The organism is Paracoccus sp. 228, from assembly GCF_000967825.1.
In the GTDB taxonomy this organism is placed as follows: Bacteria; Pseudomonadota; Alphaproteobacteria; order Rhodobacterales; family Rhodobacteraceae; genus Paracoccus; species Paracoccus marcusii.
Genome location: NZ_JYGY01000003.1, coordinates 281,764 through 504,364, shown reverse-complemented (window position 1 = coordinate 504,364; position 222,601 = coordinate 281,764). Strand labels below are relative to the sequence as shown.

Genomic DNA, 222,601 nt, shown 5'->3' with positions numbered 1-222,601 from the left:
TCGGGGCTTCCTTTCAGATGTCGCGTCCCAACGCCCCGGACCCGCCGCGGGGTTCATGCGACAAAATCACCGGTCCGTGCGGCGGTCACGGCCTGCAGCCGGTCGGGCGCGATGGCAAAGACGTGCCGCGGGGTGCCCGCCGCCGCCCAGACCTGCACGAAATCGGCCAGGCGCGGGTCCAGGAAGGCCCTGACCGGCGACAAATGCCCCACCGGCGCGACACCGCCGATGGCGAACCCCGTGCGCGCCCGCACCAGCGCCGCATCGGCCCGGCCCAACGGCTCTCCGGCCAGCGTCGCGGCCTTGTCGGGATCGACCCGGTTGCCGCCTGCGGTCAGGAACAGCAGCACCGCTCCGCTGTCCTGGCCGTGAAAGATGATCGACTTGGCGATCTGGTCCAGCGCGCAGCCGACCGCGTCCGCGGCCTCGGCGGCGGTGCGGGTGCTGCCCGGCATCTCGCGGATGTCGACCGCGACGCCGGCCGCGTCCAGGGCCGCGCGGACCCGCTCCAGACTGTCGCTCATGGCATGCCCCCCTGCTGCTGCGCGGACCCTAGCGGGCGGGACCGGGCGGCGGAACCCCTCGGTTCGGGCACGGTTATAGGCTGTGCAGCATTCCCTGCCGCGAAAGGCCTTTCATGGACCAACCGGTCATCCCCTTCGATCTTGCCCGGATGTTCCTGGGCGAGCATCCACCCCTGTTCTATGCCGAGATCCTGGTCCGCACCGTGCTGGTCTATGTCTATGCGCTGCTGATGATCCGCTGGATCGGCGGGCGCGGCGTGGCGCAGCTGTCGATGGTCGAGTTCCTGCTGGTCATCGCCCTGGGGTCCGCCGTGGGCGACGCGATGTTCTATCCCGACGTGCCGCTGCTGGCGGCGATGGCGGTCATCACCGTGGTCGTCGGGCTGAACAAGGTGCTGGACCGGCTGATCGTGCGGTTCGACCGGGCCAAGCGCATCATCGACGGCCGCCCCGTGGCGCTGGTCCTGGACGGGCGCATCCTGCCCGAGGCGGCATCGCAGCGCGACCTGGGCCTGGCCGAGATCAAGGCGATGCTGCGCCTGGCCGGCGTCGGCAACCTTGGAGAGCTGCGCGCCGCCTATCTGGAGGCGGGCGGCGGACTGTCCGTCTTTCGCCGGTCGCAGGTGCAGCCCGGCCTGTCGCTGCTGCCGCCCGAACATCTGGTGAACGGCCCGCCCCCGCCCGCAAAGGCGCTTGCGATGGACGGGCAGACATGTTGTGCCATGTGCGGCGCGTCCGCGGGCGCGCAGATCATCGCCACCCGTGCGCCCTGCCCCGAATGCGGCAACCGCATGTGGCAGGCCCCCGAATGGCCCGAAGGGGCCGAACGCGCCCAGGGCGGCGCAAAACCGATGGAGTAAGCCATGAAGGTCTTCACGCTGGTCGTCGAGCTGGGCAGGCGGAAGGGCGACGGTCTGCCCAAGGGCGCCACCGGGGCGGGGCTGGTCTGCTATGCCCCGGCCAACGACGAACCCGAGGCCGTGCGAGAGACCGTGGCGATCCTGAAGCAGGCCGACATGGCCCCCCTGGACGTCACCGGCTATGGCACGCTGGACGAGCGTCTGGCCGACGGCCACGAGATCGACGAGGCGGAACGCGCGCTGATGGATCGGGCGCTGGCCGAAAACTCGGTCATCATCGCGCAGATGACGCCTTGGTTCGGGACCGCGCCGGACCCGGAATCGCTGCTGCACTAAGCGCGCCCGCGCCCTACCCAAGCGGGAGTGGTTCGTCTAGACTGCACGCAGAAGACCAAATCCGGGCCATCAAGATCCGGGCCAAGAAACCTCGGCAGTCCAAAACAGGCGATCCATAATGAGCTTTTCCCGCATTCTTCTGTCCACCACCCTGATCGGCGCGCTGGCCGCCTGTGCATCGCCGATGTCGCGCATGCCCGCCGCGGGCGGCCCCCGCGCGCCCGCCGACGTGACCGTGACCCCGATCCCGCCCGCCAATCCCGGCGACGAGGCCGGCCTGCAGCGGTTCGTCCAGCAGTTCCGCGCCCGCGCCCTGTCGTCGGGCGTGTCGGGCCCGACCTATGACCGCGCCATGGCGTTGGCCCGCTACAACCCCGAGGTGATCCGCCTGGACCGCCGCCAAGCCGAATTCTCGCGCCCCGTCTGGCTGTACCTGGACAGCGCCGTGTCGGACGTGCGCATCACCACCGGCCGCCAGAAGCTGGCGCAGCTGTCGCCCGTTCTGTCCCGGATCGAGGCGCAGTACGGCGTCCCGCGCGAGATCGTGCTGGCGGTCTGGGGGATGGAATCGAACTTCGGCGCCAACCGCGGCAGGATGCAGATCATCCCGTCGCTGGCGACGCTGGCCTATGACGGCCGCCGCGGAGAGATGTTCCAGAACCAGCTGATCGCCGCCCTGCAGATCCTTCAGGCGGGCGACACCGATCCCCAGCACATGCTGGGCAGCTGGGCGGGCGCGATGGGGCATACCCAGTTCATGCCGACCTCCTATCTGGAATACGCGGTCGACTTCAACGGCGACGGCCGCCGCGACATCTGGTCCGAGGACCCGACCGATTCGCTGGCCTCGACCGCGGCCTATCTGGCGCGCAGCGGCTGGCAGCGCGGCGCGACCTGGGGCGCCGAGGTCCGCCTGCCCGCCAACTTCAACATGGGCCTGATCGGCAAGGGCACCCGGCGGTCGGCCGGCGACTGGTCAGCACAGGGCGTGCGCACCATGTCGGGCGGCGGGCTGCCGGCGGGCAACGGCTCGATCATCATGCCGGCGGGGGCGCGGGGGCCTGCGTTCTTCATCACCGACAACTTCCGGTCGATCCTGCGCTACAACAACTCGGACAACTACGCCCTGGGCGTGTCCTACCTGGCGGAGCGCATCGCGGGCCGTCCGGGCATCCAAGGCGCCTGGCCGCGCCAGGACCGCACCCTGTCCACCGCCGAACGCCAGGAGATCCAGCAGCGCCTGGCACAGCGCGGCTTCTATCAGGGAGAGATCGACGGCCTGTTCGGTTCGGCCACAATGGAATCGGTCTCGGCCTTCCAGCGGTCCATCGGCGTGACGCCGGACGGCTATCCGACCTCGATCCTGCTGGACCAGCTGCGCCGGTGACCGATGCCTGCGGCCTTGCCCCGGCGGGGCCGTTTTCGAACGCGGAGCGCGCGGCGGTCTATCGCGCGATCCGCGAACGCCGCGACGTGCGGGGTCAGTTCCGCCCCGACCCGGTCGACCCCGCGACCCTGCGCCGCCTGCTGCAGGCGGCGCATGACGCGCCGTCCGTCGGGCTGTCACAGCCCTGGAACTTCATCCTGATCCGCGACGCGGCACTGCGCGGCCGCATCCATGACGCCTTCGCATCGGCCAATGCCGAGGCCGCCGACCGCTTTCCCGACCGCAAGGCGCTGTATTCGTCGCTGAAGCTGGAGGGGATCCTGCAGGCGCCGGTCAACCTGTGCATCACCTGCGACCGGACCCGGGGCGGCGCGCATGTGCTGGGCCGCACCCATGACCCGGCAACCGACCTCTATTCCACCGCCTGCGCGGTGCAGAACCTGTGGCTGGCCGCGCGGGCCGAAGGCATCGGGGTGGGCTGGGTCAGCATCTTCCGGCCCGACGACCTTCGCGGCCTGCTGCACCTGCCCGACCATGTCGTGCCGGTGGCCTATCTGTGCATCGGCCATGTCACCGAACTGTACCGCCAGCCCGAATTGCAAAGCCGGGGCTGGGCGGCGCGCCTGCCGCTGGACGAGCTGATCCTGGAGGATCGCTGGCCCGCGTCCTAGGCCAGATGAGGGTGGAACGCGCCCAGCACCTCGGCATAGACGGCGCGCTTGAAGGGCACGATGCTGTCCAGCACGTCCTCGGCCCGCATCCACCGCCACTGGTCGAACTCGGGGTGGGCGGTATCGATGCGGATGTCGGTGTCCTGGCCCAGGAACCGCAGCGCCAGCCATTTTTGGCACTGCCCGCCATAACGGCCCTTCCAGATCCGGCCGACCATCTCGGGCGGCAGGTCGTAGAAGACCCAGTCGGGCGTCTCGTCCAGCACCTCGACCAGCGATGGGTCGATGCCCGTCTCCTCGGTCAGCTCGCGCAGTGCGGCCTCGCGCGGGGTCTCCCCCTCGTCGATGCCGCCCTGGGGCATCTGCCACGCAGGCGGCTGGTCGGGGCTGCGGTCGATCCGGCGCCCGGCAAAGACCAGGCCCCGGTCGTCGATCAGCACCACGCCGGCGCAGGGCCGGTACGGCAGGCCGCCCGGCCCCATGCGTCCGTCCATCGGATCAGCCCTGGTCCGGGGCGGCCTCGGCCCCCTCGCCCGCACCTTCACCGGTGACCGCGGGCGTCTCCGCGGCAGGCACCTGGTCGGCGCGGAAGTTCACCGCGGCCAGACCCTTCAGCACGTCGACCGCATAGGCCAGCTGATAGTCCTCCTCGCGCAGCGCGGCGGTGGCCTCGACCTCGGCGGCCTCCTCCTCCATCTGCTTGCGCATCTCGTCGCTGACATCGTTGCCCAGGGCACCGCGCAGGTCGGCCTCGGACCGGCTGAAGTCGCTGTTGCTGCGGGCTTCCTCCTCCTCGACCTCGGGGGCCGGGGCGGGCTGGGCGACCAGGATGTCGGGCTGCACGCCCAGGGCCTGGATCGACCGGCCCGACGGGGTGAAGTACCGCGCCGTGGTCAGGCGGATGGCGCTGTCGGCGGTCACCGGCATGACCGTCTGGACCGAACCCTTGCCAAAGGACTTTTCGCCCACGACGATGGCGCGGCGGTGGTCCTGCAAGGCACCCGCGACGATTTCCGACGCGCTGGCCGAACCGCCGTTGATCAGCACGACCATCGGCTTGCCCTCGGCCAGATCGCCCGCCTCGGCGTTCCAGCGTTCGCTTTCTTCCGGGTTGCGGCCGCGGGTGCTGACGATCTCTCCGGCATCCAGAAAGGCGTCGCTGACGCTGATCGCCTGGTTCAGCAGGCCGCCGGGGTTGTTGCGCAGGTCCAGCACGAAACCGGTGACCCGGTCGATGCCGCCGGCTTCCTCGACGGCCTTCTTCAGTTCCGCCTGCAGCGTGTCATAGGTCTCGTCGTTGAAGGTGGACACCCGCAGCACGACCGCATGGCCCTCGACGCGGCTGCGCACCACGGTCAGCTTGATCGTGTCGCGCGACATGGTCAGGTCGAACGGCTCGCTCTCGCCCTCGCGCAGGACGGTGATGGTGATCTCGGACCCGATCGGGCCGCGCATCATCTCGACCGCGTCGTCCAAAGGCAGGCCCAGCAGCGATTCGCCGTTCACGTGGGTGATGAAGTCGCCCGGCTGGATGCCCGCATTCGCGGCGGGCGTGTCGTCGATGGGGGCCACGACCTTGACCAGGCCCTCCTCCTGGCTGACCTCGATCCCCAGGCCGCCGAAGCTGCCGCGGGTCTGGGTCTGCATGTCGGAATAATCGTCGGCCGACAGGAAGCTGGAATGCGGGTCAAGCGAGGTCAGCATGCCGTTGATGGCCGCCTCGATCAGCTCCTTGTCCTCGGGTGCCTCGACATAGTCGGTGCGGATGCGCTCGAAGATGTTCCCGAACAGCTCCAGCTGCTGATAGACCGAGGCATTCCCCTCGGCCGTCTCCTGCGCCAGCAGCGGACCGGCGATCTGGGTGGTGGCCAGGGCTCCGGCCAGAACGCCCCCCAGGCCTGCGATCAGATAATGTCTCATGGCGGTCTTTCCTGCCTCAGTCCTGTTGCGGGTCGACGACGGGATTCAGCACGAACCAGTCGGCGGGGTCCAGCGTTTCATTGCCCTGGCGCAGTTCCAGATACAGCGTCTCGCTGCGTCCGGCCTCGGCGCCCTGGGCGGCATCGGCGACGAATTGCGATCCGAACTCCTGGGCGGGGGCTTCCGCGCCCCCCATCAAGCCCACCGGATCGCCCGCCTTCAAGACGTCGCCCACTTCTCCGAAGACCTGGGACAGGCCTGCGAAGATCATTAGATAGCCGCGCGCGGGCTCGACGATCATCACATTGCCGTAATCCAGGAACGGCCCCCGATAGCGGATCGTCGCAGGCCAAGGCGTCTGCACCAGCGCCGCGGGGGCGGTGGCGATCACCCAGCCCGGTCGGCTGACCCCCGCCGCGTCCGGCTCCCGATAGGGGCGCAGCACGGTCCCCACCACCGGCAGGGCCAGGCTGCCGCGCGCGCCCTCGAAATCGTCCATGGGCGCGCCCACGTCCTTTTCCATCCGCGCGATGCCGGTCGCGAAATCGTCCAGGCTCTGCGCGGCCGCGCGCAGGGCCTGCAGCTCCTCGGGGTCCTCGGCATATCGCGCGGGCATCGAGCTGCGGTCCGTCACGGCGCTGGCCAGCAGGCGGCGGGCCTCCTGGACGCTGTCCAGGCCGCTGCCCAGCATGCCGGCGGCGTTCGACTGCAGCTGGCGGACGGTGGCGATCTCGTCCAGATCGGCCTGCAGGGCCTCGGCCTCGGCCCGCAGGCCGGGGGTGACGCCCGACAGGATCATCCCGGACCGCGCATTGGCCAGCGCCCCCGCCGGATGCAGCAGCATCGTCGATTCGGGGCTTTGCTGCAGCGCGGTCATCGCGCCCAGGACGCGCGCCAGCTGGTCGCGCTGCGCCTCGAACCGGTCGCGCAGCTCGGCCTCGCGGCCGCTGGCCTGGCGCAGGCCGCCGCGCAGGGCGGCCAGGCCCAGCTCGTATCCGCGAATGACCTCGGTCAGGGCCACCACCTGGTCGTCGGCGCTGACCGCCTCGGCCAGCTGGCCTATGGCCGCGCGCAGCAGGGCCGCGGCGGCCTCGGCATCCGCGACCGCCTGGTTGGCGGGGGTGGTCTCCGCAAGGGCCGGACCGGCAAGGGCGGCGCAGAGCGCCAGGGCAAGGCGGGTTCTCATCGGACGATCAGGCTTTCCCCGGTCATGTCGGCGGGCTGGTCCAGCCCCATCAGCGCCAGGACCGTTGGCGCCAGATCGGCCAGGCGCCCGTCGCGCAGCCCCGTGACGCCCGGCGCGCCATAGACGATGACCGGGACGGGGTTCAGCGTGTGCGCGGTATGCGGCCCGCCCGTCACCGGGTCGATCATCTGTTCGCAATTGCCGTGATCGGCGCAGATCACCGCCGCCCCCCCGACCGCGTCCAGCGCGGCAAGCATCCGGCCCAGACCGCGATCCACCGCCTCGCAGGCGCGGGCGGCCGCGTCCAGATCGCCGGTATGGCCGACCATGTCGGGATTGGCATAGTTCACCACGATCAGATCGTAGCCCTGACCGATGACCTGGACCAGCCTGTCGGTAACCTCGACGGACGCCATCTCGGGCGCCAGGTCATAGGTGGCAACCTTGGGGCTTTGCGGCATGTGGCGATCCTCGCCCGGTTCCGGCGTTTCCTTGCCGCCGTTCAGGAAGAAGGTCACGTGGGGGTATTTCTCGGTCTCGGCCAGGCGGAACTGGCGCAGGCCCTTGGCCGCGACCCAGGCCCCAAGGGTGTTCTGCACCTGCCGCTTGGGAAAGGCCGCCTGCATGAAGCTGTCGTGGCGGGTCGAATAATCGACCATGCCCAGCATAGCGGCCCAGGCCGGGCGTGTGGCGGCGTCAAAGCCGTCGAAGACGGGATCGCCCAGGGCAGACAGGATTTCACGCGCGCGGTCGGCGCGGAAGTTCAGGCAGAAGACCCCGTCCCCATCCCGCGCACCCGCATAGCCACCGATGACGAAGGGCGGCACGAACTCGTCCATCTCGCCGCGCGCATGGGCCGTGGCGATGGCGGACGCGGCGTCCGGCGCAGCCTCTCCCTGTCCGGCGACGACGGCGTCGAACGCGCGCTGCACCCGGTCCCAGCGGCTGTCGCGATCCAGTGCGTAATAGCGACCGATCACCGTTCCGATCCGCGCCCCTGCGGGCAGTCCGTCCTGCAGCGTGGCCAGAAAGCCCGGCGCCGAATCGGGGGCCACGTCGCGGCCGTCGGTGATCGCGTGGATCACCACCGGCACGCCTGCCTGGGCCACCGCGCGCGCCGCGGCCAGCACATGGACGATATGACCGTGAACACCGCCATCCGAGACGACGCCCAGAAGATGCGCGGTCCCGCCCGTGGCCTTCAGCCGGTCGATGAACGCCAGCAGCGGACCGTTGCGGCCAAAGCTGCCATCCTCGATCGCAAGATCGATCGCGCCCAGATCCATCGCGACCACGCGTCCGGCGCCGATATTCGTGTGACCCACCTCGGAATTGCCCATCTGGCCGCGCGGCAGGCCCACGTCGGGACCGTGCGTCACCAGCGTCGCATGGGGACAGTCGCGCATCAGACGGTCGAAATTCGGGGTCGCCGCCCGGTCCGGGGCGCTTTGTTCGGGTCGGGTGGACTGGCCCCAGCCGTCCAGAATGCACAGGATCACGGGTTTGGTCATCGGAGCCTCGCGGTTTTGCCCTTACTTACGCCTCGCGGGCGGCGGCGGCAACCAAGCCCGCCCATGCCCGGTGCCCCCTATGCCCGGTGTGCCCCCTACGCCCGGTGATAGGGCGACCCGGCGAGGATCGTGGCGGCGCGGTACAGCTGTTCGGCCAGCATCACGCGGACCAGCAGATGCGGCCAGACCATCCGGCCCAGGCTGATCTGCCAGTCGGCCCGCGCCCGCAACGACGGGTCCAGCCCGTCCGCGCCGCCGATCACGAAGCACACGTCGCGCGCCTGGTCGCGCCAGTCCGCCAGCCGCGCGGCGAATTCGGGAGAGGTCGGCTGATCGCCGCGTTCGTCCATCATCACCACCGCAGCGCCGGGTGGGATGGCCCGGGACAGCAGCTCCGCCTCGGCGGCCATGGTGCCGGCGCGACGATCTTCGACCTCGACGACGGACACGGCCGGCAGCCCCAGGCTGCGGCCGGTCTTGGCAAAGCGCTGCAGGTAATCGGCGACCAGCGCCGCCTCGGGGCCGGTCTTCAGCCGCCCCACGGCGGCGATGTCGATCCGCATTGCGGCGGATCAGTCCTGCGGCTGATAGCTGGACGGTTGGGCGGGTTCGCGCACGCGGGCCAGCGCATCGGCGGGCAGCCACATCTTTTCCAGCTGATAGAAGTCGCGGACCTCGGGGCGGAACACGTGGACGATCACGTCGTCCGTGTCGATCAGCACCCAGTCACCGGCATCCTTGCCCTCGATCCGCGGGCTGCGGCCGGTGACCTGCTTCACGCGCTCGGCCAGCTTCTCCGCGATGGCGCCCACCTGACGCGAGCTGCGCCCCGAGGCGATGACCATGTGGTCGGCAATGGCCGTGCGACCGCGCAGGTCGATGCTGACGACCTCCTCGGCCTTGTCGTCATCAAGGGAATTCAGCACCAAGGCCAGCATGTCGTCACTGGTATGCTGGCTGGTCTGCTGGGTCGAGGTCGGCCGACCGGCCGACGGGGCGTCTTGTGACAGGGTGTAGTCCTCCGGTCCGCGCGCCGATAGCCCCCGGCGCAGGGGTTCCCCCAACATAGCATCTTTTCGGCCCGTCTCAATCTCTCGCGGCATTTTCCTTGACATGCGCGCGCTTGCCAGCAGGCGGATGCTGGCCTAATCTGGCCGGATGATGCGTTATTTCGACATTCATGACCGCGCGCGCCTGCCGGGCCGCTTCTACGGCGAGATGCTGGGCGTGACCGCGCAGGGCTGACGGCTGCCCGCCCGTCACCCTTCCCGCATCACAGCCGAAAGACCTCAGCCATGACCCCTGCACGCACGCTTTACGACAAGATCTGGGACGCCCATGTGGTGGACCGCCAGGAAGACGGCACCTGCCTTCTGTATATCGACCGCCACCTGGTCCACGAGGTGACCAGCCCGCAGGCCTTCGAGGGGCTGCGCATGACCGGCCGCCCGGTCCGCGCGCCCGAACGCACCATCGCCGTGCCCGATCACAACGTGCCCACCACGCTGGACCGCCAGACCGGCATCGACAACGAGGAAAGCCGCATCCAGGTGGATGCGCTGGACCGCAACGCCCGCGAATTCGGGGTGGTCTATTACCCGGTGAACGACATCCGCCAGGGCATCGTGCACATCGTCGGCCCTGAACAGGGCTGGACCTTGCCCGGCATGACCGTCGTCTGCGGCGACAGCCATACCGCGACCCACGGTGCCTTCGGCGCGCTGGCCCACGGCATCGGCACGTCCGAGGTCGAGCATGTGCTGGCCACCCAGACCCTGATCCAGGGCAAGTCCAAGAACATGAAGGTCGAGATCACCGGACGCCTGGCCCCCGGCGTGACCGCCAAGGACATCGTCCTGCGCATCATCGCCGAGACCGGCACCGCGGGCGGCACCGGCCATGTCATCGAATATTGCGGAGAGGCGATCCGCAACCTGTCGATGGAAGGCCGCATGACCATCTGCAACATGGCGATCGAGGGCGGCGCCCGCGCCGGCCTGATCGCCCCGGACGAGGTGACGTTCAACTACGTCAAGGGCCGCCCCCATGCGCCCAAGGGCGCCCAGTGGGAGGCCGCCGTCGCCTGGTGGAAGACGCTGTTCTCGGACGACGGCGCGCATTTCGACAAGGTCCTGACCATCCGCGCCGAGGACATCGCGCCGACCGTCACCTGGGGCACCAGCCCCGAGGACGCGCTGCCGATCACGGCATCCGTGCCCGACCCGGAAAGCTTTGCGGGCGGCAAGGTCGATGCCGCGCGCCGGTCGCTGGACTATATGGGCCTGACCGCCGGCACGCCGCTGACCGACATCGCCATCGACGCGGTCTTCATCGGATCCTGCACCAACGGCCGGATCGAGGACCTGCGCGCGGCCGCCGACGTGCTGCGCGGGCGCAAGCTGGCGCCGGGCGTGCGCGGCATGGTCGTGCCGGGATCGGGCCTGGTCCGCGCCATGGCCGAGGAGGAAGGGCTGGACCGCATCTTCATCGACGCAGGCTTTGAATGGCGGCTGGCCGGCTGCTCGATGTGCCTGGGCATGAACCCCGACCAGCTGAAGCCCGGCGAACGCTGCGCCGCGACCAGCAACCGCAACTTCGAGGGGCGCCAGGGCTACAAGGGCCGCACCCACCTGATGAGCCCCGCGATGGCGGCCGCCGCCGGCGTCACCGGACGCCTGACCGACATCCGCGAATTCGCGCACGAACCGGCCTGAGGACATCATGGACAAGTTCACCACCCTGACCGGCATCGCGGCCCCCATGCCGCTGGTCAACATCGATACCGACATGATCATCCCCAAGCAGTTCCTGAAGACCATCAAGCGGTCCGGCCTGGGCGTGAACCTGTTCGACGAGATGCGCTATGACCGCGACGGGAACGAGATCCCAGATTTCGTCCTGAACCGGCCCGCCTATCGCGACGCCCAGATCCTGATCGCGGGCGACAATTTCGGCTGTGGCTCCTCGCGCGAGCATGCCCCCTGGGCGCTGCTGGATTTCGGCATTCGCTGCGTCGTCTCGACCAGCTTTGCCGACATCTTCTTCAACAACTGCTTCAAGAACGGCATCCTGCCGGTGGTCCTGCCCCAGGATGCGGTCGACGCGCTGATGCGCGATGCCGAGAAGGGCGCGAATGCCCGCATCACCGTCGATCTGGACGCGCAGACGGTGACCGGTGCGGACGGCACCGAATACGGCTTCGACATCGACCCGTTCCGCAAGCATTGCCTGATGAACGGCCTGGACGACATCGGCCTGACGATGGAAAAGGCCCCCGCCATCGACACGTTCGAGACGCAGATGGCCCAGGCCCGCCCTTGGGTCTAAGGGCCCTTGCCCTGGCCATGCTGCTGGCGAGCCCGGCGGCGGCCGATCCGCTGCGCATCGCCACCTGGGACCCCGGCCTGTCGCGCGACGGGCCGGGTCTTTTGTTGCGCGACATCATGGCCCGCGATCCGCAGGTGCTGGCCGCGGCGCAGGTGATCGCCCATGCCGCGCCCGATGCGATCCTGCTGACCGGGCTGGACTGGGACCTGGACAACCGCGCGCTGACCGCATTCGCGGGCCTGCTGGCCGAACAGGGTCATGCGATGCCGCATCATCATGCGACGCAATCCAACCGCGGCATGGCCACGGGCGTTGACCTGGATGGCGACGGGCGCGCGGGCCAGCCCCGCGATGCGCAGGGCTATGGCGCCTTCACCGGACAGGCGGGGCTGGCGGTGCTGTCGCGCCTGCCCATCGCGGGCGTCGCCGATCACAGCGCGACGCTGTGGCGCGACCTGCCGGGCAACCGGATGCCCGAAAGCCCCCATGCCGACATCCAGCGCCTGTCCAGCACGGCGCATTGGGACGTGGCGCTGGACACGCCTGCGGGGCCGCTGCACCTGCTGGCACTGGCCGCGACACCCCCCGCCTTCGAGGATCGCAATCCCGCCCGCAACCATGACGAGGTCACCTTCTGGCTGACCCACCTTCCCGACGCGCCCTTTGCGATCCTGGGCAACCTGAACGTCGATCCGCAGGACGGCGACGGCGATCCGGCCACGTTGGCCGCACTGGCCGCCGTTACCCAGGACCCCCGGCCGCGCGGCGCATGGCAACCTCCGCAGACCGGACCGAATGCCGGCCAGCGGGGCGACCCGGCGCTGGATACGGCGGAATACGACCGCGCGCCGGGCAACCTGCGACTGGACTACGTCCTGCCTGCGAAGGGGCTGTCGGTGCTGGCGTCGGGTGTCGTCTGGCCCGCGCCCGACGATCCGCTGGCAGAGGCCGTGGCGCTGGCCTCGCATCGCAGGCTGGTCTGGGTCGACCTAGACCTCAAATGAGGTAACGGCCTCCCAGGCCGCATCCAGGTCGCCCCGCGTCACGCAATAGGGCGGCAGCACATAGACCGTGTTCCCCAAGGGACGCAGCAGCACGCCGCGATCCATGCAATGCGCCCGCATCCGCGGCCCGACCTCGGACAGATAGCCGCCCTGTGGCACGACCAGGTCGGCGGCGGCGATGGTGCCGCATTGGCGGATGTTGGTGAACCGCCCGTCCAGCCGCGCCAGCCGTTCGGCCTGCATGGCGGTCAGCGCGTCCAGCCTCGCCTGCATCGGGCGGGCCTGCCACAGCCGCACCTGCGCCAGCGCCGCCGCGCAGGCGATCGGGTTCGCGGTATAGCTGCTGGAGTGATAGAAGGTCCGCCGCCGGTCCTTGGACCGATGCGCCTCGAAGATCCGCCCGCTGGCCAGCGTCGCCGCCAGCGGCACCACGCCCCCGGTCAACCCCTTGGACGTGCACAGGATATCGGGCGCGACGCCCGCATGATCGCAGGCCCACAACTGCCCGGTGCGGCCCCATCCGGTCATCACCTCGTCGGCGATCATCAGCACGTCGTGGCGGTCGCAGATCGCCCGCAGCCCGGCCAGAGCCGCGGGGGCGTACATCCGCATCCCCCCCGCGCCCAGCACCAGCGGCTCCAGAATGATCGCCGCCATCCGCCCGCTGGCCGCCAGCGCCTCGAACGCCGCCAGCGTCGCGGTGCCATCGTCCTCGGGAAAGGGCAACCGGTCCACCCCGAACATCAGCGGGTCATAGGCGGCGTTGAAGACCCCCCGCTCTCCGACGCTCATCGTGCCGATGGTGTCGCCGTGATAGCTGTCCTCGATCACCGCGATGCGGTGGCGGCCGTCGCCCTCGTGGCGCCAATAGCCCAGGGCCATCTTCAACGCGACCTCGACCGCGGTCGATCCGCTGTCGCTGTAGAACACGTGGTCCAGCCCCGCGGGCGTCATCGCCACCAGCGCCTCGGCCAGCTCCTCCGCCGGGTCATGGGTCAGCCCGGCAAAGATCACCTGATCCAGCCGCCCGGCGGTCTCGCGGATGGCCTCCACGATCTGGGGCTGATTGTGGCCATGCGTGACCACCCACCAACTGCTGATCCCGTCCAGCAGCGGGCCGCGATCGGTCAGGATATGCGCGCCCTGGGCGCCGACCGCCCGGGGCGGGGCCGGTTCGGTGCCATGCTGAAAGAACGGATGCCAGACGGCGCTCATGTGAAATCCCCTGCGCTAAACGCGGCCCGCATCGCGGCGGTCAGGCTGTCCCTGTCCAGCTGGTCCAGCAAAGGCAGGCGTCCCAGCACCCTGACCCGACCCAGATCGCCGATGGTCGCCATGTTGTCGTCATTCGCAGGTCCGACGAAGGCCACGCCATGCACCGGCACGCCCCGCGCGCGCAGGCTCTCCAGCGCGGTCAGGCTGTGGCTGATCGTGCCCAGCCCCGTGGCACAGACGACGATCACCGGCACTTGCCAGCGCGCGAACAGGTCCGCGAACAGCACGTGCCGCGTGACGGGCACCAGCGCGCCGCCCGCCCCCTCGATCACCAGCCGCGCGGCATCGGGCGGGGTCCAGCCCGCCGGGTCCAGCGTGACGCCCGCCAGCTCCGCCGCCCGGTGCGGCGACAGGGGCTGGGGCAGCAGCGCGGCCTCGGGGTGGGTCCGGGCGCCGGACAGCCGCTCGACCTCGGCGCGGTCGGTGCCGGGTTGGGCGGCATTCCCGCGGTCGGCGGAAATGGCGTCGTTTTCGACGTTCCCGGCCAGCCCCGACTGCACCGGCTTCCAGTACTCTGCCCCGATCAGCCCGCACAGCCCGGCCGCGAAGACCGTCTTGCCGACATCGGTGCCGGTGCTTGTGATCACAAATCGGGCCACAGGTCCTCCAGCGTCTCGGCCAGCCGCAGCACATCCGCGCGCGTGGCGTTCAGCGTCAGCGACACCCGCAGCCGCGACGTGCCCTCGGGCACAGTCGGAGGGCGGATGCCGCGCGCGTCGAACCCGCGCGCCTGCACCTGTGCGGCCAGCGCCATGGTTTCGGCATTGGGTCCGACGATCAGCGGCACGATCTGGCTGCCGCTCAGCGGAACCTGCGGCAGGCGGCGCGCCATCTGGTCGTGGAACGCCACGACATGGCCCGCCAGGGTCGCCTGACGCCACGGTTCGTCCTGCAGCATCGCCAGCGCCTCCAGCCCCGCGGCCGCCATCAGCGGCGACGGCGCGGTGGCAAAGATGAAGGGCCGGCAGCGGTTCACCAGGAAATCGATCAGCACCCGCGCCCCGCAGATCAGCGCACCGGACCCGCCCAAGGCCTTGCCAAGCGTATGCAGCGTCACGACGTTGTCGCGCCCTTCCAGGTGGTGGGCCAGTCCCCGCCCCCGGGGACCGAAGACGCCCGTCGCATGCGCCTCGTCGATCAGCAGAAAGCCGTGCGCGTCCGCCAGCCGCATCAGGTCGTCCAGCGGTGCTTGGTCCCCGTCCATGCTGTAAAGGCTCTCGACCGCGATCCAGACCGCCCCCGTGTTGCCCGCGCGGCGCCATGCGGTGATCACATCCTCGGCGTGGCCGACATCGCCGTGGCGAAAGCTGGCGACCTCGGCGCGCCCGGCCCGCGCCCCCTCATGCGTGCTGGCATGGGCCAGCGCATCCATCAGCAGCAGGTCCCCCCGCTGCGGCAGGGTGGTGATGACCGCGAAGTTCGCGACATAGCCCCCACCAAAGCCCAGGGCCGCCTCGGCGCCGAAGAACCGCGCGGCGGCATCCTCGAACCCGGCCTGCCGGTCGGTGTTGCCCCGCAGCAGGCGCGACCCCGCCGCGCCCACTGGAACGCCCGCATCCAGCGCCCGCACGACCGCGGCCCGCATCCGGTCGCTTTGCGCAAGGCCCAGATAGTCGTTCGACGAAAAGTCGATCCCCCGACGCTCAGCCAGGCTGCGCAACCGCGCATCGCCCGCCAGACCCTGCAGGTCGCGTCGATAGGTCGCCAGCCGGTCCAAGCCGCGGCCCCGGCCCTAGCGCAGGATCGGAATGGCGGGGTCGGCGGCCAGCAATTCGGCCCGGCGCGCTGCGTCGGGATGATGTTCGTGCGCCTGCATGGGCTGAAGGCCCAGCTTGGCGAACAGGCGCATGTCGCTTTCCTCCTCGGGGTTGTCCTTGGTCAGCAGCGTGTCGCCCACGAAGATCGAATTGGCCCCGGCAAAGAAGCACATCGCCTGCATCTCGTCCGACATGGCGGTGCGGCCGGCGGACAGGCGGACATGGCTGCGCGGCATCATGATGCGCGCGGTGGCGATCATGCGCACGAAATCGATGGGGTCCACCGGGGCGGCGTCGGCCAACGGGGTGCCCTCGACCGGGATCAGCATGTTGATCGGCACGCTTTCCGGCGCGACAGGCAGGTTGGCCAGCGTCACCAGCATGTCGACGCGGTCCTGCGGCCCCTCGCCCAGACCCAGGATGCCGCCCGAGCAGACCTTGATCCCGGCCTGCCGGACGGTGTCCAGCGTGTCCAGCCGGTCGGCAAAGCTGCGGGTGGTGATGACGTTGCCGTAATGCGCCTCGGACGTGTCGATGTTGTGGTTGTAGTAGTCCAGCCCGGCATCGGCCAACTGGCGCGACTGGTCCGCATCCAGCATGCCCAGGGTCATGCAGGTCTCCATTCCCAGGGCCTTGACGCCCTCGACCATGGCGATGATCTGCGGCATGTCGCGCGCCTTAGGGCTGCGCCAGGCGGCGCCCATGCAATAGCGTGTGGCACCGGCGTCGCGGGCACGGCGCGCCTCGGCCAGCACGCGCTCGACCTCCATCAGCTTGGATGCCGACAGGCCCGACGCATGGCGGGCCGACTGGCTGCAATAGCTGCAATCCTCTGGGCAGCCGCCGGTCTTGATCGACAGAAGGCGGCTCAGCTGCACGCGGTTCGGGTCGAAATGCTGACGGTGCACGGTCTGCGCCTGAAACAGCAGATCCATCAGCGGCAGGTCAAAGACGGCGCGCGCGCCCTCGGCAGTCCAGATCTTGCGGTGGCTGTCGGTGTTCGGATCGCTGTGCAGCATGGCTCTTCCCCGTGGCTTGGCACCGTGCCTAGCATTCCGGTCGCAGCCTGTCCAATGCCGCCGACGGCTCAGTATTTCTCCTTGCGGCGGCGTTCCGCCTCGTCCTGTCCCAAGCCCAGCAGCGCCTCGGCCCGGCCGAATTCGCGCGCCGCCTGCTGGCGGGCGATCTGGAACCGGGGCAGCATCCGCTGCAGCTCCTGGTCGGCATGGCGCAGCTCTCGTGCGGCACGCCCGGCTTGGGCGTTGGCGATGCGCGCCTCGGGCAGGGTCAGGGGGGCGGTGCTGTCATAGCTTTGCGCCAGCGTGGCCTGCAGCGAATCGATGCGCTGGCGTGCCACGGTCATGTGCGCATTGAACGCCGCAAAGGTCTTGAGCTGACGCTCGGCCTTCAGCCGCGCGATGCGTTCCAGCTGCTGCAGCTGCTTGATCTTGTCTACCATCCGGAACGGGCCTTCTGTCGCATCTTCTCGGCAAAGCGGATCGCGGCGGCAACGGCGGCGAAATGGGCGCGGTCGATCTCCTCGCCCACCTTGACCTGGGCGTGGATGGCGCGGGCGCAGGGCGGGTCGGACCAGATGGGCACGCCCGCCTCGGTCGCCTTGGCGCGAATGCGGGCGGCGACTTCGTCGGTGCCCTTGGCCACGCAGACCGGGGCACGGCCGGACCCCCGCGACCATTTCAGGGCGACGGCATAATGGGTCGGGTTGACGATGATGACGTCGGCGGTGGGCACGTCGGCCAGCATCTGCTTCATCGCGATGTCGACCGCGCGCTGGCGGCGGGCGCCCTTCATGTGCGGGTCGCCTTCGGAATCCTTGAACTCGTCCTGCATTTCCTGGCGGCTCATGCGGTTCTTGCGGCGGTGGTCGAACCACTTCCACAGCATGTCCGGCACGGTGAAGACGATCGAGACGACCAGCCCCAGCATCAGCACCTGCCCAAGGATCGAGCCCAGTGCCGCAACCCATTGCCCGTCCGCCATCGCCGCGGCGGCGATCCGGTCCAGCAGCGATGTGAACAGGAACCACCCCCCCGCACAGACCAGCCCGGCCTTGCCCAGGGAAAAGGCAAAGGTCACCAGGCCGTCCTTTCCGAACTTCTGCGCGGCGTTCTTGACCGGGTTGATGCGCTTGATGTCGAAGGCCAGCTTCTGCGGCGAAAAGATCAGCGCCCGCGTGGCGATCAGGCCCAGAAGGATCGCCCCCATCACCAGCGCGGCCAAGCCGATCGTGGCTGTCGCGGCATAGGCGGCCAGGCCGCGCGCGATCGGTGCCGGCCCGCTGTCCGACCAGCCCTCGGCGCCAAGCGCCCGCGTGGCCATGGCCATCCATTGGCGCACCGCAAAGCCTGCCATGACCGAAAAGGCCAGGAATGCCCCCAGATACATCATCGTGACGTTCAATTCCGTCGATCGCGGAATGTCGCCCTTTTCGCGCGCACGCTGCAGCTTCTGGTCGGTGGCCTCGAACTGCTTGTCATCGGTATCCTCGCTCATCCGCGGTCCCTCATGGCAGTGCCGGCAGCATGAAGCCCATGACCGCGTTGGCCCAGATGCCGACCAGCAGCGGCGCTAGGATCACCAGCCCCATCAGCGCCAGCAGGATGGAGGCGGGCGCGCCGATGAACACGACCGGCAGGGCGGGCATCACCCGGTTGATGACCCCCGACAGCGCTTGGTACAGGAATCCGCCCAAGGTAAAGGGCGCCGCCAGCATCATTGCCAGCCAGAAGCTGTCGGTCACCATGCGCACGACGGCCATCACCAGCCCCTCGACCTGGGGCAGGTCCGCGGGCGGCCAGAGACGCAGGCTGTCGGCGATCAGCTCGACGATCATGACCGGCAGGCCCATGGCCATCAGGACCGCCATGCCGGCCAGGTGCAGCATGTTGCCGATGGGATGGGGCGACATCTCGTTCTGGATGCCCATGATCTGGGACAGTGACGCGGTCGCGGCAATGGCCGTGGTGGCGATGTCTATGGCGATGGTCAGCAGCCGCAGCATGATGCCCGTGGCAAAGCCCAGAACCATCTCGACCCCGACCTGCGCGATCATGCCCAGGGGTTGTTCGGGCATCTGCGGGCCGGGCGCGATGCCCGACAGCAGCGGCGCCAGCGCCAGCGCGATCGCCACCTTGACGCGGGCCGAGATCACGCGTTCGCCCAGGCCTGGCAGGGCCACCACGCAGGCCTGCACGCGGACATAGACCAGCACCAGCGCCCAGTCCAACCCCGGAACGATGGCCTGCAGCTGGTCCCACATCATGCGGCCTCGACGGTGCCCAGCAGGCGCAGTTCGGCGGCGGGATCGATCTCCTCCAGACCCAGGACCGGGACCGCCATGCCGTTGGCCCCCAGCACCGCGCGGACCATGCGGCGCCGGTGGTCGGGCGCAACCAGCACGGTGCGGGCGACGGGTTCAGCCAGGGACAGCGCGCGGCGGGTGGCCTCGACCAGCTTCTTGGACATGGCGGGGGTCATCGCCCCGCCCCCCGCACGTCCGGTTTCGGCATCGGCGCGCACGAACTCCGCCTCCCAGGCGGGATGCAGCTGCAGGGCTGCGACGCGACCGGCCTCGTCCGAATATTGCTGGGTGATCTGGCCGCGCAGGCGCTTGCGCACCAGCTCATAGATCGTCTCGGCCGATTCCACATTGCGGAACTCGCAGATGGCATCCACGATCAGCGGCAGGTTGCGGATCGAGATCCGCTCCTCCAGCAGGGCGCGCAGGATCGCCAGCAGCGTCTCGGGCGTCACCTTTTCCGGCATCATCGCGTCGAAATACTTGCGATAGCGTTCGGCGCGGCCCGTGTCGGACAGGGTCTTCAGTTCCTCGATCTGGCGCTGCATCGCGCCTAGGGTCAGCAGTGCGGGCAAGTTGGCCTTGACCACCTCCATCAGATGCGTGGACAGCACTTCCATCGGGGTCACGACGGTGGCGCCCATGGTCGCCGCGTCCTCCTGGTCCGTCGGATGGATCCAGCGGGCCGGGCTGGAATAGACCGGCTCGCGGACGGCCACGCCGCGCAGATCGGCCAGCACGGCATCAGGGCCAAGCGCCAGGATCTCGGCCGGGCGCAGGGTGCCGCGGCCTCGGATGACGCCGTGGATGCGGATCTGATAATCGCCGGGCGGCAGATCGTCGGTGTCGGTGATGCGCACATCCGGCAGGATCAGGCCGAAGCTGCGGGCGATGTGGATGCGCAGGTTGCTGATGCGGCTGCCCAGGCCCCGCGCCTGGTCCAACGCGGTCACGATCAGGTCCGACCCGATCTCGACGCTGATGTCGTCGGTGTCCAGGACATCCCCGATGCGGGCAGCGGGCTTGATCGCGCTGTCGCCCAGGGGCAGGTCGGGCAGCGCCTCGTCCGCGATGCGGCGTTTCTGCGCGATGCGCCAGGCCATGAAGCCCATCCCCGCCGCAATCCCCAGAAACAGCGGCTTCGGCATGCCCGGCACGAGGGAGATCACCACCATCGCCGCCGCGACCATCGCCGCCGGCTGCCAGCTGCGCACGAACTCGGTCGACATCAGGCCCGCGGTGGTTTCCGTGGCCCCGCCCCGCGACAGCAGCAGCGCCGCCGCCATCGAGGTGATCAGCGCCGGGATCTGGCTGACCAGCCCGTCCCCGACCGTCAGGTGGGAATAGGTCGCCGCCGCCTCTCCCAGGGGCATTCCGTGGATCGTGATGCCCACGACCAGACCGATGCACAGGTTGATCAGCGTGATGACGATCCCCGCCACCGCGTCGCCCTTGACGAACTTCGACGCGCCGTCCAGCGACCCGAAAAAGCTGATCTCGCGCTGTTCCTGGATGCGGCGGCGCTTGGCCTCCTGGTGGTCGATGGCACCGGCGTTCAGATCGCCGTCGATGGCCAACTGCTTGCCGGGCAGCGAATCCAGCGCAAAGCGGGCGGCGACCTCGGCCATGCGGCCCGAGCCCTTGGTGATGACCATGAAGTTCACCACAGAGATCACCGCAAAGATCGTGATCCCGACCAGGATCGACCCCCCTGCCACGAATTCGGCAAAGCCGTTGATGACCGAACCCGCCGCCTCCTTGCCGTTCTGCCCTTCGGTCAGGATCAGCCGGGTCGACGATACGTTCAGCGACAGCCGGATCACCAGGCTGACCAGCAGCAGGACCGGGAAGGCCTGAAAGTCGGTGGGCTTCTCGACCAGCGAGGCCATGACCAGCACCATCACGGCGGTGGCGATAGAGATGGCGATGCCGAAATCCAGCACGCCGGCCGGCAGCGGGATCACCATCGAGATGACGACCAGCACAAGGCCGCCCGTGACAAGCAGGGGCGCGTCCAGGATCTTGGTGGACTTGCCCGAGAGGGCGGCAATGGGGGTCATTCGCGGGGCTCCGTTCTGGTGGCCGCGGGGCGCAGGAGGTCGTCAAGCGACCAGGGACGTTCCGTCAACAATCCGATGCGGCGCAGATAGGCGATCGCCTGCAGCCGATCGGCACTGTCCATCTGCAGCAGCGTCACGCGATAATCGCGCGGCAGCCCCTGTCCGGTCAGCAGCCATTCGTCGGCGGTGCGGCGAAAGCCGTCCAGCCCGGCGGCGGCGACCGGACCAGCGGCCAGGCAGGCGATCAGAAGCGGCAGGCCGATCCGGGTCATCACGCCGCCTTCTTCAGCTCTCTCAGGGCACCTTCCAGCGTGTCGAAGCTGGGGCGCACATGTTCGGGCACGGTCTGGCGGCCGACCTCGACGCACAGGGTGGTGGCGTGCTGGTGCAGGCCTGCGACCAGGACCGACTTGACGACCTCGTAAAAGCCCAGGTCCTGCTTGACGACCGCGCCAAGCCGGTTGGCCAGCGGCGCCACGAAGCCATAGGACAGAAACACCCCCAAGAAGGTACCGACCAGCGCCCCGCCAATCATCTTGCCCAGAACCGAAGGCGGCTGATCGATCGAGGACATGGTCTTGATCACGCCCAGAACCGCCGCGACGATCCCCAGGGCGGGCAGCGCGTCGGCCATGTTCTGCAGGGCGTGGGGGACGTGCATCTCCTCCTCCTTGAGGACGGCGATGCGGCGGGACAGCATGTCCTCGACCTGGTAGGGATCGTCATAGTTCAGGCTGGCCGAACGCAGCGTATCGGCGATCAGCGAGACGACATGATGATCCGCCGCCAGCTTGGGATAGGCGGTGAAGATCGGTGATTCGCCGGGATTCTCGATGTGCTGTTCCAGCGCGACGGGGTTCTCCTTGGCGATCTTGAGCAGCTGGAACATCAGGCACAGCACGTCCTGATGATCTTGGGCGTTCCATTTCGGGCCTTTGAAGGCGCGGATCAGCCCGCCCAGGGTGGCCTTCAGCGTATGGCTGTCGTTGCCCAGCAGATAGGCGCCGACGGCAGCGCCCATGATCATCATCATCTCGAAGGGCAGCGAATGCAGGATCACGCCCATCTTGCCGCCGGCCAGCAGGTAGCCGCCGAACACCATGGCGATCGTAAGGAATATTCCGACGAAACCGAACATTGCGGGGTTCCTTATGGGTTGCGGACGCTGCGCGCGCCCATCTGGGCGGTCAGCAGGGCGGCCTGGCGCGGCTCGACCGCGGCGATGATGCGGGCGCCGGCCTCGGGCTGGACGCGCATCAGGATCTCGGCCGCGAAATCGGCGGGCAGGTTGGTCAGGATGGCGGCGGCCTCGGCAGGTTTCATCTGGTCATAAAGCGCGATCAGCCGGTCGATGTCGGTGCGCACGGCCTGGGTCGCGCCGTCCTGGCGGGCCGTGATGCTGCCCTTTTGGGTGCGCAGCTCGGCCAGCCGTTCGCGCAGCGTGCTTTCCGCCTGCGCCAGCTCGGCCTTCCGCGCGTCGATGGATTCCATGTAACGCTCGATGCGCAGCGCACGGTCGCGCAGCTCCTCGGCCAGGGCCACGGCCTCGGGGACATCGCCGCAGCCGTCCAGCAGGTCGGTGGGCGCGGCCACGGCGGCAAACACCCGCGACAGGTCCTGGCCCTGCCAGATCATCGCGCCGGCCGGCAGCGCGAACAGCAATGTCAGCGCGGGCAGCAGATGCCTAGCCATGGGACACCTCGCGCTTGCGCAGGCGGCGACCCGAAGGCATCGGCTGCGGCGCCTCGGAGGCGGCGGCGCCGATGCGCTGCCGCAGGTCCCAGATGGCGCGTTCGCGGCGCGCGGTCTCGATCTCCTCGGCCAGGCGCTCGCTGGCGGCGGTGGCCTCGTCGCGGGCCGACCGGATGGCGCGTTCCAGGCGGTCGACCTCGGCGGCCATGACGGCGATCGCGCCCCCCAGACCGCTTTCCAGGTTGTTCATCCGCCGCAGCCGCCGCGCCAGGGTGGCGCAGAAGACACCAAGCCCCAGACAGGCCGCCAGCAGCAGGATCTGCATCAGTTGTTCCAAGGTCATTTGAATCGAAACTCCGTGATCAGAAGGTCCTTGACCGGCTCCTCGCCCAGGACGAAGCGGGTGCGAGTGACCAGTTCGGCGCGGATCACCTCGAGGACGCCGCGCTTGTCATAGGCCGCCGGATCGACGCCCGAGAGGAAGGTCGTGAACGCGTCCGACACGCGCGGCATCAGGTGGGTCACCTCGGCCTTGTGGGTGGTGTCGGTCTCGATCGTCGCGGACAGGACCAGGCTGCGGGCGCGGCCACCCGGGATGACGATCTCGATGGTGGGGATGTCAATGAACTCGACGCTCATGTGCTCGGTCGACTGAACCGGCTCCTCGGGGCCCGACAACATGCCGGAGGGCGACCAGAAGCCCAGATAGCTGGACGCGAATCCCGCCCCGCCCAGGACCAGCGTCGCCACCAGCGGGATCAGCAACCCCTTCTTTCCGCGCGGCTTTTCGGGTGCCGCCGCAACAATGTCGGTCATCGTGATTCTCCGTCCTGACCAGACCGAAATATCAGGTTGCGACTAACCAATTCTTAACGTGGCCCATGTCATTTCAGGGTCAGACGACCATGACGCGATGATTCGAAAGGAACGGTTTTGCAAAAACTGCAGGACTACTGGAACGAGCGAAGCTCTCGACAGCGGATGATCCTGGGGGCGGCCTTTCTGGGGACGTTCCTGGTGATCGCAGGGTTCGGCTGGATGGCCAGCCGCCCCAGCATGGCCCTGATTTATGGCGGGCTGGACAGCGCCCAGGCCGGCGAGGTCATCGCCGGCATCGAACGTGCCGGCGTTCCCTACGAGGTGCGGGGCGACTCGATCTATGTCGCAGCCGATCAGCGCGACCGCCTGCGCATGGATCTGGCCGCCGAAGGCCTGCCCGCCGCCGGCAGCACCGGCTACGAGCTGCTGGACGGCATGTCGGGCTTTGGCACCACGTCGCAGATGTTCGACGCCGCCTATTGGCGCGCGAAGGAGGGAGAGCTGGCGCGCACCATCCTGGCCCTGCCCAACGTCCAGACGGCCCGCGTCCACCTGGCGATCGAGACCGGACGCGGATACCGCCGCGACCAGAACGGCAGCGCTTCGGTCACCCTGACGACCAATGGCGGCACGATCACGCGCGAACAGGCCGCGGCGTTGAAATACCTGGTGTCGTCGGGCGTACCGGGCATGCAACCCGACCGCGTCACCGTCATCGATTCGCAGCGCGGGATCATCGCCGCGACCGAGGACCAGACAGGAGCCGACCGCGCGGCCGAGATGAAGCGCAACGTCGAACGCATCCTGGAGCCCCATGTCGGCATCGGAAACGCCATCGTCGAACTGAACCTGGACCTGCTGACCGAAACCGAACTGCTGACCGAACAGCGTTATGACCCCGAGGCCCGCGCCCTGATCTCGACCGTGACCGAGGAGACGACGGACGAGAGCAACTCGACCGGAAAGGGCGCAGTCACCGCGGCCTCGAACCTGCCCGATGCCACGGAACAGCCGGGCGACACCAGCCAGAGCAGCCGCGCCGAGAACCGTACCCAGTCCAATTTCGAGGTCAGCCGCACCACGCGCGAGGTTCAGCGCCAGCCCGGATCGACCCGCCGCCTGACCGTCGCCGTCCTGGTGAACGGCGTCCCGCAGGCCGGCGCCGACGGAGAGACCACCCTGACCCCCCGGTCCGAGGCCGAACTGCAGACGCTGCGCGAGCTGGTCGCCTCTGCCGTTGGCTATGACGAGGCGCGGGGTGACCAGATCACCGTCAAGTCGCTGCCCTTCGCCACGCTGGGCGAGAATGGCACCCTGGCCACGCCGGGCTTCCTTGATCGGCTGGCGCTGAACGATCTGGCGCGCATCGCGCTGATCGGCGTCTTTGCGCTGGCCGTGATCGTGATGGTCCTGCGCCCGATGATGCGCAATCGCGCGCCCGCCCCTGCGCCGATGCTGGACAACAGCCTGCCGCCGATGCCCCCGATGATGGGCGGGCTGACGGGCATGATCGACGACGAGCCCTCTCCGGACAACCCGCGGATCGTGCCGATCGAGTTTCCGGGGCTGGACCAGCTGGCCCTGCCCCCTGCCGACCCGGTCGCCCGCCTGAAGGCGATGATGAAGGACCGCCATGACGAAAGCGTCAAGATCCTGTCGGGATGGATCGACAACAAGGAGAAGGTGAATTGAGCCTGGCCCTCTTCAAGCTTGAGTCCTTCTCGAACGCGGTCGCGGCGCGTGTCGAGGTGACCTACACGCAGGCCGACCTGGACCAGGCCTTCGCCGACGGCGTGGCGCAGGCCAGCGCGCAGGCCCAGGACGACCAGCTGCGCGCCCTGAGCGCCAGCCTGGAACAGGTCGCCGCCGGTCTGGCCGCGGACGAGACCCGCCGCCGCCAGATGCGCCAGGAGGCGGTCGATGCGCTGGCGCCGATCCTGCATCAGGTCCTGGACCTGATGGCCCCGCCCCTGTCGTCGCGCCGGCTGGAGGAGGCCCTGCAGGCAGAGCTGACCCATCTGGCGCAGCGCGCGACCCCCGTGGGCCTGCGCATCGCCTGCAGCGACCGGCTGGCCGACATGGTCCGCCGCTGCCTGGCCCAGGCCGGCCTTGAGGGCATCGAGATCGCCCCGGTCCCGCAGGACCTGATTACCGTGTCGCTGCAAGGCGGCCACATCGACTTTACCCCCGACAGCATTGCGGGCGACATCCGCGCCCTGATCGCGGAAATCACCCAGGAGGACAGCACATGGACGCACTGAAGCATCTGATCGACACCGACACCATCCAGGTCGAGGTGACCATCCGCCTTGGCCGCACGCGCCAGACCGTCTCGCAGCTGTCCTCGCTGCGCGCCGACGACATCCTGGTCCTGGACCAGGCGATCGAGGACGGGGTCGAGATCTGCGTGGGCGACAAGGTCATCGCGCGGGGCGAGCTGACCGGCGACGGATCGGCCGAAGACCGGCTGTGCGTGCGCGTCCTGGGCGCGACGGGGGCGGCGTGATCCGCGCCGCGGCCCTTGTCGCGGTCGCGGCCCTGCTGCCCTCGCCCCTGTGGGCGCAGGACCTGGGCGGCGCCCTTGGCGCCGGGCTGGGCGACAATGCGGTGATGCTGGTCCTGGTGCTGACGGCGCTGTCGCTGGCACCGGGCATCGCGATCATGGTGACCGCGTTCCCGTTCATCGTGACGGTCCTGTCGATTTTGCGCCAGTCGATCGGCCTGCAGCAATCGCCGCCGAACATGCTGATCGTCAGCCTGGCGATCTTTCTGACCTGGTTCATCATGGACCCGGTCCTGCGCGAGGCCTGGACCGTCGCGGGGCTGCCCCTGCAGCAGGGTCAGATCGGCATCGCCGAGGCCTTCCAGCGCGGCATCGTGCCGTTCGAGAGGTTCATGGCGGCCCGCACCGACCCCGACACCTTGGCCAACCTGGCCGAGATCGCGCCCGGCACCGGCCCCGCAGACCGCCTGTCGGTGCTGATCCCGTCCTTCATGCTGTCCGAGATCCAGCGCGCATTCGAGATCGGGTTCCTGATCGCCCTGCCCTTCCTGATCATCGACCTGGTCGTGGCGGCCGTGCTGATGTCGATGGGCATGATGATGCTGCCCCCGGTGGTGGTGTCGCTGCCCTTCAAGCTGGCGTTCTTCGTGGTCGTGGACGGATGGGGAATGATCGCGGGCGCGCTGGTGCGCAGCTATGCGCCCGGCTGACCCCCTCAGGGGATCAGCCGAAAGGTATCAGGCGCGGTCGGTGCGCCGCGCGGCCAACGACTGGACGCCCATCACGGAAAGGACCTTGTCCTCGATATGCTGGGCGTTCAGGCAGCTGCTGTCATACATCGCCCGCGGCGCGTCGTGGTCGACGAACGCATCCGGCAGGACCATCGACCGGAAGCGCAGCCCCTTGTCGAAGGCGCCCTCCTCGGCCAGCAGATGGGCGACATGGCTGCCGAAACCGCCGACGGCGCCCTCCTCGATGGTGATCAGCGCCTCGTGGTCGCGGGCCAGGGCCAGGATCAGGTCACGATCCAGCGGCTTGGCAAAGCGCGCGTCGGCGACCGTAGGCGTGATGCCCCGCGCCATCAGCGCCTCGCGCGCGGTCATCACCTCGGACAGGCGCGTGCCGAAGGACAGGATGGCGACGCCCTTCCCCTCCGCGACCATGCGGCCCTTGCCGATGGGCAGGACCTGCCCGCGTTCGGGCATCTCGACCCCGGTGCCCTCTCCGCGCGGAAAGCGGAAGGCGATGGGGCCGCTGTCATGTGCGGCGGCCGTGGCGACCATGTGAACCAGTTCGGCCTCGTCCGCGGCGGCCATGACGACAAATCCGGGCAGATTGGCCAAGAAGGCGGTGTCATAGGCGCCGGAATGGGTCGGACCGTCCTGGCCCACCAGCCCGGCACGGTCGACGGCGAACCGGACGGGCAGGTTCTGGACCGCGACGTCATGCACGATCTGGTCATAGCCGCGCTGCAGGAAGGTCGAATAGATCGCGACGAAGGGCTTCATGCCCCCCGCGGCCAGACCGGCGGCAAAGGTCACGGCGTGCTGTTCAGCGATGCCCACGTCAAAGCAGCGGCGCGGAAAGCGCTGCGCGAACTGCTTGAGGCCGGTCCCGTCCGGCATCGCGGCGGTCACCCCCAGGATGCGATCGTCGCGGCCCGCCTGATCGATCAGCGCCTGCGCGAAGACGGCGGTATAGCTGGGTGCATTCGATTTCGCCTTGGCCTGCACGCCGGTGATCACGTCGAACTTGGCAGTGGCATGGCCCTTGTCCGCGGCCGCCTCGGCCGGGGCGTAACCCTTGCCCTTCTTGGTCACGACGTGGATCAGGACCGGGCCGTCCGCCCGCGCCCGCACGGTGCGCAGCAGGGGCAGCAGCTGTTCCATGTCGTGACCGTCGACCGGCCCGATATAGGAAAAGCCCAGCTCCTCGAACAGGGTGCCGCCCACGGCCATGCCCTTCAGCATCTCCTTGGCGCGGCGCGCGCCCTCCTGCAGGGCGTCCGGCAGCATGCCGACGGCGCCCTTGGCCACTGCCTTCAGCTCCTGGAACGGCCCGCCCGCGTAAAGGCGCGTCAGATAGGAGGACATGGCGCCGACCGGGGGCGCAATGGACATCTCGTTGTCGTTCAGCACCACGAACAGGCGCTTGCCCTCATGGCCCGCGTTGTTCAGCGCCTCATAAGCCATGCCTGCGCTCATGGCGCCGTCGCCGATGACCGCGATCGCATCGCCCGGGTCGCCGCCCAGTTCCCGCGCCATCGCGAAACCCAGGGCCGCGCTGATCGAGGTCGACGAATGCCCCGCCCCGAACGGGTCATAGGGGCTTTCCGCGCGCTTGGTGAAGCCCGCAAGGCCCCCGCCCATGCGAAGCGTGCGGATGCGGTCGCGCCGCCCGGTCAGGATCTTGTGCGGATAGCACTGATGCCCCACGTCCCAGATCAGCTTGTCGCGCGGCGTATCGAAGACAGCGTGCAGGGCCACGGTCAGTTCGACCACGCCCAGGCCCGCGCCCAGATGGCCGCCGGTCACGCTGACGGCGCTGATGGTCTCGGCCCGCAGCTCGTCGGCAAGCTGGCGCAGTTGCGCGTCGGTCAGGGTCTTCAGATCCGACGGCAGGCTAACGCGGTCCAGAATCGGCGTCTTGGGTCGATCGGTCATGGCTGGCCCTCCTCCGGGGCGGGCGTTCAAGTGTCGCGCTCGATAACGAAACGCGCGAGATCGTGCAAGTTCCCGGCGGCATCACCATAGTGCGACAGCGCATCGGTTCCCATGGCGACACGACGCCGCGCCTCGGCCTGTGCGCCGTCCAGGCCCAGCAGCGACACGAAGGTCGCCTTGCCGGCCCCGGCATCCTTGCCGACGCGCTTGCCGGTCACGGCCTCGTCGCCGGTCACGTCCAGGATGTCGTCGGCGATCTGGAAGGCCAGGCCCAGGGCCACCGCATAGCGGTCCAGCGCCGCGGGATCGTCGCCCGCGATCAGCGGCCCTGCGGTCGCGGCAAAACGGATCAGCGCGCCGGTCTTGCCACCCTGCAATTCAGTGATCGCGTCCAGATCCAGCGGCGTGCCCGTGGTTTCGGCGGCGATGTCCAACGCCTGCCCCCAGACCATGCCCGCCGCCCCCGATGCCTGCGCCAACGCGGACACCAGCCGCACCTGCGCTTCGGGCGCGCCGATGCGCGGATCGGTCAACAGCTGAAACGCCAGCGTCTGCAGCGCGTCGCCCGCCAGAATCGCGGTCGCATCGCTCCATTTGACATGCACGGTCGGCTGACCGCGCCGCAGGTCGTCGTCGTCCATCGCCGGCAGGTCGTCATGGACCAGGCTATAGGCGTGCAGCGCCTCGACCGCCGCCGCGACCGGCAGGGCGGCATCGTCGGACACCCCATGCAGGCGCGCCGATTCCATCACCAGAAAGGCGCGCAGGCGCTTGCCGCCGTTGACCGCATAGGCCATCGCATCGCGCAGATCGCCGGGCGGCAGCGCCGTGATGGCGCGATCCAGCTCGGCCTGAACCTCGGTGCGGACACGCGCAAGGCGGTCCTGCATCACAGGCCCTCGACGGGGGTGGTGCCGGCAGGCTGGCCGTTGGCGCCCAGGGTGATCTTCTCGACCCGCTCCTCGGCTTCGCGCAGGCGGGCCTCGCAATGCGCGCGCAGGGCGGCGCCGCGTTCGTACAGCGCGATCGATTCCTCCAGCGTCGCCTCTCCGGTCTCCAGCTTGCCGACCGTGGCCTCCAGCTCGCGCATGGCCTCCTCGAACGAGAGGGTGGTGATATCGCTCATCAGTCGGCCTCCATCAGCACATCGACATGGGCCCGCACGCTGCGACCCAAGGCCCGAAGGTCATAACCACCTTCCAGGCAGGATACCACCGGGGCCTTGCCCGCCGCGTCCAGGATCGCGCGTGTCAGGGCGGCATAGTCGTCGTCGTCCCATTCCAGCTGCGCCAGCGGATCGTCGCGATGCGCATCAAAGCCGGCGGAAATCAGCACCAGCTGCGGCGAAAACTCCCGCATCCGGTCCAGCGCGCCCTGCCATTCCGACAAAGCCAGCGCCCCGTCCGATCCGGGCGGCAGCGGCAGGTTCACCACCTGCCCATGCGCGCCACGCTCGGACGCGGCCCCGGTGCCCGGCCACAGGGGAAACTGCTGGCTGCTGACGAACAGCACCCGCGCCTCGTCCCACAGCAGGGCCTGCGTGCCGTTGCCGTGATGCACGTCGAAATCCAGGACTGCCACCCGCTCCAGCCCGTGACGATCCAGCGCGCGTTTCGCCGCGATCGCCACCGTGCCGAACAGGCAGAACCCCATCGAGACCTCGGCCTCGGCATGGTGCCCCGGCGGGCGCAGGGCGACGAAGGCCCGTCGCGCCTCTCCGGCAAGAACAGCGTCCACCGCCGCACAGGCCCCGCCCACGGCACGCAGCGCGGGCTCCAGGCTGCCGGGCGACAGATGCGTGTCCGCGTCGATCTGGCGGGTCCCCGCCTGCGGCACCGCATCGCGCAGGCCCTGTAGATAGCGGGCGGGATGACAGCGCAGCACCTCGACATCCTCCGCCACGGGCGCCTCTCGCCGGTCCAGAGCCAGCCCCTCCAGCGCGGCCATCACGGCATCATGTCGGGCCGCCTGCTCGGGGTGGCCATCGGGCGTCACGTGGCGGCGGGCGCTGTCATGGGAATACAGGATCACGGTCATTCATCTCCTCCGAAGGGGCAGGCTAGAAGCCCCCGCGCATCCCGGCAACCCGCCATTTCTCCGTTGCGGAAATACCCCGGGGGAGCCCGCAGGGCGGGGGCAGCGCCCCCATTCGCCTCCAGTCAGACCGTCAGCCGTTGCCCGTCATGCCCCGCGATGGTCAGGGTCATCAGCGCCCCTTCGGGCTGGTCGCTGTCAAAGGCAACCTCGGTGAACTGTTCGGTCCGGCCAAGGCGCGGCCCCTCGGTCAGCACCCGGTGCGCAACCCCGACCTGCGCCTCCAGATGCGTGCGCAAGGCCGCATCGCCCGCCGCGCGCAGCCGCGCGGCCCGGTCCCGGATCGCGGGACCGGGCACGGCGGGCATGCGCGCCGCGGGCGTGCCCTTGCGCGCCGAATAGGGGAACACATGCAGGAAGGTCAGACCGCAATCCTGAACCAGCTTCAGCGAATTGTTGAACATCGCCTCGGTCTCGGTCGGAAAGCCGGCGATGATGTCGGCGCCGAAGACCATGTCGGGACGCAGCCGCCGCGCCTCCTCGCAGAAGGCGATGGCATCGTCGCGCAGGTGGCGGCGCTTCATCCGCTTCAGGATCATGTCGTCGCCGGCCTGCAGCGACAGGTGCAGATGCGGCATCAGGCGCGGTTCGGTCGCGATGGCCAGCATCAGGTTCTCGTCCGCCTCGATCGAATCGATCGAGCTGATGCGCAGGCGCGGCAGGTCCGGCACCAGCCGCAGGATGCGCATGACCAGATCGCCAAGCCGCGGCGTGCCCGGCAGGTCTGCGCCCCAGCTGGTCAGGTCCACCCCGGTCAGCACGACCTCGTTGAAACCGCGCCCGACCAGACGCTTGATCTGCTCGACCACCACACCTGCGGGCACCGACCGCGAATTGCCGCGGCCAAAGGGGATGATGCAGAAGGTGCAGCGGTGATCGCAGCCGTTCTGGACCTGCACATAGGCCCGGTGCCGCCCGAATCCGTCGATCAGGTGGCCCGCGGTTTCCCGCACCGACATGATGTCGTCCACGACGACCTTTTCGGTGTCGCCGATCAGGTCGGGGGCGCGCATCGCGGTCCAGGTGGCGGGCTGCATCTTCTCATGGTTGCCAATGACCTTGGTGACCTCGGGCATGGCGGCAAAGGTCTCGGGCTCGGTCTGGGCGGCGCAGCCGGTGACGATGACCGGCACGCCGGGGTTCTCGCGCGACAGGCGGCGGATCTCCTGGCGGGCCTTGCGGACGGCCTCGGCGGTCACGGCACAGGTGTTGACCACGACCGCGCCGGACAGGCCCGCGGCCTCGGCCATCTCGCGCATGGCCTCGGTCTCATAGGCGTTCAGGCGGCAGCCCAAGGTGGAAAAGACCGGCGCGCTCATGCCAGCCACGCGGGCGTCAGGCGCCCCTCGAAGACGATGGCGGTCGGCCCCTCCATCCAGACGCCATCCTCGCGCCAGTCGATCAACAGCTGCCCGCCCGGCACATGCACCGTCACGCGCCGATCCGTCAGACCGCGCCGCGCCGCGGCCACCACCGCCGCACAGGAACACGACCCGGATGCCAGCGTCGGCCCCGTCCCGCGTTCCCAGATGCGCAGCCGGATCGCGTCGCGCGACAGGACCTGCACGACCTCCACATTGGTGCGTTCGGGATAGAGAGGGTGATGCTCATGCTCCGGCCCGAAACGGTCCAGATCGACGGCATCGGCGTCATCCACGAAGAAGGTCACATGCGGATTGCCCATGCCGGTCGCCACCGGATCACCCGCGATGGGCAGATGATCGATGTCCACGTCCCGCGCCAAGGGGATCGCGCGCCAGTCCAGGACCGGCGGCCCCATGTTCACACGGGTCAGCCCGCCGCCCGCGTCCTCGGCCAGCAGCATGCCGTGATCGGTCCGCAGGCGCAGCGACGCTGCCCCCGTCTGATCCATCAGCCAGCGCGCGATGCAGCGCGTCGCATTGCCGCAGGCCGACGACAGCGACCCGTCCGCGTTCCAGAACACCAGCCGCGCATCCGCGTCACCGCAATCCTCGACCGCGGCCAGCTGGTCGAAGCCCACGCCGCGATGGCGGTCCGCGATGCGCGCGACAAGGCCCGCGTCCGGCCGGGCCAACCCGCCGCGCAGATCCAGTACCACGAAGTCGTTGCCCAGCCCGTGCATCTTGAGGAAGGGCAGCCCGGTCGAATGAGAATGCGTCATGGCCGCGATATAGGCCGCACGGACGGATTCCGCCAGATGGGTTGATTTTTCTGCTTGACGCCACCGGCCACCCCCCCTAGGAACCGCCTCGTGATGGGCCCATAGCTCAGTTGGTAGAGCAACTGACTTTTAATCAGTGGGTCACAGGTTCGAATCCTGTTGGGCTCACCACTGTATCCTCCGATCTGCAGACCACCGGCCGCCCGCGGCGATCGCCGTGGCGGATGCCGGGGATTTCACCCGCGCGCGACATCCGGGGCTCTGGTCCTCGCGGCGCGCAGCGACTACATCTTGGGCATGCGCAAGATCACCCTTCCCGAACGCCCCGACCTGGCCGCCAAGGCCGCCGATGTCGGCTTCACCTTCGCCCATATGCATGGCGAGCCCTATTGGGACGAAACCACCGCCTATCAGTTCACGCTGGCCCAGATCGAAGACGACCTGGAAGGCCCCGCGACCGAACTGCACGCGATGGTGCGTCAGGCGGTCGACCGCATCGTGGCCGACCCCGCGCTGATGACGCGTCTGGGCATCCCGCAGGCGCATCACGCGCTGATCGCCGACAGCTGGGCGCGGTCCGAGCCCGCGATCTATGGGCGGATGGATCTGGTCTATGACGGCGCCGGTCCGGCCAGGCTGCTGGAATACAACGCCGACACGCCGACCTCGCTGTATGAATCGGCGGCCTTCCAGTGGCAGTGGCTGGAGGATCAGTTGGCGGCGGGACACCTGCCCACGGGGGCCGACCAGTTCAACGGCATCCATGAGGCGCTGGTCGAGCGGTTCCGCGAGCTGTTCGCGCCGAACACCGACATCCACTTCACCGCCGTCGCGAACAATGCCGAGGATTACGCCACGGTCGAATCGATGGCCTGGGCCGCGCGCGAGGCCGGGATGGGGGCGCATTACACCGACCTGGACAAGCTGGCCGTCAGCAAGAAGGGCCAGTTTTTGGACGCCGAGGATCGGGTGATCGGCACGCTGTTCAAGCTGTATCCGTGGGAGGACCTGCTGGCCGACGACTATGCCCGCCATATCGCGGGATCGGGCTGCATGTTCCTTGAGCCCGCGTGGAAGGCCGTCGTGTCGAACAAGGGTCTGCTGCCCGTCCTGTGGGAGATGTTCGAGGGTCACCCGAACCTGCTGCCCGCCTTCTTCGCCAACGACGTGGCCCCCGCCCTGGTCGAGAACGGCCAGCCCGACCCGTCCGTGGCCCAGGCCTTCGGGCGCGTGGCCGACCAGTTCCGCGCCGCCCATGTGGTCAAGCCGATCTTCTCGCGCGAAGGCGCGGGCGTCGTCATCGTCGAGAACGGCGCGGTCACCGAAGCGTCGGACAACCACGATTACGACGGGCATGCGCGGATCGTGCAGGCCTATCACCCCCTGCCCGAATTCGAGGGTTTCCGCCCGGTCATCGGTGCCTGGATCGTGGGCGATGCCTGCGCCGGCATCGGCATCCGAGAGGATCGCGCCCGCATCACCCAGGACCTGTCGCGCTTCAAGCCGCATTTCATCGCGGGCTGACCCGCCAAGGAGGATTTCCATGAGGACACGTTCACGGACCGTCGCCCTGACCATTCTGGGGGCGGCCGCCTTCACCGTCGCGGGCTGCCGGGACGAACAGGTCGAGGCGCAGGCCTTTCCGGATCTTGCCAGCTGCCAGGCGGCGGCGGTGAACGGCGGCCTGGTGACGGCCGATCAGTGCAGCCAGGCCTTTGCCGAGGCCGAGGCCCTGCATGTCGAGGCCGCGCCCCGCTATGACAGCCTGGCCGTCTGCGAGGAGCAGCATGGTGCTGGCAATTGCGGGTCCGAGGATCAGCAGGTGTCGCAGGGCGGGTCGGGCAGCATCTTCATGCCGCTGCTGGCGGGCTATCTGATCGGCAGCATGCTGGGCCGCGCGGGCGGCGGGATGGCGGCCTCGCAGCCGATGTACCGCAATGCGCAGGGCGGCTTCACCAACGCCGCCGGCACCACCAATTTCGGCAGCAATGCCGGGCGTGCGTCGATGTCGTCGCAGAACTTCACGCGGCCTGCGACGACTGCCGGACAGGCGCCGATGACGCGGGCCACGGCCGCGTCGCGTGGCGGGTTCGGCGGGTCCAGCGCGGGGCGCAGCATCGGCGGCTGAGGCCGGGCCGGCGCGTCCGTGACCGCCGGACCACCGGCATCCGGTGCGGCACGGGTCAGCCCAGGTCGGCCGGATCGCCATCGGCGGGACGACAGGATCGTACCCATCCATGCCGGAACCAAATCGCCGCGCGGGCATTTGCATTGTCGAGCCCAACAATGCCGTCCGCGCGACAGGAGATCCGCATGAAAGCCCTTACCCCCCTTGCCGCGCTGCTGATCGGCCTTGGCGGCGCCGCCGGTGCCCAGGACATCACCGTGTCCTCCAAGATCGACACCGAAGGTGGACTTCTGGGCAACATGATCCTGCTGGCGCTGCAGGACGCGGGCCTGCCGGTGCAGGATCGCCTGCAGCTGGGCGGCACGCCGATCATGCGCGACGCGATCACCTCGGGTCAGATCGACATCTATCCGGAATACACCGCCAATGGCGCGTTCTTCTTCAACGAGGCCGACAGCGATGTCTGGAAGGATGCCGAAGCCGGCTACAAGCGCGTCGCCGAGCTGGACCTGGAACAGAACGGCATCGTGTGGCTGCAACCCTCGCCCGCGAACAACACCTGGGCCATCGCGCTGCGCCAGGACATCGCGACCGAAAACGACCTGCAGACCATGACCCAGATGGGCGAATGGATCGCGGGGGGCGGCGACGTCAAGCTGGCGGCATCGACCGAATTCGTGACCTCGGCCGCTGCGCTTCCGGCGTTTCAGGAAACCTACGGCTTCACCATGAGCCCCGACCAGCTTGTGCAGCTGTCGGGCGGCGACACGGCCGCGACCATCGCGGCGGCGGCGCAGCAGACCTCGGGCGTGAACGCGGCGATGGTCTATGGCACCGATGGCGGCATCGCACCCGCCGGTTTGGTGGTGATGGAGGACGACAAGGGCGTGCAGCCCGTCTATCAGCCCGCTCCGATCATCCGTGCCGAGGTTCTTGAGGCGCATCCGGAAATCCCCGATATCCTGGCGCCGATCTTCGCGTCGCTGGACCTTGAAACCCTGCAGGAGCTGAACGGCCGCATCCAGATCGGCGGCGAACCCGCCGCCACCGTCGCGCGCGATCACCTGACCCAAGCGGGCTTTCTGGACTGATGCGCGCGCGGCTGGACCGGCCCGGCCTGCTGTTTGCGGTGATCGGTCTGGCCGGGCTGGCCCTGCCGCTGGTGCAGTTCAAGCCGAACCGCATCGTGCTGGGCGAGGGGTTGTCCCTGACCGCCGCCCTGCCCCAGGGACTGATCCTGACCGTGGCCTTGGCCGCGGTGCTGGTTGCGGGCTGCCTTCGCTGGCCGCCCGTGCTGCGCCTTGGGGCCGGTGCGGCGGCGCTGCTGGCGGTGCTGCTGGCCTTGGGCGCGGCGGCGACGCATCTGACCCCGCCGGACAACACCCTGGCCCGCGTCGCGCCATCGGTCGGGTTCTGGCTGATGGCACTGGCCTTCGCCCTGATGCTGGCCGATGCGCTGGCGCGGATGAACCCGGCGCTGTGGCTACGCTGGCTGATCCTGGCAGGGGCGGTCGTTGCCATCGGCGCGATCCTGGGGTCGGGCGCACTGGACGGGGTGTCCGTCATGCGCGAATACGCCGCCCGTCAGGACATCTTCCTGCGCGAGGCGCGGGCGCATCTGACGCTGGCCTTCGGGTCGCTGGCGCTGGCACTGCTGATCGGGTTGCCGCTTGGAGTGGCGCTGTACCAAGCGCGGCGCCTCAGGGGGCCGGTTCTGTCAGTGCTGAATATCCTGCAGACGATCCCGTCGCTGGCGCTGTTCGGCGTGATGATCCCGGTCTTCAGCTGGATCGCGGCTAATGTGCCCGGCGCCGCGCAGGCGGGGGTGGCGGGCATCGGCCTGTTCCCGGCGCTGGTCGCGCTGTTTCTCTATTCGCTGCTGCCGGTCGTGTCGAACACGCTGACCGGGCTGACCGGCGTGAACCCCGCCACGCGCGAGGCCGCGATCGGCCTGGGCCTGACGCGGACGCAGCTGCTGGTGCAGGTGCTGATCCCGCTGGCGCTGCCAGTGCTGCTGGCGGCGGTGCGGATCGTGCTGGTCCAGAATATCGGGCTGGCGGTCATTGCCGGGCTGATCGGCGGCGGCGGCTTCGGTACCTTCGTCTTTCAGGGCCTGAACCAGACCGCGATGGATCTGGTCCTGCTGGGCGCCCTGCCCACCATCGCGCTGGCGCTGACCGCCGGCATCGCTCTTGATCTGCTGGTGCGTTCCAGCCGGAGGTCCGCATGATCGACATCCAGAACCTGACCCGCATCTATGATGGCCGCGCCGCGGTCGACGATGTCAGCCTGACGGTCGAACCCGGCCAGATCGCGGCGTTGGTCGGCACCTCGGGGTCGGGCAAGACGACGCTGTTGCGCATGATCAACCGCCTTGTCGAACCCAGCAGCGGTCGCGTGCTGATCGACGGGCAGGACACGCGCGAGGTCGCGCCCCATCTGCTGCGCCGCCGCATCGGCTATGCGATCCAGGGCCATGGGCTGTTCCCGCATCGCACCGTGGGCCAGAACATCGCCACCGTCCCGCGCCTGCTGGGCTGGGACCAAACCGCAATCCGCGACCGGGTGGACGAGCTGCTGACCCTGTTCCAGATGGCGCCCGACCAGTTCCGCGACCGCATGCCCCATGAGCTGTCCGGCGGCCAGCAGCAGCGCGTGGGCGTGGCCCGTGCGCTGGCGGCGAAGCCCGACCTGCTGCTGATGGATGAGCCCTTTGGCGCCCTTGACCCGGTGATCCGCGCCAAGGCGCAGGCCGACCTGCGCGACATCCAGCGCCGTCTTGGCACCACGCTGATCCTGGTCACCCACGACATGGAGGAGGCGGTGACCCTGGGCGACCGCATCGCCGTCATGGACAAGGGCCGCCTGGTCCAATACGCCCCCCCGTCCGAGATTCTGACCGCCCCCGCCACGCCCTTCGTCCGCGACCTGATCGGGCTGGATCAGCGACCCTTCCACCTGCTGTCGCTGACCCCGGCCCATGCCCTGGCGCGCGAGGGCCAGGCCGACGGCCCCGCCCTGCCACGCGAGGCGACCCTGCGCGACGCGCTGGCCGAATGCCTGTGGAGCGGGCGCGACGCCCTGCCGGTCGAAGGCGGCGGCGTCATCACCTTGGCCGCCCTGCGCGCCCAGGCCGCCCCGCAGGCGCGGGCGGCGGAATGATCGGACGCATCCTGTTGGCCCTGGCCGCGGTTCTGCTGCTGGCGTTCCTGATCGCGCCGGGCTGGTTCGCGCCGGTCTTTCAACCCTTCACCCGCAACAACGCGCCCGCGATCTATACCCAGACCCCGCTCTGGTCGCTGACCCTGTCGCATCTGGCGCTGGTCGGGCTGGCGGTCATCGCCTCGACCGTGGTGGCGCTGGTGCTGGCGGTGCTGGTGACGCGGCCCGCGGGTCGCGAGTTCCTGCCACTGGCGCGCACGATCACCAGCGTGGGCCAGACCTTTCCGCCCGTGGCGGTGCTGGCACTGGCCGTGCCGATCATGGGGTTCGGCGCCGGGCCGACCCTGGTGGCGCTGTTCCTCTACGGCCTGCTGCCGGTGTTCGAGAACACCCTGGCAGGCCTGACCACGCAGCCCGCCAACGTGGCCGAGGCCGCGCGCGGCATGGGCCTGACCCATCGCCAGCGGCTGTGGCAGGTCGACCTGCCGTTGGCCCTGCCGGTGATCCTGGGGGGAATGCGGCTGACGGCGGTGATCTCGCTTGGCACGGCCACGATCGGCTCGACCGTCGCGGCCCGCACCCTGGGCGAGGTGATCATCGCGGGCCTGCTGTCGTCGAACACGGCCTTCGTCCTGCAAGGCGGGCTGGTCGTCGGCATCATCGCGGTGCTGATCCACGAAGGCTTTCAGGCGCTGGAACGGATCGCCGCCCGCCGCACCGGCCTGGACCGCTAGCGCCCCCGCAACGCCGCCGACAGCGCGCCCGTCACAGGCAACGCGTCGTCGAACCGGATCCCCGCCTCGATATGGCGCAGGTGCGTGTCCAGCAGGGACAGGGCCCGCCGCTCGTCCCGCGCGGCGATGGCCGCGACGATGTTTGCATGCTCATCCTCGGCGCACAGCGTGGCGTGGCCTTGGGCGTACAGGCCGATGATCAGCGACGACCGCATCGTCAGCTCGTCCAGATAGCGGGTCAGCACCGGGTTGCGCCCGATCCGCGCCAACAGGATGTGAAACCCGCGCGACAGGCGGATGGCGGCGGGGCGGTTGTCCTGCCCGCGGGCCGCATCCTCGGCCGCCAGATGCGCCTGCAGGTCGGTCAGGTCCTGCGCGTCGGCCAGCCGGACGGCATTGCGGCAGATCGTCGTCTCGATCGCACGGCGGGCCTGAAAGACGTCGCGCGCATCCTGCGGGGTGGGCGTCGCGACATAGGCGCCGCGATTGGGCAGGTGATCCACGACCTGCCAGCCGGTCAGCATCGACAGCGCACGCCGCACATGGGCGCGGTTGCAGGCAAAGATATCCGACAGCGCCTGTTCGCCCAGCTTGGTCCCCGCGCGCAGCCGCTGATCGGCGATGGCGTCCAGGATGCTGTCCACGATCAGTGTTTCCAAGGGCTTGTCCATGGTTTCCAATTTGCACCTTCCTTGGGCCTTCGCAACATTGTTCCGCCCGGAAAGACGGCAGAAAAATATGATTATAGATTGTTAACAATTCGTGGTAACAATAGGGCGACTCAGGAACACGGAGACGCCAATGAAGCTGGTCGTGATCAACCCCAACTCCACCGCATCGATGACCGACAAGATCCTGGCATCGGCCCGCGCGGTGGCCGCCCCCGGCACCGATGTCGAGGGCCGCACCGCCCATGGCGCCCCCGCCAGCATCGAGGGCCATTTCGACGAGGTGATGTCCGCCGCCCACCTGCTGCGCGAGGTGCAGCAGGCCCAGGCCGAGGGCGCCGACGCCATCGTGGTCGCCTGTTTCGACGATCCCGCCATCGGCGCCTGCCGCGAGGTCGCGACCGGCCCCGTGCTGGGCATCTGCGAGGCGGGCATCAAGGCCGCCAGCATGATCGCCACGTCGTTCTCCATCGTCACCACCCTGCCCCGCTCCGTCCCGGTGATCGAGGAATTGGTGCGCAAGTACGGCCTTGACCACCAGTGCCGTCGCGTCCGGTCGGCGGAAATTCCGGTGCTGGCCCTGGAAGAGCCCGGATCGAATGCACGGCAGCTGGTTCGTGCCGAAATCCTGCGCGCCATCGAGGAGGACCGCTGCGAAGCCGTCGTTCTGGGATGCGCCGGCATGTCCGACCTGACCGAATGGCTGAGCCACGAGACGGGGATTCCCGTCATCGACGGCGTGACCGTCGCCACCAAGTTCGCCGAGGCGCTGGTCGGCGCCGGGCTGCTGACCTCCAAGATCGGGGCCTATGCGCACCCGATCCAAAAATAAGAAATCCGCCATCTCCATACAGGGAGTATCCCCATGACCCATACCGGAACGATCGCCGATCACGCCCCACATGCCCTGGACGACAAGAGACCGGGCGAGGAGAGCCTTGCCCCGCAGACCACCCGCATTATGGACCCCTGGTCCTACCTGTTCGCCTGGCTGGGCGGCTGCGTCAGCATCGGCACCTTCACCGTCGGATCGGGGCTGGTGGGCACGCTGAACCTGATCCAGACCGTCGTGGCCATCGCCATCGGCTGCACGGTCATCGGCCTTGCGCTGATGATCAACGGGCGCGCGGGCCACAAGTACGGCATCCCCTTCATGGTGCAGGCCCGGTCGTCCTTCGGCTTTGCCGGGACGCGGCTGCCCGCGCTGGTGCGATCGGTCCCGGCGATCGTCTGGTACGGCTTTCAAAGCTGGATCGGCGCCGGCGCCCTGAACCTGGTCTCCGAAACGATGTTCGGCTACTCCAACATCTGGGTGTTCTTCATAGGCTTCCAGTTCCTGCAGATCGCCCTGTCGGTGCTGGGTTTCCACGGCATCAAGTGGCTGGAGAACATCGGCGCCGTGTTCATCATCGGCGCGCTGATCTACATGTTCTTCAGCGTGATCGGGCAGTACGGCGACCAGATCAGCACCAACCTGATCCAGGCCGAAGGCACCTGGGGCGCGCCGTTCTGGGGGGCCACGATGCTGTTCCTGGGCGTCTATTCCACGATGATGCTGAACGTGTCGGACTATTCGCGCGAATTGCAGCACCGCGTGGGATCGGTGCGGCAGGTGGTGATCTATGCCAACTCGATCCTGCCCGCGACGCTGTTCATGGGGATGATCGGCCTGATGGTGTCCTCGGCCACCGGAGAGGTCGACCCGATCAAGGTCTTCTCCAGCGCGGTGGACAACCCGATCCTGCTGGTGGTGACGCTGTTGTTCATCGCCTTCGCGCAGGTGACGACCAACATCCTGAACAACGTGGTGCCGCCCGCCTATGCGATGATGGACGTGTTCAAGCTGTCGTTCAAATCGGCTGCCGTCATCGTTGGCCTACTGGCCTTCGCGACCTTCCCCTGGCTGCTGGTGCGCGACGAATCCGCGGCGGGGCTGGGCCTGTTCATCCAGACCTACAGCGCCTTCCTGGGGCCGATCTTCGCGATCCTGGTGGTCGACTATTACGTGATCCGCCGCCAGACCCTGAACCTTGACCACCATTACGATGCCGACGGCCCCTATCGCGGCTGGAACCCGGCGGCGGTCATCGCGACCGTGGTGGGCGTAATCGTCGCGCTGATCTTTTCGGGCATCAGCTGGTATGCCAGCCTGATCCCGGCGGGGGTCACCTATTGGCTGCTGATGCAGTACCTGCCATCGGCACAGCGCTTCCGCGCCTGACAGGAAAAAGGCCCCCGGTGACGGGGGCCTTTCGCATCATGCGGGCACGACCGGCACCGCGTGCCAGATGTTGCGCATGTATCCCCGGATCGTCCGGTCGGACGAGAAGAACCCCGACCGCGCGATGTTCAGGGCCGCCATCCGGTCCCAGGCCGCATGGTCGGCATAGGCCCGATCCACCGCCCGCTGCGTCGCGAAATAGCTGTCGAAATCGGACGCGACCAGGAACGGGTCGTCGTTCCAGGTCCGGTCCAGCAGCGTGTAATAGCTGTCGGCCCGGCCGAACTGACCTTCGGCGATCAGCTGCAGGGCGATCTTCATGTCCTCGGACGCCTCGATCGCGGCGCGGGCATGGCCGGGGCGGGCCTTTTCGGCCGCTGCCTCCTCGGCGGTCAGGCCGAACAGGAAGAAGTTCTCGGGGCCCACATGCTCGCGGATCTCGACGTTGGCACCGTCCAGCGTGCCGATGGTCAGCGCGCCGTTCATGGTGAACTTCATGTTGCCGGTGCCGGACGCCTCCTTGCCCGCAGTGCTGATCTGTTCAGACAGATCGGCGGCGGGGATCAGGTCTTCGGCCATCGAGACGTTGTAGTTCGGCGGATAGGCGATCTGCAGGTATTTTGCCGTGACCGGGTCGTTGTTGATCTTGGCGGCCACGTCGTTGATCAGGTGGATCACCGACTTCGCCAGCCAGTATCCCGGCGCCGCCTTTCCGCCGAAGATCTTGACGCGGGGCGTCCAGTCGCCGTTCGGGCTGTCATGGATCCGCTTCCAGAGGGCGATCGCCTCCAGCACGTTCAGCAGCTGGCGCTTGTATTCGTGGATGCGCTTGATCTGGACGTCGAAGATCGCGTCCGGGTCGGCCTTGACGCCCAGCCCTGCCAGCAACCCGTCGGACAGGGCAACCTTGTTGGCGCGCTTTGCGCCCCGCAGATGTTCCAGGAAGATCGCGTCGCCGGCATGGGTCTCAAGTCCCGCCAGCTGGTCCAGGTCCTTGGTCCAGCCGGTGCCGATGGTGTCGTCCAGAAGCCGCGTCAGCGCCGGGTTCGACATGCGCAGCCAGCGGCGCGGCGTCACGCCGTTGGTCTGGTTCACGATCCGGTCGGGATGCAGCTTGTGCAGGTCGGCAAAGACCGTGTCCTTGACCAGATCGGTGTGCAGCGCGGACACGCCGTTCACGCGGCCCGCCATGATGAAGGCCAGCTCTCCCATGTGGACCTGGTCGCCATGCACGATGCCGATATGCGCAGGGCGATTGGTAGTCTTGCGATGATCCTCGTCGATCATCTGGATGATCTGCATGTGCCGGGGCAGCACGCGGCCCATCAACCAGGTGGACCACCGCTCCAGCGCCTCGGGCAGCAGGGTGTGGTTGGTATAGTTCAGCGTCCGCCGCGCCAGGTCCTGCGCGCGGTCGAAGGCCAAGCCGTGCACGTCCATCAGCAGGCGGATCAGCTCGGGCCCGGCGATGGCGGGGTGGGTGTCGTTCAGCTGGATCGCGACCTTGTCCGGCAGGATCTCCAGGTCGCCATGTTCGGCCAGGAACCGCGCCAGGATGTCCTGCAACGCGGCCGAGGTCAGGAAATATTCCTGCTTCAGGCGCAATTCCTTGCCCGATTCCGTGGTGTCGTCGGGATAAAGAACGCGCGACAGCGTGCGGGCCAGCGCCTCGGGTTCGGCCGCGGCCGTGTGATCGCCCGCGTTGAACCGCTTGAGGTCCAGCAGCGTCGTCGGATGCGCCCCCCACAGCCGCAGCGTGTTGGCCCAGTCCCCGCCCCAGCCGATGACCGGCGTGTCATAGGCACGCGCCACGACGCTTTCGCCCGGATGCCAGACGGCATGGCCTTCGACCATGTCGACATGACCCTTGAACCCGATCTCGTAGCTGTAGTTGATGCGCACGAATTCCCACGGATGCGGCTGGTTCAGCCAATCCTCGGGGGTCTCGACCTGCTGGCCGCCCTCGAAGCGCTGGCGGAACAGGCCGTGCTCATAGCGGATGCCATAGCCGAAGGCCGGGCAGGACAGCGACGACAGCGATTCCATGAAACACGCCGCCAGACGCCCCAACCCGCCGTTGCCCAGTGCCGCGTCGGGTTCGTCGTCCAGGATCACCTGCTCGTCCAGACCCAGCAGGGTCAGCGCCTCGCCCATGGCGGGCTCCAGGTTCAGGTTGATGATCGCATCGCCCAGGATGCGGCCGATCAGGAATTCCATCGACAGGTAATAGACCCGCTTGGCGCCCTGGTCGCGGGCGGCACGGATGGCGCCGACCCAGGGGCCGACCATCAGGTCGCGCACCGTATAGCTGACGGCAAGGCGCCAATCGAAAACGGTTGCGAATTCCGGGCCGCGGCCCTGGGTGTGGGTCAGGTGATGCAGGATCTGATCGCGCAGATCCTGTGCCGACAGGGATTGGGTCACATTCCGCCTCTTGCGCAGGGAAAAATCAGGACAACCAGACGCGGCCATAGGGTGGCAATGCCAGCATGTCGTCATGCAGCGTCACCGTCGCGTCCGACAGAATGTCGCGCATGTCCGTCACGCCTTGAAAGCGCAACCAGTCGCCGCTGACCTGTTGCCAGCTTTCCGTGAAGTTGAAAAGACACAGAATGCCGCCTTGGGGCGCGCGGCGTGCGAATGCCAGCAGCGCGGCGTTGCCGCAGTCCAGAATTTCGGTCGGATGCCCGCCATGCAGGCGGTCGCAGGACCGGCGCGCGGCCAGGATGGCGCGGGTGCCGTGCAGAACGCGCCCCTCGGGCGTGTCCGGGTCGGCGCTTGCGCGGGCGGCGCGGTCCCAGTCCATGGCGGGGCGGTTGATCCAGCGGCTGTCATGCGCATGCTCGGGCACGTCCAGATAGCCGTGGTCGTTCACCATCGCGAGTTCGTCCCCCATGTAGATCAGGGGGATGCCGCCAAAGGACGCGATCAGCGCATGGCCCAGCAGGATCCGGTCCACGGCCCGGTCGACCACCAGCGGATCGCCCGCGGCCAGACCGGCCTCCAGCCCAGCCAACGCGGCAAAGCTGCCGGCGATGCGCTTGTCGCCGGTCTCGGGGTTCTCCTGGAACAGCACGCCGCGGGCGAAGCTGCCCGGATAGCTGCCGTCATAGAAATCCGACAGGAAGGCGCGATGCGCCGCCCCCGACAGGCCTAGGGCGCCCGCGTCTTCATCGGTGATCGCCCATCCGATGTCGTCGTGACAGCGGATGTACGTTGCATAAGTCGCGTTCGTCAGCACGGGCGGGAAATGCGTGCGCAGCACATGCGTCATCAGCCGCGTGTCGCGCGTGGCCAGGGCCGACCAGTACTGGACCATCAGGCTGTTGTGATAGCAGAGGTTCCCCTCGCGCCCGTCATGTTCGCCGCGCCCGAAATAGGTCAGCATCTCGGCCGGGCCGACGATGGCCTCCTCCAGGTGGATCACCGCACTGGCCGCGATCCGGGTGCAGGCGCGCAAGGCGCGCAGGATCAGGTGGACTTCGGGCTGGGACTGGCAGGTGGTGCCCATGCGCTTCCACATGAAGGCCACCGCGTCCAGGCGCAGAACATCGACCCCCTTGTTGGTCAGGTTCAGCATGATCCGCACAATCTCCAGGAACACCCGCGGATTGGCCCAGTTCAGGTCCCATTGATGGGCGTTGAACGTGGTCCAGACCCATTTGCCGAATTCGGGGTGATGGGTGAAGCTGCCCGGCGCGGTCTCGGGAAAGATCTCGATCAGCGACGCCTCATAGGCGCGGGGCAGCGTGTCGTCGTCGAACATCAGGTACATGTCCTGGTATTCCGGATCACCCGCCGCCGCGCGCCGCGCCCATTCGTGTTCCTGCGCGGTGTGGTTCAGCACCAGATCGACACACAGCGACATGCCCCGTTCGCGCAGGCTGCCCGCCAGCCGCGTCAGGTCGGCCATGCGCCCGAAGGCCGGGTTGATCTGGCGATAGTCCATCACCGAATAACCGCCGTCGCTGTCGCCCGGGCGCGGCATCAGGCAGGGCATCAGGTGGACATAGCTGATGCCCAGATCGCGCAGGTAATCCAGCCGGCCATGCACGCCGGACAGCGTCCCCGCAAAGCGGTCGATGTAGAAGACATAGCCCGCCATGCCAGACCGCTGGAACCAGTCGGGCTCCAGGTCGCGCGTCAGGTCCAGGCGCTTCAGGTCGGCGGGACGCACGGCCCAGCCCTCGCGCAGCGCGGCCTCCAGCTCGGCGCAGAAGGCGTCGTAGTCGGGGCGATCGCCGTACAGGCGTTCCAGCATGGGCCACAGGTCGGGCGCGCTGCGCGCGAGGCGCATGTCGAAGATCGAGGGGGCTTGGGTCATGATACGCTCGGGGTGATCAGCACGAAGGCCGCGACGCTGTCGGCGGCGATGGGTTCAAGGTCCTGGGCAGACAGGTCCGGGTCGTCGTCCCGCGCGCTGTCCAGGCGGCGGCGCCAGCGGCCCTCGGGCGCGTCGGGCAGGCGGACCTGCGCCTCGGGGCCGTTGTTGAAGACCAGGAAGACTGCTCCCGGCAGGGCCGCATAGGCGGGCGTGCCGGATGCCATGCGCATCTCGGCCGCCAGCAGGCGGCGGTCGGGGTCGTTCCAGTCGTCGGGCGTCATCGGCGCGCCATCGGCCCGGCGCCAGAACAGGTCGGGCAGCCCGTCCTGTTCGCGCGGCTGGCTGTGCAGGAACCGCTTCTGCCGCAAAATCGGATGCGCGCGCCGGAACGCGATGACGCGTCGCACGAAGTCAAGGAAGGCCGGGTCCGCGCCGTCCCAATCGACCCACCCCGTCGGGTTGTCCTGGGCATAGGCGTTGTTGTTGCCGCCCTGGCTGTTTCCCAGCTCGTCGCCGGCCAGCAGCATGGGCGTGCCTTGGGACAGCATCAGCGTGGCGATCAGGTTGCGGCGGCGGCGGTCGCGCGCGGCGGTGATCGCGGGATCGTCGGTCGGGCCTTCGGCGCCCATGTTGTCGGACAGGTTGTGGTTGTGGCCGTCGCGGTTCTCCTCGCCGTTGGCCTCGTTGTGCTTGTCGTTGAAGCTGACCGTGTCCATCAGCGTGAAGCCGTCGTGGGCGGCCACGAAATTCACCGAACTGGTCGCGGGGCGACCGTCATGGTCGAACCGCGCGGCCGATCCCGCCACGCGCTTGGCCAGCTTGCCGATCAGGCCGGGATCGCCCCGCCAGAACCCGCGGATCTGGTCGCGATAGCGGTCGTTCCATTCCGCGAAGGGCACCGGATATGCGCCCAGCTGGTATCCGCCCGGCCCGATGTCCCAAGGTTCCGCGATCAGCTTGACGCGGTTGAGGACCGGGTCCTGGCGGATGGCGCGGAACAGCGGCGCGTCGCGGTCGAACACGCCGCGCGTGCGCCCCAGCACGGATGCCAGGTCAAAGCGGAACCCGTCCACATGCATCACCTCGACCCAGTATCGCAGCGAATCCATGACCAGCCGCAGCGTGAAGGGGCTGTCCAGGTTCAGCACGTTGCCGGTGCCCGCATCGTTGACATAGAACCGCCGATCCTCTGCCAGGCGGTAATAGGACGCGTTGTCCAGCCCGCGGAACGACAGGGTCGGGCCCAGTTCGTTCCCTTCGGCGGTGTGGTTGTAGACGACGTCCAGGATCACCTCGATCCCGGCCTTGTGGAACCGTGCGACCATCTGCTGGAATTCGGCGATGTCGCCCGTCTGCATGTAGCGCGGTTCCGGCGCGAAGAACCCATAGGACATGTAGCCCCAGAAATTCGTCAGCTTCCTGTCGGTCAGAAAGCGGTCGTCGGCAAAGGCATGGACGGGCAGCAGCTCGATCGCGGTGACGCCAAGCCGCGTCAGGTGATCCAGCACGGGTTCGGACGCCATCGCCAGATAGCTGCCGCGATGCCCGATATCGGTGCGCCCCGCGGTCAGTCCCTTGACATGCGCCTCATAGATCACCGTTTCCGACAGGGGCCGGTGCAGGGCACGGTCGTCGCCCCAGGCGAAGCTGGGGTCCACGACCACCGACTTCGGCATGTGCTGCGCGCTGTCGCGGCGGTCGAAGGACAGGTCGGCATCGTGATGCCCGACCCGGTATCCCATCAACGCGTCATGCGCGGCGGGCCGTCCCGTCAGCCGCTTGGCATAGGGGTCGATCAACAGCTTGCGCGCGTTGAAGCGATGCCCTTCGTGGGGGCGATAGGGGCCGTGCATCCGAAAGCCGTATTTCTGGCCTGGGCGCAGCTCCTCGACATGGCCGTGCCAGACATGGCCCTCGCGTTCGGGCAGATCGACCCGCGTCTCTCGGTTGCGTTCGTCGAACAGGCACAGCACGGCGCGTTCGGCATGCTGAGAAAACACCGCAAAGTTCACCCCCGCGCCGTCGAAGGTCGCACCCAGGGGCGTGGGGCGCCCTGCGGTCATCGCGATGGTCTGGATCATGACGGATGGGTCAGCCTTGCATAGAGATCGGCATAGGCACGGGCCGACTGCCCCCACCCGACGGGATGGGCCATGGCGTTGGCCTGCATCCGGGACCAAGTGTCCCGGTCCGCGTAGAGGGTCGCCAGCCGCATCAGCGCCCCGCGCAGCGCCACCGCCGTGACGGGCGCGAACTGGATGCCCGTGGCCACGCCGCGCGCCAGCCCCGCGGGCGAGGCGTTGATGACCGTGTCGGCCAGCCCGCCGGTCAGCGCGACGACCGGGATGGTGCCATAGCGCAGTCCGTACATCTGCGTCAGCCCGCAGGGTTCGAACCGCGACGGCACCAGGATCGCGTCCCCCCCTGCGATCAGCCGATGAGAGAACGCCTCGTCATAACCGATGCGCACGGCCACGTTTGGATCCGCCGCCGCCTGCCGGAACGCCTGTTCCAGGCCCGGATCGCCCGACCCCAGGACCGCCAGCTGCCCGCCCGCCGCCATCAGCGCGGGCAGCGTCTCCAGCACCAGGTCCAGTCCTTTCTGATGGGTCATCCGCGACACGATCACGCAAAGCGGCCCCTCCGCCTGCGGCAGGCCCAGCTCCGCCTGCAACGCGGCCTTGGCGGCGGCCTTGCCCGCCGGGTCGGCGAAAGGAACGATGGCCGGGTCGGTCGCAGGGTCCCAGGCCTGTTCGTCAATGCCGTTCAGGATGCCGGTCAGGGCTGCCTGCCGGTGGCGCATGACCCCGTCCAGCCCCATGCCGAATTCGGGCGTCATCAATTCATCCGCATAGCTGGGCGACACGGTCGTCAGCGCGTCTGCGCCCATCAGCCCGGCCTTCAGCGCCGAGATGCCGCCCCAGAACTCGTACCCCTCGCTGTAGAACCGCGCGGGGTCCAGGCGCAGCGAATGCAGCCGCCCCGGATCGGTCGACCCGGTAAAGGCGATGTTGTGGATGGTCAGCACCGTCCGCACATCGGCCCCGCCCATGCGCGGCAGGTATTCGGTCATGAAACCCGCCTGCCAGTCGTGACCGTGCAGCACCTGGGGGCCCCATCCGGCCGCGCCATGGGCCGCGACATGCGCGCCCACCCAGGACAGCGCGGCAAAGCGTTCCGGGTTATCCGGCCAGTCGCGCCCGTCGGGGCCCAGATAGGGGTTGCCGGGACGGCCATACAGATGGGGTGCGTCGATCACCAGCAGGTCCAGCCCCGCGCCCCGCCCCTGCAGCAGGACCGCGGGCCCGCCGAACAGGTCGTCGAAGGCATGAACGGCCTCGGCTTCCTGCAGCGCGGCCATCACCGCCGGATAGCCGGGGACCAGGCTGCGCATGTGGACGCCCACGCCCGCCAGGGCGGCGGGCAGCGCGCCCGTGACGTCGGCAAGCCCCCCGGTCTTGACCAGGGGGGCGATCTCGGAGGCGACCGACAGCACCCGCATCACAGGGATGCCGCCCGCCGGTCCAGCATGTCCTGGGTGATCAGGGTCACGCCGCCCTCGCTGACGCGGAACCAGCGGGCATCGGCTTCGGGGTCCTCTCCGACGATCAGGCCCTCGGGGATGACCACGCGGCTGTCGATGACGACGTTGCGCAGCCGGGCATGGCGGTTCACCGTCACGTAGGGCAGCACCACCGCGTGATCCAGGACCGCATAGCTGTTCGTGTGCACCTCGGTGAACAGCAGCGAATTGCGCACCTCGGTCCCCGAGATGATGCAGCCCCCGGACACCATCGATGACACGGCAAGGCCGCGGCGGTCCGTTTCGTCATGGATGAACTTGGCGGGCGGCACGCTTTCGGAATAGGTCCAGATTGGCCAGTCGCGGTCCCACAGGTTCAGGTCCGGGGTAAAGTCGGTCAGGGCGATGTTGGCCTGCCAGAAGGCGTCGACCGTGCCCACGTCCTTCCAATAGGCCGGCGCATGCGCCTCGCGCACGCAGGACGTGTCGAACCGATGCGCCATCGCCTTGCCGTTCTTGACGATGTCGGGGATCAGGTCGGTGCCGAAATCATGGCTGGAATTGGGGTCCTGCGCATCGCGCAGCAGCAGGTCGCGCAGGAAGGCCCAGTTGAAGACATAGATGCCCATCGACGCCAGCGCCTTGTCCGGCTCGCCCGGCATGGCGGGCGGATCGGCGGGCTTCTCCAGGAAGGACACGATCCGGCCCGTGGCGTCCACGTCCATCACGCCAAAGGCCGTGGCCTCCATCCGGGGCACGGTCAGGCAGCCCACGGTGACGTCCGCGCCGCTTTCGACATGCTCGCGCAGCATGATCTCGTAGTCCATCTTGTAGATGTGGTCGCCCGCCAGGATGACGATGTAATCGACGTCGTAATCGTCCACGATGTCGATGTTCTGGGTAACCGCATCGGCCGTGCCGCGGTACCAATGGTCCTCGGACGTGCGCTGGCTGGCGGGCAGGATGTCCAGGAACTCGTTGCGTTCGGCCCGGAAGAAGTTCCAGCCGCGCTGGCAATGCCGGATCAGGCTGTGGGCCTTGTACTGTGTGGCGATGGCGATCTTGCGGATGCCGGAGTTCATCGCGTTCGACAGGGCAAAGTCGATGATGCGGGTCTTGCCGCCGAAATAGACGGCGGGCTTGACGCGCCGGTCGGTCAGCTCCGTCAGGCGACTGCCCCGGCCCCCCGCCAGCACGAATGCCATCGCCCGGCGCGTCAGCCGTTGCGTTTCCACCATGGTCCTCTCCTCCCTCATGATTTCAACCTGCCGCCACGAAGATCACCACGGACAGGGGCGGCAGGGTCACAGCCATCGAAGCCGGCTGACCGTCCTGCGGTTCCCCGTCCGCCACGACGCCGCCCAGATTGCCCATGCCGCTGCCGCCATAGGCGGTGGCATCGGTGTTCAACGCCTCGCGCCAGCGCCCCGCCTGCGGCACCCCGATGCGGAAGCCGGGGCGCGGGACGGGGGTGAAGTTGCAGACCACCACAACCGGCGGATCGCCCGCATCGCCGCGCCGGATCCAGGAATAGGTCGATTGCGCGGGATCGGTCGCGATCCACTGGAACCCCTCTGGCTCGGCATCCTTGACGTGCAGGGCGGGGGTGTCGCGATAGAGCGCGTTCAGGTCGCGCACCAGCGCCTGCACGCCCTGGTGCATCGGCTGCCCGGCGGCGTGCCAGTTCAGCTCTCCGTTGTGGTTCCACTCCTCGGGCTGGCCGAACTCGCAGCCCATGAACAGCAGCTTCTTCCCCGGATGCCCCCACATGAAGCCGTAATAGGCGCGCAGGTTGGCGAACTGCTGCCATTCGTCGCCGGGCATCTTGTGCAGCAGGCTGCCCTTGCCGTGGACGACCTCGTCATGGCTGATCGGCAGGATGAAGTTCTCGCTGAAGGCGTACATCAGCCCAAAGCTCATCAGGTCGTGGTGATAGCGGCGGTGGACCGGATCGCGGCTCATGTAGCGCAGGGTGTCGTTCATCCAGCCCATGTTCCACTTGAAGCCAAAGCCCAGCCCCCCCGCATCGACCGGGGCCGACACCTTGGGGAATGACGTGCTCTCCTCGGCCACGGTCATGATGCCGGGCTGTTCGCCGTAAGCCTCGATGTTCATGTTCTGAAGGAAGGCGATCGCCTCGTAGTTCTCGCGCCCGCCATCCTTGTTCGGAACCCATTCGCCGGCCTTGCGGGAATAGTCGCGGTACAGCATCGACGCCACCGCATCCACGCGCAGCCCGTCGATATGGTATTCGTCCAGCCAGTAGACCGCATTGGCGGTCAGGAAGTTCTGCACCTCGGTCCGGCCATAGTTGTAGATCAGCGTGTTCCAGTCCTGGTGGAACCCCTCGCGCGGGTCGGCATGTTCGTAAAGCTCGGTCCCGTCGAAGCGGGCCAGGCCATGCGCGTCGGTCGGGAAATGCCCCGGCACCCAGTCCAGCAGCACCCCCAGCCCCGCCTGGTGCGCCGCATCGACCAGGTCGCGGAACTCATGCGGCGGGCCGAACCGGATCGTCGGCGCATAAAGGCCCACCGGCTGATAGCCCCATGACCCGTCAAAGGGAAATTCGCTGACCGGCATCAGCTCCAGATGGGTGAAGCCCATGTCCTTGGCATAGGCGACCAGATCCCGCGCCATCTCCTGATAGGAGAGCGGCCGCCCGCCATCGTCGTACTTGCGCCGCCAGCTGCCCGGATGGACCTCATAGATGCTGATGGGGGCGCGGCGATCCTGCGCCCGCGCGCGCCGCGCCATCCATTCGGCGTCCTTCCAGCCATAGCCGGTGATGTCGCGCACCACGCTGGCCTTTTCTGGCGGATGCTGGCTGCCGAAACCCACCGGGTCGGCCTTCAGCATGACCCCGCCATGGGCGTCCAGGACCTCGTACTTGTAGAGGGTGCCCTCGCCCAGGTCGGGCAGGAAGATCTCCCAGAACCCCTGGCCCACGCGGCGCATCGGATGGCGCCGGCCGTCCCACCCGTTGAACTGGCCCACGACCGACACCCGCCGCGCATTGGGCGCCCAGACCGCAAAGCGGGTCCCTGCGACGCCCTGATGGGTGGTCACATGCGCGCCCAGCACCTGCCACAGCCGCTTGTGCGTGCCTTCGGCCAGCAGGTGCAGGTCCATCTCGCCCAGCACGGGCGCGAACCGATAGGGGTCGTCGAAGGTCCATTCGACGCCGCCGCCCGACCGGGCCTTCAGCCGATAGGGACCGGCCGGGATCGGGCCGGCGAACAGATCGCCCGCCACGCGCGGCAGATCCGCCTCTCCATCGGGCCCCACGGCCGACAGTGCGGCCAGGTCAGGGTGATAGACGGTCAGCCACTGACCGTCGCCGAACGGGCGCGGTCCCAGAATTGAAAACGGTTGCGAACATCGCCCCTGGGCCAGCAGGGCCTGATCTTCGGGGCTAACATGCGGAGGATTCTTGCTTTTGTCCATGCGGCCCACCTTAGCCCGATCACAGATTCGGGCAATCGTCTGGTTAACGCTAACACCTCCTTTTTGATCCCGCTATAGTCATCCGCGACGACAGGATTTTCCGGAAAGGTATCGATGATGGCGGAATGGTGGCGCGACGCGGTGATCTATCAGATCTATCCCCGCAGTTTTCAGGACAGTGACGGCGACGGCATCGGCGACCTGCCGGGCATCACGCGCCGGCTGGACCATGTGGCGGGCCTTGGTGTGGATGCGATCTGGCTGTCGCCCTTCTTCACCTCGCCGCAGAAGGACATGGGCTATGACGTGTCCGACTATACCGGGGTCGACCCGCTGTTCGGCAGCATGGCCGATTTCGACGCCATGGTCGCCCGCGCGCACGCCCTGGGCCTGAAGGTCATCATCGACCAGGTCATCAGCCATTCCAGCGACAAGCATCCCTGGTTCGAGGAGAGCCGCCGCGACCGCACCAACCCCAAGGCCGACTGGTATGTCTGGGCCGACCCCAAGCCCGACGGCACGCCGCCCACGAACTGGCCCTCCGTCTTCGGCGGCCCGGCCTGGGAATGGGAGCCGCGCCGGCGCCAGTACTACCTGCACAACTTCCTGATCGAGCAGCCCGACCTGAACATGTGGAACCACGCGGTCCAGGACGCGCTGCTGGACACGATGCGTTTCTGGCTGGATCGCGGCGTCGACGGGTTCCGGCTGGACACGGTCAACTACTACTTCCACGACGCCAAGCTGCGCGACAACCCGCCCAATCCCGACCACAAGGGCCCCGAGACCTACGGCTTTCAGCGCCACGTCCATTCCAAGAACCAGCCCGAGAACATCGCCTTTCTGGAACGCATGCGCGCGCTGACCGACGAATACGACGCCCGCATGATGGTCGGAGAGGTCGGTGACGGCGGCCAGACCGCCATCGACATCATGGGCGATTACACTCAGGGCGATGACCGCCTGCACATGTGCTACAGCTTCGAGATGCTCAGCCCCGACTTCACCGCGCGCCATTTCCGGCACACGATCGAGGGCGTGCACGATCATGCCCCCGACAGCCATTCCTGCTGGTCCTTCTCGAACCACGACGTGATCCGGCACGTGTCCCGTTGGGCCGACCATGCGCAATCCCCCGAGGCGCTGGCACGGCAGGCGGCGGCGATGCTGCTGTCCTTCCCCGGCACGATCTGCCTCTATCAGGGAGAGGAGCTGGGCCAGACCGAAACGACCCTGGTCTATGAGGAACTGACCGACCCCCCTGCCCTGCGCTTCTGGCCCGAGGTCAAGGGCCGCGACGGCTGCCGCACGCCGATGGTCTGGGACCAGAGCGAACCGCATGCGGGGTTCTCGGACGCGGCGCCTTGGCTGCCGGTCAAGGACGACCAGGCGGTCCGCGCTGTGGCGCATCAGCAGAACGGCAACGACAGCGTGCTGGCCGCCTATCGCGGCACGATCGCCTTCCGCAAGGCGTCCGATGCGCTGCGCTTCGGCAAGACCGCCTTCCTGGACATGCCCGAACCGATCCTGGCCTTCCGCCGCGACCATGACGGGCAGGCGCTGACGGCGGTGTTCAACCTGTCGCGCACGCCCCTGTCGGTGGCGGTCGCGAGCGATACCAACCTCAGCGGCCCGGTCAACGCCACGCTGGAGGGCGGCACGCTGCACCTGCCGGCGAACGGCTTCGCTTGGCTGACGGGTGCACCGGTGCTGACCGCCTAAGATACGGGTGGCCGGGGCCTCAGGGCTCCGGCCGCCGCCACACGAACAGGGCCAGCCCCAGATAGATCCCCGCGGCCCCGAACAGCATGGCCCAGGCAGGGCTGCCCGACCACAGCTCCACCCCCGCCCAGATCAGCGGCAGGATCACGCAGATCACCCGCACCCACAGCGGGCGAAAGAACGGCGCATCGGGATCGACAAGCTTCATGGCACACCTTCCAGGGGCTTGGGGGGGCGGGGGGTCCGGGGGGCTGGCCCCCCGGCCGTCGCGGGACGCATCAGACCGCGCTGCCATGGCGGGTCCTCGGCAAAGGCCGCCGCGATGTGATCGACAAAGGCGCGTGTCTTGCGGGGCAGCGGCCGGATCGGCGGCCAGACCACACTGATCGGCAGCGGGTCCTGCGCCAGGTCCGGCAGCACCTGCACCAGCCGCCCGTCGCGCAGCGCGTCATGGACGATGAACAGCGGCAGCAGCGCCAGGCCCAACCCGCCGATGGCCAGATCGCGCATCGCCTCGCCGTTGTTGGCCGACACCCGGCTCTGCCGGGGGGGCGCGACCTGGTCGCCAAAGGGCCAGATCTCGGCCAGCCGCGCGTTCAGGTATCCGATGACCTCGTGCCCCGCCAGATCGCCGGGCGCCCCGACCGCGCCGTGCTGCGCAAGGTAATCGGGACTGGCCACCAGGGCGCGCGGATCCTCGCACAGGCGGCGCGCCATCAGGCTGCTGTCCTTCAGATGCCCGATGCGCAGCCCCAGATCGAACCCCGCCCGCCCCAGGTCCATATGCCGGTCATCGTAATCCAGCACGATCTCCAGCCCCGGATGGGCACGCGCGAAACCCGCGATCACCGGGCCCAGGTGGCGGATGCCGAAACTCATTGGCGCCGCGATGGCCAGCCGCCCGCGCAGCGCGGCCTCGGGCGCGGCGGCGCTTTCGGTTGCGGCGACCAGTTCGGCCAGCGCCGGGCGCAACCGTTCGGCCAGGGACAGCGCGCTGTCGGTGGGCGCGATGCGCCCGGCATGCCGGGTGAACAGCGCGACGCCCAACGCGGCCTCGAAATCGGTGATCCGCTTGCTGACCACGGATTTCGACAGGTCCGACCGCGCCGCGGCACCCGAGATGCTGCCCGCATCCAGCACCGACAGAAAGGTCCGGATATCCGTGATCGTCCAGGTCATGGCGCACCCTAACACGCCGCCGGTCGTTCGCAAGAACCGAACGCGGCGTTGCCGCGCGCATGGGTGCCGCGAACGCCCCGCCTGCGCCATATTCCCTTCAAGCAAGGAAAGGAGCCTGCCATGCAGCTGACCGGAATCCATCACCTGACGGCGATCACCGCCAATGCGCCGGGCAACAACCAGTTCTATACCCAGACCCTTGGCTTGCGCCGGGTCAAGAAGACCGTGAACCAGGACGACACCTCGGCCTATCACCTGTTCTTCGCGGACGGCGCGGGCAGCCCCGGCACCGACATCACCTTCTTCGACTGGCCCGCCGCGCCCGAACGTCGCGGCACGAACGCGATCACCCGGACGGGGCTGCGCGTGGGCGCGGACAGCCTGGACTACTGGGCCGACCGTCTGTCGGGCCTGGCCGGCAAGATCACCACGCTGGACGGCCGCCCGACCTTGGATGTCGAGGACCCCGAGGGTCAGCGCCTGCGCCTGATCGCCGCCCCTACCCCGGCGGGCCAGCCCTGGGATCGCAGCGACGTGCCCGCCGAACACCAGATCCACGGGCTGGGGCCGATCACCATCTCGGTTCCCGAACTGGCCCCGACCCAGGCCGTGCTGACCCAGGTCATGAACATGCGCCTGGTGCGCGACTATGCCAGCCCCGATGGCCAAGGCCAGGTCCATGTCTTCGAGATGGGCGAGGGTGGTGCTGCGGCCGAACTGCATGTCGCGGTCCAGCCCGGCCTGCCGCAGGCGCGCCAGGGCGCGGGTGGGGTGCATCACGTGGCCTTCCGCGTGCCCGATACCGCCGCCCTGACTGCCTGGACCGACCGCGTGGCCCGGTTCCGCGTGCCCAGCAGCGGTGAGGTCGAGCGGTTCTATTTCCGGTCGTTGTATTTCCGCGAACCCGGCGGCAATCTGTTCGAACTGGCGACCGACGGGCCGGGCTTCGACGTGGACGAACCCTTCGAGACGATGGGCGAGGGCCTGTCCCTGCCCCCCCTCCTGGAGGGCAAGCGCCAGCAGATCGAGGCCGGGCTGAAACCCCTGGCCTGAACGCAAGGAGAGACGCGATGACCACGATCCTGGGACTTTCCGGCAGCCTGCGTCGGGCATCGCTGAATTCCGGCCTGCTTCGGGCGGCGGCCGAGGCCGCCCCCAAGGGTGTGACGATCACCATCGGCGACATCGCGCAGGTGCCGCTCTATGACGGCGACCTGGAGGCCGCGTCGGGCATTCCCGCCGCGGTCACGACCCTGACCGACCAGCTGGCGGCCGCGGACGGGCTGCTGCTGGTCAGCCCGGAATACAACAACGGCGTGCCGGGCGTGCTGAAGAACGTCATCGACTGGATGTCGCGCGGCCAGGGCATGGCCGTCTTCAAGGGCAAGCCCGTGGCCGTCATCGGCGCCTCTCCGGGCAATTTCGGAACCGCGCATGCGCAGTCGCACTGGCTGCCGGTGCTGCGGATGCTGGCCACCCGCCCTTGGTGGGAAGGACGGCTGATGGTGTCGCGCGCGGGCGATCTGTTCGACGACCAAGGCAACCTGACGGACGACAAGACCCGCGAAAGGCTGGCCGAATTCGTGGCGGGCTTTGCCGGCTCGATCGGCGGCGGCCGGTCATGACCGGCATCGCCCATGTCGCGCTGACCGTGCGCGACCTGCCCGGCATGGCGCGGTTCTATCAGACCGCGCTTGGGTTGGAACCGATGGGCGGGGACGGGGCACAGCGCGATCTGGGCGCGGGCGGGCAGGTGCTGATGCGCCTGTCGGGCGATCCCGCCGCCATCCCGCGCGATCCGCGTGACGCGGGCCTGTTCCATACCGCCTTCCTGCTGCCCGACCGCGCGGCCCTGGGCCGCTGGTTGCGCCATGCCGCCGATACGGGCGTGCGGCTGACCGGCGCATCGGATCACGATGTCAGCGAGGCGCTGTATCTGGACGACCCCGAAGGCAACGGCATCGAGATCTATCGCGACCGGCCTGCCTCGGACTGGACCCGCGACGGCGACCGCGTGCGGATGGTCACCGAACGGCTGGACCTGAACGATCTTGCGGCCGCCGCGGACGGGCCCTGGCAGGACGCGCCCGCCGGGACCGAAATCGGCCATGTCCACCTGCAGGTCGGGGCGATGGACGCGGCCGATGACTTCATGCAGGGAACGCTTGGCCTGACGCGCACCCATGATGCGCCGGGCGGGGGGTGGTACGGCTGGAACGGCTATCACCACCATCTGGCCGCGAATGTCTGGAACAGCCGGGGCGCCGGTCCCCGCCCCGACGGCCGGACAGGGCTGGATCACGTCGCCTTGACCGGATTTCCGGAAAAATCCGCCGCCGTGGCGGACCCGTACGGGAACCGGTTCGAATTTGTCTGAGTTATAGCGCCGTACACAGTCTGACCAGTGCGCCCCGCCTCCGGCCAAGACCGGAGGCGGGGCTTTTTCATGCCCCGGAACTGGCCATCCAGGCGCTGGCCGCGGCAAGGTCCTCGGGGGCGATCTCGTGTCCCGCCGCGATCGTGCGGGCGTCCAGATCGGCCCCGCTTGCGGCCAGCCAGTCGTTCAGCGCCAGGGCGTAATGCCCATAGGGGTCGCGCGCCCCCTGCAGCGTCAGAACCCGGACCCCCGACAGGTCGGCCCGTGGCACCGGGTCCAGCACCAGCATCGGCCGGATCAGGATCGCCCGCGCGATCAGCCCCGGATGCAGCGCCATCACCGCCCCCGCAAAGTTTGCGCCGTTCGAATAGCCCAGCACCGTCAGCCGCGCGGGGTCGAGGCCATAGGCCGCCATCGCACCCTCCCAGAAGCCGGCAAAGGCCGCGGCTTCGGACCGGATGTCGTCCTGGTCAAAGCTGGCCATGGACAGGCGCCGGAAGAACCGGGCGACGCCCTCTTCGGTCGACCGGCCGCGCAGGCCCAGCAGGGTGGCGCGCGGCGCGATGCGATGCGCCAGCGGCATCAGGTCGGATTCCGATCCGCCGGTGCCGTGCAGCAGCAGGATCACCGACCCGTCTGCATCGTCGGGGGTGTGGATGCGGTGGATGAAGGGCAGATCGCGCATGGGGGTCCTTTCCTCGCCCGGGCGGGCGAATTGCGGCAGGCGCAGCCGCAGGTCGGTGTCGTCGGTCATGTGCGGCGGGACCTTCAGGGTCCGGCCAAGGTCGTCCTCGTCCACGGCCATGCCGGGACCGTCGGTCGCCAGTTCGATCAGGATGCCCGCAGGATCGCGGACATAGAGAGAGGTGAAGTACAGCCGATCATGGACCGTCACATCGGTCAGCGCGGCCCGGTGCGCGTCGATCGCCGCGACATCGGGCACGCGCAGGGCGACATGGTCGATCACCCCGGTTCCCGGAATGCCCGGCACGAACCCTGCCGTGTCGCGGATGTCGATCGCGTCGCGGTCCGATGCCAGGCGCGTCACGCCGCCTTCGATGCCCTGGGGGGCATAGCCGAAGCGCGCCAGGAACGCCGCCGTGGCCTGGGCGTCCTGCGACCACAGGGTCACGCCCTGCAGGCGGGCGGGGGCCGCGGGCCAGCCGGTATCGGGGATGTCCCCGCCCACCAGCTTGACGATGATCCCGTCCGGGTCGCGCAGGCGCAGGACCGGCGCACCGAATTCACGGACCGGCCCCTCGACGCGCAGGCCGCGCTGCATGGCGCGGGTCAGCCAGTCGCCGATCCGCGCGCGGGGGATGGCCAAGGCGATCTCGGCCACCTGTCCGTGTCCCACGCGACCGGGCGCGCCGTCCTGCCAGACCAGAAAGCTGACCAGCGACCCGGGCGCGCCCGTGGCATCGCCATAGAACAGATGCAGCTGTTCGGCATCCTCGAACCCCGCGGTCTGCTTGACCAGCGACAGGCCCAGAAAGCCCATCCAGAAATCGACATTGGCCTGCACGTCGCGCGTGATGGCCGTCACGTGATGAAGTCCCGTCATGGCGACCTCCTTTCAGGATCCAACATGCCCGTGGCGGTCGTTCGGCGCCACGGGGGTCGTGCACAACCCGGCGTTCGCACGGGCCGAACGCCTGCACGCTTGCCCGACGGCCCGCAAACCCCCACCCTTGGAAACAGCACAGGAGAGAACGCCATGAGCTGGAACCCCGCCCTGACCCCCGGATGCCCCGACGCCGTCGGCGCCGATGCCATCGAGACGCTGATCATCCCCCGCGCCCGCGACCTGGGCGGGTTCGAGGTGCGCCGCGCCCTGCCCGCCCCCAAACGCCAGATGGTCGGGCCGTTCATCTTCTTCGACCAGATGGGCCCGGCGGAATTCCTGACCGACCAGGGCATCGACGTGCGCCCGCACCCCCATATCGGGCTGGGCACGGTCACCTATCTGTATCGCGGCAGCTTTCAGCATCAAGACAGCACCGGCGCCGACCAGATCATCACGCCGGGCGCGCTGAACTGGATGGTGGCGGGGCGCGGCGTGACCCATTCCGAACGCAGCCCCGACGCCGTGCGCGCCGGGCCCAGCAGCCTGCTGGGCATCCAGACCTGGATCGCCCTGCCGGAAACGCATGAGGACATCGCCCCCAGCTTCGAACATCACGCGGCGGACGCCCTGCCCGAGATCCGCGACCAGGGGATCGAGGCGCGGCTGATCCTGGGCCGCGCCTATGGCGAGACAGCCCCCGCGACGATGCATTCCGACACGTTTTATCTGGATGTGACGCTTGCCGCCCGCGCCCGCTTTCCCCTGCCCGTCGATCACGAGGATCGGGGGATCTACATCACCGAGGGCAGCGTCAGCATCGCCGGGCAGGAGTTCCAGGCCGGCCAGATGATGGTGTTCCGCCCCGGCGACGCGATCACGGTGGCGGCGGGCGACCGGGGCGCACGGCTGATGGCGCTTGGCGGTGCCACGCTGAACGGGCCGCGCCACATCTGGTGGAACTTCGTCGCGTCGTCGCGCGAACGGATCGAGGCCGCGAAACAGGAATGGCGCGAGGCGCGTTGGGGGCAAGGACGGTTCGACCTGCCGCCGGGCGACCGCGACGAACACATCCCCTTGCCGTGACGGAGAGACACATGCCCAAGACCCCCCACGAGGTGCTGGAGTTCTGGTTTTCGGACCAGATGCGCCCCTATTGGTTCGCCAAGTCGGACGACATCGACCGCGACATCGCCGCCCGTTTCAGCGACACCTACGAGGCCGCGCATGCCGGGCGGCTGGACGACTGGATGGACGCGCCCGACAGCGCGCTGGCGCTGGTGATCGTGCTGGACCAGTTCCCGCGCAACATCTATCGCGGCGGGCCGCGCAGCTTCGAATCGAACGACCTGGCGCTGCGCCACGCGCGGACCGCGCTGGACATGGGCCATGACGTGGGTCAGGCCCCCGACCGGCGGCAGTTCTTCTATCTGCCGTTCATGCACAGCGAGGATCTGGCCGACCAGACCCGGTCGGTGGCGCTGTACGAAGAGCTGGGCAACGACAATTCGCTGCATTTCGCGCGCGAGCATCGCGACATCGTCGAACGCTTCGGCCGCTTTCCGCATCGCAACGCGATCCTGGGCCGCGACAGCACCCCCGAGGAGGCGGAGTTCCTGAAGACGCATAGCGGCTTCTGATCTTGCCGATGCGGCGCGGGCGTCCTAGCCTGCGCCGCATGGACAGCCTGCCCTGCTTTTACGCACCCGACACCGCCGCCCACGATCCCCGGTTCTGGATGCTGCGCGGGGTGCCGATGGCGAACAAGGAAACCGCCGAACGCGCCGAACGCCTGCTGGCGGGCATCGCCGCCGCGGGATTGACCGCGACCGATCCGCCGGTGGCCGACCGCGCCCCGATGCACGCGGTTCACACGGCGCGCTATCTGCACTTTCTGGAAACCGCATGGGACGAATGGCAGACGGCCCCCGGCGCGGGGGCCGAGGTCGTGGCCAACCTGCATCCGCAGAAGGCCGACCAGACCTATCCGTCCGGGATCACCGGGCGGGCGGGCTGGCACATGGCTGATACCGGCTGTCCGCTTGGGCCGCACACCTACGCGGCGGCGCTGCGTGGGGTGGACGCCGCGCTGGCGGCCAGCCGCGCGGTGCTGGACGGGGCGGGCGCGGCCTATGCGCTGTGCCGTCCGCCGGGGCACCATGCCGATGCAGACACCGCGGCGGGGCACTGTTTCCTGAACAATTCCGCCATCGCCGCGCAGGCCCTGCGTGCGGCGCATGACCGGGTCGCCATCCTGGACATCGATGTCCATCACGGCAACGGCACGCAGCAGATCTTTTTTGACCGTGCCGACGTGCTGACCGTGTCGGTTCATGCCGATCCAGACGCGTTCTATCCCTTCTATCTGGGCCATGCGCATGAGGTGGGGCCGGCCGGCACAAACCTGAACCTGCCGCTGCCCTTGGGATCGGACGATTCCGTCTGGCTGGACGCCATCGACCGCGCGCTGGACCGCATCGCGGGTTTCGCGCCGGGCGCCCTGGTCCTGGCCCTGGGGCTGGACGCGCACGAGAACGACCCGTTTCGCGGGCTGCGTGTCACCACCCCGGGTTTCGCCCGCGCCGCCGCCCGCATCCGCGCCGCGGGCCTGCCCACCGTCATCGTTCAGGAGGGCGGTTATCTGTCCGAGGATCTGACGCACAACCTTGCCAGCTTTCTGCAGGGCTGGATCGGCACCGCCTGAGCGTTCTATAGCGGTCCGGGAACGGGGGACCCTCATGCGCATCTGCATCATCAACACGGGCGGCACGATCAGCAGCACGGGCCAGCCGCTGGCCCCCATGGCGGCGGACCGCTTTGCCTGCGCCGCGAACGATCTGCTGGGGCCGGCGCTGGCGGCGGCCCTGCCGGGGGACGCGCTGCATTTCGACACGGGACTGCGGTTTTCGGATGACGGGCCCGGAACGCTGGACAGCACCGACCTGCGCCCGTCCGACTGGTGCCGGATCGCGCGGCGGGTGCTGGACCTCTATGCCGACCACGACGCCTTCGTGATCCTGCACGGCACCGACACGATGGATTACACCGGCGCGGCGCTGCCCCTGCTGCTGAACGTCTTCGACGATCTGGGGCTGGCCCGCGCGGCGCTGTCCAAGCCGGTGATCCTGACGGGCGCACAGCTGCCGCTGTTCACCGACACCCCCGCCGGGCTGGTCCTGAACGCGGGCAGCGATGCGCTGGCCAACCTGACCGGCGCACTGTCCTGCGCCCGCCTGCGCCTGCCCGAGGTCGCGATCTTCTTCGACGGGCGCCTGCTGCGCGGGTGCCGCGCACTCAAGGTGTCGACGACACGCTTCGCGGCCTTTGACAGCCCGCATCTGGCGCCCCTGGCGGAACGCGGCATCGGCATCCGCCGGGGCACGGTCGCGCCCCTGCCCGGCCCCGCCGCGCCCGACCTGGCGCTGGACGGACCCGCGGCCCATGCGCGGGCGATGGCCCAGCTGGACGCGGTGCAGGCCCGCATCGACGATCAGCGCGTGGTGCAGATCACGGCCGTGCCCGCCGATCACCGCGCCGCCGCCCCGATGCTGGCGCAGCAGGTGCGCGCGGCGCTGGACCAGGGCGCGACCGGCCTGCTGCTGGAGGGGTTCGGCCCCGGCAATGTCCCCGCAGGAGATGGCGCGATCGCGCAGGTGCTGGCGGATGCGGACGTGCCCGTGCTGATCGCCAGCCGCGTGATCGGCGGGCAGGTCGGCGCGTTCGATTATGCCGCCGGGGCCTGGATCGCGGCGACAGGCGCCGTCGCGGGGGGCGACATGACGCCCGTCGCGGCGCTGGCCAAGATGGTGGTCCTGACCGCGGCCGCGCCCCATCACGGGTGGGACCGCGCCACGCTGGCCGCCCTGCTGGCGCGCGGGCTGACCGGGGAATGTGCGCCCACCGACCGGATGGACGGCCCGCTGTGGCCCGGACAGGTGCTGACCTGCGGCCCTGTGCGGCTGGAGAACGACCCCGATGCCGGGCCGCGGCTGATGCAGGGCGGCGCGGTCCTGTGGCAAGCGCCGGGGCCCGGCGTGCTGCGGATGCAGGGCGACCGGTTGGCGCTGATCGGTCACGACGGGGCGGTGCTGTGGTCCGGCCCCCCCGCCCCCGGCGCGGTGGCGATCCTGTCGGATGATCCTCCGGCGCTGCGCATGATCGACCCCGCCCATCGCGCTGCCCCCGTCACCGCGCTTGCGGGCTGACACCCGCCCGCGCTAGCAAGCCCCAGCAAGGAGACCCCGATGCCGCTGATCCATGTCCTGAACGGTCCGAACCTGAACCTGCTGGGCCAGCGCCAGCCCGAGGTCTATGGCCACGAGACGCTGGCCGATCTCGAGGCCCTGTGCCGCAACGCCGCCGCCCCGCATGACATCCGCTTCCTGCAGTCGAACTGGGAAGGCCAGATCGTCGACTGGATCCACGAAGCCCGGCTGGAGGCCGCGGCCATCGTCATCAACCCGGCGGCACTGACCCATACCTCGGTCGCGGTGCTGGATGCGCTGAACGCCTTCGAGGGCCCGGTGATCGAGGTTCATATCAGCCAGGTCCACAAGCGCGAGGCATTCCGCCACCATTCGTTCGTGTCAAAGCGCGCCGACGGGGTGATCGCGGGGCTGGGGCTGAACGGCTATGCCGCAGCCCTGCGCCACGTGGCGGGCCTGATCGGCTGAGACGAAAAGACCGCCGGACCTGGCCGCAGGGAGGAGGGGGGCGGCAGGACCGGCGGCTTTCCGAAGTGTCCGTGGCCGGACCGGGAGGAGGACGCCACGAAGCATCTGCTTCATAGGTCCACCATGCGCCGGACCCGCACCCCTGTCACCGCAGGCAGCACAACCCGGTCAACCGGAAAGTGCGCTGCCGCGGGACCGGGCGCAATTTAAGGGTATTGCCCGATCCTTGGGCACACCCCGCCCGAATCACCGCGCCGTCAGCGCGTCCAGATAGGTGCGCGACCACCAGGCGACATCGTGGTCGACCACGCCTTTCAGGAGGGCGGCATGGCGGTCGCGGCGTTCGGCTTGCGACATCCGCATCGCCTGTGCCATCGCGACGGCCAGATCGTGCGGGTCGTGGGGATTGATGATCAGAGCCTCGGCCATGGTCTCTGCGGCCCCGGCAAAGCGTGACAGGATCAGCACGCCCGGATCGTCGGGGTTCTGGGCGGCAACGTATTCCTTGGCAACCAGGTTCATCCCGTCGGCCAGCGGCGTGACCAACCCGATGCGCGCCTGCCGGTACAGCCCCGCCAGCACGGGACGCGGGAACGGCCGATGGATGAACCGGATCGGCGTCCAGTTCAGCGTCGCGAACTGGCCGTTGATGCGTCCGGCCAGGTGTTCGGTCTCCTCGCGGATGTCCTGATAGGCTTCGACCTCGCCCCGCGTCGGGGGCGCGATCTGCAGGAACGAGATCTTCTCGTGCAGGTCGGGGATCTTTTCCAGCAGCAGCTGATAGGCCCGGAACCGCTGCGGGATGCCCTTGGAATAATCCAGCCGGTCGACGCCGATCATCATCTTGGCCCCGGTCAGCAGGCGCATGCGGTCGCTGTCGGGGGCGTCTGCCGCCTCGGTGATGAAGGCCGCGGCGTCGATGCCGATCGGAAAGACCTGCGTGCGGACCATGCGTCCCGACAGCCGGAAGCGGTCCGGCGCAACCTGATCGCCGTCCGCCAGCTGGCGCGCGCTTTCGGCAAAGGCGCCAAGGTCGCGTTCGGCCTGGAACCCCAGCAGATCGTAATGGGACAGCCAGTCGAACAGCTGCGCGGGGTTGGGTAGGGCCGCGCAATCGGCCGGACCCGGAAACGGGATGTGCAGGAAATGGCCGATCGGGTTTTCCACCCCCAGGGCGCGCAGTTCGGCGGCCAGCGGGAACAGGTGATAATCCTGCACCCAGATCCGGTCATCGGGGCGCAGGACCGGCAGCAGCATCCGCGCGATACGCTGGTTCACCCGTGCATATCCATCCAGGTATTCGGGCCTGATGCGCATCAGGTTGGGGCGCCCATGGCACAGCGGCCACAGGATGGAGTTGGAATAGCCCAGATAGTATTCGTCATGCTCTTGCGGGGTCAGGTCAAAGGACAGCCGTTGGAACGCCGCGCCCGGATGGTCCTGCAGGTCGGGCGCGGGATCGTCCGTCACCTCGCCCGAGAAACCCACCCACACCCCGCCGGAACTGCGCAGCGCATCCTCCAGCGCCACCACCAGCCCGCCCGAGGGATCGTCCCCCAGCGGCAGGCGGTTCGAGACGACGATCAGGCGCGGTTCGGTGGACATGGGCATTCCTCAGTTCAGCGATGCGTCAAGCCAGGCGGCCAGCGCGGCAGGGTCGGACAATCGGTGATGCGCGGCGGTGGGACCGTCGCCGATCTTGATGGCAAAGCCGCCGCGGGCCTGCGCCTCGGCCATGGCGGGTTCGTCGGTGGTATCGTCGCCCGCAAAGACCGGCACGCGCCCGGCAAAGGGCTCAAGCGTCATCAGATGCGCCAGCGCGCTGTCCTTGCCGACACCACCGGGGCGCAGTTCGACCGCCATCTTGGCGGGCTGCAGCACCAGGTGCGGGTTCCGGTCGGCCAGATCCTGCATCACTTCCTCGACAAAGGTGCGCAGTTCGGGGGCGTCCCGATAATGCAGTGCGACGCCGTGGGGCTTTTCCTCGACCAGCAAGGCGGGATGGGGCGCGGCGGCGGCATGGGCCGCGGCATGAAGGGGGCCCGCGTCGAAATCCACCCGGTGCAGGGTCTGGATGCGGCCGGGGCGCAGCGACAGTTCGGCGCCGTGGCTGCCCGCCACGATGCCCTCGAACCCATCCATATGTCCGCGCAGGTCGGCCACGTCGCGCCCCGAGATCAGCGCCACCGCACCCCCCTGCCGCCGGTACAGCGCCGCCAGCCGGTCGCGCAGCGCCTGCGTGACAACGACCGCATCGGGCCGGGGGGCGATGTCGACCAGGCAGCCGTCGAAATCCAGGAACAGGGCGGCGTCGGGGGCAAGCGGGGGTGGGGTCACGTCAGGCGGGCTCCGGCGATTGGGATATACCAAAGGGAACCCGTGACTCCCCCCGAGGGTTCACCGCCGCGTGAGGTTTTTTGACCGCCGACCCGCGCGCGTCAGTATTCGACCCCGGCCTGCGCCTTGATCCCAGACCGGAACGGATGCTTGACCTGGGTCATCTCGGTCACCAGGTCGGCGGCCTCGATCAGCGCGTCGGGGGCGCCGCGCCCGGTCAGCACCACATGGGTCATGGCGGGCTTTTCCGCCTGCAGAAAGGCCACCACCTCGGCCGCGTCCAGATAACCATAGCGCAGCGCGATGTTGATCTCGTCCAGCAGGACCATGCGGATGGCCGGGTCACGGATCAGGTCCTGCGCGCGCGCCCATCCGGCCTGCGCCATGGCGATGTCGCGGGACTTGTCCTGCGTCTCCCAGGTAAAGCCCTCGCCCATGGCGTGGAACTGGCAGATGCCGGTGAAATGCGTGGTCAGCAGCGTGCGTTCGCCCGTGTCCCACGCGCCCTTGATGAACTGCACAACGGCGCAGGGCATCCCGTGCGCGATGGAGCGCATGATCATGCCGAACCCCGACGACGACTTGCCCTTGCCCGGCCCGGTATGGACGATGATCAGGCCCTTTTCGCCGGTCTTGGTCTCCATCATGCGGTCGCGGGCGGCCTTTTTCCTGGCCATCTTGGCGGCGTGGCGGTCCTGATCCTCGGCGGAAATCGGGTCGGTCTGCGTCATCGGGTCGCTCCTTGCGGTTGACAAACGGCGGGTGCGGGGGTTTGGGTGAGGGCGTGTTGGTTCCTGTCTATGACAGGCGAAGAGGGAATGCGACAAGGCCCCGGGTCATCAGACCCGCGACCCCAAGCGCAGCCGCCCCCGCGACCGTGACCGGAGAGGTCGCCCGATCCACTGGCCCCGATTGGGGCTGGGAAGGTGGGACGACCGTCGGGGCATCCGCCCCTGAATCCGCAAGCCGGGAGACCTGCCAGCACCTGACGATGACGGGCGAACGGGGTGTTTCGCGACCGGCAGGTGATGGCCGGATGCCCCGTGCCGCCTCCTCTCGGACGCCCCTTGCCGCAACAAGGAAGGGGCCGCGATGCGCGCCGTTCTGCATGTCTGCACCACCTGTCGCGGCACCGTGCCCGACCCGGTTCCCGATGCCGCAGGGACCGATGCCGCGAGGACGGATGCCCTTGGCCCGGACGCGCCGCGCCTTGGCGCCCGGCTGCACGACCTGCTGTCCCGCACCGCCCCAGACGGCGTCGAGATCCGCCCCGTCGAATGCCTTTCCGCCTGTTCGCAGGGCTGTTCCGTCGCGCTGTCCGCGCCGGGCAAGTGGTCCTATGTCTATGGCCGCCTGACGCTGGACGACGCCGCCGACATCCTGTCGGGCGCGCGCGCCTATGCCGGGACCGCCGACGGCATCGTGCCGTGGCGCGAACGCCCCGCCGTCTTCCGCAAGCAGAGCCTTGCCCGCATCCCCCCGCATACCCTGTCGCAGGAGTGACCATGAACGACCTCGTGAAGACCCCCGTCACCGTGATCACCGGCTTTCTGGGGTCGGGCAAGACGACTCTGGTGCGCCATCTGATGGCCAACCCCCAGGGCCTGCGCCTTGCGGTGATCGTGAACGAATTCGGCACGATGGGTGTCGATGGAGAGATCCTGAAGGGTTGCGCCGACGCCTCCTGCCCGGCCGAGAATATCGTCGAGCTGTCGAACGGCTGCATCTGCTGCACCGTCGCCGACGACTTCATCCCCACGCTGGAGGCGCTGATGGCGCTTCCCGCCCGCCCGGACCACATCCTGATCGAGACGTCCGGGCTGGCGCTGCCGAAACCGTTGCTGAAGGCCTTCGACTGGCCCGCCATCCGCTCGCGCATCACCGTGGACGGGGTGATCGCCCTGGCCGATGCCGAGGCCGTGGCGGCGGGCCGCTTCGCCCCCGACGTGGCGGCGGTGGACGCGCAGCGCGCCGCCGACCCCGGCCTGGACCACGAGACGCCCCTGTCCGAGGTCTTCGAGGATCAGATCGCCTGCGCCGACGTGATCCTGCTGACCAAGGCCGATCTGGCCGGACCGGAGGGCGTCGCAGCGGCACGGTCGGCGATCGAGGCCGAGCTGCCCCGCCCCCTGCCCATCCTGACCGTGACCGAGGGCGCGGTCGATCCGCGCCTGATCCTGGGCCTGGGCAAGGCCGCCGAGGACGACCTGGACGCCCGCCCCAGCCATCACGACGGCGCCGACGACCACGAGCATGAGGATTTCGACACCGTCGTCATCGACCTGCCCGAAATCACCGACCCGGCCGATCTGGCCGCCCGCATTGCCCGTCTGGCCGCCGAGCAGAACGTGCTGCGCGTCAAGGGCCATGTCGCCGTCGCGGGCAAGCCCATGCGCCTTCTGGTGCAGGCCGTGGGCGCGCGGGTGCGCCATCAGTACGACCGCCCCTGGGGCCAGACCCCGCGTCGGTCGCGCCTGGTGGTGATCGCGGAACATGACGACGTGAACCCCGACGCGATCCGCGCCGTGCTGGAGGCCGTGCCAGCATGACCGGGCCCGCCTGATGCATGTCATCTTCCGCGAACAGGTCGGGCTGGAGCAGACCGACACCCCCTATGATCCCGGGCAGACGCCCGGCGATCTGGTGGTCCTGTCCTTTTCGGACAGCGACCTGGGGGCCTTTGCGGAGGGCTGGCGGCGCGCGGCGGGGGGACTGCCGTCCACGCGGCTGTGCAACCTGGTGGCGCTGCGGCACCCGGTTTCGGTCGACACCTATGTCGAGAACACGCTCTCGGGCGCGCGCGGCATCCTGATCCGTCTGATCGGCGGCGAGGCCTACTGGCCCTATGGCCTGGCATCGGTCCAGGACCTGGCGCGCAGGCGGGGCATCGCGCTGGCCGTGCTGCCCGCGGACGGCCGCGACGATCCGCGGCTGGAGGAGATCTCGACCGTTCCCGCCTCGGTGCTGCGCGTCCTGCGGCGGCATTGCGACCAGGGCGGCGCGGTCGCGGCGCAGGCGGCGCTGGCGCAGATGGCCGTCGCATCGGGCCTGCAGGCCGCGCCCGTGCCGGGGGTCAAGACCCTGCCCGCGATGGGGTTCTACGACCCCGACCGGGGGGTGGTCGCCGATCCGGGCCCTATTGCGGCGCTGGTCACCTTCTATCGCAGCTGGCTGGCGGCGGCGGATGTGGCGCCCATCGACGCGCTGATCCGGGCGTTGCGGGCGCGGGGCATCGCGGCGATGGGCGTCTTTGCCCCGTCGCTCAAGGCGCCGGGCCTGGGCGACTGGCTGGCCGATGCCCTGCCGGGCGGGCCTGCGCTGGTCGTGAACGCGACCGGGTTTTCCGGGGGGAACGCGGGTCCGTTCGACGGCTGGTCCTGCCCGGTGTTCCAGGTGGCCCTGTCCACCAACCGCCGCCGCGACTGGCTGGCGGCCGAACGCGGTCTGTCGCCGTCGGACCTAGCGATGAACGTCGTCCTGCCCGAGGTCGACGGACGCATCTTCGCGGGCCTCATCAGCTTCAAGGCGGTCAGCCCGCGCGACTCTGACCTGCAGTATTCGCGCTTCGTGCACCGACCCGATGCGCCGATGCTGGCCCGGGCCGTCGACCGCATCGCCGCCTGGCACGCGCTGGCGCAGGGCGTGGGCCGGGTGGCAATGGTGCTCTCCACCTATCCGGGCCGCGACTGGCAACAGGCCCATGCCGTGGGGCTGGACGCGCCGGCATCCGCGCAGGCGGTGGGGGCGATGCTGGGCGCGGACCTGCCCGCGCTGCCGGACGGCACCCTGGCTTGGCCGCTGGACAACTATCGCGCGGCGCTGGCCCACCTGCCGCAGGCGCTGCAGGAGGACCTGCACGCGGCCTGGGGGCCGCCCGAGACCGACCCCGATTGCCGCGACGGCGCCTTCCACCTGCGCGCCAGCCTGCACGGGCCGGTCATCCTGGCGCTGCAGCCCGAACGCAGCCACCGCGCGGGGCGCGAGGACAGCTATCACGACCTGACCCGCGTGCCGCGCCATGGCTATGTCGCCTTCTATCTGTGGCTGGCGCAGCAGGGCGCGCGGGCGCTGATCCATATGGGCGCGCATGGCACGCTGGAATGGCTGCCGGGCAAGGCGGTGGCGCTGTCGGGCGACTGCTGGCCGCAGGCGCTGCTGGGGGCGATGCCGGTGATCTATCCCTTCATCGTCAACGATCCGGGCGAGGCCGCGCAGGCGAAACGCCGGATCGGGGCCGTGACCCTGGGCCATATGCCGCCGCCCATGCGCGACGCCGCCCTGCCCCCCGGCATGGCCGGGCTGGAGCGCAGCTTGGACGAATATTCCACCGCCGACGGGCTGGACCCCGCGCGCCGCGACCGTCTGATCGCCGCGATCCTGGACGAGGCGCGCGCCCTGGGGGTCGAGGCCGATCTGGGCATCCCCCCAGATGCCAGCGCGGCCGAGGCGATCACCCGCATCGACCGCTTCGTCTGCGACATCAAGGAGAGCCAATATGGCGAGGGGCTGCACATCTGGGGCAACGGCGCCTGCGGTCAGGCCGAACGCGACGGGCTGATGGCGGCGCTGGCGGGGCGGTTCGTGGCGCCGGGGCCGTCCGGATCGCCCAACCGGGGGCGGTCGGACGTGATGCCCACGGGGCGCAACCTCTTCAGCGTGGACCCCCGCGCCGTACCCACGCCCTCGGCCCATGCGCAGGGTGTGAAGCTGGCCGAGGAGCTGCTGCGCCGCCACCTGCAGGATCATGGCGACTGGCCGCGCGGGCTGGTCGTGGACCTCTGGGGCAGCGCGACGATGCGCACCGCCGGAGAGGAGTTCGCCATGGCCCTGCATCTGGCCGGGCTGAAGCCGGTCTGGGATGCCGGGTCCGGCCGCGTCTCGGGCGTCGAGGTCGTGCCGCTGGCCCTGCTGGGCCGCCCGCGCATCGACGTGACGCTGCGGGTGTCGGGCCTGTTCCGCGACGTGTTCCCGGTGCTGGCGCAGCTGTTTCAGACCGGGGCCGCGACGCTGGCCGCGCGGGACGAGGCGGCGGATCAGAACCCCTATGCCGAGGGCGCACGGGTCTTCGGCCCGCAGCCCGGGCAATACGGGCTGGGCATGGGCACCGCGCCCACGGAATTCACCGATGCCGCGCGTCAGGCCGCGGGCGAGGCCTGGATCGCGGCCTCCAGCTGGGCCATCGGGGCGGATGGCGCCAGCCATGAGGCCCGCGACGCGCTGGAGGCGCGGCTGGCCGCGACCGACAGCTTTGTCCACGCGCAGGACCTGCCCGAGACGGATCTGCTGCTGGCCGCCGACTATGCCGCGCATGAAGGGGGCTTTGCTGCCGCCATGGCGCGGATCGGCGGGCGGGCCAGCCTGTACCATCTGGACGCCACGCAACCCGACCGCCCCCGCGCCCGGACCCTGACCGAGGAGATTGCCCGCACCACCCGCTCGCGTGCCGCCGATCCGGCCTGGGCCGATGCGATGACCGCACATGGATACCGGGGCGCGGCCGAGATCGCGGCGACGCTGGACCACATGGCGGCCTTTGCCCATCTGGCGGGCGCGGTGCCCGCGCATCTGTTCGACCTTTATCATCAGGCGACCCTGGGGCGCCCCGAGATCGTGGATTTCATGGAACAGGCCAACCCCGCCGCCTTGGCCGCGATGCGCGATCTGTTCCAGCGGCTGCACGATGCCGGCCTGTGGGTCACGCGGCGAAACTCGATCATGGCGGGGCTGTCATGATCCGCGGCTGGTGCCCCGGCGCGCTGCAGCCGATGGAGTCCGGCGACGGGTGGGTGGTGCGCATCCGCCCCCCCGGCGGGCGTCTGGAAGCAGCTCAGGCACAGGCCATCGCCGATGCCGCCCAGACCCACGGCAATGGTGTGATCGAACTGACCGGCCGCGCCAACCTGCAGCTGCGCGGCGTCACGCCCGCGACCCATGCGCCGCTGATCGTGGCGCTGCTCCCACACGGCCTGATCGACCCCGACATCGCCACCGAGACGCGCCGCAACATCCTGGTCACGCCCTTTGCGGATGCCGCCGCCGATGCGCTGGCCGCCGATCTGGCGGCGGCGCTGGTGGCGAGCGACCTGGCCCTGCCCGCCAAGTTCGGTTTTGCGGTCGATACCGGCCCTGCGCCGGTGCTGACCCAAGACCCAGCCGATATTCGCATCGAGGCAGGCCCGACGCTCCGCGCCGATGGCATGGACCGCACCGCACCCTATCACGGGCCGCAGGACGCGCTGGCGCTGGCCGGCTGGTTCCTGGATCAGGGCGGCGCGCCCGACGGGCGGGGCCGCATGGCCGCATTGACCGCGCGGGTGCAGCCCCCCGGCGCCACCCTGCCCGCCCCCCGGCCCGCCGCGCCGCCGCAGCCGGGTCCGCATCCGCAAGGCCTGCTGGTCGCGCTGGAATTCGGCCAGATCACCCCCGACACGCTGCGCCGCCTTGGGCGCCTGGCACCGCTGCGCCTGACGCCGTGGCGGATGCTGCTGGTCGAGGGGGTGCGCCATCTGCCCGCGCTGGAGGGGCTGATCCTGGACCCCCGCGATCCGCGCAACCGTCTGCGCGCCTGCCCCGGCGCGCCCGCCTGCCCGCAGGGGCGTGCCGCGACGCGCCCCCTGGCGCGGGCGCTGGCGCCGCTGATCCCGCCGGATGCGGTGCTGCATGTCAGCGGCTGCGCCAAGGGCTGCGGCTGGCCGCGTGCCGCCGACCTCACCCTGACCGCGACGCCCGAGGGGTTCGACCTGATCCGCCATGGCCGCGCCCATGACCCCGCCGCCCTGCGCGGCCTGCACCCCGATCAACTGCCGAAGGTTCTGTGATGCCCCATGACTACGAAAGGGACGGCGCCGCGATCTATCGCCAGTCCTTCGCCACCATCCGGGCCGAGGCCGACCTGGCGCGTTTCGACGCGGACGAGGAACCCGTCGTCGTCCGCATGATCCATGCCGCGGGCCTGGTGGGACTTGAACGCGACGTTTCCTTCACTCCCGGCATGGTGACCGCCGCCCGCGCGGCGCTGGCAGCCGGTGCGCCGATCCTCTGCGACGCGCATATGGTCAGCGAGGGCGTGACCCGCGCCCGCCTGCCCGCGGACAATGCCGTGATCTGCACCCTGCGCGACCCGCGTGTGCCGGACATGGCGCGCGACATGGGCAACACCCGCAGCGCCGCCGCGCTGGAGCTGTGGCGGCCGCATCTGGCGGGCGCGGTCGTGGCCATCGGCAATGCGCCCACCGCGCTGTTTCACCTGCTGAACATGCTGGAGGACCCCGCCTGCCCCTGCCCCGCCGCGATCATCGGCTGCCCCGTGGGCTTCGTCGGCGCGGCAGAGTCGAAGGACGCGCTGATGGCCGCGCCGCCCGTGCCGTCTGTCGTCGTGCGCGGCAGGCTGGGCGGGTCGGCCATCACCGTCGCCGCAATCAACGCGCTGGCCAGCCGGAGGGAATGATGGGACGCATCATCTGCGCAGGTCTGGGGCCGGGCGATCCGGACCTGATCTCGGTCCGGGCCGACAGGGCGGTGCGCGCCGCGCGCCACGTCGCCTATTTCCGCAAACCCGGCCGCCCCGGTCAGGCGCGGCGCATCGTGGCCGGCATGCTGGCCGCCGATGCGGTCGAATATCCGATGGAATACCCGGTCACGACCGAGATCCCCTTCGATCATCCCGACTACAACGACGCGCTGGCGGGGTTCTATGACCTCTGGGCCGCGCGTCTGGCGCAGCTGGCCCAGACCGAGGACGTGGTGGTGCTGTGCGAGGGCGATCCGTTCCTCTATGGCAGCTTCATGCATCTGCAGGTGCGCCTGGCCGGGCTGGCCGAGGTCGAGGTGATCCCCGGCATTCCCGGCATGGTCGGCTGCTGGAACGCGGTGGGCCAGCCCATGACCTGGGGCGACGACGTGCTGACCGTGCTGATGGGCACGCTGCCCGAGGCGGACCTGATCCGCCACATGCAGGGCAGCGACGCGCTGGTGGTGATGAAGACCGGCCGCAACCTGCCCAAGCTGCGCCGCGCGCTGGCGGCGTCCGGACGTCTGGCCGACGCTTGGCTGATCGAACGCGGCACCATGCCCGGCCAGCGCATCCAGGCGCTGCGCGAGGTGGCCGATGACGACTGCCCCTATTTCGCGATCCTGCTGGTCCATGGCCACGGGCGGCGCCCCATGGCGCGGGTGGCGGAATGAGCGGCTGGATCACCGTCGCGGGGCTGGGGCCGGGGTCCGATGCCATGGTCACGCCCGAAGTCGCCGCCGCGCTGGATCAGGCGACCGACGTGATCGGCTACATCCCCTATGTCGCGCGGGTGGCGGCGCGGCCCGGCCTGACCCTGCATGCCAGCGACAATCGGGTGGAACTGGACCGCGCCCGCCATGCCCTGTCCCTGGCGGCACAGGGCGCGCAGGTGGTGATCGTCTCCTCGGGCGATCCGGGCGTCTTCGCCATGGCCTCCGCCCTGTTCGAGGCGCTGGAGGCCGAGGGTGGCGATCCGGACATCCGCATCCTGCCGGGCATCACCGCGATGCTGGCGGCGGCGGCGCGGGCGGGCGCGCCTTTGGGCCATGATTTTTGCGCCATCAACCTGTCGGACAATCTCAAGCCCATGGCGCTGATCGAACACCGTCTGCGCCATGCTGCGCGGGGCGATTTCGCGATGGCCTTCTACAACCCGCGCTCGGCCAGCAGGCCCGCAGGCCTTGCCCGCGTGCTGGAGGTGCTGCGCGAGGAATGCGAACCCGAACGCCTGATGATCTTTGCCCGCGCCGTCACCACGCCGGACGAGGCGCTGCGCGTGGTCACGCTGGAGGAGGCCACGCCCGACATGGCCGACATGCGCACCGTCGTGCTGGTCGGCAACCGCGCCACGCGGCGCGTGGGCCGGTGGGTCTATACCCCGCGGGGGGCGGTCTGATGCAGCCAGTCCAGCGCCTGTTCCGGCGTGGCGACCTGCGGCCGGTCCGGCACGGCGGGCCGGTCGATCAGCACGACCCGCACGCCCAGATCACGCGCCGCGTCCAATTTCGCGCTGGCCCCCGCGCCGCCGCTGTTCTTGGCGACCAGATGGGTGATGCCATGCGCCTGCATCAGCGCCCGGTCGCCCGCGACCGTGAAGGGGCCGCGGGCCAGCACCACCTGCGCGCCGGGCAAGGGGGGCGCATCGGGCGCATCGACCAGCCGCAACAGCCAGCGATGCGGCAGAGCGGCAAAGGGCGCCAAGGTCTGCTTGCCGATGGCCAGAAAGACGCCGGTCGGCGCGTGGGGCAGCGCCGCGACCGCGCCCGCGATGTCGGGGACGCGCTGCCAACCGGGATCGACCGGCCAAGGCGGGCGGCGCAGCATCAGCATCGGCACCCCCGCCGCGCGGCAGGCGGCATCCGCGTTGCGGCTGATCTGGGCTGCGAAGGGATGGGTCGCATCGACCACCGCGCCGATGTCGTGATCACGCAGGTATCGCGCCATCCCCTCGGCCCCACCGAAGCCGCCGATCCGGGTGGGCAGGGGCTGGGCGATGGGCGCCTCCGTCCGTCCGGCATAGGAGAAGACCGCCGCGACACCGGCGCGGGCCAGCAGGGCGGCCAGGCGGCTGGCCTCACTTGTGCCGCCCAGCAGCAGGATGCGTCGCATGTCTGACCCTTGGCTGACGATCATCGGGATCACCGAAGATGGACCGGACGGCCTGCCCGGCGCAAGCCTGCGCGCGCTGGAGGCGGCCGAGGTCATCTTTGGCGGCCCGCGCCACCTGGCGCTGGCGGGGGTGGGCGCGCGGGGGCGGGCCTGGCCGGTGCCCTTCGACCTGGCGCCGCTTCTGGCGCTGCGGGGGCGGCGGGTGGCGGCGCTGGTCTCGGGCGATCCCTTCTGGTGCGGCGCGGGGGGCAGCATCGCCGCCGTGCTGGAGCCCCACGAATGGCACGCCCTGCCCGCGCCGGGGGTGCTGTCTCTGGCCACCGCGCGCCTTGGCTGGCGGCTGGAGGAGGTGGTGACCATGGGCCTGCATGCTGCGCCCTTCGCGCGGCTGCGCCCGCATCTGGCGCGCGGTTGCCAAATCATCGCGACGCTGCGCGATGGCGACGCGCCCGCCGCGCTGGCCGATTGGCTGGTCGCCGCAGGCGCGGGAGCGGCGCGGCTGACGGTGCTGGAGCGTCTTGGCGGGCCGTCTGAACGGGTGCGCACCACCCGCGCCGATGGGTTCGCGCTGACCTGCGCCGCACCGGTGGCGGTGGCCATCGACGGGGCGGACCTGCCTCGCGGCTTCGGCCTGCCCGCGGTGCCGGGCCGGGCTGATGCGCTGTTCACCCATGACGGGCAGATCACCAAATCGCCCATCCGCGCGCTGACGCTGGCCGCGCTGGCCCCGCGCCCGGGAGAGGTGCTGTGGGATATCGGCGGCGGCTCGGGCTCGGTCGCGGTGGAATGGGCGCTGGCGGGGGGCCGCGCCGTGACGGTCGAGCCGCGCGCCGACCGGATCGCCACCATCCGCAGCAATATCGACGCCTTCGGCCTGGGGGGGCGGGTCACGGTGATCGAAGGGGCGGCCCCCGCGGCGCTGCCGCCCGGCACGCCCGATGCGGTCTTTGTCGGCGGCGGCGCGTCGCAGGCGCTGCTGGAGGCGCTGTGGGCCCACCTGCCCTCCGGCGCGCGGCTGGTCGCCAATGCCGTGACGCTGGAGACGGAATCGCTGCTGACCCGCTGGCACACAGATCACGGCGGTCGCCTGCTGCGTATCGACATCGCCGAGGCCGCCCCCCTGGGCCGGATGCGCGGCTGGACCCCCGCCCGCCCGATCGTGCAATGGAGCGTCACATGCGCATCGCCGGAATAGGCTGTCGCCCCGGCACCCCCCTGCCCGCCCTGCTGGCCGCGCTTAAGGCCGCGGGCGGTGCTGACGCGCTGGCCACCATTCCCGAACGCGCGCCCGAACTGCGCCTGTTGGCCCATGCGCGCGACCTGCCGCTGCATCTGGTCGCGGTGGCGGGCATCGCCACGCCCACGCAATCCGTGCGCATCCTGGCCGCCTTCAACACCGGATCGGTGGCCGAGGCCGCCGCCATCGCCGCCAGTCTGGATGGGGGCGGCCGCCTGACCCATCCGCGCAGGACCTTCGGTCCCGTCACCATCGCCATCGCAGAGGTTCCATGACCGTCCATTTCATCGGCGCAGGCCCCGGCGCGCCCGACCTGATCACGCTCCGCGGTCGCGACCTGATCGCGGCCTGCCCGGTCTGCCTCTATGCCGGGTCGCTGGTGCCCGCAGCGCTGCTGGCCCATTGCCCGCCCGGTGCCCGGATCGTGAACACCGCGCCCCTGTCGCTGGACCAGATCGTGGAGGAGATCGCCACCGCCCATGCGGCGGGCCAGGACGTGGCGCGGTTGCATTCGGGCGATCTGTCGGTCTGGTCGGCGATGGGGGAACAGATCCGCCGGTTGCGGACGCTGGACATCCCCTTCGACGTGACGCCGGGCGTGCCCAGCTTTGCCGCCGCCGCCGCCGCGCTGCACACCGAACTGACCCTGCCGGGCCTTGCGCAATCCGTGGTGCTGACCCGCACGCCGGGGCGCGCCTCGACCATGCCCGAGGGCGAGACGCTGGCGGCTTTCGCCGCGACCGGGGCGACGCTGGCCATCCACCTGTCGATCCACGCGCTGGATCGGGTGGTGGCCGATCTGACCCCGCATTACGGCCCCGACTGCCCGGTGGCGGTGGTTTGGCGGGCCAGCTGGCCGGAGCAGCGGGTGATCCGCGCGACGCTGGCCACCGTGGACGCGCAGGGCATCGACCGCACCGCGCTGATCCTGGTCGGGCCCGCGCTAGCGGGCGAGGGGTTCGAGGACAGCCGTCTTTACGCCGCCGATTACGACCGCCGCTATCGGCCCGTGGGCGACGCGCCGAGGTTTCCGGAATGACGCGCCCCCTGACGCCGGGCCTGATGATCTCGGCCCCCTCATCGGGGACCGGCAAGACGATGCTGATGCTGGGCCTGCTGACCGCATTGCGCAGGCGCGGGCTGGTGGTGCAGCCCTTCAAGTCGGGGCCCGACTACATCGATCCGGGGTTTCACTTCGCGGCCTCGGGGCGGGCCAGCTTCAACCTGGATGCCTGGGCGATGGAGCCGGGGCGGCTGATCGCCCATGCGACCGGCCAGCCGCCCGCCGACCTGGTCCTGGCCGAGGGGTCGATGGGCCTGTTCGACGGGGTCGCGACGAAGGGGGAAACCGGCATCGGCTCCAGCGCCGAGATCGCCCAGATGATGGGCTGGCCGGTGGTGCTGATCCTGGATGTCAGCGGGCAGGCGCAATCGGCGGCGGCCACGGCGCGGGGCTTTGCCACACTGCGCCCGGATCTGCCCTTTGCGGGGGTGGTGCTGAACCGCGTGGCCTCGCCGCGCCATGACCGGCTGATCCGCGAGGGGATGGATCAGGCCGGCATCCGGGTGCTGGGCAGCCTGCCGCGTCAGGGCAACATCGTGCTGCCCGAGCGCCATCTGGGCCTGATCCAGGCCGAGGAGACGGCGGGCCTGCAAACCATCTTGGACCATGCGGGCAATTTCATCGCCGCGCATTGCGACCTGGAGGCGATCATCGCCGCCGCTGCCCATCACGCCCTGCCCGAGGCGCCCGCGCCCCGACCGCTGACGCCCCCCGGCGGGCGGATCGCGCTGGCCCGCGACGCGGCCTTCAGCTTCGTCTATCCGCATGTGCTGGAGGCGTGGCGGCGCGCCGGGGCCACGATCCTGCCGTTCTCGCCACTGGCGGATCAGGGGCCGGATGACAGCGCCGATTGCTGCTGGCTGCCGGGGGGCTACCCGGAGTTGCACGCGCCCCGGCTGGCCGCCTGCGACGGGTTCCGCACGGCCATGCACCACTTTGCGGGCACGCGGCCGGTGCATGGAGAATGCGGGGGATACATGGCGCTTGGGGCAGGTCTGGTGGATGCCGATGGAAAACGACACCAGATGTTGGGGCTTCTGGGGTTGGAGACCAGCTATGCCAAACGCCGCATGCATCTGGGGTACCGCCGCGCCGATCCGCTGACCGCCCTGCCGGGATTGGGTCGCACGGCGCTGCGGGGGCATGAATTCCACTATGCCTCGATCCTGTCCCAGCCCGATGCGCCCTTGGCCCGCGTGACCGACGCGACCGGCGCCGCGGTGGAGGAAACCGGCAGCCACCGGACGATGTCCGGGGGCGGGCATGTGTCAGGCACGTTCTTTCACCTGATCGCCCCGGCCGCGACTTGACGCAGGCCCTGCGATCCCGTCTATCTGACCGTCTGAATGGTGCCCGTCAGGCGTGAAACGCCGGGCTTCATCGGGAACGGGGAAGGGTGGACCCAATCGCGGCACCCGAAGCCCCGGCCGCCCCCGCGACTGTATGCGGAGAGCGCGCGTCACCCATGCCACTGGAGCGATCCGGGAAGGCCGACGCCGCGCCCGGACCCGCAAGCCAGGAAACCGGCCATGTCAGGCAACCCCATGCCGTCGGGTGGACGGCCACAGGAGGATGACATGCATATCGAAGAGGGCGTCGTCACCGGCGCCAAGCTGATACTGGGCTATGCCACGGCCGCCACGGCCGGGCTTTACGCGCTGAGGCTGGCGGCCCAAGCCCTGCGCGCGCAGGGTGGGGCGTCGCTGGCGGCGCGCGGGGCGCTGGCGACGGCCGCGACCTTCGTGTTCTTCCAGGTCCTGCCCACCGCGCCCGTAGGCGTGTCCGAGGTGCACCTGATCCTGGGATCGACGCTGTTCCTGATCCTGGGCGCGGCGCCGGCGGCGATCGGGCTGGCCTTGGGCCTGCTGATCCAGGGACTGTTCTTCGCGCCGTTCGATCTGCCGCAATACGGGATGAACGTGACGACGCTGCTGGTGCCGCTGTTCGCGCTGCAGGCGGTGGCGCGGCGGATCATCGCGCCGGGCACGGTCTATGTGGACCTGCGCTATGGCCAAGCACTGGCGCTGTCGGCGGCCTATCAGGGGGGCATCGTGGCCTGGGTCGCGTTCTGGGCCTTCTACGGCCAGGGGGCCGAGGCCCTGTCGGGGGTGCTGTCCTTCGGCGCGGCCTACATGCTGGTCCTGGCGCTGGAGCCGCTGGTCGATCTGGCGGTGCTGGCGGGCGCAAAGGCCGCGCGCGGCCTGCGCGGCAGCGGGCTGGTCACGCCGCGGCTCTACGCATGATCGAGCTGGTGCTGATCGGGGCGGGCACCGGCCATCCCGACCACCTGACCCTGCAGGGCGTCCGCGCCCTGCAGGAGGCCGATCTGGTCCTGATCCCCCGCAAGGGCGCGGGGAAGGAGGATCTGGCTCATCTGCGCCGCGCGATGCTGGACCGCCACCGCCCCGGCGGCGCCGTGGCCGAGATCGACCTGCCGGTGCGCGATGCAAACCTGCCCTATCTGGAGGCCGTCGACCGATGGCATGATGCCATCGCGCAAACCTGGGCGGGGGCCGTCGCGGCGGCGCTGCCGCAGGGCGGGACGGTGGCGATGCTGGTCTGGGGCGACCCGTCGCTCTATGACAGCAGCCTGCGCATTGCCGCGCGTCTGGACTGGCGCGCACGGGTGATCCCGGGAATCACCGCGATCCAGGCCCTGTGCGCGGCCCATGCCATTCCGCTGAACGCCCTGGGATCCGAGGTGCGGATCACCACCGGGCGGCGGCTTCGCGACAAGGGCTTTCCCAATGACGCCGACCGGGTTGTGGTGATGCTGGACGGCACCTGCGCCTTTGCGACGCTGCCCCCGCAGGGGCTGCGGATCTGGTGGGGCGCCTATCTGGGCATGCCCGAACAGCTGTTGGAGGCGGGCCCCTTGACCGAGGCCGGACCACGGATCGAGGCGGCGCGCGCCGCCGCCCGGGCCGCGCATGGCTGGATCATGGATTGCTATCTGCTGGCCCGCGACGATGCAGCGTGACCGGCCCGCGGGACGTCAGGATGTCAGGCGGGTCGCGTCGTTGATCGTGCAGTCCCATGTCAGCCCGCCGTTCCGACCGGATGCGGGAAGCCCATGCCCCTCCAGCCACTTGACCTGACCGTCAGGCAGACGGATGCGCCAGCGATGGTGCCACGGGATCATCCCGGCGGCAGAGTTTCCGAACGATGCGCGGGCCAGCGGATAATCCTCGACCATGCAGAAGGCGAAGACATCGCCGAACCGCGCCATGTATTCGGCGGCCGGGATGCCCCAGATCTGCTGCGTCTCCGCGGTCGCGGCGTCGATCGTCTCGGTCCCGTCGGGGGCATGGTGATAGGTTAGGACCGCGCTGGCAGGCTGTGGCAGCGCCGAAGCGCCGCCCGGTTCCTGACCGATGGCGGTCCGCATCCGTTCGGACAGGACCATCGTCTTGATCTGCGTCGAGACACCTTCCGCAAAGGCCTGCAGCACCTCGACATTGGCCGACGTCCAGTCCCGCGGCCTGCTTTCGGCCACGCAGAGGGCGGCGATGGCCCTGCCCGTCTCGTCCTTGACCGGCACTCCCAGATAGGCGACCACGCCGAACCTACCGATTGCCAGATGCCCGCTGAACCGCGGATCGATCCGGGCATCCGCGATGACCAGCGGCGCGGAATTCGCGACGACAATCCGGCAGAAGGAATAAGCCAGCGACGTGACGCGATCCTCGTCCGCGGTCAGCATCAGGCCCGCCTCGGCCTTGAAGAACTGGCGGTCGTTCGCCTCGTCGATGATCGTCAGCAGGCTGGCTTGGCACGAGAAGATTCGCCGCGCCTGCTCGACGACGCGGTCGAAGACGGGCGTCCGCGTCGGACGCAGCACGCCGTTTTCGTAAAGACGGATCAGGCCCGAATCGGTCGGCGGAACGTCCATGCCGGACAAGTCCCGTCGCGGGGTGCCATCTGTGGCGGCGGATCCGGCGCCAGGGTCACCCGCACGTTTCCAGTTCAAGGTCATGACCGAATTCTTTCGATACCCGGACTGCGACGGCAATGACCGCCGCGGCCAGGGGCAAGGCATGGGTCCGCGGGGCGATCCGCGGATATGGGGAATTTGCGCAAAATCAAGGTTACACACTGGAAGGTTTAGTTTGACACGAAATCACTGTGCCCGATACTTCTTAATACACCTTTAAGATGTGCTTTTTGCTTAGTCTGCAAAACTTCGGATCGGCGTTCTCGAATTTTGGAGCATATGAACCATCATGACACAGGAAATTTTTCCGACGATCTTAGCCGTCATCGCCCTTTCGGCGACGGCGCCCCTGGCGCAGACGGTGACGACGGACAGCTTCGACGTCCGGATCACCATCGTCGCCGAATGCGAGATCACCTCGACCGAGACGCTGGATTTCGGGACCCAGGGCGTGCTTGGCACGGATGTCGATGCCACGGCCACGATGGAGGTCACCTGCACCGACACCACCCCCTATGACATCGGCCTGAACGAAGGGCTGGGCGCAGGGGCCACGACCAGCGTGCGCCAAATGACGTCGGGCGGAGAGACGATCGCCTATGCCCTGTTCCAGGACGCCGGGCGGGTGACGAACTGGGGCAATGCCGTGGGCGCAGACACCCAGCCGGCGACGGGGACGGGCGACGCGCAATCCTTCACGGTCTTCGGCCGGGTCTTGGCACAGGCGACGCCTGCCCCCGGAACCTATACCGATACCGTCACGGTGACCGTCACCTACTGAAAGGCCAGACCATGCGTGGATTTCTTGCAGGCGGCCTTCTGGCCGTGTCGATGTCGCTTGGCCTGGCGGTCGGGGCCGCGGCGCAGGGGTTGAGGGTCTCTCCGGTGCTGCTGGAGGTTCCGGCGCCCGGGGCGGCGACCACCCTGACCCTGCGCAACGACGGCAGCCGGCCGATCACCGTCCAGTCGCGCGTCTTCCGCTGGCTGCAGCCCGGCGCCCAGGACAGCCTGGAACGCAGCGCGGATGTCGTGGTCAGCCCGCCCGCGATCCAGCTTGCGCCCGGCGCGACGCAGACGATCCGCGTCGTCCGCGTCGCGCGCACCCCGGTCAGCGGAGAGGAGGCCTATCGCGTCATCCTGAACGAGATCCCCGACCAGTCGCGCAGACAGGCGGGCGCCGTGGCCTTTGCCACCGAACTGCGCATCCCGGTGTTCTTCGCCGATGCCGGGGTGCGGTCCGCCGATGTCCGCTGGTCGCTGCGCCGATCGGGGGGCGCGACACATCTGGTGGCCCAGAACACCGGGGACAGCCGCCTGCGCATCGCCGACGTCACGCTGAGCGCGCCGAACGGCGCCACGGTGCGCCATCCCGGCCTGCTGGGATACGTGCTGGGCGGATCGTCGATGGAATGGCCGATCGCGCCGGCGGGGCAGTTGGGCGGTTCGGCGCGGCTGTCGGCCGCGACCAACCTGGGGGCGCTGGACGTCGATGTCCCCATGCGCTGAGCGCATCGGCCGAGGGTGGCTGGCCATGACCGTCCTTGCGTCGCTGTGCTGCGGACCGGCGGGGGCCCAGGACATCCCGCCACCCGAGGCGGGGCAGGACCTGTACCTGGAGGTGTTCGTGAACGGCCAGCCCAGGAACCTGATCGCCCGCTTCACCGACGTGGGCGACGGCGTCCTCAGCGCGGATGCCGAGGACCTGCGCACCAGCGGCATCCTGGCCGGTGATGCTGTGACCGGAGAGGTCAGGCTGGACCAGATCCCCGGCCTTGGCTGGCGCCTGGTCGCGCCCGACCAGACGATCCGCTTCATCGTCCCGCCCGACATCGCAGCGCCCCACGAACTTGACGCCGGTACCCCGGCAGAGGACACCCCGCCCGGCGAAGATGCCGGACCCGCGGTCGATCAGGGCTATGGCGTGGTGCTGAACTATGGGCTGAACGTCGAGACCTGGCGCGGCGATGCGGGAGCCGGCGGCCAGCTGGTCTCGGGCAGCGTCGACGGGCGGCTGTTCATGCCCCTGGGGGTGCTGAACCACGCATTCGTCGTCGCGCCGGACGGGGACGGATCGCACCGGTACCGGCGGCTGGAGACGAGCTGGCGCAGTTCGTTCCCCGGGCGCGCGATGCAGGTCCAGGTCGGGGACATCGCGTCACGCGGTCCCTCCTGGGCCAGGCCGGTCCGCATGGGCGGCGCGATGGTCGAGCGCAATTTCGGCCTGCAGCCCGATCTGATCACGATCCCGCTGGCCGGGTTCGAGGGCAGCGCCGCCCTGCCCTCGACGGTCGAGGTCTTCTCGGATTCGATCAGGGCCTATTCCGCCGAGGTGCCCGCCGGCCCGTTCAGCATCCGCGACCTGCCCTTGAGCGGGGGGTCGGGGGTGGCGCACGTCGTCGTGCGCGACGTGACGGGCCGCGAGACGCAGGTCGATCTGCCCTTCCTGATGTCGGACCTGCTGCTGAAACCGGGGCTTGCCGATTTCGCGCTGTCCGTGGGGCGGCCCAGGCTGGGCATCGGCACGCCAGGCGATCGCTATGGCGACGACATCTTCGGCGTGGGCACGCTGCGCTATGGCATGACCGACGCGCTGACCCTGTCGGCCCATGCCGAAGGGGGGCGCGGCCTGCAGATGGCGGGGGCGGGGGCGGTGGTCCGGATCGGCCATCTGGGCACGGCCAGCCTTGGCCTGGCCGGCAGCCGGTCCGACAGGGGCAGCGGCGCGCTGCTGGATCTGTCGACCAGCCTGTCGATCGGCTCTGCCGCCCTGTCAGGCCGCCTGATGCGGACCCAGGGGCGGTTCGATGACGTCGCCGCCGTGTCGGCCACCCCACGGGGCGCGCGCACCGACCGATACGATTTTCCCCGCCAGATCGCCCAGGTTAGCCTGGCGATGCCGCTGGACAGCCGGATCGGCAGCGGCGCCAGCCTGTTTCTTTCCGACATCCGTGCGCCCGGCCCGGTCGCACGCGAAACCGCCCTGGGCCTGTCCTTCAGCCGGAGGCTGTGGGGCGACAGCAGCGTGACGCTGAGCGCGACATCGCTGCGCGGATCGCGGCGCGACACGACCGCGGGGGTCCAGCTGCAGATCCCCCTGGGAACCCGGCACTATGCCGGGATGCAGTCCGAACGCCGCCAGGGCGGATGGCGTCACTATGCGCAGATCAGCGGTCAAAGCGCGGGCGACATCCCGCGCTGGAACTGGCGGGTGCAGGCGGACCAGGGGGACGGGCGCTCGATCCGGGCCGATGCGGGATACGAGAACCAGCTGGGTCGGGTCGAGGTCGCGGCGCGCAGCCAGTCGGGCGCCCAGGCCGTGGGCCTGCGGGTCGACGGTGCCATCGTCGCGTCGGGCGGTGGCGTCTTTCTGTCGCGCCCGGTCCAGGACGCCTTTGCCGTCGTCGATGCCGGCGCCCCCGGGGTCGAGGTCAGCGCCGAGAACCGCACCGTCGGCCGCACCGGGCGGTCGGGCCGCATCCTGGTCCCCGACCTGCGCGCCTACGAGGGCAACGCGATCTCCATCGACCCGCTTGGGCTGCCGCTGGATGCGGCCGCCGATGCCACGCAGCGGGTCGTCCGCCCGGCCCACCGGTCGGGGGCGACGGTCACCTTCGGCGTGCAGACCAGCACGCGCGAGGCGCTGATCGGGCTGGTCAACGGCCAGGGCCAGCCGCTGGAGGTCGGGGGACGGGTGGTGCTGAACGATGACGGCGGTGACAACCTGGTCGGATTTGACGGAGAGACGTTCCTGTCCGGCATGCAGGAGATCAACGTGATCGCGGTGTCCTATCCCGACGGGCGGCGCTGCCGCGCCGAGGTCGCCTATGTCGACGAACCCGGTGTGCTGACCCATCTGCAGAAGGTGCCATGCCTATGACCACTGCCCCCTTCCCGCGTGCTATCCTGCTGTTCCTGATCGCAGGTCTGCTGACCCTTGGGTTGGCCGCGCCGGCCCGGGCGCAAAGCTGCACCTTCTCGGCCAGCAACATCGTGCTGGGGCCCGTCGATGTCCTGGGCAGCAGCCCGACCACCGCCACGGGCAACATCGCGGTCAATTGCTCGACCTTCCTGGGGCTGCTGACCTCGATCACGGTGACGATCGAACTGGGCGACGGTTCGGCTGGCCTGTTCGGCAGCCTGCGCCGCCTTGGGGGGCCGTCGGGCAGCAGCCTGGCCTATGACCTGTACCAGAACCCGACCCACACGACGATCTTCGGAGGAAGTCAGGGAACGCATGGCGGGCAGCCCGTGGTCCTGACGGGCAGCTCGGTCCTGTCGCTGCTGACGACGACGGGCATGAACGTGCCGGTCTATGCCCGCATCCCCGGCGCGCAGAACGCGGCGGTGCCGGGTGCCTACAGCGCGACCTTTTCGCGTCAGCCGCTGGATGTCCGCGCCACGACCGAGACGTGCAGGCCGGTTCTGGGATGCGACACGCGCGTGACGGGCTTCACCTTTGCCGTGCAGGCCCAGGTCCGCCCGAACTGCCGTGTCGTTGCCGACGATCTGGACTTTGGTCAGCATGGCCTGCTGGACCGGCCGGTCGATGCGACCAGCCAGGTGCGCGTGACCTGCACCGCGGGAACCAGCTACAGCCTGGGGCTGGGTCACGGGTTGCAGGCGGCGGGGATCGGCGGCCGGCAGATGCGCGATCTGGCGGGACATCGCGTGGGCTATCAGCTGTATCGCGACGCGGCCCGGACGCAGCCATGGGGGCTGATCGCGGACGGCCTGGCCACGACGGATGCGGGAACCGGGGTCTCGCGCGCCGTTACGGTCCATGGCCGCGTGCCCCCGCAGCCGACGCCCCCGCCTGGTGCCTATTCCGATACCGTCGTGGTCACGGTCACCTATTGATCTGTCCAAGGATCGGGCAGCGGCGAAAATCGGCTGATCTGGGCTGGCATGATGCAACCAAAGGATGAACGATGTAGTTTACCTGCGCCGACCGACAGTGCCCAGCCTTTGCGAAGACGGACATGCCATGCCCCGAATGATCCTGACCGATCCCGACACGCTGCAACCGCGGGCCATCGATTTCGACCGCGACACGGACTTTGAAACGCACGAAACGGTGGGTGGCCTGACCTCACTCACGGTGCTGCATCGCAACCGCGCGACCACCTATCGGGTGGTCGAGACGGTCACGCAGATCCAGTTGCTGCGCAACGTCGCGCTGCGCTGACGCCCGTGTGCCGGGGCCGCCGCGACGCTAGTGGCGCGGCATTCCGGCGGGACGGGCGGCGCGTTTCTGCGCGGCGATGCGGAACGGGGCATTGGGCGCGCCATAGCCCGCATAGTTGCCCTGCCGCTGGACAATCTCAAGGAAGAACCCATCGGCGCGCGGTTCGCTGTACAGCTGGAAGAACTGTCCGTCCTCATCCTCGTCATACATGATCGATGCCGCCTGCATCCGATCAACGAAGCCCTGATCCAGCCCGAACCGGGCCTGGATGTCGTCATAGTAATTGGCGCCGATCCGCAGCGTGGCAAAACCGCGTTCCGCCAAGGCGGCGGCGGTGGCGAACAGGTCGTCGCTGGCAAAGGCCACATGCTGGACCGAGGCGCCGAAGCTGTCCTCGATGAACCGGCCGGCCAGGGTATGGCGCGCATCGGCCCCGTTCAGCGTCACCCGCAGCCCGCCCGACCGGACCGCCCGGCTGCGCACCAGCCCGTCGGGGTCCACGACATCGACCATGGGCGCCTTCTGCGCGTCGAAGATCGACGTGTAGAACAGCGACCAGCTGAGCATCTCATCATAGGCCATGGTCTGGCCGATATGGTCGATCCCGGTGATCCCGGCCCCGGCCTGCGCGGGCGTCGCACGGAAATCGACCTGCCAGATGCCCGCCAGGTCCGACGTGGCATCCAGCAGGCGGATCACGTTGCCGCTGACGCCCCGGATCGCGGGAATCGCCAGCTGTCCCGGCGGCGTCTCCTGGACCAGCGGCCGCGCCAGAAGCGCGGTCGCGCGCTGATACGCAGCGCGGGCATCGGGGACCATCAGCGCGATTTCCGACACGGTCGTCCCGTGGGTCACGTACGCGCTATGGGCAAAGCCCGAGGGGTCGGAATTGACCAGCACGTTCACGCCGCCCTGACGCCAGACCGTCACCGGCTTGGAGACATGGCGCCCCCCTGCCGCAAAGCCAAGGCTGGACAGCAGCGTCTCCAGCGCGGGGGCCTCGGCCGCGCTGGTGGCGAATTCGATGTATTCGATCCGCTCGACCGGGGCCGGGGCGGGAAAGCGCGGCAGGTCGGGGGCGGCCGCCGGTTCGACACGCCGCACCTGATCCATCAGCGCGATCAGGCTGCGATGCCCGTCCTTGGCCACCATGCGCGGCAGGCCCGACCGGAACTGGTCGTTGAAGATCTCAAGGCTCAGCGGTCCGGCATAGCCCGTCGCCGCGACCGCCTGCATGAAGCTGGTCACGTCCAGATCGCCCTCGCCCGGCATGTTGCGATAATGCCGCGACCAGTACAGCAGGTCCATGTCGATGGCCGGCGCATCGGCCAGCTGCACGAAGAAGATCCTGTCGCCCGGAATGGCCCGGATGGAGGTCGGGTCGATCCGGCGCGCCAGCGTGTGGAAACTGTCCAGGATCAGGCCGACATTCGGGTGGTCGGCGCGGCGTACCACCTCCCAGGCGTCGCGGTGGTCGTTCGCGAAGCGGCCCCAGCACAGCGCCTCGAAGCCCACGCGGATGCCGTGGCGGGCCGCCAGATCGCCCAGGTCGCGGAAATCGCGCGCCATGCGGTCGATGCCGCCGATGGCCGCCGGATGGACGGTCGAACAGACCAGCATCAGGTCGGTGCCCAGCTGGTTCATCAGGTCGAACTTGCGTTCGGCCCGGGCCAGTGCGCGGCTGCGATGCGGTTCGGGCAGGCCCTCGAAGTCGCGGAAGGGCTGGAACAGCGTGATCTCCAGCCCGTGATCGCGGACCATGCGCCCGACCTCGGCCGGGGTGAAGTCCGAGGCCAAGAAATCCTGCTCGAAGATCTCGATGCCGTCGAACCCGGCCTCGGCGATGGCGGCCAGCTTGGCGGTCAGGCTGCCCGACAGCGACACGGTGGCGATCGAGGTCTTCATGGCGCGTCCCGCCCGGCCGCCAGATCGTCGCGCAGGCGCGCCTCGTCCAAGGGCAGGCCGGTGAAGAGGGCCCAGGCATCCACGCCCTGCCCCACGAACAGCTCGTATCCCGAGATGACGTCCAGACCCGCCGCCCCCGCATCGCGCAGGAACGGCGTGTCGACCGGGGTATAGACCGCGTCGAAGACCCATTCCGCCCCCATCATCAGATCGGCGGGCAAGGGCGTGCCGCCATAGCCGACCATGCCGACGGGGGTGCAGTTGATCAGCCCCTGCGCGCCCGGCGCCAGTGCCGCCGCATCAGTGCCGGTCCGCACGACCAGCCCCGGCGCGGCGCGGCGCAGCGCATCGGCCAAGCCGTCGGCCTTAGCCGCGTCGCGATCGGCCAGCCGGATCTCGGCCGCGCCAAGCGCGATCAGGCCGAAGGCCACTGCGCGCCCCACACCGCCCGCGCCGACCATCAGCACGGCCCCCGGCGCCCGTTCGCCCCGCATCCGCCGATAGGCCGCGACAAAGCCGGAATAGTCGGTGTTGAAGCCGCGCGGTCCCTCGGGGTCGAACAGCACCGTGTTGCAGGCCCCGATCGCCTTGACCAGCGGATCGTCGATGCGCAGCCGCCCCGCCACGACCTCCTTGTAGGGATAGGTGACGTTGATGCCGCGATAGCCCCCCGCCGCGCAGCGGGCGAACAGGGCGTCGAAGTCCAGCCCCTCGATCGCGGGGATCAGGCTGTCATAGCGCACCCGGCGCCCGTTCTGCAGGCCCGCCAGACGGTGCAGGCGGGGCGACTGCGAGGCCGCGATGTTGTCGCCGATCAGGCCCAGCAGGATCGTGTCGGTCATGGTCCGGTCTTTCATTGCTCAGGCCTTGCGGGCGCGCCGCCGGGCCCACCACGGCGTGTTGGTGACAAGGATCATCACGACCGCCAGGAACAGGCACAGCGACAGCGGGCTGGTGAAGATGCCCATCATCATCGCGCCGAAATCCTCGCGCTCGCTGATGATGGCCCGGCGCCAGTTGTCGTCCAGAAGCCGCGACAGGATTACCCCCAGGATGATGGGCGCCAGCGGATAGCCGTAAAGCCGCATGAAATAGCCCAGCACGCCGAAGCCCAGCATCCAGTAGACATCCGTCAGGCTGTTGTTGACCGCATAGGCGCCGACGATCGACAGCACCATGATGACCGGCAGCAGGACCGTACGCGGCAGTTCGACGATGCGCACGAACAGGCGGATCCCAGTCAGGCCGAAGATCAGCATGAACACGTTGGCCAGCGCCAGCGAGCTGACGATGAACCAGAACATGTCGGGCTGTTCGATCATCAGCATCGGGCCGGGGTTCAGGCCGTGGATGAACAGCGCGCCGATCATGATCGCGGTGACCGCGTCGCCCGGGATGCCAAGCGTCAGCATGGGGATGAACGCCCCGCCCACGGCGGCATTGTTGGCGGTCTCGGGGGCGACCAGCCCTTCGATGGCGCCCTTGCCGAAGGGGGTCTCGGGATTGCGGGTGACGCGCTTGGCGTGGTCATAGGCCATCAGCGCGGCGATGTCGCCGCCGGTGCCCGGCAGGGCCCCCACGACCGTGCCGATGGTCGAGGTCTGCAGGCCAAGCGGCAGGTGCCGACGCACCTTGGACCAGCTGGGGATGATGCCGGTGATCTTCTGACGCACGGCCGGGGTGTGGATGCTGTGCAGCTGGATCAGCGCCTCGGACACGCCGAAAAGGCCGATCATCACCGCCACGAACGAGATCCCGCCCCGCAGTTCCGAGATGCCGAAGACGAACCGGTCCTGGATGGTCAGCGGGTCCATGCCCACCGCGCCCACGCCGATGCCCAGGGCGCCCGCGAAGATGCCCTTGACCAGGCTGTCGCCCGACAGCGATCCGACCAGCAGGATGCCCATGATCGCCAGCAGCATGAAGTCGCGCGGCTGGAACCCGATGGCGAAATCCGACAGCAGCGGGGCAAAGGCGCCCAGGGCGAAGATGCCGATGAAGCCGCCGATGAACGAGACCACGGTCACGATGCCGATCGCCTCTCCGGCGCGGCCCTGCTGGGCCATGGGAAATCCGTCCAGCGCGGTGGCGATGGCCGATGGTGCGCCTGGGATGTTCAGCAGGATCGCGGTGCGCGACCCACCATAGACGCCGCCCATGTAGATGCCGATCATCAGCGCCAGCGCCGGATAGACCTCCCATGAGAAGGTGAACGAGATCAGGATCGACACGGCCATCGTCACCGAGAGGCCGGGGATCGCGCCGACATAGATGCCCGCGAAGGTCCCCACGGCGATCAGCATCAGCAGGTCAAGATTGACGATCGGGATCAGCAGGTTCGACAGGATGTCCATGATGCGCCCTCAGAACAGCGACGTGATGGCAGAGACGATGCGTCCCTCGGGGATGATGCCCTGAGGCATCAGGACGGCGAAGATCAGGCGGAAGATGATCCAGATCACGAAGACGGTGCCCACCGACACGGCCAGGCAGAAGCCCCATCCGCGCCGCGACAGAAAGCGGATCATCACCAGCAGGAACAGCACCGACGTCGGCAGGAAGCCAAGCGGCCGCAGCAGCACCGCATAGGCGGCGATCATCGCGATGGTCACGATCACGATCAGCGGCAAGATGTCGGCGGCCATGGTCTGCCCGCCGCCCGTGCCCTTGCGCAGCGTCTGGACCAGGATGATGATCGCGCAGACTGCCATGATCGCGGTGGTGGCCATCGGCACCGCGCCGGGGGCCGAAAGCGCTTCGAAGCCCGAGATGCCGTAGGCGGAATAGAGCAGGCCGAAGCTGGCCAGCATGACGGCGATGTTGAAGACAAGTTCGCCCGGACGACGTTTGGGGGTCGGTTCCATGGATGGGTCCCTCCGTCGGACCTGTGACTTGCGCGGACCTTGGGATGCCGCCCCGGTCGGACCGAGGCGGCGGATGATCGGGCCGGATCAGGGACGGCTGATGCCGAAATCCTCGGGCGAGTTCTTGGCGATCTCGGCGTCATACAGGATCCAGGCGGTCTGGCTCTGCCAGCCGTCCAGGAACTCCTGGGCTTCGGCACCGGTCAGCGACAGCATGCGGAAGCCGCGTCCCTCCATCATCGACAGGAAGTCGGCGTTCTGCGTGGCCTGGCCATAGGCGTCGGTCAGCTTGGCCACGATGTCGTCGGGGGTGCCCGCCTTGACGAAGATGCCGAAGAACGGACCCCAGGGCAGCAGGTCGGCGAATTCCGGGTTCGTGTCGGTGATCGCCGGGACGTCGGGCAACTGCGGCACGCCCTCGGTGTCGAAGATCGCGATGGCCTTGAGGTTGCCGGCCCGCACCGGCTCCAGCGCGGCGCCCAGCACGGCGGGCATCACGTCGATCGCCCCGCCCTGCAGCGCGGTCAGCGCCGGGCCGTCGCCGTCATAGGGCACGGCGGTCACCTCGATCGGGGTCTTGTCGTTGATCATCGCCGTGACCACAGACGGCAGGCCGCCCGGCCCGGTCGAACCGAAACGGACCTCTCCCGGGTTCTCGTTGATATAGGCGATCATCTCGGGGAAGGTGTCGAAGGGCGCATCGGGCTGGGCGACCAGGATGGGGATGCCACGCGCGATGACGTTGATCGGCACGAAGTCCGAGTAGTCCTTCTCTCCCAGGCCCATGACCTTGTAGAGCAGCGGGTTCTCGGCCCCGAACAGCAGGGTATAGCCGTCGGCATCTGCGCGGTCGGCCTGGTTCAGGCCGATGGCCCCGACCCCGCCGGTCACGTTCTGCAGGATCACCTTGGCGCCCAGGATCTCCTCGGCATGCGGCGTCACAGAACGGCTGACCGTGTCGGTCGACCCGCCGGCACCCCACTGGATGATGCCCTGGATGTCGCGTTCGGGGTATTCGGCCATCGCAGGCATCGCCAGACCCAGCACCACGGCCGCGCCGTAAACAAAATGTCGCATCGTTCCTCCCTCAGATCAGCGCCCATCCTCCTGGGCCGTCGCCCATGCATCTCAGATCGCAGGGCTAACCGCAAATACCGATTGAACGCGGAACGTAACCTGACGTTAATCGACTGGCTGGTCCCACCTTTCGCGTGCCCGCGCCCGGCCCAGTTCGCGGCGGAACAGGGTCACGGTCTGTTCGGCAAAGCTGGACAGCTGGCGCCCCCGTTTCTGCACCGACCAAGCGGTGATCGTCGCGGGCTCGACAAGCGGCCGGCGGACCAGCCCGGCCATGTACACCTCGGCCACCGAGAACTCGTCGATGACCGCGACGCCCAGGCCGTGGCGCACCAGGCTGACGATGGTCTGGGCGAACCGCCCGCGCATCGCGTGACGCGGGGTCAGGCCGGCATCGTCGAAGGGCCGCGCCAGGGTCTTGCCATAGGGGTCGGACGGATCGACGCCGATGAACGGATACTGGACCAGATCGTGGATCGACACGGCCAGCTTCTGCGCCAGCACGTGCCCTTCGGGCATGATGGCCACGATCCGGCCCTCACCGATGGGGGTGCACTGGATGCCGGGGTTGTCCAGATGCGACGACATGATCACCACCTCGCCCTTTTCCAGCAGCAGATAGTCCAGCGTCTCCTCGATCTTGAGGATGTCCAGGTCGATGTCCAGATCGGGGAACCGCTGTCGCAGTCCGCGGATGACCCGCGCCGCGATGAATTGCGCGATCGAGGGCGCGGATGCGAAGGACAGCGTGAACTGATGCCCTTTCTGCAATGCGCTGACCGCGACGTTCAGGTTGTCCATCTGGCGGTGGACCTGCTCCAGCATGGCAAAGATCGCATGCGCCTCGGTCGCGGGGACGAAGATCCCGGCCTTGCGTTCGAACAGCCGGATGCCAAGGCCGCTTTCGGTATGCTTGATCAGCCGGCTGATCCCGGGTGCGGACACGTTCAGCAGATCGGCGGCGCCCTGGATCGTGCCGGCGATCATGACGGCGCGCACGACCTCGACCTGGCGCAGGGTAAGCTCTCTCATCGCTTATGCTTCGGGCGGAAAGGCGCGCATTGCAAGGTTCCGATCACGCCCCGCGCCGGTCGCCCTCACGGCTGCAGCGACACGCTGATGGTGCCGTCGGCCTCCAGGATGACGAAGCGGACCTCGGCGATGTCGCGCGCCCCGGCCGACCGGACGACGCCCATGATCTCGTCCTCGGTCAGCCGCTGTTGGGTCATCGTGGCGCTGCAGAACCGGCCGTCGCGGGCCAGCAGGCTCGGCTCGGACCGGATCAGCCGGGCGAAGGTGGCGGAATGGACCGACCCATAGGTGACGATGAACTGCAGCAGCAGAAGAAGGCCGATCGCCGTGGCCCCTTCGGCCAGCGCGATGGATTCCTGCAGCAGGATGCTGGCCAGGATCGAGCCCAGGGCGACCGTCACCACGAAGTCAAAGGCGTTCAGCTTGGCAAGGCTGCGCTTGCCGGCGATGCGCAGAAAAGCCACCAGCACGACATAGGCCAAGGTGCCGACAAGCAGCGTCCGCACGATGCCTTCCCAGCCCTGAAAGAACATTGCGCCCCAATCCATCCGATCCCCTCCGTCATCACGTTGCAGGGTCAACGTGGCGGGAACGGATCGGTTCGCCTTGGGCCGATGCCCATCGGACATCGGCCAGGGCCATGTGAACCCGGCAGGCCGGTCGGGGCGTTGTCCCGATGTCCCGTCCGAAACCCAAAGGCAGCACCCCCATGACCCGTCATTCGCCCGCACAGGACCCCGAAAGCCTCGATCGGTTCGTCGCCGCGCAGGACCGCGCCTATGCCGTCGCGCTGTCCGAACTGGAGCGGGGCCGCAAGGAAAGCCACTGGATGTGGTTCATCTTTCCGCAGCTGCGCGGATTGGGACAGTCGGCGATGTCCCACCTGTACGGCATAGCGGACCGCGACGAGGCGCGGCGGTACCTGGCGCACCCGCTGCTTGGTCCGCGCCTGGTCGCCTGCGCGCAGGCCGTTCTGGCCCATGACGACCGGTCGGCCGAGGCGATCTTCGGCACCATCGACGCGGGCAAGCTGCGGTCGTCGGCCACGCTGTTCGCCGTCGATGGCCCCACGGTCTTCACGACGATTCTGGACACCTTCTTCGACGGTCGGCCCTGCCCCGTGACGGCGCGGCGGCTGCACGCCTAGTCACGCGACCGCCTGACCCGACGGGCGCAGCAGGTGCAGGATGAAGACGCGCATGTTGGTGCGGGCGGCCTCGATGTCGGACGATCCGGGGTTCCAGCGGGCCAGATCGCCCAACAGCATCTTGCTGGCCACCCCATAGGCAAAGGTGTGTGCGACAGAAACGAAGGTCACCAGATCCTGGTCCCGCGCGATCAGGCCGGATGCCTGTGCCCGCTGCAGCAGCCTGATCATCAATTCGTGGATCGACGCCTCATAGCGCATCAGGCGTTCGTTGCCCTCGAAATTGCCGGCGGGCATCGACCCGACGATCCGGAACTCGCGGGGATGGCGATGCGCCCATTCGACATAGCCGTTCGCGATGGCCAGGAACTGCGCGACCGGATCGTCGCGGCGGGCGGCCGCGACACAGTCGATCAGCGTCTGGTTCAGCACCATCATCGCGCTTTCTGCCATCGCGACCAGCAGGTGCTGGATGCTGGGAAACAGCTGGTCGATCCGGTCCCGGCACACGCCCATGTGGTCGGCGATCTCCTGGATCGACGGGACCGCGCCGTTGCGCGCCGCAAGCTCTGTCAGCGCCTCGATGGCGTTCGCATAGACGTTGCCACGCAGGGTCGTCCCGGTCATCGCAGCCTCTGTGTCCTGTCCGTCATCGCAGCATTGCGAACCGCATTTGGTCTGCGCAACTGCAAGCAGAGTTGGCCGCATTTCGCAAGAGGCGGCAGCGGCATTCGCGACACCTGACCACCCGCCACCGACAGGACATCGACCCGCGGCGGGCGTCCGTCACGCGCCGACGAAGTCGCGCACGAAGGCGGTGGCAGGGCGGGTGCGGATGTCCTGGGGCTTTCCGATCTGCTCGATCCGGCCCATGGACATGACGACGACCAGATCGGCCAGCGCCATCGCCTCGTCCTGGTCATGCGTGACGAAGACGGTGGTCAACCCGGTCTCGTCATGGATGTCGCGCAGGCCCTGGCGCAGCTCCTTGCGGACCTTGGCGTCCAGCGCGCCGAACGGCTCGTCCAAAAGCAGCATGCGCGGCTCGATCGCCAGGGCGCGGGCCAGGGCCACACGCTGGCGCTGCCCGCCCGACAGCTGCGTCGGATAGCGGTCGGCGATCTGGGGCAGCTGGATCAGGTCCAGCAGCTTCAGCACCCGCCGCTCGATCTCGCCCTTGGGGGGGCGACTGGCGCGGGGTCGGGCGCGCAGGCCATAGGCGATGTTCTCGAACACCGTCATGTGGCGGAACAGGGCATAGGACTGGAACACGAAGCCCGCGCGTCGGTCCTGGACGGTCATGCCGGTGGCGTCCTGGCCGTTGAACAGCACCCGCCCCGAGGTCGGGAACTCCAGCCCGCCCAGGATGCGCAAGAGCGTCGTCTTGCCCGAACCCGATGGCCCCAGAAGCGCCACCAGCGCCCCCGAGGGGATGGACAGCGACACCGGATGCAACGCGGTGGTGGTCCCGAATTCCTTGGCGATCTCGTCGATCTGGATATGCATGGGTTGTCCTTCCCTAATGGCGGCGGGTGGCCGACAACGCGTCGGCATGGCGCAGTTCCAGCGCGGTCTTGAGCATCAGCGTCAGCAGCGCGAACCCCGTCAGCAGCGCCGCCATGGAAAAGGCCGCGACCGACAGGTATTCGTTGTAGAACATCTCGATGGTGATCGGCATGGTCGCGGTCTGGCCGCGGATCTTGCCTGACACGACCGCGACCGCACCGAATTCGCCCATCGCGCGGGCGGTGCACAAAAGCGTACCATATAGCAGCGCCCACCGGATGTTGGGCAGCGTCACGGTGCGGAACACCCGCCATCCCGAGGCGCCAAGTGTCAGCGCGGCCTCCTCCTCGGCGCGGCCCTGCTCGATCATCACGGGGATCAGCTCGCGCGCGACGAAGGGAAAGGTCACGAAGACCGTGGCCAGCACGATGCCCGGCACCGCAAAGACGATCGGATGGCCGCTGGCCACCAGCCAGCCGCCGATGGCCGAATTCGCCCCGAACAGCAGTACGATGCACAGGCCCGCCACGACCGGGCTGACGCTGAAGGGCAGGTCGATCAGCGTGATCAGGAAGGCCTTGCCGCGAAAGTCGAACTTGGTGACGAACCAGGCGGCCGCGATGCCGAAGACCGCGTTCAGCGGCACGGCGATGGCGGTGATCAGCAGGGTCAGGCGGATCGCGAATTGCGCGTCGCGGCTGGCCAGGCTTGCGACCGCGGCGGCCCAGCCCCGCGACAGGGCCTCGGCAAAGACGATGACCAGCGGGGCGCCGACAAGCAGGGCCAGCCCCCCCACCGCGACGGCGATCAGTGCCCACCGGGCGGCGGGTGTTTCCTCGGTCGCGCGGCGGAAGGGGTGGGTGGCGTCAGACATGACCGATCCTCCGGCGTGACCAGATCTGGATGAGGTTGATCGCCAGCAGCATGGCGAAGCTGATGGCCAGCATCGCCAGGCCAATGGCGGCGGCGGCACCGTAATTGTACTCCTCCAACTGGATCACGATCAGCAGGGGGGCGATCTCGGTGCGCAGCGGGATGTTGCCCGCGATGAAGATGACCGACCCGTATTCGCCGACCGCACGCGCCAGCGACAGTGCGAACCCGGTCAGGGCGGCGGGCATCAGCATCGGCGCGATCACGTGGCGCAGGGTGTGCCAACGCGACGCGCCGAGCGTGGCGGAGGCCTCCTCCACCTCAGTCTCGATCTCCTCGATCACCGGCTGGACGGTGCGCGTCACGAAGGGCAGGCCCACGAAGACCAAGGCAAGCCAGATCCCCCATTGCGTATAGGCGATGCGCCAGCCCAGATCACCGGCCAGGCTGCCCAGCACCCCGTTCGGCGCATAAAGCGCGGTCAGCGCGATGCCCGCCACCGCGGTGGGCAGTGCGAAGGGCAGATCCACCGCCGCATCGATGATGCGCCGCCCCGGAAAGCGACAGCGCACCAGAACCCAGGCCAGGATCACCCCGAAGATCAGGTTGAAGCAGGCCGCCAGGAAGGACAGCCGGAAGGACAGCCACAGCGCCGCCCAGACCCGCTCGCGGTTAATCGTGTCCCACACGGCCGCCGGGCCGAAGGCCGCACCCTGCCAGAGCAGCGCGCCGATGGGCAGGAACACCACCAGCGTCAGCATGAACAGGGTGATCCCAGCCGACAGGCCGAGACCGGGCATCGCCGTGCGGCTGATGAGGGGTCGGCCGCTCATTTCGCCACATAGATCTGGTCGAAGATGCCGCCATCGCCGAAATGCTGGGGCTGCAGCTTGGCCCAACCGCCCAGGTCGTCGATGGTGACCAGCTCCAGCTTGGGGAAGCGGGCGACATCCGCGGGGTCGGCGGCGCTGGCGTCCCACGCGCGGTAATAGTGCTTGAAGGCCAAGGCCTGCCCTTCCGGGGTGTAAAGATAATCCAGGTAAGCGCTGGCCAGTTCGCGTTGCGCGTCATCGGCGATGTTGCCGTCGACCAAGGCCACCGGCGGCTCGGCCAGGATCGACAGGCTGGGCACGACGATGTCGAACTGATCCTCGCCCAGTTCGGCCAGCGCCAGATAGGCCTCGTTCTCCCAGGCCAGCAGCACGTCGCCGATGCCGCGCTGTGCAAAGGTCGTGGTCGAGCCGCGGGCGCCGGTGTCCAGGACGGGCACGTTGGCAAAGATCTGGCCCACGAACTCGGCCGGATCGCGGCCGTTCTTCTGGGCCCAGGCCCAGGCCGCCAGATAGTTCCAGCGCGCCCCGCCGGACGTCTTGGGGTTGGGTGTGATCACCTCGACCCCCTCGGCGGTCAGGTCGCCCCAATCCTGGATGCCCTTGGGATTGCCGTCGCGCACCAGGAACACGATGGTCGAGGTGTAGGGGCTGGAATTGTGCGGCAGCCGCGACTGCCAGTCGGCCGGCAGCTTGCCCGTCGCCGCGATCTGGTCGATGTCGCTGGCCAGCGCCAGCGTCACCACCTGCGCGTTCAGGCCGTCGATCACGGATCGTGCCTGCGCGCCCGACCCGCCGTGGCTGGTCTCGATGGTCGGGGCATCATGGCCCTGGGCCTGCCAATGGGCGGCAAAGGCCTGATTGACGTCGCGATAGAGCTCGCGCGTGGGGTCATAGCTGACGTTCAGCAGATCCTGCGCATGGGCGGCGGGGGCCAGCAGCAGCAGCGACAGGATGGCGGGGCGGATGAACATGATGGTCCTCGTGATGGGATGGGTCAGATGCCGGTGGGCGTCAGGCGGCCGGTCGGCCACCAGCCCGGCGCGGAGCGCCGGGTCTGGGGGGCCGTGGCCGCGTCCGGGCCGCCGGTCTGCGCGGGGATGCTGGCTGCGATCGGGGTCATGGGCCGGCCTGTCCGGGTCAGCGGTTGCTGGCGGGCAGCGGCTGGATGCGGGCATCCCACAGCCGGGCGTCGCGCCCGGCCAGCAGTTCGGCCGCGGCGCCGTGGGGGTCGCGGCTCAGCGCGACCAGGGCCGCGCCGTTCACGCGGTGCGGGCGGCCGGTGCGGCGGTCGATCAGCGTCACGGCGCACAGCGCCGGGCGGCCATGGGTCAGGGGGTAGGTCGAGGTCATCGGGTCATCCCTTTCGGTTCGGGCCGGGTGCGGCGCTGCGATACCTTAATAACGACAGGGATACTCGTGTTTTTCAAAGGAAGAATCACGCCTATTTCGGTCGTGAAAAGAGATGATTATTCTCCGAAACCGCCCGATCGCGGTCGGCTCAGGCGGTCGCGCCGTCCTGCAGCACCGCCTGCGCCACGTCGGGCGTGCCCAGCATGTCGGCCAGGCTGAGGGATTCGATCAGGATCAGATAGGACCAGAACACCTCCGAGAACACGCGACGCAGGCGGCAGCTGGCCTCGTCGGTGCAGTCCTCGCAGCGCTGATAGGCACGCCGCGACAGGCACGGAAGGGGCGCGATCGGCCCGTCGATCAGCCGCAGCAGCTCCGAGATCGACACGTCCTCGGGGCGCTTGATCAGCGTGTACCCCCCCGACCGTCCACGGATCGAGGCCACGACACCGGCATTGCGCACCTCCAGCAGGATCTGCTCCAGGAACCGCTTGGGGGTGCCCGACCGCCTGGCAATGACTTCGATCGTCAGCGGCTCGGGACGCGGGCTGCGCGCCTCGTCGCCCAGAACCAGCAGGGCCTTCAGCGCGTATTTCATCTTTTGCGTGATCATGACCCTGCCCCGGACTGCGTTGCTGTCCACCGGATATAAGGCGGATCGCGCCCTGCGAAAAGAAAAGACGACCTGGCAGCGGGGTTTTTATTGGACATGTCTGCGCCGGGATCACCCGGTCATCACTAATAACGACATTAACGCTAGACTTTATATTCTATTACGGCATGCTGACGGCGAAAGGAATCGCACGATGACCCAGATCCCGCCCCTGGACCTGATCGACCGCAAGATCGTCGCCACGCTGATGGCAGACGCCACCACCCCCATCGCGCAGATCGCCGACAGGGTGGGCCTGTCCCAGACCCCCTGCTGGAAGCGCATTCAGAAGCTGGAGGCGAACGGCGTGCTGACCGGGCGCGTGGCGCTGGCCGATCCGGCGATGCTGGGATTCGGCCTGACCGTCTTCGTCGGCATCGAGGCGCCAGACCACGGCACGGAATGGCGCGAGGCCTTTGCCCGCGCCATCGACGCCCTGCCCGAGGTCATGGAAGCCTGGCGGATGGCCGGCGACATCGACTATCTGCTGCGCGTGGCGGTGCCGGACATGGCCGCCTATGACCGCTTCTACAGGGCGCTGACCGACGCCGTAGCGATCAAGAACGTCACATCGCAATTCGCGATGGAACGGCTGCGCCACACCACCGCCTATCCCGTCAACACCCGCGACCGATAGAACCTTGTTCCCTTTTCGGGGTGATCTTTGGATTCGCAATACACGACCATCCTTGTAGTCTTATGAGAGATAAAAGGAGACATCCGATGACCAAGGCCCTGATCGTCCCCGGCCTCGACGGCTCTCCTGCGCCGCACTGGCAGGACTGGTGGGCGCGCACCGATCCCAATGCGATGCTGCTGGACATGGGTGACACGGGCCGTCCCGTCCGCGAGGTCTGGGAGGCCACGCTGGCCGTCCACATCATGGCCCATCCCGACAGCATCCTGGTCGGCCATTCGCTTGGCGCGGTGACCATCGCGCATCTACTGGCCCGCTGGCCAGGGCTGCGGGTGCGCGCCGCGCTGTTGGTCGCGCCTGCCGATCCGGGCACCTCGGACCGCACCCGCGGTTTCGGTGCCCTGCCGCGCGAACGGTTCGACGTGCCCGCGACGCTGGTGGCAAGCCGCAACGACCCGTGGATGGCTTTCGACCACAGCCGACAGCTGGCGGCGCATTGGGGCGCGGACCTGCACGACATCGGCCATGCGGGCCATGTCAATGCGGCATCGGGCTTTGGCCCCTGGCCCGCGGGCAAGGCGCTGCGCGACGACCTGCTGGCGCGCACCGCGCGACCCGGGGTCCTGCGGCGCCTGTTCGGCGCGCGCCCCGCCCCCCTGTCCCTGCCCGCCCGACGGCTGGCCTGACCCCCATCACCGGACCCGAGGTAGCCATGTTCGACATCCAGACCGAGGCCTATCTGCGCCGCACCCATCCCCGCGACACCGACCGTCCCGACCGCATCGTCCCCACGCTGGTCGGTGCCAGCCTGGTCCTGTGGGCGGGGCTGCTGATCGCCGCCCTGTAGGACCGCCCCTGCACCCAAGCGAAGGAGCCCGCCATGAAGACCATCCCCCTGGCCGACACGTCTGCGCCCCATGCGGCCCATCTGCCCCATGTCGTCATCATCGGCGGCGGCGCCAGCGGCGTCCTGTTGGCCGCCCATCTGCTGCGCGACCCGGCCACGCCCCTGCGTGTCACCGTGATCGAGGGGCGGCACATGCTGGGCTGCGGCGTGGCCTATTCGACCTGCGATCCGGGCCATCTGCTGAACACCCGCGTCGCCAACATGAGCGCCTTTCCCGACGATCCCGATCATTTCCGCCGCTGGCTGGCCGCGCGCGGAGACGGCGCGACGGGCGCCTGCTTTGTGGGCCGCGCGACCTATGGCGCCTACATGACCGACCTGCTGGCGCCGCTGTCGGCCGACGGGCGGCTGTGCTGTCTGCGCGCGACATGCATCCGGCTGGTCACCACGCGGGCCGGGGTCGCGGCGCATCTGGACGACGGCCAGGTCGTTCCCGCCGACCGGGCCGTGCTGGCCACCGGCCATGCCCTGCCCGGACCGGACCCGACAGGCCTGGTCCACGGCGCCTGGCAGCAGGCCGACCCCCCGCCCCAGGGCGGGCGCGTGGTCATCATCGGGTCCGGCCTGTCGATGGTGGACCAGGCCATCAGCCTGCTGTCCCACGGCCACCGCGGGGAAATCGTGGCCCTGTCACGTCGCGCCCAACTGCCGCGTGTGCATGCCACGGGCGCGCCCCTGTCGATCACCCGGGCCGAGGTGCCTTTGGGCGCCCCGGTCAGCTTTGTCCTGTCCTGGCTGCGCGATCTTGCCGCCAGGGCCGAGGCGCAGGGCGGCACCTGGCGCGACGCGGTCGACGGCGTCCGCCCGCACCTGTCGGCCCTGTGGCGTGCCATGTCCGTGGCGGACCGCGCCCGCTTCCTGCGCCACGCCGCCCCCTGGTGGGAGGTGCACCGCCACCGCCTGCCCCCGGAAAGCGCGGCCATCCTGCATCGCGCGCTGGACAGCGGCCAGATGCGGCAGCTGGCGGGCCGCTTCGACGGGGCCAGCCGGGACGGCGCGATCCTGCGCGCGCATTGGCGCCCGCGCGGGGCCAATCGTATCCGGACGCTGGATGCGGCGCGGATCGTCGACTGCCGCGGCATCCGCCGCGACCCGCGGGCCAACGCGACGCCGCTGGTCGCCGACCTGCTGGCCACCGGCCGCGCCCGTATCGATCCCGTGCGGATCGGTCTGGATGTCGCGGCCGACTGCGCCCTGATCGGCGCCGACGGCCGCCCGGACCCCCGCATCCGCGTCATCGGCCCGGCATCGCGCGCCGCCTTCTGGGAGATCACCGCCATCCCCGACATCCGCGACCAGGCCCAAACGCTGGCCGTTGCGCTGATCCGCGACGTGGCCCCGCACCAGCAAGCGGCCACAGCGGCACCCTGAAACCGACGGCAGAGCCCGTCGCCCTGCGGCATCGACTGCTCAGGGGGTAGGCCCTCGTATCGGACCTATCGTTTGTGGGTCTGCAAGGGCGAACCTGTCGGCAGGTGACTGGCCGTTTTGCACGGCATGGACAAAGGCAGATCGTGGTGCCGTACCGCCAAGTCACGACAGACAAAGCCACAAGATGCTTGGCTTGAGGAAGCGTCCGAACCGCCAGTTGTGCCGTGCTCCGCGATAGACGGGGAAAAGCGGGCTCGATCGCGCAGCGTACCAGATGACGGTGCAGCCAAAGGCATTGCGTGCCGCGATGACAGCACCGAACCTTGCAACAGACAGTGTAAAGACCGCCGGTGGACCGCAATCACGGTAGCAGCATCCCCGAACACTTCCGCGCGCGGGGCTGTCAATGAGTTCCAGGCTTGCAGGCCGACGCGGGTCGCCGTCGGCCATGTCCATTGTCACCGCAGTATTGCACCAGCATGCACCATCGCGACCGTCGCTGATCCTGCTTTAGGTCCGCGTCCCGTCTGTCGCCAGGCGCGTCAGCACGTCCAGCATCGCATTGTCCGGCCCGACCTGCCGGCGCGTCAGGCCGACCGCGCCGGTCAGGAACCCTGCATCGGTCGGCCACTGGATCAGCGCGCCTCGGTCCAGCTCGTCCCCGACCACGCCTTGCGAGATGAACCACAGCGCGTCCGATGCCGCAAGGATGCCCCGACCCACCGCCAGCGCCGCGGTCTCGAACGCGGGATGCAGCCCGGCCAGGTTGCGGGCCTGCAAGTAGTCGTCGACCGCCCGGCGGATCAGCGCGTCCTGCGGCGGCAGGATCACCGGACAGGCCGACAGGACGTCACGCACCGGCTGCCCCCAGCACGGATGCCCGGCGCGGGACACCAGCGCGACCTGATCCTCGTAGAGGTGATCGAACCGCAGGCCCGCCATGTCGGCGGCGGCCGGCATGCGCCCGATCATCAGGTCGATCCCGCCCTCGCGCAGCAGGCGGATCAGATGCGGATGCGGCCCCGTCTCGACCGACAGGGTCACATGCGGATGCATCTCGCGAAAGCGCAGCGCCACGCGCGGGAACAGCCGCGTGGCCGCCGTGGGCAGGATGCCCACCCGCAATCGGTCCGTCCCCGCGACCGGATGCAGCGCGGCGACCCCGCTTTCCAGCATCTGCAGCGCAGCGGCGGCATGGGTGCGCAGCAGCGTGCCCGCATCGGTCAGAACCAGCCGCCGCCGCTCGCGCCGGAACAGCGGCACCTGCAGCAGGGCCTCCAGCTCTGCCAGGGTGCGGCTCAGCGCGGGCTGGGTGATGCCCTGCGCCCGCGCCGCCGCGGTCAGGCTGCCGCGGGCCGCGATGTCCAGGAAGACCCGCAGATGGCGCAGCTTGATGCCGGGATGCATAATCATATGGGCATCCTTTGCTGCCGATTTTGCATTATCGGCGATCCTGCCCCCATGTTACGTTATGGACAGGAGGAGTATCCATGCAAATCTTGTCCCGCCCCTATGGCGCGCTGCACTATCGGCTGGACGGGCCAACGGGCGCGCCGGTGGTGCTGATGGCCAATTCGCTTGGCACGGATCTGCGTCTGTGGGAGGCGGTCCTGCCGCTGCTGCCGCAAAGGCTGCGCTATCTGCGCTATGACAAGCAGGGGCACGGGCTGTCCGATCTGGGCGGCGCAGACCGCATCGCCGACCACGCCGCCGACGCAGCCGCGCTGATCGAGGCCGTGGCCCCCGGCCCGGTGGTCGTGCTGGGCCTGTCCATCGGCGGACTGATCGCGCAGCGCCTGGCGGCCGACCGGCCCGATCTGGTCCGCGCGCTGATCCTGTCCAACACCGCCGCGCGCCTTGGCACGCCCGACAGCTGGCAGACCCGGATCGAGGCGGTGGAACGGGACGGCATGGCCAGCATCGCGGATGCGGTGATGGAACGCTGGTTCGCGCCCGCCTTCCGCGCGACGCCCGCTCTGGCACTGTGGCGCAACATGTTGGCCCGCACGCCTGCCGCCGGCTATGTCGCCGCCTGCCGGGCGCTGGCCGGGGCCGATCAACGGCAGGCCAGCGCCGCACTGCGCCTGCCCACGATGGTTATCGCGGGCGAGGCCGACGGCGCATCGCCCCCCGATATGGTGCGCGCCACCGCCGACCTGATCCCCGGCGCGACCTTCCACCTGATCCCTGGCGCGGGCCACCTGCCCTGCGTCGAGACGCCCGACGCCCACGCCGCGCTGATGACCCCCTTTCTGGAAAGACATGCCGCATGACCGAATTGTCCGACACCGGGCTTGCCACCCGCAGACGCGTGCTGGGACCGGACCATGTCGCCCGCGCGCAGGCCGCGCAGACGCCCTTCGATGCGCCGTTCCAGGCGCTGATCACCGATGCGGCCTGGGGCCATGTCTGGTCGCGCGGCACGATCCCGCTGCGCGAGCGGTCGATGATGACCATCGCCCTGCTGGCGGGCCTTGGCAACGACGGCGAACTGGCCCTGCACCTGCGGTCCATCCCGAACACCGGCACCAGCCGCGACGACGTGATGGAGGCGCTGCTGCACGTCGCCATCTATGCCGGCGTCCCGCGCGCCAATCACGCCATCGCCCTGGCCCGCCGAATCTTTGCCGAGGCCGACGCCGAAGGAGGACAGGCATGACGCTCTATCAACGCGACCGCACCTGGCATCCGCCCGCGCTGGCCCCGGACTACAAGACCTCGGTCGCGCGGTCGCCGCGACAGGCGATGCTGTCGATCGAGGGCACCGTGTCGGAACTGACCGGCCCCCGCTTCGGTCACGGGGCCATCACCCCCCTGGATGGCGACTTGATCGCGAACTATGCCAGGGACGGCGATCCGGTGGGCGAACGCATCATCGTCCACGGACGCGTCTTGGACGAGAACGGCCGCCCCGTCCCCCGCACCCTGGTCGAGATCTGGCAGGCCAATGCCGGCGGCCGATACCGCCACAAGAAGGATGGCTACCTGGCCCCGATCGACCCGAATTTCGGCGGCTGCGGGCGGGTTCTGACCGACGATCAGGGCCATTACGCCTTTCGGACCATCAAGCCCGGCGCCTATCCGTGGCGCAACTGGGTCAACAACTGGCGGCCCGCGCATATCCACCTGTCGGTCTTCGGCACGGCCTTCGTGCAGCGCCTGATCACCCAGATGTATTTCGAGGGCGACCCGTTGATCGCGCATTGCCCGATCGTGCAGGCGATCCCCGATCCCCGCGCCATCGACGCGCTGATCGCCCCGCTGGACCTGAACCAGGCGGTGCCGCTGGACTGTCTGGCCTATCGGTTCGACATCGTGCTGCGCGGGCGGCGGTCGACCGTCTTCGAGAACCGGCCGGAGGGAAACTGACATGCCGCAGCCGTTGAACTACCTCAAGGAGACCCCGTCCCAGACCGCCGGACCCTATGTCCATATCGGGCTGGCCCCGCGGGCGGCAGGATTCGACATCTATGACACCGAACTGGGCTTTGACCCCATGCCCGACGACGTGCCCGGCCCGCGCATCCGCGTCACCGGCTGCGTCTTCGACGGCATGGGCGCAACGGTCCGGGACGTGCTGATCGAGGTCTGGCAGGCCGACGCGGCCGGGCTGTACCCCGATCAGCCGGGGGCCGCCGCGGGGTTCCGGCACTGGGCGCGCGTGGTGCCCGATTTCGACACCGGGCAGTTCACGCTGGACACCGTCCTGCCCGGCGCGGTGCCGGGGCCGCGCGGCCGCATGCAGGCGCCGCACCTGTCGCTGTGGCTGGTCGCGCGGGGCATCAACACCGGACTGCAGACGCGGATGTATTTCGCCGATCAGGACAACGCCGCCGACCCGGTGCTGTCCCTGATCGAACAGCCGCATCGCCGCGACACCCTGATCGCCCGTGGCGCCGACGGCCACTATCACTTCGACATTCACCTGCAAGGTGACAAGGAAACGGTATTTCTCGATGTCTGACCCCTGCATCATCTGCGTGGCCATCACCGGCAGCCTTCCGACCAAGGCCGACAACCCGGCCGTTCCCGTGACCATCGCCGAACAGGTCGAATCGACCCATGAGGCCTTCGAGGCGGGCGCCGCCATCGTTCACGCCCATGTCCGCGACGACGAGGGCAAGCCCACCAGCGACCCCGACCGCTTTGCCCGCCTGCTGGAGGGGGTTCGCCAGCATTGCCCCGGCATGATCGTGCAGCTGTCCACCGGCGGGCGGTCGGGCGCGGGCCGCGACCGGGGCGGCATGCTGCCGCTGCGGCCGGACATGGCCAGCCTGTCGGTCGGGTCGAACAACTTTCCGACCCGCGTCTATGAAAACAGCCCCGACCTGGTGGACTGGCTGGCATCGCAGATGGCCACCCACGGCGTCATGCCCGAAATCGAGGCCTTCGATCTGTCCCACATCCTGCAGGCCCATGCGATGTGGCAGGACGGACGACTGACCACCCGGCCCTATGTGCAGTTCGTGATGGGCGTCAAGAATGCCATGCCGGTCGACCGCAACGTGTTCGACTACTACATCGCCACGGTCCGGCGGCTGTTCGGCACGAATGCGCCCTGGTGCGCGGCGGGGATCGGCCCGAACCAGATCGTCCTGAACGAATGGGCCGTGGCATCGGGCGGTCACGCCCGCACGGGCCTGGAGGACAACGTGCGCCTGGACCGCACGCGCCTGGCACCGTCCAACGCGGCGCTGGTGCGGCGGGTGGTGGACCTGTGCGACCGCTATCGCCGACCGGTGGCGACATGGCAGCAGGCCCGCGCGACTTTGAACCTGCCCGAGACCGTTTCATGACACAGGTACATGTCACGACGGGGCGTAAGTCGCCCCTGCCACCGCCGACCCACGGCCCGCACCGCCAGGCGGTGCGCAGCCCCGCCGCGGTCGGGCCATGACCGCGGCCGGAAACCCCCTCTATGCCATGCTGTTCGGCGACCCGGACACCCAGGCGCTGTTCACGGCCAAGGCCGAACTGGACGCGATGATCCGGGTCGAAGTCGCGCTGGCCCGGGTTCAGGCGCAGCTTGGGGTCATCCCCCCCGATGCCGGTCCGGCCATCGCCGCGGCCAGCCGTGGCCTGCTGATCGATCCGGCATCCCTGGCCCAGGCCACCGCCCGCAACGGCGTCCCCGTCCCCGCCCTGGTCCAGGAGATGCGGCGGCAGATGGCCGGCGATCCCGCGGCCGCGCATCTGCACTGGGGCGCCACCAGTCAGGACATCATGGACAGCGCGCTGGCCCTGCGCCTGCGCCCCATGCTGGACCTGTGGGGCGCCCGCCTGGATGCCGTTCTGACCCAGCTGGCCGCGCTGGCGGATCGGCACGCCACCCTGCCCATGGCCGCGCGGACCTATGGCCAGACGGCGACACCCACTAGCTTTGGCGCGGTCGCGGCCAGCTGGGGATGGCCGCTGCTGGATCACGCACAGGATCTAGCACGGGTTCGTGACGCGGTGCTGCGCGTCTCGCTGTCCGGGGCGGCGGGCACATTGTCGGCGATGGGGCCGCAGGGCCCGGCCGTGCGGGCGGGTCTTGCGCGGGCGCTGGACCTGTCGGATCCCGGCCATGGCTGGCATTCCGACCGTTCGGGGCTGGGCCGGCTGGCGGATTGGGCTGCGGCGGTGGCCGTCGCTCTGGCCAAGCTGGCCGAGGACCTGCTGCTGATGACGCAGTCGGGCCTGGCCCTGGTGCGGATCGAGGGCGGGGGGGCATCCTCGACCATGCCGCAGAAGCAGAACCCGGTCGGGCCTTCGGCGCTGGCGGCCCTGGCGCGGCAGGTGATCGGGCTGGCATTGGTCTTCGGGGCGGCGGGGGTGCATCGGCAGAACCGCGATGGCGCGGCGTGGTTCACCGAATGGCTGACCCTGCCGCAGATCTGCGTCAGCCTAGGCGCGATGCTGCGGCTGACGCAGGATGTCCTGGACCGGTTGACCCCTGACCCACAGGCGATGGAGCGCGACCTGGGTGGCGGGTCCGGCACCATCCATGCCGAGGCGCTGACATTCGCGGTCCTGGCCGAACTGGGCCTGGACCGGGCCTCTGTCGCAGGCAGGGTCGGTCAGCTTTGCGCAACCGCCCTGGCGGAGGGCCGCGACCTGCTGGACCTGGCCCAAGAGGAATGGCCGGTCCGGGACTGGGCCGCGCTGGTCCGCGCCAACGGTCTCGGCCTGGCGCCGCAGGAGGCCCGCGCCTTTGCCGACCGTCAGCGGATCCGTATGCCCTAGGCGTCGGTCTGCCCGTCTGGCGGCAAGGTGAACAGCAGGCGCACGACCAGCGGTCGTCGCAAGCCCCGCCGTGGCTGGAATTTCCGACGCGACCCAATCGCGGCGGGCGCCCTTCCCTGTTGAGAAGGTCATGCATCATGCCATGCCTGGACAAACCCCGGCTGCCAGAGGTCATGCCGGGGTTCGGCAGCCGGCGCCCTAAACCGACCGCGCGCTGCCAACGTCCCCGTCATCGCGTCGCTATGGCGAGGGTCCGACTCATGATCAGTGAGGGGTCTGCAAGCAGCTGACCATGCCCCGATGAGGGAACGGAAACGCCCCTGGCAATGGCTCAGGCGACGCGCATGCTCTACCAAGCCCAGACCGTCCGCCCTGTGCCGCGGCTGTCAGCCCCCCATCGCCCGGGCTGCGGATGCTGCGACACCGTGCGTCAGGCAATAATTTCACGCCCCTGAAAACATTCCGCCGGCTGCGCGTTACCTGCCCTGAACGACCATGACCAATCACACCCGGAAAGCGGAAACGATGAACCAGAACACGCTCTTTCAGCCCTATGACCTTGGCCCCCTGCGCCTGGCGAACCGCATCGTCATGGCACCGCTGACCCGCAACCGCGCCGCGGAAGGCCTGGTGCCCGGACCCCATGCGGCCGAATATTACGCGCAGCGCGCGACCGCGGGGCTGATCATCGCCGAGGCGACGCAGATCTCGGCGCAGGCGCAGGGCTATCAGGACACGCCCGGCGTCTATACGCCCGAACAGATCGCCGGATGGCGCAAGGTCACCGATGCGGTCCATGCCAAGGGCGGGCGCATCTTCCTGCAACTGTGGCATGTGGGTCGGGTGTCGCATGTCGATGTGCAGCCGGGCGGCGCGGCCCCCGTGGCCCCCTCTGCGATCGCGGCAGAAACCAAGACATTCGTGAACGGCGGATTTGTCGAGACCTCGACCCCGCGCGCCCTGCGCCTGGACGAGATCCCGGGCATCGTCGACGATTTTCGCCAGGCTGCGGCCAACGCCATCGAGGCGGGCTTCGACGGGGTCGAGATCCATGGGGCCAACGGTTATCTGCTGGACCAGTTCGCCAAGGACGGCGCGAACAAGCGCACTGACGCCTATGGCGGCTCGGTCGAGAACCGCGCCCGGCTGATGCTGGAGGTGGCCCAAGCCGTCGTGGCCGAGATCGGCGCGGACCGCACGGGCATCCGCCTGTCTCCGGTCTCTCCGGCCGGCGGGGTGTCCTGCAGCGATCCGCAGCCGCAGTTCGATCATATCGTGGACGGGGTGGAGGCGCTTGGCCTGGTCTACATCCACGTTGTCGAGGGCGCGACCGGCGGCCCGCGCGACGTGGCGCCGTTCGATTTCGACAGCCTGCGCCAGCGGTTCTCGCGCACCTATATCGCCAATAACGGCTATGACCTGGACCTGGCGACGAAGCGGCTGGAAGAGGACAAGGCGGACCTTTTCGCCTTTGGTCGCCCCTACATCGCGAACCCCGACCTGGTCGCGCGGATGAAGGCCGGCGCGCCCCTGACCAAGCCCGACGAGTCCACGATGTATGGCGGCGGTGCCGAAGGCTATGTGGACTATCCCCCGATGGACGCGACGGCCGATCAGGCCTAAGTCCCCTCCGCGGCGCCCCATGACAGGGCGTCGCGTCGCACCCGATGGACCGGCCCGATACAGGGCTGGTCCCTGTCATGCGACGCAGTTCATTGGATGGCGGGACAGCAGGATGGCAGCTTAACCACTTCGCAACGTCCCCCTATCTAAGATGAGTTGGCCCGATCACGGCGGTGAGCATGCCCCGCCAGTTGGCCTCCACTGACCATAGATAGTCGATACCGCCTGGGTGGGGGGGCGCATCCGACTGAAACCATAATGGGGCGTCCGGGCCAGCGCAGCCCCTGATTCCACGGCCTATCAGCGGCCCGGTGTTGCAACTGTCATGACCTGAGGGATGGCCCCGGCCATTCGATGACCGGCCTTTTGGAAGACGCCCGGCGATCGACGATGCAGTTCGGCGCATCCAAGCTCTCGACTGCACGCTTCCTGCAAGCCTCGCGTGGCATAGCTGTCCTGCAACGACGAGGCGGATGACGGGACAGACGGTTTGGCTTGGGATCGGGTTTCTGGGGCAGGCGCTGTTCAGCGCCCGTTTCGTCATCCAGTGGCTGGCCAGCGAACGGATGCGACGCAGTGTCGTCCCGCACGCGTTCTGGTGGTTCTCGCTGGCGGGCGGGGTCACGCTCCTGGCCTATGCGCTGTGGCGTGGCGACCCAGTCTTCGTGATGGGCCAGGGGCTGGGGCTGTTCGTCTATCTGCGCAACCTGATGCTGATCCGCAAGCATCGCCGGACGGCCGCGGCATGAGGATGCGGCCCGTCCTGTCCGCCACGCTGCTGTTCGGGCTGACCGCGCTGACGCTGATCCTGCTGCGTCCGCTGATGCCCGTGGACGAGACGCGATATGTCGCCGCCGCGTGGGAGATGCATGTCGGCGAGTCGCCCTGGGTTCCGCATCTGAACGGGGCGATCTACGGGCACAAGCCGCCGCTGCTGTTCTGGCTGATCAACCTGGTCTGGGCGGTCGTGGGCGTCGATGCCTTCGCGGCCCGGCTGGTCGGGCCGGCCTTCGCGACGGCCTGCGTGGCGATGACCGGGCTGCTGGCCTTGCGGCTGTGGCCGGACAGGCCGGCGCGTGGCGGGGCCGCGGCGCTGATCCTGGCGGTATCGCCGGTCTGGCTGCTGTTCGGATCGACGACCATGTTCGACGCGATGCTGACCGCGGCCACGCTGCTGGCGATGCTGGCGCTGTGGTCGGCGGTCCGCAGGCCACGACGCGGGGCCTGGGTCGCCCTGGGGATGGCCGTGGCCCTGGGCGTCTATGCCAAGGGGCCGGTGATCTTGGTCCACGTGCTGCCCGTGGCGCTGTCGATGCCGCTCTGGGCAGGGCCGGACCGCCCGTCGGCGCGACAGTGGGCGGGCGGGCTGGCGCTGGCGCTGGCCGTCGCGCTGGTGGCGGTCGGCCTGTGGCTGGTGCCCGCGCTGATCCTGGGCGGGCCGGAATACCGCACCGAGGTCCTGTGGCGGCAAAGCGGCGGGCGCATGGTGGCATCCTTTGCCCATCGCAAGCCCTGGTGGTTCTATGCCGCCCTGCTGCCCGCGATGATCTGGCCGTTCGGCTGGACCGGGGCGGGGTTTGGTGCCCTGCGCCCAAGGCGGCTGTGGGCCGATCCCGGCACGCGGCTGGCGGCGGTCTGGGCCGTGGGGGCGGTCGTCGCATTCTCTCTGATAAGCGGTAAGCAGGCGCATTACCTGCTGCCGGAACTGCCCGCGCTGGCACTGCTGCTGTCGGGTGGCCTGCCCGCGCGGCGGTGGGGGCGGCGCGACCTGTGGCTGGCCGCGCCCGTGATCGGGCTGGTCCTGGCCTCTTTGGCCACGGGCGCAGGGTTCATCCCGGTGCTGGCACGGCTTGGCGATCCGCTGCCGTTGTGGTCGCTGGCCTTGGGCGGGCTCTGCGCGCTGACGGGGCTGGCGGCGTTCCTGCGGCTGCGGGCGCCGGTCATGGCGCTGGCCGCGCTGCCGCTGGCGCTGATGATCGGGCTGCATCTCGGGCTGAGCCCGCTGCTGTTCGCCCGCTATGACATGACCGATCTGGGCCGGGCCGTGGCGCCCCATGATACCGCAGGCGTCGCCGTCACCGACGGCACCTATCATGCGCAGCTAAACTTTGCCGGACGCCTGCTGAACCCGGTCGCCCACCTGTCCGACGACGCCGTTGCGGGGTGGCTGCGCGACCATCCGGGCGGCGTGCTTTTGGACCAGACGGACCGGCCCTTCCCTGGCATGACCCCTGTCCTGCGGCTGCCGTTCCGCGACAGGACCTATACCCTTCACCGCTCACAGGAGGTCGCGCCATGACGCCCGACATTTCCGTCGTCCTGCCCGCCCGCGACGAGGCCGGCAACATCACCTCCCTGCTGACCGGCATCGCCGCCACCCTGCAGGACCGCGCGCATGAGATCATCGTCGTCGACGACGCCTCGCGCGATGGAACGCGAGCGGAACTGGCCGCGCTGCAGACGCGGCTGCCGCAGCTGCGGGTGATCTGCCACGACCGGTCCTGCGGGCAGTCCGCCGCGATCCGCAGCGGGGTCTGGGCCGCGCGCGGGGCGCTGATCGTGACGCTGGATGCGGACGGTCAGAACCCGCCCGACAACATTCCTGCCCTGCTGGCGCCCTTTGCCGGGGGCGACACGGCCTTGGGCCTGGTCCAGGGCCAGCGGGTGGACCGCCGCGACCGCCCGTCGCGGCGGCTGGCCTCGGCCGCGGCGAACCGCATCCGCAACGCTCTGCTGCGCGACGGCGTGCGCGACAGCGGCTGCGGGCTGAAGGCCTTTCCGCGGATGGTTTATCTGGCCCTGCCCTATTTCGATCACATCCACCGCTTCATGCCCGCCATGGTCGCGCGCGAGGGGTTGCGGGTGCAGACCGTGCCCGTGACCCACGCCCCCCGCGCCTTCGGCCGGTCCAAATACGGCAATTTGCGGCGCGCGGCGGTGGGCATCGTCGACCTGCTGGGCACGGCCTGGCTGATCCGCCGCCGTCGCCTGCCCCGCACGCGCGAACTGGCCCGGTCCGGAGCCACCGACCTGAGGGGCGCAGCATGAGCCTCATGATCACCGGCTCTGCAGTGTCCATCGGCATCACGGCCATCCAAAGGCCCTCTGCGATGCCCATGCCATTCGCCTGAACGTGCTTGGCGGAGAGGTCCGCATCACTACCGGCCGCCAGATACAAGAGCGCGGCTAGCCCGCGGGGTAGGATTGAATGGTGGTGATGCTGGACAGGGGCTGCGCTGCTGGATGCTGAGTTGTTGGTAGAAACCGGGCTGCGGATTGGGCGCGCTGGTAATCCTCCCCATCGTTAAGGGGGTTTATTCGTAGAATTTTCTCGTAGCGTGAGCTGAGGAGATTCGAATGAGAAAGACCCGATTTACCGAGCCGCAGATCATGGCTGTGCTGCGCCAGGCCGAAGGCGGTGTTGCGGTGCCGGAGCTGTGCCGAGAGCATGGGATCAGCAGCGCGAGCTTTTACAAATGGCGGGCGAAGTATGGCGGTATGGATGCGTCCATGATGAGCCAGATGAAGGCGCTGGAGGATGAAAACCGGCGGCTGAAGCGCATGTTCGCGGACCTGAGCATGCAGGCCGACCTGCTCAAGGAAGCTTTGGGAAAAAAGTGACGCGGCCAGTTCAACGCCGCGAGTTGGCCGCGAGGGCGGTGGCAACGAAGGGGGTCAGCATTGCGCTGGCCTGCCGCACATTTGGGGTCAGCGAGACGTGCTTTCGTTACAGCCCGAAGCGCTGTGCCGAGAACGAGACCATCGCGGATCTTCTTGAGGGCCTGACCAAGGCGCACAGAACCTGGGGCTTCGGCCTATGCTTCCTGTATCTGCGCAATGTCCGTGGCCATGCCTGGAACCACAAGCGCGTTCGCCGGATCTACTGCGAACTGGAACTGAACCTGCGGATCAAGCCAAGGCGGCGCATCAAGCGGCACAAGCCGGACGTGCTCTCGGTTCCAGACGCGCCGAACCTCGTGTGGTCCATGGACTTCATGGCCGACCGTCTGGCCGATGGTCGCCAATTCCGGCTGCTGAACGTGCTCGACGACTTCAACCGCGAGGGTCTGGGCATTGAGGTCGACTTTTCGCTTCCGGCCGAGCGCGTGGTTCGGGCGCTGAACCAGATCATCGAGTGGCGCGGCAAGCCCATGGCCATCAGGGTCGACAACGGCCCGGAATACATCAGCGCAACCTTGGCAATCTGGGCCGCAAAGCAGGGCATTGTCCTGACCCACATCCAGCCCGGCAAACCGCAGCAGAACGCTTACGTCGAGCGCTACAACCGCACCGTCCGCCATGAATGGCTCGACCTCTACATTTTTGAAACCATCGCGGAGGCACAGAGTATCGCAACCGACTGGCTCTGGACTTACAACAACGAGCGACCCAACATGGGCATCGGCGGCATAACACCCGCACAGAAACTGAAAATGGCTGCGTGAGTTCTACGACCAAACCCCGTTAAAACGGGGAGGATTACCCGACGAGGCTGTTCTGAGGATACAACAGTCTGAATTTGGCTCGATTTTTTCTCAAGGCACACAAAAAACACTCACCACGGGAAAAAAATTGGGTTCTCAAAGTCGCGCCTCCTTCGAGAAGGTCGCGCGCATCGCATCAGCAGACGATGCAGCCGTCAATCGGACGATCTGCCGAGCTTTGGTTGAATCGGGCTTAATATCAAGCTTTGATGTCGAAGTAGCGTTACCCGGCAAATATGCCGTCCGGTCTGACATTTTGGCTCAAACCGAGGGTGGGCCAATACGCATTGAGATGATGTGGCGAACAAGGACAGGTCGCGCGGACATTGCCAACTACACACTCAAGAAGCTGGAGGTATATGGAAAAGCTATTGGTCTTCTTGATTAAACGTGCCGTTCGCCGGGTAGGGATGCCCCTGCCCGGCAGTTAACTTCAAGCCTGCAGCGACCTCACGCCTACTTCCCCTTCCTCCCGGGACTTGATCGCTGCCACGGCGGCGATGCTGCCTGCGGCCGTGGTGAAATAGGGGATCTTGTCGTAGAGGGCAACGGCGCGGATGTCGCGGCTGTCGGCGATGGCCTGGACGCCCTCGGTCGTGTTCAGGACCATCGCGATTTCGTCGTTCTTGAGGCGATCGACGATGTTCGGACGGCCTTCATAGACCTTGTTCACGCGGGTGGACGCCACGCCCTGCGCGTCGAGGAAATCGGCGGTGCCCGAGGTCGCGACCAGATCGAAGCCCATCGTCACCAGGTCGCGGGCGGCCTGCGCCAAAGCGGGCGTCTTGTCGGCGTCCTTGACGGACAGGAAGACGCGGCCGGTGGTCGGCAGGTCGGTGCCCGCGCCCATCTGCGCCTTGAGGAAGGCGCGCGCGAAGTTGCGGTCCCAGCCCATGACCTCTCCGGTCGAGCGCATCTCGGGGCCCAGGAGCGTGTCGACGCCGGGGAAGCGGGCGAAGGGCAGCACGGCCTCCTTGACCGAGAACCAGGGCGTGATCGGGTCGGCCAGCGTCATCGGGTCGGCAAAGGGCAGGTCGGTTTCCGGGCCAACGCCTTCGGGATAGGGCGCACGCGCGGGGAAGTTCGACATCGGCTCGCCCGCCATCAGGCGCGCGGCGATCGAGGCGATGGCGCTGTCGGTGGCCTTGGCGACGAAGGGGACGGTGCGGCTGGCGCGGGGGTTGACCTCCAGCACGAAGATCTCTCCGTCCTTCAGGGCGAACTGTACGTTCATCAGGCCCTTGACCTTAAGCGCACGGGCCATGGCCGTGGTCTGGATCTTGAGTTCCGCGACGGTCGCCGCATCCAGCGTGTGGGGCGGCAGCGAACAGGCACTGTCGCCCGAATGGACGCCGGCCTCCTCGATATGCTCCATGATGCCCGCGACATGGACGGTCTCGCCGTCGCACAGGGCATCGACGTCGACCTCGATCGCGCCGGACAGATAGCTGTCCAGCAGGACTGGACTTTTCCCGCTGACGGTCACGGCCTCGGTGATGTAGCGGCGCAGGTGGTCCATGTCGCGCACGATCTCCATCGCGCGGCCACCCAAAACATAGGACGGGCGGATGACCAGCGGAAAGCCGATGCGCTCGGCGATCTCGATGGCTTGGGCGTCGCTGCTGGCGATGCCGTTGATCGGCTGCTTGAGGCCCAGATCCTGCAGCAGGCGCTGGAACCGCTCGCGGTCCTCGGCCAGGTCGATGGCGTCGGGGGTCGTGCCCAGGATCGGGATACCCTCGTCCTGCAGCGCATTGGCCAGCTTCAGCGGCGTCTGGCCACCGAACTGGACGATGACGCCGTGCAGGGTACCGTTCTGCTGTTCGGTATGCAGGATCTCCAGCACGTGTTCGAAGGTTAGCGGTTCGAAATACAGCCGGTCCGAGGTGTCGTAATCGGTGCTGACTGTTTCTGGATTGCAGTTGATCATGATCGTCTCGTAGCCCGCCTTCGTCAGCGCATAGCAGGCGTGGCAGCAGCAATAGTCGAACTCGATCCCCTGGCCGATGCGGTTCGGACCGCCGCCCAGGATGACGACCTTTTTCGCGTCGGTGGGGCGGGATTCGCATTCCACGTCGCCCATCGCAGGCGCCTCGTAGGTGGAATACATGTAGGGGGTCTGGGCCTCGAACTCGGCCGCGCAGGTGTCGATGCGCTTGAACACCGGACGGATGTCCAGGTTGCGCCGGGCGCGGCGGGCCGTGGTCTCGTCGGTCTTGGTCAGGTGGGCCAGACGGGCATCGGTAAAGCCCATCATCTTGATGCGGCGCATCCCGTCGGCATCGGTCGGCAGGCCGTTCTCGCGGATCTGATGCTCGACATCGATGATCTCGCGGATGCGGGCCAGGAACCACGGGTCAAAGCTGGTGACGCGGTGGATCTCGTCATCGGACAGGCCGAACCGCATCGCCTCGGCGATGACGCGGATGCGGTCGGGGGTGGCCTTGGACAGGGCAGCGATGACGGCGGGCTTGCCCTGCTCGGACGCGCCCTCGATGGCAATCTCGTCCAGGCCGGTCAGGCCGTTCTCCATCGAGGCCAGCGCCTTCTGCAGCGATTCGTGGAAGCTGCGGCCGATCGCCATGACCTCGCCCACGGACTTCATCGCGGTGGTCAGGTCGGGCTTGCTGCCCGGAAACTTCTCGAACGCAAAGCGCGGGATCTTGGTCACGACATAGTCGATGCTGGGCTCGAAGCTGGCGGGCGTGACGCGGGTGATGTCGTTGTCCAGCTCGTCCAGCGTGTATCCCACCGCCAGCTTCGCGGCGATCTTGGCGATCGGAAAGCCGGTGGCCTTGGAGGCCAGCGCGGACGACCGCGACACGCGGGGGTTCATCTCGATCACGACCATGCGGCCGTCGGCGGGGTTCACTGCCCATTGCACGTTGGAACCGCCAGTCTCGACGCCGATCTCGCGCAGGACCGCGATGCTGGCCGTGCGCATGATCTGGTATTCGCGATCGGTCAGGGTCAGGGCCGGGGCGACGGTCATGCTGTCGCCGGTATGCACGCCCATCGGGTCGATGTTCTCGATCGCGCAGACGATGATGGCGTTGTCGTTGCGATCCCGCACGACCTCCATCTCGTACTCCTTCCAGCCCAGCAGGCTTTCGTCGATCAGAACCTGCGCCATGGGCGAGGCGTCTAGGCCCGACCGGACAATGCGTTCGTAATCGTCGCGGTTATAGGCCACGCCGCCGCCGGTGCCGCCCAGGGTGAAGGCCGGGCGGATGATCGCGGGCAGGCCGATCTCCTCCAGCGCGTCCATCGCCTGGCTGACGCCGGCATTGATGTCGTATTTGCCCGATGCCAGCTTGGGGGCGGCGATGATCGTGGCCTTGGGATTCTCCAGGCCGATGCGGTCCATCGCCTCGCGGAACAGCTTGCGGTCCTCGGCCATCTCGATGGCGCTGCGCTGCGCGCCGATCAGCTCGACCCCATAGCGGTTCAACGCGCCGCTGTCGGCCAGTGCCAGCGCGGTGTTCAGCCCGGTCTGACCGCCCATCGTCGGCAGCAAGGCGTCGGGGCGTTCCTTGGCAATGATCTTTTCGACGATCTCGGGGGTGATCGGCTCGATATAGGTGGCATCGGCCATTTCCGGATCGGTCATGATCGTCGCCGGGTTCGAGTTCACCAGGATGACCCGGTAACCTTCCTCGCGCAGCGCCTTGCAGGCCTGGGCCCCGGAATAGTCGAACTCGCAGGCCTGCCCGATGACGATGGGCCCTGCCCCGATGATCAGGATCGACTTGATATCGGTACGTTTCGGCATGGTTCTGGCCCCCGGGCTGGTCGTGCATCGATCGCGGCAAATCGTCCGGGGTTATAGCCAGCCACGTCTTGGGCGCAAGGTGCGGCGGGCTGCTGGCGCGTGGAAATCAGGCTTTGCCCGCCGCCAGGGTGACGCAGGGTCAGAAGTTCTGCAACAGGGTCAGCGCCGCGCTGTAGCGATTGGCCGTCGGCGACGTGGTCAGCTGCGATCGCGCCATGAAGGTCTGGATCAGCTTCTCCACGTTCTCGGGCTTGGAAATATCCTTGAAGCTGGAACTGCCCAGCAGCCTCTCCGAGGCCTTGGTGTATTCCTCCAACTGGCGGTCGATCGGCAGTCGGGCATAGTTGTCGCCGAACCCGAATGCACCCTGAAAGACCTTGCGCAGCGGGGCGTTGCCGATGACCTCGAACCACAGGGTCCGGTCGGTCGAGGTGCGGCCTGCCAGCTCCTGCACCTCGCGCCGGGCATTCAGGCTAAGACGCAGGTTGTCGTCGCTTTCACCGATGCGCCGTTCGAATTCACGCTGCACAAAGGCGGTGCTGATGGTGTCGGCCAGATCCTTGGCGGGCTTCGTCGACCCAAAGCCCATCGCCTCGTTCATGCGCAGATAGCGCTTGTCGGCCAGACGGTTGACCAGAGACGACTTGTCCGCGGGATCGCTTTCCAGGACTTTCTGGATGAAGGCCTTGTTGGGCAGGTCCGCCTCCAGCCCGAAGGCCGAAAGCGTCGTGCTCAAAAGGCGGTAATCCTTGACTAACTCCTCGGCCTTGGTGGTGGCCGCGATCTTGTCACGAAAGTAGGTCGTGCTGCGCTGGACCACAGGGTCGCGGGCAACGGATTCGATCTGCCGGGCCTCGGTTCGCTGGACGATCTTCCAGCCCAGCAGGCCCGTGGCGCCGACAGAGATGGTCATGATACCCTCACGTCCGGGCGGCGGCGAACAGCCGCGCCTCTCGGGGTAGCAGATCGCGCAGCTTGCGCAGCGCCTGATAGGCATTCGCATCGACCGCGGCGGCACTGGCCTCGGCCAACAGCAGGCGGCTGTCGCGATCGTCGAACACCTGGCTCAATTGTTCGATGGCGATCAGCAATTGCCGGCGGCCCTCGGACGGTTCGGCATCGCCGGACAGGATCATCTGCGCGACATACATGGCGCGCGACACCGGTGTCTGGGCGCTGTCGGGATGGATCGCATCGCGCAGGCGCAGGACGTTCACATTGGGCGTCTTGATCGCGATCTTGGTGCGGCGGTCGCCGTTCTCGATCACCGCGCCGTTGATCAGGACGCGTTCGTTCGGTGCCAGCTTGAGGACAAGGCCGCTCATGGTGCGCCCTCTCCGCGCAGACCGCGCATGACGGTCATGTTGATGTCGATCAGCGGATCGGTCTGGGCGCTGCCCGCCATCACGGCCTGACCGTGGCGGATGGCAAATCCCGCCAGCGAGATCAGGCCGGCTTTGACCTGATCGGGCAGCCCGTTGCCGGGGTCGGCAAGGTCGGTTGCCAGGATCGTCCACAGTTCGGAATTCTTGTGCACCGCCTGGATGGTATCGGTGTTGTCGGCCTTTCGCGGGGCCTGCCGCAGCATGCGCGTGACGCGCGAGAAGATGTCGTATTCCGCATCGCGCGGAGAGCGGATGGCGGATGTCCTGTAGCCATGGTCGGTCAGTGGCGTTACCGCGTTCAAGATCGTGCTTCCCATTCTGGAGTGTGATCAGGGGCTGAATGATATTCAGAGGGTGGCGGGCGCCCTTGGGGCGCCCGCCGGTCTTATCAGCGGAACAGCGACATGACGGCCGACGGCCCCTGGTTGGCGATCGACAGCGCCTGGATGCCCAGCTGCTGCTGCGTCTGCAGGGCCTGAAGGCGAGCCGACGACTCCTCCATGTCGGCGTCGACCAGCGAGCCGATGCCGGTTTTCAGCGAGTCCGACAGCTTGCCCACGAAGCTGGACTGGTCAGAGATCCGCTTGCCGGCCGAACCCAGATCGGCGGCACCCTGAACAGCGACGTCGATCAGGGCCTCGATCTCGCCGATCGCGGTTTCGGCCGAGGCACGGTCGGTGACCGCGGTCAGACCGGCGACATCCAGGCCTGCCTCGAAGTCGACCGAGTCGACCTCGATGTTGGCAGCACCGGTGGCCACGGTGCCGTTGGTGCGGTCCAGCGAACCCAGAACCGTGAAGGCGGTGTTGGTGCCGGTCGGGTTCGTCTTCAGCAGGTTGACGCCGTTCAGCTGCGTCCCCTCGATGATCGCGGTGATCTGCTCGACCTTCTTCGCCATATCCGTCTGGATCTTGCCGAAGTCAGCAGCGTCGTTGGCACCGCCGATCGCCAGGTTCTTCATCTCCTTCAGCAGATCGGTGATCTGCTCGGCGCCAGCGCGGGCGGTTCCCACCACGGCGTCGGCTACGTTCAGGTTCGACTGGATCGTCTTGAATGCCGATTGGTCGGTTTCCATGACTTTCGAGATCGCCCAGACGGCAGCGTTGTCCTTGGCGTTCGCGACGGTCTTGCCGGTCGCGATGTCGGACTGGGTTTTACCCAGCTGCGAGTTGATGCTCTTCAGGGTCTGCAGCGCGACCATGGCGCTGTTGTTGGTCAGAATGCTGGACATGGTGTCCTCCAATATAAGGTGCTTTGCACCCAGTTTGCATCTTGTGGCCTTCTGACCTGTCGGGCGGTTGCCCTTGCCATTTCCCTGGCATGTCCCCGGTTTAGCGGCCGGTTATTGACAACTAGTGAATATCGGCCCTCCTCTCAAACAAACCTTCCGACGCATTTTATCAAAACCTTTGCGGTGCATTCGCGCGGGTTTCATTCACGTGGCGCTGACCCAGGGAATCATAGGTCTGCAGGCTGCGCGCGGCCTGGACGATGGCGCGCACCTGTTCGGCCGCCTGCTGCGCGCCCTTGAGCGAGGCCTGTGCCAGCGTGCGCAGGTCGGCCAAGGCGGGCTCCAGCAGATCACGGGTGGGGGTGTCGATGCCCCTGCGCGCGGCGATGCGGGTCAGTTCGTCCAATCCTGCCAGCGCGGCCTGTGCATTTCCGGCCATCAGCGCGCCGCGGATCTGGGCCACCTGGCGGGTCAGGGCGCGGCTCATGCGCGGCCCTCCAGCATGGCGGCAAACCCCAGGTCCAGGCGTTCCGCCAACAGCCCCGCATGTTCGCGCGTCAGGAAGCTGGAGAACTGCTCCTCTCCGGCGCCGCCGGAAAAGGCGCCTTCGGACGGGCCGGGGCCGCAATATTTCAGCATCTCCTCCAGAAATGCCTGTTCAAGTTGATTCGCGACGGCCACGGACGAGGGCTTTTGAGCCGCCGTGGGAATAATCGGTTCGATCTGCATTCTGTCCCCGCTGCATATGACGATAGGATTCAAAATATCGGGGCGTCGTAAATAATTGGTAAGGAATAAGGACTAATCAGGAAAAAACCCAAAGAGGCTTTTTCATGGCTGACATCCAGATCATATCGCCCATGCCCGCCCGCGCCGATGTCTCCGTCGATGCGGCGACACCTGTTCCCGTGACGGGCGAATCGGGTTTCGATGTCTGGTCGGCTGGCGCGATGGTACCAGCCGCCCCGACGGCCGCGGTGCCGGCACCACCGCAGGACCCGCTTGCGGCATGGCTAGAGCAGCAGATGGGCTTCAGCGGAGAGTTCAGCGCACCGCCCGGTACCGATCCCGCGATCGAGGCGCTGGCGGCAGGCCTTCCGCAGCTGCCAGCGCCCGAGATTGACGAATCAGCCAACATTCAGGGCGGTGATCCTTTGGCCAGCCTGCTGCCCGTGGACGCACGGACATCCGATGCGAGCCTGATCGGCGATGCGGTTCCAACGGCACCGCAATCGACCGACCCGACGACCCCTGCTGCGACTGATCCCGCGGACGCGCCGGCTGTGCAGACCGCAGTCGCGCCGACCACGACCCCCATCGTCGCTGCAGGCGTCACGCAGCAGGCCGCCAACCCGGCCCCCACCCTGCCTGGGGCAAACGCCGCACAGGTGGCCCCGGTCCATGGCGGCGGCCAGCCTGTCGCGCCGGCGCGCCCGGGCCGTCCGATCACGGCGACCGAGAACGCCGCGACCGCCCGTCCCGTCGATGCCAGCCCGAGCAACGCCGCCCCGCCCCCGGTCGACCGGGCGGCACCGGACCGTCCGGCGCCAACGGTGGCCCGCGACCCGATCACTGCCGCTCGGTCCGAGATCGCCCTGCCCGCAGGCCTTGCGGAGACCTTGGCCGAATTGCCGTTCGGCACCGATTCGCACACCCCCGCCGCCGCACGGGCCACTGCCGCTGCCGGGTCCGGCTGGCAGGCTGCGTCGCACGATCCGCGCCCCGTGCTGCAGCAGGTCACCGACGCGCTGGTCAGCACCCGTGGCGACCGGACCGAGATCGCCCTGTCCCCCGAGGAGCTGGGCCGCATCCGCCTGGTCATGTCGGGCCCAGATCGCGGCCAGATCACCATCTGGGCCGAGCGCCCCGAGACGCTGGACCTGGTGCGCCGCAACGCGGACCTGCTGACGCAGCAGCTAGCCGATGCGGGCGTGTCCGCGGGCAGTCTGGATTTCCGCCGCGACGACCGCAGCGACAGCCAGCCTGCGCAGGGCCGTGCCAGCGATGACGACGACATTCCCTTTTCGGCCGCCCCCTTGCGGGTCCGCATGTCGCCCACCGCGTTGAGCGACCGCCGCCTGGACATCAGATTATAGGAGCCTTTCATGGTTGACGCGATCACCAGCCCGACAGTGACCATTCCCGCGGCCACCCCCTCTGCGGCAGGCGCGGGCGGGTTCGCAGGCGCCGGCGCGGGAGGGGACTTTCAGACGTTCCTGACCATGCTGACCGCGCAGCTGCAGAACCAGGATCCCCTGAACCCTATGGAAAGCACAGACTTTGCGATCCAGCTGGCGACGTTCGCCGGGGTCGAACAGGCGGCGCTGAGCAACAAGTTCCTGGAGCAGATGGCCGGGCAGGCGGGTGGTGCGGGCATCGCGGGCTGGATCGGCAAGGAGGGGCGGACCACCGCCCCGGTCTGGTTCGGCGACGACGCCATCACCCTGGACGTGGTGCCGCATTCCCTGGCCGACAGCGTGCAGCTGGTCACCCGCGACGCGCAAGGCCGCGAGGTGACGCGCGAGGAGATCGGCCCCGGAGAGGGCCAGATCGACTGGCTGGGCCGCAGCGCCGACGACACCAAGCTGCCTGACGGGCTGTACAGCTTTACGTTGGAGAGCCGGCGCGGCGGCGAGATGATCCTGGAGAGCAAGGTCGGCGCCTACGCCCGCATCGTCGAGGCGCAGTTCGACGCCAGCGGTGGGCGGGTCGTGTTCGAAGGCGGCGCCTCTGCCCCGGCGGGAGAGGTCACGGCCCTGCGCGACGCCGGCTGACGGATCAGCGTTAAGAGGCGGTGTCGGTGGATTAGGGGAACGGCCCGCCATAGCGGCCGGCCGTTCGTATTTGCCCGGGCGACGGCCGCACGACAACACGACCCGGAACCGGCAAGATCAGCCGCGCCCCTCCAGACGCGGCAGGAAGCTGCCGCCAAGACCCGCGATGGCCGCGCGGATGCGTTCGGTGGCCGGACTGGGCGCGCGGTCGGCGCGGTGCAGCAGGTACCAGCTGCGCTGGATGGGCAGGCCGATGGCCTGCAGCGCAACCAGGCGGCCGGTGCGCAATTCCTCCGTGCAGGTATGCTGAGAGATCAGCGCGATCCCCAGGCCCGCGATCACCGCCTGCTTAATCGTCTCATTCGTGCCCATCTCGGTCGCGCGCCAGGGCGTACCTTCGCCGATGCGGTCCAGGAAACGGGTCATAAGGATGCGGGTGCCGGACCCCTCCTCGCGCGACAGGAAGGTCTGGGACAGCAGGTCCATCGGCATCACCGGGTCCTGGGCGGCCAGCGGATGGTCGGGTGCGGCGATGATAATGTGCGGATGCGGCCCGATGGGGGCGGCGATCACGGCGGGTTCGCGCGGCGGGCGGCCCATGATCGCCAGGTCCAGCTCATCCGCGGCCAGCGCGGCCAGGATCGCGTCGCGGTTGCCGATCCGCAGAGTCACCTCGATCCGCGGCAGGGCGCGTTGCAGCGTGGCGACTAGGAAGGGCGCAAAATACTTGCCGGTGGACACCACCCCCAGGACCACGTTGCCGCTGTGCCCCTGGGCCAGGGACGCGACCTCGCGCCCGGCGCGGGCCAGTGCGGTGGCGATCTGGGCCTCTGCCATCAGCAGGGCACGACCCTGCGCGGTGGCGCGAAACGCCCCGTGCTCGGCGCGCTGCAGCAACGGCGCCCCAGCCAGATCCTCCAGCGATTTCAGCTGACTGTGAATGGCGGGCGGGCTGAGGCCCAGCTGCGCCGCGGCCAGGGTCAGGCTGCCGCTGTCGGCGACCGCGCGCAGGGCGCGCAATTGGCGCAGGGTGACGGAATCATGGCGCACATTAAGAATTCCTGAATGCGTCTTTCGACTTATTAAATTTTCCGAAACACGGTCGCCTGTCAATGTCCCCTGGCAGCACTCGTGCCGGGGAGGGGACGATGACCGAAGCGACCATCGACACGGACCTGATCCCGGCCGATCTGCACGCCTGCCTGGATGATCTGGCGCGCCACTTGGCCACGGGGGTTGCGCTGCGAGGCAAGGGGCTGCGCTGGATCAGCCGGGCGGATCGGGCCACGCCCGAAGGGGGCGATCCGCAGGGCGCGCTGGCCCTGGCCATCGCGCATTCGCCGCCCGACCAGCCTGATGCCAATGCCCCCACGGGCACCCTGTTCGCGATCTTCGACGCGGCGGCCACGGCCGAGGACAGCTTTCTGCGCCCCGCGCGGCAGATGCGGGCGGCGGGATACGTGATGCACGGACCGCGCTGCCTGATGGTGCTGACCTGCGGCGACGGTGTGCAGGTGCAGGCGCTGGACGGGTGGGCCTTCGCCATCGAACGGGCGCGGGCCACCCTGCCCGACACCGTGCGCGACCTGGCCATCGACATGTCGCAGTACCGCCACTGGCCCCGCCCCGTGCGGGCCTATGTCGACGACTGCCTGGCCGGCGTTCAGGGCCCGCGCGGACGGACCATCGACCTGCGCTGGACCCCGTCGCTGGTGGCCGAGGCGCATCGGATCCTGATGCGCGGCGGCATCTACCTGGCGCCCGCCGATGCGCGGTCGGGGCATGCACGGGGCAGCCTGTCGATGCTGCACCGGGCGGCGCCCATCGCGTTCCTGATCGAACAGGCCGGGGGACGGGCGACGGACGGCGCGCTGCCGATCCTGGACGCGGTGATCACCGGGTTCGACAGCCGCACGCCGCTGGTCTTCGGCTGCGTCGACAAGGTCGACCGCGTCGCCGCCTATCACGATCTGCCCGAGGCCGAGGTGTCGGCCCTGTTCGGCCATCGCGGCCTGTTCCGCACCTGAGGACCCCATGAGCCACAAGCATCCCATCATCTCGGTCACCGGCAGTTCGGGCGCGGGCACCACCACGGTCAAGTCGACCTTCGACCAGATCTTTCGCCGCGAGGGCATCACCGCCGTCAGCATCGAGGGCGATGCCTTCCACCGCTATGACCGCGCCGCGATGAAGGCCGAACTGGCCGCGCGGCTGGCCGCGGGCGACGCGACCTTCAGCCATTTCAGCTTCGACGCCAACGAACTGCAGGCGCTGGAGGAGATCTTTCGCGTCTATGGCGAAACGGGGCGCGGCCAGACCCGCCATTACGTCCATGACGACCGCGAGGCGGAACGCTGGGGCACCCCGCCCGGCACCTTCACGGACTGGGCCCCCTTTCCCGACGGCAGCGACCTGCTGTTCTATGAGGGGCTGCACGGGGCGGTGGCCAACGACAGCGTCAACCTGGCCGCGCTGGCCGACCTGAAGATCGGCGTGGTGCCGGTGATCAACCTGGAATGGATCCAGAAGATCCACCGCGACAGCGCCCAGCGCGGCTATTCGACCGAGGCCGTGACCGACACCATCCTGCGGCGCATGCACGCCTATGTGCACTGCATCTGTCCCCAGTTCACCCAGACCGACATCAATTTCCAGCGGGTGCCGGTCGTCGACACGTCGAACCCGTTCATCGCCCGCTGGATCCCCACCGCCGACGAAAGCCTGGTGGTGATCCGGTTCCGCAACCCGAGGGGCATCGATTTTCCCTATCTGACCCAGATGATCGACGGATCCTGGATGAGCCGCGCCAACTCGATCGTCGTGCCCGGCCCAAAGATGGACCTGGCGATGCAGCTGATCCTGACGCCGATGATCCTGCGCCTGACCCATGACGCCAAGCGCGCCTGACCCTTTCACGGAGGACTGACCATGAACGAGATGCCAGCCAAGTTGGACGCGAAAAAGCGGTACTCTGCCGGGGTGCTGAAATACGCGCAGATGGGATACTGGGAGCCGGACTATACCCCCAAGGACACCGACATCATCGCGCTGTTCCGCATCACGCCGCAGGACGGGGTGGACGCGGTCGAGGCCGCGGCGGCGGTGGCGGGCGAAAGCAGCACCGCGACCTGGACCGTGGTCTGGACCGACCGGCTGACCGCCTGCGACAAGTACCGCGCCAAGGCCTATCGCGTGGACCCCGTCCCCAACGGCCGCGGAGAGTTCTTTGCCTACATTGCCTATGACCTTGACCTGTTCGAGGGGGGCAGCATCGCCAACCTGACCGCGTCGATCATCGGCAACGTCTTCGGCTTCAAGCCGCTGAAGGCCCTGCGGCTGGAGGACATGCGCCTGCCCGTGGCCTATGTGAAGACGTTCCAGGGTCCCGCCACCGGCATCGTGGTCGAGCGCGAGCGCCTGAACTGCTATGGCCGCCCGCTGCTGGGTGCCACGGTCAAGCCCAAGCTGGGCCTGTCGGGCCGGAACTATGGCCGCGTCGTCTATGAGGCGCTGAAGGGCGGTCTTGATTTCACCAAGGACGACGAGAACATCAACAGCCAGCCCTTCATGCATTGGCGGGACCGGTTCCTGTACTGCATGGAGGCGGTGAACCGCGCCAGCGCCGCGACCGGAGAGGTCAAGGGGACGTACCTGAACGTCACCGCCGGCACGATGGAGGAGATGTACGCGCGGGCCGAGTTCGCGAAATCGCTTGGGTCGGTGATCGTGATGATTGACCTGGTGATCGGGTACACCGCCATCCAGTCGATGGCCAAATGGGCGCGCGACAACGACATGATCCTGCACCTGCACCGGGCCGGGCATTCGACCTATACCCGCCAGCGCAGCCACGGCGTCAGCTTTCGCGTGATCGCGAAATGGATGCGCCTGGCCGGCGTCGACCACCTGCACGCAGGCACCGTCGTGGGCAAGCTGGAGGGTGATCCGGCGACCACCAGGGGATATTACGACATCTTCCGCGAGGAGCGGAATCCCATGGCGCTGGAGAACGGGATCTTCTTCGACCAGGATTGGGCCAGCTTGAACAAGATGATGCCGGTGGCGTCGGGCGGCATCCATGCCGGCCAGATGCACCAGCTGCTGCATTACCTGGGCGAGGATGTCGTGCTGCAGTTCGGCGGCGGCACGATCGGCCACCCCCACGGCATCGCCGCCGGCGCGCAGGCCAACCGCGTCGCGCTGGAGGCGATGGTGTTCGCGCGCAATTCGGGCCGCGACATCTGGAACGAGGGCGAGGACATCCTGCGCGACGCCGCACGCACCTGCACGCCGCTGAAGCAGGCCCTGGATGTCTGGAAGGACGTCAGCTTCGACTATGCCTCGACCGATGCGCCCGATTTCGCGCCCACCCCCGAAGTGTCCCACTGAGGAGCCAGAGCCATGAAGATGACCCAAGGCCAGTTCAGCTTTCTGCCCGACCTGTCGGATGACGACATCCGCGTGCAGGCCCAGTACGCCATCGACAGGGGCTGGGCGGTATCGGTCGAATACACCGACGATCCGCATCCCCGGAACACGTACTGGGAGATGTGGGGCCACCCGATGTTCGACAATCCCGACGCCGCGGCGGTGGTGTTCGAGGTCAACGAATGCCGCAAGGTGCATGGCGGCGTCTATATCCGCGTCATCGCCTTCGATGCCTCGCCCGGATGGGAATCGATCCGCATGGCGATGATCGTGAACCGCCCGGCGGTGGAACCGGGCTTTCGGCTGGTGCGCCAGGAGGGCGAGGGCCGGACGGTCCGATACAGCATCGAGAGTTACGCCATGCGCGAGCCCGAGGGCGCACGCTATCCCTAAGAGGTTTCTCCTCAGCAGGGCCAGGTCCGGGCGGTGTCCTCCCATCGCCCGGACGCATTCCACGAAAGAGGTGCATGATGACCGAAGACGTCCCGACCCATGTCGACCTTGCCCAAGATTTTGCCGACAGCGGCGTGGCCGAGGTCCTGGCCGAACTGGACCGGGAGCTGGTGGGCCTGGCCCCCGTCAAGGCGCGCATCCGCGAGACGGCGGCGCTGCTGCTGGTCGACCGGGCGCGGCGGCGGCTGGGCCTGGCGACCGAGACGCCGACCCTGCACATGAGCTTCACCGGCAATCCCGGCACGGGCAAGACGACCGTCGCGCTGAAGATGGCCACGCTGCTGCACAGGCTGGGCTATGTCCGCAAGGGGCACCTGGTGACCGTCACGCGCGACGACCTGGTGGGCCAGTATATCGGCCATACCGCGCCCAAGACCAAGGAGGTCCTGAAGAAGGCGATGGGGGGCGTGCTGTTCATCGACGAGGCGTATTACCTCTACCGGGCCGAGAACGAGCGCGACTATGGGCAGGAGGCGATCGAGATCCTGCTGCAGGTGATGGAGAACAACCGCGACGACCTGGTGGTGATCCTGGCGGGCTATGGCGACCGGATGGACCGGTTCTTTGCCTCGAACCCCGGGTTCCGGTCGCGGATCGCCCATCACATCGAGTTTCCGGACTACAGCGACGACGAGCTGCTGCACATCTGCGAAGGCATGCTGGCGCGGCAGAACTATCGCCTGGACGACGCGGCCCGCACCGCGATGGGCCAGTACATCGCCGCGCGGCGCACGCAGCCGCATTTCGCGAACGCCCGGTCGATCCGGAACGCGCTGGACCGCGCCCGGCTGCGGCAGGCGAACCGTCTGTTCACCGAGGCGCAGGGGCCGCTGGACGCCGCCGCCCTATCCACGCTGAGCGCGCCGGACATCCGCGCCAGCCGGGTCTTCGACGGCGGTCTTGACGTGGACCGCGCCAGCAGGCAGGCCGCAGCGGAGTGAACCCCGCCCGAACAGACTGGAGAGCGCCATGGATTTCGACCGCACGATCAAGATCGCCCCATCGATCCTGTCCGCCGATTTCGCCAATTTCGGGGCCGAGATCCGCGCCATCGAGGCGCAGGGCGCCGACTGGGTGCATGTCGACGTGATGGACGGGCATTTCGTGCCGAACCTGACCTTCGGCCCCCCGGCGGTCAAGGCGTTCCGCCCGCATGTCAAGACGGTCATGGACGTGCATCTGATGATCGCGCCGGTCGACGCCTATATCGAGGCCTATGCCGAGGCGGGCGCCGACATGATCACCGCCCATGTCGAGGCCGGGCCGCATCCGCACCGCACCCTGCAGGCGATCCGTGCGACGGGCAAAAAGGCCGGGATCGCGCTGAACCCCGGCACCCCGGTCGAGGCGGTCGAATACCTGCTGGACCTGTGCGACATGGTGCTGGTGATGACGGTGAACCCCGGTTTCGGCGGGCAGAAGTTCATCCACAGCCAGGTCGACAAGATCGCCCGCCTGCGCGGGATGATCGGCGATCGGCCGATCCATATCCAGGTGGATGGCGGGGTGGACCCGGCGACGGCGCCGCTGGTGGCACAGGCCGGGGCCGACGTGCTGGTCGCGGGATCGGCGGTCTTCAAGGGCGGGTCGGTGGACCGGCCCGACGTCTATGGCACGAACATGCGCGCGATCCGCAAGGCCATCGCGGAGTGAGCATGGGGCAAGGGCGGGGCCGTCGAGGCCCCTTCCTTGCCGCGGGGCTGCGCCCCGCCGCGCATCGCCGCCGTCATCGCGTTTGACAATGCCGCCCCGCCCGCGTTTCCTGCGCGTCGAACGCAGAGGGAGAACACGATGGATCTGGGGATCAAGGGCAAACGGGCGCTGGTCTGTGCGGCGTCCAAGGGGTTGGGGCGCGGCTGCGCCGAGGCACTGGCCGAGGCCGGCGTGAACCTGGTCATCAACGCCCGCACCGAGGCCGAGATCACCCGGACCGCCCGCGAGATCGCTGAACGGCATGGCGTCGAGGTCACCCCGGTCGCCGCCGACATCACGACCGAGGAGGGCCGCGCCCGCGTGCTGGCCGCCGTCGGGCACGCCGACATCCTGGTCACCAATGCGGGTGGCCCTCCGCCGGGCGACTGGCAGGACTGGACGCGCGACGATTTCATCCGTGCCATCGACGCCAACATGCTGTCGGCCATCGCCCTGATGCAGGCGCTGGTGCCGGGCATGATGGACCGCGGCTGGGGCCGGGTCGTGAACATCACCTCGGCATCGGTGCGGTCGCCGATCTCGGTGCTGGGGCTGTCCAACACGGCGCGCACCGGGCTGACCGGGTTCGTGGCCGGCATGTCGCGCCAGGTCGCCGGCAAGGGCGTCTGCGTGAACAACCTGCTGCCCGGCATCCACGCGACCGACCGCGCCGACAGCCTGGATGGCGGCGTGGCGTCCGCGCAGGGCATCACCGTCGATCAGGCCCGCGCACAGCGGCAGGCGACCATCCCCACCGGCACCTATGGCACGGCTGCCGATTTCGGCGCGACCTGCGCGTTCCTGTGCAGCCAGCAGGCGCGGTTCATCGTCGGGCAGAACGTGCTGCTGGACGGCGGCGCGTTGAACGTCACGGTCTGAGGCCCTGTTGCGAGGCGGGGGCGCGCCTGATACGCAACCCCGACCAAAACGCCAAGGATCGCCCGTGACCGTGCCCCCCCGCCTGGAAGTTCAGGGACTGACCCGCCGATTCGACGGGCAGGCGGTGGTGGACGATGTCAGCTTCCAGGTCGAGGCGGGCCAGGTGGCCTGCCTGCTGGGCCCGTCGGGCTGCGGCAAATCGACCACGCTGCGCATCGTGGCAGGCGTCGACATGCAGGACCGGGGGCGGATCTTCGTCGACGGCCAGCTGGTCTGCGACACCCAGTTCCGCATCCCGCCCGAACGCCGCGCGATCGGGCTGATGTTCCAGGACTTCGCGCTGTTCCCGCATCTGCCCGTGCGCGAGAACGTGGCATTCGGCCTGGCCGGCGGCTGGAAGTCCAACCGCGACCGCGTGGCCGAGCTGCTGGACCGCGTGCGCATGACCGCCCATATCGACAGCTATCCGCATGAGCTGTCCGGCGGAGAGCAGCAGCGCGTGGCCCTGGCGCGCGCCCTGGCCCCGCGGCCGCGCGTCCTGTTGATGGACGAGCCGTTCAGCGGCCTGGACGAGCGCCTGCGCGACGGCATCCGCGACGAGACGCTGGCCCTGCTGAAGGATGAGGGCACCGCCGTCCTGCTGGTCACCCACGAGCCGCACGAGGCGATGCGCATGGCCGATCAGATCCTGCTGATGCGGGGGGGCCGGATCGTGCAGCAGGGTGCGCCCTACAACCTCTACAACGCGCCGGTGGACCGGCTGGCGGCGGGGTTCTTCAGCGACATCAACGTGCTGACGGGACGGGTGCAGGGCGCGCTGACCGACACGCCCTTCGGCCAGTTCCTGACCCCCGGCCTGCCCGAGGGGGCAGAGGTTGACATCGTCATCCGGCCCCAGCACCTGAAGATGGATTTCGACCGCGCCGGACAGGGCCCCGCCCCCACCGCCGAAAACGGCAGCGCCGCGCTCGCGCGGGTCACGCGTGCCCGCTATCTGGGCCGCGAATCGCTGGTCGAGTTCGCGACCGATGCGGGCGGCATCCCGCTGAACGCGACGGTGCCGGGGGTGTTCCTGCCGCCTGCCGGGACGCCGATGTGGCTGATGCTGCGCCGCGACCGGGTCTTCGTCTTTCCGCGCCGCTAGTCCTGGCCCGTGGCGCGGCGGTAATCGGCCAGCACCTGTGCCAGATGCAGCCTGCGCCCGGCAGGATCGGCCAAGGCATGGCACAGCCTGCGCGCCTTGCGCGACATCTGCCGGCAGGCGTCCGGGTTTGCGCGGGCCCAGGCCAGCCGGTCAGGCAGGTCGGACCCGTCCTGCGCCATCGGAATGACGTGGACCCAAGGCCGGAACAGCCGCCCCGCAAAGCTTTCCCAGCCGTCATCCTGGCGGATCACCACCGCGTGGCTGTTGACCAGGGGCAGGAGGTCTGCATCCCCCTCGGAGCCGGACAGGCACAGGGCGTGGCGCGGCGGCCGGGGCGACGCCTGCGGCGCAGGCGGGCGCAGCCCGGCGCGGTCCAGCGCCCGCGCGACACGCGCATCGGGGATCAGCGCCAGGTCGACGCCGTCGCGTCCTGCATGGTCGGTCAGGAACCGCCAGCGCGACATCCGCGGCAAGGCATCGACCGCCTGTGCGAAGGCGTCGGAGCCCGGCGCGTTGGTCAGCAGGGCGGTGATCGCGCCCTCGGCCGTCAGGCGGCCGTGATGGCCGGACAGCGTTCCGTGCCACCCCGCCACGTCGGCGCGGTCCTGCCATGCGGGGTCGTCGCCCGCGGGCGCGCCGGGAAAGCCGTCATTGCCGATGCGGTGCAGCCAGGGCGCGGGCCACAGGAACACGTTGCGCGCCCCCGTGCGGCGCAGGCTGGCGATCAACGGTCCGTCGGCGGGATCGTCCGGTCCGCTGCCCGCGAACGTCGCGGGGCGCATGTCCAGCCAGTACCGCCCCCGATCTGTCAGCGCGGCGATGTCATTGGCCACCGCCGCCGCGCGCAGCAGGCCGGGGCGCTGTGCGGCCAGGTAGAACCGCCCGTCCGGCCCGCGATGCAGCGGCAGGTCGGCCCCGTCGGCCGTGCGCAGGCGGCCTTGATCCATGTCCAGGCACAGTGCCTGCGCATGGGGCGGGCGGTCGACCGTACCCTTTTGCCGCAGGCGGGCGGGCGCGGCCAGCCGGGCCAGGCGCGCCGCCAGCCGGGCGTGACGGTCGGGGTCGATGTCGGTGCCGGGAACCGCCGTCTGCATCATCGCCAGCACCCGCGGCAGGTTGGTACGCCGGGCCTGGCGCACCCCCGCGCCCGGCAGGGCGGGCAGATGCGGCAGGTCGTACCAAGGCGACAGGGCGCGGCGGTAATCCTCGGGGGCGGCCTGGTCGATGTCGATGTCGATGAAGGTGGGACGGCCCGCGAAATGCGCCCGCACGGCGGACAGGTGGTCGGCCCAGTCCCGCGCCCAGATGTCGCCCAGATCGCCCAGGGAAACGCCCAGATTGGCCGCGATGCTGCGGGCATAGGCGCCGCCCCGGTGCAGATAGCGACTGGCGATCCAGTCCTCGACCCGGCGGGTGTTCAGCAGGAAGATTGAACCGGGATAGTGACGATCCAGCAGGGCAAATTCGCGGAACCCTTCGATCACCGGCATGTTCAGGAAGCGCACCGATTCCATGTCGGTAAAGGCCGTGACGCTGTCAGCCCATCGCGCCAGCGGCCGGGCACCGGTCAGCTTGGCATAAGCGATGTCATCGGCCAGCGCGCCTTCCAGCCAGTGTGCAGCCGGGATGCGGTTCAGGTCGAACAGGCGCGCGATGAAGGTCGTGCCGCATTTGTTGAAGCCGATCTGGAAGAACTTGGGCGGCATGGGCGACCTGTCCGGGGGCAAGCCGCGACGATGCGCATGGGGGCGGGGCCTGTCAACGTTTGCCCGGCCCTTGGGCGGAAAGCGCCGCTTTGACGCACGGCTGCGACAAAGGTCTTGCCTTGCCGCAAGGGGGCGGCTAGCACCGAGGGCAGGAATTCGGGAGACACCGGCGCTGCGCCGGGGCCGAAGGAGAAGCCGCCCCGGCAAGCTCTCAGGCAAAAGGACCGTCTTCCCCAAGAACTCTGGAGAGTGGCCGAGAGGCCCGCCGAAGGGATAACGATCTCAGGCGCCCAAGTCCCGACAGGGGCACCGGCACGGACAGAGGGGGCATCGACGCACGGGGGCATTCCCCGTCCAACCGATGCCGGCTGCCCGGCAGACACGCAGGAGGCCAGATGGCCGAGACGAGCCGCCGGACCGGTCTTTACGACCTTCATGTCGAACAGGGCGCCCGCATGGTGCCCTTCGCGGGCTGGGACATGCCCGTGCAGTACCCGATGGGGGTGATGGCCGAACATCTGCACACCCGTGCGCGGGCCGGGCTGTTCGACGTCAGCCACATGGGACAGGTGCTGGTCACCCCTGACGATGGCGACATGGCCACCGCCGCCGCGGCGCTGGAGACGCTGATCCCCGCAGATGTCGCGGGCCTGGCACCCGGGCGGCAGCGTTACGGCCTGTTCACCAACGATGCGGGCGGGGTCCTGGACGACCTGATGTTCGCCAACCGGGGCGATCATTACCTGCTGGTCGTGAATGCGGCCTGTGCGGAACAGGACATCGCGCATCTGCGCGGTCTGGCGGGCGTGACGGTGACGCCGGTGACGGATCGCGGGCTGGTGGCGCTGCAGGGGCCGCAAGCGGAGGCGGCGCTGGCCCGGCTGGTGCCGGGGGTCGCGGCGATGCGGTTCATGGACAGCACCGCGCTGGACTGGGATGGGGCGACGCTTTGGGTGTCGCGGTCGGGCTATACCGGAGAGGACGGGTTCGAGATCTCGGTTCCCGAGTCCCGGCTGGAGGGTTTCGCGCGGGCGCTGCTGGCAGAGCCCGAGGTGGCGCCCATCGGTCTGGGGGCGCGCGACAGCCTGCGGCTGGAGGCGGGGATGCCGCTTTACGGTCATGACATGGACGGGGGCGTGACGCCCGCGCAGGCGGCGCTTGGCTGGTCGATCCCCAAGGTGCGTCGCGCGGGTGGCGCACGGGCGGGCGGGTTTCCCGGCGCCGACGCGGTGCTGGCCGAACTGGGATCGCCCGCCGTCACCCGCCGCGGGCTGCGCCCCGAGGGCCGCGCACCGATCCGTGAGGGAGTCGCGCTGTTCGCCGATGACGGGACGCCCATCGGGACGGTCGGTTCGGGCGGCTTCGGACCGTCTGTGGGCGGCCCGATCGCCATGGCCCGCATTCCCGCCGACATCCCCGAGGGCGCCACGATCCAGGCGGAGCTGCGCGGCAAGCGCATGCCCCTGACGGTCTGCGCCCTGCCCTTCGTCACCCCATCCTATAAACGCTGAAGGACCTGATCATGCTGAAATACACCGAAGACCACGAATGGCTGCGCGCCGAGGGCGACGAGATCGTCGTGGGCATCACCAAGCATGCCAGCGAACAGCTGGGCGACGTGGTGTTCATCGAGCTGCCCGAGGAGGGGCGCGAGGTGTCCGCCGGCGACGAGATCGTGGTGATCGAGAGCGTCAAGGCCGCGTCCGACATCACGGCCCCGGTAGCGGGCACGATCACCGCGGTGAACGAGGCGCTGTCGGACAGCCCCGGCGACGTGAACGGCGATCCGATGGCCGCCTGGTTCTTCCGGATCAAGCCCACGGATGCCGGTGCGTTGGACGGGTTCATGGACGAGGCCGCCTACAAGGCGCTGGTCGACTGAAGATCGACCGCCGGCCGGGGGTTTCACCCCCGGACCCCCAGGGTATTTGAACAAAGAAGAAGGGCCGCCGCCGCGCGTGCCCGGCAAGGAGGCCAGGATGAGCCGCTGGACGTCCACCGACTACAACCCCGACGATTTCGCGAACCGCCGGCATATCGGCCCGTCCCCGGTCGAGATGGCCGAGATGCTGAAGGCGGTCGGGGCCGACAGCCTGGACCAGCTGATCGAACAGACCGTGCCCGCGGCGATCCGCCAGTCGGATGCGCTGGACTGGCCGGCGCTGTCCGAGGCCGGGCTGCTGGCACGCATGCGTGAGGTGGCGGACAAGAACCGGGTGATGACCAGCCTGATCGGTCAGGGTTATTACGGCACCGTCACGCCCCCCGCGATCCAGCGCAACATCCTGGAGAACCCGGCCTGGTACACGGCCTATACCCCCTATCAGCCCGAGATCGCGCAGGGGCGGCTGGAGGCCCTGCTGAACTTCCAGACCATGGTCGCGGATCTGACCGGGCTGCCGGTGGCGAACGCATCGCTGCTGGACGAGGCGACCGCGGCGGCCGAGGCGATGGCCATGGCGCGGCGGCAGTCGAAGTCCAAGGCAGACGCGTTCTTTGTCGCCCATGACCTGCACCCGCAGACCATCGCGGTGATCGAGACGCGGGCGGCGCCTTTGGGCATTCGCATCATCAAGGGTTCGGTCGATGATCTGGTGGCGGATCAGGTCTTTGCCGCGGTGTTCCAGTATCCCGGCACCTATGGGCATGTCCGCGACCTGACCGCCGAGATCGAGGCGCTGCATGCCGCGGGCGCGCTGGCGATTGTCGCGACCGACCTTCTGGCGCTGTGCGTGCTGAAGGAGCCGGGCGCGATGGGTGCCGACATCGCCGTCGGATCGTCGCAGCGCTTTGGCGTACCGATGGGCTATGGCGGGCCGCATGCGGCCTTCATGTCCTGCCGCGACGCGCTGAAGCGGGCGATGCCGGGGCGCATCGTCGGAGTTAGCATCGACAGTTCGGGCAATCAGGCGCTGCGCCTGTCCTTGCAGACGCGCGAGCAGCATATCCGCCGTGAGAAGGCCACCAGCAATGTCTGCACCGCGCAGGCGCTGCTGGCGGTGATGGCGGGATTCTATGCGGTGTTCCACGGGCCGGTGGGCCTGCGTGCCATCGCGCAGCGGGTGCATCTGCACGCGGTGACGGTGGCCGATGCCCTGCATGCGGCGGGGGCCGAGGTCGCGCCGGAGGCGTTCTTCGACACCATCACCGTCAAGGTGGGCGTGGGACAGCAGGGCATCATGGCCGCCGCGCGTCATCGCGGCATCAACCTGCGCAAGGTGGGCCGCGACCGCGTGGGCATCAGCGTGGACGAGACGACCGATGCGGGCGTGATCGTTCGCCTGCTGGACGCGTTCGGGATCACCGATGCGGCACCGGCGGCGACCGCACCCGCGATCCCCGAAGCGCTGCTGCGCGAGAGCGAGTACCTGACCCATCCGGTCTTCCACATGAACCGCGCCGAGTCCGAGATGATGCGCTATATGCGCCGTCTGTCGGACCGGGACCTGGCGCTGGACCGGGCGATGATCCCGCTTGGCAGCTGCACCATGAAGCTGAACGCCGCGGCCGAGATGATGCCGATCACCTGGCCCGAGTTCGGCGCGCTGCATCCCTTTGCGCCGGCGGATCAGGCGGCGGGGTATCACGAGGCCATCGCGGACCTGACCGAAAAGCTGTGCGTGATCACGGGATATGACGCGTTTTCCATGCAGCCGAACAGCGGTGCGCAGGGGGAGTATGCCGGGCTGCTGACCATCCAGGCCTATCACAAGGCGCGGGGAGAGGAGCGCGATATCTGCCTGATCCCGGTGTCCGCGCATGGTACGAACCCGGCATCGGCGCAGATGTGCGGGATGCAGGTCGTGGTGGTGAAATCCGCCCCGAACGGCGACATCGACCTGGAGGATTTCGCCGACAAGGCGGCCAAGGCGGGCGACCGTCTGGCGGCGGTGATGATCACCTATCCCAGCACCCATGGCGTCTTCGAGGACACCGTGCGACAGGTCTGCGACATCACGCATGACCATGGCGGGCAGGTCTATATCGACGGCGCGAACATGAACGCGCTGGTCGGCCTGGTGAAACCCGGAGAGATCGGCGGCGATGTCAGCCACCTGAACCTGCACAAGACCTTTGCCATCCCGCATGGCGGCGGCGGTCCCGGCATGGGGCCGATCGGGGTCAAGGCGCATCTGGCGCCCTTCCTGCCGGGTGATCCGCAGGGTGGCGAAGGCGCCGTGTCGGCGGCGCCCTATGGGTCGGCGTCGATCCTGCTGATCAGCTGGGCCTATTGCCTGATGATGGGCGGCGAGGGCCTGACCCAGGCCACCCGCGTGGCGATCCTGAACGCGAACTATATCGCGGCGCGGCTGGCCGGGGCCTATCCGATCCTGTTCATGGGCAATCGCGGCCGGGTGGCGCATGAATGCATCATCGACACGCGGCCCTTTGCCGAACATAGCGTGACCGTGGACGACATCGCCAAGCGCCTGATCGACAACGGCTTCCACGCCCCCACGATGAGCTGGCCGGTCAGCGGCACGCTGATGGTCGAGCCGACCGAGAGCGAGACCAAGGCCGAGATCGACCGCTTCATCACCGCGCTGCTGGCAATCCGCGACGAGATCACCGACGTGGCCGAGGGTCGCATTGCCGCGGATCAAAGCCCGTTGCGCCACGCGCCGCATACGGTCGAGGATTTGGTCCGCGATTGGGACCGCCCCTATTCGCGCGAACAGGGCTGTTTCCCGGCGGGTGCATTCCGCGTGGACAAGTACTGGCCGCCGGTCGGGCGCGTGGACAACGCCCATGGCGACCGCAACCTGATCTGCACCTGCCCGCCGCTGGAAGCCTATGCCGAGGCTGCCAAATAGGCGATGCCAGCCCCCAGGGCCCGAAATCCGGGCCTTGGGGGGAACCCTGCCCCGCCCCGGGCATTGCCCTTGCATGTCACGATCTGACACGGCCCCGTGATCGCGCCGGTCAGACCCCATGCCAGAGGTCCCGATGCCCGACACCCTGCCCCCCGCCCACCGCGCCCGAGAGGAGCTGGTCGCCAATCTGATGGCGGTCCCTGCCGTGATCGGCCTGGTTCTGGCTATCCTGGCCTTCTTCCAGCGCGGATCGGGCATCACCGGAACTGCCGGCGCCGGGCTGGCCATCCTTGGCATGGTCGCACTGACCGTGGCCGCGCTGCTGGTCGGGCGTCTGTCGCCGGGCCGGTTCCGCACCTTCGTCGCGGTGATGATCCTGATCGGGGGGCTGCTGACGCTGATCTGCGCGTGGTTCCTGATGCAGGGCTGGCTGATGCTGGCCATCGCGCTGACGCTGGCCCTGTGGCTGATCTTCATCCTGGTCGCGAGGTAAAAGCCATGATCCGCATCCTTCCCGCCCTGATCCTGCTGGCCCCCGCCGCCCATGCGCAACAGACCGAATGGACCGGTTTCCACGGCAACGGCATGGCGCAGAAATACAGCGCCTCCACCCAGATTACCCCCGAGAACGTCGGCGATCTTGAAATGGCGTGGGAGATCCACACCGGGGATGTCTCCGACGGGTCGGGCGACATTCCGGGCACGGTGTGGTCTGCGACGCCGATCCTGGCCAACGACCTGCTGTATGTCGGCACGCCCTTCTATCGCATCCTGGCCGTCCATCCCGACACCGGAGAGATCGCCTGGACGTATGAGCCCGACGACACCACGCTGGAGCCCCTGTCCCAGCCCGAACTGAAGAACCGCGGCGTGACCTATTGGGAGGGAGAGGGCGACGGACCCTGCGCCCGGCGGGTCTATATCGGCACGATGGACGCCGAACTGCATGCGGTGGATGCCGATACCGGGGAACTGTGCGCCGATTTCGGCGAGGGCGGCATTTTGGACGTGAACCAGTGGAACAAGCCCGACGCGAACTTTCCGCTGTCGCAGCTGCAGCCCCCCACCGTCTTTCGCGACAAGCTGTTGCTGGGTTGGGCGGGCAAGGACTGGCACGACGCAGCGAACCCCCTGGGGTCGGTCTTTGCCGTCGACGCGCGCACCGGCGAACTGGACTGGACCTTCCATTCGATCCCCGACGATTACGACGGCGTGACCGGCACGTCGAACGTCTGGACCGCCATGTCGGTCGACGAGGAGAACGGTCTGGCCTTCCTGCCCGTCTCCAGCCCCAGCGCGGATTTCTATGGCGGGACGCGCACCGACCCGATCCCCCTGGCGACCTCGGTCACCGCAGTGAATGGCGACACCGGAGAGGTCGTGTGGTCGCGCCAATTGGTAAACCACGACATCTGGGATTACGATACCGTCGCGGCACCAACCCTTGTGGATATCCCCGGTGAGGGGGGCAGCACCCCCGCCTTGGTCCAGCCCACCAAGATGGGCTATGCCTTCGTTCTGAACCGCCTGACCGGAGAGCCGATCTTTCCGATCGAGGACACCCCCGTCCCCGCAACGGATGTCGAAGGAGAGGTCTCGTCCCCGACGCAGCCCATTCCGACCCTACCGAAATCGCCGATCGGCGATGATTGGGGCGGCGTGTTCGGCTTGGCCGACATCGCGTCCTTCGGCTATTGCTCGCGCAAGTTCGACGAGCTGCGCTATGAGGGCCGTTACACCCCGCCCAGCCTGGAAGGGACGCTGGCCTATCCGGCCACAGCGGGCGGCTTTCAATGGGGCGGCGGCGCGGTCGATCCGGAAAGCGGCATCCTTTATATCAACAGCTCTCGCGTGGCGCAGATCTATCAACTGATCGAGCGCGAGGATTACGACACCATGACCAGCGGCGGCAGCGAGGCCGAGGGCGGCCTGTTCCCGATGACCGGCACGCCCTACGGTTTCAGCCTGACCAACTTCCTGAACCCGATCGGCATGCCCTGCTGGAAGCCACCCTATGGTCTGATGTCCGCCATCGACCTGAAATCGGGTGAAACGCTGTGGGAGCGTCCCTTTGGACAGACGCAGCAATGGGGCTTCTACATGCCGGAAAGCTGGGGTTCGCCCACCATCGGCGGGCCGGTCGTGACGGCGTCCGGGCTGATCTTCATCGGCGCGTCGATGGACGCCCGGGTGCGCGCGCTGGACGCCGCCACCGGCGACGTGTTGTGGAAGGCTCAGGTCGACGCCCCGGCCGTGTCGATCCCCGCGGTCTATGATCATGATGGCCAGCAATACGTGGTCTTTGCCGTCGGTGGCAATTCCATCATCAAGCCGCAGGTGGCCGATCAGCTGATCGCCTTCACCCTGCCCAAGTGATGAACAGGGCGGCGCGGCCCACTTGACAAACCGCGCCGCCCACGCGATCAAAACAGCGTTGGGGTCGTAGCTCAGTTGGTAGAGCGCGTCGTTCGCAATGACGAGGTCAGGGGTTCGATTCCCCTCGGCTCCACCAGATCCGGATCATCCGTCTACAGAATGAAATCTGCCTCGGTCAGCGACAGCTGGCCTGACAGGCGGATCATCCCGTCCACGCGGCCATCTCCGTTCGCGTCCATCATCACACGCGTCACGTTGGTCTGCGGGACATACTGCACCATCAATTGTGCACCCTGCCCGGGCTCGAAGCTGTCGGTCATGTGGAACGCCTGGTTTCCGGGGGTCCGCCAGTCCGCATCGATGCCGGACAGGTCGATTCGATCGCTGCCGCGCCGGAAATCAAGGATCAGGTCGGTCTGGGCGCTCTGGCTGTCGGCCATCGACCCGAAGACGAACGTATCCGCCCCGACGCCCCCGGTCAGCAGATCCGCCCCCTGTCCGCCGATCAGGGTGTCGTTGCCCGCTCCGCCCGCCAGCCGATCCGGCCCCTGCCCGCCATGCAGCGCGTCATGGCCGATCCCGCCGCCAAGGATGTCGTTGCCGCCATTGCCGTACAGCGTATCGTCGCCCGCCATCCCGAAGGCGCGGTCGTCTTCGAAGCTTAGGGTGAAGACGTCGTTGCCAGACAGCATCCGTTCGATGATCCGCTGATCATCGACACGCGAGAATGTCATGGACGCGTTGTAGATATCTGCCAGCGGCACCCTCAGCTGGTCGATCTGCCATTGATCGTAGTAATGTCCGCCAATATTGGCGGCCCCGCCGATCAGAGTGACGGTTCCACCCGTAATGTCACCACCGGTCACACGAAAGCCGCTGCCGCCGAAGATCGTCGCAAAATCGTAGCCGCCGCTGTAATAATCCACCAGCAGGACGTCCTCGAACTGCTGTCCGTCATAATTGAAATAAAGATTGTCAAAGAATTCGACATTGAACGCATCGTAATACAACACGCTGAGATCAAAGTTCGTGATGTCGAAACCGGAATACGCCTGCACGCGCGCCATCGTTAGCCCCTTGCAAAATAACCATGAAAATGGGCTCTGTCCCGTTCATGTGCGGGGACAGAATGGCATTCATTAACGACGTCGCACGACAGGCGTCAAAACCTATCGCGCAACGTCGTTAACGTTTCCGCAAGGATGGCGTGGCGCGTCAGAGGCTGGTGCCCTCGGGCAGGCCCAGCATGATGTTCATGTTCTGGACCGCGGCGCCCGATGCGCCCTTGCCCAGGTTGTCCAGCACCGCGACGATCGTGGCGCATCCGGTCTCATCGTCGCCATGCACGCTGATGCGCAGCACGTTGCTGCCGTTCAGCGCGGTCGGGTCGATGCGGGCGCCGATCTGGTCGGCGGGCACGACCTGCACGAAGGCCTCGTTCGCGTAATGATCGGCCAGCGCCTGGTGCAGGGCCGCGACGCTGCGGTCGTCATCCAGCTGCAGCGGCAGCTGGACCGCCATGCCTTGGGCAAAATTCCCGACCGATGGCGCGAAGACCGGCTGCAGCAGCAGGCCGCCATGGGTCATGATTTCGGGGATGTGCTTGTGGCGCTGGTCCAGGCCATAGATGAAATGCACGGGCGCGGTGCCCGCCTCGAAATCCGCGACCATTGCCTTGCCGCCGCCGGTATAGCCGCTGACGGCGTTGATCGACAGCGCCTCGGTCTCGTCGATCAGGCCGGCAGCGACCAGCGGGGCCACGATGGCGATCGCGCCGGTCGAATAGCAGCCCGGATTGCTGACCAGCCGCGCGGCGGTGATGCGCTCGCGCATCTCGGGGGCCAGTTCGGGAAAGCCGAAGACCCAGTCCGGATCGATCCGGTGCGCGGTCGAGGCGTCGATCAGGCGCACGTCCATGTCGGCCGTCAGGGTCACGGCCTCGCGCGCGGCGGCGTCCGGCAGGCACAGGATGGCGACATCGGCCTGCGCAAAGCAATCGGCGCGGGCCTGCGGGTCCTTGCGCATCGCGGGGTCCAGCTGGACCAGGCGGATGTCGTCGCGTCCCAGCAAGCGGTCGCGGATCTGCAGGCCGGTGGTGCCGGCCTCGCCATCGATGAAGACGCTGTGGGTCATGGGGCAAGCCTTTCGCAGGTGTCGCCCGTGTCTAGCGCAGCGCGGCCTTGGTCACAACGCTGCTTGGCGCTAGATGCTGCACATCTCTGACCGGGTCAGGAACCGCTTCTCGCGACCGTTGTCCAGACTGAACATGCCGCCCCGCCCCGGCACCACGTCGATGATCAGGTCGGTATGGGCCCAAGCCTCGGCCTGGCTGGCCGAGATGTAGAAGGGCGCGCCGCCGATCTCCCCCAGCTGCACGTCACGTTCGCCCACGCGGAAATCGCCTTGGGGATAGCACATCGGCGACGACCCGTCGCAGCAGCCTCCTGACTGGTGGAACAGGACCGGGCCGTGATCGGCCACGATCTCGGCGATCAGTTCCAGCGCGGCGGGGGTGGCGGTGACGGTGCTCATGTCTTCAGCCTTTTCTTGAGGAACCGCAGAACCTGCGTCTCTTCGGGGCGCAGGTCAGTCTGGGTCAGGGTGTCGTCGATCGTGTCCGCCAGCTCCAGCCGCAACTCGTCGGCCAGATAGGCGTCGATGATCTGGGGATGCACATAGCACTGGCGGCAGATGGTGGGCGTGTTGCCAAGCCGCGCAGCAACCGATTCGATGGCGTCGCGCACGTTGCGCTTGGCGGCTGCCTCGCTGTCGGCCTTTTCGTATTCGGCCAATGCCAGGGCAGCCAGGACCGTGCCGGTCCAGGTTCGGAAATCCTTGGCGGTGACCTGCCGCCCGGTGATCTGGCGCAGATAGTCGTTCACCTCGGTCGAGGTGACCTGACGCCGCATGCCGTCCTCATCGACATACTGGAACAGATGCTGGCCGGGGATCTCCTGCACGGCACGGATGATCCGGGCGATGCGGCGGTCGCGCAGGCCTAGGTTCCATTCTTTGCCCGACTTGCCCTTGAACTTGAAGCGGACCTGATTGCCGTCCAGCGTGACATGCCGCATCCGCAGCGTGGTCAGTCCGTGCGACTTGTTCTCGCGCGCATAGCGGGTGTTGCCCACGCGGATCATGGTGTTCTCCAGCAGGAACACGATGGTCGCCAGAACCTTCTCCACCGGCAGGCCGCGGCGCGACATGTCGGCATCGACCTGCGCGCGCAGCTGCGGCAGGCCGCGCGCGAAATCCAGCATGCGATCGTACTTGCTGCTGTCGCGCAGCTCGCGGAATTCGGGGTGATAGCGGTACTGCTTGCGGCCTTTGGCGTCGCGTCCGGTCGCCTGGATGTGGCCGCGCGGATCGGGACAGATCCAGACGTCGACATAGGCGGGCGGAATGGCCAGCGACGCCAGCCGCTTGCGTTCCGCCTTGTCGGTGATGGTGCGCCCGTCCGGTCCCTTGTACGAAAACCCCTTGCCCGACCGCTGGCGCGTGATGCCCGGCATGTCGTCGTTGACATAGGTCAGGCCCGCGCTGATCGCGGCGTCCTCGGGGTCGATGATGCTGTCCTTGGGCATGGCGCGCTCCGCAGGTGGCGTCTGGCCCAACGCCGCGGGATCGGTGCGGGTTGCGGGCGACCCGAAGGCCGCCCGCATCGCGTCAGAAGAAGCCCAGCTTCTTGGGGCTGTAGCTGACCAGCATGTTCTTGGTCTGCTGATAGTGGTCCAGCATCATGCGGTGGTTTTCACGCCCGATGCCCGACTGCTTGTAGCCGCCGAAGGCCGCGTGGGCCGGATAGGCGTGATAGCAGTTGGTCCAGACCCGGCCTGCCTGGATCGCGCGACCGAAGCGGTAGCAGGTGTTCGCATCCCGCGACCACAGGCCTGCGCCCAGACCGTAGAGGGTGTCGTTGGCGATCGACAGCGCCTCATCCTGGTCCTTGAAGGTGGTCACGGACACGACAGGGCCAAAGATCTCCTCCTGGAAGACCCGCATCTTGTTGTGGCCCTTGAAGACCGTCGGCTTGATGTAGAAGCCGCCCGACAGCTCTCCGCCGTGATCCGCGGCCTCGCCGCCGATCAGCACCTCGGCGCCCTCCTTGCGACCGATGTCGAAGTAGGAGAGGATCTTCTCCTTCTGCTCACTGCTGGCCTGCGCGCCGATCATCGTCGCGCTGTCGCGCGGGTCGCCCTGCACGATGGCCTCGACGCGCTTCAACGCGCGTTCCATGAACTGGTCATAGATCTTCTCGTGGATCAGGGCGCGCGACGGGCAGGTGCAGACCTCGCCCTGGTTCAGCGCGAACATCACGAAACCCTCGATCGCCTTGTCGAAGAAGTCGTCATCCTCGCGGCAGACATCCTCCATGAAGATGTTGGGCGACTTGCCACCCAGTTCCAGCGTGACCGGGATCAGGTTCTCGGACGCGTACTGCATGATCAGGCGGCCGGTGGTGGTTTCCCCGGTGAACGCGATCTTGGAGATGCGCGGGTTCGACGCCAGCGGCTTGCCCGCCTCCAGGCCGAAACCGTTGACGATGTTCAGGACGCCCGGCGGCAGGATGTCTGCGATCAGCTCGGCAAAGACCATAATCGTGGCCGGGGTCTGTTCCGCGGGTTTCAGCACTACGCAGTTGCCGGCGGCCAGTGCGGGCGCCAGCTTCCAGCAGGCCATCAGCAGCGGAAAGTTCCACGGGATGATCTGACCCACCACGCCCAGGGGCTCGTGGAAGTGGTACGCGATCGTGTCGTTGTCGATTTCCGAAATGCCGCCCTCCTGCGCGCGCAGGACGCCCGCGAAGTAGCGGAAATGGTCGATGGCCAGCGGCAGGTCGGCGGCCATCGTCTCGCGGATGGGCTTGCCGTTGTCCCAGGTCTCGGCGGTGGCCAGCAGCTCCAGGTTCGCCTCCATCCGGTCGGCGATCTTCAGCAGCGCGTTGGACCGATCGGTGGTCGAGGTGCGGCCCCAAGCCCCCTTGGCCTTGTGCGCCGCGTCCAGCGCGGCCTCGATGTCGTCGGCATTGGACCGGGCGATCTCGCCGATCTCGGCCCCGGTGATGGGCGTGGTGTTGGTGAAGTAGCGGCCCGACTTGGGCGCCGTCCATTCGCCACCGATGAAGTTGTCATAGCGGCGGGCAAAGGGCATCACGCCCACGCCCTTGAATTCGTGCGTCTGGTCGTTCGGCATCGGTTCCTCCTCCTCGGGATGTCAGCCCCCGGATCTCCCGGTCCGGGTATGGGCAAAGCGTCGGACAGCGCGTGATTCGTCGCAACCGCCGATCCACGCCGCAGCGCAGAAGCTGTCTCACATGTGAGACAGTCCCCCGTGATTTTCACCAAGCCCAAGGCGCGCCATGCGCCGGTACATCGTCGCCCGCCCGATCCCAAGCGCGCGTGCGGCCGCCGACACGTTGCCCTGCGCCCGGGCCAGGGCGCGCATCACCGCGGCGCGTTCGGCCCGGTCGAACCCGGTCAGGTCGTCCTGGCGGCCCAGCAGGTCGGCGGCCGGGCGCGGGCGGATCGCACCCTCGCGTTCCAGCCCCAGGGCGCGACGGGCGGCGCGGGTGGCGCCGATGGCCAGGTCATCCTTGTCCACCGCCAGCAGCACCGCCTGTTCGCCCTGATCGTCCGAGGCCACGACGATCCGCGCGTCGGGAAACGACATCCGGAAGAACAGCGATTCGATCGCCCGGGCGGTCTGCGCCACCTGCGCCGAGATCAGCCGGTTGTAGCGTTCGGTCTGGTCCGCGCGCGCCGAACTGACGTCCAGCGCGGCCAGCAGCCGCCCGTCCGGTCCCCAGATCGGCGCGTCCATGCAGGACATCGCGGTGTTCAGGGTGCGGAAATGTTCGTCGCGGTGGATGGTGACCTGCCGGCCCTCGGCCAGGCAGGTGCCGATGCCGTTGGTGCCCTGCGCGGCCTCGGACCAGTCGGCGCCCTGCCACAGGCCCCAGTCGCGGAACTGCTGGGCGTCGGCATCCGACACCCGCTGGTCCAGCACGATGCCATGCGCATCGGTCAGCAGCACGTTGCAGCCCGACAGGCCGACCAGGTTGTACAGCTGGTCCAGCTGCGGTCCGGCGACGTTCAGGAAGGCCTGCATCGCCTGATGGCGGTCGGCCAGTTCGCTGTCGGACAGGCGATCCGGGCGGCGGCGGTCGGCGGGGTCCAGCCCGTGCTTCAGCATGGACCGCCGCCAGGATGCGGCCAGCGCCGAGGTGGCGCTGCGTGACTGCGACTGCGCGGCCACAAGCTCCGCGTGGTTGCGTTCGGTCATGGTCTCCCCCTCAGGATGGGGAAAGTATAGCACGGTTTGCGGGGCGCGATCTGCGACTTTGGTCGCGCCCCCCGGGGCTCAGCGTACCGGGCCCTCGGGGATGACCATCCCGTCCATTGCCCGGTCCGGACCGCGATCCGAATGCGCGGGCGTGCCGCCCATGCTGCCCGAGGGCGCGGCCATGCGCGGCTGATAGGGCGGCAGGCGGTCGGCGCCGTCCCGGTACAGCAGCGACTGCCCCTTGTGGAACAGGTGCAGCGCATGGGGATCGGCGGTCAGCCGGACCCGCTTGCCCTTCAGGTCCGGGTGGATGCCCGGCAGCTTGGCGGTGATCGGCGCGGTCTCGGCCCCGGTGCCGAAGTACAGCAGCGTGACCTCTCCCAGGGCCTCGGTCAGATCGACGGTCCCCTCGAAGACCGGGGTGCCGTCGGTCTCGCGCATGTCCTCGGGGCGGACGCCCAGGTTGACGACCATGCCCTCGTCGCCGGCGCGGGTCGGGATGGCGACCTGCGCCTCTAGGCCCACGTCCAGCGCGACGGTGGTCATGGCGCCCACGGTCTTGACCCGCCCGGGCAGCAGGTTCATCGCCGGGCTGCCGATGAACTGGGCCACGAATTCGGTCATCGGACGCTCGTACAGCTCCAGCGGCGCGCCGACCTGGGCGATGCCGCCGCCGGCCAGCACCACGATGCGGTCGGCCAGGGTCATCGCCTCGGTCTGGTCGTGGGTGACATAGATCATCGTGCGGTCGGGCATCGAAGCTTTCAGCTGCGCGATCTCGATCCGGGTGGCGACGCGCAGGGCGGCGTCCAGGTTCGACAGCGGTTCGTCGAACAGATAGACCTTGGGGTCGCGCACGATGGCCCGCCCGATGGCCACGCGCTGACGCTGGCCGCCCGACAGGGCCTTGGGCAGGCGGTCCAGATAGGGCGTCAGCTGCAGCATCTTGCCGGCACGGTCGGTGGCGGCCTGGATCTGCTCCTTGGACTGGCCCGCGATCTTCAGCGCGAAGGCCATGTTGTCGCGGACCGTCATGTGCGGGTACAGCGCATAGGACTGGAACACCATCGCGATGCCGCGCTGGCTGGGCGGGATGTCGTTCATCACCTGCCCGCCGATCTTCAGCTCTCCTCCGGTGATCTGCTCCAGGCCCGCGATCATGCGCAAGAGCGTGGATTTCCCGCAGCCGGACGGCCCGACAAAGACGATGAACTCTCCCGAACGGATGTCCAGGTCGATGTCCCTCAGCACCTGCACGTCGCCATAGGACTTGGCGACGTCCGTCAGTTTCAGATCGGCCATTTGCGGTCTTCCTCCCCTACCCTTCGATGATCTGGACCTGCCACGGCATCAGCCCGCCCGCATCGTCGTCGGACAGGTTGGCGCGGATCAGCAGGGTCTGCTTGTCGTCACGGCGGCGGAAGGAAAGCACCGGCCCCTCGGCCTTGATGTCTGTCATGTTTCCGCAGCGCAATGCGCTGTGCTTGCGGCGCAGGCCGACCGCCCAGCGATAATGGTGCAGCATGGACTGGGCGTCGGCCTCCTGGCTGACGACGGTCCGCTGCAGATGCGTGTGCGGCACCGGCAGCCAGGGCTGGCTGGTCGAGAAACCGCCGTTTACGCCCATGTCCCAGACCATCGGCGTCCGACAACCGTCGCGGCCCTTGAACTCGGGCCAGAACTCGATGCCGTACGGATCGCGCAGATCCTCGAAGCGCAGCTCGGCCTCGGGCAGGCCCAGCTCCTCTCCCTGGTACAGGCAGACCGACCCGCGCAGGCACAATAGCACCGTTGCATAGGCCTTGGCCGCCTGGTCCGGCAGGTTCCAGCGCGTGACGTGGCGCACCACGTCATGGTTCGACATGGCCCAGCAGGGCCAGGCGTTCGGCGCGATGTCGTGCAGCTTATCGAACACCTCGACCACGCGCGCGGCGGGCAGGTCGTCACCCGACAGGAAGTCGAAGACATAGGACATCTGCACCCGGCCCGGAACGCCGGTATACTCCTCCAGCAGTTCCAGCCCGCGCTCGCTGTCGCCGATCTCGCCCACGACGGCGGCGCCGTAAGGCACCAGCGCCTGGTGGAACCGTTCAAGGAAGGCCAGGTTCTCGGGCTGCGATTTGCTGAAGCGGTGGCTCTGGTGGTTGTAGGGGTTCACGGCGGGGGCCGTGTCCGACTTGCGCAGTTCCGGCGCCAGGGGCGGGTTGTCGCGCAGCTGGGCGTCGTGGAAATAGAAGTTGATCGTGTCCAGCCGGAAGCCGTCGACGCCCTTGTCCAGCCAGAACCGCGCCATCTCGATCAGGGCGTCCTGGACGGCGGGGTTGTGAAAGTTCAGGTCCGGCTGCGACGACAGGAAGTTGTGCAGGAAATACTGTTCGCGCCGCGCATCCCACTGCCACGCGCTGCCGCCGAAGATCGACAGCCAGTTGTTGGGCGGCGTGCCGTCCGGGCGCGGGTCCGACCAGACATACCAGTCCGATTTCGGGTTGTCGCGGCTGGCGCGGCTTTCCTTGAACCAGGGATGCTGGTCCGAGGTATGCGACATCACCAGGTCGATCATGACCTTCAGACCCAGCTCGTGCGCGCTTTGGACCAGCCAATCGAAATCCTCCATCGTGCCGAAGATCGGGTCGATGCCGCAGTAATCGCTGACGTCGTAGCCGAAATCCTTCATCGGAGAGGTGAAGAACGGAGAGATCCAGACCGCATCGACCCCCAGGGACGCCACATAGGGCAGGCGTTGGGCGATGCCCGCCAGATCGCCCGTGCCGCTGCCGGTCGTGTCCTGAAAGCTGCGCGGGTAGATCTGATAGATGATCCCGCCCTTCCACCAATCCGTCGTCTGTTCAGTCAAGTTCATCCACCTTTCACGGAGCCGGCCAGCAATCCGCGGACCAGATATTTCTGCATGGCAAAGAACACCAGCAGCGGCACCGCTATCGAGATAAAGGCCGAAGTTGCAAGGATCTCCCATTCACCTCCGCGCGATCCCATCAGCTCTCGTAGCAGGCCCGTCATGACCAGCTGTTCGCGCGTGTTGCCCAGGAACACCGTGGCCACCAGCAGGTCGTTCCAGACCCACAGGAACTGGAAGATCGCGAAACTGGCCAGGGCGGGGAAGGACAGCGGCAGGATGATCCGGCGGAAGATCTGGAATTCGGTCGCGCCGTCGACGCGGGCGCTCTCGATGACCTCTCGTGGCAGGCCGACCATGTAGTTTCGCAGCAGATAGACCGCCAGCGGCAGGCCGAACCCAGTATGCGCCAGCCAGATGCCCAGGTATCCCTTGCCGATGCCCAGTTCGTTGTGCAGCCGCAGCAATGGGATCAGCGCCACCTGCAGCGGCACGACCAGAAGCCCCACCACGCAGGCCGTCAGCAGGGCCCGGCCCGGAAACTGCATCCAGGCCAGCGCATAGGCCGCAAAGGCCGCGATCAGGATTGGGATGACGGTGGCGGGGATCGTCACCGTCATGGTGTTCATGAAGGCGCGCCCCAGCCCGCCTGCGGTCAGAACCCGGGAATAGTTGTCGGTCGTGAAGGCCGGCGGCGACAGGGTTGTGGTGAAGATCCGTTCACCGCGCCGCATCTCGAAGGGCTGGGCCGAGGTCATGCGATAGCTGCCGTCCTCGGCCACGGTCAGATCGATCCCCGGCTCCAGCTCGACGGTGTCGCCGGGGGCGTTGGCATCGGGCTGGCGCGCGCTGGTGCCCCAAGCGGTCAACTCCTGCGTGCCCTCCAAAGCGCTGCCTTGGATCACATAGAGATCGCCCTCCTGCACCTGGTCCTCGGCCGTGCCCGAACGCACGAAACCGGTCTGCACCGAGCCCGAGAACGACTGCCACCACCCCAAGGTCGAGATCTGGTCGCGGTCGCGGAACGACGACACGAACAGGCCCAGCGTCGGGATCGTCCACAGCAGCACCAGCAGGAAGGCCGCGATGTTGACCGCCCAGGCCAGCGACGACTTCTGTCCAGCCATCCCCTCCATCAGCGGACCTCCTTGCGTGCGTTGTAGATATTCCAGACCATGATCGGGGTGACCAGGATCATCAGGACGATGGCGATGGCCGACCCGCGCCCGTAATCGGGCGTGCCGCGGAACATCCAGTCATACATCAGGTTCGCCAGCACCTGCGTGCCCCATTGCCCGTTGGTCATGACGAAGACGATGTCGAAGACCTTCAGCACGACGATGGTGATGGTGGTCCAGACCACCGCGATGGTGCCCATGATCTGCGGCACCTTGATCTTGAAGAACACCTGAAGGGGGGATGCGCCGTCCAGAATGGCGGCCTCGATCGTCTCCTCGGGGATGCCGCGCAGGGCGGCCGACAGGATGACCATCGCGAAGCCAGTCTGGATCCAGACCAGCACGATCATCAGCAGAAGGTTGTTCCACACCGGCAGGGTCAGCCAGATCTGCGGCTCTCCACCCAGCTGGGTCACGATCCAGTTCAGAAGGCCGATCTGCGTCTCGCCCGAGGCGCGGTATTCATAGATGAACTTCCAGATCACGCCCGCGCCGACAAAGCTGATGGCCATGGGCATGAAGATCAGCGACTTGCCGATGTTGCCCCATTTCAGCCGGTCGGTCAGCTGCGCAGCCAGCAGGCCGAACAGCGTGGACAGGGCCGGCACGACCAGCAGCCAGGCCATGTTGTTCAGCATGGATTCCCGGAACTTGCCATCGTTCACCAGCCAGACATAGTTGTCCAGGCCGACGAACTGCGATCCGTTCGAATTGAACAGCGACCGCCAGAAGCTGTCCAGCACCGGATAGACCAGATAGGTCGTCAGGAACAGGATCGCGGGCCCCAGGAACAGCCAGGGGCGGATCTGGTTCGCCCGCCGGATGTTGTCGCCCGCCTGCGCCCCGCGCGGCGGATAGATGCGGTCCAGCAGCCAGTTCGACCCCCAGAACCAGGCCACGCAGCCAAAGACCCCGATCGCGATCGTGCTGACCGCCAACCACAGCAATTCCATTCCCGGTCTCCCCCCTGGATCATGGGGCGCGGCGACGTCGCGGCCGCCGCGCCGGTCGTCGTCAGTTCAGCGAAGCCCAGCTGGCCTGGATCTTGTCCGCGACGTCCTGTGCCGAGGCGCCGCCGACGAAATCGATCATCCCGGTCCAGAACGCCCCCGCGCCGATCGCGCCGGGCATCAGATCCGACCCGTCGAACCGGAAGACCGTCGCGTCCAGCAGGATCTGCCCCATGCGGCGGACGGTCGGATCGTCATAGGCCTCGACATTGGCGCCGGTATAGGGCGTGACGAAGCCCTGCTGCGCCATCCAGATCTCGTGCGCGACGGGGGTCTTCAGGAACTCGACGAAGGCCATCGCGGCGGGGTTGTCCGACAGGACCGCGAACATGGTGCCGCCGCCCAGGACGGGCTGGCCCAGGTCACCCGATGCGGGCGCGGGCATGTAGAAGAAGTCGGCATCCTCCCCCACGACCGTGCCCTCAGGGAAGAAGGTCGTGATGAAGCTGGCCTGACGGTGCAAGTAGCAGGCGGGCGGGCTGTCGAACAGGCCGGCGGGGCTTTCGCGGAAATCGGTCGCGCTGACCGATCCGACGCCGCCCGCGACGAAATCGGGGTTCTTGGCGAACCAGCCGAACTCGTCGATCGCGGCCACGACCTTGGGGTCGTTGAACGGCATCGCATTGGTCGTCCAGGCGTCGTAATCCTCGGGCGTGGCGGTGCGCAGCATCAGGTCCTCGACCCAGTCGGTCGCGGGCCAGCCGGTCGCGCCGCCCGATCCCAGGCCGATGCACCAGGGGGTCTCTCCCTCCTCGGCGATCTGCTCGGTCAGGGCCTTCAGGTCCTCGTAGGTCTCGGGGATCTCATAGCCGGCATCCTCGAAGTTCTCGGGGACGTACCAGACCAGCGACTTGACGTCGGCCTTGTACGGGAAGGCGTACAGCGCCTCGGTCCCGTCGGGGCCCGCATAGGTGCCCAGCGCCGCCCAGCTTTCGCCCGCGGCATAGTTGTCGGTCAGCCATTGCGCCGTCTCCTCGCCAAGGGGGCGCAGGAAGCCCTTCTCGGCCAGGTCCGAGGCCAGCCCCGGCTGCGGAAAGACCGCGACATCGGGGGGCGATCCGGCCTCGCTGTCGATGACGATCTGCTGCTCGAAGCTGTCGGAACCGGAATAGTTCGCCTGCGCACCGGTCGCCTCGTTGAAATAGGCGATGACCGACTGGAACAGTTCCTGGTCGCCGCCAAGCCAGGGGCCCAGGATGTTGAAGCTCTGCCCCTCAAGGTCGGAATGCGCGGCCTTGAACTCGTCCAGGCTGGCCCAGTTGATGCGGTCGTCGCTGCCCGGTTCGATCACCAGCTGCGCCTGCGCGCTGCCCGCGGTCAGCGCGATGATCGCGGCGGTCGTGTACAATGCGGTTTTCAAGTCTTCCTCCCTGAAAGTCCCCGGACCTGTTTCGCCCGGCTGTTAACGCGAACATTTGCCAGTTCTGGCGAACCTGTCAAACGCTTCTCATTCCCATTCCAGTTCCTTGTAGGCCGCGGTTGCGTTCCGCGCCACCGTCTCTGGATAGGAATTCCACGAATTCTGCATCGGCTGCAATGCATTGGCGATGGCGGGGACGGCTTGCGACAGCGGCAGCCCGTCCTGAATGGCCCGGCGCGTCGCGGTCGCAAGCGCTTTCAATAATGCGGTCTGGGGTGCCGATGCGTCAGCCCATGATTCGCTGGCCGGTCCATGCCCCGGCACGATCAAGCCTGCGCCGCGCGCCGGGTCGCTGTCCAGCCATTCCAGCCATCCCAGCAGCGATCCGTCCACCACCGGCGTCAGGTCCCGGAACAGCAGATCGCCGGTGAACAGCGTATTCGTCCTGCGGTCCAGCACGGTCAGGTCGCTGTCGGTATGGGCCGCGGGCCATACCCGCAGCAGCAGGGACCGATCGCCCAGATCGATCTGGCGGCGGTCATCGACCAGATCGTCGGGCATGACCACCTGCGTGCCGATCCAGTCCGGGGCCGGGTAAAGACCAACCAGCGCGTCAAGATACCCTGCCGCCCGCGCCTGAAGCGCCTGCAGCAGGGCGTGATGCGCGGTGATGCGGGCCCCGGCCTCGGACAGGACCTGCGCGCCCAGCACGTGGTCGGGATGCATGTGGGTCAGGATCAGGTGTCGCACCGGAAGGTCGGTGATCCTCCGGATCGCCACATAGAGGTCCTGCGCCTGCGCCCGCGACACCCCCGCATCGATCACCGCCACCGCATCGCGGCCGATGATCACCCCCAGGTTGGCGATGCGCCCGTCCGGGGTCTCCTCCATCTGGTGAGAATCGCCGAAATGGACATGAACGCCCGGCGCGACCTGCTGCAGGTCCAGCGCCGGAAGATCGGCATTGGCGCGGCATTCCGGCGCACTGCCGGTCAGATCGGGCCGCGCGGCCAGCCACGCATCCGCGACCTGCGCGGCCTGCGCCCGGCACCCCTGGGCCGTCGCCGAATCGCCCCGGGGCAGCAGAACCTGGCCGCATTGATCGGCGGCCATCGCCAGACAGACGCCCAGAACCAGGTGAAACATCGTCCTTCCGTCCCCTTTTGCGGCCCGTCTTCACGAAATGGTCACGACCTTGCGACCTTTGTCGTGTTGATTCATCCTGTCTCTATACTAGATTTGAATCCAGTCGCCTTCTGTAGCGGCGCCACCGGCATGTAGGAGGAGCACAACATGGCCTGGACCAAACCTATCCTGACCGAGATCGCTTGCGGCATGGAGATCAACATGTACGCACCCGCCGAGGACGAGCCCGTCCTGTTCTGAGCCTGTACCGCAGGCAGGAATGCGGCCCCGTCCGAACTCGTTCGGGCGGGGCTTTCTTATCGTAAGGCACGACACCCGATGCGGATCATCATCCTTGGGGCGGCGGCGGGCGGTGGCCTGCCGCAATGGAACTGCGGCTGCGGCAATTGCGACGCGGCCCGCGCGGGACGTATCCCGTCGATGACCCAAAGCTCGGTCGCGGTCAGTTCCGATGGGCGCGACTGGGCCATCCTGAACGCATCGCCCGACATCCGGGCGCAACTGGCAGCGACGCCGGCGTTGCACCCGTCCGGCCCGCGGACCATGCCGCTGCGGTCGGTCCTGGTGACGAATGGCGACATCGATCACGTGGCCGGGCTGCTGACGCTGCGCGAAAGCCATCCCTTCGATCTGTTCGCGACGCAGGCGATCCATGATGCGCTGGCAGCGAACCCGATGATGGCTGCGGTGAACCCCGACTTTGTTCCACGCCGGACCGTCGCGCTGGACCAGACGATCCCGCTGACCCTCGGCCTGACCGCGACGCTGTTCGCCGTGCCGGGCAAGGTGCCACTGTATCAGGAGGGCGCCACGGTCGAGACCGGCCTGATCGGAGAGACCACCGTGGGCGTCGAGCTGCGCAGCGCGGACCGGCGTGCGTTCTACATCCCCGGATGCGCGGACATGCCCGACTGGCTGCGCGACCGCGTCGCGGGGGCGGATGCGCTGTTCTTCGACGGCACCCTGTGGGACGACGACGAGATGATCCGCATGGGTCTGGGCCGCAAGACTGGCCGCCGCATGGGGCACATGGCGGTGACCGACACGATCCCCGCCCTGGCCGACACGCCGATTGGCCAGCGCATCTTCGTGCACATGAACAATTCGAACCCGCTGACCGACCCGGACAGCCCGCAGGCGGCCCAGGCCGCGGCACAGGGCTGGCAGGTCGCCCGCGACGGAATGGAGATCACGCTGTGAAGGACGTCCAAGCCACCGCCCAATCCCGTGAGGATTTCGAGGCCCGCCTGCGCGCCATCGGCGCTGCGCGCTATCACGACCGTCACCCGTTCCACGCTCGGCTGCATGGCGGGCAGTGCACCCCGGACGAGGTGCGGGCCTGGGTCATCAACCGCTGGATGTACCAGTCGCGCATCCCCATGAAGGACGCGGCCTTCATGAGCCGGGTCGAGGATCCCGACCTGCGCCGGGCCTGGCGCAAGCGGATCGAGGATCACGACGGCGGTCAGACCGAGGGCGGCGGCATCCGCCGCTGGCTGGCCTTGGCGCAGGCGGTGGGGCTTGACCCGGACTATGTCGCATCGGGCGTGGGCATCATGCCGGCGACGCGCTTTGCGGTCGATGCCTATGTCCGCTTCGTGCGCGACATGCCGCTGCTGGACGCGGTGGCGGCCAGCCTGACCGAACTGTTCGCGCCCCGCATCCATGCCCAGCGGATCGAGGGTCTGCTGCAGCATTACGATTTCGCCGATGACAGCAGCCTGTCCTATTTCAAGAAGCGCCTGACCGAGGCGCCCGAGGACGTCAAGTTCGGCCTGGACTATGTCCTGACCCATGCCGACACGCTGGAAAAGCAGGATGCCGCCGCCGCCGCGCTGACCTTCAAGACCGACGTGCTGTGGGCCCAGCTGGACGCGCTGTGGCACGGCTATGTCGAGGGGCGCACGCCCCCCGGGGCCTGGCGGCCCGGAGAGGGGATGCGCGCATGACCGCATTGATCGGACCCGACGACATCCCCTATCTGCCGCGCGGCGTGCGGCTGCAGGGCGACCGCGTGCGCGGCATCCGCGTGCTGCAGGCCCCGGAACGCGCGATGCAGCTGGACCAGATCGGAGAGGCGATCCTGTCCGAACTGGACGGCGCCCGCAGCCTGGACCGGATCGTGCGCGACCTGGCCGCGCGCTATGACGCGCCTGTGGACCAGATCGGCGGCGACGTGCGCGATTTCCTGACCGGGCTGATCGAACGGCGCATGGTCTTTGTCAGGGACAGCGCATGAAGGACCAGCAGCACCAGCCCCGCGACCTGAACGGCAACCCCGTCACCCCCGGCCTGCCCATGGCGATGCTGGCCGAGGTCACGCACCGCTGCCCGCTGGCCTGTCCCTATTGCTCGAACCCGGTCGATCTGGTCCGCGCGTCGCGCGAGATCGGAGCCGACGACTGGGGCCGGGTGTTCCGGCAGGCTGCCGATCTGGGCGTGCTGCAGGTCCACATCTCGGGCGGTGAACCCGGTGCACGGCGCGATCTGGCGCAGATCGTGGGCCATGCGCGCGACGCGGGGCTGTACGTGAACCTGATCACCTCCGGCATCGGCATCACCCGTGACCGGCTGATCGAACTGGACCGCGCGGGCGTCGATCATGTCCAGTTGTCGCTGCAGGGCATCCGCCCCGACATGGCCGACCGGATCAGCGGCCATCCGGGGTCCTGGGACAAGAAGATGGCCTTCAGCGACTGGGTCACCGAGATCGGCTTTCCGCTGACCATCAACGCCGTCGTCCACCGCCAGAACATGGACCGCCTGCCCGACATGATCGATCTGGCCGAACGCCTTGGCGCCCGGCGGATCGAGGTGGCGACCGTCCAGTTCCACGGATGGGCCGACCGCAACCGGGGCGCGCTGATGCCCACGCGCGAACAGGCCGAATTCGCGCGACAGGTGGTCAACGCCGCCCGCGTCCGGCTGCGCGGACGGATGGTCATCGATTACGTTCCCGCCGATCACCATGCGGTCTATCCCAAGGCCTGCATGGGGGGCTGGGGCTCGACCGGCCTCAATGTCGGGCCTGATGGGACCGTGCTGCCCTGTCATGCCGCCCAGACCATCGACTGGATGCGCTTCGAGAACGTGCAGGAGCGGTCGCTGTCCGACATCTGGCACCTGTCCGACAGCTTCAACGCCTTCCGCGGTACGGCGTGGATGCCGGAACCCTGCCGCGGCTGCGACCGCAAGTCCGTCGATTTCGGCGGCTGCCGCTGCCAGGCGATGGCGCTGGCCGGCGACGCGCGGGCCACGGACCCGGTCTGTTCGAAATCTCCGCTGCATGCAGGGGTCGTGGCACGCGCCGAGGAGGACGCCGCCGCCACGACCACCGAATTCGTCTATCGCAGGATGTCCAAGGGAGGATGAGGCAATGAGACTGTGGCTGACCCTGACGGCGGCGCTGCTGGCCGCGCCCGCGATGGCGCAGGACAATGCGCTGCAACCATCGCCCACCTGGGAGGATCTGCGCGGGGCGGTGATGGACTTGGACAGCGATCCGCCGCAGGACGCGACGGTGCTGGACCTGGACGCACCGACCCGCGCCCATGACGCGGCCATCGTGCCCATCCGACTGACGCAGGCGGCCGACGCCCCCGCCATCGACGCCCTGACCCTGGTCATCGATGAGAACCCTGCCCCCGTCGCCGCCGAATACGCCTTTGGTCCCGCGCTGATGCCCCTGGATTTCGAGGTGCGCGTCCGGGTCGACAGCTATTCCGACGTCCGCGCCATCGCGACCCAGGCCGACGGCACGCAGGTCATGGCCGGGCGCTTCGTCAAGGCCGCGGGCGGCTGTTCGGCACCGGCGGGCAAGGACATGGCCGCGACCAAGGCGACCATGGGCCAGATGCGCTGGCGCAGCGAGGTTCAGGATGGAGAGGAGATCGGCACGCTGATGATCCGGCATCCGAACTTTTCAGGCCTTCAGCGCGACCAAGTGACGCTGCTGAACATCCCGGCCCATTTCATCGACCGCCTGGACGTGCGCCAGGGTGACGCACTGTTGTTCTCGATGGCGGCGGGGATCTCGGTCAGCGAGGATCCGGTGTTCCGCTTTCGCTATCAACCGGATGGCCAGCCGATCAACGTCCGGGTCGAGGATACGGGCGGCAATGTCTGGACCGAAAGCTTTCCGCCGGGCGAACGAACGGTCAACAAAAGCTAGATCGCCATCCGACTTTCGTCGCAGCATGGCGCTTGCTTTATGTGCACCCTGCCCTAGACTGCGGTCACGGCGGCACCCTTGAGGAGGGGTTGCAGCCGGCAGAACCCAGGGAGGAATGCCATGACAGCAGCCGCCATGCAGGCGCGTCCCGTGCCGTCAGCGCGACCCACCGCCGACCAGGTCCGCGAGATCCTGATCGTCGACGACCACCCGCTGATGTGCGATGCGCTGGCACTGACGCTGAAGATCAGCTTTGGCCTGAAGAATGTCCGCACCGCGCGCAGCCTTGGCGCCGCGGTCGAACAGATCCGCGTGCAGGGTGCGCCCGACGCCGTGATCCTTGACCTGAACCTGCCCGACGCGCGCGGCGCCGAGGGCATTGTGACCCTGCGCCGCCAGCTTCCGGGCGTGCCGATCACCATGATCTCGGCCGATCTGGAGGGGGCGATGATCTCGACCGCGATGGCGGCCGGAGCACAGGGCTATATCAGCAAGTCGCTGTCGCGCGAGGCGCTGGTCGACAGCCTGCGCCGCATGTGGGAGGGCGAGCACGTCACCCCCGAGGGATACCAACCCGATCAGGACAGCGCGGACGACGACGCGAAGGCCGAACTGGCGCGGCGCTTTTCGTCGCTGACGCCGCAGCAGATGAAGATCCTGCGGCTGATCTGCAAGGGCAAGGCCAACAAGGAGATCAGCTACGAGCTGTCGATCGCCGAGGCCACGGTCAAGACCCACATCACGGCGATCATGTCCAAGATCAACGCCCGCCGCCGCACGCAGGCCGTGCTGCTGGCCAACTCGATCCGGCTGTTCGAGGCCGGCTGATGAACACCGACCCGGCTGCGATGGAGGGCGCATCCGGGCCGGTCGCTGTGCAGGCCGACCGCGGCGGGACCGACATGGTCCCGACCTTGCTGGACGGCCTGCGCGGCACCAATCCCGCCTTGGTCCTGCTGTTCGGCGCGCAGGCGGACGACCTGGCCGCGCTGCAGTGCGGGCTGGCCCCCCACCTGCCGCCCGATTGCGTGATCGCAGGATGCTCGTCCGCTGGAGAGATCGGGCCGCAGGGCTATGCCAGCGACAGCGTGGTGGCGATCGGGTTTCCCGCGCGCCACTTCCGCGCCGCGTCCCTGCTGCTGCCGGACCTTGCCGCGCTGCCGGTGTCGGAATGGATGGCGCAGCTGCGCCAGATGGCGCGTGATTTCGGCCCCGACCCGGCGCGTCACCTGTTCGGCCTTCTGCTGACCGATGGCCTTGCCGGACAGGAGGACGCGCTGGTCGCCACGCTGGACGCGGCCCTGCCCTCGGTCCCGGTGCTGGGGGGGTCGGCTGGCGACGGTCTGGATTTCCGCCGCACCTCGCTGCTTGCGCAGGGCGCCGTGCGGTCGGGCGTCGCGGTCTTCCTGCTGGTCGAGACCGACCTGACCATCCGCGAGGTCACGTTCGCCCATTTCAGCCCCACCCCCACGCGCGCGGTGGTCACCGCCGCCATTCCCGAAAAACGCCGCATCCTGGAGCTAAACGCCGAACCCGCGGCGCAGGAATATGCCCGCCTGACCGGGTTGCGCCGCGCCGACCTGACGCCCAGCGAATTTGCCCGCCACCCCCTGCTGCTGCGCATGGGCGGGCGCCATCACGTGCGCGCCATCAGCGCCATCACAGACGACGACGGCCTGTCGCTGATGTCGTCCATCGACACCGGCACCGTCCTGACCCTTGGCCGGTCCGAGGATCTGATCCAGGGGTTTTCCGACCTGCTGGAGGCGCTGCCCACGCCGCCGCTGATGGTGCTGGCCTTTGACTGCATCCTGCGCCGGCTGGCGCTGGAACGCGCGGGGCTGACCGACCGGATGTCGGACCTGTACCGCCGTCACCGCGTTGCGGGGTTCAACACCTATGGCGAACAGCACAGCGGCATGCATGTGAACCAGACATTCGTGGGCCTGGCCTTCATGAGGTCCGATGATGTTGCGTGACGACGATCCGCCCGACCGGCAGATCGCCAAGCTGACCCGTATCAACGCCGTCCTGATCGACCGGATCGACCGGCTGGAAGAATCACGCGGGTCCGCATGGTCGATGTTCCAGGCCGCCGTCGCGCTGGAGCAGGAGGTGCTGGCCCGCACGCGTGACCTGGAACGCGCGATGGCCGACCTGTCGCAAAGAAACCGCGAACTGGCCGTGGCCCGCGCCCTGGCCGAGGAGGCGAACCGGTCCAAGACCCGTTTCCTGCGCGCAGCCAGCCACGACCTGCTGCAGCCCCTGTCGGCGGCGCGGCTGTTCCTGTCAGCGCTGACCGACACGCCGATGGACCCGCACCAGACCGAACTGACCGACCGGCTTGGCAGTGCCTTCGAATCGGTCGAACAGCTGATGCATGCGGTGCTGGACATCTCGCGGCTGGACAGCCAGCGGATCGAGTTCAACCGACAGCCCGTGCCGCTGGACGACCTGTTCCGCAGGCTGGCGGCCGAATTCGCGCCCGTGGCGCAGGCCAAGGGGTTGCGGCTGCGGTTCATGCCCACGACCGCGGTCGTGGACAGCGACCCGATCTTCCTGCGCCGCATCGCGCAGAACCTGGTGTCGAACGCGATCAAGTACACCCATCGCGGCGGCGTCGCGGTGGGTGCGCGGCGCAAGGGGGCGATGTGCTGGCTGTCGGTCTATGACACCGGGATGGGCATTCCGGCCGTGGACCGCAACCGCATCTTCGACGAGTTCCAGCGCCTGACCCATGACAGCGCGACGCCCGGCATGGGGCTGGGCCTGTCCATCGTGCGCCGGGCCTGCGCCAAGCTGGGCCATCCGATCAGCCTGTCGTCCGAGGCGATGCGCGGCACGGTGTTCCGCGTCGGCCTGCCCCTGGTGCAGGCGCTGTCGGACACGCCGCGCCTCGCCGTCGCGCCGCTGCCCGCGCTGCGCGGCCGCGTGGCCTTGGTGGTCGAGAACGACCCCGAGATGCGCCGTGCCTATCAGATGATCCTGCGCAACCGGCTTGGCATGGTGCCCCGCATCGCGGGCGACACGGCCGAGGCGCTGGCCACGATGGGGGACGAACCCCCCGACGTGATCCTGGCCGATTACCACCTGGAGAACGGCGACACCGGGTTTGCCGCGATCGAGGCGCTGCGCGCCGCATCCGACCGGCCGGTGCCCGCGGTGATGGTGACGGCGCATCGCGATCCGGCGATTTCGCGGCGCTGCGCCGCCATGGGGATCCACCTGCTGGAAAAGCCCGTCAGTCCGCCAGACCTGGCCGAGATTCTGGGGCGTCTTCTGGCCTAAGACCAAGGGGGGATGCGGCCGCCGCCGGGGCTTGCGCCGCCGCCCGTCCCGCGCCCATCATGCCCCAACGTTTGGGAGGACGACCATGACCCGCGCCTTTGCACTTGCCCTGATGCTGGGGCTTGCCCCCCTGCCCCTGATCGCGGCCGAGGCCGGCGACGCGGTCTTTGCCGAACGGGGCCCCTGGGATCTGGGCGACAGGACGCTGGAATGGCAGATGACCGTCACGGGCCCGATGGCCGAAGGGTTCCGCCCGACCGAGGACGGCCGCATCACCCTGTCCCAGGACATCGACCCCAGCGATCAGCAGCCGATCCTGGAGCTGACCCAGAAGGCCGGGCCGATCGACCGCACGATCGGGCCGTTCCCGATCTCTTCGGGTGATCCGGTCCTGACCTTCTTTCTGGAACAGACAACCCGCGACATGGCCGCGCTGACCGGCGGCAGCCCTTTCTATATCCGCAACCGCATGAAGGAGGCGCTTTTCCGGGGCGGAGAGGTCACGACCACCGACGGCGGCATCACGGCCAGCTTTCAGCCCTTCATCGCGGACAAGAATGCAGAACGCATGCACGGCTTCCAGACTCTGACGCTGACCTTCGTGATGGCCGCGCCGGACGAGCCCATCCGCGAGCTGCGCGCCGAAACCGATGCCGCGGCGGGTTATCGCAACGAACTGGTGCTGCAATGATCCGCGCGGGCGCCTGTGCGCTGGCGCTGGCCCTGACGGCGGCCCCCGCGTCGGCGCAGGCGGTGAACGATTATCCGACCAATGCGCGGGTCGAATACGCCTTTGCCTGCATGGCGACCAACGGGCAGACGCGCGACATGCTGGACCGCTGCTCCTGCGCGATCGACCGCATCGCCGAGGTGCTGCCCTATGCCGATTACGTCGGCGCGGAAACCATCCTGCGGATGCGCCAGACCACCGGAGAGCGGTCCGGCATGTTCCGCGGCATGGCCGCCCTGACCGAGACCGTGGCCACCCTGCGCCGCGCCGAGGCCGAGGCCGAGATCATCTGTTTCTGACCGCCGCGCCCTACAGCGACAGGCCGAACCCCGCCCCCGCCGCCAGCGCCAAGATCGCGACCAGCAGCAGCGTCCCGGAACTGCGCGGCTGGATCAGGGTCAGGCGCGCCTCCTCGGGGTGGGCGCGTTCCCACAGGGCCTGCTCGATCATCCGTGGCAGCAGCGGGCCGTACCGGCCCACGGTCTGCGCGATATGGGTCAGGTCGCTGATCGCGGCCTTGGGGCCGACGCTGGCCTTGATGTAATCGGACACCACCGGCTTGGCCGCGTCCCAGATGTTCAGCTGCGGGTCCAGCGACCGGGCCACGCCCTCGACCACGACCATGGTGCGCTGCAGCAGGATCAGCTCGGTCCGCGTGGGCATGCCGAAGCGTTCCGTCACCTCGAACAGATAGGACAGCAGGTTGCCCATGCTGATGCGGCTGGCATCGGCACCGAAGATCGGCTCGCCCACGGCACGCAGGGCGCGGGCAAAGGCGGCCTCGTCGCGGTCGCGGGGGACGTATCCGGCCTCGAAATGCACGCGGGCGACCAGGCGGTAATCGCGCTGGATGAACCCATACAGGATCTGGGCATAGACCCGGCGGGTGTATTCGTCGATCTCTCCCATGATGCCGAAGTCATAGGCGATGATGTCGCCGTTCGCCGCCACCTTGAGGTTGCCGTGATGCATGTCGGCATGGAAGAACCCGTCGCGCAGCGCATGCGAGAGGAACAGCTGGATCACCCGGCGCGCCAGTTCGGTCGTGTCGTGACCGGCGGCGATCAGCGCGTCGCGGTCGCCCATCGGCAGCCCCTCGGCCCAGTCTGCGGTCAGCACGCGACGCGACGACAGCGCCCAATGCGGCATGGGGATCTGAAACCCCTCGTCCCGCGCCGTGTTTTCCGCGAATTCCGACGCGGCCGCGGCCTCCAGGCGCAGGTCCTGTTCGCCGGTGACCGTCTGTTCGAAATGGCGCACCACGTCGCGCGGCCGCAGGCGGCGGGTGCCGGGGGACAGAAGCTGGATCAGGCGGGCGCCGAAATGGAACGCGTCGATGTCGCGCTTGAACGCGGCCCCGATGCCGGGACGCACGACCTTGACGGCGACCTCGCGCCCCGTCTCGCGGACGCGGGCGCGGTGGACCTGCGCGATCGAGGCGGCGGCGACGGGTTCGGAAAATTCGCTGAACAGCTGGTCGACCGGGGCGCGCAGCTCGGCCTCGATGGCCTTCTTGGCCAGGTCGGTGGGAAAGGGCGGCAGGCGGTCCTGCAGCATGCGCAGCTGCCCGGCCATTTCGGGGCCCACGACATCGGCGCGCGTCGACAGGATCTGCCCGAACTTGATGTAGGCCGGCCCCAGCGCGGTGATCGCCCGGGTGATCGGCGGCAAGGTCGGATCGCCCTTGTAGCCCAGCCAGCGGAAGGGCCAGCCCATGACCCGCGCGGCCAGGCGCAGGCGGATCGGCGCATCGACCGCGTCCAGGACGGCGGCCATCGCACCGGTCCGTTCGAAGGTCGCACCTGTCCTGATCAGACGCAAGATGTTGTGGGGACCGCGCATATGCCTACAATTTCCAGCCGGAATGCAGGGCGGCGATGCCCATCGACAGGTTGCGCCACTGCACCCGGTCAAAGCCCGCGTCACGGATCAGGGCGGCAAAGCTGTCCTGGTCGGGAAACTTGCGGATCGACTCGACCAGGTATTGATAGCTGTCGCGATCGCCTGTCACCGCCTGCCCCATCGCCGGGATCACGTTGAAGCTGTAGCGGTCATAGGCCCATTGCATCGCCGGCACCGGGATCTGGCTGAACTCCAGCACCATCAGCCGGCCGCCGGGCTTCAGCACGCGGTACGCCTCGGCCAGCGCATCGGGAATGCGCGTCACGTTACGGATGCCGAAGCTGATCGTGTAGCGGTCAAAGCTGTTGTCGGCAAAGGGCAGCGCCATCGCGTCGCCCGTGACCCAGGCCAGCCGGTCCGCCTTGTCGACGGCATCGGCACGCTTGCGCCCCTCGACCAGCATGGATTCGGTCATGTCGCAGACGGTGACCCGCGCGCCCGGCGCCCGGTCCAGGAACCGGAACGCCACGTCGCCCGTGCCGCCCGCCACGTCCAGCAGGTGCTGTCCATCACGCGGCGCCAGCCAGTCCATCATCGCGGTCTTCCAGACGCGGTGGATGCCCACGCTCATCAGGTCGTTCATCACGTCGTATTTCGACGCGACCGAGGAGAAGACCTGATGGACCATGCCGGCCTTCTGATCCTCGTCCACGGTCTGAAAGCCGAAATGGGTCTGCCTGTTGTCCGTCATGCGCTTGCCGTTTGCCTGTTCCATTGCCAGATAGGTCCGGCGTGCCGCGCGCACAATGCGACGAAAGGAACCCGATTGCCAGAACTGCCGGAAGTCGAGACCGTTCGCCGCGGCCTGCTGCCCCATCTGGAAGGCGCGCGCATCGCCCGCGCCCAGATCAACCGCCCGGACCTGCGCTGGCCCCTGCCGGTGGACCTGATGCAGGTGCTGACGGGCGCCACCGTCACCGCGCTGCGGCGGCGGTCGAAATACCTACTGGCCGACCTGGAAGGGCGCGGCACGGTCCTGTGGCACCTGGGCATGTCCGGCCGCATGCTGGTCGAGGGTGCTGGCCTGGCGGGGTTCCACCGCGATCCGGGCATCCATGCGCGCCACGACCATGTCGTGCTGACCACGGATGCGGGCACGACCGTCACCTTCAACGACGCGCGACGGTTCGGCATGGTCGACCTGATCCGCGAGGGCGCGTCCCATCCCCTGCTGGACCATCTGGGCCCGGAACCCTTCGACCCGGTCTTCACGCCCGCCTATTTGCAGGCGGCCTTTGCCGGTCGGCGGGTGCCGGTGAAACAGGCGCTGCTGGATCAGCGCATCGTCGCGGGCCTAGGCAACATCTATGTCAGCGAATCGCTGTGGCGCGCAGGCATCGATCCGCGCCGGGCGGCGGGACGGATCGGGGCCGCACGCATTGCGGCGCTGGTAGGCCATGTCCGCGACGTGCTGACCGACGCGATCGCCGCGGGCGGGTCCAGCCTGCGCGATCACCGGCAGGCCAGCGGAGAGCTGGGCTATTTCCAGCACAGCTTCCGCGTCTATGACCGGGCGGGCCAGCCCTGCCTGCGGGACGGATGCGGCGGCACCATCGCGCGGATCGTGCAATCGGGGCGGTCGTCCTTCTACTGTCCCGCCTGCCAGAGGTGAACGATTGGACGACTGCGCGGGCCTCTGCTAGGACGGGGGCCACGCAATCTGCCAACGAGGTCCAAGCCTATGGCTTATGAAACCATCATCGTGGAGATCGAGGACGAGGTCGCCCTGATCCGGCTGAACCGCCCCGAGGCGCTGAACGCGCTGAACGCCACGCTTCTGGACGAGCTGTCGGCCGCACTGTCGGATGCCGACCGCAACGACAAGGTCCGCTGCATCGTCCTGACCGGCAGCGAAAAGGCCTTTGCCGCCGGCGCCGACATCAAGGAGATGTCGACCAAGACCTTCGTCGAGGTCTACGAATCCGACCTGTTCGGCGCCCAGATCGAGGCGATCACCCGGGTCCGCAAGCCGATCATCGCCGCCGTCAGCGGATACGCCCTGGGCGGCGGATGCGAACTTGCGATGGTCTGCGATTTCATCATCTGTGCCGAGAACGCCAAGTTCGGCCAGCCCGAGATCAACCTGGGCGTCGTCGCGGGCATCGGCGGCACGCAGCGCCTGACGCGGTTCGTGGGCAAGTCCAAGGCGATGGACATGAACCTGACCGGCCGCTTCATGGATGCCGCAGAGGCCGAGCGATCCGGTCTGGTCAGCCGCGTCGTGCCCACCCCCAAGCTGATTCCCGAGGCGATGGCCGCCGCGCGCAAGATCGCCGAGAAGTCCCAGATCGCCACCAAGACCGTCAAGGAGGCCGTTAACCGCGCCTATGAGACGACGCTGCGCGAAGGTCTGCTGTTCGAGCGCCGGTCCTTCCATGCGCTGTTCGCGACCGAGGACCAGAAGGAGGGCATGGCTGCCTTCCTGGAAAAGCGCGAGGCGCAGTTCCGCGACAGATAAGGGTTTTCTTTTCGGCAAGGCTGGCCTATACGCCCCGACTTACATGCGTGTGGGCCCGCTTTGGCAAGAATCATGTCCGTCCCGAACGGGGACGGCGCCATGGGGCTTTTGCACGTTCGAAATTTAGACATGCAACTGACCCGATAGGAAGACACCCATGGCCAACACGCCCCAGTCCAAGAAACGCGCCCGCCAGATCGAACGTCGCACCGACGTCAACAAGGCCCGCCGTTCGCGCATCCGCACCTATATCCGCAAGGTCGAAGAGGCCATCGCCTCGGGCAATGCCGATGCGGCCGCGCTGGCGCTGAAGACCGCGCAGCCCGAACTGATGCGCGGCGTGACCAAGGGCGTCGTGCACAAGAACACCGCGTCGCGCAAGATCTCGCGCCTGGCGGCCCGCGTGAAGGCGCTGTCGGCCAACTGATCCACAGGCCCCACGGGGCCTGAGACACGCGTTCCACGCCCTTCGGGGCACCGGAATACAGCATCGGGTGCAGGCGAAAGCCCTGCGCCCGATTTGCGTTTCTGCACCTGCGACATTTTGAAAAATCGAACGAATTCAAGCAATTCAGAAAATTGTTAATCGAGTCAAAGGCATCGCAGATTCGCTTGGACCAAGTTGCTGTCAAGCGCAGAGTTCGGTTGCAGCTATCCACAAGCTGGGGCTAGTTTCCTCCTTGCGATTCACGTCGCTTGGGGACGGGCCGGGCCCTGTGGACAGATCTTCGGATCCGTCCGGGACGACGGCCGGGCCGCGAAGAACACCTCTTCCGCCTTCGGGTTCACGACATCCGGCTGCCACCGGGTGTCCGGGGACCTGTGTCCAGGACCGAAAACGGGCTGATGCCCCTTGATCGACCGCGTTCGCGGTCGCGGGGGCAGCGTTTTTGCGTGCCACCCGGATGACGTGAATTCTGTCCCGTCGGATCAACCGGCGGGGATTGGGGACAGACGGGAAACGGGACGATGATGGACAAGATCTGGGGTCAGGCATGCGCCGAGCTGGAACAGAGCGTGGGGCCGAACAACTACAACCACTGGATCAAGCCGCTGCGCCTGATGGCGATCGACGACGGGGCCGCGCGATTCGTCAGCCCGACGCGCTTCATTTCTGACTGGGTCGGGCGTCACTTTGCCAAGGACATCATGGCGGTGCTGACCCGCCATGGCGCCCCGGTCGAGCGTCTGCGCTTTGACGTGGGCAGCGCCGCGGCGCGCCCCTCGGCCCAAGCCACGGCCCCCGCGGGCCAGCTGGCCGAGGCGCCGACCACCCGCGCCGCCCGCACCGATCTGGGCGCGCCGCTGGACAGCCGCTTCACCTTCGGGAACTTCATCGTCGGCAAGCCAAACGAGCTGGCCCATGCCGCCGCCCGCCGCGTGGCCGAGGGGGGCCCCGTGGGTTTCAACCCGCTGTTCCTCTATGGCGGCGTGGGCCTGGGCAAGACGCACCTGATGCACGCGATCGCGCATGACTATCAGGCGCGCCACCCGTCGGCGCAGGTCCTGTACCTGTCGGCCGAACAGTTCATGTACCGCTTCGTGCAGGCGCTGCGCGAAAGCTCGATCATGGACTTCAAGAGCATGTTCCGGAACGTGAACATGCTGATGGTCGACGATGTGCAGTTCATCGCCGGCAAGGACAGCACCCAAGAAGAATTCTTCCACACGTTCAACGCGCTGGTCGACCAGGGCAAGCAGATCGTGATCTCGGCCGACCGCGCGCCCGCCGAGATCAAGGGCCTTGAGGAACGCATCAAGTCGCGCCTGTCCTGCGGCCTGATCGTGGACCTGCACCCGACGACGTATGAGCTGCGCCTGGGCATCCTGCAGTCCAAGACTCAGGCCTTCCGCGCCCAGCAGCCCGACCTGGAGATCGGCGCGGGCGTGCTGGAGTTCCTGGCGCATCGCATCACCACCAACGTCCGCGTCCTGGAAGGCGCGCTGCAGCGCCTGTTCGCGCATGCAAGCCTGCTGCGCCGCGAGATCACGCTGGAGGTGGCGCAGGAATGCCTAGCCGACATCCTGCGGACCAACGACCGCAAGATCAACATCGACGACATCCAGCGCAAGGTGGCCGAGCATTACAACATCCGCCTGGCCGACATTATGGGTCCGAAACGCGCGCGCAACGTCGCCCGGCCCCGCCAGATCGCGATGTACCTGTCCAAGCAACTGACCAGCCGGTCCCTGCCCGAGATCGGCCGCCGCTTCGGCGGACGCGACCACACCACGATCATGCACGGCGTGCGGAAGATCGAGGAGCTGCTGGTCGAGGACAGCGCCATGGTCGAGGACATCGCCGTGCTGAAGCGGATGCTGGAAGCCTGATCACGAAAATCTTGTGACTGCCCGCGCGGGCGGCTACACATCAGGTCCGGCAGGGGCCGCAGAGCCATGGGACAGGGGAAACTGATGAAATTCTCGATCGAGCGCGCCGTTCTGGTCAAGGCCGTGTCGCAGGCCCAGTCGGTCGTGGAACGCCGCAACACCATCCCGATCCTGGCCAACGTGCTGATCGAGGCCACCCCCGAAGGCGTCAGCTTCCGGGCCACCGACCTGGATACCGAGGTCGTGGACCGCGCCGTGGCCCAGGTCGAACGCCCCGGCGCCACCACCGTCAGCGCCGTGATGCTGAACGAGATCGCGCGCAAGCTGCCCGACGGCGCCCTGGTCCAGCTGGCCAGCGACGACGCCTCGGGGCGGCTGTCGGTCCAGGCCGGGCGCTCGTCCTTCAGCCTGGCGACCCTGCCGCGGGCCGACTTCCCGGTCATGGCCACCAGCGAATACAGCGCGAACTTCAAGGCGCCCGCATCGGTGCTGCGCCGGCTGTTCGACAAGTCGAAATTCGCGATCTCGACCGAGGAGACGCGGTACTATCTGAACGGCGTCTACATGCACGTGGCCCAATCCGAGGACGGCCCCGTCCTGCGCTGTGTGGCGACCGACGGGCACCGCCTGGCCCGGATCGACGCGCCCCTGCCCGCGAACGCGGATGCGATGCCTGGCGTGATCGTGCCCCGCAAGACCGTCGGAGAGCTGCGCAAGCTTCTGGACGACGACGAGGCCGAGATCGCCGTGTCGGTCAGCGAGACCAAGGTCCGCTTTGCCACGCCCACGATCACGCTGACCTCCAAGGTCATCGACGGGACCTTCCCCGATTACAGCCGCGTGATCCCGCAGGGCAACGCCCGCAAGCTGGAGGTGGACGCCGCCGACTTTGCCCGCGCCGTCGACCGCGTGGCGACCGTCAGCAGCGAACGTTCGCGCGCGGTCAAGCTGTCGCTGGACGCGGACCGGCTGGTCCTGTCGGTCAACGCCCCCGATGCCGGCGCCGCCGAGGAGGAGCTGATCGTGGCCTATGCCGACGAGCCGCTGGAGATCGGCTTCAACGCCAAGTACCTGCAGGAGATCGCGGGCCAGGTTGATCGCGACAATGCGGTGTTCCTGTTCAACGGCTCGGGCGACGCCGCCCTGATCCGCGAGGGCAGCGATCTCAGCGCGGTCTATGTCGTCATGCCGATGCGCGTGTGACACTGACGGCGCTGCGGCTGTCCCAGTTCCGGTCCTGGCCGCGGCTGGACCTGTCGCTGGACGCCAGCCCCCTGGCGATCCACGGGCCGAACGGGTCCGGCAAGACGAACATCCTGGAAGCGCTGTCCATGCTGGCGCCGGGCCGCGGACTGCGCGCGGTGGCCGCCCCAGACCAGGCGCGGATGGGCCCCGATGCGGGCTGGCGCCTCCGCGCCACGCTTGGCGATCACGCGGTCGAGACCGCGGCGCCCCCCGGCCAACCCCGCCATGTCATCCTGGACGACAAGCCCGTGACCCAGACCACGCTGGCTCGGCTGGTGCGGGTCATCTGGCTGGTGCCCGCGATGGACCGGTTGTGGTCGGACGCACCCGAAGGGCGGCGGCGGTTCCTGGACCGGGTGACCCTGTCGCTGATGCCCGACCACGCGGACCTGGCGCTGGCCTATGACAAGGCCATGCGCGAACGCAACCGCCTGCTGCGCGATCAGATCGGCGATCCCGGCTGGTACCGCGCATTGGAGACGCAGATGGCCGAGGCCGGCGCGGGCCTGACCCGCAACCGCCAGGCGGCCCTGTCCGCCATCATGGCCGCGCAGGACGGCGGCACGGATTTTCCGGCCGCACGCCTGACCTTGCTGGCCCAGGACGGCTTTGCCGACGATGCCGACCCCGCCAGCATCGCCGCGCGCCTGGCCGCGACGCGCCACCGCGACATGGCCGCCGGGCGGACGCTGACAGGGGCGCATCGGGCCGATCTGGGCGCCAGCTGGGGGCCGCAGGACATGCCCGCCGCCCAATCCTCGACTGGAGAGCAGAAGGCGTTGCTGCTGTCGCTGATCCTGGCCAATGCGCGGGCGCTGTCGGACCAGCCGGTCCTGCTGCTGCTGGACGAGGTCGCGGCGCATCTGGACGCCGACCGGCGCGCGGCCCTTTACGACCGCATCACCGACCTGCCCGCCCAGACCCTGCTGACCGGCACGGGGCCGGAACTGTTCGACGCCTTCGGCCCGCGCGCGCGCAGCCTGGCCGTGACCAAGACCGACGGCGCCTCTGCGGCATGCGAGGCCGCATGACGCTGAGCGTGCAGGCGATCTGGCTGTATGCAGGCGCGCTGGCGGCGATCTGGCTGACGCCCGGCCCGGTCTGGGTGGCGATCATGGCGCGGGGCCTGTCGTCCGGTTGGGCGGGGGTCTGGCCGCTGGCGCTTGGGGTGGCGATCGGGGACATGATCTGGCCTCTGATCGCGATCTTCGGCCTGACGCTGCTGGTGGGCGATCAGGCGGCCCTGCTGTCGGTCCTGCGCTGGATCGCGGTCGCGGTCTTTCTGGGCATGGGCATCGGGCTCTTGCGCCATGCCGGACAGGCCGTGGACAGCGACGGCCGCCTGACCCGGCGTGGTGGATGGGCGGGCTTCAGCGCGGGCCTGCTGGCCATTGCCGGCAACCCCAAGGCGGCGCTGTTCTATGTCGGCGTGCTGCCCGGTTTCTTCGACGTGGCGCGGCTGACCGGGCGCGATGTCGCGGTGATCGTGGGGATGTCGGGGGCCATTCCGTTCCTGCTGAACCTGGGCATGGGCGCCACTTTGGCCGCGCTGCGCGCCCGTCTGGCGACCCCCGCGGGGCTGCGGCGGATGAACCTGGCATCGGGCTGGCTTCTGATTTTCGTAGGGCTGGTGCTGGGTGCGGGCCAGATCTGGGCAGGCCGGGCATAAAACCCGCCGACGGGGCCGAAAAACCCAGCCAAAGCCGTGACTTTGCCCCTGCGAAGGCCTATATCAAGACATGACGAACAGAAAGCCCGACGCATGACCGACACAGCCGCCCAACCCGCTTTGTACGACGCCGATTCCATCAAGGTTCTCAAGGGTTTGGACGCCGTGCGAAAGCGTCCCGGCATGTATATCGGCGATACCGACGACGGGTCCGGCCTGCACCACATGGTCTATGAGGTCGTGGACAACGGCATCGACGAGGTCCTGGCCGGCCATGCCGACTTCGTGCAGGTCAAGATCCATGCCGACAGCAGCGTCAGCGTGCGCGACAACGGGCGCGGCATCCCGGTCGACATGCATGCCGGAGAGGGCGTCAGCGCGGCCGAGGTCATCATGACCCAGCTGCATGCAGGCGGAAAGTTCGACCAGAACAGCTACAAAGTGTCGGGGGGCCTGCACGGCGTGGGCGTGTCGGTCGTGAACGCCCTGTCCGATTGGCTGGAGCTGCGCATCTGGCGCAACGACAAAGAACACTTCGTCCGGTTCGAGCGCGGCGACACCGTCAAGTCGCTGGTCGTGGTGGGCGATGCGCCGGGTGAAAGCGGGACCGAGGTGCGCTTCATGGCCTCGGCCAAGACCGTGCATCCGGACGGAACCTTCAGCAACCTGGACTACAGCTTCAAGACTCTGGAGAACCGCCTGCGCGAGCTGGCCTTCCTGAACAGCGGCGTGCGCATCATCCTGGAGGACGAGCGTCATGCCGAGGTCCAGAAGACCGAGCTGTTCTACGAGGGCGGCGTCAAGGAATTCGTGAAATACCTGGACCGGTCCAAGACCGCCGTCATGCCCGAGCCGATCTTCATCACCGGAGAGAAGGGCGGCATCGGCGTCGAGGTCGCGATGTGGTGGAACGACAGCTATCACGAGACCGTCCTGCCCTTCACCAACAACATCCCGCAGCGGGACGGCGGCACGCACATGGCCGGTTTCCGCGGCGCCCTGACCCGCGTGATCGGCAAATACGCGCAGGACAGCGGCATCGCGAAGAAGGAAAAGGTCGACTTCACCGGCGATGACGCGCGCGAGGGGCTGACCTGCGTGCTGTCCGTCAAGGTGCCCGATCCCAAATTCTCCAGCCAGACCAAGGACAAGCTTGTCTCCAGCGAGGTCCGTCCTGCGGTCGAGGGGCTGGTCGGCGAGAAGCTGGCCGAGTGGTTCGAGGAGAACCCGACCGAGGCCCGCCAGATCGTCGGCAAGATCATCGAGGCCGCCTTGGCCCGCGAGGCGGCGCGCAAGGCGCGCGAGCTGACGCGGCGCAAGACGGCGATGGACGTGGCATCCCTGCCCGGCAAGCTGGCCGATTGCCAGGAGAAGGACCCAGCACTGTCCGAACTGTTCATCGTCGAGGGGGATTCGGCCGGCGGTTCGGCAAAACAGGGCCGCTCGCGCCAGAACCAGGCCGTCCTGCCACTGCGCGGCAAGATCCTGAACGTGGAACGCGCGCGGTTCGACCGCATGCTGGGCAGCGACCAGATCGGCACGCTGATCACCGCGCTTGGCACAGGGATCGGGCGCGACGAGTTCAGCCTGAAGAAGCTGCGCTACCACAAGATCGTCATCATGACCGACGCCGATGTCGATGGCGCGCATATCCGCACGCTGCTGCTGACGTTCTTCTTCCGGCAGATGCCGGAGCTGATCGAGGGCGGGCATCTCTATATCGCGCAGCCGCCGCTCTACAAGGTCGGGCGCGGCCGGTCCGAGGTCTATCTGAAGAACGAGGCCGCGCTGGAGGATTACCTGATCCAGCAGGGCGTCGAAGGGGCATCGCTGCGGCTGGCCTCGGGCGAGGAGATCACCGGCAACGACCTGGCCCGCGTGGTCGAGGAGGCGCGGGTGGCACGCCGCGTCCTGCGCGCCTATCCGACCCATTACCCGCCCCACATCACCGAACAGGCCGCGATCGCCGGGGCGCTGGTTCCCGGCCGCATCGACCAGGACGCCCAGGGCGTGGCCACCGACATCGCCGCCCGCCTAGACCAGATCGCCGAGGAGTACGAGCGCGGCTGGCAGGGACGCCCGACTCAGGATGCCGGCATCCGCCTGTCGCGCACCCTGCGCGGGGTCGAGGAGAACCGCACCCTGGACGGCCAGATGCTGCGCAGCGGCGAGAGCCGCAGGCTGGGCGAGATGACCCAGGCCCTGCAGGACATCTATGCCAAGCCCGCGCGCCTGATCCGCAAGGATCGCGACCAGCCGATCCACGGCCCCCTGGGCCTGCTGCAGGCGGTGTTCCTGGAGGGCGAGAAGGGCCTGTCCCTGCAGCGCTACAAGGGACTGGGAGAGATGAACCCCGAGCAGCTGTGGGAAACCACGCTGGACCCCGTCGCACGCACCATGCTCCAGGTCCGCATCGAGGACGTGGCCGAGGCCGAGGACCTGTTCACCAAGCTGATGGGCGACGTCGTCGAACCGCGCCGCGAGTTCATTCAGCAGAACGCCTTGAACGTCGAGAACCTGGATACCTGAACGGCCCATGTTGCCCAAAGGTCACTGTCCATGCCCGTCACCGCGTGCAGGGACAGGGGCCAATGCGCGTTTTAATTGATCTTGGGCCGATTCTCTGCGCTGGATTGACCGGATATCATTTGCAGATCGGGCGCAGCCGGTGGGCGCGCCCCAGCTTTTCAGGAGTATCCCCCATGCGCCTCTTTGCTCTCTCCTCCGTCTCGGCCCTGGTTTTGGGGGCAGGCGCTGCCCTTGCCGGGGGCGTGGTGTCGCCCATCGTCGACGTGGCACCGGTGACGGTGACACCCGTGGCGCCGATCGCCTCGGCATGGGGTGGCGCCTATGTGGGCGGGTCGCTCGGCTATATCTTCGACACCGAGGATCAGGTGGGTTTCTCCGAGGTCATCGACGGCGAGGATGTGGGCCTGATCGGCGGGCTGGGTGATGTCGGCATCTCCGGCGCAACCGCAGGCCTACAGCTGGGCTATCGATGGCAGCGCGGCAACTGGGTCTTCGGTCCTGAACTGGGCGTCGAGTTCGGCTCGGTCGACGAAAGCATCGACATCGGCGATCCGCTGCTGGGCCGCGTCGAGAGCGAGATGAAGAACATCGCCACCCTGGTCATCAAGACCGGCTATGCGGTCAACCCGCAGACGCTGGTCTATGGCACCCTGGGCGTCGCCCGCGGTGATTTCGACTATACGCTGAGCACGGGCGACTTCTCGCAGACGCGCGGCTTCACCGCGACGGGTGCCGCGGGCGGCTTGGGCGTGGAGCGCATGATCAACCCGCGCACGTCGATCTTCGCCGAATACCAGTACCGCGATTTCGGCAATGAGCGGGTGGAGTTCTCGGATGGGATCGACACCCTCTCGACCCGCGCCAGCATGACCATGAGCAGCGTCAAGATCGGCGCGAACTTCCGCTTCTGATCAGACCACTCAGGATGACGGGGGCCGGCCGCGATGTGTGCCGGCCCTTTTTCATGCGCGGCGACGCATGCCCACCGGCACCGGCAGGGCGCGCGTGCCGCAGGCGATTGCCAACCCCTGCGGCACCAGCGCGGCCAGCGCCCTGTCCGTGACCTCCAGCCCGCCGGTATAGGCACCGAACGCGGGCAGGATCAGATGGTCGCGGCCGACAAGGAAACACCGCCGCCGCTGACCCGCCAGCCGGATGCAGGGGTGGTAATGGCCCGACACGTCCGGCCCCTGACCCGCCTCGTGGCGCAGGATCAGGCCGTCATGCAGCTCCGCCGCGGTATCGCCGGGCAGGCGGGGACAGATCGCCCCGGGGTCGTGGTTGCCTCTGACCCAGATCCAGCGCCGGCCCTGAGCCATCGTGCGCAGCCGGTCGCAGACATCGTCGGGCAGCGCGCGCCCCGCCGCGTCGTCGTCGAACCCGTCCCCCAGGCTGACGACCACCGCAGGATCGGTCGCTGCGATCTCCGCCTGAAGACGGTCCAGCGTCTCCAGCGTTTCATAGGGGGGCAGCAGGGCACCCCCGCGCCGCGCCATGCGTTCGGATTTGCCCAGATGCAGGTCGGCCACGATCAGCCAGCGCCGTTCGGGCCAGAACAGCGCACCGGTGGCCCGCGCCTGCAGCGCCTGACCGTCGAAATCGAAAGGGTGGAACGTCACGAAAGCCCTGCCTCTGCCATCAATGCTGCAGCCTCCGCCTCTGCCATGCGCTCGCGTCCCTGTCCCGCGATGGGCACGCGACCCAGTTCCAGCATCAGCGGCGCGGCCAGGGGGGACACACGCTCCAGCATGCGGTGGTCCAGGCGGTCGGTGCGGTCCAGCATTTCCTCGATCCGGCCGAAATCCACAAGCCCCCGGCTGGCCTCGGCCGCGGTGATGCGCAGCATCAGGTGGTCCGGGTCGTACTTGCGCAGCGTGTCGTACAGGATGTCGCTGGAGAACGTCGCCTGCCGCCCCGACTTGCGCGCGCCCGGCAGGTTGCGCTGGATCAGCCCCGCGATGGTCGCCACGTTGCGAAAGCTGCGCTTCATCACCGCATTGCTGGCCAGCCAGTCGCCCAGACCCTCGCGCAGACCGTCGCGGTCCAGCAAAGGCGCGGGATCGGTCACCGGGTCCAGCGACCAGATCAGCAGCGCGTAGTCGGTGGCCAGGAACCCCAGGGGGGCCAGCCCCGCCTCCTCCATTAGTCGGGTCATCAGCAGGCCCAGGGTCTGCAGCGCGTTGCGGCCCGCAAAGCCGTAGACCGCCAGATGCCAGCGTCCCTGGTGGGGGAACGCCTCGGTCAGCAGGGTGCCGGGGCGCGGCAGCGTGCTGACCCGCGCCTGCAGCGCCAGCCAGTCGCGGGTGTCAGCTGGCAGGCCTGCATGGGCCGCCGGATCGCCGATCAGCGCCAGAACCCGATGGGATAGCTGCGTCGATGTGGCCAGCTTCATGCCCGAGAACGTGGCGATGCGGGGCTCCTTGGAGGGCTGTTTCGTGACCTCGACCACCATCTCGCGCAGCGCGTCGTATCGCACCGTCTGCCCGCCGATCAGGAAGGTGTCGCCCGGTGCCAGGGTCGCGGCAAAGCCCTCCTCGACCTCGCCCAAGGGGGCGCCGCCGCGTCCGCGAAAGCGCACCTTCAGCATCTCGGCCTCGACGATGGTGCCGATGTTCATGCGCAGGTTTCGCGCCGCGCGCGGGTCGCGCAGACGCCACAGCCCGTCGCGTTCCATCAGCCGCTGCCAGCGGTCATAGGCCCGCAGCGCATAGCCGCCGGTGGCTGCGAACGCGACGCAGTCATCGAAATCGGCGCGGGACAGGTCACGATAGGGCCCGGCAGTGCGGACCTCCGCAAACAGCGCATTGGCGTCAAAAGGCCCCGCGCAGGCGGTCAGCAGGATATGCTGGCACAGCACGTCCAGCGGCCCCGGCCCCCGGTCGTCGCCGTCCAGATCGCGCTCGCGCACGGCCTGAAGGGCGGCCACGCATTCGATGACCTCGAAGCGGTTGGCGGGCACGATCCGCGCCCGTGACGGCGCATTGTAGCGGTGGTTCGCCCGCCCGATCCGCTGGACCAGCCGCTTGACATTGCGCGGCGCACCGACCTGGATCACCAGATCGACCGCGCCCCAGTCGATGCCCAGATCCAGGGACCCGGTCGCCACCACGGCGCGCAATTCGCCCGCGGCCATCGCGGCCTCGGTCCGGGCGCGGGCCTCGCGCGACAAGCTGCCGTGATGCAGGCCGATGGGCAGGTTCGCGTCATTCGCAGCCCAGAGCGCCTGAAAGAACAGCTCGGCCTGGGCGCGGGTGTTGATGAAGATGATCGTGGTCGTGGCCTGCGCCACGGCGGCCAGCACGTCGGGCACGGCGTAATGCCCGCCCGCGCCCGCCCAGGGCGGGGCCTTGGCGGTGGGCAGCATGGCGATGTCGGGGTCGGGGCCGGGGTCGGCGTGGATCACGGTTGCGCCGCCCATGAAGCGGGCCAGCCGCGACGGGTCCTCGACCGTGGCGGAGAGGCCCGTGACCTGCAGGTCGGGCGCCAGCGCGCGCAGCCGCGACAAAGCCAGCATCAGCTGATCGCCACGCTTGTTCTCGGCCAAGGCATGCAGCTCGTCCAGCACCACCCGGCGCAGGCCCCCAAAGATCGCGGGCGCCTGCTCATAGGACAGCATCAAAGCCAGCGATTCCGGCGTGGTCAGCATGATGTCGGGCGGGTCCATGCGCTGGCGGGCGCGCTGGCTGGCGCGGGTGTCGCCGGTGCGGTCCTCGATGCGGATGTCCAGGCCCAGATCGGCGACCGGGCGCGACAGGTTGCGCGCGATATCCGCCGTCAGCGCCTTCAAGGGCGAGACATAGAGCGTGTGCATCCCCTTATGCGGCGCGGTCAGTTCGACCAGTGACGGCAGGAACCCCGCCAGCGTCTTGCCGCCCCCAGTCGGCGCGATCAGCAGGCTGTCCTCCCCAGCCTTCAGCAGGGCCAGCTGATGCGGATGCAGCTGCCAGCCCTGCCGGGCGAACCAGTCCTGGAACGCGGGGGGCAGCGTCACGGGATCATGTCCTTCAGCGTCTGCAGCCGGTCGGCCTCGGCGGCGGGCTTGTCCCATCGGATGCGGCTGATGCGGGGAAAGCGCATCGCGACCCCGGATTTGTGGCGCGGAGAGGCGTTCAACCCCTCGAACGCGACCTCCAGCACCAGCTTGGGCGCGACGGAGCGCACGGGGCCGAACCGTTCGGTGGTGTTGTTTCGGACGAACCGGTCCAGCTCGCGCAGCTCCTCATCGGTGAAGCCGAAATAGGCCTTGCCCACGGGCACCAGCGTCTCGCCGTCCCACAGGCCGAAGGTGAAATCGCTGTAGAAGCCCGACCGCTTGCCATGCCCGCGCTGCGCATAGAGCATCACCGCATCCACCATCATCGGGTCGCGTTTCCACTTGAACCAGGGCCCGCGCGGGCGGCCGCCGACGTAAGGGCTGTCGCGGCGCTTGATCATCACGCCTTCGATCACGATGCTGGGCGGGTCGGCGCGCAGGGCCGCCAGATCGTCCCAGGTCCGGAAGGGCAGCAGCGGCGACAGGTCGATCCGGTCGCTGCCGAAATCGGCGTCCTCCAGCACCGCGCGCCGCTCCTGATGCGGCAGGTCGCGCAGGTCGCGCCCCTGCCAGATCATCGCGTCATAGACCCGAAGGCCCGCCGGATGGCTGTCCAGCATCGCGCGGCCAACGACCTTGCGGCCCAACCGCTTCTGCAGATCGCCGAAGGGCGCCACGTCGGCGCCGCGCCGCACCAGCAGCTCGCCATCCAGCGCACCGTCGAAGTTCAGCGCCTCCAGCAGGTCGGGAAAGGCCGCGCCGACATCCTCTCCGGTCCGGGAATAGAGGCGCCGGGTGCCGTCGTCGTTGATCGCCTGAACGCGGATGCCGTCCCATTTCCATTCCGCGATGTAATCGCCGGGATCGAAGGCGCGCAGCTGATCCAGATCGACCGGCGTGGAGAGCATAACCGGCCGGAAGGGCGCGCGGGCCGCGTGTTCCGGGCGCGCGCCTCCCGCGATCCAGTCGAACAGCGGCTGATAGGGGGGCGTCAGGCCGTGCCAAATCTCCTCGATGTCCTTGACCTCGGGGGGGCCCATTTCGGCCAGGGCCATGCGCGCCATGCGGGCGGACAGGCCCACGCGCATGTTTCCCGTGGCCAGCTTCAGGAAAGCCAGTCGCTGAGACGGACCAAGCCGGTCCAGCATCGCGGTGATCGCCGCAGGCAGCCCCGCGCGGCCCGTATCGCGCAGGAGCGCCACGGCGTCCCGCAGGGGCACGTCCTGATCCTGGTCGGTGTCCCACAGCAGCGCGATGGTCTCGGCCAGATCGCCCACGAAATCATAGGACATGGCGAACAGCTGTTCGTCCACTCGGCCCGCCATCAGCCCGCGCAACAGGCCCGGCGTCACCGCCCTGAGCTTCAGATCGCCGGTCAGCGCGGCCAGCGCATAGCCCCGGTCGGGGTCGGGCGTGGCCTCCAGGTAATGGCGCAGCAGGCGCAGCTTGGCGTTGCGCGCGGCGGTGAAGGCCAGCCGCTCGAGGAGATGGGCAAAGGCCTTCATTCCGGCTCGTCCTCGTATCCGATCAGGCGCAGGGGGCGGGACGCGATGTCCTGCAACGCGCACCAGCGCATCAGCCCGTCCTCGGTCCCGTGGGTGATCCAGACCTCCTGCGGGGCCAGCTCAAGGATGGTCTGTGTAACCTGCGGCCAGTCGACATGGTCACTGATGACCAGGGGCAGCTCCACCCCGCGCTGGCGCGCCCGCGCGCGCACCGTCATCCAGCCCGAGGCGAAGCCGATCACCGGGTCGCGGAACCGCTGGACCCAGGCACTGGCAAAGGCCGAGGGCGGCGCGATGACCAGCTGGGCATCGACCTGTTTCGCGGTGGCGGGGACCAGCGGGCCCAGGTCGATCCCTTGTTCCACGTGAAAATCGCACAACCGCTGCAGCGCGCCATGGATGGCGATGGGACCGTCGATCCCGGCCTGTCGGGCCAGCGCGATGACCCGCTGCGCCTTGCCCAGGGCATAGGCGCCGATCAGGTGCTGGCGTTCGGGAAACTCGGCCATGCTGGCGATCAGCTTGGTCATCTCGGTCAGCGGGTCGGGGTGGCGGAAGACCGGCAGGCCGAAGGTCGCCTCGGTCACGAAGATGTCGCAGGGCACCGGCTCATAGGGGGCGCAGACCGGGTTCGGGGCGCGGCAGTAGTCGCCGGACACGACGATCTTGGGGCCGCGGTCGGGTATGACCGCGATCTGGGCCGAGCCCAGGATATGGCCCGCGGGGTGAAAGCTGACCTGCACGTCGCCAATGCGGGCCACCCCTTGGGCGGCCTGGCGGGTGCCGGTGAAATCCTCGCCATAGCGGATCGCCATGATGTCCAGCGTCTGCTGCGTGGCCATGACGGCCCCATGACCCGCACGGGCGTGGTCGCCATGCCCGTGCGTGATCAGCGCGCGGGGCACCGGGCGGACCGGGTCGATGTAGAAATCGCCGGGCGGGCAATAGAGCCCGGCCTCGGTCGGGTGCAGGATCTGGTCGGGACGCATGGCACCATCATCGCAGGGGTTGGCGCGGGTTCAACGCCGCCGACGGCCGCAGGGGTCCGTCAGCTGGGCGGCGGCCGCTTGACCGGGGGCGCCTTGGACAGCTGCACCGCCAGGATGCCGGCCATGATGACCGCGACGCCGATCACGTCGCCCGCGCCCAGATCCTCGCCCAGGAACAGGGCGGCGGTGGCCACGCCGAAGAAGGGCGTCAGAAAATGGAACGTCGCCGCGCGCACCGCGCCGATGCGCCCGACCAGCATGAACCACACCCAGGTCGCCACCAGCCCCGGCACGATCACCGTATAAAGGAACGCCACGACCAGGCGCGGGGTATAGGTGACGTCCCAGGTCTCGAACCAGGGCGCGATCAGGCCCAGGGTCACCGCGCCGACCAGCATCTGCAGGCCCACGATCATCATCACGTTGCCGCCCGAACTGGCGCCCCGCACCGTCAGGGTCGCCACCGCCAGCGCCAGCGCCGCGACAAAGCACATGACGATGCCGGTCAGGTCGCTGCCGCCCTGTAGGCGCGCGCCCATGATGATCGCCACGCCCACCACGCCCAGGATCAGGCCGCCCACGCCCATCGGACGCAGGCGCTCGCCCATCAGGCTCCAGCCCAAGGCGGCCACCATCAGGGGCATGGTCGCGGCGATGATCGAGGCCAGTCCCGCCTCGATCCACTGCATCGCGGTCCAGTTCAGGCCCAGATACAGCGCGTTCTGGCACAGCCCCAGGATCAGCACGGCGCGCCACTGCGCCCGCGTCAGGGTGCGCCAGGTCTGCCCCATGGCCAGCGCGATCATCACGCCCACCACGCCCGACAGCGCAAAGCGCAGGGCCAGCGCCATCAGCGGCGGCGCCTCGGTCACGATCATCCGGGTCGAGGTGAAGGCCGAGGCCCACATCACCGCAAAGGCCAGACCCATCAGCAACGCGCGAAGATCCATGGACCAGGCCTTTCTTGCAGGTGATGCAAAACGGCTAGCAGAGCACCGCCGCGGGGTGAAGACATAAAGAAAAGGGGCCGTGCCCGATGGCACGACCCCGATCCGTCATCGCAGCATCTGCGGATCAGCTGTTGACGCTGTCCTTCAGGGCCTTGGCGATGGTGACCTTGACCTGCTTGTCGGCCGGCTTGGTCATCATTTCCTGGGTCTGCGGGTTGCGGACCTGACGCTCGGGACGGGCGCGGCAGGCGATCTTGCCGATGCCCGGCAGGGTCACCGCGCCGCCGCCGGCGACTTCGCGGGTCACGATCGCCACGATCGCGTCCAGAGCGGCCGAAGCGGATTTCTTGTCCGAGCCCATTTCTTCGGCGATCGTCGCCACCAGTTGGGTCTTGGTCATCGGTTTTGCAGCAGCCGTAGCCATGGTCCGTCTCCTCTTGCCCTGTTGCACCGGGCCCACAAATTGCGCCTTTTGCGGCATATCGCCTGCTACACACGGTTTTGACGGGCAGATCAAGCCTTTTTCGCCCCGCGCGCGAAAACCCGCGTTTGCTGGTGTTTTGCCGCCGCGCTACAGGAACGCCGTCTCGCTGAAGGACCGCAGCTTGCGCGAATGGATGCGCTCCAGCGGCATGTCGCGCAGCTTCTCCATCGCGCGGATGCCGATCAGCAGATGGTTGGCGACCTGCGTGCGATAGAAGTCCGTCGCCATGCCCGGCAGCTTCAGCTCTCCGTGCAGCGGCTTGTCGCTGACGCACAGCAGCGTGCCATAGGGGACGCGGAACCGGAACCCGTTCGCGGCGATCGTGGCGCTTTCCATGTCCAGCGCAACCGCGCGCGACAGCGACAGGCGGTGGACCGGGCCGGACTGGTCGCGCAGCTCCCAGTTGCGGTTGTCGATGGTGGCGACGGTGCCCGTGCGCATGATGCGCTTCAACTCGTACCCGTCCAGTTGGGTGACCTCGGCCACGGCCTCCTGCAGGGCGACCTGGACCTCGGCCAGGGCCGGGATCGGCACCCAGACGGGCAGGTCGTCGTCCAGCACGTGATCCTCGCGCAGATAGGCATGGGCCAGGACGAAATCGCCCAGGGACTGGCTGTTCCTCAGGCCCGCGCAGTGGCCCACCATCAGCCAGACATGCGGGCGCAGCACCGCAATATGGTCGGTCGCGGTCTTGGCATTGGACGGGCCGACGCCGATATTGACCAGGGTGATCCCCTGCCCGTTCGCGCGTTTCAGGTGATAGGTCGGCATCTGCGGCAGCTTGGACAGCGGCACGATCGTGTCGTGGCCGTCGGTGATCTGCTGGTTTCCGGGGGCGACGAAGGCGGTATAGCCGCTGTCCGGGGCCGACAGGACGCGGCGGGCAAAGGCCTCGAACTCGTCGACATAGAACTGATAGTTGGTGAACAGGACGAAGTTCTGGAAATGCTCGGGCGCGGTCGCCGTGTAATGGGCCAGGCGCGCCAGCGAATAATCCACGCGCTGCGCGGTGAACGCCGCCAGGTGCTGGCTGCCATCGGGCATGGCGCCGGCCACGCCGTTCACGATGTCGTCGTTCATGGTGTTCAGGTCCGGCACGTCAAAGACGTCGCGCAGGCTGAAATCCAGAACGCCCTCCTGCGGGACGGCCAGGTCGCTCTGGGCGGCGACCGCGAAATGGACAGGCATGGGCGTGTCCGACAGGCCGATGGTCACGGGTACCCCGTGATTCTTGATCAGCAGGCCCAGCTGCTCGGTCAGGTAATGCTGGAACAGGTCCGGGCGCGTCACCGTGGCCGCATAGACGCCGGGCGCGACCACATGGCCGAAGGACAGGCGGCTGTCGATCTTGCCATGCGTCGGGACAATCAGCCGCACCTCGGGGTAGAAGGCGCGATAGCGCGCGACGGGGGACGTGCCTTCCAGGATGGCGGTGAAATGGCCCAGCAGAAAGCCGGTCGCCTGGTCGTACAGCGCACGCAGATGGGCCACGGCCGCGGCCGCGTCGGTAAAGTCGCGGGGCGCCGCGGCGTCGGGGGTCTGGACCGGCAGAAAGCGGGCGTCTGTCGTCATCGGATCTGTCCTTCTTGCTGCGCCGACCCTGCCAGCGCGGCAGGCGGCAGGCAAGCGTCTGGCGCAGCCACGCGCGCGCCGTTACGGTGCCGTCATGAAGATGCTCGTTTTCGGTCACGGCTACAGCGCCGGCTTCCTGACACCCCTGTTGACCGCCCGCGGCTGGCAGGTCACCGGCACCACCCGCGACGACCCTGACCGCGTCGCGGCCGCAGGCGCCGTGCCCCTGCTGTGGCCGGGGTCCGAGGATGCGCTGCGCACGGCCATCGCCCAGGCCGACGCGATCCTGGTCAGCACCGCGCCCGGACCGGACGGCGACCCTGTTCTGGCCGCGTTCCGCGACGACTTGGCTCGCGCCCGGCTCCGGTGGCTAGGCTATCTGTCGACCACTGGCGTCTATGGCGACCGCGACGGGGGCTGGGTCGACGAGGATTCGGTCCTGGACGGGTCGGGGCCGCGCGGTCAGGCCCGCATTACCGCCGAAGCCGCGTGGCAGGACCTGGCCCGCGCCCATGACCTGCCGCTGCACATCTTTCGGCTGGCGGGGATCTATGGTCCCGCTCGCGGTCCGTTCCAGAAGGTCCGCGACGGCACCGCGCGGCGCATCATCAAGCCCGGCCAGGTCTTCTCGCGCATCCATGTCGAGGATATCGCCCAGGTCCTGCTGGCCTCGATCGACGCGCCCGACCCGATCGGCATCTACAACGTCTGCGACGACGATCCGGCCCCGCCTCAGGACGTGATCGCCCATGCGGCGACCCTGCTGGGCCTGCCCTTGCCGCCCGCGGTGCCCTTCGATCAGGCCGACATGACCCCGATGGCGCGGTCCTTCTATGGCGACAGCAAGCGGGTCCGGAACGACCGGATCAAGCGCGACCTGGGCGTGACGCTGCACTATCCCGATTACCGGACCGGGCTGGCCGCCCTGCTGGCCCAGGGCGCGTGAGGCCGCGCGCCGCATTGCCTTTGCCCACGGCCCGTGCAAGCTGCGGGCCATGACACAGGATTTCGACATCGTGGTGGCCGGGGGCGGGCTGAACGGCCCGACCCTGGCGCTGGCGCTGGCCCAGGCCGGGCTGCGCGTGGCCGTGGTCGATCCGCGCCCCGCGCGCGCGCGGTCGGGGGCAGGTTTCGACGGGCGGGCCTATTCGCTGGCCATCGCCTCGGTCCGCGTGCTGCGGGCGCTTGGCCTGTGGGACCGGCTGGCCCCCGACGCCCAGCCCATCCACCAGATCAAGGCGTCCCAAGGCCAGCCCGGAGAGGGCGCGGGCCATTTCTTCCTGCATTTCGACAGCGCCGAGCTGGGCGAAGGCCCGGTGGGCCATATGCTTGAGGACCGCTTCCTGCACGCCGCCCTGACCGATGCGATGGAGGGCACTGTCACCACCCTGCCCGGCCTGTCCGTCACAGGCCAGGAGGTCGGCCCGGCGGGCGTCACTGCGATCCTGTCTGACGGGCAGCGGCTGACGGCCGGGCTGCTGATCGGTGCGGACGGGCGCGGATCGGGCGTGGCCACGCGCGCGGGCATCCGGCGCCAGGGCTGGGATTACGGCCAGACCGCGCTGGTCGCGGCCATCGACCATGCCCTGCCCCATCAAGGCATCGCGCATCAGTATTTCATGGCGACCGGGCCGCTGGCGATCCTGCCCCTGCCCGGCAACCGCAGCAACATCGTCTGGTCGGAAACCACCGCGAACGCCGCGGCCATCGCCGCCCTGGACGACGCCGCCTTCCTGGCCGTCCTGCGGCCGCGCTTTGGCGATTTCCTGGGCGATCTGTCGCTGGCGGGGCCGCGCTTCAGCTATCCGCTGTCGCTGTCCCTGGCCGAACGCTATGCGAGCGACCGCGTGGCGCTGGTGGGGGACGCGGCGCATGGGGTCCATCCCATCGCGGGCCAGGGCCTGAACCTGGGCCTGCGCGACGTCGCCGCCCTGGCCGAGGTGCTGGTCGATGCCGCCCGACGCGGCGAGGATATCGGCAGCACGCTGGTGCTGGAGCGGTATCAGGCGTGGCGCAGACCCGATGCGACGACGCTGGCACTGGGCATGGACGGAGTGAACCGACTGTTCGCGACAGACAATCCGGCCATGGCCGGACTGCGCGGCGCGGGCATGGGCGTGGTCGATGCACTGCCAGGACTGCGGCGCGGCTTCATGCGGCAGGCGGCGGGGCTGTCCGTGTCGCCGATGCCGCGGATGCTGGCGGGTCAGGCGCTTTAACCTTCCCCGGGCGGCGGTTTCGCGCCATAGGCTCTGCGCAGCATCGGGGGACGCCATGACGCTTGAACGCTTTCTGCAGGACCCGGACCGCGACATCCGCAAGGCCGCCGATTGGGGCAAGGTCGCCGACTACATCCCCGAACTGGCCGGTGTCGCCCCCGATCAGTTCGGCATCGCCGTGGCCCTGGCCGACGGGCAGGTGCTGACCGCCGGGCAGGCGGATCGGGGATTTTCCATCCAGTCGGTCAGCAAGGTGTTCGCGCTGGCCTGCGTGCTGGGCCGCATCGGCGAACAGTTGTGGCTGCGCGTGGGGCGCGAGCCGTCGGGCGACCGGTTCGATTCGATCCTGCTCTTGGAACAGGAGAAGGGCCGGCCCCGGAACCCGTTCATCAACGCGGGCGCCATCGTGGTCACCGACCAGCTGCTGACCGGACGCAGCCCCCAGCAGACCCTGGCCGAGATCCTGGGCTTCGTGCGCGCGGCGGCCGAGGATGACGACATCCACATCGACAAGGCCGTCGCCCGGTCCGAGGCGCGGACCGGCTATCGTAACGCGGCCCTGGCGCATTACCTGCGCAGCTTTGGCAATCTGCGCAATCCGCCGGACCATGTCATCGGCACCTATGTCCACCAATGCGCGATCGAGATGTCCTGCATCCAGCTGGCCCGCGCGGGCCGGGTCATCGCCGGGCTGTCCTGCGCGCCCGCGCTGCTGGCCCCGGTGAAACAGCGGCGCATCAACGCGCTGATGATGACCTGCGGGCAATATGACGGGTCGGGCAATTTCGCCTTCCGCGTGGGCATGCCCGCCAAATCCGGCGTGGGGGGTGGGCTGCTGGTCATCGCGCCGGGCAAGGCGTCGATCGCGATCTGGTCGCCGGGTCTGGACGGATGGGGCAATTCGCAGATGGGCACGCTGGCGGCCGAACGGCTGGCCGAATTCACCGGCTGGTCGGTCTTCGGCTGACGCCTCAGGCCACCATCTGCACGGCCTGCGCCAGATCGGCGCGCAGTTCGGCCAAGGCCGCAGGCGCGCGGTCGGGCGGCAGGCGCAGGATCAGGCTGGGATGCCAGGTGATCAGGACGGGGCCGCCGTCGCGTGCCGGTTCGATCAGACCGCGGCGCGGCGTCAGCGGCTTGCGGTTGCCGGTCAGCGCGAAGGCCGCCGTCGCCCCCAGGGCCACGGTCAGGCGCGGCGCGACCATGCGGCGTTCCAGGTCCAGCCACCAGCGGCACTGATCGACATGGTCGCGGTCGGGCGTCTGGTGCAGGCGGCGCTTGCCGCGCGGGGTGAAACGGAAATGCTTGACGGCATTGGTCATCCAGGCGCGGTCGGGGGCCAGCCCGGCCTCGGCCATGGTCCGGTGCAACAGCTGGCCCGCCGGGCCCACGAAGGGCAGGCCCGCCAGATCCTCCTGATCGCCCGGCGCCTCGCCCACCAGCATCAGGCGGGCGGCAGGATCACCCTGCCCCCAGACGGTCTGGGTGGCCGCATGACACAGCTCGCACCGGGTGCAGCGGGCGGCCTGGGACGCGGCCTGCTCCAGCGTGTCGGGGATGCTGTCGTCGGGCTGCTGGCGCAGGCGGGCGGTGATCTTGGGCGCAAAGGCCGGCGCATCGGTCGCCCCCGCGTCGCGCATGGCCTGAACGCGGCGTGGCGCATCGGCCAGCATGTCGGGGATCAGCCGGGTTTCGGGCAGGTTCTTCCAGTACTTCTTGGGCATCTCGGACCGCATTGCATTGGTCTTGATGCGCGCGGGGTTGAAGATGTTGGCGAAATAGGTCTGCCACAGGTCATGGCTGGCATCGTCGGGCAGATCGGGGCGCGGGGCCGGGTCGTCATAGACGATGGTGCCGCCGTCGAACCGGGCGGTGCCTTCGGGCGTGGCGATCAGCCAGTCCATGTCGGCGAACCGCTTGGCAAAGAACGGCGTCCCGGCCTCCAGGATGGGGTGTTCGGGTTCGAACCACGCACCGAAGGCCCGGCGCGGCCCGTCCGAGGGCAGTTCGTGAAACCGGACAAAGGCGTGCATCTTGTGGATGTCGCGGCGCACCGATTTCGCCGTGCGCGACAGGCGGTCCATCATTGGATCGGCGGGATTGGACAGAAAGCGTCGGTCGCCCTGCGCCCGCATCAATGCTCCGTACAGCAGCGACCAGCGTTCCGGGTCCGAATGGCTGGCGACCTGACGGGCCAGCTGCAGGAACTCCTGCGTGGCGATCACCGGATGATCGCCCGGCGGCGGGGCCGGGTCGGCGCCGAACAGGTCGGGAGGCGTGTCGGGGTCGGCCCAGGTCACGTCCTCCATCGGGACGCGTGCGCTGGCCAGATCGCGGGCGGTCTGACGCCAGGCGTCAAAGCGTCCGAACCGCGGCAGCGGGACCCGGATCATCCGAACAGGGACAGCTGTTCAGGCGGCGGCGCAAAGCGCGCCCGCAGGCCGGCGCTGTCGGTCAGTGCGCCCGGCGTCCAGTCGGGCAGCGTGACGAAGGGCTGGGCCTTGGACATGATTGCGCCCATGCGCAAAAGGTCCGCGTATCGCAGCACGCCGTTCCGGCGCGCGGTCAGGATGCGGCCCACGGTCTTGGTGCCGAAGCCCGGCACCCGCAGCAGCATCTCGCGCGGGGCGCGGGCGACATCGACGGGGAACTGCGCCCGGTTGGCCAGCGCCCAGGCCAGCTTGGGGTCGATCGCCAGGTCCAGGTTGCCGGACGGATGCGCCGACCCGATCTCTGTCGCGTCAAAGCCGTAAAAGCGCATCAGCCAGTCGGCCTGATACAGGCGATGTTCGCGCATCAGCGGCGGTTTGATCAAGGGCAGCATGGCGGACGCGTCGGGGATCGGGCTGAAGGCCGAGTAATAGACACGCTTCAGCTGATACCCCGAATAGAGATTGGCCGACGTGTTCAGGATGTCGACGTCGGTGGCCTGATCCGCCCCGACGATCATCTGCGTGGACTGCCCGGCGGGGGCAAAGCGCGGCGGCCGCTTGCCGGTATGACTGCGGTCCTTGGCGGCCTCGCGGCCAAGGCGCACGTCGGCCATGGTGGCGCGGATCGTCTCGGGGCGCTTTTCTGGGGCAAGGTGGCGCAGACTGGCATCCTGGGGCAGTTCGACATTCACCGACAGGCGGTCCGCGAACAGCCCCGCCTGCGCCACCAGGTCGGGCGAGGCGTCGGGGATCGTCTTGAGGTGGATGTATCCCTTGAACCCGTGTTCGATCCGCAGCATCCGCGCGATGCGGACCATGTCGCCCATCGTCTGGTCCGGGCTGCGGATGATGCCCGACGACAGGAACAGCCCCTCGATCATGTTGCGGCGATAGAATTCCAATGTCAGCCGGACCACCTCCTCCGGAGAGAACCGGGCGCGTTCGACGTTGCTGCTGACGCGGTTGATGCAATAGGCGCAATCATAGATGCAGAAATTCGTCATCAGGATCTTCAGCAGGCTGATGCAGCGTCCGTCCGGCGTATAGGCATGACAGATCCCCGTGCCCCCGGCCGAGCCGATGCCCCCCGACCGCGAATCGCGTCGCGTCGTTCCGCTGGACGCACAGGAGGCGTCGTATTTCGCGGCGTCCGACAGGATCGCCAGCTTGTCCTGCAAGGTGCGCTGTGCCATGCCGGGAAAGATATGTTCCCCATGCGTTCTTCGCAAGGCGTCGGGCATGAAACAAATGATGCGGAACCGTCACGGACGCGCGATGGTTGGCTGCGCGTTCATCCGTCAGACGTGATGTGCATCGCAACAGCGAAAGGATATGATCGGGACCATGAACATACGCACCCTCGCCCTTGCGCCCGCCCTTCTTATCGCCATGGCCTTTCCGGCCTTGGCCGAACGCATTCCGCTGTCCGAGATCTCGCGCTATCTCAACAGCCTGACCACGGTCACGTCCGAGTTCACGCAGATCAACCCGGACGGCACGGTATCGACGGGGACCGTCTATATCCAGCGTCCCGGCCGGGTGCGGTTCGAATACGACAACGACCCGACGCTGGTTCTGGCATCGGGCGGCAACGTGGCGATCTTCGACGGCAAGTCGAACGGCGGCCCGCAGCAGTATCCCTTGTCCCAGACGCCGCTGTCGATCATCCTGGATGCCAACGTGAACCTCGGCCGCCAGGGCATGGTCACCGGTTACAGCGAACAGAACAACGGCACCGTCGTCACCGCGCAGGACCCGCAGCGGCCGCAGAACGGCACCATCCAGATGGTGTTCACCGCGCCAACCGAGCTGCGCCAGTGGGTCGTGACAGACGATACCGGCCAGAAGACCACCGTGATCTTGGGAGAGATGTCAAAGGGCGGAACGATCCCTGCCTCGCGGTTCTCGATCCAGTCCGAGGTGCAGCGCCGCTGACCGGCGGCGATTGCATCCTGACAATTGCGTGATTGACGCGCCCCCATGCCGGGGGCAACGCTGCGGCCGACCCCATCCAAGGCTGCAGCCATGCCCCATTCCCGCATCCTGACACCCGTGCTGATCGGCGGATCGCTGATCCTGCTGATCAACTTTGCACTGCGCGCCAGCTTTGGCGTGTTCCAGATTCCCATCGCACAGGATTTCGGCTGGCCGCGGGCCGAGTTCTCGCTGGCCATCGCGATCCAGAACCTGGCCTGGGGCATCGGCCAGCCGATCTTCGGCGCGATGGCGGAACGATGGGGCGACCGGTGGGCGATCATCGTCGGCGCGATCCTCTACAGCTCCGGCCTGATCCTGACCGCCTTCGCCACGACCCCGGCCAGCATCCAGCTGCTGGAGATCATCGTGGGCTTCGGCATCGCGGGCACCGGGTTCGGGGTGATCCTGGCCGTGGTCGGCCGGGCCGCCAGCGACGACAACCGCAGCCTGGCCCTGGGCATCGCCACCGCCGCCGGATCGGCGGGACAGGTCTTCGGCGCACCCCTGGCCGAAGGGCTGCTGGCCTTCTATCCGTGGCAGTCGGTCTTCATCATCTTCGGCGTGATCGTCCTGTCGACGATGCTGTTCCTGCCGATGCTGGGCGACGGCAGGCCCGCGACCCCGTCGCAGCTGGAGGACAGCATGGGCACCGTTCTGCGGCGCGCGTTCCGCGACCCGTCCTTCATGATGATCTTTGCGGGGTTCTTCTCCTGCGGCTATCAGCTGGGCTTCATCACCGCGCATTTCCCCGCGATGATCACCGAGATGTGCGGCCCCATCGACCCTGCCGGCATGCTGGCGGGCCTTGGCATCACCACAACGTCGGCGCTTGGGGCGATCGCCATCTCGCTGATCGGGCTGGCGAATATCGGCGGTGCGATCCTGGCGGGATATCTGGGCAAGCGCTATACCAAAAAATACCTGCTGGCGGGCATCTATACGCTGCGCACCATCGCCGCCGCGGCCTTCATCCTGACGCCGATGGCGCCTGCCACGGTGGTCGTGTTCTCGCTGGTCATGGGGGGGCTGTGGCTGGCCACGGTGCCGCTGACCTCGGGTCTGGTCGCCTATATCTATGGGCTGCGCTACATGGGGACGCTCTACGGGTTCGTGTTCCTGTCCCACCAGCTGGGATCGTTCATGGGGGTCTGGCTGGGGGGCAAGCTGTACGACGCGTCGGGCGACTATTTCCTGGTCTGGTGGATCGGCGTGGGCATCGGGGCCTTCAGCGCCCTGATCCACCTGCCCGTCCGCGAGGCGCCCTATCGCATCCCCGCGCCCGCCATCTGACGCCGCGGCGCAGACCACCGGACCGTCATTTGACCCGGCGGCGCGCGCGGCCTAGCTATGCTGCGCGCGACCAAAGGACAGATCATGCAGCCCACCCGCACGCCTCACGACCACGCCATCGCCGTCCGCTATCAGCAGGCCTCGGCCGAGGTGCGCGCCCTGCAGCGGCAATGCTATGCGCTGGCCACCCTGCGCCTGCGTGCCGCCGTTGACCAGGCCGGCGGCGGCGCCGGGCTGGCGATCCTCAGCGACATCGACGAGACGATCCTGGACAACAGCGCCGTCATGGCGGCCGCGATGCACAACGAGGGGATGTTCCAGAACATCGACACCTGGCTGTTGTGGGAGCGCGAGGGCAACCCCCACCTGATCCCCGGCGCGGCCGAGTTCTTTGCGCTGGCCGACAGCCTGGGTGTCACGATCTTCTACGTCTCGGACCGGTTCGAGGAGAACAAGCTGGCCACCATCGCGACCCTGTCGCGTCTCGGCCTGCCGCAGGTCTGCGCCGAACAGGTCCTGCTCTTCGGTCCGCCCAAGGCTGCCCGCCGCGCGCAGGTCGAGGACGGGCACCGTATCGTGCTGCAGCTGGGCGACACGCTGCACGATTTCCATGGCGCCTTCGCCGGGGCCGCGCTGGAGGATCAGCACCGTCTGACCGAAGACCACGCCGACCGCTTCGGCCAGGACTGGATCGTCTTTCCCAACGCCGCCCATGGCACCTGGATGGAGGCCGAGCTGCGCCCCTGGCAGCGCGACTAGGGCCGCAGCCGCCGCGCCACACGCGACACCGCACGCAGCGGTGCCGTCACGCGCCACGAGGTGCTGGCCAGCAGCTCCGCCTCGCGGGTCGCACCCCAGCGCTGCGCGGCATCGCGTTCGGCACGGGCCGTGGCCAGATCCTCGCGCAGCCGCGCGCCTTCGGCGGCCATCGCCTCGGCTTCGGCGTTCAGGCGGTCACGCTCCCTCTGCCGTTCGGCGGTGACACGTTCCACGCGTTCGGCAAGGTCGTCCAGCCGGTCCGCCATGGCGTTCGGGTCGTCCAGTGCGATGGCCAGCCGCAAGCGCTCCTGCATCTCGCGTTCGCGCTGTTCGGTCAGCTGTCGCAACTGGACCGACGCGACGTGCTGGCGCCGCTCCATGACCTCCAGACGCTCTGCCTGTTCGGCGATCTGGGCGTCACGGCGGTCGGCCTCCTGCCCGGCACGGCTCAGGTCCCGGCGCGCCTGGGTCAGGTCCGCCGTCAGGCTTTCGACCCGGCCCGACAGATGTGCCACCTGACGGGCACGATGCACGGTCCGCAGGGCCAATCCGTCGAACAGCGGCCCGCTGGCATCCAGCGCCGACCGCAGGCGGTCAAGGCGATCGTGATCCTGCGACGATTCTCCCTCATCGACCCATGCGCCCAGGACCTGCTGCAGCTCTGCCGCCACCGGAGGCAGGGGCTGGCCGTCGGGACCGGTCGCCGATGCGCCGCGGAAATGCTGCAGGTCACGGCTGAGGAAATCGTCCACCGCGACGCCGGCCTGATCCGGGCCCCGCGGCCATTCCAGGTCCAGCGCGTCGGCGATATGGCGGGCCACGGCGCGCCAGTCGTCCATCAGCGCCTCGAAGCTGGTGAAGCAGCGCGGGAGTGCGCGGCTGTCGGCCTCGGCGTCCAGGACGTGGCGCGACCACAGCACCAACCCGAACTCGGGCTCGTACTCCGCCCACCGGGCCAGCGACGCGGCGACGTCCCACGCGGCGCGGTGCGTGTGCACGATCCGGACCTGCGCGCCGAAGCGGTCCAGCGCGGCGGTCCAGAAGGGCAGCAGGCGGCAGATCCGCGGGTCCTTCATGACGAACAGCGCCGCATCGCCGTAATCCGCCTGCAGCACCTCGACGGCCTCGTCCAGCAGGGTGGCCGCCTCGGGGGTGTCGAACCATGCGGCGGGAAAGCGGCGCGGGTCCCACCAGGTGAAGCCAGCCTGCGCCAGCAGACGGTCGTTCAGCCCGGTGATGCGGTTTGATTCGAAGAACCCCTTGGCGTTCATGTCCGAGGGCGCCATCAGGTCCTGCGGAAGCGCCGCACCCAGATGCCCCAGAACACCCGCCAACGCCGAGGTTCCCGACCTGTGCATGCCCAGCACGATCAGGGCGGTTCTGACCGGCGGCACGGTCAGGTCGGTCTGCGGGCTGGTCGAGGTCATCTGATGCGTCTCCGGTCGGGGTCAGAGGCAGCGCGCCCCTCCTCCCAAAGGGGGTCGGTCTGCCTGGCGGGCAGGGACCGACTGTCTGCGTGACGGTCTCCTGCCCATCGCAAATGCCTGCAAGGCGTTCAAGAGAAAGTTACTTCTCCTTGGCCTTGTGTGAAGCCTCAAGCGTCGCAACCCGAGCGCGTAGCGCTATCAGTTCATCATTCAGGCCGAAGACAAGACGCAAAAGATATTGGTCCATTGCCCAAGGCGTGGGATGCTCAACTGGCCGGGGAGGCGTAGTGAAGTCCAGTTCTGGCTGCCCGTTTCGTGCGAGATGCTCGTTCAAGGTTGCGATATCATCTCTGCGATCATCCAAAAGCGTCTTCAATGCATCCTGACTGGGAAACAACTTGTCGATGGTCGACAAAGGTTGTTCAGTCCCAGCATCACGCCGAAGAAGATTAGCCACCTTGTCGTACTCTGAGGGGCGCATTGAAATGGGATGCTTGCTGTTGAAAACAGCCTGCGCCGCAATCTCTACTGCAGACGGAGATACGTTCTCATTAATAGGCCGTACCCCTGCGATTTGATTATTAACCAGAAAATGTTCGACAACATCGCCTATGGCGTCGAAGTTGAACACCTTCAACTTATCGGAAAAAGCATCGTGCCACGGCTTTATGTCGTCAGCAAACCGTATCGATCGTCCTCCGAAAACCGGCATCCAGCTCTCGAAATCACGGACCCTGCCGTCGTATGACTTATGCTTTAGGCCCCACTGCGAATAGGCGCTGATCGCCCACTTGTCGTGACGGCGAACGTAGCATTGTATTTCGATCTCGTGCCCACTCTCGGCGATCTTCTGCAACGCCGGGAGCACCATCCCCGAGCGGGGTGCCAGCCATTCGTTGCTCCAAATCGCCTTGGTGACGCCGTCACGATCGCATTGTGACAGCGCCTCCGACAAAGCGGCGAACATCTCGCCGTTAGCGGTGAGAGGATCGCGGGCATTGGCGAAGAAGATATCAGAGCCAGACCGCTTCTGCCAATCATGACGGTTCAACCCTCCACCATGCTCCAGCATGAGTCCAAGATAGGCTATTCCCTGATCAGCAAGAATATCGCGCCCTGAAAGAAGGGTCTCTTGGATGGAACTGGACCCAGTCTTGCCGTGACCAATATGAACGATCAGCTTGACCATGACGTCTCCTGCTTAAGTGTGGTCCAAGGCTTGTCCTCAGATCCCACACACATATTCGTTTGAACGAAGGCGCGGCGCCGGGTCAGACCCGCTCCTCATCATCCTTGTGCAGAAACACCGAATCCAGCCCCATCCGCGCGGCGATGGCGGGCCACAGGCGCTCGATCAGGTGGTACTCGGTGCCGTCGGTCGGGATCGGTTCATTGGGCCAGGGGTGGTCCTCTCCGAACAGGTCCAGCATCTGACGGGCGACATCGGCTTTGGTCCAGAACATGTTGCCCACCGGGAACAGCAGCGGGTTCTGCGGCATCGGGCCCGGAAAGCGGTCCGCGATGCCCGCCAGCAGACGCCGCGAATCGTCCCAGGGCACGAAATGCGGCTCGAACGGCGCGACCAGGCCCACGTCGGGGTCGGCGATCCGACGGACGGCCCAGGACAGCATGTCCTGGTCGCCCAGCAGGATGCGATGCAGGAAACGCCGCCAGACATCGCCGTGCGAGGTCGTCTGGACCGACTTCTTCTGATGCAGGTGGCACCAGATGCGATCGTCGCCCGCCAGGCCGTCGCGCCCGAACAGCCGCAGGAAGGGCAGGATGTCCCGGCCCTGGTTGGGCACCAGCTGCGTCTGGATGGTCAGGCCGCGGTCGGCGCCCATCTGGCGGATCCGGTCGGCCTTGGCCTCGGTATCGGTGGTCACGACGATGCGCGAGGCCCGTGCGAAGGCCGCCTGATCGCGCAGGTCGTCATCCAGATCGTCGATGTAGAACGCATGGACGTGGATGGCAAAGTCCGCCACCCCGGCGTCGTCCGGCGCGATGGCCCGATACTCCTCCAGGCGCAGGCGGCGGTGCACCCAGTTGTCGGATGCGGCGACGGTCGTGCGCGCGTCGTCCACGTCGCGCCACAGCAACCGGCGGCCATAGCGGAACAGCTTCTCGCGTTCCTGCCGGCGCAGGGGGCGGTCGGCCTCGGACTTGGTGAACAGCAGCGGGATGTCGATCCGACTTTCGCCGAGGACGAAGTTGCGCTGCTGCACCAGGCGGTCGTGCAAGGCGCTGCGCATGCGGTGGAACAGTCGCGGCCCGCCGTCATCGGCGGCGGGCTGGTCCTGGTCCGGCGTTCCCGTCTTGCGGGGCAGCGCCAGCAGGGCCCGGACCGCGGCGGCCGGGTCGGCATAGGGGGTGCGCGTGATCCGCTCGGATCCGCGATACCGGTCGTCGGCAAAGCCCGTGGCTCCGTCGAAGCAGCCCATCGTCTGGCCGCGCCGCACCGCGTCGAAGACCACGTTCGGCAGCGGGTCCAGCCGCGAGGACAGGAACATCGAATCCGCGGCGTCCATCACGTCCAGATACAGCGGCCCCGCCGGCAGCATGAACAGGTTGCCGTCCGGCCGGTTCGCGCCGACCTGGCGGAGGTGATAGTCGAACCAGACGCCGAACCCCATGTCCTGGTGGTTCCGGCCATCGCCGATCCAGACGAACACGGTGTCGGGGTCCGCATCGGCGCAGATCTGCGCCGCCTGCACGAAGATGTCGGTGCCCTTGCGCCACTGGACATGGCCCGCGCCGCAGACGATGCGCGCATCCGCCAGATCACGGCCCAGGGCCGCGGAAATCCTGCGCCGCGCCTCGACCCGGCGCCGTTCGGTGACCTGCCCGTCGATCAGCGGGTGCTGGGGAATGATGGTGCTGTCAGTCGCGGTGTCGAAGTCGACATCCGCAAGGCGCCCCTGCCAGCTGTCACGGACATGTTCGGAGGAGAAGATCAGCAGATCCGCAAAGGCCGCCATGTACAGGGACTTCCATGACGGGAACGTATAGTCCGAATATTCATGGATATAGGCTGCGAACGGCACCTGCTGTGCGACCAGCGGATGGATGAACGGCGCGCATTCGACGGAATTCAGGATCGCATGGTCGATCCGGCGGAACACGTCGGCGTTCAGGTAGGGCATCTCGCGCAGCGGGTTCTGGGTCACCAGCGCGCCGCAGCAGTGCGGCAGGAACTGGTCCAGCAGGTCCCCGCCGCGCAGGGCGGCGACCGCGACGTTGTGGGTCCGGCTTGCCTCGCGGACAAGATCGCGCCCGACGACGGGCGCGCCTGTGCGCGACATCTCGTGGACGCAGATCAGGACGGTGGGCAGTTCGGGCCGAAACACCTGCTGGCCCCGGTGCAGCCCCTTGCGCAGATCCGCAAGGGTGCGGCGCCCACCTTCGACCGATCCGAAGCGCAGATAATGCATCAACGGGTTCATCCCCGCCGCCTCGATGTCGGGATACCATTCCAGATAGGCCGACATCGAAAAGTCCGAGATGGCCGCATCGACCGGAGCGCCCAGCAGGATCGCCTCGAACGCCAAGTGCAGGGCATCGGGATGCCCGGCGTCGATCGCCGCGCGAATGCCCGGGTCCGTGACCAGCCTGTCCAGGGCACCGTCGATATGGGGCGCCTGTCGGCGCAGGAGACTGTAATATGTGCCGTTGCGGCCTTCGGCCCTTCCGCAGTCGACGAAATGGCGCAGCAGCGCGGCATCGTCACCGTCGATCTCGGGATAGGTGCGGGCGTAGAATGCCGGGTCGAAGCGAAAATCAGGGCGTCGGTCCGCGATCCCGGCGCGACCGGCAATGGCCGTCCAGATGTCGTTCAATTGTTGCATTCAGGCTCCTGCAAAGGCGGCGGCAAGAAAGGCAAAGCGCCGGTCGTCCGACATCGACCGGCCACAGAGATCGCGTGACAGCGACATCAGCAGCGGGCTGCTGGCGACGATCGGCGCAAGGCGGAATGCGGTCACGGTTCCGTCCGCCTGTGCCGACCAGGCGACGGGGGCATCGCCGGAAAAGGCAGTCTGTTCGTCCTGCGGTTGACGATAGCGCAGGGCGCACAGATGTTCGGCAAGAAGCCGCTGACAGAGGCAGGCGCAGTCGGCCAACACCTGAAAGGCAGATGGCCGGGGGGTCAGGTGGGTAAAGCGCAGAACGGTCCCGCCGACCCGACCCGGCCCGGGGTGCAGCGCGGTGGCATCGAATGCCCCCACCGGCCCGGCAAGCACAAGGAAGTCGTTTTCTTTCAAAAGCTCGGCAGACAATGCCTGTGCCTGCTGGCTTGCCTTCGCGTGTAGGATCAACACTATGCCTGCTCCCTCGGGGTGACCTGTTCCGCCGACGCGGTGCTGTCCAAAGACCCGGATTGCGGTGACCGTACAGGGCTTATGGCCAGCCCTGCAGTTGTTTGCAATGCAGCATGTTTCCGGTATGGGTGATCGTGCCAAGGCCACGTTGCGCCGCGCATGTCAGTCACGATCAGCCCGCGTTTCGACGGAATACCGCGACAATAACGGATTATCATTCATGAACCGAACCCTTGTGATCGGCGGCTGCGGCTTCATCGGATCTCATATCGTCGACGCGCTTGTCGCCCGCGGACACAACGTCCGCGTGCTGGACATGAAACCCGAAGCCTTTCGCCCCCCCTGCCCGGGGTGGAATACGTCAAGGGCAGCTTCTCATCCGAGGATGTCCTGAAGGTTGCCCTGCGCGATGTCGATTCAGTGATCCACAGCGCCAGCACGACGGTGCCCGCGACGTCCAACCTGAACCCGTGCGCCGACATCGAGGGCAACCTGATCGCGACCGTCCGGCTGCTGCACGCGATGCGGGCCCGCAACATCCACAAGCTGGTGTTCCTGTCGTCGGGCGGCACCGTCTATGGCGTGCCCCAGTGCGAGGAGGTGCCCGAAAGCCACCCCCTGCAGCCGATCAGCTCCTACGGGATCGTCAAGGTCGCCATCGAGAACTATCTGCACATGGAGCGCAAGCTGCATGGCCTGGATTTCGTCGCCTTGCGGGCCTCGAATCCCTATGGCCCGCGCCAGGGTCATGCCGGCCTGCAGGGCATCATCGGCACCTATCTGTGGAAGATCGCCCGCGGCGAACAGATCGAGGTATGGGGCGACGGCAGCGTCATCCGCGACTTCATCGACGTCCGCGACCTTGCGGCGCTGTCGGCGATCGCCCTGGAATCGCCGATCAACGGTTGCTTCAATGCCGGTTCGGGCGAAGGCGCATCGGTCAAGCGCATCGTCGAGCTGACGGCACAGATCACCGGGCGGGATCTGTCGCCGCTCTATCGACCCGGCCGCGGCTTCGACGTGCCCAGGATCATCCTGGATATCGCGCGCATTCGAAAGGCGGTCGGATGGAACCCCACCATCCCGCTGGAGCAGGGCATGCGCGACAGCTGGGATTGGATCTGTCAGCAGCAGCAGGTTTCAGCCGTCGCCTAGGCGGCGGCCTGTTGGCCTGCCCTTCCCGGCACGCTATAGCATCGGCCAAAGCATGACGGACTGTCGACCATGCACAAAGGCGGGGCGGGGCAATGAGAATTCTTCTGGTGGGTGCGGGACTGTCCGGTGCCGTGATCGGGCGGGAGCTGGCCGAGGCCGGGCATGACTGCCGCATCATCGACGCGCGCCCTCATATCGCCGGCAATTGCCATACCGAACGCGATGCCGACACCGGCGTCATGATGCATGTCTATGGCCCGCACATCTTCCACACCGACGACGAGGGCGTGTGGGATTACGTCAACCGCTTCGCGCGCTTCATGCCGTTCCAGAACCGGGTCAAGACGACCGCGCAGGGCCGGGTCTATTCGCTGCCGGTGAACCTGCTGACGATCAACCAGTTCTTTGGCACCACCCTGCGCCCCGAGGAGGCGCGCGCCTTCATCAACTCCAAGGCCGACACGACCATCACAGATCCGCAGAGCTTCGAGGAGCAGGCCCTGCGGTTCGTGGGCCCGGAACTCTACGAGGCCTTCTTCAAGGGCTACACCGAAAAGCAGTGGGGCTGTTCGCCGACCGAACTGCCGGCGTCGATCCTCAAGCGGCTGCCGGTGCGGTTCAACTATGACGACAACTATTTCTTCCACCGTTTCCAGGGGATGCCGCAGGACGGCTATACCGCGATGGTCGCGGCCATCCTGGACCATCCGCGGATCACGGTCGAACTGGGCACGGAATACAGCGCCGAGATGGCGGCAGAGGCCGATCACGTCTTCTGGTCGGGGCCGCTGGACGGATACTTCGACTATCGCCTCGGCCGCCTTGGCTATCGGACGCTGGATTTCGAACGCTTCAGCCATGACGGCGACTATCAGGGCTGCGCGGTGATGAACTACGGCGACCGCGACGTGCCCTATACCCGCATCACCGAGCACAAGCATTTCAGTCCCTGGGAGAGCCACCAGGGTTCCGTCTGCTATCGCGAATACTCCCGCGCGGCAGAACCGGGCGACACGCCCTATTACCCGATCCGCCTGGTCGAGGAGAAATCCTTGCTGGAGCAGTATGTCGACCTGGCCCATGCCACCCCCGGCGTGACCTTCGTGGGCCGCCTCGGCACGTATCGCTACCTGGACATGGACGTGACGATCAGAGAGGCGCTGGAGACTGCGGTTGAATTTAACAGGTCCCTCACTGTCTTTCCTCCGTTTCTATGCTCGCCAATCTGAGGGCTAGTTCATGCAAATTAATACCAATCTTTCGTCCATAGATTTCTCAAACAATTTTATTGTCAATACAAAAGCACATCGCCTTCAATTTATTAAAGGCAACAAAACACTAGTCGTCTCGTTTGACGATGCCATGCGGGCAAGATCGACACCCTTCATCGGAAGATCTACTTGGGGACAGAAATTTTATACTGGAGAAGGCTATTCTCTTCTTGGCGTGATCGCTGAAACAAATGATTGGTTTCGTTGCGGAAATCTAATTAATTCACTAGAAAATTTAAAACATTATGGCTTTTTCAAAACTTTTGATCACGTCGTCTTTACGGGCGCCTCGATGGGAGCCTTTGCAGCTCTTTCATTTGCGCCATTGTCGCCAGGATGCACTGTAATTGCGCTAAGTCCACAGGTGTCCAGAGACCCAAAGCATGTGCCATGGGAGCCTCGCTTTCCGGATGGCCGTAATCGAGATTGGACACTTGCTTTTGGTAATGCGGCGAAAGGTGCTGAGCATGCAAACCGCGCTTACGTTTTTTATGATTCACTAAACAAACTAGACCGACGTCATGCAAATATGATTGCATTGTCGTCAAATGTTCAACTTCTTCCAGTGCCTGCAGGTGGACACGGAGTTCCTCCAATATTTGTGCAGATGGGAATGCTAAAAAATCTAACCCGCAGCCTTATAGACAATGATTTTGACCAAAAAAAATTCTTTTCCGGAATCAGGGCTCGCAAAAAAACAGTTCGCTATCACAATATTCTTGCAATTGAATCACTTTGCCGAAAAAGAAATAAATTTGCCCTGAAAGCGGCAAATGCAGGTTTGGAGAAATTTCCCAATAGCGACCTATGGGAGCTTAAGGCACTGGCGTTGGTAGCTTTGGGCAAACCAGTGCTTGCTCTACAGGCACTAGAAGAACGACGAAAGCGTATAAAGGTGCTCAGCCATAGAAGCGCATAAGCGAATTTAACCTTAAAAGAGTTTCAAATTTATTTATAACAGGCGCTTGATGAAAGACAAGAAAATCGTCTTTGATCGGTTCAAAAAGCTGATTTTGCTTTTCATTCTGCAGATAGCGCTGATGAACGACAGCGTTTCCTGCAGCGTAGCGCCGCATAAGCTCTTGCCGATCTTTGAAACTCAAAAGACGTTCTTTTGTTCTTGGCGCCACATTATTCAAAACACGATCTAGCTGCACCACTTTCGCCACAAGTTGATCATGTTGTCCTGCGGGTAACCTCAGGGTATTGCACTGGCGAATAAACTCTTGAGGCTCCATCCCCAGACTTGCTTTATGTTCAATGACTGCCCCAGTCGGACTTTCAAACCCCTCGTTCGAGTTTATCCCAAGCAGGGCCAAAAAGTCTTGGCCGATGTCACCACCTACCATTCGAGATTTATCAAATATCCGCACTGTGATGTTATCACTGGCAAGACTCCATCTTGTCAGCAAAGCATTGTAGTCAAGGAACTCAAGAGAATTTTCGTCAATATACCGATAGATATCTTTGGATATTCTTGGTTGAAAATCGCGAATTTGCTGTCCGTAGAGTGACTCAAGGTAATCATCCTGACGTCGCAGATAAACGATAAGGTGTATCTCAACGTTAGGCAAGAATTGCTTTATGACCTGTGGGTGCCTTATCCACTCAAACTCCTCCGAACTAATAATAATATTTTGGTAATATGTATTTTCAAGCTCGCGCTTTAGTTTTTCCCATACCATGATTCCATCAAGCGATTGGGCCTGTTGCGGTCTTTGAAACACCGCCTGCCCTAATCTGTGTTGCGCCTGTGTAACGCGGCCTGCATGTGGATAGTAAAATCCGAAATCGTTCAATCGATCACTGTTTCGTGCGAAGTAATGTTGTAGCCATGTCGTGGCAGTTTTGTGCGTACCAATATGAAGGAAGATTTTCTGCATCATGATGTCTCTAAGTATCAAACGCGCTCGATGGCCGGGCGAAACCCCAAGCCTTTGATGATCGCGCCATAGATCTGGCGGCGCAGGGAGGAGGGCACGTCGCCGCGGCGCATCTGGCCGCGGACGCCATAGGCATAGGCCAGCACGCCCATTAGGCCCATCTCGCGCCGGCGCCATGAGGTTTCGTTGCGGGCTCCGTACTTGAACTTCCACAGGCTCTTGTCGTCGACCAGGCCGAAGTTGACGCCCCGGTTGTCGGGCGTGTCGTGGACCACGACGCTTTCGGGCACGAAGATGCCCGGATAGCTGCGCGCGATGCGGCGGGTGTATTCGGCATCGTCGAACCAGATGAAGTAATCCGCGATCGGCAGGCCGTGTTCGCTGACGGCCCAGCGCGGGATCATCACCGACACGAAGGACGCGCTGTCCACCAGCGCCCAGGCACTGCCCGGCCGCACGAAGCGTGCCCAGTCCCACACCGTGCGCGGACAGTTCATCTCGCACAGCGATCCGTCGATCCACTCGACCCGCGAACAGGCAAAGCTGGGGCGCCAGCCGTTATCGGCCTGGAAACCCTTCAGGGCCCGATGCAGGGATTGCAGGGCGTCCGGTCGGGGATAGGCATCGTCGTCCGACACCCAGAAATACTGCGCGCCCATCTGGTAGGCTGCCTTGATCCCGGCATGAAACCCCCCCGCCCCGCCGACATTCGCCGGCAGCCGCAGGTGGCGGATGGTCGGGTCGGCGTCGGCCCGCGCCTGCACCAGCGCCGCGGTGTCGTCGGTCGAGGCATTGTCCACGACCAGCACGATGTCGGGGCGCATGGTCTGCGCCGCCAGCGCGTCCAGCACCGCCATCAGCTTGCCCGAGCGGTTGAAGGTGACGATGACCGCAGCCGTCTTGTTCAGGACGCTCATGCCGCGTCCCCCTGGGCCAGACGGCGATAGACGGGCATCAGCACCTCCTCGGCGGTCGGATCGGCGGTCAGACGCGTCCACGCAGCCTGCAGGGCGTCCTTGTGGCGCGCCAGGGTGCTTGCATCGCGCCACATCGCGTCGACTGCGGCCACCGTGCCCGCCACGGCCGCACGCGGCGCCAGCGGCACCAGCAGGCCGTCGGGCAGCACCTCGTCCTGGGATCCGACGCGGGTCGAGATGGGGATGCAGCCATGGGCCACGGCCTCGTAGCAGACCAGCGCCAGACCCTCGTTGTTCGAGGGAAGAAGCAGGATGTCGGACCGTTCCAGCAGGGCCGGAATGTCGGTATTGCCGGGCAGCAGGTCGACCTTGGACGACAGACCGTTCTTGCGCAGAAGGCGCGTCAGCGTGCCGTCATAGGGACCTTCGCCGACGATGGTCGCGGTCAACGTGACGCCGTTGCGCCCGGCCCAGGCATTCAGCGCGCGCAGGGCCTCGACCACCACGATCGGTCGCTTCTGATAGAACAGCCGCCCGATGAAGCAGGCATGCAGCGTTTTCTGTCCCGCCTGCAGGCGCAGCGGCGGCAGCGCATCGTTGTTCTTGCGGTCCAGCATGCGGCCTAGGACGACCTTGCCCGCCGGGGCATGGAACCGGTCGCGAAAATAGCGGACCAGTTCTCCGCTGATGACATGCTGCATATCCAGATAGTTGGACCACACGCCCGAGATCCGCGGATAGCCGCCATTCGCGTATTCGACGATATGCGTGCTGTCGATCGTCTGCACCCACGGCAGGTGCATGCGCAGCATGGTCAGGCTTTCGTACAGCGGCGTGCAATGGTGGATGTGCACGGCGCGGATGTTTTCCGCCATCGCCAGCCGCTGGACATAGCGCGGCCACAGGTGGTGCGGCAGATAGCAATCCAGCCGGATGAAGGTCAGGTCCGGATGGTCGGGCAGCTTGTCCGCCAGCCGCTGCACGGCCGGAACCGACGCCACGACGAACACCCGCAGCCCGGCCGCCAGCGCCCAGCGCATGGTGTCGAAGCCCAGTTTCTCGGCGCCGCCCATCTCCAGCCAGTGCACGCCGATCAGGATGGCGGGACGCTTGTCGCTGTCGGGCGCCACGGGCGCGGGCAACAGCGCCGAACCGTCGCCCAGGGGCATGGCCGTCTGGTCCGTGCGTCGGTCGGCCTGCCGCTTGCGGGCCATCTCGGCACCATAGCGCACCTGTTCGTACCACAGCGGGCTGGCCCGGAACAGCGCGCCCAGGCTGCGCATGGGCCTCCAGGGCGCATCGATCTGCTTGATCTCTCCGGGCAGGGGCAGGCGCGGGATGGCCAGGCGGATGGTCACCTGCGGCGCGCCGTCATAGGCGCCCGGCCGGGTCAGGGTGCCCAGATAATCCGCACCCAGGTCCTGGGGACGCGGATTGTGCGGACCCTCGATCACCTCGGGGGCGGCCCAGATCGGGTTGTTGCCCTGCGACAGGATGAAGAACAGCTGCTGCGTGGGAAACAGCAGCTCATAGATCGCACGGGCCTCGGCGATGCCGGCGGTCAGATGGGCCACCAGCGCAGGATCTGCGGGCGTGTGCGAGGCAAGGTCGGACATGGGCGAGGTCAATCCGTCTGTCGGGAGGAAGGGTCAGTCGATCAGACGCAGCAGATAGGCCCCATAATCGTTCTTGGCAAACTTTGCCGCACGCGCGCGCAGCTGGTCAGGCGATATCCAGCCGGCCTCGAAGGCGATCTCCTCGGGGCAGCCGGTCTGCAGACCCTGGCGGTTCTCCAACGTGCGCACGAAGTTGCCCGCATCCAGCAGGCTGGCATGGGTGCCGGTGTCCAGCCAGGCAAAGCCGCGGCCCATGCGTTCGACGGTCAGCGACCCGTCATGCAGATAGCTTTCCAGAAGGGTCGTGATCTCCAGCTCTCCGCGATCGGAGGGCTGGACGGCGCGGGCCCGTTCCGGCGCGGTGCCGTCCAGGAAATAGAGCCCCGTCACGGCATAGTCCGACGGCGGCACGGGGGGCTTTTCGACGATGGCGCGGGCCCGCATCTGGTCGTCGAAATCGACGACGCCATAGCGTTCCGGGTCCGACACGCGATAGCCGAAGACCGTGCCACCCCCGTCGCGCGCATCTGCGGATGCCAGCAGCTCCGGCAGACCGTGCCCGAAGAAGATGTTGTCGCCCAGAACCATCGCGGACGGTGCGCCCGCCAGGAAATCCTCGGCCAGGATATAGGCCTGCGCAAGGCCGTCGGGGCTGGGCTGCACGATGTAGGTGAAGCTGATTCCCCACTGGCTGCCGTCGTCCAGCAGGCGGCGGAACTGATCCTGATCCTCGGGGGTGGTGATGATCGCGATCTCGCGGATGCCGGCCAGCATCAGGACGCTGATCGGATAGAAGATCATCGGCTTGTCGTAAAGCGGCAGCAGCTGCTTGGACACGCCCATGGTGATCGGATACAGCCGGGTGCCCGATCCGCCGGCCAGAATGATGCCCTTGCGCTGTGTCATGCCTTGTCCTTCAGTTGATCCAGAACGCGGGTCAGCCCGGCCCGCCAGTCGGGACGCGCGATCCCGAAATCCCGCGCGATGCGTCCGCAATCCAGCCGCGAATTCAGCGGGCGCGCGGCGGGTGTCGGATAGTCGGATGACGGGATGTCCGCCACCTGCGCGGCCAAGCCCGCCTGCGCCATGATCTGGCGCGCGAACTCGGCCCAGGAGGCGTCGGGCGTGCCCGCGAAGTGATAGATCCCGCCCGTGGTGTCGGGCCTGTCGCGCATGACGCGGATCATCCGCAGGCAGGCGGCCGCGATGTCGGCGGCAGGCGTCGGCCCCCCGATCTGGTCGGCCACTACGGTCAGGCGGTCGCGCTCCGCGCCAAGGCGCAGCATCGTCTTGACGAAATTCGCGCCATGGGCGGAGAACACCCAGGAGGTCCGCATCACGGCCCAGACTCCGCCCGCGGCGGCCACGCCCTGCTCTCCGGTCAGCTTGGTCGCGCCATAGACGCCCAGGGGTGCGGTGGGCGCATCCTCTGCCCGCGGCTGGTCGCCCGATCCGTCAAAGACGTAATCGGTCGAGATGTGCAGGAACGGGATGCCCAGATCCGCGCAGGCCCGCGCAATCGCGGCAGGCGCGTCGGCATTGACCAGGCGGGCGGTGTCCGGGTCCGTCTCGGCCCGGTCCACGGCGGTGTAGGCGGCAGCATTGATGACCGCACGCGGACGCGCCGCGCGGATCAGGGCGGCGCAGGCGGCGGGGTCGGTCAGATCGGCCCGGTCGCGGCCCGCAAAGGTCGCATCGGGCGCCAGCGTGGCCAGTTCCCGCGCGACTTGGCCGGTGCGGCCAAAGACCAGCAGGCCCTGCATCAGGCCGTCCCCAGACGCTTGCCCACGCCGTCACGGTCCAGCAGCGGCTGCCACCAGTCGCGATTGGCCAGATACCATTCGACGGTGCGGCGCAGCCCCTCCTCGACCGTCACGGACGGGCGCCAGCCCAGTTCGGTGCGGATGCGGGTCGGGTCGATCGCATAGCGGCGGTCATGGCCCGGACGGTCGGTCACGAAGGTGATCAGGTCCGCATGCGGCGCGCCCGTCGGGTGCAGCTCGTCCATATGGGCGCAGATGGTTCGGACCAGGTCGATGTTGGTGGCCTCGTTCTCTCCGCCGATATTGTAGCTGCGGTTCAGCTGGCCCTTTTCCAGGACCAGCAGAAGCGCATCGGCGTGATCCTCGACATAGAGCCAGTCGCGGATGTTGCCACCGTCGCCATAGACCGGGATCGGCTGGCCCGACAGCGCCTTGAGGATCACCACAGGCACCAGCTTTTCTGGGAAATGATAGGGGCCGTAATTGTTCGAACAGTTCGTCAGCACGACGGGCAAGCCATACGTTTCGGCCCACGCGCGGACCAGATGGTCGGACCCCGCCTTGCTGGCCGAATAGGGGCTGCGCGGGTCATAGGGCGTAGTTTCGGTGAACTGCCCCGTCTCGCCCAAGGATCCAAAGACCTCGTCGGTCGAGATGTGGTGAAAGCGAAAGCTGTCGGGGCGCCCTTGGGCCGTCCAATAGGCGCGGGCGGCCTCCAGCATGTTGAACGTGCCGATCACGTTCGTCTCCACGAAGGCCGCAGGGCCGTCGATGGACCGGTCCACATGGCTCTCCGCGGCCAGGTGCATGATCGCGTCGGGGCGGTGCTGCGCCAGGATGCGGTCCAGCGCCGCGCGGTCGCGGATGTCGGCCTGCTCGAACGCGTAGCGGTCGGACCGGGCGGCCTCGGCCACGTTCTCCAGATTCGCGGCATAGGTCAGCGCGTCCAGGTTCACGACATGATGCCCACGTGCGATCGCCAGGCGAACGACGGCAGAGCCGATGAATCCGGCGCCGCCGGTGATCAGGATCTTCATGCCTGCTCCTCAAAGACGAAGGGCGATTTCAACTCTGCCAGCGGCTGCGCATCCCGATCCTTGTCGGACAGCAGCGGATCGGTGACGTCCCAGTCGATGCCGACGCTGTCCCAAGCCACCGCACCGTCCGACGCGCGGTCATAATGGGCTGTGCACTTGTAGACGATCTCGGTATCGGGTTCGCGGGTGACGAAGCCGTGAAGGAAGCCTGCGGGAATCCACAGCTGGCGGCCGTTCTCGAAGCTCAGTTCGGTCCCGAACCATTGGCCATAGGTCGGGCTGCCCATGCGCACGTCCACCGCCACGTCGAACAGCCGGCCACGCCCGCAGCGCACCAGCTTGCCCTGCGCGAAGGGGGGCGACTGATAATGCAGACCCCGCAGCGTGCCGGTCTGCGCGGACATCGAATGGTTGTCCTGCACGAACTCGGGCAGCACGACCCCGGCATCGGCCAGCGTCCTGCGATTCCAGCTTTCCGAGAAGAAGCCGCGCGCATCGCCATGACGGGCCGGCGTCAGCAGCAGCACTCCGGGCAGCGGGGTTGTTTCGATCTGCATCTTTGCCTCGGGCGGTTGTCCTGCACGATGTCTAGGGGCATCGACGCGCCTTGTCAGCCCCGTCCGGCACGGAAAACCAGCATGGGTGGCGGTTGCTGCACAAATGCCCTTCGTGGTATCGCGCGGTCGGACCCGGCCGCAGCCTGCCGGCAGATGACATGATCGGCACGCCATGGCCCATACCCGACCCTCGATCGCCGCCGTGGTGGTCACGTACAACCGGCTGGACAAGCTGACCGTCACGGTCGCGCGCCTGCTGGACCAGCCGGTCGATCACGTGATCGTGGTCGACAATGCCTCGACCGACGGGACTGCCGATTGGCTTTCGGCGCTGAACGACCCGCGCCTGCGCGTCCATCGCAGCGCCACGAACCAGGGCGGGGCGGGCGGGTTTTCCGTCGGCATGCAGCTTGCGCGAGACGAGGCGCAGGCCGACTGGACCGTGGTCATGGACGATGACGGTCGCCCCGCGCCCGGCGCCATCGACGCCTTCCGGGCGATGGATCTGTGGGGATGGGACGCGATCGGCGCCGCGGTGCATCACCCCGACGGCCGCATCTGCGAGATGAACCGCCCGTATCGCAACCCGTTCTGGAATCCGGGGGCCTTCCTGCGCACCCTGGCGCGGATGCCACTGGGCCGCGGCCGTGCCGGGTTCCATCTGGGCGACGGTGATTACCGGACCGGGTCACCGGTCGTGCCGGTGGACATGAGCAGCTTCGTCGGCCTGTTCCTGTCGCGCGCGGCGCTGCAGCGGGCCGGGTTGCCCGACCCGCGCCTGTTCATCTATGGCGACGACCAGCTGTACACGCTGCAGATGCGCCGTGCCGGACTGCGCATCGGGTTCGCGCCGCAGGTGCGGTTCGATCACGACACCACGGCCCTGCAGGCGCAGGGTGGTGTCGTGCTGAGGCCGATGTGGAAGGTGTTCTACATGTATCGCAATGCGCTGATGGCCTATCGGGTGGCGGCGGGACCGTGGTTCTGGCCGCTGGTCCCAGTGCTGCTGCGCAAGTGGCGCCGCAAGGCCGCAGATTACGGCGCCGACGCCGCCCTGTTTCGGACCATCCTGGATCAGGCGGTGCGCGATGGGCTGGCGGGCAGGCTGGACCGCAGCCATGACGACATCCTGCGCCTGTCGCGCAGCGACGCGCCCTAGTCCAGCTGGCCGGCGATGGCGCGGCCCAGCGTGAAGATGCGCTGTTCCAGGATCACCGGCGTCTCGCACACATAGGTCAGCGACTGCTGGCGTTCGGTGAAGATACGCTGATCCCAGTCCAGGGCCTTTTCCTCGGCGTCGATGGCGTCGAAATCGGGGGCCTCGGCGGCCTCCATTTCGGCCATGCGGGCGCGGCGTTCCTCGATCCGTTCGGACAGGTCCACCTGCGACCGGCCATAGCGCGCGATGCCCGCGATCAGCGCGCTGCGGTCGCTGTCGATCCGGTCGAAGATCGCCTGCATCAGTGCGACCAGATGCGTGTCGGGGGCCGCGGCTCCGAATTCGGCGATCTCCGTCTCGGCCTCCTCGATCGGCAGGCGGCGCTGTTCCAGGCGTTCGGCCAGGCGGGCGATGTCGGGATCGCGGGCAAGGGCCAGCGTCTCGTCGTCCGGGATGGGGCCCGTCCAGACCTGGCCCATCGACAGATGCGGCTGCTTGCGCTGGATGCAGGGCCAGTCGGGATCGGTCCCCGCCGCGCCGAAGGCGGGACCGGCCAGCAGCGCCAGGGCCAGGGTGATGCGGATCATGCGGGACCTCCTTTCCGCCGGGCCCACAGGCCCTTTTGCGGATCATACATGAAGACCGCCGCGCCGAAGAACCCCGCCAAACATCCTAGGACCACCGCCAGGGCGGTCCAGTTCACCTGCATGTACAGCGCAAACCGGATCAGCTCGACCGCGTGGGTGAAGGGATTGACGGCGCAGATGTCGTGCAGCAGCGGGCTGCTTTCGCGCATCCGCCACAGCGGGTACAGCGCGGACGAGGCAAAGAACATAGGGAAGATCACGAAGTTCATGACGCCCGCGAAATTCTCCAGCTGGCGGATCGCGCTGGACAGGAACAGTCCCATCGCGCCCAGCATCAACCCCGACAGGATCAGCGCCGGGATCACGGTGACATAGCCCCAGACGGGCGGGCGGATGCCCCACCAATACGCGATGGCCAGAAAGGTGAAGACCTGGATGATCGACACGATCACCCCCGCGATCAGCTTGGATCCCAGCAGGTACCAACGCGGAAACGGGCTGACCAGCAGCGTGCGCATGGCCCCGGTCTCTCGGTCGTAGACCATCGACAACGACGACTGCATGCCGTTGAACAGCTGGATCATCGCGACCAGGCCGGGGGTCACGTAGACCTCGTACAGGACATAGGTCTGATAGGGCGGCGTGATCGACAGACCCAGCACGGCGCGGAACCCGGCGGCAAAGATGAACAGCCAGACCAGCGGGCGCACCAGTGCCGCCAGGAACCGCCCGCGCTGGTTGACGAAGCGCAGCGTCTCGCGGCGCGCGATGCCCAGAAAGGCGGTCAGCCAGCCGCGGGGGCGGTCGGTGGGTGCGGTCATGGCGCGACTCCGGTCAGGTCCAGGAAGGCGCGTGTCAACCCGTGCGGCCCGGCGATGTCGGCGGCGCGACCCTGGCGCAGCACCCGGCCGCGATGCAGGATCACCAGGTCGTCGGCCGGGTCGATCTCGTCCATGATATGGGTGGCCCACAGGGCGGACACGCCATCGCGGGCGATCAGGCGGCGGGTCAGGGCCAGCACCTCGGCCCGGGACTTCACATCCAGGCCCACCGTCGCTTCGTCCAGCAGCAGCAGGTCGGGGCTGTGGATCAGGGCGCGCGCGATCTCGGCCCGGCGCGACTGGCCGCCGGACAGGGCGGTGACGCGGGTGTCGGCCTTGTCGGCCAGATCGACCTGGCCCAGCACCTGGTCGATGCGTGGCCGCGCCAGCCTGCCGGGTATCCCGTGCAGGCTGGCATGATAGATCAGGTTCTGGCGGATCGTCAGGTCGGCATCCATCGCGCGGCTTTGAAAGACCACGCCCAGACGGGCCAGCGCCTGCGACGGTTCGCGCCGTAGGTCGTGCCCCGCCACGCGGATCATCCCTGACCGGTTGTTGTAGAGCCGCGTCACAAGCGAGAACAGCGTGGTCTTGCCCGCGCCATTCACCCCCAGAAGGGCGGTGAATCCGCCGCGCGGCACCGTCAGCGACACGTCGTCCAGCGCCTGCACGGCACCGAAATCGTGGCTGACATGGTCGATCTGCAACGCGGCGGTCAATGAACCCTACTGGATGTTGAAGACGGCTTGCAGACTGTCGCCCGAAGAACCCGGCACTGACAAGGTGTATCGACCGGGCAGCACCGCGACGAAGCTGAGGACCGCCGTGCCGTCGGCATCGAATTCGATGCTGTGCACGCCCATCGGCCGGATCTCGGTGTCGCCGATGACGATCTCGTTGATCCAGATCGCGCGGAAGAAGTCGCCGCCCGACAGGGCCAGCTCCTGGCTGCCGTCGGCCACGATGTTGATGCGATAGTAACCGCCCGACTTGATCGTGTATTCGCCGCCCGCGACGGGCTGGCCGGATGCCAGCGTCAGGGGCGCCAGGTCGGTGCGGTTCTCTCGCGCCAGAAGGCCAGAAAAGCCATAATCGAACATGCCGGTCGCGTCATAGGTCCCGTCGGACGGTGCCTCCTCCTCCTCGTCGTCATCATCCTCGTCCGCCTCGACGGCCTCGCCCGATTGGGTGCCCGCCTCGGCAGGTTCGCCCACAACGGCATCGCCGCCGGGTGCCTGCTCGGCAGAGGCGTCGGGGGCCGCGGCATCCTGGGCGGTGGCGGGCACCACCAGGATCAGGGCCAAGGCGGCACCGGACATCAGTTTCGTCAGCGTGGTCATGGAATCTCTCCTCCTCAGGATATGCAGGGATGCCGGATCAGTCCGGGGCGACGACGACACCCCAGGGCTGCTGCCCCACGGGAACCGAGCGGACGACCTCGTTGGCGGCCACGTCGATGATCGACACGTCGTTGGAATTGCCGTTGGTGGTATAGAGGTATTTCTCGTCCGGGCTGAAGGCCAGCTGCCAGACCCGCTGCCCGACCAGCAGGTAATCGGTCACCTCGTCGGTGGCGGCGTCGATCACGGCGACCCGGTTGGCCGGCCCAAGGGCCACGAACAGCTTGGACCCGTCGGACGTCACGCGCGCGCCGACCGGCTGGATCGCCTCGGGCAGGACACCGGGGATGTCGAAACTGATCTTCTTGGTGATCGTCTGCGTGGCCGGGTCGATCACGCTGACCGTGCCGCCGATCTCGGACGTGACGTACAGCTTGGTTCCGTCGGCCGTGTACTGGGCAAAGCGCGGGCGGCTGTCGACCAGCACGTTGGCGGTGATCTGGAACGTCTCGGTGTCGATGAAATGCGCCATGTTCGTCGTTTCCGACGTGTTGATCACGACCTTGCCGTCGGGGCTGACGCCCATGCCCTCGGGCTCGACGCCGACCGGCACCTCGGCCAGCATCTGGTGGGTCTTGGTGTCGACCACGGTGACGATGTTGTCGTCCTCGTTGGCGATGAACAGCGGGTTGCCCGACGGGTGCAGCACGAACAGTTCCGGGTCCGGACCGGACGGCAGGGTGTGCATCTCCTCCATCGTCTCAGGGTTGAAGACGCGCACCAAGTTGTCGTCCGACGCGCAGACATACAGCTCGGTCCCGTCGGGGCTGATGGTGATGCCGCGGGGGCGGTTGCCCACGGGATAGGTCCCGATGACCTCAAACGTCTCTCCGTCCAGGACGGTGACGTCGTTGCTGCGTTCGTTGGTGACGAAGACGCGGTTCGCCAGGGCGGGTCCGGCGGCAAGCATCAGCGCAAGCCCGGTGGTGGCACTCAGAAGATGTCGCATGCGGCCTCTCAGAATTGGCATTGGGTTTCGGGGCGGTCGACGCCCAGCGTGTCCAGCTGGCTGGTCTGATGCAGGTACTGGTCCTGCGGGCTGACCGAGGTGGTCAGCACGCCGGTGGTCAGCAGGATGGGTTGGCGCACCTGGTGGTCCCAGTCGCGCACCGTCAGGGCCTGGCCCTTGAACCCCGCGACGTCGAAATCGGAGGACAGGATGAACTCCTTCAGCGCGGCGGGGTCGCCGGAATTGGTGCGGGTCGCCGCCTCTCCGACGATGCGCAGCGACAGCCAGGTCTGGTAATCCTCCTCGCGGATCGGGCGGGCGGCCAGCTTCTCGAAGCGGTTCTGGAACTGGGTGCCGCCCCAGGCCTCCATCGCCGGGTGCCAGCTGCGCGGCACCAGCCCGGCAGAGCCCGCCACCGGGCGCGCGTCCCAGGTCAGATAGGGCAGATAGGCGGCAAAGACGTCCGCCTCGTCCGCGGCAATGACCACATCATGGTCCGCGGCGCGCTGCGTAAAGACGGGCATCTGCGCCTGCACCTGCACGTGACCGCTGTCGGTGCGGCGCGCGCCGCCGGTATCGGTGTATTCACGCTCCTCGACGATCTGGGCGCCGAACTTGGCGGCGCTGGTGCGCCAGGCTTGGGCCAGCGCCTGGTCCTCGGGGTGGCTGCCGTGGATCAGGAACCAGCGGGGCCAGTTCTTCCACATCAGGAACTGCGTCATGGCGTCGGTCAGCATCGCACGGCTTGGCGCGACGTGGATCGTGTTGAACCGGCAATCGTTCCCGCGCAGGTTGTCGCCGCGCGCCATCGCATTGAAGACCATCGCCCGGTCCCCCGCCTGATCGGCCAGGGCCAGGGTCGTCGCGTCATCGGCCAGAAGCACGATGAACTGCACCCCCTCGTCCAGCAGGCGTGCCATCTCGGCCTCGGCGGTCTCGGGGGTGGCGGCCACCTCCTCGGCCTCGAAGTCTTGGCCCATGAAGCGGCCGGTGGTGTCGTTGTCCTCGATGGCCAGGCGCGCGCCCGCAAAGCCCAGATCGGCGGGCATCAGGTCCAGCCGCGAGATCGGCGGCAGGCCAGGGTCGTCGACCCGCAGCACGGCCGTGCGGATCTGCACCGGGTCCGGGGTCTGGGCCGCGACGGGCTGGGCCAGTGCCACGGCACCAGCCAAAAGTCCCATGATTCCTTTGAACATTTCGTCTCTCCCTGCAGGCATGGTGGGGGGTGATCCGGGATGCGGCAAGCCGGTTATTGTTCCCGTTTCGTCCGGGAACTTTTCCCTCAACCCAAAGTCGGGGGCGGCTGCACCTTTTGTCTTAATGGACGCCTGCCCGACCCCGGCGCATGGTCAGGGGATGACCCGTTTCAGCCTGATATCGGCCTTGCTGCTGGCCCCCATGGCCGCCCTTGCCCAGCCGGCACCGCCCCCGGGGACCGCGACCTGGTTCGGCCTGCATTACATCGACACCTCGACCGAGGGCGCCATCAACGGCGTCCGCGCGGACGAAACCGCGCGCATCGCCATGGTCGAGGATTTCATCGCCGAAGACCTGACCGGACGCGGCTTTGCCCTGACCCCGCCCCCGGCCGAGGCGGTGGCGGGCATCCTGAACCCGGTCCGGTCGAACGGCGCCGATACCAAGATCGCCCGCGGGATGGGATCGGACTATGCCATCGCCGGAGAGGTGCAGAAGGTCTCCAACCTGATCCAGTCGGTCAATCTGACCCTGCGCGATGCCGAAACCGGAGAGACCGTGCGCGCCGGATCGGTCGAGATCCGCGGCAACACCGATGACGCGTTCCGGCGCGGCTACAGCTATCTGCTGAGAAATGTGATCTTTCGGGAGGAACGGAAGGAATGAGGACGACGACAGTTCTGGCGGGCGCGCTTGGTGCGGTGCTGGCCCTGACGGGGATGGCGGGGGCGCATGGCCCGTCGCGCCTGAAGACGGAAAAGACCGTGACGCTGGATGCCACCCCCGCCGAGGTGTGGGAGGTGATCGGCCGCTTCGACGACATGAGCTGGCATCCGGTGGTCGCATCGACCGCGATGACGCCCGAGGGCGCGGCGGCGGACGTTCCCGACGAATCGACCCGCGTGCTGACGCTGAACGGCGACGGGGCGCCCACCATCACCGAACAGCTGATGGCCATCGACAACGACAAGATGATGTACAAGTACATGATCACCGAGGTCGACACGGCGGTCCTGCCGGTGACCAACTACTCCTCGACGCTGCAGGTCAGCGACAAGGACGGCAAGGCCGAGGTCCTGTGGAAGGGCGGCTTCTATCGCGGTTTCCCGAACAACGAACCCCCGGCCGAACTGAACGACGATGCTGCCATCGCGGCGGTCGACGGCGTCTATCAGGCCGGGCTGGACGCCTTGGCGGAACGCTTTGGCCGCGTCGAATAGGTGCGGGGTGCTTTCCTGGCGCTGCTGCTGACAGGGTCCCCGGTCTTGGCCGGGGATCTTGCGTTCGTGACCTCGCAGAACGCCGATGCGTTGTCGGTGATCGACCTGGGGACGGGCGCGATCGTCGCGACGGCCGACATTCCAGATGCCCCTGCGCCTGTAGCCTATGACCCGCAGGCCGGGCGCGTCTATGTCATTGCCGCCGACAGCGGACGCCTGCACGTGCTGGACGAAGACGCCTTGCCCTTGGCCCATCGGGACCTGGGCGCCGGGGCCTTCGGATTGGCCGCGGCGGGCGATGGCGGGGTCTTCGTCACCGACTGGTACGGTGCGCGGCTGACGCGGCTGGACGCCGACCTGCAGCCGGTCTGGAGCGCGCCCACCGGCGACACGCCGGCGGGCGTGGCGACCGACGGTATGGGCCTGGTGGCCACGGCGGATCGTGATGCGGATCAGATCAGCATCTTTGACGCAGGGACGGGCGCGCTGCTGCATCGCGTGGCGACGGCCGGGGCGCATCCCTTCGGCGTGACCTTCCATGACGGGCGGCTGTTTTCGGCGGATGTGCAGGGGGATATGGTGTCGGTCATCGATCCGGTCGCAGGGCAGCTGACGGGCCGGGTGCCAACCGGCAGCCATCCCTATGCCGTCGCCTTTGCCGGGGGGCGGGGTTTCGTCACCGATCAGTATGACGGCACCGTCACCGTGTTCGACGCGGCCACGCTGAACCCGGTGGCGACCGTCACCGTGGGCGATTATCCCGAAGGAATCGCGACCCTGCCCGACGGCAGCGGCGTCGCCGTCGCGAACTGGGATTCGGACACACTTACGATTCTGGACGCCAAGACGCTGGTGGTGACGCACATCATCGACATGCCATCAGGTCCCCGCGCCTTCGGCAGCTTTACGGGGCGACAGGCTCCACGGTGACCAGCGGCTGGCCGGCTTGTTCCCAGGCATCCGTGCCGCCGGGGAACCAGATCACCGGGTCAAAGCCCCATTCGACCGCCCGCCGCGCGGCGTTCCAGCTCATCCAGCAGTCGGACCGGCAAAAGATCACCACGGGGCGATCGGGATCGCCGGCCTTGGCGCGGGTCAGCCCGTCGCGCAGGCGCGCTTCCTCGGCAGGGGACAGGGCTTCGTACCCGGTGTCCCACAACCATTCGGCCCCGGGAATCGAGCGGTGGGGCGGCTCGTTCCAGATCGTCCCTTCTGGAAGGCCCGCGGGCTTGGCCTTGGGCCGCGGCAGCACGTCCAGAAACGCCGCCTGCCCCTGCAGGGCGATGGCCTGACCCACATCGATGACCTGCGCCCCGGCCAGGGTTGCAGGAACCGGAGAGCGATAGGGTTCGCCGTGATAGGTATCGGGCTCGGGCACGGTTTCGGCCCGCGCTGCTGGTGCCAGCAGCAGCGCCAGCACCAGCAGGCGGATCACGGCAGCACTTCCTTGCCATAGTCGTCGACCAGCGGTACCCCGGCATCGTGCAGGATCTGGTTGATGCCGTCCTGATTGCGACGGATCAAGCTGTTCAGCTCGCGCTTCCATTCCTGCTCCTCGGGGCGCACGCCCATGGTGATGCGGAAGAACAGGCGCGGCGACGCCTCCTCGTGCAGCAGGGGCGTGAATTGCAGGTCGGGGTCGTCCTTGACGCGCGGTCCGGCCAACGGGCCCCACAGCACGGCGGCGCCCGTCGCACCGCTGCGGACATCCTCCAGCAGATCGCCCATCGGATCCTCGACCCGGCGGTCAACGAACAGATCCGCGCCGCGCATGTTGGGCGCCAGACCCGCCCGCGCCAGATGCGTGGCAGGCGGCGTTCCGGCCACGACGCCGATGCCGACCTCCTTCAGCGCCGGGTCGCTGAGGCGGTAAACCTTGGCCAGTGGACCGTCCTTGCGCGTCACGATGCCATAGATCGAGGTGTAGTAATGGTTGGTGTTCTGGACCAGTTCGTCCCCTTGAGCATAGCCGATCACCACGTCGCAGTTGCCCTCCCGCAGGGTGCGCTGCACGAACCCCATGCCTGAAGGAAACCAGAAATAGGTCACCGGCAGTCCAAGCTGCTGGCCGAAGAACTCGGCCAGCTTGTTCTCGAACCCGCTGCCGTCGCGGCTGGACATCGGCGCGTTCGCGGGGTCGGCGCAGACCCGAAACTGGGTGGTGGAGCGCAGGTCCGCCACTTGGGCCGCGGCCGGGGTGGACAAAACCCCCACCGCCAGCACCAGCCCGGCAAGGCGTCCTAGGGCCGTCAACTGGACATGCAGGAATCTTCCTGCGCGGTATAGTCTTCGGACTTGTCGGCGCGTTCCGCCGGACGACCGCGACCGATCTCGCCGGTGCCATGCGCCAGCAGATAGACATAGATGTCGTCGATATAGCACCAGACGTTCTTGTTGGTGCCGAAGGCCGGCATGACCGAGTTCGTGCCCTGCCGGCCCGACGCCACGGTCTGCATGAAGTCGTAATAATCCATGCGCAGCACCGATTCCTTCAACGCAGGGGCGTAGGTCGACCCCTCGCCGTCAGGACCGTGGCAGACATGGCATTCCGCGTGATAGCGGCGGAAACCGTTGAAGGTCGCGAAATCGACGACGCCATCTTCGACCTTGAAGGTCGGAATGCCCTCGTCATTGCGCCAGCGGCCGTCCAGTTCCTCGACCGGGGTCATGTCCTGGCCGTTGGGCAGGACATGGGCGCCTGCCGCTGCGGTCTCGGTCCCTTCGGCGGCTGCGTCGGCTGCAGGTTCGGCGGCTGCGGCATCGGCGGGGGCCTCTGCCGCGGCATCACCCGACACGGCGGCGGCCGCACCAGCGCCCGCGTCCGCCGGGGGCGTCGTTTCGGTCTGCGCCCAAGCCATGCCGGCCAAGGACGCGCCCAGGACCAGCGCCGTGAGGCTGGTGATGGCTTTCATGTCGGAAGTCCTCCCAAAGTCGTCTGTCTCCTCAGACGGTTCCGCCCCAGTCTAGTGCTGGGGCGGCGCCGTCATAGGTCACGCTTGCGTATGCGGAACGAAAGTATGAGACGCCCCGCGGCCGGCAGATCAGTCCGGCAGTTCGAACACGGTCAGCTGACCGCCCAATTCGGTATAGTCGCTGAGGGCCGCATAGCCGCCCACGGCACCCAGACCGTCATTGGGATTGGTCAGACCGGCCGCCAGACCGATGCCGGCCCATCCGCCGACACCCGACAGAACCGCGACATACTGCTTGCCGTTGTTCTCGTAGGTCATCGTGTTGCCGATGATGCCCGACGGCGTCTTGAAGCTGTAGAGCTCCTCGCCCGTCTCGGCGTCGACAGCCTTCAGGTAACCTTCCAGCGTGCCGTAGAAGACCACGTCGCCCGCGGTCGCCAGGGCGCCCGACCAGACCGAGAACTGCTCCGGCAGCGACCACTTGATCTCGCCCGCGACGGCGTCCCAGGCGATGAAGTTGCCCATGCCGCCATGGCTTTCGGGGGCCGGATACATCGACAGCGTCGCGCCGACATAGGGCTGACCCGCGGTATAGGCGACGCGGAAGGGTTCATAGTCCATGCAGACGTGGTTGGTCGGCACATAGAACAGGCCGGTCTTCGGCGAATAGGACGCCGGCTGCTGGTCCTTGGATCCCAGCGCCGCCGGGCAGACGCCAGTGGTGTTGGTGTCCTCGCCGTTCTGGGCGGTCGAGTATTCCGAC

General features: G+C 68.0%; 220 protein-coding genes, 2 tRNA genes, 1 pseudogene and 3 riboswitches (2 of these 226 running past the window's edge). Of the genes and pseudogenes, 112 read left to right on the top strand and 111 right to left on the bottom strand.

What is annotated here, in order from left to right:
• Position 1 carries a 1-nt sliver of an aldo/keto reductase gene (locus tag SY26_RS12085; protein ID WP_046000693.1) on the bottom strand. It extends 836 nt beyond the left edge of the window, so a 1-nt sliver of its 837-nt coding sequence is all that appears in the window; only part of the start codon is in view: it crosses the left edge, with 1 base visible at position 1; its stop codon lies beyond the left edge, outside the window.
• Positions 2-53: 52 nt separating this feature from the next.
• On the bottom strand, positions 54-524 hold the full coding sequence (locus SY26_RS12080; RefSeq protein ID WP_046000692.1) for a YbaK/EbsC family protein: 471 nt from the start codon (positions 522-524) through the stop codon (positions 54-56).
• Between the two features lie 113 nt (positions 525-637).
• Between SY26_RS12080 and SY26_RS21915 the strand changes: the two genes are divergently transcribed.
• From SY26_RS21915 to bluB, 4 genes are all read left to right on the top strand, one after another.
• The gene (locus SY26_RS21915) at positions 638-1,384 is read left to right on the top strand and encodes a DUF421 domain-containing protein (protein ID WP_046000691.1); all 747 of its coding nucleotides are present in this window, start codon (positions 638-640) and stop codon (positions 1,382-1,384) included.
• Between the two features lie 3 nt (positions 1,385-1,387).
• On the top strand, positions 1,388-1,720 hold the full coding sequence (locus tag SY26_RS21910) for a hypothetical protein (protein WP_045982818.1): 333 nt from the start codon (positions 1,388-1,390) through the stop codon (positions 1,718-1,720).
• Between the two features lie 118 nt (positions 1,721-1,838).
• Entirely contained in the window at positions 1,839-3,107 is a 1,269-nt protein-coding gene (locus SY26_RS12065; RefSeq protein WP_046000690.1) for a lytic murein transglycosylase, read from the top strand.
• Positions 3,104-3,778: a 5,6-dimethylbenzimidazole synthase gene (bluB, locus tag SY26_RS12060; protein WP_046000689.1), complete on the top strand. Its 675-nt coding sequence runs from the start codon at positions 3,104-3,106 to the stop codon at positions 3,776-3,778. The genes SY26_RS12065 and bluB overlap by 4 nt, the downstream gene beginning before the upstream one ends.
• Here the strand turns inward: bluB and SY26_RS12055 are convergent.
• The 6 genes from SY26_RS12055 to rsfS all read right to left on the bottom strand — a co-directional run bounded on the left by SY26_RS12055 (position 3,775) and on the right by rsfS (position 9,333).
• A complete protein-coding gene (locus SY26_RS12055; protein ID WP_046000688.1) occupies positions 3,775-4,272 on the bottom strand; it encodes an RNA pyrophosphohydrolase in 498 nt (165 codons plus the stop codon). The two genes, bluB and SY26_RS12055, sit on opposite strands and share 4 nt — an antisense overlap.
• A gap of 4 nt (positions 4,273-4,276) precedes the next feature.
• Positions 4,277-5,698 (bottom strand): S41 family peptidase, encoded by a 1,422-nt coding sequence (locus SY26_RS12050; protein WP_046000687.1) that lies wholly within the window; start codon positions 5,696-5,698, stop codon positions 4,277-4,279.
• A gap of 16 nt (positions 5,699-5,714) precedes the next feature.
• Positions 5,715-6,884 carry a murein hydrolase activator EnvC gene (locus SY26_RS12045; protein WP_046000686.1) on the bottom strand — a complete coding sequence of 390 codons (1,170 nt, stop codon included), beginning with the start codon at positions 6,882-6,884 and terminating at the stop codon, positions 5,715-5,717.
• Complete coding sequence (gpmI, locus tag SY26_RS12040; RefSeq protein ID WP_046000685.1) at positions 6,881-8,395, bottom strand: 2,3-bisphosphoglycerate-independent phosphoglycerate mutase; 1,515 nt, start codon at positions 8,393-8,395, stop codon at positions 6,881-6,883. The genes SY26_RS12045 and gpmI overlap by 4 nt, the downstream gene beginning before the upstream one ends.
• A 95-nt stretch (positions 8,396-8,490) precedes the next feature.
• Positions 8,491-8,958, bottom strand: coding sequence for a 23S rRNA (pseudouridine(1915)-N(3))-methyltransferase RlmH (gene rlmH / locus SY26_RS12035; protein WP_045982811.1), 468 nt, complete (start codon positions 8,956-8,958; stop codon positions 8,491-8,493).
• 9 nt (positions 8,959-8,967) lie between these two features.
• Entirely contained in the window at positions 8,968-9,333 is a 366-nt protein-coding gene (rsfS, locus tag SY26_RS12030; protein ID WP_045982838.1) for a ribosome silencing factor, read from the bottom strand.
• A 357-nt stretch (positions 9,334-9,690) separates the two neighbouring features.
• On the opposite strand from rsfS, the gene leuC reads away from it, so the two are divergent.
• The 3 genes from leuC to SY26_RS12015 are packed head-to-tail and all read left to right on the top strand — an operon-like array spanning position 9,691 to position 12,726.
• Complete coding sequence (gene leuC, locus SY26_RS12025) at positions 9,691-11,109, top strand: 3-isopropylmalate dehydratase large subunit (protein ID WP_045982810.1); 1,419 nt, start codon at positions 9,691-9,693, stop codon at positions 11,107-11,109.
• Positions 11,110-11,116: 7 nt separating this feature from the next.
• A complete protein-coding gene (gene leuD / locus SY26_RS12020) occupies positions 11,117-11,722 on the top strand; it encodes a 3-isopropylmalate dehydratase small subunit (RefSeq protein ID WP_046000684.1) in 606 nt (201 codons plus the stop codon).
• A 17-nt stretch (positions 11,723-11,739) separates the two neighbouring features.
• The gene (locus SY26_RS12015; protein WP_046000683.1) at positions 11,740-12,726 is read left to right on the top strand and encodes an endonuclease/exonuclease/phosphatase family protein; all 987 of its coding nucleotides are present in this window, start codon (positions 11,740-11,742) and stop codon (positions 12,724-12,726) included.
• On the opposite strand, the gene SY26_RS12010 is transcribed toward SY26_RS12015, so the two are convergent.
• From SY26_RS12010 to fliL, 13 genes are all read right to left on the bottom strand, one after another.
• Positions 12,712-13,941 carry an adenosylmethionine--8-amino-7-oxononanoate transaminase gene (locus SY26_RS12010; protein WP_046000682.1) on the bottom strand — a complete coding sequence of 410 codons (1,230 nt, stop codon included), beginning with the start codon at positions 13,939-13,941 and terminating at the stop codon, positions 12,712-12,714. The two genes, SY26_RS12015 and SY26_RS12010, sit on opposite strands and share 15 nt — an antisense overlap.
• The gene (bioD, locus tag SY26_RS21150; RefSeq protein WP_232303331.1) at positions 13,938-14,588 is read right to left on the bottom strand and encodes an ATP-dependent dethiobiotin synthetase BioD; all 651 of its coding nucleotides are present in this window, start codon (positions 14,586-14,588) and stop codon (positions 13,938-13,940) included. Before bioD ends, SY26_RS12010 begins: the two co-directional genes overlap by 4 nt.
• A complete protein-coding gene (locus SY26_RS21145) occupies positions 14,585-15,718 on the bottom strand; it encodes an 8-amino-7-oxononanoate synthase (RefSeq protein ID WP_046000680.1) in 1,134 nt (377 codons plus the stop codon). Before SY26_RS21145 ends, bioD begins: the two co-directional genes overlap by 4 nt.
• Before the next feature lie 15 nt (positions 15,719-15,733).
• Positions 15,734-16,777: a biotin synthase BioB gene (gene bioB / locus SY26_RS11995; RefSeq protein WP_046000679.1), complete on the bottom strand. Its 1,044-nt coding sequence runs from the start codon at positions 16,775-16,777 to the stop codon at positions 15,734-15,736.
• Between the two features lie 68 nt (positions 16,778-16,845).
• Positions 16,846-17,217 carry a hypothetical protein gene (locus SY26_RS11990; RefSeq protein ID WP_045982803.1) on the bottom strand — a complete coding sequence of 124 codons (372 nt, stop codon included), beginning with the start codon at positions 17,215-17,217 and terminating at the stop codon, positions 16,846-16,848.
• The gene (gene flhB / locus SY26_RS11985; RefSeq protein ID WP_046000678.1) at positions 17,211-18,272 is read right to left on the bottom strand and encodes a flagellar type III secretion system protein FlhB; all 1,062 of its coding nucleotides are present in this window, start codon (positions 18,270-18,272) and stop codon (positions 17,211-17,213) included. The genes SY26_RS11990 and flhB overlap by 7 nt, the downstream gene beginning before the upstream one ends.
• 10 nt (positions 18,273-18,282) lie before the next feature.
• Entirely contained in the window at positions 18,283-19,041 is a 759-nt protein-coding gene (locus SY26_RS11980; RefSeq protein WP_046000677.1) for a flagellar biosynthetic protein FliR, read from the bottom strand.
• Positions 19,038-21,137: a flagellar biosynthesis protein FlhA gene (locus tag SY26_RS11975; RefSeq protein WP_046000676.1), complete on the bottom strand. Its 2,100-nt coding sequence runs from the start codon at positions 21,135-21,137 to the stop codon at positions 19,038-19,040. Before SY26_RS11975 ends, SY26_RS11980 begins: the two co-directional genes overlap by 4 nt.
• Positions 21,134-21,409 carry a hypothetical protein gene (locus tag SY26_RS11970; protein WP_052714842.1) on the bottom strand — a complete coding sequence of 92 codons (276 nt, stop codon included), beginning with the start codon at positions 21,407-21,409 and terminating at the stop codon, positions 21,134-21,136. Before SY26_RS11970 ends, SY26_RS11975 begins: the two co-directional genes overlap by 4 nt.
• Positions 21,409-22,275: a flagellar motor stator protein MotA gene (gene motA / locus SY26_RS11965; protein WP_045982799.1), complete on the bottom strand. Its 867-nt coding sequence runs from the start codon at positions 22,273-22,275 to the stop codon at positions 21,409-21,411. Before motA ends, SY26_RS11970 begins: the two co-directional genes overlap by 1 nt.
• Before the next feature lie 11 nt (positions 22,276-22,286).
• Positions 22,287-22,829: a MotE family protein gene (locus SY26_RS11960; RefSeq protein WP_052715256.1), complete on the bottom strand. Its 543-nt coding sequence runs from the start codon at positions 22,827-22,829 to the stop codon at positions 22,287-22,289.
• Complete coding sequence (locus SY26_RS11955) at positions 22,822-23,172, bottom strand: hypothetical protein (RefSeq protein ID WP_046000675.1); 351 nt, start codon at positions 23,170-23,172, stop codon at positions 22,822-22,824. The genes SY26_RS11960 and SY26_RS11955 overlap by 8 nt, the downstream gene beginning before the upstream one ends.
• Positions 23,169-23,645 (bottom strand): flagellar basal body-associated protein FliL, encoded by a 477-nt coding sequence (gene fliL, locus SY26_RS11950; protein ID WP_046000674.1) that lies wholly within the window; start codon positions 23,643-23,645, stop codon positions 23,169-23,171. Before fliL ends, SY26_RS11955 begins: the two co-directional genes overlap by 4 nt.
• A 117-nt stretch (positions 23,646-23,762) precedes the next feature.
• Between fliL and fliF the strand changes: the two genes are divergently transcribed.
• Genes fliF through fliP form a run of 4 tightly spaced genes read left to right on the top strand, consistent with a single transcriptional unit; the run spans position 23,763 to position 26,861 of the window.
• Positions 23,763-25,340, top strand: coding sequence for a flagellar basal-body MS-ring/collar protein FliF (gene fliF / locus SY26_RS11945; protein WP_046000673.1), 1,578 nt, complete (start codon positions 23,763-23,765; stop codon positions 25,338-25,340).
• Positions 25,337-25,909 carry a hypothetical protein gene (locus tag SY26_RS11940; RefSeq protein ID WP_046000672.1) on the top strand — a complete coding sequence of 191 codons (573 nt, stop codon included), beginning with the start codon at positions 25,337-25,339 and terminating at the stop codon, positions 25,907-25,909. Before fliF ends, SY26_RS11940 begins: the two co-directional genes overlap by 4 nt.
• Positions 25,897-26,154, top strand: a complete 258-nt coding sequence (locus SY26_RS11935) for a FliM/FliN family flagellar motor C-terminal domain-containing protein (RefSeq protein ID WP_042245210.1) — start codon at positions 25,897-25,899, stop codon at positions 26,152-26,154. Before SY26_RS11940 ends, SY26_RS11935 begins: the two co-directional genes overlap by 13 nt.
• Positions 26,154-26,861, top strand: a complete 708-nt coding sequence (gene fliP, locus SY26_RS11930; protein WP_046000869.1) for a flagellar type III secretion system pore protein FliP — start codon at positions 26,154-26,156, stop codon at positions 26,859-26,861. The genes SY26_RS11935 and fliP overlap by 1 nt, the downstream gene beginning before the upstream one ends.
• A 27-nt stretch (positions 26,862-26,888) precedes the next feature.
• On the opposite strand, the gene dxs is transcribed toward fliP, so the two are convergent.
• The 6 genes from dxs to dapF all read right to left on the bottom strand — a co-directional run bounded on the left by dxs (position 26,889) and on the right by dapF (position 33,051).
• Entirely contained in the window at positions 26,889-28,814 is a 1,926-nt protein-coding gene (gene dxs, locus SY26_RS11925) for a 1-deoxy-D-xylulose-5-phosphate synthase (protein WP_046000671.1), read from the bottom strand.
• A gap of 26 nt (positions 28,815-28,840) precedes the next feature.
• Positions 28,841-29,704 (bottom strand): polyprenyl synthetase family protein, encoded by an 864-nt coding sequence (locus SY26_RS11920; protein ID WP_046000670.1) that lies wholly within the window; start codon positions 29,702-29,704, stop codon positions 28,841-28,843.
• A complete protein-coding gene (locus tag SY26_RS11915) occupies positions 29,704-29,940 on the bottom strand; it encodes an exodeoxyribonuclease VII small subunit (RefSeq protein ID WP_046000669.1) in 237 nt (78 codons plus the stop codon). Before SY26_RS11915 ends, SY26_RS11920 begins: the two co-directional genes overlap by 1 nt.
• Entirely contained in the window at positions 29,940-30,851 is a 912-nt protein-coding gene (locus SY26_RS11910) for a histone deacetylase family protein (RefSeq protein WP_046000668.1), read from the bottom strand. The genes SY26_RS11915 and SY26_RS11910 overlap by 1 nt, the downstream gene beginning before the upstream one ends.
• A 122-nt stretch (positions 30,852-30,973) precedes the next feature.
• Entirely contained in the window at positions 30,974-32,227 is a 1,254-nt protein-coding gene (gene mtaB / locus SY26_RS11905) for a tRNA (N(6)-L-threonylcarbamoyladenosine(37)-C(2))-methylthiotransferase MtaB (protein WP_046000667.1), read from the bottom strand.
• Positions 32,224-33,051, bottom strand: coding sequence for a diaminopimelate epimerase (gene dapF / locus SY26_RS11900; RefSeq protein WP_046000666.1), 828 nt, complete (start codon positions 33,049-33,051; stop codon positions 32,224-32,226). The genes mtaB and dapF overlap by 4 nt, the downstream gene beginning before the upstream one ends.
• A gap of 95 nt (positions 33,052-33,146) precedes the next feature.
• On the opposite strand from dapF, the gene SY26_RS11895 reads away from it, so the two are divergent.
• The 7 genes from SY26_RS11895 to SY26_RS11865 all read left to right on the top strand — a co-directional run bounded on the left by SY26_RS11895 (position 33,147) and on the right by SY26_RS11865 (position 39,075).
• Positions 33,147-33,222, top strand: a tRNA-Lys gene (locus SY26_RS11895).
• Positions 33,223-33,348: 126 nt separating this feature from the next.
• The gene (locus SY26_RS11890) at positions 33,349-34,575 is read left to right on the top strand and encodes a glutathionylspermidine synthase family protein (protein ID WP_046000665.1); all 1,227 of its coding nucleotides are present in this window, start codon (positions 33,349-33,351) and stop codon (positions 34,573-34,575) included.
• Positions 34,576-34,594: 19 nt separating this feature from the next.
• The gene (locus SY26_RS11885; RefSeq protein ID WP_045981552.1) at positions 34,595-35,179 is read left to right on the top strand and encodes a DUF1190 domain-containing protein; all 585 of its coding nucleotides are present in this window, start codon (positions 34,595-34,597) and stop codon (positions 35,177-35,179) included.
• Positions 35,180-35,364: 185 nt separating this feature from the next.
• A complete protein-coding gene (locus tag SY26_RS11880; protein ID WP_046000664.1) occupies positions 35,365-36,270 on the top strand; it encodes an ABC transporter substrate-binding protein in 906 nt (301 codons plus the stop codon).
• On the top strand, positions 36,270-37,409 hold the full coding sequence (locus SY26_RS11875; RefSeq protein ID WP_046000663.1) for an ABC transporter permease: 1,140 nt from the start codon (positions 36,270-36,272) through the stop codon (positions 37,407-37,409). Before SY26_RS11880 ends, SY26_RS11875 begins: the two co-directional genes overlap by 1 nt.
• Positions 37,406-38,341, top strand: a complete 936-nt coding sequence (locus SY26_RS11870; RefSeq protein ID WP_046000662.1) for an ABC transporter ATP-binding protein — start codon at positions 37,406-37,408, stop codon at positions 38,339-38,341. The genes SY26_RS11875 and SY26_RS11870 overlap by 4 nt, the downstream gene beginning before the upstream one ends.
• Positions 38,338-39,075, top strand: coding sequence for an ABC transporter permease (locus SY26_RS11865; protein WP_046000661.1), 738 nt, complete (start codon positions 38,338-38,340; stop codon positions 39,073-39,075). Before SY26_RS11870 ends, SY26_RS11865 begins: the two co-directional genes overlap by 4 nt.
• Here SY26_RS11865 and SY26_RS11860 read toward each other — a convergent pair.
• Entirely contained in the window at positions 39,072-39,746 is a 675-nt protein-coding gene (locus SY26_RS11860) for a GntR family transcriptional regulator (RefSeq protein WP_046000660.1), read from the bottom strand. The two genes, SY26_RS11865 and SY26_RS11860, sit on opposite strands and share 4 nt — an antisense overlap.
• A gap of 130 nt (positions 39,747-39,876) precedes the next feature.
• On the opposite strand from SY26_RS11860, the gene SY26_RS11855 reads away from it, so the two are divergent.
• Entirely contained in the window at positions 39,877-40,575 is a 699-nt protein-coding gene (locus SY26_RS11855; RefSeq protein ID WP_045981558.1) for an aspartate/glutamate racemase family protein, read from the top strand.
• A gap of 33 nt (positions 40,576-40,608) precedes the next feature.
• Entirely contained in the window at positions 40,609-41,964 is a 1,356-nt protein-coding gene (locus tag SY26_RS11850; protein ID WP_045981559.1) for an NCS1 family transporter, read from the top strand.
• A 36-nt stretch (positions 41,965-42,000) separates the two neighbouring features.
• On the opposite strand, the gene SY26_RS11845 is transcribed toward SY26_RS11850, so the two are convergent.
• Genes SY26_RS11845 through glgB form a run of 6 tightly spaced genes read right to left on the bottom strand, consistent with a single transcriptional unit; the run spans position 42,001 to position 53,255 of the window.
• Positions 42,001-44,436, bottom strand: coding sequence for a glycogen/starch/alpha-glucan phosphorylase (locus SY26_RS11845; protein WP_046000659.1), 2,436 nt, complete (start codon positions 44,434-44,436; stop codon positions 42,001-42,003).
• Positions 44,414-46,288: an amylosucrase gene (locus tag SY26_RS11840; RefSeq protein WP_046000658.1), complete on the bottom strand. Its 1,875-nt coding sequence runs from the start codon at positions 46,286-46,288 to the stop codon at positions 44,414-44,416. The genes SY26_RS11845 and SY26_RS11840 overlap by 23 nt, the downstream gene beginning before the upstream one ends.
• Positions 46,285-48,369, bottom strand: a complete 2,085-nt coding sequence (glgX, locus tag SY26_RS11835) for a glycogen debranching protein GlgX (RefSeq protein ID WP_046000657.1) — start codon at positions 48,367-48,369, stop codon at positions 46,285-46,287. The genes SY26_RS11840 and glgX overlap by 4 nt, the downstream gene beginning before the upstream one ends.
• Positions 48,366-49,790: a glycogen synthase GlgA gene (gene glgA / locus SY26_RS11830; RefSeq protein ID WP_084693820.1), complete on the bottom strand. Its 1,425-nt coding sequence runs from the start codon at positions 49,788-49,790 to the stop codon at positions 48,366-48,368. Before glgA ends, glgX begins: the two co-directional genes overlap by 4 nt.
• Positions 49,790-51,049 carry a glucose-1-phosphate adenylyltransferase gene (gene glgC, locus SY26_RS11825; RefSeq protein WP_046000655.1) on the bottom strand — a complete coding sequence of 420 codons (1,260 nt, stop codon included), beginning with the start codon at positions 51,047-51,049 and terminating at the stop codon, positions 49,790-49,792. Before glgC ends, glgA begins: the two co-directional genes overlap by 1 nt.
• A 22-nt stretch (positions 51,050-51,071) precedes the next feature.
• The gene (gene glgB / locus SY26_RS11820; protein ID WP_046000654.1) at positions 51,072-53,255 is read right to left on the bottom strand and encodes a 1,4-alpha-glucan branching protein GlgB; all 2,184 of its coding nucleotides are present in this window, start codon (positions 53,253-53,255) and stop codon (positions 51,072-51,074) included.
• A gap of 117 nt (positions 53,256-53,372) precedes the next feature.
• On the opposite strand from glgB, the gene SY26_RS11815 reads away from it, so the two are divergent.
• Positions 53,373-54,977, top strand: coding sequence for an alpha-glucosidase (locus SY26_RS11815; protein WP_046000868.1), 1,605 nt, complete (start codon positions 53,373-53,375; stop codon positions 54,975-54,977).
• Positions 54,978-54,996: 19 nt separating this feature from the next.
• Here the strand turns inward: SY26_RS11815 and SY26_RS11810 are convergent, their stop codons facing one another.
• Both SY26_RS11810 and SY26_RS11805 read right to left on the bottom strand, forming a co-directional pair.
• Positions 54,997-55,185 carry a hypothetical protein gene (locus SY26_RS11810; protein WP_046000653.1) on the bottom strand — a complete coding sequence of 63 codons (189 nt, stop codon included), beginning with the start codon at positions 55,183-55,185 and terminating at the stop codon, positions 54,997-54,999.
• Positions 55,182-56,156 (bottom strand): LysR family transcriptional regulator, encoded by a 975-nt coding sequence (locus SY26_RS11805; protein WP_064503558.1) that lies wholly within the window; start codon positions 56,154-56,156, stop codon positions 55,182-55,184. The genes SY26_RS11810 and SY26_RS11805 overlap by 4 nt, the downstream gene beginning before the upstream one ends.
• 120 nt (positions 56,157-56,276) lie before the next feature.
• Here SY26_RS11805 and SY26_RS11800 point away from each other — a divergent pair, with 120 nt between their 5' ends.
• The 3 genes from SY26_RS11800 to SY26_RS11790 are packed head-to-tail and all read left to right on the top strand — an operon-like array spanning position 56,277 to position 58,533.
• The gene (locus SY26_RS11800) at positions 56,277-57,209 is read left to right on the top strand and encodes a ring-cleaving dioxygenase (protein WP_046000652.1); all 933 of its coding nucleotides are present in this window, start codon (positions 56,277-56,279) and stop codon (positions 57,207-57,209) included.
• Between the two features lie 17 nt (positions 57,210-57,226).
• Positions 57,227-57,781 carry an NADPH-dependent FMN reductase gene (locus SY26_RS11795; RefSeq protein ID WP_046000651.1) on the top strand — a complete coding sequence of 185 codons (555 nt, stop codon included), beginning with the start codon at positions 57,227-57,229 and terminating at the stop codon, positions 57,779-57,781.
• Positions 57,778-58,533, top strand: a complete 756-nt coding sequence (locus SY26_RS11790; protein WP_046000650.1) for a VOC family protein — start codon at positions 57,778-57,780, stop codon at positions 58,531-58,533. The genes SY26_RS11795 and SY26_RS11790 overlap by 4 nt, the downstream gene beginning before the upstream one ends.
• Before the next feature lie 67 nt (positions 58,534-58,600).
• On the opposite strand, the gene SY26_RS11785 is transcribed toward SY26_RS11790, so the two are convergent.
• Entirely contained in the window at positions 58,601-60,097 is a 1,497-nt protein-coding gene (locus tag SY26_RS11785; protein ID WP_046000649.1) for a VOC family protein, read from the bottom strand.
• A gap of 153 nt (positions 60,098-60,250) precedes the next feature.
• On the opposite strand from SY26_RS11785, the gene SY26_RS11780 reads away from it, so the two are divergent.
• From SY26_RS11780 to aroQ, 5 genes are read left to right on the top strand one after another with little or no spacing between them, the layout of a single operon-like run.
• Positions 60,251-61,183, top strand: a complete 933-nt coding sequence (locus SY26_RS11780) for a pirin family protein (RefSeq protein WP_046000648.1) — start codon at positions 60,251-60,253, stop codon at positions 61,181-61,183.
• Between the two features lie 11 nt (positions 61,184-61,194).
• Complete coding sequence (locus SY26_RS11775) at positions 61,195-61,737, top strand: DUF924 family protein (protein ID WP_046000647.1); 543 nt, start codon at positions 61,195-61,197, stop codon at positions 61,735-61,737.
• Positions 61,738-61,745: 8 nt separating this feature from the next.
• Positions 61,746-62,801: a histone deacetylase family protein gene (locus SY26_RS11770; RefSeq protein ID WP_232303341.1), complete on the top strand. Its 1,056-nt coding sequence runs from the start codon at positions 61,746-61,748 to the stop codon at positions 62,799-62,801.
• Between the two features lie 34 nt (positions 62,802-62,835).
• Positions 62,836-64,302 (top strand): asparaginase domain-containing protein, encoded by a 1,467-nt coding sequence (locus SY26_RS11765; RefSeq protein ID WP_046000646.1) that lies wholly within the window; start codon positions 62,836-62,838, stop codon positions 64,300-64,302.
• A 39-nt stretch (positions 64,303-64,341) separates the two neighbouring features.
• The gene (gene aroQ / locus SY26_RS11760) at positions 64,342-64,770 is read left to right on the top strand and encodes a type II 3-dehydroquinate dehydratase (protein ID WP_046000645.1); all 429 of its coding nucleotides are present in this window, start codon (positions 64,342-64,344) and stop codon (positions 64,768-64,770) included.
• A 246-nt stretch (positions 64,771-65,016) separates the two neighbouring features.
• On the opposite strand, the gene SY26_RS11755 is transcribed toward aroQ, so the two are convergent.
• The 3 genes from SY26_RS11755 to cobO form a co-directional block, all read right to left on the bottom strand.
• Positions 65,017-66,375 (bottom strand): trehalose-6-phosphate synthase, encoded by a 1,359-nt coding sequence (locus SY26_RS11755; RefSeq protein WP_046000644.1) that lies wholly within the window; start codon positions 66,373-66,375, stop codon positions 65,017-65,019.
• A 9-nt stretch (positions 66,376-66,384) separates the two neighbouring features.
• Positions 66,385-67,107, bottom strand: a complete 723-nt coding sequence (otsB, locus tag SY26_RS11750; protein WP_046000643.1) for a trehalose-phosphatase — start codon at positions 67,105-67,107, stop codon at positions 66,385-66,387.
• Between the two features lie 101 nt (positions 67,108-67,208).
• A complete protein-coding gene (gene cobO / locus SY26_RS11745) occupies positions 67,209-67,838 on the bottom strand; it encodes a cob(I)yrinic acid a,c-diamide adenosyltransferase (RefSeq protein WP_046000642.1) in 630 nt (209 codons plus the stop codon).
• A gap of 40 nt (positions 67,839-67,878) precedes the next feature.
• A riboswitch (cobalamin riboswitch) is annotated at positions 67,879-68,105 on the top strand.
• A gap of 94 nt (positions 68,106-68,199) precedes the next feature.
• Here cobO and SY26_RS11740 point away from each other — a divergent pair.
• Genes SY26_RS11740 through cobJ form a run of 7 tightly spaced genes read left to right on the top strand, consistent with a single transcriptional unit; the run spans position 68,200 to position 76,016 of the window.
• Positions 68,200-68,610 (top strand): DUF1636 domain-containing protein, encoded by a 411-nt coding sequence (locus SY26_RS11740; protein WP_045981577.1) that lies wholly within the window; start codon positions 68,200-68,202, stop codon positions 68,608-68,610.
• A gap of 2 nt (positions 68,611-68,612) precedes the next feature.
• The gene (gene cobW, locus SY26_RS11735) at positions 68,613-69,656 is read left to right on the top strand and encodes a cobalamin biosynthesis protein CobW (RefSeq protein WP_046000641.1); all 1,044 of its coding nucleotides are present in this window, start codon (positions 68,613-68,615) and stop codon (positions 69,654-69,656) included.
• 13 nt (positions 69,657-69,669) lie between these two features.
• A complete protein-coding gene (gene cobN, locus SY26_RS11730; RefSeq protein ID WP_046000640.1) occupies positions 69,670-72,840 on the top strand; it encodes a cobaltochelatase subunit CobN in 3,171 nt (1,056 codons plus the stop codon).
• Positions 72,837-73,925: a precorrin-3B synthase gene (gene cobG / locus SY26_RS11725; RefSeq protein WP_046000639.1), complete on the top strand. Its 1,089-nt coding sequence runs from the start codon at positions 72,837-72,839 to the stop codon at positions 73,923-73,925. Before cobN ends, cobG begins: the two co-directional genes overlap by 4 nt.
• Positions 73,925-74,554: a precorrin-8X methylmutase gene (locus tag SY26_RS11720; protein ID WP_046000638.1), complete on the top strand. Its 630-nt coding sequence runs from the start codon at positions 73,925-73,927 to the stop codon at positions 74,552-74,554. Before cobG ends, SY26_RS11720 begins: the two co-directional genes overlap by 1 nt.
• Positions 74,554-75,291 carry a precorrin-2 C(20)-methyltransferase gene (gene cobI, locus SY26_RS11715; protein ID WP_198143161.1) on the top strand — a complete coding sequence of 246 codons (738 nt, stop codon included), beginning with the start codon at positions 74,554-74,556 and terminating at the stop codon, positions 75,289-75,291. Before SY26_RS11720 ends, cobI begins: the two co-directional genes overlap by 1 nt.
• On the top strand, positions 75,288-76,016 hold the full coding sequence (gene cobJ / locus SY26_RS11710) for a precorrin-3B C(17)-methyltransferase (protein WP_046000636.1): 729 nt from the start codon (positions 75,288-75,290) through the stop codon (positions 76,014-76,016). The genes cobI and cobJ overlap by 4 nt, the downstream gene beginning before the upstream one ends.
• Here the strand turns inward: cobJ and SY26_RS11705 are convergent.
• On the bottom strand, positions 75,992-76,729 hold the full coding sequence (locus tag SY26_RS11705) for a cobalt-precorrin-6A reductase (RefSeq protein ID WP_046000635.1): 738 nt from the start codon (positions 76,727-76,729) through the stop codon (positions 75,992-75,994). The genes cobJ and SY26_RS11705 overlap by 25 nt on opposite strands.
• Between SY26_RS11705 and SY26_RS11700 the strand changes: the two genes are divergently transcribed.
• The 6 genes from SY26_RS11700 to cobF all read left to right on the top strand — a co-directional run bounded on the left by SY26_RS11700 (position 76,728) and on the right by cobF (position 82,009).
• On the top strand, positions 76,728-77,924 hold the full coding sequence (locus SY26_RS11700) for a bifunctional cobalt-precorrin-7 (C(5))-methyltransferase/cobalt-precorrin-6B (C(15))-methyltransferase (protein WP_046000634.1): 1,197 nt from the start codon (positions 76,728-76,730) through the stop codon (positions 77,922-77,924). The two genes, SY26_RS11705 and SY26_RS11700, sit on opposite strands and share 2 nt — an antisense overlap.
• Positions 77,906-78,241: a cobalamin biosynthesis protein gene (locus SY26_RS11695; RefSeq protein ID WP_046000633.1), complete on the top strand. Its 336-nt coding sequence runs from the start codon at positions 77,906-77,908 to the stop codon at positions 78,239-78,241. The genes SY26_RS11700 and SY26_RS11695 overlap by 19 nt, the downstream gene beginning before the upstream one ends.
• On the top strand, positions 78,238-79,005 hold the full coding sequence (gene cobM, locus SY26_RS11690) for a precorrin-4 C(11)-methyltransferase (protein ID WP_046000632.1): 768 nt from the start codon (positions 78,238-78,240) through the stop codon (positions 79,003-79,005). Before SY26_RS11695 ends, cobM begins: the two co-directional genes overlap by 4 nt.
• Positions 79,002-80,339: a cobyrinate a,c-diamide synthase gene (locus tag SY26_RS11685; protein WP_046000631.1), complete on the top strand. Its 1,338-nt coding sequence runs from the start codon at positions 79,002-79,004 to the stop codon at positions 80,337-80,339. Before cobM ends, SY26_RS11685 begins: the two co-directional genes overlap by 4 nt.
• A 20-nt stretch (positions 80,340-80,359) precedes the next feature.
• Positions 80,360-80,576, top strand: a riboswitch (cobalamin riboswitch).
• 30 nt (positions 80,577-80,606) lie between these two features.
• Positions 80,607-81,272, top strand: coding sequence for an energy-coupling factor ABC transporter permease (locus tag SY26_RS11680; protein WP_046000630.1), 666 nt, complete (start codon positions 80,607-80,609; stop codon positions 81,270-81,272).
• Positions 81,269-82,009, top strand: coding sequence for a precorrin-6A synthase (deacetylating) (gene cobF, locus SY26_RS11675; protein ID WP_046000629.1), 741 nt, complete (start codon positions 81,269-81,271; stop codon positions 82,007-82,009). Before SY26_RS11680 ends, cobF begins: the two co-directional genes overlap by 4 nt.
• Positions 82,010-82,024: 15 nt before the next feature.
• Here the strand turns inward: cobF and SY26_RS19945 are convergent, their stop codons facing one another.
• Positions 82,025-82,921: a GAF domain-containing protein gene (locus SY26_RS19945; RefSeq protein ID WP_052715253.1), complete on the bottom strand. Its 897-nt coding sequence runs from the start codon at positions 82,919-82,921 to the stop codon at positions 82,025-82,027.
• 331 nt (positions 82,922-83,252) lie between these two features.
• Between SY26_RS19945 and SY26_RS11665 the strand changes: the two genes are divergently transcribed.
• The 5 genes from SY26_RS11665 (at position 83,253) to SY26_RS11645 (ending at position 88,148) form a co-directional block, all read left to right on the top strand.
• On the top strand, positions 83,253-83,744 hold the full coding sequence (locus SY26_RS11665; RefSeq protein ID WP_046000628.1) for a spore coat U domain-containing protein: 492 nt from the start codon (positions 83,253-83,255) through the stop codon (positions 83,742-83,744).
• An 11-nt stretch (positions 83,745-83,755) separates the two neighbouring features.
• Positions 83,756-84,469: a molecular chaperone gene (locus tag SY26_RS11660; RefSeq protein WP_046000627.1), complete on the top strand. Its 714-nt coding sequence runs from the start codon at positions 83,756-83,758 to the stop codon at positions 84,467-84,469.
• Positions 84,470-84,494: 25 nt separating this feature from the next.
• The gene (locus tag SY26_RS11655) at positions 84,495-86,840 is read left to right on the top strand and encodes a fimbria/pilus outer membrane usher protein (RefSeq protein WP_046000626.1); all 2,346 of its coding nucleotides are present in this window, start codon (positions 84,495-84,497) and stop codon (positions 86,838-86,840) included.
• On the top strand, positions 86,837-87,820 hold the full coding sequence (locus SY26_RS11650) for a spore coat U domain-containing protein (protein ID WP_046000625.1): 984 nt from the start codon (positions 86,837-86,839) through the stop codon (positions 87,818-87,820). The genes SY26_RS11655 and SY26_RS11650 overlap by 4 nt, the downstream gene beginning before the upstream one ends.
• A gap of 127 nt (positions 87,821-87,947) precedes the next feature.
• Positions 87,948-88,148, top strand: a complete 201-nt coding sequence (locus SY26_RS11645) for a hypothetical protein (RefSeq protein WP_127897629.1) — start codon at positions 87,948-87,950, stop codon at positions 88,146-88,148.
• A gap of 27 nt (positions 88,149-88,175) precedes the next feature.
• On the opposite strand, the gene SY26_RS11640 is transcribed toward SY26_RS11645, so the two are convergent.
• The 7 genes from SY26_RS11640 to SY26_RS11610 all read right to left on the bottom strand — a co-directional run bounded on the left by SY26_RS11640 (position 88,176) and on the right by SY26_RS11610 (position 95,574).
• On the bottom strand, positions 88,176-90,053 hold the full coding sequence (locus tag SY26_RS11640; RefSeq protein ID WP_046000624.1) for a bifunctional sugar phosphate isomerase/epimerase/4-hydroxyphenylpyruvate dioxygenase family protein: 1,878 nt from the start codon (positions 90,051-90,053) through the stop codon (positions 88,176-88,178).
• Entirely contained in the window at positions 90,050-90,910 is an 861-nt protein-coding gene (locus SY26_RS11635) for a shikimate dehydrogenase (RefSeq protein WP_232303329.1), read from the bottom strand. Before SY26_RS11635 ends, SY26_RS11640 begins: the two co-directional genes overlap by 4 nt.
• A gap of 3 nt (positions 90,911-90,913) precedes the next feature.
• Complete coding sequence (locus tag SY26_RS11630; protein ID WP_046000622.1) at positions 90,914-92,407, bottom strand: tripartite tricarboxylate transporter permease; 1,494 nt, start codon at positions 92,405-92,407, stop codon at positions 90,914-90,916.
• Positions 92,408-92,416: 9 nt separating this feature from the next.
• Positions 92,417-92,917, bottom strand: coding sequence for a tripartite tricarboxylate transporter TctB family protein (locus tag SY26_RS11625; protein ID WP_045982583.1), 501 nt, complete (start codon positions 92,915-92,917; stop codon positions 92,417-92,419).
• 87 nt (positions 92,918-93,004) lie between these two features.
• Positions 93,005-93,994 carry a tripartite tricarboxylate transporter substrate binding protein gene (locus SY26_RS11620; RefSeq protein WP_045982582.1) on the bottom strand — a complete coding sequence of 330 codons (990 nt, stop codon included), beginning with the start codon at positions 93,992-93,994 and terminating at the stop codon, positions 93,005-93,007.
• A 105-nt stretch (positions 93,995-94,099) separates the two neighbouring features.
• Positions 94,100-95,026 carry a LysR family transcriptional regulator gene (locus tag SY26_RS11615; protein ID WP_046000621.1) on the bottom strand — a complete coding sequence of 309 codons (927 nt, stop codon included), beginning with the start codon at positions 95,024-95,026 and terminating at the stop codon, positions 94,100-94,102.
• Between the two features lie 65 nt (positions 95,027-95,091).
• Complete coding sequence (locus SY26_RS11610; protein ID WP_052715252.1) at positions 95,092-95,574, bottom strand: DUF421 domain-containing protein; 483 nt, start codon at positions 95,572-95,574, stop codon at positions 95,092-95,094.
• Between the two features lie 161 nt (positions 95,575-95,735).
• Between SY26_RS11610 and SY26_RS11605 the strand changes: the two genes are divergently transcribed.
• Positions 95,736-96,173: a DUF1810 domain-containing protein gene (locus SY26_RS11605; protein WP_046000620.1), complete on the top strand. Its 438-nt coding sequence runs from the start codon at positions 95,736-95,738 to the stop codon at positions 96,171-96,173.
• Here SY26_RS11605 and SY26_RS19940 read toward each other — a convergent pair whose 3' ends face one another.
• The 8 genes from SY26_RS19940 to SY26_RS11570 all read right to left on the bottom strand — a co-directional run bounded on the left by SY26_RS19940 (position 96,174) and on the right by SY26_RS11570 (position 101,348).
• Entirely contained in the window at positions 96,174-96,800 is a 627-nt protein-coding gene (locus SY26_RS19940) for a TetR/AcrR family transcriptional regulator (RefSeq protein WP_052715251.1), read from the bottom strand.
• A 159-nt stretch (positions 96,801-96,959) separates the two neighbouring features.
• Positions 96,960-97,679 carry a sulfate/molybdate ABC transporter ATP-binding protein gene (locus SY26_RS11595; RefSeq protein ID WP_052715250.1) on the bottom strand — a complete coding sequence of 240 codons (720 nt, stop codon included), beginning with the start codon at positions 97,677-97,679 and terminating at the stop codon, positions 96,960-96,962.
• A gap of 13 nt (positions 97,680-97,692) precedes the next feature.
• Entirely contained in the window at positions 97,693-98,553 is an 861-nt protein-coding gene (gene cysW / locus SY26_RS11590) for a sulfate ABC transporter permease subunit CysW (protein WP_046000619.1), read from the bottom strand.
• Positions 98,546-99,385 (bottom strand): sulfate ABC transporter permease subunit CysT, encoded by an 840-nt coding sequence (gene cysT / locus SY26_RS11585; RefSeq protein ID WP_046000618.1) that lies wholly within the window; start codon positions 99,383-99,385, stop codon positions 98,546-98,548. Before cysT ends, cysW begins: the two co-directional genes overlap by 8 nt.
• Positions 99,382-100,356 (bottom strand): sulfate ABC transporter substrate-binding protein, encoded by a 975-nt coding sequence (locus SY26_RS11580; protein WP_046000617.1) that lies wholly within the window; start codon positions 100,354-100,356, stop codon positions 99,382-99,384. Before SY26_RS11580 ends, cysT begins: the two co-directional genes overlap by 4 nt.
• A 23-nt stretch (positions 100,357-100,379) precedes the next feature.
• A complete protein-coding gene (locus SY26_RS22050; RefSeq protein WP_255352875.1) occupies positions 100,380-100,505 on the bottom strand; it encodes a hypothetical protein in 126 nt (41 codons plus the stop codon).
• 17 nt (positions 100,506-100,522) lie between these two features.
• Positions 100,523-100,735: a hypothetical protein gene (locus tag SY26_RS11575; protein WP_046000616.1), complete on the bottom strand. Its 213-nt coding sequence runs from the start codon at positions 100,733-100,735 to the stop codon at positions 100,523-100,525.
• A 148-nt stretch (positions 100,736-100,883) separates the two neighbouring features.
• Positions 100,884-101,348, bottom strand: a complete 465-nt coding sequence (locus SY26_RS11570) for an Rrf2 family transcriptional regulator (protein WP_045983366.1) — start codon at positions 101,346-101,348, stop codon at positions 100,884-100,886.
• 193 nt (positions 101,349-101,541) lie between these two features.
• On the opposite strand from SY26_RS11570, the gene SY26_RS11565 reads away from it, so the two are divergent.
• The 4 genes from SY26_RS11565 (at position 101,542) to SY26_RS11555 (ending at position 104,302) form a co-directional block, all read left to right on the top strand.
• Positions 101,542-102,024 (top strand): Lrp/AsnC family transcriptional regulator, encoded by a 483-nt coding sequence (locus SY26_RS11565; RefSeq protein ID WP_046000615.1) that lies wholly within the window; start codon positions 101,542-101,544, stop codon positions 102,022-102,024.
• Positions 102,025-102,110: 86 nt separating this feature from the next.
• A complete protein-coding gene (locus SY26_RS11560) occupies positions 102,111-102,710 on the top strand; it encodes an alpha/beta hydrolase (RefSeq protein WP_046000614.1) in 600 nt (199 codons plus the stop codon).
• 26 nt (positions 102,711-102,736) lie between these two features.
• Positions 102,737-102,871: a hypothetical protein gene (locus SY26_RS22045; protein WP_255352874.1), complete on the top strand. Its 135-nt coding sequence runs from the start codon at positions 102,737-102,739 to the stop codon at positions 102,869-102,871.
• A 33-nt stretch (positions 102,872-102,904) separates the two neighbouring features.
• Positions 102,905-104,302 carry an FAD/NAD(P)-binding protein gene (locus tag SY26_RS11555; RefSeq protein ID WP_046000613.1) on the top strand — a complete coding sequence of 466 codons (1,398 nt, stop codon included), beginning with the start codon at positions 102,905-102,907 and terminating at the stop codon, positions 104,300-104,302.
• Between the two features lie 510 nt (positions 104,303-104,812).
• Here the strand turns inward: SY26_RS11555 and SY26_RS11550 are convergent.
• Complete coding sequence (locus SY26_RS11550) at positions 104,813-105,715, bottom strand: LysR substrate-binding domain-containing protein (RefSeq protein WP_046000612.1); 903 nt, start codon at positions 105,713-105,715, stop codon at positions 104,813-104,815.
• Between the two features lie 77 nt (positions 105,716-105,792).
• Between SY26_RS11550 and pcaD the strand changes: the two genes are divergently transcribed.
• The 11 genes from pcaD to SY26_RS11490 all read left to right on the top strand — a co-directional run bounded on the left by pcaD (position 105,793) and on the right by SY26_RS11490 (position 116,595).
• Positions 105,793-106,575, top strand: coding sequence for a 3-oxoadipate enol-lactonase (gene pcaD, locus SY26_RS11545; protein WP_046000611.1), 783 nt, complete (start codon positions 105,793-105,795; stop codon positions 106,573-106,575).
• Positions 106,572-106,961 (top strand): 4-carboxymuconolactone decarboxylase, encoded by a 390-nt coding sequence (gene pcaC / locus SY26_RS11540; RefSeq protein WP_046000610.1) that lies wholly within the window; start codon positions 106,572-106,574, stop codon positions 106,959-106,961. The genes pcaD and pcaC overlap by 4 nt, the downstream gene beginning before the upstream one ends.
• A complete protein-coding gene (gene pcaH, locus SY26_RS11535) occupies positions 106,958-107,671 on the top strand; it encodes a protocatechuate 3,4-dioxygenase subunit beta (RefSeq protein ID WP_046000609.1) in 714 nt (237 codons plus the stop codon). The genes pcaC and pcaH overlap by 4 nt, the downstream gene beginning before the upstream one ends.
• A gap of 1 nt (position 107,672) precedes the next feature.
• Positions 107,673-108,266 (top strand): protocatechuate 3,4-dioxygenase subunit alpha, encoded by a 594-nt coding sequence (pcaG, locus tag SY26_RS11530; RefSeq protein WP_046000608.1) that lies wholly within the window; start codon positions 107,673-107,675, stop codon positions 108,264-108,266.
• Positions 108,259-109,098 (top strand): 3-keto-5-aminohexanoate cleavage protein, encoded by an 840-nt coding sequence (locus tag SY26_RS11525; protein WP_046000607.1) that lies wholly within the window; start codon positions 108,259-108,261, stop codon positions 109,096-109,098. The genes pcaG and SY26_RS11525 overlap by 8 nt, the downstream gene beginning before the upstream one ends.
• A gap of 97 nt (positions 109,099-109,195) precedes the next feature.
• Positions 109,196-110,527 (top strand): lyase family protein, encoded by a 1,332-nt coding sequence (locus SY26_RS11520; RefSeq protein ID WP_046000606.1) that lies wholly within the window; start codon positions 109,196-109,198, stop codon positions 110,525-110,527.
• A gap of 525 nt (positions 110,528-111,052) precedes the next feature.
• A complete protein-coding gene (locus SY26_RS11515) occupies positions 111,053-112,150 on the top strand; it encodes an alkene reductase (protein WP_046000605.1) in 1,098 nt (365 codons plus the stop codon).
• Positions 112,151-112,623: 473 nt separating this feature from the next.
• Entirely contained in the window at positions 112,624-112,899 is a 276-nt protein-coding gene (locus tag SY26_RS11510; protein WP_046000604.1) for a lipid-A-disaccharide synthase N-terminal domain-containing protein, read from the top strand.
• On the top strand, positions 112,896-114,449 hold the full coding sequence (locus SY26_RS11505) for a glycosyltransferase family 39 protein (RefSeq protein WP_084693816.1): 1,554 nt from the start codon (positions 112,896-112,898) through the stop codon (positions 114,447-114,449). Before SY26_RS11510 ends, SY26_RS11505 begins: the two co-directional genes overlap by 4 nt.
• The gene (locus tag SY26_RS11500; protein ID WP_046000603.1) at positions 114,446-115,198 is read left to right on the top strand and encodes a glycosyltransferase family 2 protein; all 753 of its coding nucleotides are present in this window, start codon (positions 114,446-114,448) and stop codon (positions 115,196-115,198) included. The genes SY26_RS11505 and SY26_RS11500 overlap by 4 nt, the downstream gene beginning before the upstream one ends.
• Positions 115,199-115,507: 309 nt before the next feature.
• Positions 115,508-116,595, top strand: a protein-coding gene (locus tag SY26_RS11490; protein ID WP_157020482.1) for an IS3 family transposase whose coding sequence is annotated in 2 segments (ribosomal slippage) — positions 115,508-115,757 and positions 115,757-116,595 — 1,089 coding nt in all. Because the reading frame shifts where the segments join, the coding sequence is not laid out codon by codon here.
• A gap of 472 nt (positions 116,596-117,067) precedes the next feature.
• Here SY26_RS11490 and carB read toward each other — a convergent pair.
• From carB to SY26_RS11455, 7 genes are all read right to left on the bottom strand, one after another.
• Complete coding sequence (gene carB / locus SY26_RS11485; protein ID WP_046000602.1) at positions 117,068-120,406, bottom strand: carbamoyl-phosphate synthase large subunit; 3,339 nt, start codon at positions 120,404-120,406, stop codon at positions 117,068-117,070.
• Positions 120,407-120,545: 139 nt separating this feature from the next.
• A complete protein-coding gene (locus SY26_RS11480) occupies positions 120,546-121,319 on the bottom strand; it encodes a DUF1217 domain-containing protein (RefSeq protein ID WP_052715248.1) in 774 nt (257 codons plus the stop codon).
• Positions 121,320-121,326: 7 nt separating this feature from the next.
• Positions 121,327-121,731: a flagellar biosynthesis repressor FlbT gene (gene flbT / locus SY26_RS11475; protein ID WP_045982339.1), complete on the bottom strand. Its 405-nt coding sequence runs from the start codon at positions 121,729-121,731 to the stop codon at positions 121,327-121,329.
• Complete coding sequence (flaF, locus tag SY26_RS11470; RefSeq protein WP_052714760.1) at positions 121,728-122,093, bottom strand: flagellar biosynthesis regulator FlaF; 366 nt, start codon at positions 122,091-122,093, stop codon at positions 121,728-121,730. Before flaF ends, flbT begins: the two co-directional genes overlap by 4 nt.
• Positions 122,094-122,179: 86 nt before the next feature.
• A complete protein-coding gene (locus tag SY26_RS11465) occupies positions 122,180-123,022 on the bottom strand; it encodes a flagellin (protein WP_045982357.1) in 843 nt (280 codons plus the stop codon).
• Between the two features lie 169 nt (positions 123,023-123,191).
• Positions 123,192-123,509: a hypothetical protein gene (locus SY26_RS11460; RefSeq protein WP_046000601.1), complete on the bottom strand. Its 318-nt coding sequence runs from the start codon at positions 123,507-123,509 to the stop codon at positions 123,192-123,194.
• Complete coding sequence (locus tag SY26_RS11455; RefSeq protein WP_046000600.1) at positions 123,506-123,751, bottom strand: rod-binding protein; 246 nt, start codon at positions 123,749-123,751, stop codon at positions 123,506-123,508. Before SY26_RS11455 ends, SY26_RS11460 begins: the two co-directional genes overlap by 4 nt.
• 104 nt (positions 123,752-123,855) lie before the next feature.
• Between SY26_RS11455 and SY26_RS11450 the strand changes: the two genes are divergently transcribed.
• Together SY26_RS11450 and SY26_RS11445 are read left to right on the top strand one after the other, a co-directional pair.
• Positions 123,856-125,118 (top strand): flagellar hook-length control protein FliK, encoded by a 1,263-nt coding sequence (locus SY26_RS11450; protein WP_046000599.1) that lies wholly within the window; start codon positions 123,856-123,858, stop codon positions 125,116-125,118.
• Positions 125,119-125,127: 9 nt separating this feature from the next.
• Positions 125,128-125,796: a flagellar hook capping FlgD N-terminal domain-containing protein gene (locus tag SY26_RS11445; RefSeq protein ID WP_045982334.1), complete on the top strand. Its 669-nt coding sequence runs from the start codon at positions 125,128-125,130 to the stop codon at positions 125,794-125,796.
• A 117-nt stretch (positions 125,797-125,913) separates the two neighbouring features.
• On the opposite strand, the gene cbbR is transcribed toward SY26_RS11445, so the two are convergent.
• Positions 125,914-126,846: a LysR family regulator CbbR gene (gene cbbR, locus SY26_RS11440; protein WP_046000598.1), complete on the bottom strand. Its 933-nt coding sequence runs from the start codon at positions 126,844-126,846 to the stop codon at positions 125,914-125,916.
• A 98-nt stretch (positions 126,847-126,944) separates the two neighbouring features.
• Between cbbR and SY26_RS11435 the strand changes: the two genes are divergently transcribed.
• From SY26_RS11435 to SY26_RS11400, 8 genes are all read left to right on the top strand, one after another.
• Positions 126,945-127,823: a hypothetical protein gene (locus SY26_RS11435; protein ID WP_052715247.1), complete on the top strand. Its 879-nt coding sequence runs from the start codon at positions 126,945-126,947 to the stop codon at positions 127,821-127,823.
• Between the two features lie 7 nt (positions 127,824-127,830).
• Positions 127,831-128,703 carry a phosphoribulokinase gene (locus SY26_RS11430; RefSeq protein ID WP_046000597.1) on the top strand — a complete coding sequence of 291 codons (873 nt, stop codon included), beginning with the start codon at positions 127,831-127,833 and terminating at the stop codon, positions 128,701-128,703.
• A 21-nt stretch (positions 128,704-128,724) separates the two neighbouring features.
• Positions 128,725-130,185 carry a form I ribulose bisphosphate carboxylase large subunit gene (locus SY26_RS11425; RefSeq protein ID WP_046000596.1) on the top strand — a complete coding sequence of 487 codons (1,461 nt, stop codon included), beginning with the start codon at positions 128,725-128,727 and terminating at the stop codon, positions 130,183-130,185.
• A gap of 12 nt (positions 130,186-130,197) precedes the next feature.
• The gene (locus SY26_RS11420) at positions 130,198-130,617 is read left to right on the top strand and encodes a ribulose bisphosphate carboxylase small subunit (protein ID WP_045982330.1); all 420 of its coding nucleotides are present in this window, start codon (positions 130,198-130,200) and stop codon (positions 130,615-130,617) included.
• Between the two features lie 74 nt (positions 130,618-130,691).
• Positions 130,692-131,618, top strand: coding sequence for a CbbX protein (cbbX, locus tag SY26_RS11415; RefSeq protein WP_369799428.1), 927 nt, complete (start codon positions 130,692-130,694; stop codon positions 131,616-131,618).
• Positions 131,619-131,646: 28 nt separating this feature from the next.
• Positions 131,647-132,330: a ribulose-phosphate 3-epimerase gene (gene rpe, locus SY26_RS11410; RefSeq protein ID WP_046000595.1), complete on the top strand. Its 684-nt coding sequence runs from the start codon at positions 131,647-131,649 to the stop codon at positions 132,328-132,330.
• Between the two features lie 138 nt (positions 132,331-132,468).
• Complete coding sequence (locus SY26_RS11405; RefSeq protein WP_045982353.1) at positions 132,469-133,248, top strand: SDR family oxidoreductase; 780 nt, start codon at positions 132,469-132,471, stop codon at positions 133,246-133,248.
• A 64-nt stretch (positions 133,249-133,312) separates the two neighbouring features.
• A complete protein-coding gene (locus SY26_RS11400) occupies positions 133,313-134,392 on the top strand; it encodes an ABC transporter ATP-binding protein (protein ID WP_046000594.1) in 1,080 nt (359 codons plus the stop codon).
• Here SY26_RS11400 and SY26_RS11395 read toward each other — a convergent pair.
• On the bottom strand, positions 134,389-136,098 hold the full coding sequence (locus SY26_RS11395) for a hypothetical protein (RefSeq protein WP_046000593.1): 1,710 nt from the start codon (positions 136,096-136,098) through the stop codon (positions 134,389-134,391). The two genes, SY26_RS11400 and SY26_RS11395, sit on opposite strands and share 4 nt — an antisense overlap.
• Before the next feature lie 147 nt (positions 136,099-136,245).
• Positions 136,246-136,335, top strand: a riboswitch (glycine riboswitch).
• A 158-nt stretch (positions 136,336-136,493) separates the two neighbouring features.
• Between SY26_RS11395 and gcvT the strand changes: the two genes are divergently transcribed.
• The 6 genes from gcvT (at position 136,494) to SY26_RS11365 (ending at position 143,424) form a co-directional block, all read left to right on the top strand.
• Entirely contained in the window at positions 136,494-137,609 is a 1,116-nt protein-coding gene (gene gcvT / locus SY26_RS11390; RefSeq protein ID WP_046000592.1) for a glycine cleavage system aminomethyltransferase GcvT, read from the top strand.
• A gap of 11 nt (positions 137,610-137,620) precedes the next feature.
• A complete protein-coding gene (gene gcvH / locus SY26_RS11385; protein WP_084693814.1) occupies positions 137,621-137,980 on the top strand; it encodes a glycine cleavage system protein GcvH in 360 nt (119 codons plus the stop codon).
• 97 nt (positions 137,981-138,077) lie between these two features.
• Positions 138,078-140,912, top strand: coding sequence for an aminomethyl-transferring glycine dehydrogenase (gene gcvP / locus SY26_RS11380; RefSeq protein WP_046000591.1), 2,835 nt, complete (start codon positions 138,078-138,080; stop codon positions 140,910-140,912).
• A gap of 133 nt (positions 140,913-141,045) precedes the next feature.
• On the top strand, positions 141,046-141,405 hold the full coding sequence (locus SY26_RS11375) for a hypothetical protein (RefSeq protein WP_046000590.1): 360 nt from the start codon (positions 141,046-141,048) through the stop codon (positions 141,403-141,405).
• 5 nt (positions 141,406-141,410) lie between these two features.
• Positions 141,411-143,288, top strand: a complete 1,878-nt coding sequence (locus tag SY26_RS11370) for a pyrroloquinoline quinone-dependent dehydrogenase (RefSeq protein ID WP_046000589.1) — start codon at positions 141,411-141,413, stop codon at positions 143,286-143,288.
• A 60-nt stretch (positions 143,289-143,348) separates the two neighbouring features.
• Positions 143,349-143,424, top strand: a tRNA-Ala gene (locus tag SY26_RS11365).
• A 16-nt stretch (positions 143,425-143,440) separates the two neighbouring features.
• Here SY26_RS11365 and SY26_RS22110 read toward each other — a convergent pair.
• The 12 genes from SY26_RS22110 to SY26_RS11305 form a co-directional block, all read right to left on the bottom strand.
• On the bottom strand, positions 143,441-144,355 hold the full coding sequence (locus SY26_RS22110; RefSeq protein WP_052715246.1) for a calcium-binding protein: 915 nt from the start codon (positions 144,353-144,355) through the stop codon (positions 143,441-143,443).
• A 148-nt stretch (positions 144,356-144,503) separates the two neighbouring features.
• Complete coding sequence (argC, locus tag SY26_RS11355) at positions 144,504-145,421, bottom strand: N-acetyl-gamma-glutamyl-phosphate reductase (RefSeq protein WP_046000588.1); 918 nt, start codon at positions 145,419-145,421, stop codon at positions 144,504-144,506.
• A 69-nt stretch (positions 145,422-145,490) separates the two neighbouring features.
• The gene (locus tag SY26_RS11350; RefSeq protein WP_045982321.1) at positions 145,491-145,820 is read right to left on the bottom strand and encodes a DUF779 domain-containing protein; all 330 of its coding nucleotides are present in this window, start codon (positions 145,818-145,820) and stop codon (positions 145,491-145,493) included.
• The gene (locus tag SY26_RS11345; protein WP_046000856.1) at positions 145,817-146,872 is read right to left on the bottom strand and encodes a DNA topoisomerase IB; all 1,056 of its coding nucleotides are present in this window, start codon (positions 146,870-146,872) and stop codon (positions 145,817-145,819) included. The genes SY26_RS11350 and SY26_RS11345 overlap by 4 nt, the downstream gene beginning before the upstream one ends.
• Before the next feature lie 82 nt (positions 146,873-146,954).
• Positions 146,955-148,481: an aldehyde dehydrogenase gene (adh, locus tag SY26_RS11340; protein ID WP_046000587.1), complete on the bottom strand. Its 1,527-nt coding sequence runs from the start codon at positions 148,479-148,481 to the stop codon at positions 146,955-146,957.
• 117 nt (positions 148,482-148,598) lie between these two features.
• A complete protein-coding gene (locus tag SY26_RS11335) occupies positions 148,599-149,570 on the bottom strand; it encodes a GAF domain-containing protein (protein WP_232303328.1) in 972 nt (323 codons plus the stop codon).
• A gap of 78 nt (positions 149,571-149,648) precedes the next feature.
• Positions 149,649-150,872, bottom strand: coding sequence for an ABC transporter ATP-binding protein (locus tag SY26_RS11330; protein ID WP_084693813.1), 1,224 nt, complete (start codon positions 150,870-150,872; stop codon positions 149,649-149,651).
• Between the two features lie 16 nt (positions 150,873-150,888).
• The gene (locus tag SY26_RS11325) at positions 150,889-152,430 is read right to left on the bottom strand and encodes an alpha-amylase family glycosyl hydrolase (protein ID WP_052715245.1); all 1,542 of its coding nucleotides are present in this window, start codon (positions 152,428-152,430) and stop codon (positions 150,889-150,891) included.
• The gene (locus SY26_RS11320; RefSeq protein WP_046000586.1) at positions 152,427-153,560 is read right to left on the bottom strand and encodes a carbohydrate ABC transporter permease; all 1,134 of its coding nucleotides are present in this window, start codon (positions 153,558-153,560) and stop codon (positions 152,427-152,429) included. Before SY26_RS11320 ends, SY26_RS11325 begins: the two co-directional genes overlap by 4 nt.
• Positions 153,560-154,555: a carbohydrate ABC transporter permease gene (locus tag SY26_RS11315; RefSeq protein ID WP_046000585.1), complete on the bottom strand. Its 996-nt coding sequence runs from the start codon at positions 154,553-154,555 to the stop codon at positions 153,560-153,562. The genes SY26_RS11320 and SY26_RS11315 overlap by 1 nt, the downstream gene beginning before the upstream one ends.
• A gap of 61 nt (positions 154,556-154,616) precedes the next feature.
• The gene (locus SY26_RS11310) at positions 154,617-155,972 is read right to left on the bottom strand and encodes an ABC transporter substrate-binding protein (RefSeq protein WP_046000584.1); all 1,356 of its coding nucleotides are present in this window, start codon (positions 155,970-155,972) and stop codon (positions 154,617-154,619) included.
• Between the two features lie 87 nt (positions 155,973-156,059).
• The gene (locus SY26_RS11305; RefSeq protein ID WP_046000583.1) at positions 156,060-157,118 is read right to left on the bottom strand and encodes a quinoprotein relay system zinc metallohydrolase 2; all 1,059 of its coding nucleotides are present in this window, start codon (positions 157,116-157,118) and stop codon (positions 156,060-156,062) included.
• 147 nt (positions 157,119-157,265) lie between these two features.
• Between SY26_RS11305 and pqqA the strand changes: the two genes are divergently transcribed.
• From pqqA to SY26_RS11250, 11 genes are all read left to right on the top strand, one after another.
• The gene (gene pqqA, locus SY26_RS11300; protein ID WP_042250260.1) at positions 157,266-157,358 is read left to right on the top strand and encodes a pyrroloquinoline quinone precursor peptide PqqA; all 93 of its coding nucleotides are present in this window, start codon (positions 157,266-157,268) and stop codon (positions 157,356-157,358) included.
• 78 nt (positions 157,359-157,436) lie between these two features.
• Positions 157,437-158,318: a pyrroloquinoline quinone biosynthesis protein PqqB gene (gene pqqB, locus SY26_RS11295; protein WP_046000582.1), complete on the top strand. Its 882-nt coding sequence runs from the start codon at positions 157,437-157,439 to the stop codon at positions 158,316-158,318.
• Positions 158,315-159,067 carry a pyrroloquinoline-quinone synthase PqqC gene (pqqC, locus tag SY26_RS11290; RefSeq protein ID WP_045982314.1) on the top strand — a complete coding sequence of 251 codons (753 nt, stop codon included), beginning with the start codon at positions 158,315-158,317 and terminating at the stop codon, positions 159,065-159,067. Before pqqB ends, pqqC begins: the two co-directional genes overlap by 4 nt.
• The gene (gene pqqD, locus SY26_RS11285) at positions 159,064-159,357 is read left to right on the top strand and encodes a pyrroloquinoline quinone biosynthesis peptide chaperone PqqD (RefSeq protein ID WP_046000581.1); all 294 of its coding nucleotides are present in this window, start codon (positions 159,064-159,066) and stop codon (positions 159,355-159,357) included. Before pqqC ends, pqqD begins: the two co-directional genes overlap by 4 nt.
• Positions 159,354-160,490 (top strand): pyrroloquinoline quinone biosynthesis protein PqqE, encoded by a 1,137-nt coding sequence (gene pqqE / locus SY26_RS11280; protein ID WP_046000580.1) that lies wholly within the window; start codon positions 159,354-159,356, stop codon positions 160,488-160,490. The genes pqqD and pqqE overlap by 4 nt, the downstream gene beginning before the upstream one ends.
• 4 nt (positions 160,491-160,494) lie before the next feature.
• Positions 160,495-161,289 carry a quinoprotein dehydrogenase-associated SoxYZ-like carrier gene (locus SY26_RS11275; protein WP_046000579.1) on the top strand — a complete coding sequence of 265 codons (795 nt, stop codon included), beginning with the start codon at positions 160,495-160,497 and terminating at the stop codon, positions 161,287-161,289.
• Positions 161,290-161,409: 120 nt separating this feature from the next.
• On the top strand, positions 161,410-162,117 hold the full coding sequence (locus SY26_RS11270) for a response regulator transcription factor (protein WP_046000578.1): 708 nt from the start codon (positions 161,410-161,412) through the stop codon (positions 162,115-162,117).
• A complete protein-coding gene (locus tag SY26_RS11265; RefSeq protein ID WP_052715244.1) occupies positions 162,117-163,268 on the top strand; it encodes an FIST N-terminal domain-containing protein in 1,152 nt (383 codons plus the stop codon). Before SY26_RS11270 ends, SY26_RS11265 begins: the two co-directional genes overlap by 1 nt.
• Positions 163,255-164,577, top strand: a complete 1,323-nt coding sequence (locus SY26_RS11260; protein ID WP_052715243.1) for a hybrid sensor histidine kinase/response regulator — start codon at positions 163,255-163,257, stop codon at positions 164,575-164,577. The genes SY26_RS11265 and SY26_RS11260 overlap by 14 nt, the downstream gene beginning before the upstream one ends.
• Positions 164,578-164,662: 85 nt before the next feature.
• The gene (locus tag SY26_RS11255; RefSeq protein ID WP_046000577.1) at positions 164,663-165,268 is read left to right on the top strand and encodes a hypothetical protein; all 606 of its coding nucleotides are present in this window, start codon (positions 164,663-164,665) and stop codon (positions 165,266-165,268) included.
• Positions 165,265-165,606, top strand: coding sequence for a hypothetical protein (locus SY26_RS11250; protein WP_127897576.1), 342 nt, complete (start codon positions 165,265-165,267; stop codon positions 165,604-165,606). The genes SY26_RS11255 and SY26_RS11250 overlap by 4 nt, the downstream gene beginning before the upstream one ends.
• 10 nt (positions 165,607-165,616) lie before the next feature.
• Here the strand turns inward: SY26_RS11250 and ubiB are convergent, their stop codons facing one another.
• Together ubiB and ubiE are read right to left on the bottom strand one after the other, a co-directional pair.
• Positions 165,617-167,149 (bottom strand): 2-polyprenylphenol 6-hydroxylase, encoded by a 1,533-nt coding sequence (ubiB, locus tag SY26_RS11245; RefSeq protein WP_046000576.1) that lies wholly within the window; start codon positions 167,147-167,149, stop codon positions 165,617-165,619.
• Between the two features lie 4 nt (positions 167,150-167,153).
• Positions 167,154-167,900: a bifunctional demethylmenaquinone methyltransferase/2-methoxy-6-polyprenyl-1,4-benzoquinol methylase UbiE gene (gene ubiE, locus SY26_RS11240; protein WP_046000852.1), complete on the bottom strand. Its 747-nt coding sequence runs from the start codon at positions 167,898-167,900 to the stop codon at positions 167,154-167,156.
• Between the two features lie 75 nt (positions 167,901-167,975).
• On the opposite strand from ubiE, the gene mutM reads away from it, so the two are divergent.
• From mutM to SY26_RS11195, 9 genes are all read left to right on the top strand, one after another.
• Positions 167,976-168,821 carry a bifunctional DNA-formamidopyrimidine glycosylase/DNA-(apurinic or apyrimidinic site) lyase gene (mutM, locus tag SY26_RS11235; RefSeq protein ID WP_046000575.1) on the top strand — a complete coding sequence of 282 codons (846 nt, stop codon included), beginning with the start codon at positions 167,976-167,978 and terminating at the stop codon, positions 168,819-168,821.
• 69 nt (positions 168,822-168,890) lie between these two features.
• The gene (locus tag SY26_RS11230) at positions 168,891-169,667 is read left to right on the top strand and encodes an enoyl-CoA hydratase (RefSeq protein WP_046000574.1); all 777 of its coding nucleotides are present in this window, start codon (positions 168,891-168,893) and stop codon (positions 169,665-169,667) included.
• A 157-nt stretch (positions 169,668-169,824) separates the two neighbouring features.
• Positions 169,825-170,094: a 30S ribosomal protein S20 gene (gene rpsT, locus SY26_RS11225; RefSeq protein ID WP_045982305.1), complete on the top strand. Its 270-nt coding sequence runs from the start codon at positions 169,825-169,827 to the stop codon at positions 170,092-170,094.
• A 542-nt stretch (positions 170,095-170,636) separates the two neighbouring features.
• Entirely contained in the window at positions 170,637-171,998 is a 1,362-nt protein-coding gene (gene dnaA, locus SY26_RS11220) for a chromosomal replication initiator protein DnaA (protein ID WP_046000573.1), read from the top strand.
• Positions 171,999-172,082: 84 nt separating this feature from the next.
• On the top strand, positions 172,083-173,201 hold the full coding sequence (gene dnaN / locus SY26_RS11215) for a DNA polymerase III subunit beta (RefSeq protein WP_046000572.1): 1,119 nt from the start codon (positions 172,083-172,085) through the stop codon (positions 173,199-173,201).
• On the top strand, positions 173,198-174,274 hold the full coding sequence (gene recF, locus SY26_RS11210) for a DNA replication/repair protein RecF (protein WP_046000571.1): 1,077 nt from the start codon (positions 173,198-173,200) through the stop codon (positions 174,272-174,274). Before dnaN ends, recF begins: the two co-directional genes overlap by 4 nt.
• A complete protein-coding gene (locus tag SY26_RS11205; RefSeq protein WP_046000570.1) occupies positions 174,271-174,912 on the top strand; it encodes a LysE family translocator in 642 nt (213 codons plus the stop codon). The genes recF and SY26_RS11205 overlap by 4 nt, the downstream gene beginning before the upstream one ends.
• A 93-nt stretch (positions 174,913-175,005) precedes the next feature.
• Entirely contained in the window at positions 175,006-177,441 is a 2,436-nt protein-coding gene (gene gyrB / locus SY26_RS11200; RefSeq protein WP_045982300.1) for a DNA topoisomerase (ATP-hydrolyzing) subunit B, read from the top strand.
• Positions 177,442-177,614: 173 nt separating this feature from the next.
• Positions 177,615-178,352, top strand: a complete 738-nt coding sequence (locus SY26_RS11195) for an outer membrane protein (RefSeq protein WP_046000569.1) — start codon at positions 177,615-177,617, stop codon at positions 178,350-178,352.
• A gap of 51 nt (positions 178,353-178,403) precedes the next feature.
• On the opposite strand, the gene pdeM is transcribed toward SY26_RS11195, so the two are convergent.
• The 7 genes from pdeM to SY26_RS11160 all read right to left on the bottom strand — a co-directional run bounded on the left by pdeM (position 178,404) and on the right by SY26_RS11160 (position 186,974).
• Entirely contained in the window at positions 178,404-179,060 is a 657-nt protein-coding gene (gene pdeM, locus SY26_RS11190; protein WP_046000568.1) for a ligase-associated DNA damage response endonuclease PdeM, read from the bottom strand.
• Positions 179,057-181,432: a ligase-associated DNA damage response DEXH box helicase gene (locus tag SY26_RS11185; protein ID WP_046000567.1), complete on the bottom strand. Its 2,376-nt coding sequence runs from the start codon at positions 181,430-181,432 to the stop codon at positions 179,057-179,059. Before SY26_RS11185 ends, pdeM begins: the two co-directional genes overlap by 4 nt.
• A complete protein-coding gene (locus SY26_RS11180) occupies positions 181,429-182,979 on the bottom strand; it encodes a cisplatin damage response ATP-dependent DNA ligase (RefSeq protein ID WP_046000566.1) in 1,551 nt (516 codons plus the stop codon). Before SY26_RS11180 ends, SY26_RS11185 begins: the two co-directional genes overlap by 4 nt.
• Positions 182,976-183,968 carry a ligase-associated DNA damage response exonuclease gene (locus SY26_RS11175; protein ID WP_046000565.1) on the bottom strand — a complete coding sequence of 331 codons (993 nt, stop codon included), beginning with the start codon at positions 183,966-183,968 and terminating at the stop codon, positions 182,976-182,978. Before SY26_RS11175 ends, SY26_RS11180 begins: the two co-directional genes overlap by 4 nt.
• 59 nt (positions 183,969-184,027) lie before the next feature.
• Positions 184,028-184,918, bottom strand: a complete 891-nt coding sequence (locus SY26_RS11170) for a DMT family transporter (RefSeq protein ID WP_046000564.1) — start codon at positions 184,916-184,918, stop codon at positions 184,028-184,030.
• Between the two features lie 124 nt (positions 184,919-185,042).
• Positions 185,043-185,342 carry an HU family DNA-binding protein gene (locus SY26_RS11165; protein WP_042246023.1) on the bottom strand — a complete coding sequence of 100 codons (300 nt, stop codon included), beginning with the start codon at positions 185,340-185,342 and terminating at the stop codon, positions 185,043-185,045.
• 147 nt (positions 185,343-185,489) lie between these two features.
• Positions 185,490-186,974 carry an AMP nucleosidase gene (locus tag SY26_RS11160; protein ID WP_046000563.1) on the bottom strand — a complete coding sequence of 495 codons (1,485 nt, stop codon included), beginning with the start codon at positions 186,972-186,974 and terminating at the stop codon, positions 185,490-185,492.
• A 94-nt stretch (positions 186,975-187,068) separates the two neighbouring features.
• On the opposite strand from SY26_RS11160, the gene SY26_RS11155 reads away from it, so the two are divergent.
• The 3 genes from SY26_RS11155 to SY26_RS11145 are packed head-to-tail and all read left to right on the top strand — an operon-like array spanning position 187,069 to position 190,160.
• The gene (locus SY26_RS11155) at positions 187,069-187,920 is read left to right on the top strand and encodes an SDR family oxidoreductase (RefSeq protein ID WP_046000562.1); all 852 of its coding nucleotides are present in this window, start codon (positions 187,069-187,071) and stop codon (positions 187,918-187,920) included.
• Positions 187,921-187,969: 49 nt separating this feature from the next.
• On the top strand, positions 187,970-189,193 hold the full coding sequence (locus SY26_RS11150) for a UbiH/UbiF/VisC/COQ6 family ubiquinone biosynthesis hydroxylase (RefSeq protein WP_046000561.1): 1,224 nt from the start codon (positions 187,970-187,972) through the stop codon (positions 189,191-189,193).
• A 55-nt stretch (positions 189,194-189,248) separates the two neighbouring features.
• Complete coding sequence (locus SY26_RS11145; RefSeq protein ID WP_046000560.1) at positions 189,249-190,160, top strand: glutaminase; 912 nt, start codon at positions 189,249-189,251, stop codon at positions 190,158-190,160.
• A gap of 4 nt (positions 190,161-190,164) precedes the next feature.
• Here SY26_RS11145 and SY26_RS11140 read toward each other — a convergent pair whose 3' ends face one another.
• Both SY26_RS11140 and SY26_RS11135 read right to left on the bottom strand, forming a co-directional pair.
• A complete protein-coding gene (locus SY26_RS11140) occupies positions 190,165-191,586 on the bottom strand; it encodes a UdgX family uracil-DNA binding protein (RefSeq protein ID WP_046000559.1) in 1,422 nt (473 codons plus the stop codon).
• The gene (locus tag SY26_RS11135) at positions 191,583-192,818 is read right to left on the bottom strand and encodes a putative DNA modification/repair radical SAM protein (RefSeq protein WP_045982288.1); all 1,236 of its coding nucleotides are present in this window, start codon (positions 192,816-192,818) and stop codon (positions 191,583-191,585) included. Before SY26_RS11135 ends, SY26_RS11140 begins: the two co-directional genes overlap by 4 nt.
• 151 nt (positions 192,819-192,969) lie before the next feature.
• On the opposite strand from SY26_RS11135, the gene SY26_RS11130 reads away from it, so the two are divergent.
• The 3 genes from SY26_RS11130 to SY26_RS11120 all read left to right on the top strand — a co-directional run bounded on the left by SY26_RS11130 (position 192,970) and on the right by SY26_RS11120 (position 195,651).
• Positions 192,970-193,560: an outer-membrane lipoprotein carrier protein LolA gene (locus SY26_RS11130; RefSeq protein ID WP_046000851.1), complete on the top strand. Its 591-nt coding sequence runs from the start codon at positions 192,970-192,972 to the stop codon at positions 193,558-193,560.
• Positions 193,561-193,650: 90 nt separating this feature from the next.
• Positions 193,651-194,892: an MFS transporter gene (locus SY26_RS11125; RefSeq protein ID WP_046000558.1), complete on the top strand. Its 1,242-nt coding sequence runs from the start codon at positions 193,651-193,653 to the stop codon at positions 194,890-194,892.
• Between the two features lie 84 nt (positions 194,893-194,976).
• Complete coding sequence (locus SY26_RS11120) at positions 194,977-195,651, top strand: 5'-nucleotidase, lipoprotein e(P4) family (protein WP_052715241.1); 675 nt, start codon at positions 194,977-194,979, stop codon at positions 195,649-195,651.
• Here SY26_RS11120 and SY26_RS11115 read toward each other — a convergent pair.
• The 4 genes from SY26_RS11115 to SY26_RS11100 all read right to left on the bottom strand — a co-directional run bounded on the left by SY26_RS11115 (position 195,648) and on the right by SY26_RS11100 (position 201,535).
• Complete coding sequence (locus SY26_RS11115) at positions 195,648-197,078, bottom strand: sulfotransferase family protein (RefSeq protein ID WP_046000556.1); 1,431 nt, start codon at positions 197,076-197,078, stop codon at positions 195,648-195,650. The two genes, SY26_RS11120 and SY26_RS11115, sit on opposite strands and share 4 nt — an antisense overlap.
• A gap of 139 nt (positions 197,079-197,217) precedes the next feature.
• Positions 197,218-198,267 carry a hypothetical protein gene (locus SY26_RS11110; RefSeq protein WP_046000555.1) on the bottom strand — a complete coding sequence of 350 codons (1,050 nt, stop codon included), beginning with the start codon at positions 198,265-198,267 and terminating at the stop codon, positions 197,218-197,220.
• An 82-nt stretch (positions 198,268-198,349) separates the two neighbouring features.
• A complete protein-coding gene (locus SY26_RS11105) occupies positions 198,350-200,923 on the bottom strand; it encodes a rhamnan synthesis F family protein (protein ID WP_046000554.1) in 2,574 nt (857 codons plus the stop codon).
• Positions 200,924-201,535, bottom strand: a complete 612-nt coding sequence (locus tag SY26_RS11100; protein ID WP_157020481.1) for a hypothetical protein — start codon at positions 201,533-201,535, stop codon at positions 200,924-200,926.
• Here SY26_RS11100 and SY26_RS11095 point away from each other — a divergent pair.
• The 3 genes and pseudogenes from SY26_RS11095 (at position 201,501) to SY26_RS21140 (ending at position 204,739) form a co-directional block, all read left to right on the top strand.
• Positions 201,501-202,549, top strand: a pseudogene (locus tag SY26_RS11095) (NAD-dependent epimerase/dehydratase family protein). The gene SY26_RS11100 and the pseudogene SY26_RS11095 sit on opposite strands and share 35 nt — an antisense overlap.
• A gap of 92 nt (positions 202,550-202,641) precedes the next feature.
• Complete coding sequence (gene glf / locus SY26_RS11090; RefSeq protein ID WP_046000552.1) at positions 202,642-203,778, top strand: UDP-galactopyranose mutase; 1,137 nt, start codon at positions 202,642-202,644, stop codon at positions 203,776-203,778.
• Between the two features lie 10 nt (positions 203,779-203,788).
• On the top strand, positions 203,789-204,739 hold the full coding sequence (locus SY26_RS21140; RefSeq protein WP_157020480.1) for a hypothetical protein: 951 nt from the start codon (positions 203,789-203,791) through the stop codon (positions 204,737-204,739).
• On the opposite strand, the gene SY26_RS21135 is transcribed toward SY26_RS21140, so the two are convergent.
• Genes SY26_RS21135 through rfbC form a run of 7 tightly spaced genes read right to left on the bottom strand, consistent with a single transcriptional unit; the run spans position 204,720 to position 211,593 of the window.
• Complete coding sequence (locus SY26_RS21135) at positions 204,720-205,706, bottom strand: hypothetical protein (RefSeq protein ID WP_157020479.1); 987 nt, start codon at positions 205,704-205,706, stop codon at positions 204,720-204,722. The genes SY26_RS21140 and SY26_RS21135 overlap by 20 nt on opposite strands.
• A gap of 14 nt (positions 205,707-205,720) precedes the next feature.
• Positions 205,721-206,620, bottom strand: a complete 900-nt coding sequence (locus SY26_RS11080; RefSeq protein ID WP_052715240.1) for a glycosyltransferase family 2 protein — start codon at positions 206,618-206,620, stop codon at positions 205,721-205,723.
• Positions 206,617-208,236, bottom strand: coding sequence for a glycosyltransferase family 4 protein (locus tag SY26_RS11075; protein ID WP_046000550.1), 1,620 nt, complete (start codon positions 208,234-208,236; stop codon positions 206,617-206,619). Before SY26_RS11075 ends, SY26_RS11080 begins: the two co-directional genes overlap by 4 nt.
• Before the next feature lie 33 nt (positions 208,237-208,269).
• Positions 208,270-209,142: a glucose-1-phosphate thymidylyltransferase RfbA gene (rfbA, locus tag SY26_RS11070; protein WP_046000549.1), complete on the bottom strand. Its 873-nt coding sequence runs from the start codon at positions 209,140-209,142 to the stop codon at positions 208,270-208,272.
• The gene (gene rfbD / locus SY26_RS11065; protein ID WP_046000548.1) at positions 209,139-209,999 is read right to left on the bottom strand and encodes a dTDP-4-dehydrorhamnose reductase; all 861 of its coding nucleotides are present in this window, start codon (positions 209,997-209,999) and stop codon (positions 209,139-209,141) included. The genes rfbA and rfbD overlap by 4 nt, the downstream gene beginning before the upstream one ends.
• Positions 209,999-211,036, bottom strand: a complete 1,038-nt coding sequence (rfbB, locus tag SY26_RS11060) for a dTDP-glucose 4,6-dehydratase (RefSeq protein WP_046000547.1) — start codon at positions 211,034-211,036, stop codon at positions 209,999-210,001. The genes rfbD and rfbB overlap by 1 nt, the downstream gene beginning before the upstream one ends.
• Positions 211,033-211,593, bottom strand: coding sequence for a dTDP-4-dehydrorhamnose 3,5-epimerase (rfbC, locus tag SY26_RS11055; protein ID WP_046000546.1), 561 nt, complete (start codon positions 211,591-211,593; stop codon positions 211,033-211,035). The genes rfbB and rfbC overlap by 4 nt, the downstream gene beginning before the upstream one ends.
• Positions 211,594-211,765: 172 nt before the next feature.
• Here rfbC and SY26_RS11050 point away from each other — a divergent pair, with 172 nt between their 5' ends.
• Positions 211,766-212,752 carry a glycosyltransferase gene (locus tag SY26_RS11050; protein ID WP_046000545.1) on the top strand — a complete coding sequence of 329 codons (987 nt, stop codon included), beginning with the start codon at positions 211,766-211,768 and terminating at the stop codon, positions 212,750-212,752.
• On the opposite strand, the gene SY26_RS11045 is transcribed toward SY26_RS11050, so the two are convergent.
• The 6 genes from SY26_RS11045 to SY26_RS11020 are packed head-to-tail and all read right to left on the bottom strand — an operon-like array spanning position 212,749 to position 217,690.
• Positions 212,749-213,339: a hypothetical protein gene (locus SY26_RS11045; protein WP_046000544.1), complete on the bottom strand. Its 591-nt coding sequence runs from the start codon at positions 213,337-213,339 to the stop codon at positions 212,749-212,751. The genes SY26_RS11050 and SY26_RS11045 overlap by 4 nt on opposite strands.
• Positions 213,336-214,160 carry an ABC transporter permease gene (locus SY26_RS11040; protein WP_045981879.1) on the bottom strand — a complete coding sequence of 275 codons (825 nt, stop codon included), beginning with the start codon at positions 214,158-214,160 and terminating at the stop codon, positions 213,336-213,338. The genes SY26_RS11045 and SY26_RS11040 overlap by 4 nt, the downstream gene beginning before the upstream one ends.
• Positions 214,157-214,879: an ABC transporter ATP-binding protein gene (locus tag SY26_RS11035; RefSeq protein ID WP_046000543.1), complete on the bottom strand. Its 723-nt coding sequence runs from the start codon at positions 214,877-214,879 to the stop codon at positions 214,157-214,159. Before SY26_RS11035 ends, SY26_RS11040 begins: the two co-directional genes overlap by 4 nt.
• A gap of 6 nt (positions 214,880-214,885) precedes the next feature.
• Positions 214,886-215,500, bottom strand: coding sequence for a hypothetical protein (locus SY26_RS11030; RefSeq protein WP_232303327.1), 615 nt, complete (start codon positions 215,498-215,500; stop codon positions 214,886-214,888).
• A gap of 37 nt (positions 215,501-215,537) precedes the next feature.
• Positions 215,538-216,509 (bottom strand): YVTN family beta-propeller repeat protein, encoded by a 972-nt coding sequence (locus SY26_RS11025; protein ID WP_045981881.1) that lies wholly within the window; start codon positions 216,507-216,509, stop codon positions 215,538-215,540.
• An 8-nt stretch (positions 216,510-216,517) separates the two neighbouring features.
• Positions 216,518-217,690: an ABC transporter substrate-binding protein gene (locus tag SY26_RS11020; protein ID WP_046000542.1), complete on the bottom strand. Its 1,173-nt coding sequence runs from the start codon at positions 217,688-217,690 to the stop codon at positions 216,518-216,520.
• Between the two features lie 175 nt (positions 217,691-217,865).
• Here SY26_RS11020 and SY26_RS11015 point away from each other — a divergent pair, with 175 nt between their 5' ends.
• From SY26_RS11015 to SY26_RS11005, 3 genes are read left to right on the top strand one after another with little or no spacing between them, the layout of a single operon-like run.
• Positions 217,866-218,372 (top strand): DUF3280 domain-containing protein, encoded by a 507-nt coding sequence (locus SY26_RS11015; protein ID WP_046000541.1) that lies wholly within the window; start codon positions 217,866-217,868, stop codon positions 218,370-218,372.
• Complete coding sequence (locus SY26_RS11010; protein WP_045981884.1) at positions 218,369-218,926, top strand: SRPBCC family protein; 558 nt, start codon at positions 218,369-218,371, stop codon at positions 218,924-218,926. The genes SY26_RS11015 and SY26_RS11010 overlap by 4 nt, the downstream gene beginning before the upstream one ends.
• A 45-nt stretch (positions 218,927-218,971) precedes the next feature.
• The gene (locus SY26_RS11005; RefSeq protein ID WP_157020478.1) at positions 218,972-219,856 is read left to right on the top strand and encodes a YncE family protein; all 885 of its coding nucleotides are present in this window, start codon (positions 218,972-218,974) and stop codon (positions 219,854-219,856) included.
• On the opposite strand, the gene SY26_RS11000 is transcribed toward SY26_RS11005, so the two are convergent.
• From SY26_RS11000 to SY26_RS10985, 4 genes are all read right to left on the bottom strand, one after another.
• A complete protein-coding gene (locus tag SY26_RS11000; RefSeq protein ID WP_046000539.1) occupies positions 219,831-220,361 on the bottom strand; it encodes a PQQ-dependent catabolism-associated CXXCW motif protein in 531 nt (176 codons plus the stop codon). The genes SY26_RS11005 and SY26_RS11000 overlap by 26 nt on opposite strands.
• A complete protein-coding gene (locus SY26_RS10995) occupies positions 220,358-221,179 on the bottom strand; it encodes a quinoprotein dehydrogenase-associated putative ABC transporter substrate-binding protein (RefSeq protein WP_046000538.1) in 822 nt (273 codons plus the stop codon). The genes SY26_RS11000 and SY26_RS10995 overlap by 4 nt, the downstream gene beginning before the upstream one ends.
• A complete protein-coding gene (locus SY26_RS10990) occupies positions 221,176-221,838 on the bottom strand; it encodes a c-type cytochrome, methanol metabolism-related (RefSeq protein WP_046000537.1) in 663 nt (220 codons plus the stop codon). The genes SY26_RS10995 and SY26_RS10990 overlap by 4 nt, the downstream gene beginning before the upstream one ends.
• A 129-nt stretch (positions 221,839-221,967) precedes the next feature.
• Positions 221,968-222,601, bottom strand: the 3' end of a protein-coding gene (locus SY26_RS10985) for a methanol/ethanol family PQQ-dependent dehydrogenase (protein ID WP_046000536.1). The gene runs 1,169 nt beyond the window's last position; 634 of the gene's 1,803 nt are visible here — the last part of the coding sequence; its start codon lies beyond the right edge, outside the window; the stop codon is at positions 221,968-221,970.

Excerpts from the sequence above, each read along its gene's own strand:
- SY26_RS12080 (WP_046000692.1), bottom strand. The coding sequence starts at position 524 with ATGAGCGACAGTCTGGAGCGGGTCCGCGCGGCCCTGGACGCGGCCGGC.
- SY26_RS21915 (WP_046000691.1), top strand. The coding sequence starts at position 638 with ATGGACCAACCGGTCATCCCCTTCGATCTTGCCCGGATGTTCCTGGGC.
- SY26_RS21910 (WP_045982818.1), top strand. The coding sequence starts at position 1,388 with ATGAAGGTCTTCACGCTGGTCGTCGAGCTGGGCAGGCGGAAGGGCGAC.
- SY26_RS12065 (WP_046000690.1), top strand. The coding sequence starts at position 1,839 with ATGAGCTTTTCCCGCATTCTTCTGTCCACCACCCTGATCGGCGCGCTG.
- SY26_RS12055 (WP_046000688.1), bottom strand. The coding sequence starts at position 4,272 with ATGGACGGACGCATGGGGCCGGGCGGCCTGCCGTACCGGCCCTGCGCC.
- SY26_RS12050 (WP_046000687.1), bottom strand. The coding sequence starts at position 5,698 with ATGAGACATTATCTGATCGCAGGCCTGGGGGGCGTTCTGGCCGGAGCC.
- SY26_RS12045 (WP_046000686.1), bottom strand. The coding sequence starts at position 6,884 with ATGAGAACCCGCCTTGCCCTGGCGCTCTGCGCCGCCCTTGCCGGTCCG.
- gpmI (WP_046000685.1), bottom strand. The coding sequence starts at position 8,395 with ATGACCAAACCCGTGATCCTGTGCATTCTGGACGGCTGGGGCCAGTCC.
- rlmH (WP_045982811.1), bottom strand. The coding sequence starts at position 8,958 with ATGCGGATCGACATCGCCGCCGTGGGGCGGCTGAAGACCGGCCCCGAG.
- rsfS (WP_045982838.1), bottom strand. The coding sequence starts at position 9,333 with ATGCTGGCCTTGGTGCTGAATTCCCTTGATGACGACAAGGCCGAGGAG.
- leuC (WP_045982810.1), top strand. The coding sequence starts at position 9,691 with ATGACCCCTGCACGCACGCTTTACGACAAGATCTGGGACGCCCATGTG.
- leuD (WP_046000684.1), top strand. The coding sequence starts at position 11,117 with ATGGACAAGTTCACCACCCTGACCGGCATCGCGGCCCCCATGCCGCTG.
- SY26_RS12015 (WP_046000683.1), top strand. The coding sequence starts at position 11,740 with ATGCTGCTGGCGAGCCCGGCGGCGGCCGATCCGCTGCGCATCGCCACC.
- SY26_RS12010 (WP_046000682.1), bottom strand. The coding sequence starts at position 13,941 with ATGAGCGCCGTCTGGCATCCGTTCTTTCAGCATGGCACCGAACCGGCC.
- bioB (WP_046000679.1), bottom strand. The coding sequence starts at position 16,777 with ATGCTGCACAGCGATCCGAACACCGACAGCCACCGCAAGATCTGGACT.
- SY26_RS11990 (WP_045982803.1), bottom strand. The coding sequence starts at position 17,217 with ATGGTAGACAAGATCAAGCAGCTGCAGCAGCTGGAACGCATCGCGCGG.
- flhB (WP_046000678.1), bottom strand. The coding sequence starts at position 18,272 with ATGAGCGAGGATACCGATGACAAGCAGTTCGAGGCCACCGACCAGAAG.
- SY26_RS11980 (WP_046000677.1), bottom strand. The coding sequence starts at position 19,041 with ATGATGTGGGACCAGCTGCAGGCCATCGTTCCGGGGTTGGACTGGGCG.
- SY26_RS11975 (WP_046000676.1), bottom strand. The coding sequence starts at position 21,137 with ATGACCCCCATTGCCGCCCTCTCGGGCAAGTCCACCAAGATCCTGGAC.
- SY26_RS11970 (WP_052714842.1), bottom strand. The coding sequence starts at position 21,409 with ATGACCCGGATCGGCCTGCCGCTTCTGATCGCCTGCCTGGCCGCTGGT.
- motA (WP_045982799.1), bottom strand. The coding sequence starts at position 22,275 with ATGTTCGGTTTCGTCGGAATATTCCTTACGATCGCCATGGTGTTCGGC.
- SY26_RS11960 (WP_052715256.1), bottom strand. The coding sequence starts at position 22,829 with ATGGCTAGGCATCTGCTGCCCGCGCTGACATTGCTGTTCGCGCTGCCG.
- SY26_RS11955 (WP_046000675.1), bottom strand. The coding sequence starts at position 23,172 with ATGACCTTGGAACAACTGATGCAGATCCTGCTGCTGGCGGCCTGTCTG.
- fliL (WP_046000674.1), bottom strand. The coding sequence starts at position 23,645 with ATGACCGACATTGTTGCGGCGGCACCCGAAAAGCCGCGCGGAAAGAAG.
- SY26_RS11935 (WP_042245210.1), top strand. The coding sequence starts at position 25,897 with ATGGACGCACTGAAGCATCTGATCGACACCGACACCATCCAGGTCGAG.
- dxs (WP_046000671.1), bottom strand. The coding sequence starts at position 28,814 with ATGACCGATCGACCCAAGACGCCGATTCTGGACCGCGTTAGCCTGCCG.
- SY26_RS11920 (WP_046000670.1), bottom strand. The coding sequence starts at position 29,704 with ATGCAGGACCGCCTTGCGCGTGTCCGCACCGAGGTTCAGGCCGAGCTG.
- SY26_RS11915 (WP_046000669.1), bottom strand. The coding sequence starts at position 29,940 with ATGAGCGATATCACCACCCTCTCGTTCGAGGAGGCCATGCGCGAGCTG.
- SY26_RS11910 (WP_046000668.1), bottom strand. The coding sequence starts at position 30,851 with ATGACCGTGATCCTGTATTCCCATGACAGCGCCCGCCGCCACGTGACG.
- mtaB (WP_046000667.1), bottom strand. The coding sequence starts at position 32,227 with ATGAGCGCGCCGGTCTTTTCCACCTTGGGCTGCCGCCTGAACGCCTAT.
- dapF (WP_046000666.1), bottom strand. The coding sequence starts at position 33,051 with ATGACGCATTCTCATTCGACCGGGCTGCCCTTCCTCAAGATGCACGGG.
- SY26_RS11890 (WP_046000665.1), top strand. The coding sequence starts at position 33,349 with ATGCGCAAGATCACCCTTCCCGAACGCCCCGACCTGGCCGCCAAGGCC.
- SY26_RS11885 (WP_045981552.1), top strand. The coding sequence starts at position 34,595 with ATGAGGACACGTTCACGGACCGTCGCCCTGACCATTCTGGGGGCGGCC.
- SY26_RS11880 (WP_046000664.1), top strand. The coding sequence starts at position 35,365 with ATGAAAGCCCTTACCCCCCTTGCCGCGCTGCTGATCGGCCTTGGCGGC.
- SY26_RS11875 (WP_046000663.1), top strand. The coding sequence starts at position 36,270 with ATGCGCGCGCGGCTGGACCGGCCCGGCCTGCTGTTTGCGGTGATCGGT.
- SY26_RS11870 (WP_046000662.1), top strand. The coding sequence starts at position 37,406 with ATGATCGACATCCAGAACCTGACCCGCATCTATGATGGCCGCGCCGCG.
- SY26_RS11865 (WP_046000661.1), top strand. The coding sequence starts at position 38,338 with ATGATCGGACGCATCCTGTTGGCCCTGGCCGCGGTTCTGCTGCTGGCG.
- SY26_RS11860 (WP_046000660.1), bottom strand. The coding sequence starts at position 39,746 with ATGGACAAGCCCTTGGAAACACTGATCGTGGACAGCATCCTGGACGCC.
- SY26_RS11855 (WP_045981558.1), top strand. The coding sequence starts at position 39,877 with ATGAAGCTGGTCGTGATCAACCCCAACTCCACCGCATCGATGACCGAC.
- SY26_RS11850 (WP_045981559.1), top strand. The coding sequence starts at position 40,609 with ATGACCCATACCGGAACGATCGCCGATCACGCCCCACATGCCCTGGAC.
- SY26_RS11845 (WP_046000659.1), bottom strand. The coding sequence starts at position 44,436 with ATGGCCGCGTCTGGTTGTCCTGATTTTTCCCTGCGCAAGAGGCGGAAT.
- SY26_RS11840 (WP_046000658.1), bottom strand. The coding sequence starts at position 46,288 with ATGACCCAAGCCCCCTCGATCTTCGACATGCGCCTCGCGCGCAGCGCG.
- glgX (WP_046000657.1), bottom strand. The coding sequence starts at position 48,369 with ATGATCCAGACCATCGCGATGACCGCAGGGCGCCCCACGCCCCTGGGT.
- glgA (WP_084693820.1), bottom strand. The coding sequence starts at position 49,790 with ATGCGGGTGCTGTCGGTCGCCTCCGAGATCGCCCCCCTGGTCAAGACC.
- glgC (WP_046000655.1), bottom strand. The coding sequence starts at position 51,049 with ATGGTGGAAACGCAACGGCTGACGCGCCGGGCGATGGCATTCGTGCTG.
- glgB (WP_046000654.1), bottom strand. The coding sequence starts at position 53,255 with ATGGACAAAAGCAAGAATCCTCCGCATGTTAGCCCCGAAGATCAGGCC.
- SY26_RS11815 (WP_046000868.1), top strand. The coding sequence starts at position 53,373 with ATGGCGGAATGGTGGCGCGACGCGGTGATCTATCAGATCTATCCCCGC.
- SY26_RS11810 (WP_046000653.1), bottom strand. The coding sequence starts at position 55,185 with ATGAAGCTTGTCGATCCCGATGCGCCGTTCTTTCGCCCGCTGTGGGTG.
- SY26_RS11805 (WP_064503558.1), bottom strand. The coding sequence starts at position 56,156 with ATGACCTGGACGATCACGGATATCCGGACCTTTCTGTCGGTGCTGGAT.
- SY26_RS11800 (WP_046000652.1), top strand. The coding sequence starts at position 56,277 with ATGCAGCTGACCGGAATCCATCACCTGACGGCGATCACCGCCAATGCG.
- SY26_RS11795 (WP_046000651.1), top strand. The coding sequence starts at position 57,227 with ATGACCACGATCCTGGGACTTTCCGGCAGCCTGCGTCGGGCATCGCTG.
- SY26_RS11790 (WP_046000650.1), top strand. The coding sequence starts at position 57,778 with ATGACCGGCATCGCCCATGTCGCGCTGACCGTGCGCGACCTGCCCGGC.
- SY26_RS11785 (WP_046000649.1), bottom strand. The coding sequence starts at position 60,097 with ATGACGGGACTTCATCACGTGACGGCCATCACGCGCGACGTGCAGGCC.
- SY26_RS11780 (WP_046000648.1), top strand. The coding sequence starts at position 60,251 with ATGAGCTGGAACCCCGCCCTGACCCCCGGATGCCCCGACGCCGTCGGC.
- SY26_RS11775 (WP_046000647.1), top strand. The coding sequence starts at position 61,195 with ATGCCCAAGACCCCCCACGAGGTGCTGGAGTTCTGGTTTTCGGACCAG.
- SY26_RS11770 (WP_232303341.1), top strand. The coding sequence starts at position 61,746 with ATGCGGCGCGGGCGTCCTAGCCTGCGCCGCATGGACAGCCTGCCCTGC.
- SY26_RS11765 (WP_046000646.1), top strand. The coding sequence starts at position 62,836 with ATGCGCATCTGCATCATCAACACGGGCGGCACGATCAGCAGCACGGGC.
- aroQ (WP_046000645.1), top strand. The coding sequence starts at position 64,342 with ATGCCGCTGATCCATGTCCTGAACGGTCCGAACCTGAACCTGCTGGGC.
- SY26_RS11755 (WP_046000644.1), bottom strand. The coding sequence starts at position 66,375 with ATGTCCACCGAACCGCGCCTGATCGTCGTCTCGAACCGCCTGCCGCTG.
- cobO (WP_046000642.1), bottom strand. The coding sequence starts at position 67,838 with ATGACGCAGACCGACCCGATTTCCGCCGAGGATCAGGACCGCCACGCC.
- SY26_RS11740 (WP_045981577.1), top strand. The coding sequence starts at position 68,200 with ATGCGCGCCGTTCTGCATGTCTGCACCACCTGTCGCGGCACCGTGCCC.
- cobW (WP_046000641.1), top strand. The coding sequence starts at position 68,613 with ATGAACGACCTCGTGAAGACCCCCGTCACCGTGATCACCGGCTTTCTG.
- cobN (WP_046000640.1), top strand. The coding sequence starts at position 69,670 with ATGCATGTCATCTTCCGCGAACAGGTCGGGCTGGAGCAGACCGACACC.
- cobG (WP_046000639.1), top strand. The coding sequence starts at position 72,837 with ATGATCCGCGGCTGGTGCCCCGGCGCGCTGCAGCCGATGGAGTCCGGC.
- SY26_RS11720 (WP_046000638.1), top strand. The coding sequence starts at position 73,925 with ATGCCCCATGACTACGAAAGGGACGGCGCCGCGATCTATCGCCAGTCC.
- cobI (WP_198143161.1), top strand. The coding sequence starts at position 74,554 with ATGGGACGCATCATCTGCGCAGGTCTGGGGCCGGGCGATCCGGACCTG.
- cobJ (WP_046000636.1), top strand. The coding sequence starts at position 75,288 with ATGAGCGGCTGGATCACCGTCGCGGGGCTGGGGCCGGGGTCCGATGCC.
- SY26_RS11700 (WP_046000634.1), top strand. The coding sequence starts at position 76,728 with ATGTCTGACCCTTGGCTGACGATCATCGGGATCACCGAAGATGGACCG.
- SY26_RS11705 (WP_046000635.1), bottom strand. The coding sequence starts at position 76,729 with ATGCGACGCATCCTGCTGCTGGGCGGCACAAGTGAGGCCAGCCGCCTG.
- SY26_RS11695 (WP_046000633.1), top strand. The coding sequence starts at position 77,906 with ATGCGCATCGCCGGAATAGGCTGTCGCCCCGGCACCCCCCTGCCCGCC.
- cobM (WP_046000632.1), top strand. The coding sequence starts at position 78,238 with ATGACCGTCCATTTCATCGGCGCAGGCCCCGGCGCGCCCGACCTGATC.
- SY26_RS11685 (WP_046000631.1), top strand. The coding sequence starts at position 79,002 with ATGACGCGCCCCCTGACGCCGGGCCTGATGATCTCGGCCCCCTCATCG.
- SY26_RS11680 (WP_046000630.1), top strand. The coding sequence starts at position 80,607 with ATGCATATCGAAGAGGGCGTCGTCACCGGCGCCAAGCTGATACTGGGC.
- cobF (WP_046000629.1), top strand. The coding sequence starts at position 81,269 with ATGATCGAGCTGGTGCTGATCGGGGCGGGCACCGGCCATCCCGACCAC.
- SY26_RS19945 (WP_052715253.1), bottom strand. The coding sequence starts at position 82,921 with ATGGACGTTCCGCCGACCGATTCGGGCCTGATCCGTCTTTACGAAAAC.
- SY26_RS11665 (WP_046000628.1), top strand. The coding sequence starts at position 83,253 with ATGACACAGGAAATTTTTCCGACGATCTTAGCCGTCATCGCCCTTTCG.
- SY26_RS11660 (WP_046000627.1), top strand. The coding sequence starts at position 83,756 with ATGCGTGGATTTCTTGCAGGCGGCCTTCTGGCCGTGTCGATGTCGCTT.
- SY26_RS11655 (WP_046000626.1), top strand. The coding sequence starts at position 84,495 with ATGACCGTCCTTGCGTCGCTGTGCTGCGGACCGGCGGGGGCCCAGGAC.
- SY26_RS11650 (WP_046000625.1), top strand. The coding sequence starts at position 86,837 with ATGACCACTGCCCCCTTCCCGCGTGCTATCCTGCTGTTCCTGATCGCA.
- SY26_RS11645 (WP_127897629.1), top strand. The coding sequence starts at position 87,948 with ATGCCCCGAATGATCCTGACCGATCCCGACACGCTGCAACCGCGGGCC.
- SY26_RS11640 (WP_046000624.1), bottom strand. The coding sequence starts at position 90,053 with ATGAAGACCTCGATCGCCACCGTGTCGCTGTCGGGCAGCCTGACCGCC.
- SY26_RS11635 (WP_232303329.1), bottom strand. The coding sequence starts at position 90,910 with ATGAAAGACCGGACCATGACCGACACGATCCTGCTGGGCCTGATCGGC.
- SY26_RS11630 (WP_046000622.1), bottom strand. The coding sequence starts at position 92,407 with ATGGACATCCTGTCGAACCTGCTGATCCCGATCGTCAATCTTGACCTG.
- SY26_RS11625 (WP_045982583.1), bottom strand. The coding sequence starts at position 92,917 with ATGGAACCGACCCCCAAACGTCGTCCGGGCGAACTTGTCTTCAACATC.
- SY26_RS11620 (WP_045982582.1), bottom strand. The coding sequence starts at position 93,994 with ATGCGACATTTTGTTTACGGCGCGGCCGTGGTGCTGGGTCTGGCGATG.
- SY26_RS11615 (WP_046000621.1), bottom strand. The coding sequence starts at position 95,026 with ATGAGAGAGCTTACCCTGCGCCAGGTCGAGGTCGTGCGCGCCGTCATG.
- SY26_RS11610 (WP_052715252.1), bottom strand. The coding sequence starts at position 95,574 with ATGGATTGGGGCGCAATGTTCTTTCAGGGCTGGGAAGGCATCGTGCGG.
- SY26_RS11605 (WP_046000620.1), top strand. The coding sequence starts at position 95,736 with ATGACCCGTCATTCGCCCGCACAGGACCCCGAAAGCCTCGATCGGTTC.
- SY26_RS19940 (WP_052715251.1), bottom strand. The coding sequence starts at position 96,800 with ATGACCGGGACGACCCTGCGTGGCAACGTCTATGCGAACGCCATCGAG.
- SY26_RS11595 (WP_052715250.1), bottom strand. The coding sequence starts at position 97,679 with ATGCATATCCAGATCGACGAGATCGCCAAGGAATTCGGGACCACCACC.
- cysW (WP_046000619.1), bottom strand. The coding sequence starts at position 98,553 with ATGTCTGACGCCACCCACCCCTTCCGCCGCGCGACCGAGGAAACACCC.
- cysT (WP_046000618.1), bottom strand. The coding sequence starts at position 99,385 with ATGAGCGGCCGACCCCTCATCAGCCGCACGGCGATGCCCGGTCTCGGC.
- SY26_RS11580 (WP_046000617.1), bottom strand. The coding sequence starts at position 100,356 with ATGTTCATCCGCCCCGCCATCCTGTCGCTGCTGCTGCTGGCCCCCGCC.
- SY26_RS22050 (WP_255352875.1), bottom strand. The coding sequence starts at position 100,505 with ATGACCCCGATCGCAGCCAGCATCCCCGCGCAGACCGGCGGCCCGGAC.
- SY26_RS11575 (WP_046000616.1), bottom strand. The coding sequence starts at position 100,735 with ATGACCTCGACCTACCCCCTGACCCATGGCCGCCCGGCGCTGTGCGCC.
- SY26_RS11570 (WP_045983366.1), bottom strand. The coding sequence starts at position 101,348 with ATGATCACGCAAAAGATGAAATACGCGCTGAAGGCCCTGCTGGTTCTG.
- SY26_RS11565 (WP_046000615.1), top strand. The coding sequence starts at position 101,542 with ATGACCCAGATCCCGCCCCTGGACCTGATCGACCGCAAGATCGTCGCC.
- SY26_RS11560 (WP_046000614.1), top strand. The coding sequence starts at position 102,111 with ATGACCAAGGCCCTGATCGTCCCCGGCCTCGACGGCTCTCCTGCGCCG.
- SY26_RS22045 (WP_255352874.1), top strand. The coding sequence starts at position 102,737 with ATGTTCGACATCCAGACCGAGGCCTATCTGCGCCGCACCCATCCCCGC.
- SY26_RS11555 (WP_046000613.1), top strand. The coding sequence starts at position 102,905 with ATGAAGACCATCCCCCTGGCCGACACGTCTGCGCCCCATGCGGCCCAT.
- SY26_RS11550 (WP_046000612.1), bottom strand. The coding sequence starts at position 105,715 with ATGATTATGCATCCCGGCATCAAGCTGCGCCATCTGCGGGTCTTCCTG.
- pcaD (WP_046000611.1), top strand. The coding sequence starts at position 105,793 with ATGCAAATCTTGTCCCGCCCCTATGGCGCGCTGCACTATCGGCTGGAC.
- pcaC (WP_046000610.1), top strand. The coding sequence starts at position 106,572 with ATGACCGAATTGTCCGACACCGGGCTTGCCACCCGCAGACGCGTGCTG.
- pcaH (WP_046000609.1), top strand. The coding sequence starts at position 106,958 with ATGACGCTCTATCAACGCGACCGCACCTGGCATCCGCCCGCGCTGGCC.
- pcaG (WP_046000608.1), top strand. The coding sequence starts at position 107,673 with ATGCCGCAGCCGTTGAACTACCTCAAGGAGACCCCGTCCCAGACCGCC.
- SY26_RS11525 (WP_046000607.1), top strand. The coding sequence starts at position 108,259 with ATGTCTGACCCCTGCATCATCTGCGTGGCCATCACCGGCAGCCTTCCG.
- SY26_RS11520 (WP_046000606.1), top strand. The coding sequence starts at position 109,196 with ATGACCGCGGCCGGAAACCCCCTCTATGCCATGCTGTTCGGCGACCCG.
- SY26_RS11515 (WP_046000605.1), top strand. The coding sequence starts at position 111,053 with ATGAACCAGAACACGCTCTTTCAGCCCTATGACCTTGGCCCCCTGCGC.
- SY26_RS11510 (WP_046000604.1), top strand. The coding sequence starts at position 112,624 with ATGACGGGACAGACGGTTTGGCTTGGGATCGGGTTTCTGGGGCAGGCG.
- SY26_RS11505 (WP_084693816.1), top strand. The coding sequence starts at position 112,896 with ATGAGGATGCGGCCCGTCCTGTCCGCCACGCTGCTGTTCGGGCTGACC.
- SY26_RS11500 (WP_046000603.1), top strand. The coding sequence starts at position 114,446 with ATGACGCCCGACATTTCCGTCGTCCTGCCCGCCCGCGACGAGGCCGGC.
- carB (WP_046000602.1), bottom strand. The coding sequence starts at position 120,406 with ATGCCGAAACGTACCGATATCAAGTCGATCCTGATCATCGGGGCAGGG.
- SY26_RS11480 (WP_052715248.1), bottom strand. The coding sequence starts at position 121,319 with ATGACCATCTCTGTCGGCGCCACGGGCCTGCTGGGCTGGAAGATCGTC.
- flbT (WP_045982339.1), bottom strand. The coding sequence starts at position 121,731 with ATGAGCGGCCTTGTCCTCAAGCTGGCACCGAACGAACGCGTCCTGATC.
- SY26_RS11465 (WP_045982357.1), bottom strand. The coding sequence starts at position 123,022 with ATGTCCAGCATTCTGACCAACAACAGCGCCATGGTCGCGCTGCAGACC.
- SY26_RS11460 (WP_046000601.1), bottom strand. The coding sequence starts at position 123,509 with ATGAGCCGCGCCCTGACCCGCCAGGTGGCCCAGATCCGCGGCGCGCTG.
- SY26_RS11455 (WP_046000600.1), bottom strand. The coding sequence starts at position 123,751 with ATGCAGATCGAACCGATTATTCCCACGGCGGCTCAAAAGCCCTCGTCC.
- SY26_RS11450 (WP_046000599.1), top strand. The coding sequence starts at position 123,856 with ATGGCTGACATCCAGATCATATCGCCCATGCCCGCCCGCGCCGATGTC.
- SY26_RS11445 (WP_045982334.1), top strand. The coding sequence starts at position 125,128 with ATGGTTGACGCGATCACCAGCCCGACAGTGACCATTCCCGCGGCCACC.
- SY26_RS11435 (WP_052715247.1), top strand. The coding sequence starts at position 126,945 with ATGACCGAAGCGACCATCGACACGGACCTGATCCCGGCCGATCTGCAC.
- SY26_RS11430 (WP_046000597.1), top strand. The coding sequence starts at position 127,831 with ATGAGCCACAAGCATCCCATCATCTCGGTCACCGGCAGTTCGGGCGCG.
- SY26_RS11425 (WP_046000596.1), top strand. The coding sequence starts at position 128,725 with ATGAACGAGATGCCAGCCAAGTTGGACGCGAAAAAGCGGTACTCTGCC.
- SY26_RS11420 (WP_045982330.1), top strand. The coding sequence starts at position 130,198 with ATGAAGATGACCCAAGGCCAGTTCAGCTTTCTGCCCGACCTGTCGGAT.
- cbbX (WP_369799428.1), top strand. The coding sequence starts at position 130,692 with ATGATGACCGAAGACGTCCCGACCCATGTCGACCTTGCCCAAGATTTT.
- rpe (WP_046000595.1), top strand. The coding sequence starts at position 131,647 with ATGGATTTCGACCGCACGATCAAGATCGCCCCATCGATCCTGTCCGCC.
- SY26_RS11405 (WP_045982353.1), top strand. The coding sequence starts at position 132,469 with ATGGATCTGGGGATCAAGGGCAAACGGGCGCTGGTCTGTGCGGCGTCC.
- SY26_RS11395 (WP_046000593.1), bottom strand. The coding sequence starts at position 136,098 with ATGCCGCCCAAGTTCTTCCAGATCGGCTTCAACAAATGCGGCACGACC.
- gcvT (WP_046000592.1), top strand. The coding sequence starts at position 136,494 with ATGGCCGAGACGAGCCGCCGGACCGGTCTTTACGACCTTCATGTCGAA.
- gcvH (WP_084693814.1), top strand. The coding sequence starts at position 137,621 with ATGCTGAAATACACCGAAGACCACGAATGGCTGCGCGCCGAGGGCGAC.
- gcvP (WP_046000591.1), top strand. The coding sequence starts at position 138,078 with ATGAGCCGCTGGACGTCCACCGACTACAACCCCGACGATTTCGCGAAC.
- SY26_RS11375 (WP_046000590.1), top strand. The coding sequence starts at position 141,046 with ATGCCCGACACCCTGCCCCCCGCCCACCGCGCCCGAGAGGAGCTGGTC.
- SY26_RS11370 (WP_046000589.1), top strand. The coding sequence starts at position 141,411 with ATGATCCGCATCCTTCCCGCCCTGATCCTGCTGGCCCCCGCCGCCCAT.
- SY26_RS22110 (WP_052715246.1), bottom strand. The coding sequence starts at position 144,355 with ATGGCGCGCGTGCAGGCGTATTCCGGTTTCGACATCACGAACTTTGAT.
- argC (WP_046000588.1), bottom strand. The coding sequence starts at position 145,421 with ATGACCCACAGCGTCTTCATCGATGGCGAGGCCGGCACCACCGGCCTG.
- SY26_RS11350 (WP_045982321.1), bottom strand. The coding sequence starts at position 145,820 with ATGAGCACCGTCACCGCCACCCCCGCCGCGCTGGAACTGATCGCCGAG.
- SY26_RS11345 (WP_046000856.1), bottom strand. The coding sequence starts at position 146,872 with ATGCCCAAGGACAGCATCATCGACCCCGAGGACGCCGCGATCAGCGCG.
- adh (WP_046000587.1), bottom strand. The coding sequence starts at position 148,481 with ATGCCGAACGACCAGACGCACGAATTCAAGGGCGTGGGCGTGATGCCC.
- SY26_RS11335 (WP_232303328.1), bottom strand. The coding sequence starts at position 149,570 with ATGACCGAACGCAACCACGCGGAGCTTGTGGCCGCGCAGTCGCAGTCA.
- SY26_RS11330 (WP_084693813.1), bottom strand. The coding sequence starts at position 150,872 with ATGGCCGATCTGAAACTGACGGACGTCGCCAAGTCCTATGGCGACGTG.
- SY26_RS11325 (WP_052715245.1), bottom strand. The coding sequence starts at position 152,430 with ATGAACTTGACTGAACAGACGACGGATTGGTGGAAGGGCGGGATCATC.
- SY26_RS11320 (WP_046000586.1), bottom strand. The coding sequence starts at position 153,560 with ATGGAGGGGATGGCTGGACAGAAGTCGTCGCTGGCCTGGGCGGTCAAC.
- SY26_RS11315 (WP_046000585.1), bottom strand. The coding sequence starts at position 154,555 with ATGGAATTGCTGTGGTTGGCGGTCAGCACGATCGCGATCGGGGTCTTT.
- SY26_RS11305 (WP_046000583.1), bottom strand. The coding sequence starts at position 157,118 with ATGTTTCACCTGGTTCTGGGCGTCTGTCTGGCGATGGCCGCCGATCAA.
- pqqA (WP_042250260.1), top strand. The coding sequence starts at position 157,266 with ATGGCCTGGACCAAACCTATCCTGACCGAGATCGCTTGCGGCATGGAG.
- pqqB (WP_046000582.1), top strand. The coding sequence starts at position 157,437 with ATGCGGATCATCATCCTTGGGGCGGCGGCGGGCGGTGGCCTGCCGCAA.
- pqqD (WP_046000581.1), top strand. The coding sequence starts at position 159,064 with ATGACCGCATTGATCGGACCCGACGACATCCCCTATCTGCCGCGCGGC.
- pqqE (WP_046000580.1), top strand. The coding sequence starts at position 159,354 with ATGAAGGACCAGCAGCACCAGCCCCGCGACCTGAACGGCAACCCCGTC.
- SY26_RS11275 (WP_046000579.1), top strand. The coding sequence starts at position 160,495 with ATGAGACTGTGGCTGACCCTGACGGCGGCGCTGCTGGCCGCGCCCGCG.
- SY26_RS11270 (WP_046000578.1), top strand. The coding sequence starts at position 161,410 with ATGACAGCAGCCGCCATGCAGGCGCGTCCCGTGCCGTCAGCGCGACCC.
- SY26_RS11265 (WP_052715244.1), top strand. The coding sequence starts at position 162,117 with ATGAACACCGACCCGGCTGCGATGGAGGGCGCATCCGGGCCGGTCGCT.
- SY26_RS11260 (WP_052715243.1), top strand. The coding sequence starts at position 163,255 with ATGATGTTGCGTGACGACGATCCGCCCGACCGGCAGATCGCCAAGCTG.
- SY26_RS11255 (WP_046000577.1), top strand. The coding sequence starts at position 164,663 with ATGACCCGCGCCTTTGCACTTGCCCTGATGCTGGGGCTTGCCCCCCTG.
- SY26_RS11250 (WP_127897576.1), top strand. The coding sequence starts at position 165,265 with ATGATCCGCGCGGGCGCCTGTGCGCTGGCGCTGGCCCTGACGGCGGCC.
- ubiB (WP_046000576.1), bottom strand. The coding sequence starts at position 167,149 with ATGCGCGGTCCCCACAACATCTTGCGTCTGATCAGGACAGGTGCGACC.
- ubiE (WP_046000852.1), bottom strand. The coding sequence starts at position 167,900 with ATGACGGACAACAGGCAGACCCATTTCGGCTTTCAGACCGTGGACGAG.
- SY26_RS11230 (WP_046000574.1), top strand. The coding sequence starts at position 168,891 with ATGGCTTATGAAACCATCATCGTGGAGATCGAGGACGAGGTCGCCCTG.
- rpsT (WP_045982305.1), top strand. The coding sequence starts at position 169,825 with ATGGCCAACACGCCCCAGTCCAAGAAACGCGCCCGCCAGATCGAACGT.
- dnaA (WP_046000573.1), top strand. The coding sequence starts at position 170,637 with ATGATGGACAAGATCTGGGGTCAGGCATGCGCCGAGCTGGAACAGAGC.
- dnaN (WP_046000572.1), top strand. The coding sequence starts at position 172,083 with ATGAAATTCTCGATCGAGCGCGCCGTTCTGGTCAAGGCCGTGTCGCAG.
- SY26_RS11205 (WP_046000570.1), top strand. The coding sequence starts at position 174,271 with ATGACGCTGAGCGTGCAGGCGATCTGGCTGTATGCAGGCGCGCTGGCG.
- gyrB (WP_045982300.1), top strand. The coding sequence starts at position 175,006 with ATGACCGACACAGCCGCCCAACCCGCTTTGTACGACGCCGATTCCATC.
- SY26_RS11195 (WP_046000569.1), top strand. The coding sequence starts at position 177,615 with ATGCGCCTCTTTGCTCTCTCCTCCGTCTCGGCCCTGGTTTTGGGGGCA.
- SY26_RS11180 (WP_046000566.1), bottom strand. The coding sequence starts at position 182,979 with ATGAAGGCCTTTGCCCATCTCCTCGAGCGGCTGGCCTTCACCGCCGCG.
- SY26_RS11175 (WP_046000565.1), bottom strand. The coding sequence starts at position 183,968 with ATGCGTCCCGACCAGATCCTGCACCCGACCGAGGCCGGGCTCTATTGC.
- SY26_RS11170 (WP_046000564.1), bottom strand. The coding sequence starts at position 184,918 with ATGGATCTTCGCGCGTTGCTGATGGGTCTGGCCTTTGCGGTGATGTGG.
- SY26_RS11165 (WP_042246023.1), bottom strand. The coding sequence starts at position 185,342 with ATGGCTACGGCTGCTGCAAAACCGATGACCAAGACCCAACTGGTGGCG.
- SY26_RS11160 (WP_046000563.1), bottom strand. The coding sequence starts at position 186,974 with ATGACGACAGACGCCCGCTTTCTGCCGGTCCAGACCCCCGACGCCGCG.
- SY26_RS11155 (WP_046000562.1), top strand. The coding sequence starts at position 187,069 with ATGAAGATGCTCGTTTTCGGTCACGGCTACAGCGCCGGCTTCCTGACA.
- SY26_RS11150 (WP_046000561.1), top strand. The coding sequence starts at position 187,970 with ATGACACAGGATTTCGACATCGTGGTGGCCGGGGGCGGGCTGAACGGC.
- SY26_RS11145 (WP_046000560.1), top strand. The coding sequence starts at position 189,249 with ATGACGCTTGAACGCTTTCTGCAGGACCCGGACCGCGACATCCGCAAG.
- SY26_RS11140 (WP_046000559.1), bottom strand. The coding sequence starts at position 191,586 with ATGATCCGGGTCCCGCTGCCGCGGTTCGGACGCTTTGACGCCTGGCGT.
- SY26_RS11135 (WP_045982288.1), bottom strand. The coding sequence starts at position 192,818 with ATGGCACAGCGCACCTTGCAGGACAAGCTGGCGATCCTGTCGGACGCC.
- SY26_RS11130 (WP_046000851.1), top strand. The coding sequence starts at position 192,970 with ATGAACATACGCACCCTCGCCCTTGCGCCCGCCCTTCTTATCGCCATG.
- SY26_RS11125 (WP_046000558.1), top strand. The coding sequence starts at position 193,651 with ATGCCCCATTCCCGCATCCTGACACCCGTGCTGATCGGCGGATCGCTG.
- SY26_RS11120 (WP_052715241.1), top strand. The coding sequence starts at position 194,977 with ATGCAGCCCACCCGCACGCCTCACGACCACGCCATCGCCGTCCGCTAT.
- SY26_RS11115 (WP_046000556.1), bottom strand. The coding sequence starts at position 197,078 with ATGACCTCGACCAGCCCGCAGACCGACCTGACCGTGCCGCCGGTCAGA.
- SY26_RS11110 (WP_046000555.1), bottom strand. The coding sequence starts at position 198,267 with ATGGTCAAGCTGATCGTTCATATTGGTCACGGCAAGACTGGGTCCAGT.
- SY26_RS11105 (WP_046000554.1), bottom strand. The coding sequence starts at position 200,923 with ATGCAACAATTGAACGACATCTGGACGGCCATTGCCGGTCGCGCCGGG.
- glf (WP_046000552.1), top strand. The coding sequence starts at position 202,642 with ATGAGAATTCTTCTGGTGGGTGCGGGACTGTCCGGTGCCGTGATCGGG.
- SY26_RS21140 (WP_157020480.1), top strand. The coding sequence starts at position 203,789 with ATGCAAATTAATACCAATCTTTCGTCCATAGATTTCTCAAACAATTTT.
- SY26_RS21135 (WP_157020479.1), bottom strand. The coding sequence starts at position 205,706 with ATGATGCAGAAAATCTTCCTTCATATTGGTACGCACAAAACTGCCACG.
- SY26_RS11080 (WP_052715240.1), bottom strand. The coding sequence starts at position 206,620 with ATGAGCGTCCTGAACAAGACGGCTGCGGTCATCGTCACCTTCAACCGC.
- SY26_RS11075 (WP_046000550.1), bottom strand. The coding sequence starts at position 208,236 with ATGTCCGACCTTGCCTCGCACACGCCCGCAGATCCTGCGCTGGTGGCC.
- rfbA (WP_046000549.1), bottom strand. The coding sequence starts at position 209,142 with ATGACACAGCGCAAGGGCATCATTCTGGCCGGCGGATCGGGCACCCGG.
- rfbD (WP_046000548.1), bottom strand. The coding sequence starts at position 209,999 with ATGCAGGGCCTGCTGGTCTTTGGCCGCACCGGCCAAGTCGCGCGGGAA.
- rfbB (WP_046000547.1), bottom strand. The coding sequence starts at position 211,036 with ATGAAGATCCTGATCACCGGCGGCGCCGGATTCATCGGCTCTGCCGTC.
- rfbC (WP_046000546.1), bottom strand. The coding sequence starts at position 211,593 with ATGCAGATCGAAACAACCCCGCTGCCCGGAGTGCTGCTGCTGACGCCG.
- SY26_RS11050 (WP_046000545.1), top strand. The coding sequence starts at position 211,766 with ATGGCCCATACCCGACCCTCGATCGCCGCCGTGGTGGTCACGTACAAC.
- SY26_RS11045 (WP_046000544.1), bottom strand. The coding sequence starts at position 213,339 with ATGATCCGCATCACCCTGGCCCTGGCGCTGCTGGCCGGTCCCGCCTTC.
- SY26_RS11040 (WP_045981879.1), bottom strand. The coding sequence starts at position 214,160 with ATGACCGCACCCACCGACCGCCCCCGCGGCTGGCTGACCGCCTTTCTG.
- SY26_RS11030 (WP_232303327.1), bottom strand. The coding sequence starts at position 215,500 with ATGACCACGCTGACGAAACTGATGTCCGGTGCCGCCTTGGCCCTGATC.
- SY26_RS11025 (WP_045981881.1), bottom strand. The coding sequence starts at position 216,509 with ATGCGACATCTTCTGAGTGCCACCACCGGGCTTGCGCTGATGCTTGCC.
- SY26_RS11020 (WP_046000542.1), bottom strand. The coding sequence starts at position 217,690 with ATGGGACTTTTGGCTGGTGCCGTGGCACTGGCCCAGCCCGTCGCGGCC.
- SY26_RS11015 (WP_046000541.1), top strand. The coding sequence starts at position 217,866 with ATGACCCGTTTCAGCCTGATATCGGCCTTGCTGCTGGCCCCCATGGCC.
- SY26_RS11010 (WP_045981884.1), top strand. The coding sequence starts at position 218,369 with ATGAGGACGACGACAGTTCTGGCGGGCGCGCTTGGTGCGGTGCTGGCC.
- SY26_RS10990 (WP_046000537.1), bottom strand. The coding sequence starts at position 221,838 with ATGAAAGCCATCACCAGCCTCACGGCGCTGGTCCTGGGCGCGTCCTTG.